This is a genomic window from Paramesorhizobium endophyticum (genome assembly GCF_014640615.1).
GTDB lineage: Bacteria > Pseudomonadota > Alphaproteobacteria > Rhizobiales > Rhizobiaceae > Paramesorhizobium > Paramesorhizobium endophyticum.
In genome coordinates this window covers 110712-338317 of sequence record NZ_BMHH01000001.1, presented here as the reverse complement: position 1 = coordinate 338317, position 227606 = coordinate 110712, and the positions used below count along the sequence as shown (strand labels likewise).

Genomic DNA, 227606 nt, shown 5'->3' with positions numbered 1-227606 from the left:
AACGCCCTTATGTCCACAATTCGAGTTTTACCCGAAGGACAAAAAAGACATAGCAATCAACAGTGAAGAAAAGGTGGCGCGCCCGAAAGGATTCGAACCTCTGACCCCCAGATTCGTAGTCTGGTGCTCTATCCAGCTGAGCTACGGGCGCTTGACCATTTGTTGGCGCCGCATCAATCGGCGCAGCGCGGTACCTAATGGGTTCGGCTTCCGAATGCAAGCAGCTTCTGACAAAAAAATGCAATCATTCGCCGATTTCTTTCGCACCGGCGAATGCACGCAGGTCAGGCGCTGCGACCGGCTTCCGCTGCTTCCTTCCTCTTGCGCCAGTTCGCCAGCGAAACCGGCATATCGGGAATGCGGATTTCGAAATGCGTGCCGCAGGTGCGCTCCTCGCGCAGCTCGATGGTGCCGCCATGGGCGCGGACGAGTTCCTGGGCGATGGCGAGGCCGAGCCCGGTGCCCCCGCTGCGGGTCGAGCCGCGGAAGGCCGTGAAGAGGTTGTCACGGGCTTTTTGCGGCAGGCCGGGGCCGGTGTCCTCGACGCCGACGATCGCCACCGCCCCGACGCGGCCCGCCGTAATCGTCAGCCGCTTCACCACGCTTTCGTCGCCCGGACGGTCGGCGGCCATGGCCTGCACGGCGTTGCGGCAGAGATTGGTGAGGATGCGGAAGAACTGCTCCGCATCGGCGTCCATCTCGAAATCCTCGGGCACCAGATTGCGGAACTCGACGCCGCTTTGCGGGTCGATCGACAGCGTTTCCTCCACATCGGCGACAATGGTGTGCAGCAGCACGCGGCGCTGCTTTGGCGGCGCTTCCTGCGCGCGGCCATAGGCGATGACGCTTTCGGCATAGCCGATCGCGCGGTTGAGCGTGCGAATCAGCTTCGGCGCCATGCGCTGCACCACCGGGTCGCGGGCATCCGACAAATGGTCGGACATCAATTGCGCCGAGGCGAGGATGTTGCGCATGTCGTGATTGATCTTGGAGACGGCGAGGCCGAGATCGGCCAGGTGCTTCTGCTCCGAGAAGGTGCGCTGCAGATCGGTTTGGATCGCCGCCAGTTGGCTTTGCGCGACGCCGAGCTCGTCCTTGCGGGGGTCAGGGATGATGATGCGCGTCGGATCGTCTGGTCCTTGCGCGAAATAGATCATGTTGCGGTGCATCCGCCGCACCGGGCGCAGCAGCATCTCGTTGATGGCGAGATAGACGAGGCTTGCCGCGATCAGCGAGATGACCAGCGACAGGAGCGCGACATTGCGCGCATAATCCAACATCGCCGTGCGCAGAGGGGCGTCTGACGTGACGAGCTCTATGACCTTACCGCTATGGCCGACCGGCCCGTAGACGCGCAGATTGCGGTTGCCGCCGGCGAAGAGCGTATCGAACGCATCCCATATCGCCGCCGCCTCGCTGGTATGGGCGAGGTCGATATGCTGGTCGATGGTCTTCGGCACCTCGGACATGGCGAGCAGCCGCGAGGCGTTCTGTTCACGCAATGCAATGGCCTTGGTGCCGGTGGCCAGGAGCACGCTGTCCTGCACGGCGCGCGGCACGGGCGGCGTCTGGCCATCCGCCAGGACGAGGCTGACGGCTGCCACCGTATCGAGGCGCGCCGTCAGCCAGCGCATCCGCATGCTGGCGATGGAGGGCACGAAGATCAGCACCTCCGCCACCAGGACCGAGAGAACCGTCAGCAGCAGAACCTTGCTGGAGAGGCGGTGGCGCAGCGGCAGCCTGGTGAGCGGGCGGTTCTTCTCGCAGGCCGCGGCACGGCACGCGGCGCCCGGCGCCTGGTCGGCTGCGCCAGCATTCGCCTTGCCTACTTCTTTATCGGCCATCGATTCTGTCCGGAATAATGCCGGCCTTGCCAGCGAATGCGGCATATATACGTCCCCGACTTTGGGTTTTCCATGGCGGCCTTCAAAAACAAGTGTTGTGATAGTAGTCAGATGTTGATAGATGCGTGAGCAACCAGCCGCCCGGAGACACACATGGACGACCTTGGCGCGCAGGAGCGCGCGGTTCTGGAGATGATAAGCGCCAATCCCTTTGCCGGGCAGCAGGAGATCGCCGACAGCCTCGGCCTTGCGCGCTCGACGGTGGCGGCGCATGTCGTGCAGCTAATGCAGAAGGGCTATATTCTCGGGCGCGGCTATGTGCTGCCGGCGCAAAAGCGCATCGCCGTCATCGGCGGCGCGGTGTTCGACCGCAAATATCACGCTCGCGCGCCGCTGATACCGGGCACCTCCAACCCCGTCACCGGCCATCGCAGCTTCGGCGGCGTGGCGCGCAACGTTGCGGAAAACCTCGCCCGGCTCGATATCGCCACCAGCTTCGTTTCCATCGTGGGGGATGACGATACGGGCCGCGCGCTCATCCGCTCCTTGCGCGACCTCGGCGTCGATGTGAGCCAGGTGATCGTGACGGGCGAAGCGCCGACCGCCGAATATGCCGCCATATTGGGGCCGGAAAACGAGCTGGCGCTGGGCATCGCCGACATGGGCATTTTCGATCTGTTCTCGCCGGCCCATCTCGACCGTGTCTGGCCGCATCTGGCCTCGGCGGCCTATGTTTTCGCCGATTGCAATCTGCCGGCGGAAACGCTGAAGGCGCTGATCGAGCGCAAGGCGTCGGCCCGGTTCCGCCTTGCCATCGACGCCGTTTCCTCGCCCAAGGCCCGGCGGCTGCCGGAGGATCTGACGGGCGTGGATATCCTGTTCCTCAATCTGGACGAAGCCCGCGCCATGCTGGACTTGCGTGAAGACGATCCCCGTCTTTCCCCGGAAGCAGCCGTCGACGCGCTGCGGGCAAGAGGCGCGGCGGGCGTGGTGCTGACCATGGGCGCCGCGGGCCTGCTTGTTTCCGACCCGGACGGCACCGCGCGCGTCGAGGCCGTTCCGGCACAGCCCGTCGATGTCACCGGGGCGGGCGACGCGATGATCGCCGGCACGCTTTCCCGTCTGCTTTCCGGCGCAAGCCTCATGGAAGGCGCGCGAACCGGCTCCCTGCTCGCCACGCTCACCGCAGAGAGCGAGGCGAGCGTACACCCGCTTCTGTCGCCGCGCTTCCTCGCGGCTCATATGCATCGAATTCCCGTCTAAGAAAGGCATGATCAATGAACGCATCGCTTCTTCACCCCACCGAGGAGGTCCGGGCCGCGATTGCCGATGGCGCGCCTGTCGTGGCGCTCGAATCGACCATCATCACGCATGGAATGCCGTACCCCGCCAATCTGGAAATGGCGCGAAAGGTCGAGGCGGTGGTGCGCAGCCATGGCGCGGTGCCCGCGACAACCGCCGTTGTGGCGGGCAAGCTCCGCGTCGGCCTTGCAGACGATGAAATCGAAGCGCTGGCGCAGGCGAAGGACGCGGTGAAGGCGTCGGGGCGCGATCTAGCCGTCGCCATGGTCCAGGGCCGCTCCGCCGGCACCACCGTTTCGGCAACCATGCGGATCGCGGCGCTTGCGGGCATCGACATTTTCGCCACCGGCGGCGTCGGCGGCGTGCATCGCGGCGCGGAGGCGACCTTCGACATCTCCGCCGACCTGACGGAACTCGGCCAGACAGGCACGACCGTCGTCTGCGCCGGGGTCAAGTCGATCCTCGACATTCCGAAGACGCTGGAGTTCCTGGAAACCCAGCGCGTTCCCGTCATCGCCTATGGCAGCGACGATTTCCCGGCCTTCTACACCCGCTCCAGCGGCTGCAAGGCCGACCATCGGCTCGACACGCCGGAGGAGATCGCCAAGGCCATGGCGCTCCATGCGGAACTTCGTTCCGGAACAGGCATTCTCGTCGCCAACCCGATTCCCGAAGCCGACGCGCTCGACCCCGCCTTCATCGACGGCACGATTGCCGAGGCGGTGGCGGAGGCGGCAACGCGCGGCATCGGGCGCAAGGAGCTGACCCCCTTCCTCCTCGCCCGCATCAATGAGCTCTCGAACGGCGCGAGCCTCGAGGCCAATATCGCGCTCGTCCTCAACAATGCCGACCTTGCGGCACGGATCGCGGTGGCCTATGCGCGGCTGAAGCGGGGTTCGGGGCCGTTGTTGTCATGAAGCCGTAGAGGAATGTATCCGAACAGGTGTCAGCCATCTCCGGGGGCTAAAGACTTGTCCACTGGGATACATTCCTCAACCTTCCCATAACAGCAATGATCCAATGGAATTCAGGCGATTCCATCAAAACAGAACCGGTCCAATTCAAAATGTGGCAGGCTTATCACCACCACCCGCCGCCGCCCCGATATTCGCAAAGAACCTATCCGCCAGCCTGCGCGCGCTCGAGGTGATCAGCCTGGCCCCCAGTTGCGCGACCCCGCCGCCCGCGTCGCCGCGCACCGTATAGGTCAGCACCGTCTCGTTGCCGTCTTCGGCCAGCACCACATCCGTACTGCCATGGACGAAGCCGGCGATGCTGCCCTTGCCCGCTCCCGAAATCGTGTAGGATATTGGCGGGTTGATATTAGAGAGTTCCAGCTCACCGAAAAGTTTGATCTTCACCGGGCCGAACCGCATGACGAGCGCCGCCTCGAGCTGGCCGGGGCCGCGCCATTCCAGCGCCTCGCAGCCGGGAATCGCCGCTTTCAATGTCTCGACATCGTTCAGCGCCCGCCACACGGCTTCGCGCGGCGCGGCGATGCGCTCCTCTCCCGTCAAATCCATGTGCTCTCCTTGTCTCTATCCCGGGCCAATGTAGGGTTTCTCACGGAAATTTGCCACGCATCAAGCACGCCCGCCTTTTCCGCGTCCAAATGGCGCGCGATGATCCAAAAGTCATTTAGTAATACTTGTTGCCGATTCTCCCCGATTGGCCTATGCCATGGCAAAGGACCATGCCGGTGGCGTGGCAAAAGACTGGGGAACCCGGTGAGGAAAGCGAAATCATGAGCGAAAAGAAAATCAGGCATCTCCGTTCTCAGGAATGGTTCGACAACCCGGATAATCCGGACATGACCGCGCTCTATCTGGAGCGCTATTTGAATTTTGGCCTGACAGCCAAGGAACTGCGCTCGGGCAAGCCGATCATCGGTATCGCCCAGACCGGCTCCGACCTTTCGCCATGCAACCGCCATCACCTCGAGCTTGCAAAGCGCGTGCGCGACGGTATTGCCGCCGCGGGCGGCGTGGCGCTGGAGTTCCCGGTTCATCCGATCCAGGAAACCGGCAAGCGCCCGACCGCCTCGCTCGACCGCAACCTTGCCTATCTCGGCCTCGTCGAGGTGCTCTATGGCTACCCGCTCGACGGCGTGGTGCTGACCATCGGCTGCGACAAGACGACCCCCGCCATGCTGATGGGCGCGGCGACCGTCAATATCCCGGCCATCGCCCTTTCGGTCGGCCCGATGCTCAATGGCTGGCATCGCGGCGAGCGCACCGGCTCCGGCACCATCGTCTGGAAATCGCGCGAGCGCCTTGCCGCCGGCGAGATCGATTACGAGCAGTTCATCGACATCGTCGCCTCGTCCGCGCCCTCGGTCGGCTATTGCAACACCATGGGCACTGCCACCACGATGAACTCGCTCGCCGAAGCGCTCGGCATGGAACTGCCGGGCGGCGCTGCCATACCCGCCCCCTATCGCGAGCGCGGCCAGATTGCCTATGAGACCGGCATCCGCATCGTCGAGATGGTGCGCGAGAACCTGCGTCCCTCCGACATCATGACGCGCGAGGCTTTCGAGAACGCCATCGTCGTCAACTCCGCCATCGGCGGCTCGACCAACGCGCCGATCCATTTGAACGCCATTGCCCGCCATCTCGGCGTCCAGCTCGACAATGACGACTGGCAGGATCTCGGCCACGAGATCCCGCTGCTGGTCAATCTCCAGCCGGCTGGCGAATATCTGGGCGAAGATTACCACCATGCCGGCGGCGTGCCCGCAGTCGTGGGCGAGCTGATGAAGGCCGGCAAGCTGCCGCATCCGGACGCGCTCACCGTCAACGGCAAGACCATCGGCGAGAACTGCGGCGAAGCGGAAAACCTCAACACTGAAGTTATCCGCCCGTTCTCGGCGCCGCTCAAGGAGAAGGCCGGGTTCATCAACCTGAAGGGCAATCTGTTCGACAGCGCCATCATGAAGACCAGCGTCATCTCGCCGGAATTCCGTGACCGCTATCTCTCGAACCCGAACGATCCCGAGGCCTTCGAAGGCACCGCGGTGGTGTTCGACGGGCCGGAGGATTACCATTCCCGCATCGACGATCCCGCGCTCGGCATCGATGAAAACTCCGTCCTGATCATGCGCGGCACCGGCCCCATCGGCTATCCGGGCGCGGCGGAAGTGGTCAACATGCGCCCGCCCGCAGAGCTCATCAAGAGGGGCGTCCACGCCCTGCCTTGCCTCGGCGATGGCCGCCAGTCCGGCACGTCCGGCTCGCCCTCGATCCTCAACGCTTCGCCTGAGGCTGCCGCCATGGGCGGGCTGGCGCTGGTGAAGTCGGGCGACCGCATCCGCATCGACCTCAACAAGGGCACGGCCAACATCCTCATCCCCGACGAGGAACTGAACAAGCGCCGCAGTGATTTGATGGCGGAAGGGGGCTACAAATACCCGCCGCACCAGACGCCCTGGCAGGAAATCCAGCGCGGCATGGTCGACCAGCTTTCCGAAGGCATGGTGCTGAAGCCCGCGGTCAAGTACCAGCGCATCGCCCAGACCATGGGCCTGCCGCGGGATAACCACTAAGCGCGGATTGGCGATGATTTGAAGGGCCGGGGCGGGGAGATTTCCTCGCTCCGGCCTTTCGTTTTTTGCAGTTGAGGGAATCGCGAGGCAACCCCCCTCTGTCCTGCCGGACATCTCCCCCACAAGGGGGGAGATCGGCTGACACGGCTCCCCGCCATTACCTAACAACGTTTGCGATTGGTGCCAGTGTTGATGAAGGCTAATCTCCCCCCTTGTGGGGGAGATGCCCGGGAGGGCAGAGGGGGGTGCCCTCGGGCGACCGTTTCCAATTCTATTTGAAAACCTCTAGTCTCGCCCAACCTTTCGATTCGGGAGTATGCGTGATGAGCAGGAACGAGCCTGAAATTGCCGAAGCCGTAGCCGCACTGAAAGCCCATTGGCAAAATGGCGCACTGAGAGACATGCGCGCCGCCTTCGCCGACGATATCAAGCGCTTCGCGCGCTATTCGCTGAGCCTCGACGATCTTCTCCTCGACTGGTCGAAATGCCTCGTCAATGACGAGACCATGCGCCTTCTGAAGAACCTGGCCAAAGTCGCCGATGTGGAGGGCCGCCGCGCGGCGATGTTCGCTGGCGAGCCAATCAACACCACGGAGGGCCGCGCGGTGCTGCATGTCGCGCTGCGCGATTCGACCTCCAGCGAAATCCTCGTCGGTGGCGAAAACGTGCTGCCAGCCGTCCGCGAGGTGCTCGACCGCATGGCCGCTTTTGCCAATGGCCTGCGCGACGGCACCATCAAGGGCGCGACGAGGAAGGCCATCACCGATGTCGTCAATATCGGCATCGGCGGCTCGGATCTCGGCCCCGCCATGGCGACGCTGGCGCTCGCGCCCTATCATTGCGGCCCGCGCGCCCATTTCGTCTCCAATATCGACGGCGCGCATATCGCCGATACGCTGAAACCTCTCGACCCCGCGACGACGCTGATCATCGTCGCGTCCAAGACCTTCACCACCATCGAGACAATGACCAACGCGCAGACCGCCCGCAAATGGGTGGCGGATGCACTGGGCGAGACGGCTGTCGGGGCGCATTTCGCCGCCGTTTCCACCGCGCTTGACAAGGTCGCCGCCTTCGGCATCGCGCCCGACCGGGTGTTCGGCTTCTGGGACTGGGTCGGCGGGCGCTATTCCATCTGGTCGGCCATCGGCCTGCCGCTGATGATCGCCATCGGGCCGGAGAATTTCCGCCGCTTCCTCGATGGCGCCCATGCCATGGACGTGCATTTCCGCGATGCGCCGCTTGAGGAAAACCTGCCTGTCATGCTCGGCCTTGTAGGCTACTGGCATCGCGCCATCTGTGGCTATGGCAGCCGCGCCATCATCCCCTATGCGCAGCGGCTGGCCCGGCTTCCCGCCTATCTCCAGCAACTCGACATGGAATCGAACGGCAAGAGCGTCATGCTCGACGGCAGGCCGGTTTCCGGGCCTTCCGGTCCGGTGGTGTGGGGCGAGCCCGGCACCAACGGTCAGCACGCCTTCTTCCAGCTGCTGCATCAGGGCACGGACGTCATTCCGGTGGAGTTCATCCTCGCCGCGAAGGGGCACGAGCCGCATCTCGTCCACCAGCATGAGATGCTCATCGCCAATTGCCTTGCCCAGTCGGAAGCGCTGATGAAGGGCCGCACGCTTGATGAGGCGAGGGCGCAGCTCGCCGGCAAGGGCATGAGCGAAGCGGATGTCGAGCGCATCGCGCCCCACCGCGTCTTCTCCGGCAACCGCCCGTCGCTGACCATCCTCGACGACCTGCTCGATCCTTACGGGCTCGGCCGGCTCGTGGCACTCTACGAGCACCGCGTCTTCGTCGAAGCGCAGCTTTTCGGCATTAACGCCTTCGACCAATGGGGCGTGGAACTGGGCAAGGAGCTCGCAACGGAGCTTCTGCCTGTTGTTTCGGGCGAGAAGAGCGCCGAAGGACGCGATGCCTCGACGCAGGGGCTGGTGGCGTATCTGCTGGAGCGGCGGGGGTAGGGGGTAGGCTGGTCTTCGAGTGGCACTGGTCCTATGGCATCGCGAGGCAACCCCCCTCTGTCCTGCCGGACATCTCCCCCACAAGGGGGGAGATTGGCCTTCATCGATGGCGGCCTTAATCCTGAAACGCTGGCGATTGGCGAAAGCGGAACTGGTAGCCAATCTCCCCCCTTGTGGGGGAGATGCCCGGCAGGGCAGAGGGGGGTGCTGCACGCGCCGACCTGAAACGGAAATACAAAGAACATGAACACCGAAACCATCACCCTCCCCGGCGACGTCCCGGGCAACGCCATCGAACTCCGCATCCTGCGCTTTACAGGCAGCGATAAACACGCCCCCGCCGCATACCTGCAATCCGCCCTCCACGGCGCGGAGCTTCCCGGACAAGCGGCGCTGCATTTCCTCGTGCCGATGCTGGAAAAGGCAGAAGCCGAAGGGCGCATTGCTGGCAACATCACCATCGTCCCTCAGGCGAACCCCATCGGCTCCAACCAATGGATGGCCTATCAGCATCTGGGCCGGTTCGAGTTCTTTACCCAGACCAATTTCAACCGCGCCTTTCCCCTGCTGCCGGATTTCGGCACGTCCGATCTCGTAGCAACCGACGCGCCCGTGCCGCTTGCCCAGCGGCTGAAGGCGGCGCTGCTGCGGCTTGCCCTGCCGCATGAAATCGTGCTCGACCTTCATTGCGACGACCAGAGCGAGAACTATCTCTACATCCACAAGGACTTCCTGCCCGACATGCTCGATCTGGCGAGTGCGCTGGGCTCAAAAGCCGTTCTTGCCTGGGATTCCACCGCCGATGCCGCCTTCGAGGAGGCCTGCGCCTATCCCGTGCTGCAATTGCCGGCAGATCAGCGCAACATGAAGCGCCGCGCCGTCACCACGGTCGAGTTCCGCGGCCTTGCCGATGTCGGCTTCGACACGGGCCGCGCGGATGCCGAAGGCCTCTACCGCTTCCTCGTCCATCGCGGCGTGGTCAAGGACGACGGCGTCAAGCTCGCCCATAACTTCAACGGCCCGGTGACGCCGCTGGAAAATGTCGAGATGGTCCGCGCGCCGCAGGGCGGCATGGTGCTTTATCATGTCGGGCTTGGCGACGAGGTGGAGGAGGGCGACAGTCTCGTCACCATTGTCACCCGCCCTGGTGACCCCTCGGGCGACATAACGCTCACCGCGCCCCAGGCGGGGCGCATCCTCACCCGCCGCAGCGTGCGCTATATCAGGCGCGGCGACGATCTCCTGAAATTGCTTGGAAGCCGGCCCTCCAACGTCCTCAAGCGCCCCGGCACGCTGGAGGCATGATGGCGTCGAACCTCAGCGCCATCAAGGCCATTCTCTTCGACAAGGATGGCACGCTCGTCGATTTCGACCGCACCTGGTTCGGCATCTCGCAGGAGCTTGCCCGCCGCTCTGCCGGGGGCGACGAGGCGAAAGCCCGCGCGCTCATGGAGGCGGGCGGTTATGACTGGACGGCGCGCTGCTTCCGTCCCAATTCGGTGATCGCCGCCGGCACGGTCGAGAACATTGTCGATCTCTGGCACCCCGGCGAAAAGCCCGAGGCGCGCGCCGCGCTGATCCGCCAATATGACGATTACTGCATTACCGAAGGCGCCCGCGCCGCCGTGGCGGTCGAGGGCCTGCGCGAGACGCTGGCGGATCTGCGCGACAAGGGTTTCCTGCTCGGCATCGCCACCAATGATTCCGAAGCAGGCGCGCGCGCCACGGCGGAAGCGTTGAGCATTGCCCCGCTGTTCCACACCTTCATCGGCTACGACACGACTGCCCGCCCCAAGCCCCATCCCGACCCGCTCCTTCATTTCGCCGAAAAGCTCGGGCTGGAGCCCGGAGAGATCGCCATGGTCGGCGACAATCTCCACGACCTGCAAACCGCCCGCGCGGCCGGAGCGGGTCTCGCTGTGGGCGTCCTCTCCGGCAACAGCCCGCGCGAGGCGCTGGAGCCTTACGCGGATATGGTGCTGGGTTCGGTGGCGGATTTGCCGGAGGTATTCGCAGCCCGCAGCGCCGCCAGCAGCCGTTCATAGCTCGGCGCGAGCATCCGCAATATCGTCGCAGCTTCCGCATCCTGCCCCACGGTCAGCGGATATTGCAGCGCGCCGACGAGATGCGCCTGTTCGGAGGCGATTTGCGCCGCTTCGGCGAGGCCGATGCGCGCAAGGCATGTGGCCACATCCGCAAGCCGCCGCGCGCCGACGCGGATGGCGAAGTGGATGAGGTGGCCGCGCAGGTCTTCATCGCAGCCGCCTTCGAGCATGGCCGCCAGGGCTTGCGCAGCTGCGTCATTGCCGAGTGTTCCCTCAGGCAGGTGCTCGCCCCCTTCCATCGACAGCCAGCGAATGGCGGCGGGCAGCGAGGTTCGGATCGTTTCTTCCTCGGACATTTCCCGCAACCGCCGGAATCCGGTCCGCATGGTGTAAGGCTCGCCATAATCGAGCGTTTCGGCCCGCCAAGCGGCCATGAAGTCGGCGATCGGCAGCAAGGCGAAGGGATAGCCCTGCGGGTCGTGCATCCGCACATGCGCATCATCGACGCCAAGCACCACGACATAATGGTCCGCGCCGATGGGTCCTTTCATGCCGGGCTGGTGCCGCAGATGCCCCATTTCCACCGGCCCGATCCAGACGGGGCCATCGGAGAGAGCGTATTTGAGCCGCGCCAGCGCTTCCTCTTCGCTCCCGCCCTTGCTGACCGTGGAGGTCCAACCCATGGCGTCGAGGGCCGCATCGAACCCGGCTTCCGGCGTCCATCCATAGGGATCGAAAAAAGGCAGCCGCCCGCCGACGATCTGCATCCCGAACGGGCTGCTCGTGGCAAATTCAATGGTTTGAGGCGAGGGCGCATCTGGCCCGCACATCATCGCGAATGAATTGGCGTAGCAGTAAGGACCTGAGCCGATATAGGAAAAATGCCGCATGGCTGCCTCCGAGAGCGGGTTGAGAGGCAGGGATAGAGGGGCATTTTTCGCAAAATTGTCAATGGATTCGTGGGGGGCGTTTAATGACGCACGGCCACCGTTTCAGGAAGGCGTGCAGGTCATTCCAGCCTGGGGAAGTGGCCAGTGTTCTGACGAAATCGCGAGGCGCCCCGCCGACATTGCTATTTCAGCGGACAGATGTGGCAGATTGGCCGCTTACCCCCGCAACTCCCGCCTTAAAATCTTCCCCACATTCGTCTTGGGCAATTCGTTGCGGAATTCCACGATGCGCGGGCGCTTGTAGTTGGTGAGCCGCTCGGCGCAGAAGGCTTTTACCTCTTCCTCAGTAAGCGCAGGATCGCGGCGGACGACGAAGAGCTTCACCACTTCGCCGGAGTGCTCGTTCGGAATGCCCACCGCCGCCGCTTCGACAATGCCGGGGTGCCCTGCCGCCACTTCTTCGATCTCGTTGGGATAGACGTTGAAGCCGGATACGAGGATCATGTCCTTCTTGCGGTCCACGATCTTGGTGAGGCCGCGTTCGTCCATGAAGCCCATGTCGCCGGAGCGGAAGAAGCCGTCTGGATAGAAGGCCGCCTGCGTCTCGTCGGGACGGTTCCAATAGCTCTTCATCACCTGTGGGCCGCGAATGCAGATTTCGCCCACTTCGCCCAGCGGAAGGTCGCGGCCCTCCTCGTCGCGGATGGCGATATCGGTCGAGGGAAGGGGCAGGCCGATCGTGCCGGTATATTCAGTCGCCTCGAGGCTGTTGGCCGTGGCGACGGGCGAAGTCTCGGAGAGGCCGTAACCTTCGGTGATGTGGCAGCCGGTCATCTCCCGCCAGCGCTCGGCCACCGGACGCTGCACGGCCATGCCGCCACCCAGGCTGAGGATCATCGGCTTGAAGTCGATCTTGCGGAAATCCTCATTGTTCATCAGCGCGTTGAAAAGCGTGTTGAGGCCGGGGAAGATATGCGCTGGATATTTCTGCAATTCCTTGACGAAGGCCGGGATATCGCGCGGATTGGCGATGAGCACATTGCGCGCGCCCTGCTCGATGCCCATCAGCGCGTTCACCGTCAGCGCAAAGATATGATAGAGCGGCAAGGCGCAGATATAGTTCAGATCCTTCGGCTTGCCCTTGATGCGATAGGCAACCTCCACCCACATATGCAACTGCTCGACATTGGCGAGAATGTTACTGTGGGTGAGCGTCGCGCCCTTGGAGATGCCCGTCGTTCCGCCGGTATATTGCAGGAAGGCCACGTCGGAGGGCGTCACCTCGGCCGGAGTGAAGCTCTTCGCCGCGCCTTGCGTCAGCGCCGCCTTGAAGGGGACATGGCCGGGCAGGCTCCAGGCCGGCACCATCTTCTTGACCTTGCGCACCACCAGATTGACGACATGGCCCTTGAGGCCCAGCATGTCGCCCATGGCGGCGACGACGACATGCTTTATCTCGGTTTTCGCCAGCACCTTTTCCAGCGTCGTGGCGAAGTTTTCGAGGATGATGATCGCCTTCGCCCCGGAATCCCTAAGCTGATGCTCCAGTTCGCGCGGCGTATAGAGCGGGTTGACATTGACGACCACGAACCCCGCCCGCAGCACGGCGGCGATGGCGACGGGATATTGCAGCACGTTCGGCATCATCAGCGCCACGCGGTCGCCCTTGACAAGCCCGCGCGCCTGCAGAAAGGCGGCAAGTGAGGCCGAATGCTTCTCCAAATCGGCATAGCTCAGCGACTTGCCCATGCTGGTGAAGGCGGGCCGCTCGGCGAATTTCCGGCAGGATGAGACGATGAGATCGCCGATGGACGAATAGGCCGGCGTCGGCATTTCCGCCTTGACGCCCGCGGGATAGGATTTGAGCCAGACGCGGTTCCCGATCGCGGAAGCCTGATCCGCCACGTCGCCTGCGCCCGCGGCTTGCGCCGCTTGTGTCTGTTCGTCTGCCAATCCTGCCTCCCTTGTCAATTTCGCCGCGCCAGTCGACCGTACGCTGCCTTGGGCAGGGTTTCGACCGGATATCGCGACAAATGCACGTCCTCCACCTCTATCTACGGCCAGTTAAGCCTTTTAGGCAAGAGTGACATTGACGTAAGCGTAAAAATTCAGGGGCTTGCCGCCGGGTGGAGAATTCGCCGTTAGAGCACTTTGTTTTTAAAAGGAAGCGTTGGCGGGACAGTAACCCCCCTCTGCCCTGCCGGGCATCTCCCCCACAAGGAGGGAGATTACGCCTTCATGACCGCTCGGCACCAATCGCGAACGTTGAAAGAGAAGAGGCATGGCGCGTGTCAGCCAATCTCCCCCCTTGGGGGGGAGATGCCCGGCAGGGCAGAGGGGGGTTGCCTCGCGATTCCGTCAAAATATGACACGCCCTAAACCACGCGCACCTTGGGTTCCCGGTTTTCTTCCTGCTCCTGAGAAACGCCGCTCTTCCTGAAAGACACGATCAGCGCCCGGATGGATCGGGTGCCGACGGTCACGAGATCGAAGGCTTTTTCCGTCCGCACCCATTCGCCGAGAATGCCGGACATGGCGGCCATCAGCGCGCGCGCAGCGTCATCAGGCGTCCAGTCGGACGACAGCATGCCGCGCCGCTCGCAGGCCTGCATCAGCCGTACGAAAAGCTGGTGTATCCCGGTGTTGAGTTCATACAGCCGCCCGAGCGCGTCGGTTAGTTCGCCCACATATTCGCAGCGCTGATTGATGATGGTGAAGACACGCTGCTGGCGCTCGTCTTCCGCGAAGAGGTGAAAGCAGGACACCAGCGCGTGATACAGCACGTCCAGCGGATCGACTTCCGTATCGGCCCGCGCCGCCCGCTCGATCAGATCCTCCTCGGGGAAGCGGATGCGATCGACGATGGATTTGTAGATGTCCGTCTTGTCCTTGAAATGGAAATAGATCGCCCCGCGCGTCACCCCCGCGCATTGGGCGATCTGCGCCAGCGTGGATTGATTGACCCCGTTTTTCAGAAATACCCGCTCCGCCGCGTCGAGGATGGCCTCGCGCGTTTCCCAGGCTTCCGCTTTTGTCCGTCGCATCGTCTCTCCCCCCATTCTTCGGGGTGCTTATCCTCCCGGCACCAATAACTCAATCGTGAACGGTCATCGGGGCCATCGGGACATAATATAAACTTTTAGCCTATTTACAAACATTCATGTATGTATTTATTTCGGACAAACTTCCGAGAAGGGCCTCGCTTCACAATGACATTGCGCAAATTTTCCCTGGCGGGACCGGCCGCCGGTATTGTTTTTCTCGTTCTCTCGGGGAGCGCCGCCCTGGCTCAGGCGCCCGGCCAGACGCCACCGCCGCCGCAGGTGAGCGTGGTGGACGTAAAGCCGCGCGAAGTGGCGCTGACCTATGAATATGCTGCAAGGGTTTCGGCCTTCCGCGAGGTGCAGGTGCGCGCCCGGGTAGGGGGTATCCTGCTTGGCCGCAATTTCATCGAAGGGGCGGAGGTCAAGGCCGGCGACGTGCTTTTCGAGATCGACCCGGCCCCCTATGAGGCGGAGCTCGCCCGCGCCAAGGCGCAATTGGCGGAGGCTCAGGCGCAATACACCCAGTCGGTCCGCGATGCCGAGCGGGCGGAACAGCTCGTTCTGCAGAAGGTGCAAAGCGCGGCCACCCGCGACAGCGCGGTCGCCACGCGGGACCGCAACGCCGCCAATGTCGCCGCCGCCAAGGCGCAGGTGCGCACCGCCGAGCTGAATCTGAGCTACACCAAGGTGACGGCCCCCATCGGCGGCATCACCAGCCGCGAGCAGGTGCCGGAAGGCAGCCTCATCGGCACGGATGCCTCTTCAAGCCTCCTCACGTCGATCACCCAGCTCGACCCGGTCTATATCAATTTCTCCTTCTCGGATGAGGAAGCCGCCGAAATCCGCCGCCTGCTCGATGTGCAGGAGGCCAAGGGCGGCGACCCGAACAAGCTCAAGGTGAAGATCACCTTCGGAGACGGGCAGGTCTATGGCCATGAAGGCGTCATCGACTTCACCTCGTCGAGCCTCGACAAAGAAACCGGCACGCTCGGCGCGCGTGCCGTGGTCGATAATCCCGATCATCGCCTCATCCCCGGCCAGTTCGTCCGCGCGACCATAACGGGCGTGACCATCGACAACGCCATCGTCGTGCCGGAGGCCGCGCTCATGCAGGGCTCGCAGGGCCAGTTCGTCTATGTGGTGGGGCCTGATGGCAAGGCGCAGATGCGGCCGGTTACGGTGAACCGCACGGTCGAGGGCGGCTGGCTCGTCTCGTCCGGATTGAACCCCGGCGACCGTGTCGTGACCGAGGGCGTCATGAAGGTGCGCCCCGGCGCGCCCGTCACGGTCGATACCGCGGCGGCTGACGGAAAGAAAGTCAATCAGGCATCGGTGACGCAGTAATGAATCGCTTCTTTATCGACCGCCCGGTATTCGCGGCGGTCATCTCCATCGTCATCGTCATGGCGGGCCTCATCACCATGCGGATATTGCCGATTGCGCAATATCCGGAGCTGACCCCGCCGCAGGTGGTCGTCACCGCGACCTATCCGGGCGCAAGCGCCGAAACCGTCTCGCAGACCGTCGCCGCCCCGCTGGAGCAGCAGGTCAACGGCGTCGAGAACATGCTCTACATGCAATCGACCAATTCGAGCGACGGCCGGATGCAATTGACCATCACCTTCGCGCTCGGCACCGATCCTGACCAGGCGACGATCAACGTCAACAACCGTGTGCAGCGTGCGCTTTCCTCGCTGCCGACGGAGGTGACGCGCCTCGGCGTTACCGTCAACAAGCGCTCCACCTCCATTCTCGGCCTCGTCGCCATGTATGCGGACAAGGGCAGTTCCTATGACCGCACATATGTCGGCAATTACGCGCTTCTCAACGTCATCGACGATCTGAAGCGCATTCCCGGCATCGGCGATGTGCAGCTTCTGGGCGATATCGACTATTCCATGCGCATCTGGCTGCGCCCCGACAAGCTGGCGCAGTATAATCTGACGCCGAGCGACGTCGCGAGCGCCATCCGCGAGCAGAACGCGCAATTCGCCGCCGGCCGCTTCAGCGACCAGCCAGACCCGAAATCCGGCGCCTTCACCTATTCGGCGACGACGCAGGGCCGTCTGCCCGATGCCGAGGCGTTCGAGAACATTATCCTGCGCTCCGACAAGAACGCTGCAACCCTGCGGCTGAAGGATGTCGCGCGGGTCGAGCTTGGCACCAAGAGCTATCTCGTCAACAGTAATCTGAACGGCACGCCCGCCGTGCCGATCGCGCTCTATCTCCAGCCGGGGGCCAACGCGCTCAACACGATGAAACTCGTCAAGGCGCGGATGGACGAGCTGAAGGCCAACTTCCCGCATGGGATCGACTATTCGGTTCCATACGACACCACCAAGTTCATCCAGGTCTCCGTCGATGAGGTGATCCATACCTTCATCGAGGCGATCATCCTTGTGGTGGCGGTGGTGTTCATCTTCCTCCAGAACTGGCGCGCGACGCTGATCCCCATCATCGCAGTGCCCATCTCGATCATCGGCACTTTCGCGGGCATGTGGCTGCTCGGCTTTTCGATCAACCTACTGACCCTGTTCGGCCTCGTACTCGCCATCGGTATCGTCGTCGACGACGCCATCGTGGTGCTCGAAAATGTCGAGCGCATCATGTCGACGGAGAAGCTGCCGCCCAAGGAGGCCGCGATCAAGGCCATGGGCGAGGTGACAGGACCCGTCATCGCCATCGTGCTGGTGCTTTGCGCGGTGTTCGTGCCGGTGTCCTTTATGGGCGGGCTTGTCGGCGAAATGTACAAGCAGTTCGCCGTCACCATCGCCATGTCCGTGATCATTTCAGGCATTGTCGCCCTGTCGCTGACCCCGGCGCTCTGCGCGCTTCTGCTGAAGCCCGGCCATCATGAGCCGATGCTGCCGTTCCGCATGTTCAACCGTTTCTTCGAGCGGCTGACCGATGGCTATACCTCCGGTGTGCGCTTTTTCGTGAAGCGCGTTGCGGTTGGCCTTGCGATCTTCGCCATCCTTGTTGGCGCGACCGCCTACATGTTCTACACCATCCCCGGCTCGCTGCTGCCCGACGAGGACCAGGGCGTTCTCTTCAGCGTGGCGCTGCTGCCACCTGCTGCGTCGCTCGCCCGCACCGAGGCGGTGGTGGATACCGCGAGCGAGAACATGCGCAAGAACCCGGCGGTGGAGAATGTGTTCGCCGTGGCGGGCTTCGATCTCCTCTCCGGCGGCCTCAAGACCAATGCCGGCACCATGTTCGTGACGCTGAAGGACTGGCACGAGCGCACCACGCCCGAGCTCGACGCCCGCAATTTGCCGGGCCAGCTGATGGGCATGAATGCCGGCATCAAGGACGGCATGGTGCTCGCCTTCAACCCGCCTCCGATCCTCGGCCTCTCCACGACAGGCGGCTTCGAGCTTTACGTTCAGGACCGCACGGGCCGCGGCGTGGCGGCGCTGACCGAGGCGACCAACAAGCTGGTCGAGGCGGCGTCCAAGCGCCCGGAACTGGCGGGCGTGCGCACCAGCTTCGATCCCAACATCCCGCAATACCGGCTCGATCTCGACCGCGACAAGGCCAAGGCCATGGGCGTGCCGATCAGCTCGGTGTTCGAGGCGATGCAGGCGACGTTCGGAAGCCTCTACGTCAACGACTTCACGCTCTATGGCCGCAATTATCAGGTCAATCTGCAGTCGGAAGCGGATTTCCGCCGCACGCCTGACGATCTGAAGCATGTGTTCGTGCGCGCCGATTCCGGCAGCATGATCCCGCTCTCCACGCTCGTGACGGTGAAGCGCGTCGTCGGCCCTGACCAGCTCGAGCGCTTCAACGCCTTCAACGCGGCCAAGGTCACCGGCAATCCCGCGCCGGGCTACACCTCGGGCGATGCAATCCGCGTCATGCAGGAAGTCGCCAAGGAAGCGCTTCCCGCCGGCTACCAGGTCGCCTGGACCGGCACGGCCTATCAGGAGCTTTCGACCAGCGGCACCGGCTCGCAGGCGATGATCTTCGGCCTCATCATGGTGTTCCTCATCCTCGCGGCGCAATATGAGCGCTGGAGCCTGCCGCTCGCCGTCATCACGGCGGTTCCCTTCGCCATGTTCGGCGCGCTGGTGGCGGTGCTGCTGCGCGGACTGACCAATGACGTCTATTTCCAGATCGGCCTGGTGACGCTCATCGGCCTTGCGGCGAAGAATGCGATCCTGATCGTCGAGTTCGCCGTCCTTGAGCGCGAGCAGGGGAAATCGGCCATCGACGCAGCCATCTCGGCGGCGCGCCTGCGCTTCCGCCCCATCGTCATGACCTCGCTCGCCTTTATCCTGGGCGTGGTCCCGCTCGCCATCAGCACCGGCGCCGGCTCCGCCAGCCGCCACTCCATCGGCACCGGCGTCATCGGCGGCATGCTGGCCGCCACCTTCCTCGCCACCTTCTTCATCCCCATGTTCTACCGGCTGATTGCATGGAAGGACCCGAAGAAGCGGGAGGACGAGGGAAGCCGGAAGGAGACGGCGCCGGTGGCGGCGGAGTGAGGAAAATTATAGGATAGGTTGGCGAGCCTCAAACACCCCCCTCTGTCCTGCCGGACATCTCCCCCACAAGGGGGGAGATTGGCTGACGCCACGCATCGCTTTCATTCTGCAACGTTCGCGATTGGTACCGAGCGTCTATGAAGGCCAATCTCCCCCCTTGTGGGGGAGATGCCCGGCAGGGCAGAGGGGGGTGATGGCCCGCCAAGATATGAACAACCACCCCAAACACCGCCCACCCCCGCAATAAAACGCCCCCACCCATTCGCCCGGTGCATAACAATATTCATTGATCCGCTGTTTTATTGATCTAGATTAAGGTCTAGACGCAACGGACAGGATAATTTCCTTGGGCGAGCATCATGTCGTGATTGTCGGCGCTGGTTTCGGGGGGCTGGAGGCCATCCGTTCCCTGAAGGGCGCTCCGGTTCGCATCACCATCATCGACCAGCGCAACCATCACCTGTTTCAGCCGCTGCTCTATCAGGTGGCGACGGCGACGCTGGCGACGTCGGAAATCGCCTGGCCGATCCGCCATCTTTTTCGCAATCGTCCGGAAGTAGAGACCATCCTCGGCACCGTCAGCGGCGTCGACACCGCCAGACGCGAGGTGCTGCTGGCCGATGGCTACCATGTGCCCTATGACACGCTCATCATCGCCACCGGCGCGACCCATGCCTATTTCGGCCATGACGAATGGGAGAAATTCGCTCCCGGCCTGAAGACGCTGGAAGACGCCACCACCGTCCGCCGCCGCATGCTCGTCGCCTTCGAGCGCGCCGAGCGCGAAACCGACCCGGAGCGGCGGCAGGCCTTCCTCACCTTCGTCATCATCGGCGGCGGTCCGACCGGCGTGGAAATGGCCGGAGCCATTGCCGAGCTTGCCCATGTCACGCTCAAGGATGAGTTCCGCAACATCGACCCGCATATGACCAGGGTGGTGCTGATCGAGGCCGGCCCGCGCATTCTCTCCGCCTTCTCCGAGGATCTGTCGGACTATGCCCGCAAGGCGCTGGAGCGGCTGGGCGTCGAGGTGCGCACCGGAGCGCCCGTCACCGAATGCGCCGACGGCTATGTCGTCTTCGGCGATGAAAGGATCGCCACGGGAACCATTCTCTGGGCAGCAGGCGTCAAGGCTTCACCTGCCGCGAAATGGCTTGACGCGGAGGCTGACCGCGCGGGCCGCGTGAAGGTGGAGCCCGACCTGACAGTGCCCGGTCATCCGGACATCTTCGTCATCGGCGACACCGCTTCCGTCACCACGCCGGACGGCAGTCCCGTTCCCGGCATCGCCCCCGCCGCCAAGCAGCAAGGTGCTCACGCCGCAAGAACGATCCGGGCGCGCCTCGCCGGAAAGCCCGAGCCGGGGGTGTTCCGCTACAAGCATTCCGGCAGCCTCGCCACGATTGGCAAGCGCGCCGCCGTGATCGACTTCGGTTGGATCAAACTGCGCGGCTGGCTCGCCTGGTGGATATGGGGCATCGCCCACGTCTTCTTCCTGATCGGCACGCGCAACCGCATCGCCGTGGCGCTGAGCTGGCTCTGGATTTACTTGACGGGCAATCGCAGCGCCCGGCTGATTACGCAGGGACAGGCCCGCGAACAGACCGGCATGATGAACGCCGCGCCCGTTCGCAGGCGAAAGCAGAGCTAAGCGCCCTTGCCCCCTCTGTCCCGCATGGTTTTCGGTAATGGCGGCCTGCGGCGGAAGCGCGAATAGCCGCCTTTCGCCAGCCTGAGTATATCGGAAATGCGCGTTCGGTCAGCCGATGGCTGGGGCATGTCCAGATGGATCTGCTGCAATACATAGGATGGAGCGGGGCGCGGTGTTCTGCCCGCGCCAGATACAACCTCACTCATTGTTACCTCCCTCAAACGATGAATGCTTCCTCCTTTGCGGGAGGATATGCTTCTGTCATTGTCTGAATGGAACTTATTTTAGCGCGGTCAGTTGAAAAGACAAGAATAGAGTACTTCACTTTTGGACAGGGGCGATGCGCGGTTTCACCGTAGAGGCATGGAGTCCTGTGACAAGCACAAAAATCTCACCTCGTCATTCCTGTGCTTGTCACAGGAATCCATGCCTCTACAGCGCCGCTACAGCAACGGTGCCAAATGATATCCAAGTAATCTCCATCAAAACATGAACAACTCTAGCCGGCTGGCTTATCTTGCCAGGGCAGGGGGCTCCAGCGGAATTTCGGCCTCCGTTTCCTGCTGGACATGCTGAAGCGCGCCGAGCAGATACATCGCGTCCGGCAGCGGAATATGAAATGTCTGGAAGCCGGAATCGCGGTCCCGCAGCTGGAGCTCGATCATCGGCTCCTGCGGCGCCAGGCCATAGACGAAGCGGAAGCCGACCACATGTCTCTTCTCGGCGTTGGACAACTCCGCCACGCCATTGCCGGCATGCGGCGGGAAGGTCAGTTCGGCGGCGTCCAGACGGCTTTCTCTTTCAGGCATTAACATCTCCTCGATCGCAGCATCCAGCTGGCTTTGCGACGCCTCTCCCGGAACCGAAGGCCCAGCATCGATATGGGCGCTTCCGGCGGAATTATGCGGCATCTTGCTCCGGTCAATCATGAATGAGCGGCGGCTTCAGCGCTACTCCAATAAGTTGCTACCCGGTCAAGCCATATTCGACGGTGTATTTCGGGATAAGGCGGGGGAGGAAAGGAGGCCCGGTGCGGGGTTGGGGGCAATTCGCGCCGGGCCTCCAGACTGGAACTCAGGTCCAGCCGCATCGTCATATTGTACGAGTCGGACAATCTTATCGATCCCAATAAAGAGGAAAAATTTTGCGCCCCGGATAAAGGATGTATGATGCCTGCAAGGGATTGAAATGCCGAGCTGTTTTGCAGGGAGAATAGCATGCCCCTAAGTCTCAAGATCTCGACGGTCGGCGATCCTGTCCTGCGGCAGGTGGGCCGGGAACTCACGGCCGATGAAATCAGGTCGCCCTCGATACAGCAATTGATAGAGCTGATGCGCAACACCGTGCGCAACGCCCCGGGCGTCGGGCTGGCCGCGCCCCAGGTGGGCCAGTCGCTGCAAATCGCCGTCATCGAGGACCGCGCCGAATATCAGAAGGTGATTCCGCAGGAAGAGCTTGCCCGGCGCGGCCGTCGCCCGGTGCCGTTCCACGTCGTCATCAATCCCCGGATAAGGCTTCTGCCCGGCCCGGAGGCGACCTTCTTCGAGGGCTGCCTGAGCCTCCCCGATTTCACAGCGCTGGTGCCGCGCGCCACGCGCGTGGAGGTGGATTGCCTCGACCATAATGGCGAGCCCGTCCATATCAAGGCGGAGGGCTGGTACGCGCGCATCCTCCAGCATGAGATCGACCATCTCAATGGCATCATGTATACCGACCGCATGCTGGGGCGCAGCTTCAGCACGATGGAGAACCACGCGCGTTTCTGGAAGGACAAGCCGCTGGAAGAGGCCATAGCAGAGGCCGAAAATCCGTAAGCTTCTATGGCAGCAGCCTGTAGCCGAAGGTATGGCACTGGTCGAGGCCGCACTGAAGCACCACCGAGCCGAAATTGACGAGCACGATGGCGACCACATAGAGGCCGAGCACCGTCGCCAGCGCGCGGATCACCAGCTGCCCGGCAGGAGGCGCGCCGCGCATATGGCTGCCATCGGCGAAGAGGATGAGCTTCGCCGCATAGGCGATGAGCAGCGCCAGCGCGATGAGGATCGACCAGACCGGCATATGCAGGCCGAATATGGCGCTGCCGATATAGGAATGGCCTGGGCGCGGATAGATGTCGAGCAAGGTCTGCCGCACCGATACGACCAGCAGGAAAATCGTGAAAAGCAGGCTGAGCCCGGTATTGCGAAGCGAAAAGCCGCTGCGGAACTGCTGGATGATGCCGAAGGCCACGCCGAACAGCGCCACCCGCTGCAACAGGCAGAGCGGACAAGGCAGTTCGCCATAGCCATATTGCATCACCATGGCCGCGGTGAGAATGGCCGCGATGACCGCCAGCATGGCCAGCAGGTAGAAAGAATGCAGCGCGGCAAGCCGCGGTTCGGCGGGGGCGGGTAAATACGGCTCGGCTCGAACGGGACCCACATTCGCCGCAGCCTTGCTCGTACGCCTTCTGGTGGCGGTTCGATGCGCGCTCATGCTCGGTCTCCGATCCGCACGGCGGCTTGGGTGGTAAGGAGAGGATGCGAGACCGGCGGCTTATCCATGGACCGCGTCTGGATCCAGGGCATCCGATATCCGTAGGTGGAGCTATGGATTTCCCAGAGAAACAGCTTCACCGCCACCGCGAAACAAAGAGCGATAAAGGCCAGCGCAATCTCCCGCCGGCCAAACCAGCCGAACAGAAACCCAAGCGCCAGCAATATCCACACCAAAGCCATCATTTGGCTTATCTCCTAGGGCATCCGACGAATAACAGAATTTGTCGTGCCCATTGAATATCCTAAGTATAAATCTATAATTAATGGCGTGTTATTGTGTAATATTTCGAGAAATTTTTAATAATATTTCTGAATTCAAATTGATAAAAGAAATACGTCGAATACGTGCAGAAAATGCTGACGAAGTTATAGAAAAACCCCGTACCCGGCAGATTGCCGAGCCAATGGCCCGTGAAGCTCAAGAAAATTCTGACATTGTAAAATGGTGCCGCTTAGGTGACTCGAACACCTGACCCCATCATTACGAATGATGTGCTCTACCAACTGAGCTAAAGCGGCATGGGGAGGGCTCCCCGATATGTATGCGGACCGGAGAATCTCGTCCGGCCCGGAATGTTTGCGCTGATACAGAAGTCGGTGCGGAAAAGCAAGAGTGCAAATCGGCGGATTTGTTGAAAGGCACGGGAATTGCGCTCCCCCGGCTTATGCGTCCCACAGATCCCTGAGTTCTGCCTTGGCCAACGCATATTCCTTTTCCAGCCGTGCGACCAGATCTGCGGTAGGGAGGATTTCCTTGACTGCGCCGATTCCCTGGCCGCAGCCCCATATGTCCTTCCAGGCTTTCGCGCCCGCTTCCGGCTTGTCGAAATCCATTTTGGAGGGGTCGGCTTCCGGCAGATTGTCCGGGTCCATGCCCGCCGCGCGGATGGAGGGCTTCAGGTAATTGCCGTGAACGCCGGTGAAATAATTGGAATAGACGATGTCGCTTGCGTTCGATTCGACGATCATCTGCTTGTATTCGTCGAGCGCACGCGCTTCCCTCGTGGCGATGAAGGGCGAGCCGATATAGGCGAGGTCCGCGCCCATCGCCTGCGCGGCAAGGATCGAGCGGCCATTGGCGATGGCCCCGGAGAGAAGCAGCGGGCCGTCGAACCATTCGCGGATTTCATGCACCAGAGCGAAGGGCGAGAGCGTACCGGCATGGCCGCCCGCGCCGGCGGCAACGGCGATGAGCCCGTCCGCGCCCTTGCGGATCGCGGAATTGGCGTGGCGGTTGTTGATGACGTCGTGCAGCACGATGCCGCCATAGGAATGGATCGCCGCATTCACCTCAGGCACCGCGCCGAGGGAGGAAATGACGATCGGCACCTTGTATTTGACACACAGCGAAAGGTCGTGTTCCAGCCGCTTGTTCGAGCGGTGGACGATCTGGTTGACCGCGAAAGGCGCCGACGGCCTGTCGGGATGCTTTTCGTCATGATTGCGCAGCGTCTCGGTGATCTCGGCGAGCCATTCATCGAGCTGGGATTCCGGCCGTGCATTGAGCGCCGGGAAGGATCCGACGATGCCGGCCTTGCACTGCGCCAGCACCAGCGCCGGATGGGAGATGATGAACATCGGCGAGGCGACCACTGGAATGCGCAGCCTGCTTTTCAAAATATCGGGCAATGCCATCTCGTTTCCTCCCATTCGTCCTTGCGGGAATATATGCAGGATTTTGACGTTTCCGTAAACGGAAGTTTTTTGGCGGTGTGCTCTCACTTAAGAAAAAGTGTAAATGCTTGATTAACCGCCGGGATCCTCTAGAGCATGATGCCATCATGTTCTAGTTTACCCCCGTTCCGGCGCTGCAAGAGGAAACCTTAGTTTGGAAGGCATAGAACGCGCGATACGCAACGCATTCGCCAAGGGCGATGCCGCCAATCCCGCCACGCGCCAGCGGATTTATGAATCGGCCTGGAGCGCACATGAGCACGCGCTTGCCGCCAACACCTCCCTGAGCGACGCCCAGAAGGCGCAGCGCCGCGACCGGCTTAAGGCGACGATCTCGCGCATCGAATCCGAGTTCCGCCCCGCGCGGCCAGCCGCGCCCGCCGCCGCGTCCCGCGCGCGCGTCGAGCCGGCCCTAGGGGGTGTGGAGGTGCAAAATGGCGCCGCGCCGGCAAAGGCTGCATCCCCGGCGGAAGGTCCCGCGCTCGACCGCGACGATGTGCGCACCGCGCGCAAGAAGAAGCACCGCGATGCCGATTTCGGCTTCGAGGGCGGCGCGCCCCGGCGCGACGTGGCGAAGAAGCCGCGCTCGCCCTTCATGTCCTATGTGCTGCCCGGGCTCATCCTGCTGGTCTTCGCCCTGATGGGCTGGTCGCTCTACAACAGTTTCACCGATGTCATGAACCCCTCGCGCAGCACGGCCCTATTGAACGGCGCTCCGGCCCGGGAAGGCGAGGATGCGGCCGGCGGCAAGTGGATCAACATTTTCAACCCCTCCGAGCCGACGCGCATATCGGTCACAGGCAGCGCCACGGCGCAGATTGCGGGTCAGGGTTCGGTCGGCTTTGCGCGGGTAAAATCTCCGGGCGCCGACGATGAAATCATCTTCGACGTGGGCGAGGGGATTTTGAGGGAGATCGCCGGCAAGAAGGCGACCTTCGATATCATCGCAAAGAGCGATGACGGTCAACCGACGCAAATGTCCGTGAGTTGCGATTTCGGCGCCATGGGCGATTGCGGGCGCAAGCGTTATGACGTGACGGACGCTCGCAGCGATTTCCTTTTCGACGTGACTTTCCCAGAGGGCCAGCGGGCGACAGGCGCAGGAACCATCACTATCAACAGCGATGTCAGCGGTGCGGGCAAGGCCATCGACATTTACGCCATAAGGGTTAGTGTCGCTCAATAGTTAGCGTGCCGCGCAGTTAATCCCGCTCCAGCAGCTTCTCCAGCGCCTCCAGCCGGTCCGCCTCGCGTGGCGGCTTGTCCCAGCGTAAGCGTGAAAACCGTGGGAACCGCATTGCCACGCCGGATTTGTGGCGGGTGGAGCGATTGAGGCCCTCGAAGGCCACTTCCACCACCAGCCCATGGTCCGGGTCCGCCTTCACCGCGCGCACCGGGCCGAAGCGCTCGGTCGTGTTCTCGCGCACGAAGCGGTCGAGCAGCTTCAGTTCTTCGTCGGTAAAGCCGAAATAGGCCTTGCCGACAGGCACGAGGGTGGCGTCGTCCTCCGGCCCGGTCCACACGGCAAAGGTGAAGTCCGAATAATAGCTCGACCTTTTGCCATGGCCGCGCTGTGCATAAACGAGCACTGCGTCGATTGTGAAGGGATCGCGCTTCCATTTGAACCAAGGTCCCTTCGGGCGTCCCGGCAGATAAGGGCTGTCGTGGCGCTTCAGCATCACCCCTTCGATGATCGGATGCGGCGGCGCTTTGCGAAACGCTGCCAGTTCCTCGAAGCTCGTGAATGAGACCAGCCGCGAAAGATCGAAGCGCTGGGGATTGAGCGTGGTGATGAAAGTTTCGAGTCGCATCCGCCGTTCGCGAAAGGGCAGGGGCCGCAGATCCTCACCCGTCTCCTGGCTGCCCTGCTGCAACAGGTCATAGGCACGCACGAAGGCCGGGTAATCCGTAAGCTGCTTCGCCGTCACTGTCTTGCGGTTGAGCCGCTGTTGCAGGTCGCCGAAGGTGCCGGCCCTGATGCCGTTCTCACCAAGCCGCCCCACCAGAAGCTCGCCATCGATGGCCCCCTCGAAATCCATGGCTTCGAGAATATCCGGAAAGGCATGGGAGATGTCGTCGCCGGTGCGCGAATAGATGCGTCGCACGCCGTCCTCCGCCACCACTTGCACACGGATCCCGTCCCATTTCCATTCCGCCGCATAATCGGCGGGGTCGAGCTTGGGAAATTCCGTCTCGTCCAGCGCCGTTGCCAGCATCACGGGGCGAAAGGGAGCCGCTGCCAGATTTGCCGGCCTTGGGGCGCGCCCTTCGAGCCATGCGAAGAGGTTTTCATAAGGCGGCGTCAGCCCGTGCCATAGCTCCTCTATGTCAGTCACGTCTACCTGCCCGAAATCGGCAAGCGCCTGTTTGGCGAGCCGGGCGGAGACGCCGATGCGCAGGCCCCCGGTGACGAGCTTCAGGAGCGCGTAGCGGCCCGAGGCGTCGAGATCGTCCAGCCAGCGGGCGACGAGCAGCGGCCCTTCCCGCCGCGAGGCTTGCGACAGGGCTTCGACGATATCGGAGAGAAGCGGCGGACGGTTGGCGCGCCGCCGTTCGGGTGCGGGCCAGATCAGCGAGATGGTTTCGGCGAGATCGCCGACATAATCGTAGGAATAGGCGAAAAGCTCGGGGTCGACGCGTTCGGCTACCAGCGCCCGCAGCATGGCGGGCTTGACGCTGGCGAGGTCCAGATCGCGCGTGATGGCGGCGAGGGCGTAGCCGCGTTCCGGATCGGGCGTCGCGCGGAAATAATCGGCCAGCAGCCGAAGCTTGCCATTGCGCTGCGGCGTCAGCACCAGCCGGTCGAGGAGTTCGGCAAACCCTTCCATTAGTCTCCCTCGTCTTCATAACCGACGAGGTGCAAAGGCCGCGCTGGAATGCCCGACAGCGTGCACCAGCGCACCAGGGCTTCCTCGCGCCCATGCGTGACCCAGACTTGTGCTGGGCCGATTTCGCGGATCGTGTCCGTCAGCTCGTCCCAGTCGCAATGGTCGGAGATGATGAGCGGCAACTCCACGCCCTGCTGTTTCGCCCGCTGGCGGATGCGCATCCAGCCTGACGCAAAGCAGGCGAGCGGATCGGGGAAGCGCCGCGCCCAGCGGTCCACGAAGGCCGAGGGCGGGCCGATGACGATTGCGCCTGCGAAATCCTGCGGCTCGCCCGCGTCCAGCGTCGCGGGCCTGAGTTCTCCCAGATTGATCCCTTGCGATTGATAATAATCGCAGAGTTTCTGCAAGGCGCCGTGGATATAGATCGGCTTGTCATAGCCCGCCTGCCGGATGAGGCTGATCACCCGCTGCGCCTTGCCGAGCGCATAGGCGCCGACGATATGGCTGCGCTCCGGAAATTGCGCCACCGATTTCATCAGCAGCGCGATCTCATGCGCCGCGTCCGGGTGCCGGAAGACGGGCAGGGCAAAGGTCGCCTCGGTGATGAAGACATCGCAGCTGACCGGCTCGAAAGCTTGGCATGTCGGGTCCGCCTGGCGCTTGTAATCGCCGGAGACGACGATGCGCATGTCCTTTTGCTCCACCGCGATCTGAGCCGATCCCAGCACATGTCCCGCCGGGTGAAACCGCACCGATACGCCGTCGATGGCAACCGTCTCGCCAAAACGGATGGCCTGGGTCGATCCTGCGAAATTCTCGCCATAGCGCAGCCGCATGATGTCGAGCGTCTCCTGCGTGGCGAGCACATGGCCATGGCCTGCGCGGGCATGGTCGGCATGGCCATGCGTGATGAGGGCGCGCGCCACGGGCCGCACCGGGTCGATGTGAAAATCCCCCGGCGGGCAGCAAAGCCCTTGCGGCGTGGGGCGGAGAAGGTCCTCTGGGCGCATAATGTGAAGATAGGGGCGAAGGGGCCGATAGAAAAGCCTTGCAAAAGCCCGGGTTGAAGATCATATGCCGCGCACCCAACCCCAAAATCTGGCCCTTCATGACGCGAGCTTTCCTTTCCTCCGGCGATCTGATTGCCGATCGCCGTGCCCATTATGCCGAGATGATGTTCGAGGCGGGCGATTATGGAGGAGCGGCGGATGTGATGCGGCAAGCGCTGGAAATCGTGCCCGGCTGGGTGCCCGGCCTTTTCCGCCTGGGCGAGATGGAGGAGGAGGCAGGCCATCCGGAAGCCGCCGCCAAGGCCTGGCGCAGCGTGCTCGAGGCCGACCCGGAAGACCGCTTCGGCGCCAGCCTGAAACTGGCGAGCATCGGCCTCGCCGCCCGGCCCGATGCGCCGCCCACCGCCTATGTCGAAACCCTGTTCGACGCCTATGCGCCCACTTTCGAGACGGCGCTCATCGAAAAGCTCGATTATCGCGTCCCCGAGCTCCTTGCCGAAGCGATCGCAAGGGCCGGGAACCGCCGCTATCGCCGCGCCATGGATCTCGGCTGCGGCACCGGCCTCATGGGCGAGCGCCTGCGCGCCACGACTGATTATCTTGAAGGCATCGACCTCTCGGACGCCATGCTGCGCAAGGCTGAGGAAAAAGGCATCTACGACCGTCTTGAAAAAGGCGATGTCAACGAACTGGAAAAGCCGGGTAGCCTGGCGGACCTCGTGGTCGCCGCTGACGTGTTCGTCTATGTCGGCGCTCTCGACCGCGCCTTCGTCAATATTGCAGGTGCGCTGGAGCCGGGCGGCATCTTCGCCTTTTCCGTCGAAACGGATGACAGCTCGGACGAAGACCTGCTCCTCCAACCCTCGCTCCGTTTCACCCATTCCTCCGCCTACATCCGCCGCCTTCTTGAGCAGCATGGCTTCGCCCCTATCGAAATGAGCAAGGCGACCATCCGTTACGATCGTGGCGAGCCGCTGACGGGCATCGTGACGGTCGCGCGTCGGGTTTAGAGTATTTCACATTTGCACGGAACCAACTGTGCGCCCTTCACCCCCGTGGTTCGAGGCTCCCCTTCGACAGGCTCAGGGTCGCACCTCACCATGAGGGTGAAGGGTTGCAACGCCGCAGTAGGGTGTTGCGGCCAAACAAATGCCTCGTGGAATGCCCCTCACCCTTACCCTCTCCCCCGCACGCGGGGCGACGGGGGCGTCAACGTTTGCGCCCCTTTCTTCTTCCCGTGCATCCGGCAGAAGGAAGAGGCGAAGACGTCTATGTCCCCCTCTCCCCGTAATTCACGGGGAGAGGGTAAGGGTGAGGGGCTATCCGCGACATTCCAACAGCCCTCATCCTGAGGTGCTCGTGGAGCGCAGCGGAACGAGCCTCGAAGGGCGAGGGCGCTTGGCGCTGCCCCATCAAAACAAGAACAAAAGTGAACAAACCGCTTGGCGGCGGCGCGGCGGCGCATTAGTTTCCTTCGCGTGACCCTGAACGCGAAGCCAAAACCCGCCGACACGCAATTCCCCCTGCCGGAGCCATTTCTGAAATGGTTCCGCGACAAGGGCTGGCAGCCGCGTCCGCATCAGTTGCAGCTTCTGGCCGAGGCGGAGCAGGGCCGCTCGATGCTGCTGATCGCCCCCACAGGCGCGGGCAAGACGCTGGCGGGCTTCCTGCCATCTCTGGTCGACCTGACGCGGCGGACGAAGCGCAAGCCGGGCATGGCCACGCGCGGCATTCACACGCTCTACATCTCGCCCTTGAAAGCGCTGGCCGTCGATATTCACCGCAATCTCGGCATCCCCGTCGAGGAAATGCAGCTTCCCATCACCGTCGAGACGCGCACCGGCGATACCCCCGCGCATAAGCGTCAGCGCCAGAAGCTCGCCCCGCCCGACATCCTGCTGACGACGCCGGAGCAGCTTGCCCTGCTCATCGCCTCCAAGGACGCGGAGCGCTTTTTCGCGGATCTGCGCTATGTCGTGCTCGATGAATTGCACTCGCTGGTCATCTCCAAGCGCGGCCATCTCCTGTCACTGGGGCTGGCGCGGTTGCGGCAGTTGCAGCCCAAGCTGCAGACCATCGGCCTGTCCGCCACGGTGGCGGAGCCAGACGAACTGCGCCGCTGGCTGGTGAGCCAAGGCGAAACAAAGCCTATGGCCGGGCTGATCACCGTGGAAGGCGGGGCGAAACCCGATATTTCCATTCTTGAATCCGCCGAGCGCATCCCCTGGGCGGGGCATTCGGCGCGCTATGCACTGCCGGATATTTATGAGGCGATCCGCGCTCACCGCACCACGCTGCTTTTCGTCAATACGCGCAGCCAGGCGGAAATGCTGTTTCAGGAACTCTGGCGCATCAATGAAGACACGCTGCCCATCGCGCTCCATCATGGCTCGCTCGACGCCGGGCAGCGCCGCAAGGTCGAGCAGGCGATGGCGGGAAATAGCCTGCGCGCCATTGTCGCTACCTCCACCCTCGACATGGGCATCGACTGGGGCGATGTCGATCTGGTCATCCATGTCGGCGCGCCGAAGGGGGCGAGCCGCCTGGCGCAGCGCATCGGCCGCGCCAACCATCGCATGGACGAGCCGAGCCGCGCCATTCTCGTGCCCGCCAACCGCTTCGAGGTGATGGAATGCCGCGCCGCGCTCGATGCCAATTATCTGGGCGCGCAGGATACGCCGCCGCTCGTCGAGGGCGCGCTTGATGTGCTGGCGCAGCATGTGCTGGGCATGGCCTGCGCCGCGCCGTTCAATGCCGACCAGCTCTACGCTGAAATTCGCACCGCCGCGCCCTATGCCGGTCTGCCGCGCGAGGCCTTCGATCGCATCCTCGATTTCGTGGCCACCGGCGGCTATGCGCTGAAAAGCTATGAGCGCTTCGCCAAGATCCGTAAGGCGGCCGACGGCACCTGGCGCGTAAGCCATCCGCGCATCGCCCAGCAATACCGGCTTAACATTGGCACCATCGTCGAAGCGCCGGAACTGAATGTGCGGCTGACCAAATCCGGGCGCGGTAAGGCCTATGGTGGGCGGGTTTTGGGCAAGATCGAGGAATATTTCCTGGAAAGCATGACGCCGGGCGATACCTTTCTCTTCGCTGGCAAGGTGCTGCGCTTCGAGGGCATCCGCGACAATGAATGCATCGCCTCTAATGCCGCCGGGCAGGACGCGAAAATCCCCATCTATGCCGGCGGCAAATTCCCGCTTTCCACCTATCTGGCGGGCGAAGTCCGCGCCATACTGGCCGACCCGAAGCGCTGGGATGCGCTGCCTGACCAAGTGCATGAATGGCTGGAAATCCAGCGCAAGAAATCGATCCTCCCCAAGGCGGGGGAACTGCTGGTCGAGACCTTCCCGCGTGGGCAGCGCTATTACATGGTCGCCTATCCCTTCGAGGGCCGGCTCGCCCACCAGACGCTCGGCATGCTCTTGACGCGGCGGCTGGAGCGGGCCAAGGCGCGGCCGCTCGGCTTCGTCGCGACGGATTATTCGCTGGGTATCTGGGCGCTGGGTGATCTCGGGCGCATGTTTCGCACTGGCGAGCTGCCACTTAGCCAATTGTTCGACGAGGACATGCTGGGCGACGATCTCGAAGCATGGATGGATGAAAGCTATCTCCTGAAGCGCACCTTCCGCAATTGCGCCGTTATTTCCGGGCTGATCGAGCGCCGTCATCCGGGGCAGGAGAAGACTGGGCGTCAGGTGACGGTTTCGACCGACCTGATCTATGACGTGCTGCGCAGCCATGAGCCGGACCACATCCTGCTCAAGGCCACCCGCGCCGACGCCGCCACCGGCCTTCTCGACATCCGCCGCCTGGCCGATATGCTCACCCGCATCAAGGGCCGAATCGTCCACCGCGACCTCGAGCAGATTTCGCCGCTGGCCGTGCCTGTCATGCTGGAAATCGGCAGGGAATCGGTGGCCGGCGAGGCGAATGACGTACTTCTGGCCGAAGCCGCCGATGAGTTGATCCGCGAAGTGATGGGAGAGATATGACCGTAGCGCTACGCATGAGAGAGGACCAAGCCGGCGCGGCTAGGGCGGCCATTGCGGGTGTGGAAGCGCTCTGCGACCCCGCGGGCGCGCTCTATTTTCCCGAAACGCGGCTGCTTGTCGTCTCCGATTTGCATCTGGAAAAAGGCTCCTCCTTCGCCCGGCGCGGCATGATGCTGCCGCCCTACGACACCGCCGCGACGCTCGATCTTCTCTCCGTTATTGTCGCCCGCTACGATCCCGCCACCATCATCAGCCTTGGCGACAGTTTTCATGACGCAAAGGCCTCCGCCCGCCTGCCGGCGCTCTATGTCATCAGGCTGGAGCAGCTCATGGCCGGGCGGCGATGGATATGGATCACCGGCAACCACGATCCCGAAAAGCCGGTGGGCCTGCCGGGCGATGTCGCAACCGAACTGGCGCTCGGCCCCCTGATCTTCCGCCACGAGCCGCAAAAAGGCAGCGCACCGGGCGAGATTGCCGGGCACCTCCACCCGGCCGCAAAGATCATCCGCCGCGGCCGCTCCGTCCGCCGCCCCTGCTTCGCCAGCGACGGCGAACGCCTCATCATGCCCGCCTTCGGCGCTTACACCGGCGCGCTCAACGTGCTGGACAGAGCTTTTCGGGGGCTGTTCGCGGAGGAGCGGCTTTTGGCGTTCATGCTGGGAAGTGAGAGGGTCTATGCGATCAAGCGGGGGATGTTGGTTGGGGGTTAGAATGCGTTTCAGTGGCTAACGATCCCCTTCACCCTCGCCCTTCGAGGCTCCGCTTCGCTCCGCACCTCAGGATGAGGGTGAAGGGGCATCGCGCTTCCGGCAACCCTCAGATGGAGATGAAGGAGCGGCGCCCGCAGTAGCCCTCATGGTGAGGTGCGATTGGAGCGCAGCGAAATGAGCCTCGAACCACGAGGGCGCTTGGCGCTGATAGCATCGGCTCCCTAATCCTTCCGGAACAACAACCTCCCAAACCACCCCGTAAACACCGCCAGAAACACCGCGAACAGACCATACAGAAACCCATGGTTCTGCGCCGCGTCATAGATGCGGTATTCCAGCCCCGCCTTGACGATCTGCAGGCTGGTATCCGCCTCGCGCAGGAACGTGCCATTGCGGAACAGCAGCGCGCGGGCCTTATGCCGCCCCACCGGCACGTTTGCAGGCAGCGACAGCGTGGCGCGGAAGAGCGTCGGCGAGATGAACTCCACGCCGCCGACGCGCTGGGTGTAGAGCCCGTCCTGCGTTTTCATCTCGCGCAGTTGCTGATCGAACTGCCGGATATCCTCCGCAGAGTTTTCGGACGCGACCGCCGCAAGATGGAAATTATCGACGCCGATCGAAAGCTGTTGATAGACCTTCGGCTCGGCTATGTCCTGCAGGCTGCGGGTCGAGGCGAGGGAATAGGAGAGCGGCACGCCGAGGAAGGTCTGCGACTCCGCATTCACCCATACGCCGAGATAGCGGCTCTTCTTGCGGATCACCAGATCGCGGTCCGGGCCTTGCAGGACGACGATAATGTCATAGCGCCCGTGCCGCCTTACCAGCGGGTCGGCATTGTCGAGCGCGCCGAAGATGGTGAGGTCCGTTCCCCGGAAATTCGAGGTGATGGCGATGGTTTCGGTCGAAAGTCCGATCTCGATCGTCTCGGCTTGCGCAGGCGAACTGGCGGGCGCTTCCTCAATCTGTGCCGTCTGGGCGAAGGCGGGCGCGGCGGCCAGGAAAGCGACGCTCGCCAGCAGGATCGGGAAGAAGAGGCGGCGGGCAGGCATAGGCTCACCCATCCGCGAGGGATATCGAGAACAGATTGTCGGGCCTGATGAACAGGCTGAAGGCAAGACGCAGCGCCACCGCCAGCACGAGCAGGGCCAGCAGGAGGCGGAGCTGTTCGCCGCGCAGCTTCTGCCCGGCGCGCGCTCCATATTGCGCCCCAATCACGCCGCCCACCATCAGCAGTAGCGCCAGCACGATATCGACCGAATGGTTGGTCATCGCCTGCATGACGGTGGCGAAGGCCGTGACGAAGGTGACCTGGAACAGCGACGTGCCGATAACGACATTGGTCGGCACGCGCAGCAGATAGATCAGCGCCGGGACCATGATGAAGCCGCCGCCCACGCCCATGATCGCCGCAAGCACGCCGATGATGAAGCCAAGCCCAAGGACGGGAATGACGCTGACATAGATCTTCGAGGCGCGGAACCGCATCTTCAGTGGCAGCCGGTGCACCCAATTGTGCTGGCCGGGCCGCTTCAGCATGGCGGTCTGCCCCTGCCGCACCCGTTGCAGCGCCCGCCAGCTTTCTATGAGCATCAGCCCGCCGACGGTTCCCAGCAGGATGACATAGAGCAGCGAGACGATGAGGTCGAGTTGACCGAGCTCGCGCAGGACCGAGAACAGATAGATGCCGATGAGCGATCCGGCGAGGCCTCCCGCCACCAGAAGCAGCCCCAGTTTGATATCGAGCGTGCGGCGCTTGAAATGGACGAGCGCGCCGGAAACCGAGGAGGCGATGACCTGGTTGACGCCTGTCGCCACCGCGACCGCCGGAGGGATGTTGTAAAAGATCAGCAGCGGCGTGATCAGAAACCCGCCGCTGACGCCGAACATGCCCGAAAGAAAGCCGACCGCCGCCCCCATGCCGAGGATAACCAGCATGTTGACCGATATTTCCGCAATGGGGAGATAAATGCCCAATTCAGAACCCGGTGAAAGCATGATCCCGGAAAATTTTCCCGATACGACCATGCGGATGAACAAAGCCCAGGCGACGCAACCCGCCAGCATTTGAAGAATTCAAATAAGCGTTACCGGGATAATCTCGACGGAAAAAGGGCGGTGGCGCGAGACTCCGCTTTTTATGCCAACATGCGGCAGAATCATCACATTTTCGACCGCTCTTTCCCTCCCCGCAAGGGGGAAGGAAGGGGCAGTGCCTACTGCTTCGCCGCCATCGAAAGCTGCTGGTTCTGCTTGAGCAGCGCTTCCACCAGCGGCTGGTCGACATCACCGGTGGGCTTCATGCCGTTCGCCTTCTGGAAGGCGGCGATGGCCTGGCGGGTCTTGGCCCCCATCACGCCGTCGGGCGTGCCGGCGTCATAGCCGCTGCGGCTGAGGATGAGCTGGATGTTGCGCACGGCCTTTTTCATATCCACCGCGCCTGTGGTCATGGGCTGGCTTTCCAGCCATGCGTCCGGCACCTCCACCGAATTGGCGGCCTCGTTGAGCGGCTTCGCCTTCCATAGCGACACCATCCCCTTGGCCCGCTCCAGCTGTTCCGGCTTCAGGGACCCCGCGATGGCGTCGCGCTTCTGCTCCGCGTCCTTGTCGCCCGACTGGGCGGCGAGCGCGAACCATTTATAGCTCTCTTCCAGGTTCTGCGGCAATCCGAGCCCCTTGGCGGCGAGGATGCCGAGATTGAACTGGCTGTCCTTTACGCCATGCTCGGCCGCCTTGATGAACCAGCGCGCGGCGGCGTTGTTATCGGGTGTGCCGTCTGGGCCCATGGCGTAGAGCACGGCAAGATTGTGCATCGCGCTCGCATTGCCCTGCTCGGCGGCTTGGCTGTACCATTTCTTTGCCTTGGCCGTATCGCGCGGCATGCCAAGGCCCTTTTCGTTGAGATTGCCAAGCCGGTATTGCGCCGGGGCGAAGCCCTTGGCCGCCGCAAGCTCATACCACTGCGCCGCCTTGGCATAATCGCTCTGGACGCCGCGCCCGTCCGTGTAGCGGTTGCCGATCTCGAACAGCGCCTTCGGGTCGCCCTGGGCTGCCGCTGCGCGCAACGCTTCCGGACCGGCCTCAGCAGGGATTTCCGGGATTGAGACCTGCTGTGTTTCGGTTTCGGCTTGCGCCGGGGTGCTCGTTTGCGTAGGGGCCGGAGCGGATGCCTCAGTCTGCGGCGCGGGCTCGGGCGTTGCAGTCGCTGCCCGCGTATGAAGCATTACCGTATCGGCGGGCGGGGGCGGTGCAGGCTGTTCGGCTGGTGCCTCGGGCGTGACGGCCTGGGGTTTCGCGTCCGGCTGCTTTTCAGGCACGGCTGCGGTGCTGCGCGTGTCGAGCGAGGGAGCGGCGGTGGGCGCTTCGGTCAGATTGGCGGCGTCGCCGAACTCGCCCTGCTGGTCGTCCCGGGCAAGGAAGGCCGTTCCCACCTGCAGGCCGGCCATGGCGATCATGATCGCGGCAATCGCCATCAGGACAGGCTTGCGCTGGCGCTGCAGGACGCTGCCGCCGCCCGCTGGCCGCTTCTTTGCCCGCGGCTTCTCGGCTGTCTTCTTCAGGCGCTCGGATTCCGCCGCCGCCGCCTGCGCGGCCCGGCGCGCGGCAATGATGTAATCCGCCTTGCCCGCATCGGCTGGCGCTTCGCCGCCGCGCTCGCGGCGCTCGTCACGCACCCGCTTCAGGATCGTGTTGAGGTCAGGCATTCCGGAACCGGGTTCCAGCGGCTGGTTGGCGAGCTTGATGTCCGCTTCGTCGAGCGGCTCGGCGATGGCGTCCATTTTAGCCATGGAGGCAAAGCCTGGCTCGGCTTTCTGGGCCCGCACAGCCGCTTCGGCCTTCGCGTCATTGTTGCCTCGGCCTTTGACGGCCTTCGCCAGCCCGCCGAACATGGATTTGCGCCCCTCCCGTTCGCTTGCCTTGGGCGCGGCGCGGCCGTCGCTCTTGAGGGCTGCGAGCGCCGCTTCCGCAGCCGCTGCGGCGGGCGACCGCGACATGGCGGGGGATTCGCTCTCGAAAGGCAGGGAAGCCGTGCTCTTCTTCGGCAACTCGATCGGGGTGCTGCCGGGTTTCGCCGCTTCCTCTTCGAGCCGCCCGAGCCGGTCCACGATCTTGATGAGCGTGTCGTGGATCGTCTCGAAGGTCCGGCTGCTGCGCTCGTCGGTGCGGCGGGTAAGCGCTTCCAGCGATTTCAGATCCTGCGCCAGCTGCCGCGCGATCGCCGCATCATCAGGCGAGCCGTTCTTCACCACATGGCGGATTGCGTCTTCCGCCGCCTGCCGCGCCGCGTCCAGCATGGTGTCGCGGCTCGACTTGAGCGACCGCTCGATGGAATCGAGCCGCTGTTCCAGCACGGGCATGCGTGGGTCTGGCTTTGCCAGATGGCGGGCGATTTCCGCCACCTGCGCCTCGAGATTGCGGAACACCTCATGCCCCGGAAAGCTCGTATGCATGGCCGATTGCGCGGCCGCATTGACCGAAAGTTGCTGCGAAATATCCTCGAGCCGGCCTTCCAGGCTTTCGATCAGCCGTGCGTCATGGATGCTGCCGGTATAATGCTCGTCGAGCCGCTGCGCCAGTTCCTCGAACCGGCGGTCGATCTCGCGAATGAAGGTTGGGTCCGGCAGGGCGGAGCGCTCCTCCGCCGCCTCGATCTGTCGCGTCAGGTCCGCCAGATGCTCCTCGATGCGCTCCAGCCGCCGCGCCTCGCTCGGGTCCGGGCGGCGGGACATGCCGGAGGAGAGGATCGCCCGGCTGATCTCGTCGAGTCGCTCATCCATCTGCCGCATGAAGGCGGGCGCGTTGAGATCGCCGCTCGTGCCCTGGCGCTGCTCGAAGGCATCGAAGCGCTCGTCCAGCGAATCCCAGCGGTGGTTGAGGCGGCGCAGCGATTCCTCGCGCGCGAGCGTCTGCACCGTGCGTTTCAGTTCCGCGATTTCATCATGTAGATCGCTGCGGAGCGGCCTGGGAAAGAAGCTGTCCTCATCTGGGTAATAGGAGCGCTCAGCCGGCGCGCGGACGGTGTCTAGCCCCTTGAGCCTGCTCTCCAACTCTTCGAGCGTGCGGTTCAGCCCATCCAGCGGCGACGACGCCCGGCGGGTGCGCTGCGCATTGAGGTCCTCGAGAGGGGAACGCTGGTTTTTCATCAAACTGCCCGCTTTGCAAACTTTCCACGCCGTCACGACCTGAGGTCGCAAGCCCCGTGGAAAGGATAAGAATCTCTGACCACGGATTGCCGACCCGGTACCTTTGTCAAAACGTGGTAAACAACCCGTTAATCCCTGTTTAAGGCGTTGCGGAAATATTCTCCTGCCTCCAAATAAATTGGGAGGCGACGCTTGCAATCCAAAGCTGATTTGGCTATTCGGCAGACGGGGTGCGGAATCTGATTTGGCGGGCGGTTTGCCTGCTGCAATGGGGAAAATTGCGTTCCGATGGCGGCATCATATGGGAAACGACAGTCTAGGCTGGCGCTTGCTGCTTCATGTCCACAAAGCCTTCGGATTGGGTGAGAGATGAGGAAAGCCGGAGCCTTGCTAAGGTCCAAACTGGAAAACGAGAATATGAACGACCACAAGGCCGTTAACTCTCCTGCCACGGTTCTGTTCATGGAAGAGCAGAACGATATCCCGGAAGACAAGGCGTTTCGCATCGGCGATCTGGCCAGCGAATTCGGCGTCTCGCTGCGCACCCTGCGGTTCTACGAGGACAAGGGCCTGCTCAATCCGCGTCGCGCCGGAACCACCAGGCTCTATACGCGCCGCGACCGCACACGGCTCCGGCTCGTCCTGTTCGGGCGCAAGGTCGGCTTCACCCTGCGCGAGGTGAAATATCTGATCGATCTCTATGAGCCCGAGGGTTCCAACATCCGCCAGCTGCGCGCGGTGCTGGATAAATCCACCCGGCAGATCACCCGCCTGGAAGAACAGCGTGCGGCGCTGGACGAGTCGATTGCCGAATTGCGCGGGGTGGTCGATTACGTCCTCGACAAGATGGGTGTCGCGCAGCAGGCCGCGGTTTCGTAAAGTGATTGGCCATGTCGGCCCGTACCGAAATTTCGGTTAGGCCATGTCTGTCTGAGCGAAATCGTCACCCTTGTAGATCAAGGATAATTGGTGGGCCTTGGCGCTCGCATAGGCGAAGCAATCACCAAAATTGAGACCGGCCGGATGGCCTGCGACCTTCCCATATCGGGCCATGGCGTCAAGCGCGCTGGCGCCAATGCGGGTGTCGATGGCGATGTCGCGCGCTCCAAGCGCCTGGACAAACCCGTCTACAAGTTGGCGGGCTTCGGCGATCAATTCTTCCCGGTTCACCCTGCCTTTCGTGGCGATGATCCGCAGCCTGACGAGCGCGGAAACTGCCTCGAACCGCACGAGCGGCGATACATGGATCGGTCCGCCTCTATCGCTCAGCCGTTTTTCCAGTTCCTCAAAGCCGGGTTCCTCGTTCAAAATCGCGACGATGACCGAAGCATCCAGGAAGCTCACTCGCCTTCCTCCCATAGCTCATCCATGAGTTTTTTCATGTCGACGCCGCGCACTGGCGGGCCGAGCCGTTCCCGCGCGCGCTGCCGCAATGCGCTCAGCTTCTCGCGCAAGGGCGTTTCTCCTTCGATGCGCTCCAACTCGTGCATCAAGGCCGTGCGAACCGCATCGGTCTTTGTGCGCGCCCCGGTGCGCAGGCGTAGTTGCTCCGCCAGAAGGTCGACTGTAGGATCTTTGATGAAGAGAGGCATTTGGATTTCCCTTTTCAGATATCCTTATATCCTGCCTGGGATATCCTTGCAATCGCTGGGCAAAGGGATTGTTTTTTGACGTTTACGCAAACGTCAAAATTGGCTAGTGTTGCCATGACATTGCCTTTCCCGGGTGAGAAAGCAGCTCCCCGGATTCCTGATCGACCGCATGATCCCGAAAAAGTTGCGGACTTTTCGGATAAGATCATGTGGCAACTAAAATGTGGAGGAAATTGATGCCGAGCTACCGCGCGCCCGTCGAAGACACGCTTTTCATCCTGAACGATGTTCTGGGCTATGAGCGCTATGACAATCTTCCCGGCTTTGCCGATGCCTCGCCCGATGTGGTCGAGGCGATTTTGCAGGAAGGCGCGAAGCTGGCAGAAAACACGCTGTTTCCGCTGAACCAGGTCGGCGACCACGAAGGCTGCGTGCGCAACGATGATGGCTCGGTGACGACGCCTGATGGTTTCAAGCAGGGCTACGACCTCTATTGCCAGGGCGGCTGGCTGGGCCTCGCCGTCCCCGCCGAATATGGCGGGCAGGGGCTGCCTTACGCGCTGCATGTGGCGGCTGGGGAATATATGTCCTCGGCCAACATGGCGCTGATGATGTATCCTGGCCTGACGCAGGGCGCCATCGCCGCGATCCTCACCCACGGTACCGAGGAGCAGAAGCAGGCTTATCTGCCGAAGATGGTCGAAGGCGTCTGGACCGGCACCATGAACCTGACCGAGCCGCATGCCGGCACGGATCTGGGCCTGTTGCGCAGCAAGGCGGTGCCAAACGGCGACGGCTCCTACAAGATATCAGGGCAGAAGATTTTCATCTCCGCTGGCGAGCACGACATGTCGGAGAACATCATCCATCTGGTGCTCGCCCGCATCGAAGGCGCGCCTGATGGAACCAAGGGCATTTCGCTGTTCATCGTGCCGAAATTCATTCCCGACGAGAACGGCAATCCCGGCAAGCGCAACGGCGTTTCCTGCGGCTCCCTCGAAGAGAAAATGGGCATCCACGGCAATTCCACCTGCGTCATGAACTATGACGAGGCGACGGGCTATTTGATCGGCGGCGAGAACAAGGGCCTGCGCGCCATGTTCACCATGATGAACGAGGCCCGCCTCGGCGTCGCGCTGCAGGGCCTGTCGATTGCCGAAACGGCCTATCAGAACGCGGCCATCTATGCCAGCGAGCGCCTGCAGGGCCGTGCGCTTTCCGGTGCTGCCGAGCCGGAGAAGAAGGCCGATCCCATCATCGTCCATCCCGATATTCGCCGCACGCTGATGACCATCCGCGCCTTCAACGAGGCGGGCCGCGCACTGATCCTCTGGACCGCGCTCAAGGCCGACATCGCCCACCGCTCGCCCGACGAGAAGGAACGCCAGGCCGCGGATGACCTTATCGGCCTGATGACGCCGGTGCTGAAAGGCGTGCTGACCGACAAGGGCTTCGACCATGCCGTCATGGCGCAGCAGGTCTTCGGCGGCCATGGCTATATCGAGGAGCATGGCATGAGCCAGTATGTGCGCGACGCGCGCATCGCCATGATCTATGAGGGGGCGAACGGCATCCAGGCGCTCGACCTCGTCGGCCGCAAGCTGGGCCTGAACGGGGGCCGCGCCGTCATGGCCTTCTTCAAGGAAGTCGGCGATTTCTGCGAGGAGAACCGTGCGAACGAGCAGCTTTCCTTCTTCACCAAGCACGTCAAGAAGGGTCTCAACGATTTGCAGGCTGCCACCATGTGGCTGATGCAGAACGCCATGGCGAAGCCCGACAACGCCGGAGCGGCCTCGACCGACTATATGCATCTCTTCGGTCTCGTCGCACTGGGCTACATGTGGGCGCAGATGGCAAAGACGGCACAAGAAAAGCTCGATGCCGGCGCGGGCGGCAAAAAGGCTTATTTTGAAGCCAAGCTCGCCATCGCCCGCTATTACATGGAGCGCATCATGCCCGAAACCGCCCTGCGCCTCGCCCGCATCCAGACCGGCGCGGACACGCTGATGGCGCTGCCTGCGGAAGCGTTCTAAGACAGTCCAAATATCCGGCAGACGCCTTCGGACACGCCCTCCAGAGGGGATTGAGTGCAAGGCACAAAGGGAGAAGATAAATGGCCGAAGCCTATATTTACGATCATGTCCGCACCCCGCGCGGGCGCGGCAAGAAGGATGGCAGCCTGCATGAGGTGCCGGCGGTACGCCTGGGCGCCAAGGTGCTGGAGGCGCTGCGCGACCGCAACGGGCTCGACACGTCGCAGGTCGACGACATCATCTATGGTTGCGTCGATCCGGTCGGCGAGGCGGGCGCGGTGATCCCGCGTTCCTCCGCCTTTGAGGCGGGCTATGATTTCAAGGCCCCCGGCATGCAGATTTCGCGCTTCTGCGCCTCCGGCCTCGACGCCATCAATTTCGCCGCCGCCAAGATCGCGCAAGGCGCTGATGATGTCGTCATCGCCGGCGGCGTGGAGAGCATGTCGCGCGTCGGCATGGGCATGTCGGGCGGCGCCTGGTACATGGACCCCTCCGTGGGTCTGCCCGGCTGGTTCATGCCACAGGGCGTCTCCGCAGACCTGATCGCCACCAAATACGGCTTCTCCCGCGACGATGTCGACGCCTATGCGGTGGAAAGCCAGAAGCGCGCCGCGAAAGCCTGGGAAAAGGGCTATTTCAAGAAATCGGTCATCCCCGTCAAGGACCAGAACGGCCTCACCATTCTCGATCATGACGAGACGATCCGCCCGACGACTGACATGCAGGCGCTGGCTTCGCTCAACCCGTCCTTCGTCATGCCGGGCGAGATGGGCGGCTTCGACGCCGTGGGCATCCAGGCGCATCCGGATGTCGAGAGCGTCAACCATGTCCACCACGCCGGCAATTCGTCCGGCATCGTCGATGGCGCGGCGGGCGTGCTGCTCGGTTCGAAAAAGGCGGGCAAGGCGCTGGGCTTGAAGCCGCGCGCGCGCATCCGCACCTTCGCCAATATCGGCTCCGACCCGGCGCTGATGCTGACCGGCCCCGTCGATGTAACGGAAAAGCTTCTGAAGCGCGCCAAGATGAAGCTGTCGGATATCGACCTCTTCGAGCTCAACGAAGCCTTCGCCGCTGTCGTGCTGCGCTACATGCAGGCCTTTGACATTCCGCATGACAAGATCAACGTCAATGGCGGCGCCATCGCCATGGGCCATCCGCTGGGCGCCACCGGCGCGATGATCCTCGGCACCGCGCTCGACGAGCTGGAGCGCCGCGATCTCAACACCGCGCTCGTCACGCTATGCATCGGCGCGGGCATGGGCACCGCCACCATCATAGAACGCGTCTGACCCCCTTTTTACCCTCCCCCTTGCGGGGAGGGTGGCCCGAAGGGCCGGGTGGGGGGTGGTGACGGTTGCACACCAACAGGCAATCACAGCGCGCTGCCTTTACCACCCCCATCCGCCCGCTAACGCGGGCACCTTCCCCGCAAGGGGGAAGGGAGGCCAATCGCCACTGCCGCAACAGATTTTTGAGGAGGAACTCTCCAATGGCTGAATACAAGAACTTCAAATTCGACGTTGACGCTGATGGTATCGCTCTCGTCACCTGGGACATGCCCGACAAATCGATGAACGTCTTCACCGAAGAGGTGATGGAAGAGCTCGACGCCATCGTCGATCGCGTGATGGGCGACGCCGCGATCAAGGGCGCGGTCATCACCTCGGGCAAGGACACCTTCTCCGGCGGCGCGGACCTGACCATGCTCAAGCGCATGTTCCAGCTGTTCCACGAGGAAAAGGCGAAGAACCCGCAAAAGGCGGTGGAGCTTCTGTTCCAGAATTCCGGCCGCATGGGCGGGCTGTTCCGCAAGCTCGAGACCTCGGGCAAGCCCTGGGTCTCCGCCATCAATGGCACCTGCATGGGCGGCGCGTTCGAGATGTCGCTTGCCTGCCATGGCCGTGTCGCCTCCGACGCGCCGGGCGTGAAAATGGCGCTGCCCGAGGTCAAGGTCGGCATCTTCCCCGGCGCCGGCGGCACGCAGCGCGTCCCGCGCCTGACAAATCAGCAGGACGCCCTGCAGATGATGACGACAGGCCAGAACCTGACGCCGCAGCGCGCCAAGGCGATGGGCCTGATCCATGAGATCGCCCCGGCCAAGAAGCTGATCGAGACCGCCAAGAAGATGATCAAGAACGGGCTGAAGCCGGTCCAGCCCTGGGACGAGAAGGGCTTCAAGCTGCCCGGCGCGCCGATCTATTCGGCGGCGGGCGCCAATCTCTGGCCTGCCGCAAGCGCCATCCTGCGCCGCGAGACCTATGGCAATTATCCGGCTGCCGCAGCCATCCTGAAATGCGTCTATGAAGGCCTGCTCGTGCCCTTCGATACGGGCCTCAAGATCGAGCAGCGCTATTTCACGCAAATCCTCCAGACGACGGAAGCGGGCATGATGATCCGCTCGCTGTTCGTCTCCCTGCAGGAGCTGAACAAGGGCGCGCGCCGCCCGGCGGATGTGAAGCCGACGAAGTTCACGAAAATCGGCGTCATCGGCGCAGGCTTCATGGGCGCAGGCATTGCCTACGTCACCGCCAAGGCCGGCATTCCTGTCGTCCTCATCGACCGCGACCAGGAATCCGCCGACAAGGGCAAGGCCCATTCGGCTGACTTGATCACCAAGGAAATCCAGAAGGGCAGGGCGACCGAGGCGGACAAGGAAAAGCTCCTCTCGCTCATCACCGCCACGCCGGATTACGCAGCGCTCGAAGGCGCGGACCTCGTAATCGAGGCCGTGTTCGAGGACCGTGAGGTCAAGCGCGAGGCGACCGAGAAGGCGGAGGCAGTGCTGAAATCCTCAGGCGTGTTCGCCTCCAACACTTCGACTTTGCCGATCACAGGCCTCGCCAAGGTGTCGCAGCGCCCGAAGAACTTCATCGGCATCCACTTCTTCTCGCCCGTCGACAAGATGATGCTGGTGGAAGTGATCCTCGGCAAGAAGACCGGCGACAAGGCGCTGGCCGTGGCGCTCGATTATGTCCGCGCCATCAAGAAGACGCCAATCGTCGTCAACGACACGCGCGGCTTCTACGTCAATCGCTGCGTGCTGCGCTACATGTCGGAAGCCTACAATATGCTGATCGAAGGCGTGCCCCCGGCGATGATCGAAAACGCCGCCCGCATGGCCGGCATGCCGGTCGGCCCGCTGGCGCTCAACGACGAGACGGCTATCGACCTCTCGCAGAAAATCCTCAAGGCGGCGCTCGCGGATTTGGGTCCGAAGGCGGTCGATCCGCGCCATGTCGAGCTGGTCAATACCATGGTCGATAAATATGACCGCAAAGGCCGCAAAAACGGCAAGGGCTTCTACGATTATCCGGCAAAGCCCGCCAGGAAGCATCTGTGGCCGGAGCTGAAGACGCTCTACCCGCAGCAGGACCCGGACAAGATCGACGTCGAGGAACTGAAGCAGCGCTTCCTGTTCGTCATCGCGCTGGAAGCGGCGCGCGTCATGGAGGAAGGCATCGTCACCGACCCGCGCGAGGCCGATGTCGGCTCCATCCTCGCCTTCGGCTTCGCTCCCTATACGGGCGGCACGCTCTCCTATATCGACGGCGTGGGCGCGAAGAAATTCGTCAAGCGCGCCAAGGAGTTGCAGAGGAAGTACGGAGCCCAGTTCAAGGCCCCCAATCTGCTTCTCGATATGGCGGAAAAGGGGGAAACCTTCTACCAGCGCTTCGATCCGTATAAGGCGGAGCCGCAGAAGCAGGCGGCTTGATCCGGCACTTTCCCTCCCCCTTGCGGGGAGGGTGGCCCGAAGGGTCGGGTGGGGGTGATAAAGGCAGCGCGCTATGATTTCAGGTGGTGCACAGCCGTCACCACCCCCATCCGCCCGCTACGCGGGCACCTTCCCCGCAAGGGGGAAGGAGCAGGCCCTCCCACCCCGCTTTTTTTCCTATTCCCCATCCCCATTCATAGATAAATCATCGGCCTCAATCCCTGTCTTGCCTGCCCGACAAAAAAGAGGTATTTTTTCCTGACGCCATCAGGAAAAGTTCGTCATGATCTCTCATGAGCGCGTATGGGCTGCCATAGATGCGTTGGCCGAGCGCTATTCGCTGACGCCCTCGGGTCTTGCTCGCCGCGGGGGGCTGGACCCCACCACCTTCAATAAGTCCAAGCGCTATGCCGCCGATGGCCGCGCCCGGTGGCCTTCGACGGAGTCGCTTGCGAAGGTGATGGAGGCGACCGGGGCGTCGCTTGACGAATTGATGGAACTGATGCGCGAGGGGGAGGGGACTGCACCAGCCCCCGCCGCCAATGCGCGCGCGGTCCCGTTTCTGAGCCTTGCGCAGGCAGGCAGCGGCAATTTTTTCGATGATGCGGGCTTCCCCACGGGGCAGGGCTGGGATGTGCTGGAATTCCCCCCCGCCGGTGCCGTCTATGCGCTGGAAGTCTCCGGCGATTCCATGCTGCCATTCTATCGGGATGGCAACACGCTGATCGTCGCGCCCGGCGCATCCATCCGCCGTGGCGACCATGTCCTCCTGAAGACGAAGGCAGGCGAGGTTACGGCGCGCATATTGCACCGCCAGACACCCCGCGCCGTCGAGCTTCTTCCCGCCACGGCAGGCGAGCCCAACCGCATTCTTGACGCCGCTGACGTGGCATGGCTCGCCCGCATCATCTGGGCGAGCCAGTAACCGGGACATTGCATTGCCGAAATGAGCGCGAAGGATTGACCGACATCCGCCAGCCGATGCTAAGCTCGTGGCATGTTCTGCTCACCGGAGGGCCCATGAGATTCGCAGTGTTGGTTTTGGCCTTGATCCTCGGTTTTTCCTTCGCATCGGCCCCTGCCATGGCGGCCTCGCCTGACATTCCGTATTTATGGGATCGCCGTGAACGCATCGCCAAGCCGGACCTTTCCAAATTGCGCCGCGTGCGGTTCCTGACGACGGCCGACTTCCCGCCTTTCAATTTCATCGACAGCGGCGGCAGGCTTGCCGGCTATAATATCGATCTGGCGCGCGCCATCTGCGATGAGCTGGGAATAGGCGATATCTGCCAGGTCGAGGCGGTCCCCTGGGGCGAACTGCTACCCAAGCTGAAGAGTGGCGACGGCGAGGCCATCATCGCAGGGCTCGAGCCGACGGCGGAAAACCGCATGGAGTTCGCCTTCTCGCGGCCCTATCTCGGCCTGCCGGCCCGCTTCGTCACACGGCGCGACGCCATGCTGGACGAGCCGCTCAATCTCAGGAACAAGCGCGTCGGCGTCCTCGGCGGAACCGCGCATGAGGCAATGCTGCGCCGCTATTTTCCCAGCGCCGTCATCGAGAATTTTATCGGCAAGGAACAGCTTTTCGCCAACCTCAAAAGCGGCAAGCTCGATGCCGCCTTCGGCGACGGCATGACGCTGTCCTTCTGGCTCGGCGACAAGGCGTCGGAGGGCTGCTGCGCCTTCTCGGGCGGCCCCTATCTCGGTCCTCAATTCCTGGGCTCCGGCCTGGCAATCGCTGTCTTGGGCGATAATGCGCAATTGGCAAAAGCCTTCGACCACGCGCTGGAGGCGCTGGAGCAAAAAGGCGTCTTGGCGGAGCTTTATTTGAAATATTTCCCGATCGGGTTTTATTAGGACGGTTGATGGAATCGCCAGAATTCCGGTTTTGGACCGTTATTGTCTGGAGACGTAGAGGCATGGATCCCAGTGACAAGCACTGGGATGACGGGTTGCTTTGGCTGCTAGCAAACCACCTCCGACCTCTCCGCTTGGCAGAAGCGTATCAGATATTGGAAGCAACACCTCCACCCCGTCATCCCAGTGCTTGTCACTGGGATCCATGCCTCGACTGCGCCGCAGCCGCTACGATAAAAGAATATCCCCTCGTTTCGATCCCGAAAAGCTGACGTTTCGGGATCGCGGCCGAACTAAGCCAGTTTGCGGAACCGCACCCGCGCGCTGCGCTCGATCGCCGCGACGGTAAGCTCGTCGAGGTTCCAGCGGTCGCGCAGCATCTGGAGAAAGCGCAGTTCCTCCTGCTCCACATGCAGGTCGGCGGCGGCGACTTCCACTGCCAGCGCATAGGCGGTGTCGTAAAGCCGCTCGGGCAGCGTTTCATGGGCGATATCGAGGATGCGCTCCAGCCCGTCCTCATCTTCCAGATGGGCATAGCAGCGCGCGGCCAGCTCAGGAAGTCGGACGGGGTCGAACCCGCGGAACACGGGGAGGCGGCTGACGATATTGCCGATGGAGGAAAGTTCGGCATCCGTCATGGTCGTATCCGCCACCGAGGTGGTGACCATGATATAGACAAGCGCATCCTGCGGCGAAATTTCTGACATGCCTTCCTCGCATCCTTTCAAAATCCGCCGCGAAACTAGAAGCACGGCAGCAAAGGCGCAAGGAAATTCCATGGGAGTTGACGCGAGGCGACCAGAGCCATAGAGCAGGACGGAAAAGCCAAGTACACTCTTTTTGCCAACATGCGCGCCATTCCGGCCTCAGGAACCCATAAAATGACCACCAACCGCCTTCCCGACCTCGCCCTCACGCCCGAATTGATCGTGGCGGGGAAGGAAGCGAAAGCGTGGCCGTTCGAGGAGGCGCGGAAAATCCTGAAGCGTTACGAAAAGACCGGCCTGCCCGAAACCGTGCTTTTCGAGACCGGCTACGGCCCCTCCGGCCTGCCTCATATCGGCACCTTCGGCGAGGTGGCGCGCACATCCATGGTGCGCCATGCCTTCCGGGTACTGACCGAGGACAAGGTCAAGACGCGGCTCATCTGCTTCTCCGACGACATGGACGGGATGCGCAAGATCCCCGACAATGTGCCTGACAAGGCGGCGATGGAGCCTTATCTGCAATTGCCGCTTTCCGCCGTGCCGAACCCCTTCGGCGGGACTTACAAGAGCTTCGCCGAGCATAACAATGCCATGCTCTGCCGCTTCCTCGACACGTTCGGCTTCGATTACGAATTCGCCAGCGCGACGGAATATTACAAGTCGGGCAGGTTCGATGCGGTGCTGCTCAAGGCCGTCGAGCGCTATGACGACATCATGAAGGTGATGCTGCCGACGCTGGGCGAGGAGCGCCGGGCGACCTACAGCCCCTTCCTGCCGATCTCGCCAAAATCGGGCCGCGTGCTCTATGTGCCGATGAAGAAGGTGGACGCGAAAAACGGCACCATCACCTTTGACGACGAGGACGGCGCCGAGACGACGCTCTCCGTCACCGGCGGCAATGTGAAGCTGCAATGGAAGCCGGATTTCGGCATGCGCTGGGCGGCGCTCGGCATCGATTTCGAAATGTTCGGCAAGGATCACCAGACCAACGCCGGCATCTATGATCGCATCTGCGAAATCCTCGGCGGCCGCGCGCCGGAGCATTTCGTCTACGAGCTGTTCCTCGACCAGCTTGGCCAGAAGATCTCCAAGTCCAAGGGCAACGGCATTTCCATCGACGAATGGCTCGCCTACGCTCCGACCGAGAGCCTCGCACTCTATAATTTCCAGAAGCCGAAAACCGCGAAAAAGCTTTATTTCGACGTGATCCCGAAGGCGGTGGACGAATATTTCACCTACCTTTCCGCCTATCACCGGCAGGAATGGAAGGATCGGCTCAACAATCCCGTCTGGTACATCCATTACGGCAACCCGCCACAAGAGGACCTGCCGGTGCCGTTCGCGCTGCTGCTCAATCTCGTCAGCGCCTCGAATGCGGAAAATCCGGATGTGCTGTGGGGCTTCATCTCGCGTCATGTGCCCGGCGTTTCGCCTGAAAACAATCCGGCATTGGATGCGCTGGTCGGCTATGCGATCCGCTATTTCAACGATTTCGTAAAGCCGACGAAGCAGTTCCGCGCGCCTGATGAGGTGGAGCGGCAGGCGCTCGCAGCGCTCGATGCCAAGCTAGGCGAATTGCCCGAGGGCACCGACGGCAACGACATACAGAACGCCATCCTGGACGTGGGCCGCACCATCGAGCGCTACCAGGACCACACCAAGAAGAGCCCGGAAGGCGGCCCCGGCGTGTCCGTCTCTTTCTTCCAGATGCTCTACGAGGTGCTGATCGGCCAGGAGCGCGGCCCCCGCTTCGGCTCCTTCGTCGCGCTCTATGGCATTGCTGAGACGCGGGCGCTGATCAGGAAGGCGTTGGCGGGCGAACTGGTTTAGGTTCAAACGCTGGCGGGACAGTAACCCCCCTCTGTCCTGCCGGACATCTCCCCCACAAGGGGGGAGATTAGCCTTCGTTGATGACGGTGCTTTATTCGGCAATGTTGGCGATTAGCGAAAGCAGATCCTGACAGCCAATCTCCCCCCTTGTGGGGGAGATGCCCGGCAGGGCAGAGGGGGGTGTGCTCCGCCAACGGCACCATCGTGCTCTCAATTATCTTCACTACTCTCATCGCATCATAAATCACTGAAATTTAATATGAATTTTGGCGAATCAATTTTGCTGCGCCAAAGCTGATCTCTATTGTAATCCGGGAAAAATTAAGTTTAATAAAAGATGTATTTGTAAGAGGTGTAAAAAATGGCGTGTACTGTTCTTGAGTTTGCAGAATTGTTTCTGTCCGGGCGCGCGTCTTGCACCTGTAAGTTGCGCGACTAACCATTATGGCAAAGTTCGGGGGTGCTCAGGCACGCCAGGCCGGGGAAGCGGCTTGGCTGCACAAGGAATATCATGCCGAAATTCTGGTATGTTCGGCCATCGCCGCAAGACTTTGCCTGAATGGGGCAAGGCGAAATGAAGTAATACATGCGTTCATCGAAGCAAAACGAAACAATACTTCCTTTACTGATGAAATCATGGTTTCAGCCGGAATTAGACAGGAGAAACTTTATGAGGCGATTGCCAGTGAGTTGGGCGTAGGCTTTGAGGACCGCATCGTTTCCTCCGACATCCTTCTGCGCGAGGATGATGTACCGCAGAACCTGCGCAGCATCCGCCATGTTCTCGTGGCGCATGGCGGCGGGCGCACCTTGCTTTACATCGCGCCGGCGATCGACGATCTGGTCATACTCAAGCGCAGCCTTGCGCAAACCCCGTCGCTTGCCGAACGCCTGCGCGTATGTCCGCCCGCCATCCTGGCGCAGATGATGCGCCTGCGGCAGGAGCGGGAACTGGTGAAGATCGCCCAGGAGATGACCCCGCCGCAATTCTCCGCCGCCATGGTGATCAATGGCTGGCAGGGCTTCGTGCTGGCGGAAACGATCTTCCTGCTGATCGGCTTTTTCCTGTTCCACCCGCTGAAGACGGCGGTGGTTCTTCATGTCAGCCTGACGCTGATTTTCTTCTGCTGCGTGACGATGCGCCTGCTCGCCTCGACGGTGGCGCAGAAGCCGTCCCTGCTGCCTGCGGGCAATATTCTGCCGCGCGACATGCCGGTCTATACCATCCTGGTGCCGCTCTATAAGGAGGCGGCGATCATCCCGCAATTGCTACAGGCGTTGTCCGGCCTTAACTGGCCTGCCTCCAAGCTCGATATCAAGCTCGTCTGCGAGGCTGACGATCCGGATACCATCGAGGCGATCGAAAGCCATGTGCTGCCGCCCTGCTTCGAGATCGTCCGCGTCCCGAATTCCGGCCCTCGTACCAAGCCGAAGGCGCTCAACTACGCCCTGCAATTCGCGCGCGGCGAATTCATCGTCATCTACGACGCTGAGGACCGGCCCCATCCGGACCAACTGCTCGAGGCGTGGAACGCGTTCCTCACCGGCCACCGCAAGCTCGCCTGCGTGCAGGCGCCGCTTCTGATTTCGAATTTCCGTTCAGACTGGCTGACCCGCATGTTCGCCTTCGAATATGCGGCGCTGTTCCGTGGCCTTCTGCCCTGGATGGCGCGGATGAACCTGGTCATCCCGCTGGGCGGAACCTCCAACCATCTGCGCCGCGAATGCCTCGAGGCGGTCGGCGGCTGGGACAGCTATAATGTGACCGAAGATGCCGATCTCGGCCTGAGGCTGGCGCGCTTCGGCTACCGGGTCGGCGTGATCACGCGCGGCACCTGGGAAGACGCGCCCCGCTGCTATACCGACTGGAAAAAGCAGCGCACCCGCTGGCTCAAGGGCTGGATGCAGACCTGGCTCGTCCATATGCGCAATCCTTGGCGCACCTGGCGGGACCTCGGCACCGTCCGCTTCGCCCTCAGCATGCTTTACATGTCGGGCCTCATCCTCTCCGCGCTCGTCTATCCGCTGATGATGGTCACGGCGGTTCTGGTTATCACGGCATCCTTGCGCGGACCGGCCTCCTTCTGGTCGTTCTATCTCCTCTGTATCGATGCGGTGAACATCACGCTGGCCTATGTGAGCTACTATATGCTGGGCCTGAAGACGCTGAACCGCGAGGAGCGCCGCGCCGGCCTCTATTTCTGCTGGATACCGGTCTATTGGCTGCTGATGTCCTTCTCGGCCTGGCGCGCCGTCTGGCAATTGTTCGAGGCGCCGCATCTCTGGGAGAAGACCCCGCATCACCCCAGCGGCGCCTTCGCAATCCCTCGCGCCGCGCGGTCTCCCAGACAGGCCGCCGTTGCGGGCGCCGGTCAGCAGAAACTTGGCCCCAGGGCCGATAATGATCCGGTCTTCGCCGCTGATCGCCTCAAGGTCGCGGCTTCGTAAGGATCGTGCGGCTACAGTATTTTGTTTTTTGATGGAAGCGACGAAGCTTGATCATCTCCGGCAAATCCTGTGCCTTGTCGTTAAACTGTCATTCAACCCATCCTCCCGTAAGATAGAGAAACCGTGCTATGGGGGCATGGTTTGGCATTTGGAGAGCCTTGGGACGGGATGAGCGAGATCGAGAAGACGGGCGGCAGGAAACGGGGCATGGTGGCGCGGATGGCTGGGGGCATCGTGCGCGCGCGCCATATCCTCACCATAGCGGTTCTGGCGCTGCTTCTGGTGCTCGCCTCGGGCGCATCCCTGCCGGTGCTTGCGGTTTTCACCATCGGTTTGCTGCTGGCCGTGGCTGCCCTGATGCCCGCGCCGCAAGCCGAGAGGGCTTATCCGGGGGGAGGGGAAGGGCCGCAGAAAGGCCTGTCGCGCATTTCCGGCGAGCGTCTCGCCGAGCAGCTTCCCGATCCGATGATCCTGTTCGACGGGGGCGGCATGGTGCTCTATGCCAACAAGGCGGCGCGCGAGGCTTTCCAGCCCCTGACCGAGGACACGGCCTTATATCTGCGCTTCCGCGCGCCGGAAATGCACGGTCTGATCCAGGGCGTCATCGCCGACGGCCAGCCCCGCGCCATCGACTATTTCGAGCGCGTCCCCCTCGACCGCTGGTATAGGGCGATGGTCATGGCGCTCGATGCCGGAGCCGGAAGACCGGCTTCCTTCGTCCTTCTTTTCCGTGACCAGACCGAGATACGCCGGATCGACCGTATGCGCTCGGATTTCATCGCCAATGCCAGCCACGAGCTGCGCACGCCGCTGGCTTCGCTGCGCGGCTTCATCGAAACCCTGCAGGGGCCGGCCCGCAACGATGCTGCGGCGCGGGAGAAATTCCTTGTGATCATGCAGAAGCAGGCGGAGCGCATGGCGCGGCTCATCGACGATCTGCTTTCCCTGTCGCGCATCGAGATGAAGGCGCATATCGCCGTGACCGAGCGCGTCGATCTCGCCAATGTGCTGAACCATGTCGCCGACAGCCTGACGCCCTTCGCCAACGGGCTTGATGTCACCATAGAGCGGCATATTCCCGCCGGTCCCGTCAAGGTCACCGGCGACCGCGACGAGCTCATCCAGGTTTTCCAGAATTTGCTTGAGAATGCCTGCAAATACGGCCAGTCCGGCAAGCGCGCCATCGTCCGGCTGGAGGAGGAGACCGGTGCCGCCGGCAAGGAGATCGTCGCCTCCATCGAGGATTTCGGCCCCGGCATACCCTCGGAACACCTGCCGCGCCTGACCGAGCGCTTCTACCGCGTCGATGTCGAAACCAGCCGCGCCCACAAGGGCACGGGCCTCGGCCTCGCCATCGTCAAGCATATCCTGACCCGGCACCGGGGCCGGCTCATCATCCGCTCACAGGTCGGCCAGGGCTCGACCTTCATTGTGCGCTTTCCCGCGCCGGAGGGGAAGGGGTGAGCGGCGAGCCGCTCAAGTAAATGATGTTTTGATCGGAGAGCCAGACACCCCCCTCTGTCCTGCCGGACATCTCCCCCCACAAGGGGGGATTGGTCTTCATTGATGAAGGCGCTTTATCTTGCGACGTTGACGATTGGCGAAAGCGGTCTTCCCATCCAATCTCCCCCTAGTGGGGGAGATGTCCGGGAGGACAGAGGGGGGTACTGCCCCGCCACCGTTTCAATTTTGAAAATGATGCGTAGGCTGAGCCGCAAGGGCTGAATCTAAATTCTTACCAGAATCTGATTTTTGCCGCACCGAGACGGCGCAATATTTGCAGATGAATACCCGCCCGCCTCACCGCGCGCGGCGGCGTTCCGAGACCGGCTGGAAAGCAAGCTTGGAGTGATAGCCGCAATAAGGCCCCGTTTCGGCGGAATCATTGCCGCAGAAATGGAAATCCTCGTTGAGCGGGTCGCCGATCGGCCATTTGCAGGTCCGCTCGCTCAATTGCAGCAGCGAAAGGCGGCGCGAGATCGGCACCACCACATCCGCCGTGGGCCGGATCACAGTATGCGCCACCGCTTCCACCGCATATTCCGCCTGCAGGGCCGTCGCGCCGATGCTCTTGGTGACGGTGGTGCGGACCATGGTCTGCTGGCTCGCGCCGGAGCTTGCATGCGATGTGGTGGAACGCACGGTGCTGGTGGGCGTATTGACCTTCTTGCTGCGGGCCGGCGCCGCGGACGTTTTGCCGCGCCCCGACAGTTTCAGCCGGTGTACCTTGCCGATGACCGCGTTGCGGCTCACTCCGCCAAGCTGTGCTGCGATCTGGCTGGCACTGAGCCCTTCACCCCACAATTTCTTAAGCAGTTCGACGCGCTCGTCTGTCCAGTTCATTGTCCTGGGCTCCAATTTCTTAACATTTCATCCGGAATCCATCGTCCTGACCGGGTTGCCCCAGACGAAACTACTACATCTATCCGGATGACTAGGTCCGCCGCACGAAATCTAGTTTTTACTGCGGGGAAGCTACATTAACGGGTGACTCCGTGACAAGAGTCGTGCGGCCACACTGATTTGGTTTTTTCGGTTTTCCCCAACTTGGGTACCAACTATCTGCTTTTTGTGACTCTTTTGGGGACAAACAAATTTTCCGTGAGAAAAAACCGCTCGCCGGCTTCAATTGACATTTAAGCCTTCCCGCATGATATTGCAGTTCTTGAAGCCGCCCTGGGGGCGGCTTTTTGATTTCGTCCGCGCGGGGCCCGCCGGAAACGGCTCATCCCGCACCCACGCTTTTCAAGGCTAGGAGGCCCGACTGGCATGACCCAATCGACCGTGCAACCGCTCTACGACACTTTTAATCGTGCCGGTTTGCGCTTCGAGCGAGGCGAGGGCGTCTGGCTGATTACCGAGAAGGGCGATCGTTATCTGGATTTCGCTGCGGGTATCGCCGTCAACTCGCTGGGCCACTCGCACCCCCATCTGGTCGAGGCGCTGACATCCCAGGCTGAGAAACTCTGGCATGTCTCCAACGTCTATGAGATCCCCGGGCAGGAGAAGCTCGGCCAGAGGCTGGTGGATGCCACTTTTGCCGACAAGGTCTTCTTCACCAATTCCGGTGCCGAGGCGCTCGAATGCGCGATCAAGACCGCGCGCCGCTATCATTATGTCAATGGCCAGCCGGAGCGCTACCGCATCATCACATTCGAGGGGGCTTTCCACGGGCGCACACTGGCGACGATCGCCGCAGGCGGGCAGGCCAAATATCTCGAAGGCTTCGGCCCCAAGGTCGATGGCTTCGACCAGGTGCCTTTTGACGATGAGAAGGCGCTGAAGGCCGCGATCACGCCCGAGACGGCTGGCTTTCTCATCGAGCCGGTGCAGGGCGAGGGCGGCTTGCGCCAGGTGCCGGAGGAGTTTCTCCGCATGCTGCGCAAATTGTGCGACGAGCAGGGACTGCTCCTCATCCTCGATGAGGTTCAGACCGGCGTCGGGCGCACCGGCAAGCTCTTTTCCCATGAATGGGCGGGCGTCACACCGGATATCATGGCAGTGGCCAAGGGCATCGGCGGCGGCTTCCCGATGGGCGCATGCCTTGCGACCGCCGAGGCCGCCAAGGGCATGACGGCAGGCGTCCATGGCACCACTTTTGGCGGCAATCCGCTGGCCATGGCGGTCGGCAACGCCGTGCTCGATGTGGTGCTCGCCGATGGTTTCCTCGATCATGTGCGCCGGATGGAGCTCGTCTTCAAGCAGGGGCTTGCCTCTATCGCCGACCGCTATCCCGATGTGGTGGCTGACGTGCGCGGGCGCGGGCTTCTGACCGGCGTCAAATGCGTGGTTCCCAATACGACGTTCGTCCAGGCGCTGCGCGACGAGCATCTGCTGAGCGTCGGCGCCGGCGACAATGCGGTGCGCCTGCTGCCGCCGCTGATCGTGACCGAGGAAGAGCTGCGTGACGGCCTCGCCCGCATCGAGGCCGCGTGTGAGCGGCTTTCGGTTGCCAATAGGAAGACAGCGTGAACGGCATGACGATGAAGCAGGATATCAGGCATTTTACCGATCTTTCCGCCGTTTCTGCGCAGGAGCTGCGGCGCATTCTCGACGATGCTCGCTCCCGCAAGGAGCGTCTCAAGGCTGGCGAGATCGAGAAGCCCTTTGCCGGCAAGGTACTGGCGATGATCTTCGACAAGCCCTCGACGCGAACCCGCGTTTCCTTTGATGTCGCCATGCGCCAACTGGGCGGCGAGACGATCATGCTGACCGGATCGGAGATGCAGCTCGGCCGCAGCGAAACCATCGCTGATACCGCGAAGGTGCTGTCGCGCTATGTCGATATCATCATGATCCGCACCACAACGCATGACCGGATGATCGAGTTGGCCGAAAACGCAACCGTTCCCGTCATCAACGGCCTGACCGACGACACGCATCCCTGCCAGATCATGGCCGATGTGCTGACCTATGAGGAGCGTCGCGGACCCGTAAAAGGGCGCACCTTCGCCTGGACCGGCGACGGCAACAACGTGCTGCATTCGCTGGTCGAGGCTTCCGCGCGGTTCGATTTCAACCTCAACATCGCCACACCCGAGGGCAGTGAGCCGCATGGCTCCTATCTCGATTGGGCCAGGACCAATGGAGCGCGCATTCTTTCCACCACGGACCCTGTCGAGGCTGTGACGGGCGCGGACTGTGTCGTCACGGACACCTGGGTCTCGATGGGCCAGGAGGACCGCGCGCGCGGCCACAATGTCTTCATGCCCTACCAGGTCAACCAGCGCCTGATGGGCCGCGCCAGGCCCGATGCGCTGTTCATGCACTGCCTGCCCGCCCATCGCGGCGAGGAAGTGACTGACGATGTGATCGACGGGCCGCATTCGGTCGTCTTCGACGAGGCGGAGAACCGTCTCCACGCCCAGAAGGCAATCCTCGCCTGGTGTCTGGAAGGGGCGCGCGCGCATGGTTGAGATTTACGGCAGGGGCGAAGCGGGCGGCGCATCGCTCGGCGATTTTCATTTCGCCGGCGACGATGCGGTGGTGCCGTTCCAGGTGGAAGCGCTGGACGCGCGCGGTCGTGCCGTGCAGCTCGGGCCGATCCTCGACAGCATCCTTTCGCGTCACGATTACCCGGAGGAGGTGGCGCGGCTGCTGGCCGAGGCCATCGTGCTCACCGTCCTGCTTGGCACCTCGCTGAAATTCGACGGCAAGTTCATCTTCCAGACCCAGTCGGACGGTCCGGTCGATATGCTGGTCGTCGATTTCAACACGCCGAAATCGGTGCGCGCTTATGCGCGGTTCGATGCGGAGCGTCTGGCGCAAGCGGTCGCCACGGGCCGGACCGCGCCGGAAGAGCTTCTGGGCCGCGGCACGCTGGCGCTCACCATCGACCAGGGCGCTTATATGCAGCGCTATCAGGGCATCGTCGCGCTCGACGGGTCGAGCCTGGAGGATATCGCCCACGCCTATTTCCGCCAGTCGGAACAAATTCCCACCGAAATCCGCCTCTCCGTCGCCAAGCTCATCGAGCGCAGGAACGGCAAGGCGGTGGAGCAATGGCGCGCGGGCGGCCTTCTCGTGCAGTTCCTGCCGGAGTCCGAACTACGGATGCGGCAGAGAGACCTGCCCGGCGGCGACGCGCCGCATGGCGCGGACGAGGATGATGACGGGCAATATGAGGACGATGATTGGCTCGAGGTTCGGTCGCTGGTCGGCACGGTCGAAAGCTCCGAACTGACGGACCCGCAGGTCGGTGCCGAGCGGCTGCTCTACCGCCTGTTCCACGAGCGCGGCGTGCGGGTCTTCGAGCCCGCGCCTGTCATCGACGAATGCTCCTGCTCACGGGAAAAAATCCGCGGCGTGCTCGAAGGCTTCACCGCGGAAGAGATCGATGACAGCATCGAGGACGGCAAAATCGCCGTCACCTGCGAATTCTGCTCGACGCTGTATGAGTTCGATCCGAAAGAGTTTGTGAAGGAGTGAGTAGTGAAGCGGTAGTGGGAATATCTATCGCTTGGCTCATCTCACATTTACACGGAACCAACTGTGCGCCCTTCACCCCCGTGGTTCGAGGCTCATTCCGCTGCGCTCCATTCACACCTCACCATGAGGGTGAAGGGACCGCAACGTCACAGTAGCCCTCATCCTGAGGTGCGCAGCGGAACGAAGCCTCGAAGGGCGAGGGCGCTTGGCGAATCCATCAAAACATGATCCGCTCTAATTCACCGTCCGCCTTTGATCCGGCCGATCCAATGAGAAGGCGGGAATTTCGATTTCGAAATCCTTGCCGCCTTCGCCCTTCATCTGGTAGCGCCCAACCATGACCCCTGAAGGCGTGGATAAGGGGCAGCCTGATGAATATTGATAGGAATCGCCGGGATCGAGCACCGGCTGCTCGCCGACGACGCCCGCGCCGTGGACTTCCTCGACGCGGCCGTTCTCGTCCGTGATCCGCCAATGGCGGGAGCGTAACTGAACGGTTTCCTCCGAATTGTTGGCGATCGTCACTTTGTAGCCGAAGACGTAGCGGTATTCATCTGGGTCCGACTGCTCTTCCAGGTAGAATGGTTCAACGACGACTTCGATCTGCTGTGTAATTGCACGATACATGAAATCTCCCCCGAGCTTTGCAACCAGGAAGATATTGCGGAGTTGTGGGCGTTCGTCAACGCTAAAATAACACGCCTTCCGGGTAAGCTATCCCGCCACGTTCAACGCCGCGTCGATATCTTCGAGAAGATCGTCCACATCCTCCAGCCCGACCGAAAGCCGCAGCATGCCCTGCGTGATGCCCGCTTCCGCGCGCGCCTCTTCCGAGAGGTTCTTGTGCGTGGTGGTGGCGGGGTGGGTGATGAGGCTCTTGGCGTCGCCCAGATTGTTGGAAAGCAGGATCACTTCCAGCGCATTCTCGAAGGCGAAGGCCGCCTTCTTGCCGCCCTTGAGGTCGAAGGCGATGAGGGACGAGCCGCCGCTCATCTGGCGCGCGATGATATCCGCCTGCGGATGGTCGGCGCGGCCCGGATAGATGACGCGGGCGATGTTTTTGTGCCCGGCCAGGAAATCCGCGATCTTGCCCGCGCTGTCCGTCTGCTGCCGAACGCGAATGGGCAGCGTTTCAAGCCCCTTCAAGAGGAGCCAGGAATTGAACGGGCTGAGGCCTGGCCCGGTGTGGCGGAAATATTCGTGCAAATTTTCGTCAATCCACTGCTTGTCGGAGAGGATCACGCCGCCAAGACACCGGCCCTGGCCGTCAATATGCTTGGTCGCGGAATAGACGACGATATGCGCGCCCAGTTCCAGCGGCTTCTGGAAGAGCGGCGTGGCGAAGACATTGTCGACGATCAGCTTGGCGCCCACCGAATTGGCGATTTCGGCGACCTTGGCGATATCAACCACTTCGAGCGTCGGGTTTGTCGGGCTTTCGAGGAACAGCGCGCGGGTATTGGGGCGGATGGCCCGCTCCCAGTTTTCCACCTTCGAGCCGTCGATTAGCGTGAAATCGACGCCATATTTCGGCAGCAAGGTCTCGATGACGTACCGGCAGGAGCCGAAGAGCGCGCGCGCGGCCAGAACATGGTCGCCCGCCTTGACCTGGCAGAGAATGGCAGCCGCCACCGCCGCCATGCCGGAGGCCGTGGCGCGCGCATCTTCTGCGTCCTCGAGCGCGCACATGCGCTTTTCGAACATGTCCGTGGTGGGGTTGGCGTAGCGGGAATAGATGAAGCCGGGTTCCTCGCCCTTGAAGCGCGCTTCCGCCGCTTCCGCTGAGTCATAGACAAAGCCCTGCGTCAGGAAAATCGCTTCGGACGTCTCGCCGAAGCCGGAGCGTAGCGTGCCGCCATGGATGAGTTGCGTCGCGGGGCGGAAATTGCGGTTGGTCTTGTCAGTCATCGGGTCCACCTGCCAAATCTGGCCTCGCAGTATCGGACTGGGGCCAATAAAAAACCGGCCTTGCGAAAACGCAAAAGGCCGGTGCGGGGACCGTGGCCTCCTTTAGCGAATTCTTTAACGTGGCTGCAAGCCGGCCGGCCAAATCACCACGGGATAAGGATGCTTTAGTCCTGTTGAAGCCTTGCGTCAATCGGGCAGGTCGCTAAAGGTTCAAGCAAATAATTGTGCTGCGAAGGTGAGGCAGACGGCGCAGGCAAGAGTGTAGTGAGGTGCGTATGACCAAGCGGAACGCAGGGATTTTGGCGGATGCGGATATCGCAGCGCTGTGGCAGAGCGGAGCGCTTGCCGCACCGAAGCCGCTCGACGCCGACCAGATCCAGCCGGCGAGCCTCGATCTGCGGCTGGGGCACAAGGCCTATCGTGTCCGCGCCTCCTTCATGCCGGGGCCGGGCACGCCTGTTATCGATAAGCTGGAGCGGCTGAAGCTGCACGAGATCGACCTGACGGCAGGTGCGGTGCTGGAGACGGGCTGCGTCTATATCGTGCCGCTTCTGGAGGCGCTGGCGCTGCCTGCCGACCTCTCGGCCTCCGCCAATCCCAAAAGCTCCACCGGGCGGCTCGATATCTTCACCCGCGTCATCGTCGATGGGGCGCAGGAGTTCGACAAGGTTCCCGCAGGCTATAACGGCCCGCTCTATCTCGAAGTCAGCCCGCGCACATTTCCCATCGTCGCCCGCACCGGCTCGCGCCTGTCGCAGATACGCTTCCGCAAGGGCCGCGCCCAGCTGGACGAGGCCGAGCTGCTGGCGCTCCACACGGCCGAAACCCTGGTCGCGTCGGAGACGCCCAATATCACTGGCGGCGGCATTGCGCTTTCCATCGATCTCACCGGCGGCAAGGATGGCCTGGTGGGCTATCGCGGCAAGCATCACACCGGCGTGGTCGATGTGGACAAGCGCGCCGCCCATGACGTGCTCGACTTCTGGGAGCCGATCTACGACCGCGGCAGCGGCGAGCTGGTGCTCGACCCCGATGAGTTCTACATCCTCGTTTCGCGCGAGGCGGTGCATGTGCCGCCGCTCTACGCCGCCGAGATGACGCCCTTCGACCCGCTCGTCGGCGAATTTCGCGTCCATTATGCCGGCTTCTTCGATCCCGGCTTCGGCCACACGGCGGCGGGCGGTACGGGCAGCCGCGCGGTGCTGGAAGTGCGCAGCCACGAGGTGCCGTTCATCCTGGAACACGGCCAGATCGTCGGCCGGCTGATCTATGAACACATGCTGGCGCGCCCGCAAGCGCTCTACGGCGCGGACCTCGGCTCGCACTATCAGGCGCAGGGGCTGAAGCTCTCGAAACATTTTCGGTGAGAGGGCGTTGCCGCCGCTTGACAAGAGCGGCCTTATGGCGCGATTTAAAGGACGCTGCGTTGCGGGTATGATGTAATGGTAGCCTGTCAGCTTCCCAAGCTGAACGCGCGGGTTCGATTCCCGCTACCCGCTCCAATTCCGTGCTGTATTCCAGCCTGTTTCCACCAGCAATTGACATCCTGCGCTTTTAATCCGCTCATTTCGTTCCGTTCGAATTGAGTAGAAATTAACTAAATATCTAAGCTTAACCAAATATTCTAATTTAATAACTTATGGATTGATCAATCCAAGATTTGGAATTCTAAATACATGTGTTGATTGTTCTATTTTAAGATTTAAAGGGGGTCTTATGTCTGCCGGCATAAATGAAGAAGCGAAAATATCTTACACAATAGAAATGCTGCGTGATCTTTTCGAGATGGTGGATCAGGACCGATTTAAAACACTGGCTTATATAATTTCGATGGCGGTTATCGAGGCCGAGGATGCTTATGCCAAGGAAGTAACGAAGCGGAGCGGGAAAGTCATCCCGCTTGCAAGCGCCCGTCGGCAACAGGAGAAATGTTCCTGAGGCCGATAAGAAAAGGCGCCGCTGCAAATGCGGCGTCTTCCAGCTCGTTCTTGTGTTTGCGCACGTTAGCACATATCTCTGCGCTCAAACAGGAGGCACGAGAATGTCCGACAGTGTAAACCGTTTTCTGGGCGATACGCCGGCCCGGGTCATCGTCAAGCTTGTGCTGGTTTCGCTGGTTGTCGGCGTGGTCATGCACGCCTTCGACTGGTCGCCCTATGACATATTGTGGGGCATCCGCGGGTTCTTCCTGCAATTGTGGAACATGGGCTTCTCGGCCATCGCGGATTTCGTCAATTACCTGTTACTGGGCGCGGCGATCGTCATCCCCGCCTTCATTTTGCTCAGGATCGTGAGTTATCGGCGCTGATCTTTCCAAAGCATTTTGGGGCTAGAACAGCACGATGACGATCGAGAATTCCGGTTTCGCCGTGAGCCGGCGGAAATTCATGATGGTGATGGGCGCGGCATCTATTATGGCTGCCGTGCCGCTGGCGAATGAAGCGGAAGCGGCGGAAGACCCGACCGCGATTTTCAACACCATCCGCAAGCAGCATGGCCTGCCGCCGGTCGCGGTCGGTTCGAAACTCGAGCAGGCCGCGCTTTACCAGGCAAAACGCATGGCGAGTTATGACAAGATCGGCCACAGCATCGGCTGGGGCAATGATTTCGTCTCGCGCCTGCGCCAGGCGGGCATCCATGGCCCTGCGGCAGAAAATGTCGCGGCCGGCCAGCGCAACACGGCGGCGGTTTTCGACGCGTGGATGAAATCCCCCGGCCACCGTAAAAACATGCTCGACCCGGAGTTCGGTCACTACGGCCTCGCCTGGGCCACCCCCGCCAGCAAGCCGCGCTATATCTACTGGGCGATGATGTTGGGGGTTTAGAAATTTCCGGCTTTGACGGAATGCCAAGCGCCCTCGTCCTTCGAGGCTCCCCTTCGACAGGCTCAGGGTCGCACCTCAGGATGAGGGTGAAGGGGCGTCGGCGCTTCAGTAGCCCTCATGGTGAGGTGCGAATGGAGCGCAGCGGAATTCGCCTCGAACCACGAGGGCGCTTGGCACTGATTCCATGAAAACATGAACCGCACTAATTCCCTTGGCGCTCGCCTGCATCGGTGGCATAGCAGTTCGGTCTGAACTCTCCTGGCGCTCCCCTCCATGCACGCTCCCCTTGAACAAGATGCCGGCGCGAATGCGCGTTCCTTCGATGTGACGCATCGCATGGTGATGGGCATCGCCATTCCCATGGCGCTGGCCGCGGTGACGACGCCGCTGCTTGGTCTCGTCGACATGGCGGTGATCGGCCAGTTCGGCAAGGCGGAGCTGATCGGCGGCCTTGCCATCGGCGCGCTGGTCTTCGACATCCTGTTCTCCGCTTTCAATTTCCTGCGCTCCGGCACGACCGGCCTTGTCGCGCAGGCCATGGGGCGGGGCGATCAGGTGGAGGAGCAGGCGATTTTCTGGCGCTCCCTGGTCATCGCCATCGCCGCCGGCGTGTTGATGATCCTTTGCGTGCCGCTGTTCCTGAAGGGCATGACCTGGTTCATGCATCCGGAACCGGCGACGGATGCGGCGATGCGCAGCTATGTGACGATCCGCATGGTTTCCGCGCCCTTCGCGCTCGTCAATTATGCCGTGCTGGGCCTCGTGCTCGGGCGGGGCGAGGGGATGCTGGGCCTCTCGCTGCAATTCCTGTTGAACGGCATCAACATCGTCATGTCGATCACGCTGGGGCTGCTCCTGGGCTGGGGCGTGACGGGCGTTGCCTGGGGCACGGTGACCGGCGAGGTCATTGCCGCCTTCGTCGGCATGGCCGTCGTGGTGATGAAATTCCGCTCCGTGCCGCGCCCGGGCCGGGAGCTGATCTTCGACCCGGCGGGCATGATGCGCATGTTCGTGCTCAATCGCGACATCATGATCCGCTCACTCCTGCTCTTGACCGCCTTCGCCTTCTTCACGCGGGCGGGATCGGAGCTGGGGCCGGTCGTGCTCGCCGCCAATGCGGTGCTGATGAATTTCTTCCTTGTGGCCGGCTTCTTCCTTGACGGCATCGCCGCCGCGGCGGAGCAGATCACCGGCCGCGCGGTCGGCGCGCGCTATCGCCCGGCCTTCCTGCGCGGGGCCAAGCTCACCTTCCTGTGGGGCGTCGTCCTGGCAGCGGGCATTTCCCTGTTCTTCCTCGTCTTCGGCAATGCCATTATCAGGGTGATGGCCAATGCCGCCGATGTGCGCGCGGCGGCGGCTGTCTACCTGCCCTGGGCCGCGCTGACGGCGCTGACCGGGCTGCTCGCCTTCCATATGGACGGGGTCTATATCGGCGCCACCTGGTCGCGCGACATGCGCAACATGATGGGCCTTTCGCTCATCACCTTCTTCGCGGTGCTCTATGCCGTGAGGCCGCTCGGCAATCACGGCCTCTGGCTCGCGATCAACGTCTTCCTCTCGATGCGCGGCGTCACCCTGCTCGCCATGCTGCCGCGACGGCTACGGATGGAATTCGGGTTTTAGGGAAAGGTACCAGGACCATTCCTTCCCCCTCGTTTGCCTTCGACAAGCTCGGGGTGAAGGGTAAAAATCCATCGCGCGGATAGCCCCTCACCCTTACCCTCTCCCCGTGAGTACGGGGAGAGGGGGCTTAAACCTTATCGCCACTTTCTCCTCCCCCTGCACCTGGCGGACAGAAAGCGCAGAAATGTCTATGTCCCCCTCTCCCCGTAATTCACGGGGAGAGGGTAAGGGTGAGGGGCTTTCCGCAACGCTTGAACAGCCCGCATGGTGAAGTGCCACCCAGGCCGTAGCTTGTCGAAGGCGAGGAGTCTCGGATACCCAAGGGAACTCGCACTGTTTCTTTAAGCCGGAATATCCTCCGCCGCCCATTGCGCCGTATCACGATCCCGCAGGTCGCGGATGTTCTTCACGCCCTCGCGCTTCAGCCGCTCCGATAGCCCGCGCACGATCTCGCCGGGCAGGCCGGGGCCGCGATAGACGAGGCCCGTATAAAGCTGGATGAGATCCGCGCCCGCCCGGACCTTGGCAATCGCCGCCTCCGCGCTGTCGATGCCGCCGACGCCGATGATCGGCAAATCGGGCCCCACTTTGTGCCGCATCTTTGCCAGCACGATGGTCGAGCGCTCGAACAGCGGCGCGCCCGAGAGGCCGCCCGTCTCGCCCGCGTTCTGCCTGTTTGTCAGGTCGGTGCGCGAGAGGGTGGTGTTGGAGATGATGAGCCCGTCGAGCGGATGTGCCGTAACCTCCGCCGCGATGTCATTGAGACCTTCCTCCGTCAGATCAGGCGCGATCTTGAGGAATACCGGACGGCGGACGCCCGCTTTCTGCGCTTCCTCGTCCCGCGCCGCCAGCACCTGTGAGAGCAATTCGCGCAAGCTGTCGCGCGCCTGCAGATCGCGCAGGCCCGGCGTGTTGGGGGAGGAGATATTGGCGGTGAAATAACTGGCGAGCGGATAGAATTTGCGAATGCCCGCGACATAATCGGCGATGCGGTCGGCGGCATCCTTGTTCGCGCCGATATTGACACCGACGATCCCGCCCTTGCCGCGTCGGCGGGAAAGACGCTGGAACGCTGCCTCATGCCCTTCATTGTTGAAGCCAAGGCGGTTGATGACGGCCCGATCCTCAACCAGCCGGAAGATGCGAGGGCGCGGGTTGCCGCTCTGCGGCTTCGGCGTCAGCGTGCCGACCTCCGCAAAGCCGAAGCCGAGTTTTAGAAGCTCGTCCGGTATTTCGGCATTCTTGTCATAGCCCGCCGCCATGCCGAGCGGGTTGGGGAAGGTGAGCCCGGCAACGCTCACGGCAAGCGCGGGATCATTGCCAGTGCCGCATGACATGAGGCCGCTTTTCAGCGCGGCGATGGAAAGGCCGTGCGCCTGTTCCGGGTCGAGCGCAAAAAGAGCGCGGCGGCCGAAGGTTTCGAAAAGCCCGCTCATGCGTCCATCTCCGGAAATTGGTGTGTGCCGTCCGCCCCGAGCGGCAGCGGCTTGACCCAGCGCACGGCGGCAATCGGCAGGTCGCCATAAAGATGCGGGAACAGATCGCCCCCGCGCGAGACTTCAAATTTCAGCCTATCGCCCAGGGCATCCGCCTCGATGGCGACGAGAACGAGATCGCTCTGCCCCGAAAAATGCTTCGCCGCCGTCTCGCGCGCCTGCGCGGCGGTGGAAAAATGGATGAACCCATCGGCGAGATCGACCGGCGCGCCGGTGAATACGCCTGCCGCTTCCGCCGCCTGCCACAATGCGCGGGGCGCGATTTTATAAATGATTGCCGTGCTCATGATGTTTCCCTAGTGGAAAAGCACGGCGTTGGGCAACGGGCATTTTTAGGGAGTAAGCGATTTTAGCTTACTCCCTTGCTCCCTTACGCAAACCGCTTCGTCGCCTCGATCAGCTCATGCACGATGCCCGGCTCGGTGACGGCGTGGCCGGCATCTTCCACGATGCGCAGGTCCGCCTCCGGCCAAACCTTCTTCAGCTGCCAGGCATTGATGAAGGGCGTGCACATGTCGTAGCGCCCATGCACGATCACGCCGGGGATATGGCGGATGCGTTCGACATTGCGGAGCAGGTGATCGTCCGTGTCGAAGAAGCCGCGATTCTGGAAATAATGGCACTCGATGCGGGCGAAGGCGATGGCGTAATGATCCTCGCCGAAGGCGTTTTCGCGCACGGGATCGGGCAGCAGCGACAGGGCGGAGCCTTCCCAGCGCGCCCATTTGCGCGCCGCCTCGATCTGCACCTGCGGGTTGGGATCGGTCAGGCGTTTGTAATAGGCGGCTATCATATCGCCGCGCTCCGCTTCGGGGATATGCTCCTGATAGGCCTCGAAGCGGTCGGGATAGATGATGCTTGCGCCATTGGAATAGAACCAGTCGATCTCGAAGCGGCGGATCATGAAGATGCCGCGCAGGACGAGTTCGCTCACGCGTTCCGGATGCGTCTGCGCATAGGCGAGCGCCAGCGTCGAGCCCCACGAGCCGCCGAATACCTGCCATTTCTCGACGCCCAGATGCTCGCGGATGCGCTCCATGTCGGCGACGAGGTCCCAGGTGGTGTTCTCGCGCAGCTCCGCATGCGGCGTCGAGCGGCCGCAGCCGCGCTGGTCGAAGAGGATGATGCGGTAGCGCTCCGGATCGTGCAGGCGGCGCATGGTGGGGCTGATGCCGCCGCCCGGCCCGCCATGGATCATGATGACAGGCTTGCCGTCCGGATTGCCGCATTCCTCGATATGGATCGTATGCAGGTCGGAGACGGGAAGCATCTCGTCGCGATGGGGCGTGATTTCGGGGTAAAGCGTGTTGCGCGTGGTCATTAAAGGCCTTTTTTATCGGTTTTCCGGAAACAATGCAGGTTCCATTGTGGCTATTCCTATTGCACAATAAGGCCAGACGGCGGCAGGCGAGCCTTCCGCGTCCATTTCCGTCCATTTGATTTCGGCTTGAAAAGCTGGAAAAACCAGTTAGCCGGAAGGAAACAGCCGCTATTATATATAATGGGGAAGACGCGGTGTCATGAAATCGAAGTTCATCATCGCCGATGATCATCCGCTGTTCCGGGGGGCCTTGCGGCAGGCGCTCACGCACAGCGTTGAGGAGGCGGATATTATCGAGGCGGGCGATTTCGATGCGGCCAGGAAGCTGGTTCTCGAAACCTCCGACATCGATCTTCTGCTGCTCGACCTGACCATGCCGGGCGCAAGCGGCCTTTCGGGCCTCGTCGCGCTGAAATCGATCCAGCCGGCATTGCCGGTCATCGTCGTCTCCGCGACCGACGATCCCGCGACCATTCGGCGCGCGTTGGAGCTCGGCGCCTCCGGCTTCATTTCCAAATCCGCGGGGATAGAGGACATCGAAAAGGCGGTAAGTGCCGTCCTCTCCGGCGACATCTGGGCCCCGCCGGAAGTGGACCTAGGCCGCGAGCCGGACCCGGAAATCTCCGACCTGATCCACCGCATCCGCACCCTGACCCCCCAGCAAGCCCGCGTCCTCTCCATGCTTGCCGAAGGCCTCCTCAACAAGCAGATCGCCTATGAGCTCAGCGTATCCGAGGCGACCATCAAGGCCCATGTCTCGGCGGTCTTGCAGAAGCTCGGCGTCGATAGCCGCACCCAGGCGGTAATCCGGCTGTCGAAAATCGGCGGGGATGGGATTCAGACGGTGAATTGAGGGGAGGGGGAATGACGCAGATACACAATGAACAAGCGAAGTTATTGGCGAATAACCTAGATCGGGCGTCGACGGCTTGTCTGACGGTTGGTGTGTTGGCTCCACTCGCCGCCGCGCTATATACGGCTGGTGCTGTTGCTTCCTTGAAAACATTTGTCTTTGGGGCCATGTGTTGGATATGCGCGTCAATTATGCTACATTTCGCAGCTAGGAATGCGCTTCGGAGGTTGAAATGACAGACCTGCAACTCTTCGCTTTTGTCATTCTTCCCCTTTCCATTGGAATAGGTGGATTGGCTATATCGTACCTGTATACTTATTTTAGTCGCTGACGGTGAATCACTCCGCCGCCTGCATCCGCGTCCGATGATGCGAAAGCAAGGCCCGCAGCGCGGCCGGTTTCAGCGGCTTGTGCAGCACCGCCACATCCTCCGCCTCTGCCCGCAGGCGCACTTCGTTGGAGCGGTCGGCGGTGACGAGGACAGCCGGTAATTTCCCGTAATAGCCGCGCGCCTCGCCGATCAGGTCGAGGCCGTTTTCATTGTTGAGGTGGTAATCGGCGAGGATGATGTCGGGCGCCATGCGTGCCCCCGCCAGGACTGCTTTAAGTTCCGCGCCGCTGCGTGCCGTCGCCACCTGGCACCCCCAGCCTCCGAGCAGGATCTCCATGCCTGCGAGGATGCGCTCGTCATTGTCGATGCACAGCACATTCGTGCCGGAGAGCTCCTTGGCGCGGTAGGTTTTCGGCGAGGCCTCGCCTGTCTTGGCCGGCACGGGCTGCTGAAGCGTCGCAAGCCGCACCGAAAAGACGGTTCCCCTGCCGGGCACGGAGCGCAAATCCAGCGGCAGCGACAGCACCCGCGCGATGCGGTCGACGATGGAAAGCCCAAGGCCCAGCCCTTCGGCCTCTTTCATGCCCTCATCGAGCCGGGTGAACTCCCGGAAGACCGCTTCGAGCTTGTCGTCGGGAATGCCGATGCCGGTGTCGAGCACCTGCAAATCCACCGTACCGCCCCGCCGCCGCGCGCCCAGCAGCACACTGCCGCTGCGGCTGTATTTGATCGCGTTGGAAACGAGGTTCTGCACGAGCCGGCGCAAAAGGTTGCGGTCGGTCTCGACCACCACGCTGCTCGGCACGACGCGTAGGCTCAGGCCCTTTTGTGTGGCGAGCGGCGCGAAATCGGTGACGATCTGCTTCATCAATTCATCGAGCCGGAAGACCGAGACATGCGGCTTCAGCGCGCCCGTGTCGAGACGGGAGATGTCCAGCACCGCGCCGAGGATGGCCTCGACCGACTCCAGCGAGGAATCGATGTTGCGCGTCAGGCTTTCTTCCTCCGCGCCCTTGAGCCGTTCCGTCAGGGCGGAACTGTAGAGCCTCGCCGCATTGAGCGGCTGCAATATGTCGTGTCCCACCGCCGCCAGGAACCGCGTCTTGCCGAGATTGGCTTCTTCCGCCACCGCGCGCGCCTTGGCAAGCTCGCTGTTGACATGGGTAAGCTCCGCCGTGCGGTCCTCCACCCGCTGCTCCAGCGTCTCGTTGATCCGCTTCAGCGCATTGGCCGCCTCGACGGCGAGGGTGATGTCCGTATAGGTGGCGACCACCCCGCCATCCGGCATGGGGTTGGAGCGGATTTCGAGGATGCGCCCGCTCGATTTCAGCTCTATGCGCCATGGCTGCCGGAAGGTGGTGAAATTGCGCATGATGGTGATGATGTTCCCAGTGGCCACATCGCCGCGCCGGGCCAAATGCTCGATGATCTCAGACAGCGGCGTGCCGACCTGACCGAACTCGTCGGGAAGGTCGAGCAGCAGCCGGAACTGCCGGTTCCAGCAGGTGAGCCGGAAATTCTGGTCGAACACGGTGATGCCCTGTTCCATCTGGTCGAGCGCGATCTGCAACAGGCCCCGGTTCTGCTGCAGCGCCTCGGAGGCGTCATCGAGCAGCCGCAGCGCGCCGCGCGTCGAGCTATCATTGCGCTGGAGGAGCAGCGAGAGCACAAGCCGAGCGGAGGAAGAGCCGACCGCGCTGCCAAGCAATTGCTCCGCATAGCGGATAAGGCCCATATCGGCAGGGGCGGTCCCGACCAGCGTCCTTTGTTCCCGCGCGGCGAAACTCTGGAACGAGCGTTCCACCCGCTCCGCGCCCAGATAGCGCGCGATAGTCGCCTTCAGTTCATCCACCGTCACGGTTGTCCGGAAGCGGCGCAGCGTCGGTACGGTCATGATGTCGCGTGGCATGAAGGTGGTGGCCTGGATACGCTCGAGCGGCGTCGCCTTGCGCGAAAGCGAGGCGAGGACATAAGCGAGCGTGTTCGCCGCCAGGCTCCAGATCACGCCATTGGTAAGCGGAAAGGCATCCGTGCCGAACAGCGCCTGCGGCTTCAGCGCCGTGAGGCCGAACAGCCCTTCGCGCAGGATAGCGGCATCGGGCGGTGCAAGCGTCGGCAGCAGCAGCGTATAGGCCCAGACCGCGAAGCCGCAGATCATGCCTGCCACCGCGCCGCGCGCATTCGCCCCGCGCCAGATGAGCCCGCCTAGGAGGGGAGGGGCGAATTGCGCGATGGCTGCGAAGGAGACGAGGCCGATGGAGGAAAGCCGGATATTGTCCGCCGTCTCGCGGTAGTAGATGAAGGAAATGAACAGGATGACGATGATCGTCGCTCGCCGCGTGTAGAGGATCATGCGGGTAAGGTCGCGCGGTTCGCCTTCGTCGCTGCGCAGGAAGTGCTTGATGAAAAGCGGCAGCACCAGATGGTTTGAGATCATCACCGACAGCGCCACGCAGGCGACGATGACCATGGCGGTGGCCGCTGATAGCCCGCCGACAAAGGCGATGAGCGCCAGCAGATGGTGATCCGTCGCCAGCGGCAGCGCCAGCACATAGAGGTCGGCATTGGTGCTGTTGCCAAGCGCCACCACCCCTGCAAGCGCGATGGGCAGCACGAAGAGATTGATCAGAACCAGATAGGCCGGGAACAGCCATCGCGCGATGCGCAGCTCCGTCACGCTGCGGTTTTCCACCACGGCGACATGGAACTGGCGCGGCAGCATGAGGATCGCGATGGCGCTGAGCAGGCTCTGCACGATCCATGTGCCGATGGAAGTTTCGTAATGGAGCGCATGGGATGCCGCCTCGTTCAGCGTCACCGCCTCCATGAGGGCGGAGGGGCTGCCGAACAGGAAGAAGGTGCAGGCAAGGCCAACGGCGAGAAAGGCGCAAAGCTTGATGACCGATTCGAGCGCCACCGCCAGGATGAGCCCGTCCTGATGCTCGGTCGCGTCCGTATGCCGTGTGCCGAACAGGATGGCGAACAGCGCCAGCACACAGGCGACCGGCAGGGACACGTCGCTGAACACATAGCCGATGGGGTCGAAGGGCTGGCCGTAATGCGCGACGATCAAATCCACGCTGCCCGACACCGCCTTTAATTGCAGCGCGATATAGGGCAGCGCGCCGATGGTGGCGATCAGCGTGGCGATGGAGGCGACGGCGAAGCTTTTGCCGTAGCGGGCGGCGAGGAAATCGGCGATGGAGGTGATGCGCTCGGCCTTCGCCAGCCGCACGATATGGCGCACCAGCCGGTTGCCGATGGTGAAGACGAGGATCGGGCCGATATAGATGCCGAGGAATTCAAGCCCCCGCTCCGCCGCAACGCCTACGGAACCGAAAAAGGTCCATGAGGTGCAATAGACGGCGAGGCTCAGCGCATAGATATAGGGCCGCGGCTCGGTGCCCCAGCGCTGCGCGCGCCGGTCGCCCATGCTCGCCACCGCAAAAAGCAGGAGCAGATAGAGAAACGCAATGCCGATAATTCCCCAACCTTGCACGGTTTCCTCTTTTTCCCCTCTGCTTCATCTTTTAAGGAAGCAATAAACCGAAAAGCATTTGCAGTCAGGCGTCAGCCTGGCGTCGCAGAAATGCGACAAGAAAAACAACTGTCGGGAGACGATAGCATGCTTAAGGAATTCAAGGAATTTGCCCTGAAGGGAAACATGGTGGACCTCGCCATCGGCGTGGTCATCGGCAGCGCCTTTGGCGGGCTGGTCAATTCCGTCGTCGCCGACTTCATCACCCCGATCATCGGCTTCCTGACCGGCGGGCTCGATTTCTCGAACATGTTCGTCCAGCTGGCAGGCGAGCCGAGGCCGACCCTCGCCGCCGCGCGTGAGGCTGGCGCGACCATCGCCTACGGCCATTTCCTCACGCTCGCCATCAATTTCCTCATCGTCGCTGCCGTGCTGTTCGTGGTGGTGAAACTGATGAATCGGCTGAAGCATAAGGAGGAAGCAGCCCCGGCCGCGAAGCCGGAGCCCACGCGGCAGGAAGTGCTTCTGACGGAGATCAGGGATTTGCTGGCGAAGCAGGGGAGGTGATGGGCCCTTGTGCAGATCATGTTTTGATGGATTTGCCAGGCACACCCCCCTCTGTCCTGCCGGACATCTCCCCCACAAGGGGGGAGATTGGCCTTCATAGACGCGCGGCTCTAATCGCTGGCGTTGCAGAATGAACACTGAGGGGAAGTGCCAGCTGATCTCCCCCCTTGTGGGGGAGATGTCCGGCAGGACAGAGGGGGGTACTGTCCCGCCAACATGTCCATTTTGAAAACCCCTCGCATCATCGCCAAAGAAGCGAGCGGATAAGGTAATACGACAGAGGGGACATAACAAATGGATCAGGGTTTCCGCCAACCCGCCAAGGACGACATCTGGTCGAAAACCATCGCCATGGCCGCCTCGCTTGCCATCGCCACGGTCGGCGCGCTGGCGGCTTACTTCATCGGCCTGCCCATCCCCTTCCTTCTGGGGTCGGTGATATCAGTTACCGCCGCCTCGCTTTCAGGCGTAAGAATCTACGTCCCCGACTGGCTGCGTATTCTCATCTTCTTCATGCTGGGCTTGCAGGCGGGATCCGGCGTGCGGCCGGATACGCTGGCGCAACTCTCGGCATGGCCGGGCAGTTTTGCGCTGTTGTTCGTCACGCTCATTGCCGTAACGGGGCTGACCTATCTGCTCCTGCGCAAGGGTTTCGGCTGGGATGGGCAGACGGCGCTGTTCTCCGCGCTGCCGGGCGCGCTGTCTTTTGTTCTTGCGGCGGCAAGCGACACGCGTGCCGACATGGTTCGCATCACCATCATCCAGACCACGCGGCTTCTGCTGCTGATCGGCTTTCTCGCTCCGCTTCTCGCTATTCTCGGCAAGAACGCCCCGCATGTCGATCTGACAGCTGCCCATGAACTGACCCTTGAAGCGGCCGCCATCCTGTTCGTGGGCGGGCTCGCCGGGGCGGTGATCGGCCATTACAGCCGCATTCCCGGCGGCATGATGCTGGGCGCGCTGCTGGCGAGCGCCATCCTGCATGGCGGCTCATGGGTGGAGGCGAGCCTGCCGACCGGGATTTCCGATATCGGCACCATCGTGCTCGGCGTACTCATCGGTTCGCGGGTCAATGCCAGCCACCGCGTTCACATTGTCCGCTACCTGCCCGCCGCGCTTCTGGCCTTCATTATCGGCACATCGGCGGCCTTTGCCGTGGGCGCGGTGGTCTGGCTGCTCTTCGACCTTCACCCGGCCCAGATCGCGCTCGCCTTCGCGCCGGGCGCGCTGGAAGCCTTGACCGTCATCGCCTTTTCGCTGGGCGTCGACCCCGCCTATGTCGCCTCGCACCATGTGGCGCGGTTCATCATGATCGCGGTAACGGTGCCGTTCGTGGCACGGTGGTTGAATGGGAGAGGGAGTAGTGAGTAGTGAGATATTTTTTCCTCTACCTCACTACTCACTACTCACTACTCACTACCTCACTCATTTCATCCCCCCGCCTGCGACACCATCAGCGGCACGACGCGGTCGGATTTGGCGACCTGCGGGGCCCGTGTCTCGGCGAAGGGAATGCCCAGCGTTTCCCAGACTTCGCTGAGTGCGTCCCGCAACTGCAGCACCAGCGTATCGTCGTGGAACGGCGTCGGGGTGATGCGCAGCCGCTCCGTACCGCGCGGTACGGTCGGGTAGTTGATCGGCTGGATATAGATGCCGTGCACCTCCAGCAGCCGGTCGCTTGCCTTCTTGCAAAGCTCCGGGTCGCCGACGAGCACTGGAACGATATGCGTCTGCGACGGCATCACCGGCAGTCCTGCGGTGGAAAGCACGTCCTTCGTCATCTGCGCCTGGCGCTGATGTTGCCGACGCTCCTCCTGCGATTTCTTCAGATGGCGGATCGAGGCCGTGGCAGCCGCCGCGATGGAAGGGGGCAGGGCGGTGGTGAAGATAAAGCCCGGCGCATAGGAGCGCACCGCGTCGATGACCGAGCGCGGGCCGGTGATATAGCCGCCGAGCGAGCCGAACGCCTTGGCGAGCGTGCCCTCGATGATGTCGATGCGGTGGGCAAGCCCGTCGCGGTCGGTGATGCCGCCGCCGCGCGGCCCGTACATGCCGACCGCGTGCACCTCGTCGATATAGGTCATGGCGTTATATTCGTCGGCGAGATCGGCGATCTCTTTGATCGGCGCGATGTCGCCATCCATCGAGTAGACGGATTCGAAGACGATGATTTTGGCGCGCTGCTTGCCGGCCGCCTTCAGCAGGCTTTCCAGATGCTCGAGATCGTTGTGGCGGAAGATCTTCTTCTCCGCGCCGGAGCGCCGCACGCCCTCGATCATCGAGGCGTGGTTGAGCTCGTCCGAGAGGATCAGGCAATCGGGCAGCAGCTTGCCGATGGTGGAAATCGCCGCCTCGTTCGACACGAAGCCGGAGGTGAAGACGAGCCCCGCCTCCTTGCCATGCAAATCGGCGAGCTCTTCCTCAAGCTCGACCAGCGGGCGGTTGGTGCCGGAGATGTTGCGGGTGCCGCCCGCGCCGGTGCCGAGCCGCTCCGCGGCATCGCAGAGGGCTGCGATCACATCCGGATGCTGGCCCATGCCCAGATAGTCATTGGAGCACCACACGGTGATTTCGCGCGCCGCTCCATTATTGCGCCAGAGGGCACGGGGAAAACGGCCAGCAATACGTTCCAGATCGGCAAAGACGCGGTAACGCTTCTCGGCGTGCAACTGGTCGATCGCATCCTCGAAAAAACGGCGATAGTCCATCAAACGCTCCCTCAATTCATGTGTTTCCTACCGCGTTTGACTTTTTGCGTCCACGCCAGCGATGGGGGCAATTTGCCACGGGCGGTCACATGATCATTTGATTACACGCAAATTTTCGCGAGGAGACGCGCTCAGGTCAGAAATGAAAGACGCCCTTCCTCCATTCTGTCCTCGACCCAGCGGCGCTCATCCGCCCAATTATGCCGCCGCCAGCCTTCCCAGCTGAAGCCGCAGAGCTTGATGTCCCAAGTTTCACACGGGAAATTCTGCAATATATATCTGATACCCAGATAGCCGGTGCTTGGGAATACTTCGCGCAGATTTGCCTGCGTTATTCCCAACTCTTCGCAAGCCTCGAGATAGAATTGCGGCGGCAGGATACGAATCTCCTTGCCCGCACCGCCGAATATGTTGATCGCGGCCCAGGTCCAGTCCGCCCGGCGGCCTTTAAGGCGCGAAAGGATGTTCGGCTGGACGCAATATTTCTCGATAATCTCCGGATGATGCACCAGTATGACCTCTCCTGCCGCCTCGAAGAAAGGCGAACGGACGAAATCCGGGTCTTCCAGCCAGTCCTGCATCTGCTTGCTGGAGTTGATCAACATCAGAAGGTCGGTTCGCGTGCCGCCCGGTCCCACCTTCGGCTTGTTGAACCGCAGCACGAAATCTGCCGCGTCGATTTCTGCGGAAAGATCACGGGGCAGGTCGCCATTGCCGATAATGACAAGCGTTTTGCGGGAGAGGGGCATCGGTGTTTCCGGTTGCGGGAAAATATCCCTCTTCTTTACCGGGAAATGCCCCTCTGACAATGATCAGCGAATAAAATTTACGGCATCCTCATCCAAGGTATCATGCGATGCCCGGCTTGGTCACGCGGATGTTGATTTCGTCATCCGCCAGATCGAAGCCCGAATAATTGCGCTGGAAGGCGATGATCGCGTCATTGACGCCCTTGGAGAACCCGTCGTCCTGCACTTCGATCTTGTGACGGTACAAAATCCGCTCGCCCTTATAGAATACAACTTGCCCTTCCATGGGGAGTCCCTCCATTGGTTGTTGTAGTATATTAAGGTAATCCTCGGCGTTGGAAGATCAAGGCCGCAAAAGGAAAAGTAATCGAGGCGAGCAGGGCGGTAGCTGTCAAGACTTCCGTTCGCCGCCCTCTGCCCGCATCCGCGCGAGGTCGAGCCAGGCCTTCGCAGCATGGGAGAGGTAGGCTCCCCGCCGCCAGACCAGCGCCATGTGCCATTCCATCTGCGCATCGTCGATGGCGACGAGGCGGACGGCGGGATGCCGGCGCTGTTCGGCGATCATGCGTGGCAGGAAGCCGACGCCCATGCCTGTCGCGGCCAACTCGACGATGAAATCGATCTGGCTGCTGCGCACCGCGATTTCCGGCGAGAAGCCCTGGCGGGCGCAGGCGTCGAGGATGATCTGGTTGAGCGCGAACCCGCTCTCGAACAGGATGAAGGGCAGGGAGGCGAGCGCGCCGAGCGCCACGGCGCCTTCGCCGGTCGCAGGATGGGAGAGGGGAAGCAGCGCGACGATCGGCTCGCGCCGCACATCCTGCCATTCGAACTCCTCTGCAACGGGCAGGAGCGAGGCGGCAATGTCGAGTTCGCCGGTGAGCAAAAGCTCCTCCAGCCTCTTGCTGCCGTGCTCGACGAGGCGGATGTCTATATCCGGATGCCGGTTCCGATAGGCGGCGAAAACCGGGGCGAAGAGGATGTTGCTGCCGATGGGCGGCAGGCCCAGCCGTAAGACGCCGCGCTTCAAGCCCCGCAACTCGTTGAGTTCGGTGGTGAGGTCTTCCCGCTCGGTGAGGATTGCGAGCGCGCGGCGATAGACGATCTCGCCCGCCGTGGTCAGCGCCGCCCTGGGCAGGCTGCGGTCGAGAAGCACCGCGCCCAGCTCGTCTTCCAACTGCTTCACGGCCTTGCTGACGGTGGATTGCGTGGCATGGATGGTCTTGGCGGCCTGGGAAAACCCGCCCTGCCGGACGACTTCCACGAAAGCCTGGAGCGTTCGAAGGTTCATAGCTATTCCATATCAGAATAGCAGCGATGCAATCAATTCAATTTATTCATGATGCGCCGCTCCCTATATTGCCCTCATTGGGCATCTCCCAATGGAGAGCATGAATATGACAGCGCATCGGTTTCTGACCCTATCCCGCCACACGGTTCACCGCAGCCGCCTCATACAGGTCGCGCTCCTGTCCGGCTTCTGGCTGGCGGGTGAGGGGTTGGTGCGCGTCCTCGGCCTTCCCATTCCCGGCGGCATCGCCGGCATGCTGCTGCTGCTCGGCCTGCTCGCCAGCGGGCGCATCAGCCTTTTCAGCATGAAGCGCGGGGCGGAATGGCTGCTGGCGGAGATGCTGCTCTTCTTCGTGCCCGCCGTCCTCGCCATCATCGACCATCGCGAATTCATCGGCCTGCTCGGGCTCAAGATTCTGGGCGTCATCCTCGTCGGCACGCTGGTGGTGATGAGCGTCACCGCGCTGACGGTCGATCTCTGCTATCGCTGGACCTCCCGCCATGTCGCCGAATGATCCCGTCTTCCAGACCATATTCTGGTCGCTGGCGACGATCCTTCTTTATCTCGCGGCCAAGAGCCTTTACCGGCGCTGGCCGCTCTGGTGGCTGACGCCGCTGGCGGTCACGCCGGTGCTGCTGACGGGCGTCGTCCTGATGCTGCACAGCGATTACCGCGCCTATATCGGGGGCACCCATTGGCTCGTGGCGTTGCTTGGCCCCGCGACGGTTGCCTTCGCCGTGCCCATCTATCAGCAGCGCGCACTGATCCGCCGCCATTGGCCGGTTCTGCTTGCGGGTGTCCTTGTTGGCAGCGTCACGGCGATGCTCACCGCCTGGGGACTTGCGACCCTCCTCGGCCTCAACGAAACCCTGCGCCTGAGCCTGCTCCCGCGCTCCATGAGCACACCCTTCGCCATGACCGTATCGGGCGATATCGGCGGCATTCCCGATCTCACCGCCGTCTTCGTAGCCTTCACCGGCGTTTTCGGCGCCGCGATGGGCGAGGCGATGCTGCACTGGCTACCGCTGCGCTCCAGCCTGGCGCGCGGCGCTCTCTTCGGCATGGGCGCCCATGGCGCGGGCGTCGCCAAGGCGCATCAGATCGGCCGCGAGGAAGGCTCCATCGCCGGGCTGGTCATGGTGATGGTCGGCATGGTCAATGTGCTGGCCGCGCCTGTTCTGGCGTGGGTGTTGCGGTAGGGGACGGTTTGGAGGTGTCGGCGCGGGGATCACCCCCCTCTGTCCTGCCGGACATCTCCCCCACAAGGAGGGAGATTGGCTGACATGACATTCATTGCCTACCTTGCAACGTTGGCAATTGGTACCGAGCGTCTATGAAGGCGTAATCTCCCCCCTTGTGGGGGAGATGCCCGGCAGGGCAGAGGGGGGTGTGCCGGGCGCAACGGTGGGACAAATCCTACCTCGGCCTTCCGCCCAACCTCCGTTTAAGCCTTTCCTCGCACAGCGCCCGCATGGCGCGAGCCCCCTGCGCATAGGTCGTGCCATTCGCCGCGTCGGGCTTCAACCATTCCTCCGGCGCCAGATCGCGCAAGGCGCTGAGCGTGCGCATCGGCACGGGGTCGGTGCAACTCCACAGGCGGCGGAAGATGACGCTGATGCGCGTATGCTTGCCGTTGACATTCACCGCGGGTTCTTCCGTCCCGGCGATCCAGTCTTCATAAGCATCGACCGCGTCCTGGAACGCGTTGTGCAGATAAATCGGCGCATGACCTTCATGAAGCGGGGGCAGCAAACTCGGCATGTCTGTTTCCTCTCTTCGTCAGTTAGCATGATCCCGAAAAGTTGCAGACTTTCGGATCTGATCATGCGGAAAAACAAACTGGTCTGCGTTGCGGCGGTCGCATGTGCAACCGTCATCTCAAAGCGTACAAGCGATATAACAAGACGCAAGAAAACTTGTTCTATAATGTAGGAAATAAAAATTAATTCAACCTTTACCAAGCTCTATTGAGCGCTTCTTCGCCGCTTCCACCGCTTCTGTAACGAGATTCTTCAAGCGGTCCTCGCCCATCAGCACCTCCAGTGCGGCTGCCGTGGTGCCTTTTGGGCTCGTCACCTGCTCGCGCAGTCTCGACGGGCTGTCCTGGCTTTCCGCCGCCAGCGCGCCTGCGCCGTAAACGGTCTGCCGCGCAAGCAGTTCCGCCATCGTCCGGTCGAGACCGGCGGCGACGCCCGCATCGGTCAGGCATTCGATGAAATGGAAGACATAGGCGGGTCCCGATCCCGAAACCGCCGTCACCGCATCCATCAGGCTTTCGTCGGCGATGCTTGCCACTTCGCCGCTCGTCTCCAAAAGCCCGGCGATGAAGGCGGCGTCCGCGTCGGTCACATTGGCGTTGCGGTAGGTGACGAGCATGCCCTTGCCGATGGCGGCAGGCGTGTTCGGCATCACGCGCATGATCGCGGTTTTCTCGCCCAGTAGCTTTTCGAACAGCGCCACCGGCGTTCCGGCGGCGATGCTGACGAAGGTGGCGTCGGCGAAGCGGGCATAGGCGGGCAGCACATCCGCCATCATCTGCGGCTTCACGGCGATCAGCACCATGCGTGGCTTCAGATCACTGGCCAGCGCGCCCGCATCTGCAACGGTATGGACGCCAAGGCCCGCCGCCCGCTCGCGCAGCGCTTCGGCGGGTTCCACCACGTGGATATCCTGAGGCTCGAGCGCGCCGGAGTCGAGCCAGCCTCTCAGCATGGCGAAACCCATATTGCCGCATCCGACCAGAACCACCGTGTCGCCCATAACCTTGTCTCCAGTGAGTAGTGAGTAGTGAGTAGATTATTGGAGACCTCTTGACTACCTCACTACTCACTATTCCCTACTCGCTATCTTTACCCGGGCCGTCATCCGAAGCCCGAAAAGCGCGAACACCAGCATCAGCCAGACCGGGTCGGCGCGGCGAAAGAAGAAGCTCTCCAGAAAGGCATTGAGCGTCGAAAAGGTCAGCACCATCAGGAAGAAATCCGCCAGAAGCACGTTCTCGCGGTTGCGGCGGCAGCGAAGGTAATCGAGGAGCGGCATGAAGATGATGACGATGACGGCGCAAACGAGCGCGGGAATGCCCATGGTGACCGCGATGTCGAGATAGCCGTTATGGGCATGCACGATGCCCCGCACGTCCCAATCGAGATAATAGGGCCGCGCGGCATAAAGGGCTGTCGGCGTCGACCAGAAGCCGCCGAGGCCGTAGCCGGTCCATGGCTTCTTCTCCAGCATTTCCAGCGCGAAGCGCCAGATATCCGTGCGTCCGGTGAAGGAGGGCGCCGGGAGAAAGGCCCCGATGAGGCGCGCGATCGGCGGGAACAGCACTACGCCGAGCGTGAAGCAGAAAAAGCCGATCTGCGTCGCAAGGACCAGCACCGCCGCAACCGGCCTCAGGCCGAACATGCCCGGCACGCCCACGAGCATGGCGACGAGCGGCACGAGCGCGGCCGTGGTTTTCGAGCCTGCCCCCGACACGAAGGCAAGCGCGGCAACGGCGATCAAGCCGCCGGTGACGAACCAGCGCCGCCGCATGAGATAAATCCCTGCGAAAAAGAACGCGGCCATGACCGGAGCGGCGACGTTCTTGTGCGAGAAGAGGCCACGCCAGAGGAATGAGTTCTGTGGCTCCTGCGCATCGGCCCCATGCGTCGCCAGATTGGGCACGAGCGCGATGCCCCCATAGCAAAGAACGAGCACCAGCGCGGCCGCTGTGACCAGGATGAGCGAAAAGCCATCGGCATCCCGGGGCAGGCACAGCACCGAAATGGTCGCAATCATGGCGATGAGGGTGAAGAGGAAGGCGCGCAGGGCCGCTTGCTGGTCGGGCGAAATCAATGCGGAAAATGCGACGAAACCGAGCATCAGCAGCCAGGGCGGGCTTGCCATCGCGGCGATCGTGCGCGGGCGCGCCAGCATCAGGACCGAGAGCACGCCGAGCGCCCCGAGACCGCTGAAGCCGAGCTGGTTGGCGAGGTCGCCGCCCTCCTTGTCCGTACCTTCAGGGAAATAGGGGCGGAACGAGATCAGCAGCAGCGAGAAGATCAGCGCGCCGAGCAAAGCCGCCACCATCCGGGGCGTCAGGGCCGGGTGAAGCGCGCCGTCAGTTCTTTTCAGGCTGTCGATATTGCTCATTGGCATATCCGAATTCGGCCAAAACCCGGCCAAGGCCGACATGGATATAATAAAGGCCGGTCGCGGGCGAGCCGGACTTTATCGCGTTGACGGCTGCCTTGAAAGGCGAGAAGGCGAGCAATGCCAGACTTTTGAGCATGATGCGGAGTTGGCCCAGCGGCTCGTTCGCCCGCTTGCGCTTTTCCACCAGCGTCGAAATCACGCCATTGCGCAAGGCTCGCGCGCGGATCCAGTCGCGCTCCAGCCTGCGGCTCGGGATCGTCTCGCGAATGGGCGCCTCGGCGCACCAGGCAAGGCGGAAGCCTTTTACGGCGCTCCGGTCGAGAAAATCGGCATCCCCGCCTCCCATGAAGTTGAACATGGGATCGAGAAAGGGATAGGGCATCGCCTCCAGCACCTGCCGCGATACCAGCAGATTGCCGGATGAATAGAGCGCCGGCACCGGCCCGCTGCGGTCATGGAGGGGCCTGAAGATGGGGTGCGCCGTCCATCCGGCCTGCTCGGGCCGCTCGAAAACAGGGATTTGCGGCCCGCCGACGATATCCGCGCCATAGCTCTCCCTGGCGCGGACCATGTTCTCCAGCCAGTCCGGGTCGGCGATTTCATCGTCGTCGATGACGAGAAGCGATGAGAAATTCGGGAAAGCTTCAAGCGCCGTCAGCCAGCCCGCATTGTAGGCATTGCAGTTGCCGCGGTCGTGGGCGACGATCAGCAGGCCCTCGAAAGTGCCGTCCGCGAAGAGCGATTGGACCGCCCTGGCTCCTTCCTGCCCATCGGCGTCGTTTTCCATGACGATGATGGCGAAACGCCGTCCGGTCCGTTGGGCTTTGACGGAATGAAGCGTCTTCAGAAGATGCTCGGGGCGGCGGAAAGTCGGGATCGTCACCACCGCTTCCACCTCGCCGGCACGCAATTGCGGCGATTGGACGAGAACAGTGATATTGTCTGGCGGCGGCTGGTTCATTCAAGCTTTCCGGTCGGCAATCCGATGTTTTCGCCTGGATTCCCGGCTCTTCGCGGTTAATCAAGCCTTCATTTCGCCTGTTTATGCTCCCATGGCAAAAAGGTAAATACTTGGCGGGTCTTGCTTCGGGTGGGCTATGCATCGAATTTCAGCGGACGCAGAGACGGGCGCCTCCAGCCGTCCGGACGAAACGGTCGCTCTGGTGACGGCCAGCTATGCACCCGATTTCGAGCGCTGCCGCCTGCTTTGCGAGAGCATCGACCGTTTCGTCACCGGCGCGCAAAAGCATTACCTCCTGGTTGCCGGCAATGATGTGGCGCTTTTCCGCCGGCTGGAGGGCCCACGCCGGGAAGTGGTCGATGAGCGCGACCTGCTGCCCTCCTGGCTGCATAGCATCCCCGATCCGGCCAGCCTGTTCCGTCGGCGCATCTGGCTGAGCCTGCGCACGCCGCCGCTGCGTGGCTGGCACGCGCAGCAATTGCGCCGCCTCGCCATTGCGGGCAAGCTGTCCGCGGCCGGCCTCCTTTACTGCGACTCGGACGTCATTTTCCTCAAAGGTTTCGATGTTTCCGCCCTCTGGAAGGATGGGGCGCTGAGGTTTTATCGTCATGACAGCGCGCTGCCCGTCGAGACGGGGCCGGGCCATGCGGAATGGTATGCCAATGCGGGTTTCGCTCTCGGCCTCGCCGGGAATGTGGCCCAGCCCCATGATTATATCACCAACCCCGTGCAGTGGCGCCGTGACACGGTCGTATCCATGCTGAGCCATATCGAGGCGCGCCATGGCCGCCACTGGATCGAGGCGATCGCCGCACGCCGCCACTTCTCCGAATGTATTCTTTATGGGCGCTATGTGGATGAGGTGCTCGAAGGGCGTGGCCATTGCCATGACGGCACCGCGCTTGCGCAGGTCAACTGGTTCGGCCCCGCGCTTGATGAGGAGCGGTTGCAAGCGCTGATCGATTCCATGGTCCCCGGCCAGGTGGCGGTTTGCGTCCAGTCCTTCACCGGAACGGACCTTGACCTCATGCGCCGCCTGCTCGCCTGACGGGTGGTTAAGCAAGCCTTCATTTCGCCTGCTTATGGTCCCATGGGCATCCCATATATGTGTTTGTGCCATCATATCTTGTTTTCAGTGGGCCGATGCATCTCCTGTTTGTAACCTCGCTTGTGCCGGATGGTGAACCGACGACCGGCTACGAGATCGCCAATGCGGCGATCATCGAGGGCCTTCGTGAAGCCGGTGCGCGCGTGACCGTCATGGGCTTCACCTGGCCGGGCAAGCGGGCCGCCGACCCCGGCAATACGATTTCGCTGGGCGAGGTGGATGTGCGCACCGATACGGCGGGGATGCGGCAGAAGCTCGAATGGCTGGCGCGCGCCATCCTGTCCGGCCTTACCGTTTCCTCGGTCAAGCTGCGCGTGATCCCGGAGGAAAAGCTTCGCGCCGCCATTGCCGCCGCCGGTCCGTTCGATGCCTTTGTGCTGAACGGCGTGGCGCTGGCGGGCGCGTTCGAGCGCGTTTTCGCCGACAAGCCCTCGATCTTCGTCGCGCATAATGTGGAGCACCGCTCGGCAGCGGAGAATTCCGCGGCAGCTGCCAATCTCGTCCAGAAGGCGCTGTTCGCCCGCGAGGCGCGGCTGTTGCGCGGGCTGGAGGGCAGGCTTTGCGCAAAGGCGGAGTTCGTCTTCACGCTGGCCGACGAGGACGGCTCCGCATTGGGGCTGTCTGCGGAGCGCTTCGCCGCCCTGCCGCTGGTGACCCGCAAGGAGATATCCCCCCGCGCCGAACTGCCGGTTACACATGATCTCGGTCTCATCGGCACCTGGACATGGGCGCCGAACCGCATCGGCCTTGAATGGTTCCTGCGCGAGGTCAAGCTGCTCATCGACCCGGCATTCCGCATCGCAATCGCCGGAGCGACGCCCGCCGACCTGAAAGCCGCCTGGCCCGGTGTGGAATTCGTCGGCAAGGTGCCGGATGCGGCCGCCTTTGTCGAAAGCGCGGCGGTGATACCCTTGGTGAGCCGGGCCGGGACGGGCGTGCAGTTGAAGACCATCGAGACATTCGAACTGGGCTGCCCCAGCGTCGCGACTTCGCGCTCCGTGCGCGGCATAGCCTCCCTGCCTGCCAATTGCGTTGTCGCCGACGAGCCCGTCGCCTTCGCCGCCGCAATCAACGCGGCGGTCGAAGACGCGCGCAAGGGCAACCGCCGGCGGCTCGACGGCAGGGCTTTCCATCGGGCGCAGAAGGAGAAGCTTGCAGCCGCCATCAGCCGTGGGCTAGGCAGTCTCGACAAGGACAGGGATGCGGAATGAAACCGGGCGCAGACGAGCAGAACAAGACCGCCGCCCTCGCGCCCGTCTACAAGGTGCTTGGCATCTCCGTTGCCGCGATCTCATGGAACGAGGCGCTCGCTCTCGTCGCCGGCTTCATCGAGCGCGGCGAGTTTCTGCGCGTCGCATGGCTCAACGCCCATTGCGGCAACACCTCCTGCGAGGACCCGCGCTATCGCGAGGCGCTCGATCATTTTCTCGTGCTTCCCGATGGGCTCGGCGTCGATCTGGCGGCCCTGATCCGCTATGGCAGGAAATTCCCGGTCAATTTGAACGGCACCGATTTCACGCCCGCGCTGATCCAGCATATAAAAACGCCTCTGCGCATCGGCCTTATCGGCGCGAAGCCGGAGGTGACGGAAAAAGCGGCTGCATATTTCTCGGCTCTCGCGCCGCAGCACGAAGTGCGGATGATCTCGGATGGCTTTTTCACCAAGGAAGAGGAGGGGGAGGTGCTGGAAAAGCTCGCCCGTTTCCGCCCTGATATGCTGCTCGTCGCCTTGGGCGTGCCGCGCCAGGAGTTGTTCATTCTCGACAAGCTGACGGAACGCCATTGCACGGCGGCCTTCGGCGTCGGAGCCCTGTTCGACCTTCATAGCGGAGCCGTGCGGCGCGCGCCCCTCTGGGTTCGCAGGCATCGGATAGAATGGCTCTATCGCCTCTGGCAGGAACCGGGACGTCTCTGGCGGCGCTATATCATCGGCAATTTCGCGTTTGTCCTGCGAGTGTTGCGGGACCGGATTCGACGCGGGAGCTAAACCCGCTTGGCGGGTCGCCGGAGCGCCGAATAGGTCAGGCACAGCGAAATGAGGTAAAGCCCGGCGAAGACGGCATTCAGCCAGGCGACCCAGGCGTCGTCCGCCCCGAAATGCGTGAACAGGAGCCAGATGACGAGGCCTTTCGCCCCGGTCAGCACGGCGAGGTTGACGGTGCGCCGGGCCGATTGGCCGCGGGCATAGAGAAGTTCCGCCTGGTATTCGGTGAGATTGCGAAAGCCCGGAACGAGAAGGATCAACGGCAGCAGCACGACGATCTGCGCCACCTTGTCCCCCAGCGCATTGGGGACAAAATAGAGGAACAAGGAGAGCGCCGCGAGCGCCAGCGTGGAGACAAGGAACACGCCGCATTCCAGCCCTGCCTTGATTTTAAGCGAGTCCAGCATGTCCGGCTTCCGCATCAGCCGTTGCACCAGCATCATGTTGAACGAGCGGATGGGCATTGCGGTCAGATCGACCAGCCGCATCAGAATGGCATAGATGCCGGCAATGCGCGGGCCGCCTATGCTGAGCACCAGCAGCTTGTCGAGTTCCGTTTGCACATAGAACAGCATCTCCGCGCCGGTCACGGCCAGGGCGTCGCTGACATGGCGCAGATAGAGCGCCGGCGCGAAGCGCAGCCGGACACGCGGATAGAACCAGAGCGCGACGAGGAGCGAAATGCCGTTGGCGATGAAATACCACCAGGCCCAATGGGCAAGATCGCCTTTGGGCGCAAGAAAGGCAAAGAGCACGGCGGCGACTGCCCGCATTGCGGTGCCGAAAATGGTGAGGATCGCCCCGCGCCCGAACCGGTTGAGGCCATTGTTGACGATGATGATGGCTTCCGTCGAGCGCCAGAACAGCGCCTCGGCCACGATGATGAGCGCGAAGCCCGTGAGGTTTATGTCGTTGCCGAAGAAGAGGGCGTGGACTGCCCAGGCAGCGGCGGCAACCGCCGGCAGGGACAACGCTATGGCTGCGAGATAACCAGCCGTATAGATTCCCAGGAGCTGCGGCTTGACTGTGGCGATGCGGTAGAGCGGCGAGACGAAGCCGAAGGAAACCAGCCGCGACAGGACCACGCCGGTCGCCGACGCGGTGGCAAACACGCCGAAGCCGCCGATGGAAAGCGTGTTGGCCAGCGCGACGAAATAGGCCAGCGAAATGACGAGCCGCCCCGCCGAGCCGCTGATCAGCGAGAAGTAATCGCGCAGGAGTCCCGCCTGCTGTTTTAGCCGGGATAGGAGCAAGCGAGCGTCTCTCTATGTTGCCGCATTTTAACGATTTCTTTTACATGCGGATTTAGTTTGGCTTAACCAAGATCACGAGGATGGGCAATATCGGATGACGGGTCCGGAAGACGAACAGAAGAAGCGCGCGGCGAAGCCGCTTCTGTCGTTTATAGAAAAGCCCGATGCCGAGGAAGGGCGGGAAGGCGCGCGCGCGTCCTCAAAATCTGCTCGCGAAGACGAGGCGCAGAGCCGCCGCGAGGCCGCCGCCCGCCGCCTCGCGGAACTGGAGCGCCAGCGCCTCGAAACGGAAGCCGCAGCCGCTGAGGATGACGAGGCCGCCCGCAAGGCGGAAGACACGCGCATTCGCGAGGAGATGGCCGCTGTCGAGGCGGATTTGCGCGCAAGGCTGGGACCCGGCGAAGCGCGCCGCCCGTCGCCCGCCATGGCCGCGCCTTTGCCGGATGACGAGGAGCCCGTGCGCCGCCGCAGGGCCGCTCCGCGTCGCGAGGAATACCGCGACGACGAATATCACGACGACGAATGGAAGCCGCTGGTCGATCCGCGTATCGTCATCGATGCCGTCAGCCGTTCGCGCAACCTGATCATCGCCACCACGCTGCTAGGCATCATTCTGGGCGTTGCCTACGGCCTCTCGCTGCCCAAGATGTATTCCTCGACGGCGGATATACTGGTCAATCCGCGCAGCATCCAGACGGTCGGCCCCGATCTGACGCCGGATCAATTGCCCACCGACGCCTCGCTTGCCGTGATCGAAAGCCAGTCGCGCCTGATCGATTCGGCCAGCGTGCTGACCAAGGTGATCGATCAGACCGGCTTGCTGAGGGATCCCGAGTTCAATGGCTCGATGAAACCGGGCGCCATTGCCGGCTTCATCGCCTCCCTGCGCCAGCTTCTGACAGGGCCGGGCGCGGAGGATGAAATGGGCCTTGAAACCAAGGTTCTCGCCAATTTGCGCAAAAGCCTGACCGTCTCCCGCGACCCGAAGAGTTTTATCATCTCCGTGACGGTGAAGACGCGCGAGCCGGAGAAATCGGCTGAGCTCGCCAATATTATCAGCAACGTCTTCCAGGAGCAGCTGGGTGTTCAGGATTCCGAATTGGCGAAGCGCGCCACCGGGGAATTGTCCGCGCGCCTGGCCAATCTGAAAGCCGGCGTCGAGAAAGCGGACAGCGCCGTCCAGAAATTCAAGGCCGAGCATGATCTGGTCGATGTGCAGGGCAGGCTCATCACCGATGACGACGTCGCCAATCTGAACAACCAGCTCTCCGCCGCCCGCGCGGAAACCATCCGCCTCAGGGCGCGAGCGGAATCGCTCAACAACGCGACGGCGGATAGCCTGTTCGTCGATGGCCTGCCCGAAGGGTTGAATTCCGGCGTCATCACCGCCCTGCGCTCTCAATATGCCGCCGCACGGCAGCAGGCGGAAGGGCTGGCGACCAAGCTGGGCCCGCGCCATCCCGCGCTAATCCAGGCGCAGTCGCAGGCGGCGGGGCTACGCCGCGAGGTGGAGGCTGAGCTCGCCCGGATCCGCAACGCGAGCGAGGTCGATCTGCAGCGCTCGCAGCAGCAGGAGAAAGACCTTTCGGCCCGCCTCGCGCAATTGAAGGTGCGGTACGCTGGAAATAACGAGGACATGGTCAAGCTGCGCGAGCTGGAGCGCGAGGCGAACGCCCAGCGCACGGTCTATGAGGCGTTCCTCCTGCGCACGCGCGAAACCGGCGAGCAGCAGGGCTTCAACACGGCCAATGTTCGCGTGATATCAGGTGCAAGGCCGGCGCTGGAGCCGTTGGGTCCGTCGCGCCGCACCATTCTGCTGGCTGGCCTCGTGCTGGGCCTCCTCGCCGGTCTCGGCATCGCCATCCTGCGCGGCATCTATGCCGCCCTCGTGGGTGGTGGACGCAATGCAACGGATCGTGATGATACGCCGCCACCTCCGGCGCATGACGCTGGCGGAGCATCGCCTCAGCCCGGGGAAACCCGCCTGACCGCCGCCAAGCGCCGGGCGAGAGCCGGGGGATAGCCGCCCGTTTGACGGGGCAAGTCGCTTTTTGACGGTTGTCATGCCCGGTTGGGCCGATTATTGCACTGCAATGATGCGATGAGCCACAGGAGTTGCCAATGGCGCAGGTGATTGACGGCAAGGCGGTTGCCGAGGATGTCGTGAGCAAGGTGAAGCAGGCGACCGCCGAACTTGCCTCGCAAACGGGCGTCGTTCCCGGTCTCGCGGTGATCATCGTTGGAGACGATCCGGCCAGCCATGTCTATGTCAGCTCAAAAAGCAGGATGGCGAAGGAATGCGGCTTCAAATCCGTCCAGCATACCTTGCCCGCCGAGACGACGCAGGAAGAGCTGGAGGCGCTCGTCGCTTCGTTGAATGCTGATCCCTCGATCCATGGCATCCTCGTCCAATTGCCGCTGCCTAAGCATCTGGAATCCGAGCCGATCATCCAGTCGATCCTGCCGGAAAAGGATGTGGACGGCCTCCACGTCGTCAATGCCGGCAAGCTCGCGACGGGCGATCTGGAAACGGGCCTGGTTTCCTGCACGCCCGCAGGCGCTATGGTCTTTGTGCGCCGCACCCATGGTGAGGACCTTTCCGGCCTCAATGCGGTGGTGATTGGCCGCTCGAACCTCTTCGGCAAGCCGATGGCGCAATTGCTCCTGAATGCGAACGCCACGGTGACGATTGCCCACAGCCGCACGAAAGACCTTCCCGCCCTCTGCCGCACCGCCGATATTCTGGTCGCCGCCGTGGGCCGTCCGCAAATGGTGAAGGGCGACTGGGTGAAACCGGGCGCGACCGTCATCGACGTCGGCATCAACCGCATCCCTGCGCCGGAAAAGGGCGAAGGCAAGACGCGCCTTGTCGGCGATGTGGATTATGCCGAAGCCTCAGAGGTGGCAGCCGCGATAACGCCGGTCCCGGGCGGCGTCGGCCCGATGACGATCGCCATGCTGATGGCCAACACGGTCATATCGGCCTATCGGGCAGCGGGGAAGGCTGCACCGCGGTTTTGAGGCGCGCTGCAGGCATTAAGCTCGCGCCCTCCCTCCCCCTTGCGGGGAGGGTGGCCCGATAGGGTCGGGTGGGGGTGGTGACGTTTGCGCCACGGTTCTTCGAAGCAAGCGCAAACGTCACCACCCCCATCCGCCCGCTACGCGGGCACCTTCCCCGCAAGGGGGAGGGAAGGTGCAAACTGGCCGGCAGCGGCGCTTGGCACCCAGTCCACCGCATATCAAAATATCAAAACACTGACGCCCCCTGATCCGCCCGTCCCGCAATCTGGCGGAACGCTGCGAACAGTTCGCGGCCCATGCCGAACTGGTTGCCCGAAAGATCGATCTTGTCCGTCTCCCGCGCCGCCAGTACCGCCGTGCTCACCAGCACTTCCAGCGTCCCGGCAACGGCATCGAGCCGCACGATATCGCCATTACGGATCTTGCCGATCAGCCCGCCGTCGAGCGCTTCGGGCGTCACATGGATGGCGGACGGCACCTTGCCCGATGCGCCGGACATGCGGCCATCCGTGACGAGCGCGACGCGCCGTCCGCGATCCTGCAATATGCCGAGAACGGTCGTCAGCTTGTGCAGTTCCGGCATGCCGTTCGCCTTCGGGCCCTGGAAACGAACGACGGCGACGAAATCGCGGTCGAGCTTGCCCGCCTTGAAGGCTTCGTTGAGCGCCGCCTGGCTGTCGAATACGAGGGCAGGGGCCTCGATCACATGCCGCTCCGGCTTGACGGCGGAAATCTTGATGATGGCATTGCCGATATTGCCGCTCAGAACGCGGATGCCGCCGCTCGGCTGGAAGGGCTGCGAGGCGGGCGCGAGCACTTTCTCGTCGCCGCTCTTTGCCGGTGCGGGCCGCCGCGCGACATTGCCGGCCTCGTCCAGCATCGGCTCGATGGCGTAGGGGCGCAGGCCTTCGCCCCAGACGGTGCGGACATCCTCATGCAGCAGCCCGGCGTCGAGCAACTCGCGGATGAGATAACCCATCCCGCCCGCCGCGTGGAAATGGTTCACATCGGCAAGCCCGTTCGGATAGACGCGCGCCAGCAGCGGCACCACCTCGGAAATGTCTGCAATATCGCGCCAGGTGAGCGCGATGCCCGCCGCCGCCGCCATGGCGATCAGATGAATCGTATGGTTGGTCGAGCCGCCGGTGGCGTTGAGCCCGACGACGCCATTGACGATGGAGCGCTCGTCGATCATCTCGCCAACAGGGGTATATTCATTGCCGAGCGCGGTGATGGCGAGCGCACGCCTGGCGGCTTCCTTGGTCAGCGCATCGCGCAAGGGGGTGCCGGGATTGACGAAGGAGGCGCCCGGCAGGTGCAGGCCCATGATCTCCATCAGCATCTGGTTGGAATTGGCCGTGCCGTAGAAGGTGCAGGTGCCCGGCCCGTGATAGGATTTCGACTCGGCTTCGAGCAGTTCCGCGCGGCCCACCTTGCCCTCCGCATAGAGCTGGCGAATGCGCGCCTTCTCGTCGTTCGGCAGGCCCGTGGTCATCGGTCCTGCGGGGACGAACACGGCGGGCAGATGGCCGAAGGTCAGCGCGCCGATCATCAGCCCCGGCACGATCTTGTCGCAGACGCCGAGGAATACGGCGGCGTCGAACATGTCATGCGAGAGGCCTACCGCCGTCGCCATGGCGATCACATCGCGCGAAAACAGTGACAGCTCCATGCCCGCGAAGCCCTGGGTGACGCCGTCGCACATGGCGGGCACGCCGCTCGCGACCTGCGCCACACCGCCCGCCTCGCGCGCCGCCTGCTTGATCAGCTGCGGAAACGTCTCATAGGGCTGGTGCGCCGAGAGCATGTCATTATAGGCGGTGATGATGGCGAGGTTCGGCACGACATCGCTGGCCAGATCCGCCTTCTCAGCAGGCCCGCAGGCGGCGAAGCCATGGGCGAGATTGCCGCAGCCGAGAAACGACCGCGCCGGCTTCTTCGCCGCCGCCTGCCGCACTCGTTCCAGATATGCTTCACGCGCGGGCTTCGAGCGCTCGCGGATGCGGTTGGTGATATCGAGAATTCGCTTGTCGGCGGACATTCATATTCTCCTGAAAGCGGTTCAGTTCTTACTTCGCCGGCGAATAGCCCCTCACCCTTACCCTCTCCCCGTGAAATACGGGGAGAGGGGGACGTGGACATTTCCACCTTACCCTTCATGCCCGGTGCAGGGGACGAGGAATGGGACGCAACGCTCGCGTCCCCCTCGCCCCGCGTGCGGGGAGAGGGTAAGGGTGAGGGGCATTCCACGGCGATTGCCTTTATGGCGATCAAGCCCAGTACACCTGCACCGGCGTGTGCGCATGGTTCAGCACCGCGCGAACAGGCATTTCGGTTTCGGTCCCGGGCTCCACCGCGCGGGTCAGCACCTCGCGCTTGGCCGCGCCTTCGATATGAAGGACGATGAAACGGGCCTCTGCGATGACAGGCAATGTCAGCGTCAGGCGCGGCTCTCCCGCCCCCTCCGCCTGCATCGGCAGGACCAGCGCCTCGCCTTGCGGATCGATTGCATCGCGAAGCCTGTCGCCACCGGGGAAGAACGAAGCCGTATGCCCGTCCGTTCCCATGCCGAGCACCACCACGTCGAAGGGCCTAGGCAGCGCGGCAATGCGGTCGTCCGCTGCCTTGGCCGCTTCTTCCGGGCTAGGCGCGGCGTTATAAAGCCCGATGAACTTCGCCTTGCCCGCCTTGTCCTTGAGGAGATGCGTGCGCACCAGCTTTTCATTGGAGCGGGCATTGTCAGGCGGCACGAGGCGTTCGTCCACCAGTGTCACCGTGACGGAGGCCCAGTCGATGTCGTGCTGCGACAGCGCTTCGAACAGGGCAACGGGCGTCGTCCCGCCTGAAACCGCGAGCACCGCCGCGCCGCGCTCGCGCACGGCCTTATCCAGCCGCGCCGCGATTTCGGCCGAGAGTGCCGAGGCCAGCGCGGCGCTATTTGCGAATTCATGCCATTCGATCGCCATGGCTTAGAGGCTCTCGTGCCAGGTGCGGCCGTCCCGCTCGATGAGCGCGATGGCCCCGGACGGGCCCCAGGTGCCGGCGGTATAGCCCTGCACCGGCTGGCCGCTATCCTCCCACCCTTGCAGGATGGGGTCGATCCAGCGCCATGCCGCTTCCACCTCGTCGCGGCGCATGAACAGCGTCTGGTTGCCGCGCACCACATCCATGATCAGCCGCTCATAGGCGTCCGGATTGCGCTCCTTGAAGGATTCGGCAAAGCTCATGTCCAGCGGCACATGGCGCAGGCGCATGCCGCCGGGGCCGGGATCCTTGATCATCAGCCATTGCTTGACGCCTTCGTCCGGCTGGAGCCGGATGACGAGCTGGTTGGCGATGATGCGGCCCGCATTTTCATCGAAGATCGAATGCGGAACCTGCTTGAAGGTGACGACAATCTCGGAAACACGGGTGGCAAGCCGCTTGCCCGTGCGCAGATAGAACGGCACGCCCGCCCAGCGCCAGTTGGCGATTTCGGCCTTGATGGCGACGAATGTCTCCGTGTTGCTGGTATGCCCTTCAAGCTCGTCGAGATAGCCCTTGACCGGACCGCCCGCCGAAGCGCCCGCGCGGTACTGGCCGCGCACGGTGCGATCCTCGACATTGGCGTTGGTGATCGGCTGGAGCGAGCGCAGCACCTTGACCTTCTCGTCATGGACGGCGTCGGCCTCCATGGAAGAAGGCGGCTCCATCGCGACGAGGCAGAGCAATTGCAACAGATGGTTCTGCACCATGTCGCGCAGCGCGCCCGCCTTGTCGTAATAATCGGCGCGGCCTTCGAGGCCCACCGATTCGGCCACGGTGATCTGGACGTGGTCGATATGGGCGGAGTTCCACAAGGGCTCGTAGAGCACATTGGCGAAGCGCAGCGCCATCAGATTCTGCACCGTCTCCTTGCCCAGATAATGGTCGATGCGGAAGATCTGGTCCTCGCGGAACACGCTTCCGATGGTGTCGTTGAGCGCCTTCGCCGATTTCAAATCGCGCCCGATGGGCTTTTCCACGATGATGCGGGTGTCCGGCGTGATGAGGTCCGACGCCTTCAGATGCTGGGCGATATCGCCGAAAAGCGAGGGGCTGACAGCGAGATAGAAGACGCGGATGCGCGCCGGTTCCTTCTCGATCAGCGCTTTCAGCGCATCCCAGCCATTGTCGGTCTTGGCATCGACGGCGACATAGGAGAGGCGGGCGATGAAGGTCTCGACTTCCTTGTCGTCGACCTCATCGGGCTTGACGAATTCCTTGATGGCCGCACGGGCGAAGGCGCGATATTCCTCATCCGTCATCGACGAGCGGGAAGCGCCGATGATGCGCGTCGGCTCCGAAAGCTGGCCGGCGCGCTGGCGCTGGTAAAGCGCGGGGATCAGCTTGCGTTCCGCGAGGTCCCCGGAACCGCCGAAAATGATGCAGTCGAAAGGCGCTACCGGTATGGTCTGGCTGGTCATGGGCTTGTCTCTTCCATTGGAACGCATGAGGACTCAAACCCAAGGGTAAAAGGTCCTGCCGCGCTCGACAAGCGATATAATCTAATCGATTTAAGTCCGCCAGTCTCAATTCGGTGATTCCGCAAAAATGCCGTTGCCCGGCCGGCCTGGCGCGAAGGTGCAGTTCGTTTAGCCCGTGAAGCGAAACCGGCAAGATTTACAATTGAAAGCAGTCTGCACTCTAAATAATACGCAAATAATTATCTGTAGATTGAGAGTCATGAAAAGGCTATTCAGACTATACTATAAGTATAAACATGATATACGATGCGCGTTAAGGAGAACATAGGAGCCAAGGAGGTGAACATGCGCATCGGACGTCGTGATTTTATCAAGGGATGCGCAGCGGTCTCGGCCTTGTCACTCCCGGTCATGGCCAGCACCGCGGAGGCGAGCGCTGCAGAGATCGGCCTGCACATCGAAAAATCGATCAAGGCGAGCTTCGGCGGTGGTTTCGCGGTCTTGTCCCATCACCGGTCAAAGGGACTCACCCAAGCCGAGATAACCCATTTCGGTAACCGGTACACGGTTGCTTCCGCCGACTTGCAGGATTGGAAGATCATCCGGTCGTCCCTGAGCAATCCCGGCTTCGCATCCCCGCTTGTTTAGCAGATTGCCGCTTCTCGTTCATCGCCAAGTTGATGAAAGCAATTTTTAAAAAGGTTGAGCCGTGGCCCAGATCATCAAGAGCATTCGCATTCATCCCGGCATCGGCGTTGCTCGCCTGGGGGACAGCGACGAATTTTATATCGGCCCCGAGGCGCCAGGCATTGTGGTCGACCCCGGCGGCAACAATGGCCCTGGCCCCAAGGGCGGGACCTATCGCGACAGCAATGCACGGCTGAAACGCCAGGCGCAGCGATTCCGGGTCTATGGCTACGATGCCGACGGCAATGTGGTCGCGGAGCTTACCTCCGATTCCGGCCTCGTCCGTCTCGTAAGGTCGGTCCGCTGGCGGGTTCATGTGAGAAACATGAAAGCGGCGAATTATGCCTTCCAGGGCGCCTATCTCTTCGATCCGGACCAGCTGCGCAATCCATCGATCCAGCCGGGCCTGAAACCAATCGAACGTACCCAGCTTATCATCGATCCGGGTGTGCGCACCATCGCTCCGGGGCAGGATGAGCCGGTTGTCATGAAAGGGGACGTCTTTACCGATGTGACGGAGGGCACGCTGCCGGGCGCCCTTCGTTTCGAAGGATTTAGCCCGAAGGACCGGTCCCAGGACGTCAAAGTCACCTATAAGCCCGCGAAGGATATCGAGCTGGGGCAATTGCGGCTCGATACCAACCATCGCCTGCTGTTCATTCCGGCGGCGGGGAAAAGCGGGTGCGTCACCACACCCAAGGTGGCGCTGTCCAATCCGAGCATGACGGTCGATCCTCCCAACGGTCCGGAGGGCGGAAAAAACGCGCTCACCAACCAGTTCGCATATTTCAACGTTCCGGGATGGTGGGACGACACCTGCGGCGGGGAAATAGACGTTACGGTTACGCTCCGGGACGGCACCGTCCTCAGCACGCGTGACGGCGTCACCTCCGAAGCGGACGAAGGAACTCGAAATCCGCATGCCGGTGCGTGGGTCGTCACCGCACCCCCGAAATATGCACCCCACATGTATCATGTGGTATCGATACTGGACCGCGTCTATGAGGCGTTTCCCGAGGCATATCCCTATGCCGGTCAGAAGACGAATTTCTATCGCGATATCTATCCGATCTTCGCCAAGGCGGTGAACTATGGCTGGGTGAGCGCCGAGGCGGCGGGCGTGACGCCGGAAACCGACGGCGCGGCCCATGGCCCGAAGCAGCCGGGTAATTTGCTCGACAGCGATTACATGGCTTCTTTCACCGATCCGGGCGCGAACAGCCAGCCGACACGGCAGATGGTCTACAATCTGATGCGGCATGCGGCGGGAAATAACGGACGGCTGGTCGATTCGCTGATGCCGCCGCCGCCGGAGCGCCCGACGAGCTGGCAGAACGCCGAATTCAAGCGAGGGGAGGAAGACTGGAAGATGCCCAAGCTGTGGGGCACGGCGGGCAAACCGTTGCAGAACCAGCAACTGGGCAACACCTTCCCCAACCAGTTCCTGAGCCTGACTGGCTTGCAACTCAACCACATGAAAGAATGGGCGGACGGAAACTTTGAAATCGGCACGCCGCCAGAGCCCATGGAGCCAGAGCCCATGGAGCTTGAATCCTTGCCGCCCGCCGAGCAGCCGCGCGCGCTGGACGAGGCGGCGCTGGAGCCTACCATCGGCGGCGGATTTCACCCAGGCATAGAGTTCCCCTATCTCATCATTTATCGCGACAATTTCGCCGAGGCATTCCGGGTGGGCAAAGATGTCGAGCCCGGCTCGCTCGCGGCCTATATGTCATGTCCTTGGCAGGGCGATTTCTGGTCCTGCAATCAGGCGTGGTGGCCCGTCCAGCGACCGGATATCGTTTTCGACTACGACCAGAAGAACAAGACCCGGACCTACAAGGAATGGTTCCGCGGATATGACCAGCAGGGCGAGCCTTTGTCGGCCACCGATGGCTACAACCAGATGCCCTATGCCTGGTCGAAGCTGGGGATGGTGCTGCCCGTCAAGAGTGACGACGGCAGCTATCTGAAAGACAATGGCGAGATGGTCTTCGTTGAACAGGAACGTAACCCGGCGCTGGACAGGCCGCCTGCCAAAGTGGTGAGCCCGGCGGTGGTCAAGAAAAAATAGGCCGTGAAGGCGATGCCCGGCCGGACCGATGCAGTATGGGATGCCGTCATTGTCGGTTCCGGGCCTGCGGGATCCGCAACCGCCATCACGCTGGCCGGCTATGGCTGGCGCGTGCTGATGGTGGAGAAGCGGGAAACGCGGAATTTCAAACTGGGCGAATCCCTGCCGCCGTCCTCGCTCGGGCTGGTCGAGCATTTCCTCGGAGAAACCGGAGAAGAACGGTCTGTTGGCCTTTTTCGCACGGCGGGCAACGTCTCCTTATGGGCGAGCGAGCAGCCGGATATCGCGGATTTTTTCTTCACATCGGCTGGCCATGGCCTATGCATCGACCGGCTGGCCTTTGACGATGCCTTGCGCGCAAGAGCGGTCGCGGCTGGTGCGACGCTGCTTAAGGGCGCCAGCTTCCAATCCTGCGCGCGTATCGCTGAGGCTTCTGCCAATTGGCGGCTGACATTCAATTTGGCTGCAGGCGTACAGCAGGTACGCGCCCGTTACCTCGTCGATTGCTCCGGACGGCAGGCAGTCGTGGCGAGGGCGCTCGGTGTGCCAACCCTCCAAAATGAGGATCGCTTGTTCGCCTATGCGCAATGGTTTTCCTGCGCCGGGGAAGATGACGATCGCTACACCAGGATAGAAGCCGCGCCGCATGGCTGGTGGTACACCAACCGCTTGCCAGGGGCCGACTGCCATGAAGGCCGGCGACTGGTTGTATTCCACTCGGACAGAGATCTTCCGGCGGCGAGGCTGGCCGCATCCGGGCGAGGTTTCGACCAGCTTCTGGACGCCTCAAGGCATATCGCGCCCTTGCTCAAGACCAAGGGCTATCGCGCCTGTGGGGGCATCCGTGGCGCACCGGCGGGCAGCCAGCGATTAGCCAGATTCTGCGGCGACAACTGGATGGCAGTGGGCGACGCGGCGCAGGCCTATGATCCGCTGTCTTCACAAGGCATCGACAAGGCGCTCAAATCCGCGAGCCACGCCGGGCATATGATCCACTACGCATTGACCGACGATGCGCAGGGCGCGGCAACATTGGATTCGCACAACCCATTCATCCACCAATATGACGAGCAGCAGCGCCAGCTCTGGGCGGATTACGTCTCAAAGCGAAACTTCTACTATGGCATCCAGCCCCGCTGGACGGATCAGCCATTCTGGCAGCGCCGCAGGCAATCGGTGAAAGGTGTCGAACTGCCGATGGAAGCCTAAATCTTGTCCACCAGCGCGAACCAGGACATGGCGAGGAACAGGAGCGGCGCGCGCAGGCTGCTCCCGCCGGGGAAGGGGGGGAGGTTGAGGTCTTCGAACAGTTTCAGGCGCTCGCGATTGCCCGCCACCGTCTCGGCATAGAGCCGTCCCATGAAATTGGCGAGCATCACGCCATGACCGGAATAGCCGCCGATGGAAATGACATTGGGCATCACCTCGCGCACGAAGGGCTTGCGCGGCATGGTGATGCCGACCGAGCCGCCCCAGGCATGGGTGATCTCGACATCGGAAAGCGCCGGGTAGATTTCGGCGATCTGCCGGCGGATATGGCTGCTGATGTCGCGCGGATTGTCGGCGGTGTAGGCTTCCCTTCCGCCAAAGAGCAGCCGCCCGTCTGGCAGGCGGCGGAAATAGCGCACCACGAATCGGGAATCGTCCACCGCTTCGCCGCCCGGCAGCACGGGGCTGTTTTCCCCCAGCGGAACCGTAGCCCCGATAAAGGAGCGGATCGGCATGACATGCGCTGCGCTGACGGGCTCGAGCTCGCCGCCATGGGCGTTGACGGCAATGAGCGCCTTTGCCGCTATCACTTCGCCCCCGTCGGTGGTCACCGTGACGCGTCCATTCTGCGAGCGGATGCCCGTGACGCGCGTGTTCTCGAAGAGATGCGCTCCGGCCTTCGCCGCCGCCCGGGCCGTGCCGATGACCAGCTTTAACGGGTGGATATGCCCGGTGCCCGCATCATGGATGCCGCCGAAAAAGCGGTTTGAACCGAGCCGCTCCGCTGTCTCCTGCCGGTCCATGAAGCGGATGTGCGGATAGCCGAAGCGCGAGGCCATCAGTTCCGCATGGGCCTGATAATGTTTCAGATAGCGCGGCTTGTGCACCACCGACATCTGCCCCGGCACGTAATCCATGTCGATCCCGTGCGTATCGGCAAATTGGAGGAGATGCGCCTTCGCCTCCTCCGCCACGTCGAACAGGGCCTTGGCGCGGGTAAAGCCATATTCCCGCTCCAGCTCCTCCGCCCATGCGCGCTGGCCGGTGTTGAGCTGCCCGCCATTGCGCCCGGAGGCCCCATCGCCGAACCGCGCGGCTTCCAGAAGCACCACATCCACGCCCGCCGCCGCCAGATGATAGGCGGCCGAAAGCCCGGTATACCCGCCGCCGACAATGACGACGCCAGCCTGCCGCGAGCCATCGAGTGCCGGATATCGCGGACGCTCCGGCACACTGGCTTCATACCAGGAGATGCCGGGCGAGATTGGGCTTTGATATGACATTAGGGACCCGTCAGACGTTGAGGAGCAGATACTCCCGCTCCCACGGGCTAATCACTTCCATGAAGGTCTCGAACTCCGCCCGCTTGATCGCGGCATAGGTGGTGACGAAGGCGTCGCCGAGAAGTTCCCGCAGGTCCTCGTCATCCTCGAACAGCGCGGCGGCTTCGATCAGCCCGCGCGGCAGCTCGATTTCGTCCTCGTTGACGGTCGTCCTTGCCGGTTCGTCCGGCTTGATCTTCTTCGTCATGCCGATGAGTCCGCAGGCGAGCGAGGCGGCAAGCGCCAGATAGGGGTTGGCGTCGGAGGAGGGGATGCGGTTTTCCACGCGCCGCGACGAAGGGTCCGAGCGTGGCACGCGGAAGGCGGTCGTGCGGTTGTCGTAACCCCATTTGACATTGACCGGCGCGGAAGCCGCCTTGGTCAGCCGCCTATAGGAGTTCACATAGGGCGCGAACATCACGAGCGCGTTCGGCACATGCTTCTGCATCCCGCCGATGAAATGGTGGAACGCATCGGTCTCGCCGCCATCTTCGTTTGTGAAGATGTTGCGGCCGGTTTTCTTGTCCACGATCGACTGGTGGATATGCATCGCCGAGCCCGGCTGGCCCTGGATGGGCTTGGCCATGAAGGTGGCATACATCTCATGCTTCAGCGCCGCCTCGCGGATCGTGCGCTTGAACATGAAAACCTGGTCGGCCAGTTCCACCGGATCGCCATGGCGCAGATTGATTTCGAGCTGCCCCGCGCCCTCTTCATGGATGAGCGTGTCGATCTCCAGCCCCTGGCCCTCGGAGAAATGGTAGATGTCGTCGATCAACTCGTCGAACTCGTTGACGCCGGCGATCGAATAGCCCTGTCCGCCGCCGATGGCGCGGCCTGAGCGCCCCACGGGCGGGGTGAGGGGATAATCCGGGTCCGGGTTCTTGCGGACGAGGTAGAATTCAATTTCCGGGGCGACAACGGGGCGAAGGCCGAGCTTGTCATAGGCCGCGATCACCCGGCGCAGCACGTTGCGCGGTGTGAACTCCACCGCGCGCCCGTCCTGATGCGCCAGGTCACAGATCACCTGTGCCGTGGGGTCGCTTTCCCATGGCACGACACAGAGCGTCGAGAGGTCGGGAACCAGCTTTAGGTCGCCATCGTCTGCCGGATAGGCGAAATCGCCGTCATCCTCAGGATAATCTCCCGAGATCGTCGCCATGAATACGGCGGAGGGCAGGGCGAGCGAGGTGTTGGAGGTGAATTTCTTCGACGGCATCATCTTGCCGCGCGCCACCCCGGCCTGATCCGGGGTAATGCATTCGATATCCTCAATGTCACGCCAGGCGAGCCACTCCGAAACCTCGCGCCAATCCTTAACACCGCGAAGCGATTTGACATATTGAGGCGTCCGGCGCTGCTTCGGTCGCGCCGGTTTCTTCACATTGGCAGGCATCAATCACCAAAAAATGTTTCGTCATGGGGATGATAGCATAGGGCGGTGCGTTATGGCACGCCTGAAGTATTTCATTTGAATGGAATAGCTGGTCAAAATAGGCGCGCCGGTGCGGCGGTACCCTCCCCGCAAGGGGGAGGGAGGGCGCGTGCTCACACCCCAAACTGCCCCTTCAACTCCGGGACCGCCTGCACCAGTGCGTCCACCAATTGCGGGTCTGCCTGCCGAGCATAGGCGAGAACCTCTGCTCCCGCGGCGCTGATCTGCTGCTCGGTCAGACCGCTGGCTTTCAGCGCCGCGACGCCGTTGAGGAGCGCGCCGACTTCCTCCCCGGTATTGCCGCCGAGGAAACCGGTGATGGTCCCCAGAACGCCCAAATTCGCCTGCCCCTGCGCCATCACATCATTGGCTGTCGCCAATTGCTGCGCGCCCGGAAGCTTGGCGAAAATCTGCGCCGAAAGCTGCGGCGATTCATGCTGGAGGACCGAAAACACGATCCCAGCCACCTTTTCCGCCACCTGTGGGCTGATATTGGCTTTGGTCGCGATGGTATCGATGAGTGCTTGTATTGCCATGGAGTTCCTCGTGATTCTGCAATAAGCGCTTTTTACATGAAAGTAATGACGAAGAAATAACATGGCAATACTTTAGAATGGTGAAGTAGGAATCAAGGCAATATGTAAGGATATGCTCCCTTGCTCATCTACTGCCTCACAATCACCGGCACCAGCAGATCGCCCCAATTGCCGTCGCCGCCATGGTGCCGGGCGGAGCGGACGAGTTCTACGGAAACGCCCCCTTCCACCGCCTTCATGACGGACTGGTTGAGCCGGTGCAGATCGTTGGCGAGCATGCGGATCAGCGCCTGCTGGTCGGTGGTGAGGGAGGAGGATTGCTCCTCCGCCCTTTCCTTGACGGGTATCAGTGTCATCGCTTTTCTCCTTCATTCAGCCGCAGGGCGAAACTGCGCGCTTTCGGTGGATTCCTTCATTGCGGTGGTGGAAGACTGGCCGCCTGATATCGCCAGCGACACGGCGTCGAAATAGCCGGTGCCGACTTCGCGCTGGTGCTTGGTGGCCGTGTAGCCATTGGCCTCGGAGGCGAATTCCGCTTCCTGCAGTTCGGAATAGGCGGCCATCTGGCGGTCCTTGTAGCCACGCGCCAGCTCGAACATGCTGTGGTTGAGTTGATGGAAGCCCGCCAGCGTTATGAACTGGAACTTGTAGCCCATCGCGCCCAATTCCCGCTGGAACCTGGCGATGGTCGCGTCGTCGAGGTTTTTCTTCCAGTTGAATGAAGGCGAGCAATTATAGGCCAGCAGCTTGCCCGGATGGGCCTTATGCACCGCTTCGGCAAATCGCCGCGCCTGTTCGAGGTCCGGCTTCGATGTCTCCATCCAGATAAGATCGGCATAGGGCGCATAGGCGATGGCGCGGGCGATGCAGGGCTCGATGCCGTTTTTGACCTGGTAGAAGCCTTCCGCCGTGCGCCCGGCATCGTGATCGACAAAGGGCCGGTCGCGCTCGTCGATGTCGGAGGTCAGCAGCTTCGCCGCCTCGGCGTCGGTGCGGGCGACGATCAGCGTCGGCACGCCCATGATATCGGCAGCCAATCGCGCGGCGGTGAGATTGCGGATATGCGCCGCGGTCGGGATCAGCACTTTGCCGCCGAGATGCCCGCATTTCTTTTCGGATGCCAGCTGGTCCTCGAAATGTACGCCCGCCGCGCCCGCCTCGATATAGGCTTTCATGATTTCGAACGCATTGAGCGGCCCGCCGAACCCGGCTTCCGCATCGGCGACAATGGGCGCGAACCATGTTTCCACTGAAAGCCCCTTTCCTTCGGCGGTCTCGATCTGGTCGGCGCGCTGCAGCGTACGGTTGATGCGGCGGCAGAGTTCCGGCCCTGCATTGGCCGGGTAGAGCGATTGGTCGGGATACATCGCGGAAGCCGTGTTCGCATCCGCCGCCACCTGCCAGCCGGAGAGATAGATCGCCTTCAGCCCGGCGCGCACCATCTGCATCGCCTGATTGCCGGTCATCGCGCCGAGCGCATTGACGAAATCATCCTCGTGGATGAGCGTCCACAGCTGGTTCGCCCCCATCTCCGCCAGCGAATAGCGGATATCGGCCGAGCCGCGCAGGCGCTGCACGTCGTCTGGCGTATAGGGGCGATCGAGACGATCGAAGCGGCCCTTGGGTGCGGTGGGAATAAGGTTGTAAAAATCGGTCATAATGCGGTTTTCCCTAGATGGCTTCATGCTGCAAGCGGCTTGCTTGCGCCTATGACGAGATTTACAGTCTGGGTGTGAGCCGGGCGAGGAAATTGCAGAAATCCGGGCTTTAAATCGGGTCACGCTGTAGCGGTTTTGACCGATTAGCTCTGTGAAGTTGTAAATCTTGTAACAATCGTGCATTGCCGGCTGCTGCGCGAGATTGTAAAGATTGTATCGGTTGAACGGATGCGAGGCTAACATGCCCGAACAGAAAATCTTCGCCGGCCCGCGCATCCGGCGCATCCGCAACGAGCGCGGGCTGACGCAAACCGCCATGGCCGAGGCGCTGGGCATTTCACCGTCTTATCTTAACCTTATCGAGCGCAACCAGCGTCCGCTCACGGTGCAACTGCTGCTGAAGCTCGCCAGCACATACAGGCTCGACCTCGACAGCCTCCATGCGGGAAGCGGGGTAACAATTGCGGGCCTGAAGGAGGTCTTCTCCGACCCGCTCCTTGCGGGCGAACTGCCGGGCGATCAGGAGCTTGTCGAAATCGGCGAGGCTGCGCCCAATGCCGCCGCTGGTATCGTCAAGCTCTACCGCGCCTATCGCGAGCAGCTGGAGCGGCTCTCCGACCTCGCCACGCTTCTGGCGAATGAGGGACGCGAGACGTCTCTCTCCGCCGCCCGCCTGCCGCTCGACGAGGTGCACGACGTGCTGGAGCGTCGGCCCAACCATTTCCCGCTCATCGAGGAGGAGGCGGAAAGCTTCATCACCCTTCTCAAACCCGGTGACGATCTGACGGGCGCGCTGAAGAACTGGCTGCGCGCCGAGCATGGCATTGCGGTGCGCACGCTCCCCGTTTCCGCCATGCCCAATTGGCGCAGGCGCTATGACCGCCATTCGCAGCGGCTCTTCCTGTCCGAGAGGCTGTCGCCTTTCGACCAGCTGCGCGAAGTGGCGATGGAGGCGGCGCTCATCCGCATGCAGGTGGCGATACAGGCCGAGATCGAGCGGCTGAAGCTTTCCTCCAGCGAGGCCCGCCGCATCGCCCGGTTCGAGCTTGGCCGCTATGCCGCCCATGCGCTGATGATGCCGTACCAGCCCTTTCTTCTGGCGGCGCAGCGCGCGCGCTACGATATCGACGTGCTGCGCTCGCGCTTCGGCGTCTCGTTCGAGCAGGCGGCGAACCGGCTCACCACGCTGGCGAGGTCGGGCGCGGCTGGCGTGCCTTTCTTCATGCTCGAGGTGGACCACGCCGGAAACCGCTTCCGCCGGGCAGGCGCGCTGGGCTACCCGCAGGCGCAGTTCGGCGGCTCCTGTCCCAAGCTCGCCGTCTATGCCGCCTTCGCCCAGAACGCGCAGATTCTGGTCGAGGCGGTGGAAATGCCTGACGGCATGAAATTCCTCACCATCGCCCGTACGCTTGAGGGACCGCAGGGCGCATTCGGCGAGCGCCCGCGCCGCACCGCCATCCTCATCGGCTGCGATATCGGCTTCAAGGATGATATCGTCTATGGCGCGGCGCTCACTTCCGCCCCGCCGACGCCCACCGGCCCGGCCTGCCGGATCTGCGAGCGGCAGGGCTGTCTTGCCCGCGCCGAGCCGCCGCTGACGCGGCCTCTGGGGCTCGATGAAATGGTGACCGGCCTCAGCGCTTTCGATTTTCAGTAATAAAGCGTATGAGGCGATTGACGAAATCCTCGCAATCTAAAAAAGTGCGGGAATGGCGGGGTTGCTGATGGGCCTCGAGAGGGTGTGAAAATGGGAATTTTCCAGATGAGCATGAAAACGCTTTTCTTGACGGCCAGCGTTGCGCTCGCCACGGCCATTGCGCCGGCGGCTGCGCAGGAGCGGGTGGTCAATGTCTATAACTGGTCGGACTATATCGACCAATCCATCCTGGACGACTTCACCAAGGAGACGGGCATCAAGGTCGTTTATGACACCTTCGATTCCAACGAGATCCTTGAGACGAAGCTCCTTGCCGGCGGCTCGGGCTATGACGTCGTCGTTCCCTCGGGCGAATTCCTGGGACGACAGATTCCGGCCGGCGTTTTCCAGAAGCTCGACAAGGCGAAGCTGTCCAACTTGAAGAACATGTGGGACGTGATCCAGGAGCGCACCGCCGTCTACGATCCGGGCAATGAATACTCCATCAACTACATGTGGGGCACCACCGGCATCGGCTACAACAAGGCCAAGATCAAGGCGGCGCTTGGCGTCGACAAGATCGATTCCTGGGATGTGCTGTTCGATCCCGAAAAGTCGGCGAAGCTGAAGGATTGCGGCATCTATGTGCTCGATTCGGCCAGCGAGATGCTGCGCCCGGCGCTGAACTATGTCGGCGGCAATCCCAACAAGCCGACGGCTGAGGATTTCGCCAAGGTCGAGGACCTCTTCCTGAAGGTCCGCCCGAACATTCGCAAGTTCCACTCGTCCGAATATATCAATGCGCTCGCCAATGGCGATATCTGCATGGCGGTCGGCTATTCCGGCGACATCTTCCAGGCGCGCGACCGCGCCAAGGAGGCAGGGCAGGGTGTCGAGATCGGCTATGCCATCCCCAAGGAAGGCGCCATCATGTGGTTCGACCAGATGGCCATCCCCGCCGATGCCAGGCATGTGGACGAGGCGCATCAATTCCTGAACTATATCATGCGCCCGGAGGTCATCGCCAAGGCGTCGAATGTCGTCTTCTACGCCAATGGCAACAAGGCCTCGCAGCCGCTGCTCGACAAGGAGATCATCGACAATCCGGAGATCTACCCGGACGCAGCGACGATGGAAAAGCTCTTCGTTCCGCAGCCCTATGATGCCAAGACGCAGCGCCTGGCGACGAGGGCTTGGACGAAGATCGTGACGGGGCAGTAACGGAACCACCCTCCCTCCCCCTTGCGGGGGTCCGAAGGACGGGCGAGACCCGTGGCTCGCCCCGCCAAGCGTCACCACCCCCATCCGCCCGCTAACGCGGGCACCTTCCCCGCAAGGGGGAAGGAGGGTGCGAGCCGGAACGTCACACACCCTTCAAAATCACCCTATAAGGGCGCGGTCACATATTCAGTCAGTGGGGAGCCGGATGGAATCCTTTGGTAGTTTTCGCCGCAAGTTCGCGCCTTGGAACGATCCGGCGGCAAAGCCCTACATTCAGTTCGAGAACGTCACCAAGATTTTCGGTGATTTCACCGCCGTCGATAATCTGTCGCTCGATGTCTTCAATCGTGAGTTCTTCGCGCTGCTGGGCGCGTCCGGTTGCGGCAAGACCACGCTGATGCGCATGCTGGCGGGCTTCGAGGAGCCGACCTCGGGCCGCATCCTGCTCGACGGGCAGGATTTGCGCGGTATCCCGCCCTATCGCCGCCCCGTCAACATGATGTTCCAGTCGTATGCGCTGTTTCCGCACATGACCGTGGAGGGCAACATCGCCTTCGGCCTGAAACAGGATCGCATGGCGAAATCCGAGATCGACGACCGCGTGGCGGAGATGCTGAAGCTGGTGAAGCTTGAAAAATTCGCCAGGCGCAAGCCGCACCAGCTCTCCGGCGGCCAGCGCCAGCGTGTGGCGCTCGCCCGCGCGGTCGCCAAGCGCCCCAAGGTGCTGCTGCTCGACGAGCCGCTCGGTGCGCTCGACAAGAAGCTGCGCGAGGAAACCCAGTTCGAGCTGATGGACCTGCAGTGGAAGCTTGGCCTCACCTTCATGATCGTCACCCACGATCAGGAGGAGGCGATGACGATGGCGGACCGCATCGCGCTGATGAACCACGGGCGCATCTGCCAGGTTGCGACCCCGGCGGAAATCTATGAAGCTCCGGCCTCGAAATTCGTCGCCGATTTCATCGGCAATGTGAACGTCATCGAGGGCGTAGTCGAAAAGGCTGCCAATGGCGAGGCCGAGATCGTCGCCGCGCCGGAAAAGCTGACCATCCGCGCCGAAACCGGCCTTCCATTTTCGGCCGAGCAGAAGGTTTGGTTCGTCATCCGCCCGGAAAAAATCCGCCTGAGCCGCGAAAAGCCGGCGGATACGTCCTTCAACGCGGTCGAAGGCGAGCTGTGGGACATCGCCTATTTCGGCGACCTGACGGTGTTCCACGTCAAGCTCGACAATGGCGCAACGATCAAGGCGGCGAGCCTCAACGCCGTGCGCAAGACGTTAAACCCGCTCTCCTATGACGAGCGCGTCTGGGTCTCCTTCGACACCGATGCCGGACTGGTGCTGACGGCATGAGCAAGAACGCTGGCCTCCAGAAGCTCATAGCGGCCATTGCCGGGCGCGCGGTTATCATCGTGCCCTATCTCTGGCTGCTGGTCCTGTTTCTCATCCCGTTCTTCATCGTCCTGAAGATTTCGCTGTCCCAAACGGCGATAGCGATCCCGCCCTATACGCCGAGCTTCGACCTCGCCGAGGGCTTCGCGGCGAATTGGGACAAGCTGAAAGAGCTCTCCTTCGCCAATTACCTCTGGCTGCTGGACGATCCACTTTACTACAAGGCCTATCTCTCCAGCCTCTTCATCGCCGCCGTCTCGACGGTGCTGACGCTGCTGGTCGGCTACCCGCTCGCCTATGGCATGGCGCGCGCGCCCTCGACCTTGCGCCCGACATTAATGATGCTGCTGATCCTGCCGTTCTGGACGAGTTTCCTCATCCGCGTCTACGCCTGGATCGGCATATTGAAGCCGGAAGGGCTGTTGAACCAGTTCCTGATGTGGGCGCATGTCATCGACACGCCGCTCAACATTCTCAACACCAACACGGCCGTCTTCATCGGCATCGTCTATTCCTACCTGCCCTTCATGGTGCTGCCGATCTATTCGGCGCTGGAAAAGATGGACCATTCGCTGATCGAAGCCGCGCAGGATCTGGGCTGCCGCCCCATCACCGCCTTCTGGAAGATCACCTTCCCGCTCTCCGTCCCCGGCGTCGTCGCGGGCTGCTTCCTCGTCTTCATCCCGGCGGTGGGCGAGTTCGTCATCCCGGATCTTCTCGGCGGCTCGCAGACGCTGATGATCGGCAAGACGCTGTGGAGCGAATTCTTCTCCAACCGCGATTGGCCGGTCTCCTCCGCCGTGGCGGTGGTGCTGCTTGTCATCCTGATCGTGCCCATCGTGCTGTTCCAGCGGGCGCAAGCCCGCGCGCAGGAAAGCGGGAGGTAGGTAGGTTTTCCATGGCCGCGTTAGATACCCCCCTCTGCCCTGCCGGGCATCTCCCCCACAAGGGGGGAGATTGGCTTTCATCGGCGATGGCCCTTAATCCTGTAACGCTGGCGATTGGCGAAAGCGGAACTGACATCCAATCTCCCCCCTTGTGGGGGAGATGGCCGGCAGGCCAGAGGGGGGTGAGGGCCGAGATATCCCGATCTGGAACTGAAGGGACTGGGAGCGTCCAATGAACAACACCTGGTCGCGTTTCAACATCGTCTCGGTCGTGCTGGGCTTTGCGTTCCTGTACCTGCCCATCGTGCTCCTGGTCATATATTCCTTCAACGAATCCCGCCTCGTCACAGTCTGGGCGGGCTTCTCGACCAAATGGTATGTCGAGCTTTTCCAAAACCGCGCCCTGATGGATGCGGCATGGGTCACGGCCCGTGTGGCGCTGCTGTCGGCGAGCGTGGCGACGGTGCTGGGCACGCTGGCGGCGCTTGCGCTCACCCGCTACACGCGCTTTCGTGGGCGCATCCTGTTTTCGGGCATGGTCTATGCGCCGCTGGTCATGCCCGAAGTCATCACCGGCCTCTCGATGCTCCTGCTTTTCGTGGCAATCGGCTTCGATCGCGGCTTCTGGACGATCACGCTGGCGCATATCACCTTCGCCATGTGCTTCGTCGCTGTGGTGGTCCAGTCCCGGCTCGTCACCTTCGACCGCTCGCTCGAGGAAGCGGCCATGGACCTTGGCGCACCGCCCGTCACCACCTTCTTCCAGGTCACGCTGCCGGTCATCCTGCCCGCGGTCGTTTCAGGCTGGATGCTCGCCTTCACCCTGTCGCTCGACGATCTCGTCATCGCCAGCTTCACCTCCGGCCCCGGCGCCACCACGCTTCCGATGAAAATCTACAGCCAGGTGCGCCTCGGCGTGACGCCGGAAATCAATGCAATCTGCACCATCCTCATAAGCATCGTCGCCACGGGCGTCATCATCGCCTCGCTCGTCAACAAACGGCGCGAGGTGCAAAGGATAAGGGACGAACGGGCGGCATTTCGGGGGGAGTAGCTCATGACATGGGCCTATGAGCGAAAGAAACTGCAGGTTAATGAACGCAGCAAACTGCTGGCGAACAATCTGGATCGGTTGTCTACGGCGTTTATTGTGGTTGGTGTGCTGGGAAACACGTTTGATTTCGCGCCGGGTGAAGGTTTAGCCCGATCACTCTTTAGCGCCGCAGCTTGGATTTTATTTGCGGTTGGGTTACATATAGCGGCACGACAGGTTCTGAGGAACTTAAAGCCATGACCTCCGAAGTGTTCTTTTGGTATGTCTTCCCACTTATCGGCGCTGCCATAGCCTTTGGCTGGGTATGGTATGATAGGCGTTACAACGATCATTCCCGCTGATAAAAATGGTCAGGGTGCCTAGCTGTTCGCATTGAAACCTTTGATCGGCTTCAAACGAGACTGCAGTCATGACGTCACAAATTTTCATGTGGTGGGTTTTCCCTCTGCTTGTCGCAGTCGGCGGACTTGGCTGGATCTGGTACGAGACGCGCTATAATCATCCTGAAAAATGAACGAACAATCCGGGGAGATTGAAGCGATGACCTCGGCAGTCTTCTTCTGGTATGTTTTCCCATTGATCGTTGCTGCTGCCGGGCTGTGCTGGCTTTGGTATGATAAGCGCTACAACAGCCGCGATATACGTCCAGACGACTAAATTCCGCTCATTCTCCTCAATTCCCACTCGCCGGCGCACTCATCGGCGAAATAAACGGCCTGTCCCATGAGCCGCCGACGAAGAAATTGATCGGCGGCTGGGCTGGCGGCGGTGTGGGAGCTGGCTGGCCAGGGGCAGGCGAGTTTTGCGGCTTCGCCCCATTCTGTGTTTGGGGCTGACCCTGGTTCTGCGGCGCGGGGAAGGCGATTTCGCCTGAAAGCGCCAGGCTCTTGTCGAGGAAAGGCACGATACCGGCGAGCGTCAGGACGCCATTGCCGGTCTCCACCCGTGCATTTTCGAGCGTCGCCACCCCTTCGGCGATCCCCGCTTTCATGCTCAGCTTGTTGAAGCCGAGCGAGGCATCCTGCTTGCGTTCCAAGGCGAAGAAGCGCTGGCTGCGCACCTTGCCCAGAAAATCGTTGAAGTCGAAGCCCTGCATCTGCCCCTGGCCAAGCTCGAGCGATATGGTGCCGCTGGCGTTTTCAAGAAGCGTCGGCCAGCGGTCGAGCGGGCTCTTCAAATTGAGCGATACATTGCCCTTGCCGGTCAGGAAGGGCTGCATGCCGAAGGCGGAAACGAGGGCGGCGCTGTCCACGTCCGTTCCATTGAAGCGCAATTCGCCATTGGCTCCATCCGGCCCTTGCGTGATCTGGATGGTGGACTGGAGTGATCCGTTGAAGGCCTTGGCATCGCCGATGTCGAACGTCGCCTGCCCGCCGCTCACCTGTATCGCCGCGGCGAGATTGGCGAGGTTGACCGCGCCGAGCGTGGCGTTCTGCGCGGAAAGGCGCAGGTCCAGGTCGAGTTGGTTGATGAAGCCCGTGTCGATCCTGTCGTCTCCGCCTGCCGGCAGGGGAATGAAGGTGGAGATGAGAGAGCGCAGGTCGAGCGCCTGAAACGCCAGCGTGCCCGTGACGGCAGGCGTAGGCTGGTCCAGCCCGATCTCGATCACCCCCGTCGCGGACTGCTTGTCCGTCGTCAGCGTCACGTCGCTGAACTTTGCCCGCGCCGGCGTCAGCGTCATGTTCGCGGCGAGCTCTACCGCGCCGATGAGCGAGCTTTCGCCCGATACGGGCCGGCCCGCCCAGCGCATGGTATCGCTTAGAGAAGGTGATTTCGCCGTCAGCGCGCCTTCGAAGAACATGCTCTGCGAGATATTCGCCTTGCCGTCGAAGGTCAGCGTCAGCGGCTTGGAGGTGATGCTGGCGGTGAGGTTGCTGAGGCCCCCGGCAAGCAGGATCAAGGGCTGGTTGGCGGTGAAGTTGATCTCCGCCGCTTCCCCGCGCCAGTTGGCGCGGCCCTGGAAGCTCGCCGGGCTTGAGGTTTGCGGCCAGTCGAGCGTGCCGTTGATATCGGTGACCTGTTCTTCCAGGGGGGAGCCGAAGCGGCGGTAGGCGAGCGACCCGTTCTCGATGACGATGCGGCCGAAGGGCTGCGAGACGAGCTGGTCCACCTTGGGGTCGCTCGGATTGCTGGCCACCAGCGCCTTGGCCTCGCGGATCACCTGGCCGAGCCGTCCTTGAGAATTGGCCGCCGCTGTGAGGAGCTGCGGCAGGTCCGTCACCGGCTCGTTCAGCCGGAAGCGCGGATGGATGAGTCGGGTTTCTGAAAACGAGATGTGCCCGAGCAGCGCATCGATGGGCGAAAGCTCCACATCGATGCGGTCGGCGGTCATGAACGGCGCCTTGCCGCTTTCCCCAACCTTGCTCAGCGTGACGCCGCTAAGCGACGCCTGAAAGACGGGGAAAACCGTCAGCTGCGGCGGCTGGCGCAACTCCACGCTATAGCCGGTCCAGGCGCTCAATTCCTGCGCCAGCCTGACGCGGATCGCATCCGTCGAGACGATGGAGGGAAGCGCGAAAATGCCCGCCACAAGGGCGGCGAACGCAAGAACGATAATCGTCAGAACAAGGCGCAGAGATCGGGGCAGGGACATCGGGCGTGGGTCCACCTGAAGCATCATCTGATCCGAAAGCTGGGTGATTTTTCGGATCAGATCATGCGGCTAAATCAAATAATATGGCGGTTATCGGTTTAGCCAAGCCCTGTGGCAAGTCAAAGGGCCGAAATTTTGGCCGCCGGCGAAGCGGCCCCTTGTTCGCTAATATAAAATTTCCGCATTCCGTTAAGGCTTTGTTAAGGGACCGCGCGCGATAAGAGCTTTAACACACTGGTAATGGTGATTGCCGCTTGTCGGTTCCGTGCCCTTGCTTTTGTGCCTCTTTTCTCTGTTGTACAGCTCCTATTGCGCCGGCTTCGCCCGGCGTTTTTTTTATGTGAGATAGCGAAATAGGGCAGAACTCACTCAGTCCGCCAGCACCCGCGTCGAGGGAAACGATACTTCCACCATGGTGCCATTGCCGGGGGTCGATTCGATGGTGAACATCGCCCGGTTGGCCTCCACCATCGCCTTGGTCAGCGGCAGGCCGAGGCCGGTGCCTTCCTGGCGCCAGTCCATATGCCCGTTCGCAGGATTGTGCCTCTGAGCATTCACCTGCTTGAAAGGCTTCAGTGCCTGCTCGACTTCGGCGGGACTCATGCCGATGCCCGTATCGCGCACCCGCATCACCACGCCGCCATTTGCCTCATAGCTGGTCGAGACGATGACCTGTCCGCCCGGCGCGGTGAAGCGCACGGCGTTGGAGAGAAGGTTCAGCGCGATCTGCTTGATCGAGCGCGCATCGGCGACGATATCGGGCAGGTTCGCCGGAAAGCTCGAGCGGATGATGACGCGCTCGCGGTTCGCCTGCGGCTGCATGATCGCCACCGCCTCGGCGATGGCCTCATTGAGCGACACTGCCTCGAATTCCATGTCGAGCCCGCCCGCCTCGATCTTGGAGATATCGAGCAGATCGTTGACCAGCGCCAGCACATGATTGCCGGAGCGGTTGATGTCGCGCAGATAATCGCGGTAGCGCTCATTGCCGATGGGGCCGAACCGCTCATCGGCCATCAGCTCGGAAAAGCCGATAATGGCATTGAGCGGCGTGCGGATCTCATGGCTGATGCGCGCCAGGAACTCGGTCTTCTGGCTGGAAGCCCGCTCCGCCTCACGCCGCGCATTGGTGAGTTCCTCCTCGGCCCGCTTCCACTGGGTGATGTCGCGCAGCACCGCGCAATAGCTGTTGGAGGCCGCAAGCTTGCCGATGGTCATGAACATCGGGATGAAGCGCCCCTGCGCCTCGCGTCCGATCACCTCGCGCCCGTCATTGAGCACGCTCGCCACGCCATTGTGCGAAAGCCCGTCGAGATAGTCGAGCGCCGCGCGCTGGCTCTCGATGGCGAAGAGCATGGAGAAGGACTTGCCCTTGATCTCCTGCGGCTCATAGCCGAAGAGCGCCGCCGCCGAATGGTTCATCGAGCGGATGAGCCCATCAGGGCCAATGATGACGACTCCGTCCGTCGCCGTGTCGAGAATGCTCGTCAGCTCCTCGATGCGGGTTTCGAGCGCCTGCCTTTCCTCATCGGTTAGGTCATCCGCAGCCTTCGGCTCTGGACTTCTAGCTTCCGCCGGCTCGGACTTCGGCATCAGGCTCAGCATCAAGGCCCGTCCGCCCTGCCAGGATATGGATTGCAGATGCGCTTCCACCGCCTGCTCGCCGCCATCGGCGCGGCGCAGCATCATCGCGCCCGGTCTGCCGTTTTCGTCGACCTCACGCTCGGCAAAGAGTGCGGCAAGCCCGCCCGCTTCGGCCAGCGCCTCCGGGGTTTCATAACCGGTCAGGTCGAGCAGCGCCTGATTGGCATAATACACGACATCGCCCGCATGGACGAGCACCGGCAGCGGCAGCCGCGCGATGATGGAGGCGTCGTCTCCTGCTTCCATCGAAGCCGGCTTCTGCTCCTCGGCGCTGCCAATGTCAGGATTATCTTCCGGCGCCGAAACGGGAGAGGAGAAAACCGGCGTCGTTTCCGCGTCCTTTTGCTTCTGTGCGAGGGCCGCAAGCAGGGGATGGGCCTCCCGCTGCCTTGATGGCGGGAGCGATGCCGTATCCGTCGCCGCGTTACCCTGAACCTCCACTGGCTCGCCGGCAGGCGTCTTCGTCTCCTCGGGCTTTGCCTCACCCTTGGCAGGGAGGATGCCGCCGCGCCGCAGCCGGTCGGCGATTTCGCGGAAGGCGTTGCGCTCAGTTTGCGTCAGGCCGCTGGTCTCGGCGCGCGGCGTGCGATGTTCTTCCAGGCGGATGATCTTGTCATGAACGCGCCGCCCGGCGGAGGGCGTCAGCTGCAGCGCCGGGGTTTCTCCTTGGAAAGGGTCGGGCTTCGCTGCTTCCGGATCGACCGGAATGTCCAGCTTCTGCACGAGCTTTTCGCTGAGGTCGACCACCTCCACGACCGGCGCGGCTTCCACCGGCGGGGCCGTTTCCTGCTCTACGGCAGGAACATTATCCTGCTCCGGCGCAGCCTCCGGGAATTCGCCCTCTCCCTCCGCTTCCGCTGGTGTGGTCGGTCCCGCCATCAGCGCAAGGCCGATGGCCTCCGGGTCCGGCTCGGCTTCGCCGGGGCGCACCACGCCGAAGCCGCGGAATCCAAGGAAGGTGCGCTCGCGCGAATAGACCGGCAGCGCCGCCAGATCGACGGGCGCATGCAGCGAGGTGCCCTCGATGGGCCAGGACACGGTGCGGCCGGACCAGGTGTCGCGGCCCTCCAGCAGCGTCGCAATCGCGCCGTCCTCGTCGAAGCCGAACACCCGCGCCACATCGGCGAAGCGCCGCCCCATCACATCGGCGGCCTGCGGCCCGACCGCGGCGGCGAATTCCGGTGATATCTCGCTGAATACCGTATTCGCATCGACCTTCCAGACGAAGCGGGCGGGAGCGGCGTTAGGGTTGTAGACAAACCCCGCCGGTTGAGGGGTAGGCTCTTCCATTGCATGGCCCTCAGAAACCACGCCTTGCTCTTCGCCGTCCTGTTCCTCCGACAAGGCGAGGGAAGGGGCCGTTTCTATCTCTTCTCCCTTTGCAGGGGCAGGCGTGGGCTCCGCTGTTTCTGCTTCCTCCGCCTCGGCTGCGGGTGCAGGCGCGGCTACCTCTACGGTTTCCTCTTCCACAGGAAGAGACGGGGCCACAGGCTCGGCTTCTTCCTCTTTTGCAAGGAAAGGCGCCTCCGGCACTTCCTTCTCTTCTGAAGCGAGATCGGTTGCGGCTGGCTCAGCGGCTTCAGGCGCGACGGCGATGGTCTCTACCGGCTTTTCCGCCTGTCCTTCCGCGATAACGAACAGCAGATGGCGGTACGGATCGTCGGACAGCCGTGCGATACCGGCCGGTACGCTGCGCGTACCGGCGCGTACGCGGCGCTTCACAAGACGGCTCTCCTCGTCGCGCACTTCTATGACGAGGTCGTTGAGGGTGGTGGGGAGAATGCCGAGCCCGTCGAAATGAAGCGAGTTGGCAAGCACCGCGCCATCTTCGTCGAGAAGCGCGACATGGGTGCCCTCGTCCCCAAGCCCTGCGATGGTGGCCTCGATACCGCCGGAGGGGCGGGAAGCAGCGAGAATGCGGGCGGGCGTGCCGTCCGGCAGCGCTATGTCGAGCACCTGCAGCGCGATGAGCTGCGAGGCGAGGCGCACGGAAGCGCTTCGCCCGCCTTGCGCCGCCATGATCTGGCGTTTCACATGAACAGGGAAATCGGGATCGCTGCCCAGAATATCGTCGATCCGGTCGAACCCGAACATCGCCGCCCCGGGCCGGTTCGCCCAGAGGACAGTTTTGAGGTCAGGCGAAACGACGAGAAGCGCATCGCCCTTGACGAAGCGCTCGCGAACGCCTTCCAGCACCGCAATATCGATAAAAGGATAGGTTCCCGCCATTATCCGAATCTCATATACTCTTATGCCTAAGGCAAGTCCGAACGGAAAACCGCTTCCCACTTCCCTGGACTTAGCTTCTATGCGAGCAGTCTCAGCCTAAGCTTCTTGCTTAATATCCCGTTAATAAGGCGGAACCATTGCAGCGTCCACAAATCCGGGCCCTGTGGCAATGGTTTTTCTGGGCCCGTAGTTAATGTCCCCAGGCAGGCGCTCACGCTTTTACAAGAAGCTGCGGGAAAGGCTTGCAAATCGTTGCGATTCTCCGTATGTGACCCTCTATCAGGCGTCGGGGCGTTTCGCCTCGTCTCTCGATTTGGTGCGCGGTCGTAGCTCAGTTGGTTAGAGCGCAGGATTGTGGCTCCTGAGGTCGTAGGTTCGATCCCCACCGACCGTACCATTTCGGCAATTCTCTCAGGCACGGTTCCCCAATGTCTATCATTGAGTGGTCAGCCGTAACGTTTTCCGTTTTGTTCGGGATTTTTCTCGGTCGCCTCGTGTGCCCACCCGGCATGGTGCAATCGTTGCTTCCAGCCAAAAGACAATCCCGCCTCGCGCCGAAGTGGACGCGAAACGGGATTGTCTTTGTGTTATGTTATCGAGAGATTTATTTCTTTATATTCATTGTTATTGAATAAAGGGTGTTATTGATTTGGCGCGTCGTAATGTTATAATTGATGCATCCTTTCGGACCGATAGGAACTCTCCTTACCCAATATTGTGGCGTGAGAATCGCTGGGCTTGAATATGTCCCATAGGTAAAATTAAGATTGGATACTGGGATTTGCCTTGCGCAGCTGGACACGTTCCCATCAATGGCAAATACAACGCCATAGGCGGTTAATTTGCTTGTATCGCTTGGCAGCGGGGAATTGAGAAGGAATACATCGTTGATGAGTGCCTGCCACAAGCCGTCGCCTTGCTCGTCGAGCGAAAGAGATATAGGGTCTCCTGGGCTAACAGGGTTGCCGTAGGGAACGACGTATAAGCCCCCCTCCGGCCTTATGGCCCACGCGGCTGCGGTCCATGTTCCGGCGCCCTGGGTCCCTATTATTTGATTCCAGCCGAGTACGGACGCAATGATGGTATTGGTATCGGTGGCGCCCAATGAAACGAGAAAATATAATGACGGTCCGTTTTTATCCAACGGCGCGGGCGGAACCGTAAAGCGTATTGATTGTAATTCGTACGGTGCTGCCCCCTGAGACTGGGTCTGGACTCCCATTTGCCAGATGGAACTTTGTGGTACTGGCGGATTTGCCGATGAAGCAACACTGCCATCGCTCAGATAACGGGGAGACGTGCAGCGGGAAACCGACCGGACAGTCCCGTTGCTTTTCTGGATGCTTCCATTGGCCAGCAGCGTGTCCTTCTTGTCGAGAAGATGGATGCATCGAGGGGAGGCAAAGCCGAAAGGCGTTGAAACGTAATCAGCCGGGATCCCGTCCGGGCGCGTGGCCTCGACAGGCTCCATCGATCTGACTGGGTCCGCGCTATTCGCGGAGGTGGGGAAAAGGGCCAGCGGTGTTACAGCCATGCCGAGGACAATAGCATGCATCGCAATGGCGCGCGCCAGACGTGATTTGGCCGGCGAAAAGCGCTTTGGCGGGAGGATTTTACCGCGCGGGAATTTTAAAAAATTCAACATCGTGATCTCCTGATATGCGTGTCTAAAAATTTCGAAAGGTACAGGCATTTCCTGAATGCTTCACCTATCTCATAAATTGTATAAAATGACAAATGCAATTTATAGGGGAAGTCTTGTGATGACACCTTGTCTGAAGCCCAGCCTGACAGGAGGGGCTTCAGGTCTATGTTTCAGCCATTGAACCGATCAGGAAATCCGCGACGGTCCGGATAGGATCACGCTTCAAGCGAAACCCTAAAACAGCGACCCCTGACCGCCACCACCGCCGGCCTTGGTGCTTTTCGCCTTCGGCTTCGGCGGATTGCCTCCCGTCGCCACCGCCTGCGCGTCGCCGTCGCGGAAGCGCAAGGTGAGCGCATCGCCGGAGTGGATGGAGGCAGCCTGCTTCACCGGATTGCCCGAAGCGTCGAAGACGATGGCGAAGCCGCGTTCCAGCACGCTTTCATAGGAGAGCGTGCGCATGAGCCGTTCTAGCTCCACGCTGCGGCGCTTGTGCCTTTCAAGGAGAAGGCCGACGGCCCGCTCCGCGCGGCGGTCGAACTGTTCCAGCATATGCTGCGCCCGCTCCGCGCGGCGGTGGATCGGCTCGGGCGAGAGCTTGCCCATGATGAGCGAAAAGCGGCTGCGCTGGTCGCGCAAATAGGCTTTCAGGCAGTTCGGCAGGCGGGCGGCGGTCCGTTCCGCATGCCGCCTTTGCTCCATGATGCGCCGCTGTAGCAAACGCGGCGACAATTGCCGCGCATGACCGTCGAAGCTCGCCCGCTTCTTCTGCGTATTCGCCTGCAAGGCCCGTCCCAGCCGCGCGGCGGCCTCATCGAACCGTCGCCGCGGCAGCGCCAATAGCTGGTCGGCGGAAGGCAGCGCCCGGGAGAGCGCGCGATGCGCCTGCCGCCGCTGCGCGATATGGCGCGACATGCCGCCGGAATGGCGCGCCGCGAGCGAGGCAATCGCCGCCTGCAATTCGGCTTTCACCGGCACTGCCATTTCCGCCGCGCCCGTCGGTGTCGGCGCGCGCCGGTCCGCCACATGGTCGATCAGCGTCCAGTCGGTTTCATGACCCACCGCCGAGATGACGGGAATGCCCGACGCGGCCACCGCCCGCACCACGATCTCGTCATTGAAGCCCCAGAGATCCTCGAGGCTGCCGCCGCCGCGTGCGACGATCAGCACATCCGGGCGGACGAAGGAAGCATCGGCTTGGAAAGCATTAAACCCATGGACCGCCGCCGCCACTTCCGGCCCGGAGGTCTCGCCCTGCACCCGCACCGGCCAGACCATGATATGCAGTGGAAAGCGGTCGGTGATGCGATGGATGATGTCGCGGATAACAGCGCCGGTCGGCGATGTGACAACGCCGATGACGCGCGGCATGAAGGGCAGGGGCTTCTTCGCCGCCGCGTCGAACAGCCCTTCCGCCGCCAGCCGCCGCTTGCGCTCTTCCAGCAGCGCCATCAGCGCGCCCGCGCCCGCCGGCTCCATCTGCTCGATGACGATCTGATATTTTGAGGAGCCCGGATAGGTGGTGAGCTTGCCGGTGGCGATCACCTCCATGCCTTCCTCGGGCTGGAAGCGCAGCCGGCTCATGCTGCCGCGCCAGATCACGGCCTCGATCCGCGCCTTGTCGTCTTTCAGCGAGAAATAGGCATGGCCCGAGGAATGCGGCCCGCGATAGCCGGAAATTTCGCCGCGCACGCGCACATGGCCGAACGCATCCTCCACCGTGCGCTTCAGCGCGCCGGAAATTTCGGAAACGGTGTATTCGGCGACATTCGAGGTCGAATCAGGAATGTTGTTCATCGCGTTATAGGGACTTTCAGGGCCGGGAAGGTCAAGAACGAAGCCCATATCACGAAAATTGATGGTATCTTAAGCCAAATTCAATGGACGTGATGAATCCCGCGCGCCATATCGGCCGCATGCCTACAGACACGATAGCCGATTCCTCACCCCTGAAATCCACCGCCCGCCCGCAGGACCGCGCATTCGAGCCATTTGACTATGGCCTTTATGCGATGACGGTCTTCGCCTGGAGCCTTTCCTGGTACGCGCTCGCCGTGCAGGCGGGAAGTGGCGTCGCCAACGAGGTCAACGTCGTCTGGCGCTTCCTCATTGCGGCGGTCATCATGTTCGCCTGGGCGCTTCTCACAAGGAAGCGGCTGAAATTCGCCCTTGGCGATCATCTGGGCTTCGCTGGGCTGGGGCTTCTGCTCTTTTCGTCGAACTTCCTGCTCTTTTACTATGGCGCGCAATATCTGGTGAGCGGCCTGCTCTCGGTCGTCTTCTCGCTCGCATCCATCGTCAATCTCGTGCTCGCGACGGTCATCATGCGCGAGCCGCCCTCGGGCAGGACGCTGATCGGCGGGCTGATGGGCTTCGTTGGCATCGCGCTCATGTTCCTGCCGGAAATGCAGGCCCATGGCTTCACCGGCAAGACGCTCATCGGTCTCGGCCTCTGCGTCGCCGGCACCCTGTGCTTCTGCACCGGAAACCTCATTTCCGCCCGCCTGCAGAAGCGCGGCCTGCCGCTCGTCTCGATGAATGCCTGGGGCATGGTCTATGGCACGCTCTGGTGCGCCTTCCTCGCCTTCCTGTTCGGCAGGCATTTCACCATCGCCTGGACGGCGGAATATCTGACGTCGCTCGTCTTCCTGTCGGTCGTCGCGACCGTGCTCGCCTTCTTCGCCTATCTGACGCTTCTAGGCCGCATCGGCTCCGCCCGCGCCGGTTATGCGACCGTGATGTTCCCCGTCTTCGCACTGATCGTCTCGACGGTGCTTGAAGGCTATCAATGGACGGTGCTGGCCGTGGCCGGGCTGGCGCTGGTGCTGGCGGGGAATTTGTTCGTTATTCGCGGGAAGAGGTAAGCGTTACCACCCCGGCACCAACTCGCTCGACCGCACCCGCCGCGTCCGCACATGGCTGAGCTGGGTGATGTCGGCGGTGTTGAGCGTCGTCGGCGCGGGGGAGGAGATGTTGTCGAGGCTCTCCACGATATGCTGCGCCAGCGCGTCGATGATGGCGGTCTGCTTCGAGTGGCCGCGCAGGATGCCGATGCCGAATTCCGGCAGCGTGCCGAAACCGTCCGCCTCGCCGAGAACCCGCATTCCCGGCCGCAGCGCGCATTCCGGCAGTACCGAGACCGCCAGCCCCGCCAGCACCGCCGCCGCGAGAACGGTCGCCGACCAGCTGGTGAAAAGGATGCGGTAATCCCGCTCCATCTCGTTGAGCACGTCGATCGCCGCGCGCCGCCAGATGCAGGTGGGCCGCCCGACGGCGAGCGGCAGCAGCGCCTCCTCATGCACGGCGTGGTTGGCCGACGTTACCCAGAGCAGGGGCTCGCTGCGCACCACCTCCGAGCGGCTTTTCTCATCCACCTGCGTGACAAGCGCGATATCGAGCGTGCCGCGCCGGATCATTTCATGCAGATTGACGGTCGGCTCGCAGACGACGGAGAGTTCGACGCGCGGATTGGACCGGGCGAACCGCGCCATGATCTCCGGCAGGAAACGGTCGGCATAATCGTCCGGCGTGCCGATGCGCACATGGCCCTCGAGCTGCGTGTCGTCGAAGGCGGCGATGGTTTCGCCGTTGAGCTGGATCATCCGCCGGGCATAGATCAGCAGCCGCTCGCCATCCTCCGTCAGCCGGTTGCTGCGCCCGTCGCGCTCGAACAAAGGCTTGCCGATCCGCTCCTCCAGCCGCCGCATTTGCATGGAAACCGCCGACTGTGTCTTGAAAACCGCATCGGCCGCCCTGGTGAAGCTGCCCGTATCCGCAATGGCGATGAAGGTCTGCAACTGGTCGAGATCGAGCGGCGCGCTCATCGGGGTCCCCATCCATCATTATTCTTGAAGGATAGCATTAGAAACATTCGTTTGAATAATCAATATACGTGCTTCATAACGGCATTGCTCACGAAAACTTGTGCTGGCCCGCAATGGCGCGGGACGGACGGTCTGCGCAGCGGAATGGTTCCGGCGCGGACGGGATATTTTTGTCCATACGCCTCCAAGGAGAACGGCGATGACGACGGCGAAGACGATGACCATTAGAACACCTGCCGCGATGAGCGGTGCGGCGTATACACCAATGGTTGTGTCTGTTTTCGGCTGGGTCCGCCGTCTTTTCGCGCGATACCGAAACCGCGTTGCGATCCTGCACCTCGATGACCTCGACGATCATCTGTTGCACGATATCGGCCTCAGCCGTTCGGATCTGCGCGCTGTCAGGCGTTCCTTTTTGCGCGATCCGAGCACGGCGCTCAACGATGCGCGTGCCCTGCATGAGGCTGCCCGCTGCCGTTATTGAAGGTTTTACAGTCCCAAGGCGGGCGCCACCCATTCATAAGCCGGAAATCCCCTCCCGGCTTTCGCCTGCCACCTGCCCGGCCGTGGAAACATGGCCGGGCTTTTTTATAGTGAGATAGGGAATAGTGAGCAGTGAGATAGACAGTACATCAGTCCGCTCGTACTGTTCACTATCTCACTATCTCACTATCTCACTAATACGCATATTCCAGAAAGATCGGCTCCACCGAGCATCCCCAGACGCTGCAATATTGGCTCAGCATCTTCTCCGCGTCCGTGGTGCCGCGGGCGACGATTTCTTCGAGCGGGGCGAGGTAATGCGTCTCGTCGAAGCCTTCGCGGTTGAGGCGCTTGCGGTTCTTGAGGCCGAGGCGGGAAATTTCCAGCGTCTCGCGGGCGATTTCCCGCACGGTGCGGTCGCGGAAAGGCGCGTGGAGCGCATAGGCAGGCACGGCGTCGCGCAGGGCCTGCACTTCGGCGAATTGCCAGTCGCGGGTGAGCTGTTCGGCGGCGTCGAGCGCCTCGTCATCATAGAGCAGTCCCACCCAATAGGCCGGCAGCGCGCAGACGCGGCGCCACGGACCGCCATCCGCGCCGCGCATTTCGAGAAAGCGCTTCAACCGCACATCCGGGAATAGGGTGGAGAGATGATTGGTCCAGTCGCCCATATTCGGCACGCCATCCGGAACATCGTTCCGCAACGCGCCGTTCATGAACTGGCGGAAGGTGACATGCGTTGCGTCATAATAGCGCCCGCCACGGATGACGAAATACATCGGCACGTCGAGCGCCCATTCGACATAATCGATGAAGCCGTAATCCTGCGACCAGACGAAGGGCAGGAGGCCGGAGCGCTGATTGTCCGTATCGCGCCAGATATTGGCGCGCCAGGACAGAAGGCCGTTCGGCTTGCCGTCGGTAAAGGGAGAGCTGGCGAAAAGCGCCGTCGCGACCGATTGCAGCTTCATCGACACCTGCATCTTGCGGCGCATATCCGTTTCGGATGCGAAGTCGAGATTAACCTGGATGGTGCAGGTGCGGTACATCATGTCGAGCCCTTCATGCCCGACCTTGGGCATGTAGTTCGACATGATCGCATAGCGCGATTTGGGCATGCGCGGCGTTTCCGCCAGCGTCCATTTCGGGCTGCCGCCGACGCCGAGGAAACGGATGCCGAGCGGATCGGCAATCTCGCGCACCTGCGCCAGATGCGCGTTCATCTCGCGGCAGGTCTGGTGAATGGTCTGGAGCGGCGCGCCCGACAGTTCGAACTGCCCGCCCGGCTCCAGCGAAATCGCGCCCTTGCCGGTCGGCTCGACGAGGCCGATTATGTTGCCCTCGTCGATGATCGGGTCCCAGCCGAGATTGGCCCGCATGCCCTCGAGAATGGCGCGAATGCCGCGCGGCCCTTCATAGGGAACTGGGCTGTTGTCTTCGGTATAGAAGGGGAATTTCTCGTGCTCGGTGCCGATTCGCCACTTGTCCGCCGGCTTGTTGCCTTCGGCCAGATAGGCCACCAGTTCGTCCACTGAGGAAATCGGCGTTTCGTCCGTCGTATCACGAGCCATTTTATACCCTGAGCCCTGCCTGTTTTGGTTCGTGATTGGACGGTTTTGTCAAATCGCGCAAGTGAATTCCATTTATGCGGACATCAATGGAAATTGATTAAGGGATTGGAGGGCGAAGCACGCTGCTTACGCCACTTTGTCCAGGCGGCTAGGACGGATCAGCACTTCGGCGGATATGCCAAGGTGATCATGCAGGTTCCGTATCATCTCGATGGATAGGCTACGCTTACGGTTCAACACGTCCGCAACCCGGTTGCGCGGCCCGATCATGGGTTCCAGATCCTTCCGCGTGAGTCCCTGTTGCTCCATGCGGAATTTGATCGCTTCCACCGGATCCGGCGGGTCCATCGGGTAGTGCTTCGCCTCATAGACGTCAATTAGGGTCGCCAGCACGTCGAGCCGGTCACCCTCTAGCGTTCCGCTCTTAGCGCCCCACAGCCGCTCCACCTCGGTCAGAGCCTCTTCATAATCCGCTTCCGTGCGAATCGGCTTTACATCAGTCGCCATGCTCAACCTCCTTCACATCGATCTTATCATAAGCTTTGTGCGTGCCGATCCACTTGATCCAGACGATGCCTTTTTCGAAATCCGCCGCCACGACAAGCCGATAGTCATTACCCTTGATGTTGAAAACGATCCGCTCGGCGCTGACGATGCTCGCTGTCCCGTAAAGCCGCTTCACATCGGCGGTGCTAGTCCATTCAGCCTTGCTTACTTCATCGAACCATGCGTCGAGCGCGGCCTTGACAGCCGGTTGATCCTTTTGCCCGGCAAGACCTGCGACAAACTCTTTCAAGGTGCGCCGGGCAATAATTCTCATGGTGCCACCATAGAACGAGACCAAAATGGTCGCAATGGAAAAATCGTCGGTAGTGCTAGGCCCCCCAATCCCCCACCGTCGCCTGGATCAGCGCCAGCGCTGCCACGGCTGCGGTGTCGGCGCGCAGGATTCGGGGGCCGAGGGGGATGGCGGCGACGAAAGGCATGCGCCGCAGCAATGTGCGCTCCTCCTCCGAAAAACCGCCTTCCGGGCCGACGAGGAGGCCGAGCGGGCCGGGTTGAAGCGACTGGAGCAGGGGCAGGGGATTGTCCGTCTCGTGCCCCTCGTCGCAGAAGATCAGCCGGCGGGAGGGTTCCCACTGGTCGAGAAGCCGGTCGAGCTTCACCGCTTCGCGCGTCTCGGGCAGGCTCAATATGCCGCATTGCTCCGCCGCCTCGATGGCATTGGCGTGGATGCGCTCGACGCCGATTTTCGGCACCTGTGTGTGCTGGGTGATGACGGGCTGTAAGACCCCTGCGCCCATCTCCACGGCCTTCTGCACCAGATAATCGAGCCGCCCCTGTTTCAACGGCGCGAAGCAGTAGGTGAGATCAGGCTGCGGCGTCTGCGCCCGCGTTTGTTCCTGCACGTCGAGGCCGACTCGCTTCTTGCCTTCCGGGCGCACGGCGGCTTTCCACTCCCCATCACGCCCGTTAAAGAGCAGGATCGGATCCCCATCCTTCATCCTCAGGACGTGGGCGAGATAATGCGCCGCTTCCGCCGGAGGCTCGATATGAGCACCCGCGCCAAGCGGCATGTCGATGAACAATCTCTGCAGTCTGTAATTCGCGCGCATGGACCAATCGATGGCAGGAGAGGGGGCTTCCGGTCAAGCGTTGCTTCGTTGCCACAGGGGACGGACAATTCACTCTAAGTCACGGAAATCTAAAAACCAAACCGGGGGATTTAGTTGTTTGAAAGGAGTTGGGTGTGTACTCACCTGACGCGCTGCGTTTCGGTTCCGGCGCAAAGCACCTAAACCATCGTGGAGACGATCCAACATGACCGCCAAGGGCGCCACGCTCCTTACCATTCTCATGATCTCCGCGATCCTGTTCATGGCGACCGGCATTTTCTCGGTTGATGCCGGCGGCCATCAGGTCTCCAGCGACGGATACGGCGTCTCCTCCAGCTATCGCTGATTCGAAGAAGGCCGAACGGGATCATTTCGCGCCTTTTTCCCAATAGGGCGTGGGTGCGTACAGATCGGCCAGATAATCGATGAAAAGCCGCACCTTCGCCGGAAGGAACTGCCGCGAGGGATAGACGGCATATATCGCCACCTTGCGCGTCGCCGTATAGTCGGGCAGCACCTGCACGAGCTTGCCCGCCGCCAGTTCCGGCCCGATATCCCATGTCGAGCGCTGCGCGATGCCGAGCCCGGCCAGCACCGCCTCCCGCACCACTTCGCTGGAATTGGTCTGCAATGGCCCGGCGGGGCGCAAGGATACCGGCCCATCCGGACCTTCCAGCCGCCACGGGTCGTTATTGTGCGGCGCGAGGCAGATATGGTTTTCGAGGTCGGCGAAATCTTTGGGCATCCCATGCTCGGCGATATAGCGCGGCGAGGCCACGAGGATGCGCCGCACCGGGGCGAGCCGTCTGGCGACGAGGCTCGAATCGGATAGCTCGGCGATGCGGATCGCCAGATCATAGCCTTCGCCCACGATATCGACGATCTCGTCCGTCAGCATCATGTTGATGGCAAGATCGCTATTCGCCCGCATGAACGGCTCCAGATGCGGCGCGATATGCATCCGCCCGAAGGTGGTCGGCGCGGAGATTTTCAGCGTCCCTCGCGCATCGGCGGACCGGCGCGAGACAAAGCTCTCCGCCTCCTCGACGCCGGAGAGAATCGCCAGCACCCGCTCGTAATAGCCCTGTCCCGCCTCGGTCAGCGCGATCTGCCGCGTCGTGCGCTGGAGGAGGCGGGTGCCGAGCCGGTCCTCCAGCCGCCGCAGCCGCTTCGAGACGACGGCGGGAGACAGGCCAAGCTCGCGCCCCGCCGCCGACATGCTGCCGCTCGCCACGGTCAGGGCGAATATCTCCATATCGGCCAGATTGCTCATCATGCGCTTATTCGTTCCATCACAGAAAAACGCCTTCAACGGTTCGCGGCAATATACAACGTTTACAAGCAAGACAGCCAAGGAGTAACTCATTCCAGGCTATATTCATGCGGGAGGAAGCATGTCCGGGTTGACGATGCCGAAGGCGGACGCCGCCACGCTGGCGCGGCGGGCGGAGATCGTCGCGCAATTGCGGGAGATTGTGCCGGGCGAGGGCGTGGTCGACGCCGTCAACGGGATGCGCGCCTTCGAGAGCGACGGGCTCACCGCCTATCGGCAATTGCCGCTGGTTGTCGTGCTGCCGCAGACCGTGGCGCAGGTTTCGCGCATTCTCAAATATTGCCACGACCGCAATATCCGCGTCGTGCCTCGCGGCTCCGGCACGTCGCTCTCTGGCGGCGCGCTGCCGCTGGAGGATGCGGTGCTGCTCGTTATGTCGCGCTTCAATCGTATTCTGGAGGTGGATTTCGCTAACCGCGTAGCAAAGGTGCAACCGGGCGTGACCAATCTCGGCATCACCCGCGTGGTCGAGCATGAGGGCTTCTATTATGCCCCGGACCCGTCCTCGCAGATCGCCTGCTCCATCGGCGGCAATGTGGCGGAAAATTCCGGCGGCGTGCATTGCTTGAAATACGGGCTGACGGCCAACAATGTGCTCGGCATCGAAATGGTGCTGATGAATGGCGAGGTGGTCCGGCTGGGCGGCAAGCATCTCGACAGCGAAGGCTATGATCTGCTCGGCCTGATGACCGGCTCGGAAGGGCTGCTGGGCGTGGTGACGGAAGTCACCGTCCGCATCCTCCAGAAGCCCGAGACGGCGCGCGCGGTGCTGGTCGGCTTTCCCTCCAGCGAGGCGGCAGGCCAATGCGTCGCCGATATCATCGGCACTGGCATCATCCCCGGCGGCATGGAGATGATGGACAAGCCCGCCATCCATGCGGCGGAGGATTTCGTCCATGCTGGCTATCCGCTCGATGTCGAGGCGCTGCTGATCGTCGAGCTGGATGGCCCGGAGGTGGAGGTCGATTATCTGATCGCCCGGGTGGAGGAGATCGCGCGGGCGAATGGCGCGACCACCTGCATCGTTTCGCAATCGGAGGAGGAGCGCCTTACGTTCTGGGCGGGGCGCAAGGCGGCATTCCCGGCGGTGGGGCGCATTTCGCCAGATTATTACTGCATGGACGGCACGATCCCACGCAAGGAACTGCCGAAAGTGCTGGCCGGAATGCGGGCTCTGTCAGAAAAATACGCCCTGCGCGTCGCCAATGTCTTCCACGCGGGCGACGGCAATCTCCACCCACTGATCCTCTATGATGCCAATGTCTCCGGCGAGCTGGAGAAGGCGGAAGCGTTCGGAGCGGATATCTTGCGGCTCTGCGTGGCCGTCGGCGGCGTCCTCACCGGCGAGCACGGCGTCGGGGTGGAAAAACGCGATCTGATGCCGGAGATGTTCACCGAGACGGATTTGAACCAGCAGATCCGCGTCAAATGCGCCTTCGACGAAAAGCACCTGCTCAACCCGGGGAAGGTCTTCCCGCAACTCCACCGCTGCGCGGAACTGGGCCGGGTGCATATTCACCGCGGGCAATTGGCCTTTCCGGATATTCCGAGGTTTTGATGACCATTTTCACTCCCAGAACCGAAGAAGACATCCTCGAAGCCGTGCAATGGGCGTTGTCAGAGGAAACGCCGGTGGAAATCATCGGCCACGGCACCAAGCGCGCCATCGGCAGGCCGATGCAGGTGGAGCACACCATCGATTTGTCCAACCTTTCCGGCGTCACGCTCTATGAGCCGGAGGAACTGGTGCTTTCGGCAAAAGCTGGAACCCCGCTTGCCGAAATCGAGGCGCTGCTGGACAAACATGGCCAATGCCTGCAATTCGAGCCGATGGATTACGGCCCAATTCTGGGCGGAGAGCCGGGCAGGGGAACCATCGGCGGTGTGCTCGCAGCGAATCTGAGCGGCCCGAGGCGGTTGAAGGCGGGGGCGGCGCGGGATCATATTCTCGGCGTGCGCGTCGTCTCCGGGCGGGGCGAACTCTTCAAATCCGGCGGGCGGGTTGTGAAGAACGTCACCGGCTACGACCTCTCCAAAGGCATGGCCGGGTCGTGGGGTACACTGGGAGTCCTCACCGAAGTCACCTTCAAGGTGCTCCCCGCGCCGGAGATGGAGACGACGCTCGCCCTTCGCGGTCTTGAAGATGAGGAAGCCGCACGCGCTATGGCCATCGCTATGGGCTCGAGCGCGGAAGTTTCATCCGCCGCGCATCTGCCGGTCACCGTCACCGGCAAGGTCATCGACGGCGCGCTTTCGGGCAAGGCTTCGACACTGCTGCGGCTGGAAGGCTTCGCCCCTTCGGTCAGGGCCCGCGCGGAGAAGCTGAAGGGATTGCTGAAGCCGGCGGGCGAGATGGACGAAATAGCTGAAGATCAATCGCGCCATCTCTGGCGAGAAATTCGCGACTGCCTGCCTTTTGCCGATGGTACTCAACGCTGCATCTGGCGTGTCTCTATGACACCGACGGAGGCGCACAAAATGGTGGCTGCCTTGCGCCTCGGCGCGGGCGTTGATGCGTTTTATGACTGGCAGGGCGGGCTTGTCTGGCTGCGCATGGAGGCGGACCCCGAGCCGCAGGCGCTGCGCCGTCTCATCGCCCATTTCGGCGGCGGCCACGCCACGCTGGTGCGCGCTCCCGCCGTAACGCGCGGTACGGTCGATGTCTTCGAGCCGCAGCCCCCTAGCTTGGCGGCCTTGTCGCAGCGCTTGAAGCAGCAGTTCGACCCGAAGGGGATACTCAATCCGGGGCGTACGCTCGCATGATCCCAAAAAGTTGCAGACTTTTTGGATAAGGTCATGCGGCAGATAGCAAGAGTTTTGAGATGCAAACCAACTTCACGCCTGCCCAATTGCGCGATCCGGCGATAGCGGAGTCTGAAAAGATCCTGCGCAAATGCGTCCATTGCGGCTTCTGCACGGCGACTTGCCCGACCTATGTGACGCTGGGCAATGAGCTCGACAGCCCGCGCGGGCGCATTTATCTGATCAAGGACATGCTGGAAAATGGCAGGGCCGCGGATGCCGAGATCGTCAAGCATATCGACCGCTGCCTCTCCTGCCTCGCTTGCACCACGACATGTCCGTCCGGCGTCGATTATATGCATCTGGTCGATCACGCCCGCATCCATATCGAAAAGACCTATAAACGCCCGCTGGCAAACCGGCTGACGCGGGCGCTCCTTGCCGCCGTTTTGCCTCATTCAAAACGCTTCCGCGCCGCGATTTGGGTGGCAAAACTGGCGCATCCCTTCGCCAAACTGTTCAAAACCGTGCCCGCACTGAAGCCATTCGCCGCGATGCTGGACTTGGCTCCCCGCGCGCTGCCCGCCCGCTCCGTCTTCGCCGACCCCGGCACGCACAAGCCCGAAGCCGCGCCGCGCGGCCGCGTCGCCATACTGACCGGCTGCGCCCAACCGGTGCTGAAACCGGGCATCAACGAGGCGACGATCCGCTTGCTCACCCGCTTCGGTATCGAGGTGGTCGTGCCGAAGGGGGAGGGGTGCTGCGGCGCGCTCGTCCATCATATGGGCCGGGAGGAACAGGCGCTGGCGGAAGCGCGGCGCAATGTCGATGTCTGGACCCGCGAGATCGAAAATGGCGGCCTCGACGCGATCATCGTCACCGCATCGGGCTGCGGCACGACCATCAAGGATTACGGCCACATGCTGCGCCTCGACCCCGCCTATAAGGACAAGGCGGCGAAGGTCTCAATGCTCTCCAAGGACATCACCGAATATCTCGCCACCCTCGACCTGCCCGCGCCGGAAAAACCTGCTAGCCTGACCGTCGCCTATCATTCCGCCTGCTCGATGCAGCACGGGCAGAAGATCACCCGCCAGCCGAAGGCGCTCCTGGCGCGGGCGGGCTTCACCGTCCGGGAACCGGCGGAAGGGCATCTCTGCTGCGGTTCCGCCGGCACCTACAACATCATGCAGCCCGACATCTCCCGCCGCCTGCGCGACCGCAAGGTGAAGAACATCGAGGCGACGAAGCCAGACCTGATCGCCACCGGCAATATCGGCTGCATCACCCAGATCGCATCAGGCTCGAAACTGCCGATCGTGCATACGGTGGAATTGCTGGATTGGGCTTATGGCGGGCCGGAGATAGAGGGGCTGGAATTACACCCGCTCAGTGTCTGATCGCAGACGATCCCGCTCTCGCTCGTGTTGAGAACGCTTGGGAGTTACGGGTGCAACATAGTGAAGAACGATCAGGCCAACGACGATTCCGACAAGCGGAATGATAAATGCTAAGAAGTTATAGATGCTCATAGCTAGCCCCTCTACATGCTTCGTTCAGCGACGAGGGCGCTTAGGTGGGATTACGGGATCGACATAATGAAGAATGATGAAGCCAATGAGCATACAGACAAACGGAGTGGCCAATAGCACGTAGGCGTAGATGGTCATTGATCTAATCCCTCCAGATGCCTCAATGCCCAATAATGTAAGGCAAATCCAATTGCGATGCAAATAATCGCGGAAAAAAGCACCGGAACAATAGCTTTTCCATAAATCGCCGGATCATACGCAACGCGCGTTATTGGGGTAAAGGTCCCAATCAGAAAAACACCGATAGCCAATCCGTTTATAAACGTTGCTTTCAGTTTGATTTGTTCTCTGGCTGCATCCGTTAGCTTCGTCCCCTCACCCTCATTCTCACCCATGGAATCCCCATTCCGCGAAAAAAAGGGCCGGTTTCCCGGCCCATCGCTAAAATCCTCACACACTGTCCGGATGCGGTCCGATCCGCCCGTCCGGGCTGTTCAATTCGGATATCGCATCGTGCTCGCCTGAGGTGAGCTGAAAGCCGAACACGTCGAAATTCTCTACGATACGCGCCGGCGTCGAGGATTTCGGGATGACGATATTGCCTGTGTCGAGGTGCCAGCGCAGGATGGTCTGCGCTACGGTCTTGCCATGCTTGGCGGCGATGTTCTCCAGGACGGGGTTTTCGAGAATCTTGCCCTGGCCGAGCGGGCTCCACGCCTGCGTGGCGATGTCCTTCTTCTCGTGGAAGACGCGCAGTTCGTTCTGCTGGAACTGCGGATGAAGCTCGATCTGGTTCAGCACCGGCGTCACGCCCGTTTCCTTGATGACGCGCTCGAGGTCGGCGATGCGGAAGTTCGACACGCCGATGGACTTCACCACGCCCTGTTCCTTGAGCTTGATCAGCGCACGCCAGCTATCCATGAAAAGGTCCCGCGCCGGCACCGGCCAATGGATCAGGTAGAGGTCGACATAATCCGTCTGCAGCCGCTTGAGGCTCGCCTCCAGCGCCTTCAGCGCGGAATCATAGCCCTGGTCGGTGTTCCACAGCTTCGTCGTCAGATAAATGTCGCCGCGCGGCAGGCCGGAATTTTTCAAGGCCTTGCCGACGCCTTCCTCATTGCCGTAGATCGCCGCGGTGTCGATGTGCCGGTAACCCGTCTCCAGCGCTTTTCCGACGACCTTGGTCGCCTCGTCATTGCCGACCTGCCAGACGCCGAAGCCAAGCTGCGGAATCTGCGTGCCGTCATTCAGCTTTATGCTGGGTACCGTCATGGTGATCCTCTCCTTCTTATTCTTACTTATGGAATATCATAGGAAAAGACGGCGCCGGACAAGAGTCCGGCAAAAAGAAAAAGGGCCGCGGACGGTTCGCCGCAGCCCTTGTCATGATCGTCTCAAGGTCCGTATGCGGTTACATCACCACGACCTTGGCGCCAACCTTCACCCTCTCATAGAGGTCGGTGACATCCTCGTTGCGCATGCGGATGCAGCCGGAAGAGACGGCGGTGCCGATGGTCCAGGGCGCGTTGGTGCCGTGGATGCGGTAGAGCGTCGAGCCGAGGTAAAGCGCCCGCGCGCCGAGCGGATTCTCGGGGCCACCTTCCATATGGACGGGCAGAACGCGGCCTTTCTCAGCCTCGCGCTTGATCATTTCTGCCGGGGGACGCCAGTCCGGCCACTCCGCCTTGCGCGAAATCCGGTTGGTGCCCTTCCACTCGAAGCCTTCCTTGCCGACGCCGACGCCATAACGCCGCGCCTTGCCGCCGGGCTCGATGAGATAGAGGAATTTCTTCGACGTATCGACCACGATGGTGCCCGACTTGTGGGGTCCCTTGTAATCCACCTCCTGCGGTAGGTAGATCGGGTTCAGTCCACGCTGTGCCTTGCGCTCGGGACGCGGCGCCGCGCGCTGGGCGGGGCGGCGGTAGTTCACCGGCTCGTAGCGCGGCGGCTGCTCCGCCGTCAGCGGCGCATAGCGCACCACGCGGCGCTGGCCTTGCGCGGACGGGGCATAAACCCGGCGCTGGCCCTGGCGCGGCGCGACATAGACGCGGCGGGCGGCATGTTCCGGCCCGGCATAATAATAGCGCACCCCGCGCTCTTCATGATAGCGCGGCGGCGCCTGCAATTGCGTCACCCATGGCGCGGTGAGGTCGGGGGAAAGCTGCACCGGCGCGCGCGGCGCATAGCGGTCATTCGCCCATGCCCCGGTTGCGGAAATGGCGGAAATGGTGATTGCCGTCACGGCGGTAATGAGGAGAAGATGGCGCGGTTTCATGATTCTGCTGCCCATAACCCTTTTGCAGCCCGGCTCCTGACATCATGCTGTCAGGAGAGGCGTTTGCGATGTCCTTGATGGGGATTGTGGCCGGGGCCGGAATAGAAAAAGTGAATCGAATTCAATAAAAAGGCGATTCTTCGCGGCAACTATGACTATGGTTAGCGCCCGGTTTCGCGTGGTGGTTAATGCCGTCTCAATGGCGGTGAAGAGGATGCCAATGACCGATAATACCCCCGTCAAGACCGGCCTCGTCGAGGGGGCGGATGGCAGAATACGCTGCGCCTGGCACGGCAATCTGCCGGATTATCTCCATTACCACGACCATGAATGGGGGAGGCCGGTCACCGACGACGTCAGGCTCTTCGAGAAAATCTGCCTTGAAGGCTTCCAGTCCGGCCTTTCCTGGCTCACCATCCTGCGCAAGCGCGAGAATTTCCGCGAGGCCTTCGCGGGCTTCGATTTCGCGCGCGTCTCCCGCTTCGGCGAGAGCGATATCGAACGGCTGCTCGCCAATCCCGGCATCATCCGCCATCGTGGCAAGATCGTCTCCACCATCAACAACGCGAAACGCGCCATCGAACTTTCGTCGGAAAAGGGCTCGCTGGCGGCCTATTTCTGGTCCTTCGAGCCTGGGGCGGCGGAACGCCCTGATGTCATGGATTATGAAACGCTGCGGGCCAATCCCACCAGCCCCACCTCCATTCGCCTTTCAAAGGATCTGAAAAAGCGCGGCTGGACCTTCGTCGGCCCGACAACGGTCTACGCGTTCATGCAAGCCATGGGGATGGTGAACGACCACATCGAGGGCTGCTGCTGCGGGGGCGAGGTGGAGGAGATGCGGGGAAATTTGAAAAGGCCGAAATAACGCGGCGGTCTTGGCATATGGTCGTCGGTGGGATAGTAAGCCTTGTCCTTTTGCCTAATGGCAACAAAGGACAAAAGTACAAATCTCAGATATCGGACGAACATCATGGCGAACAAGGCAGACAAGGTGAAGGCACGGCTTCCGCGCGGACTTGTTGATCGCCATGCGACCGATATCCGCGCCACCGACAAGATGCTGGCGGCGATCCGCGAGGTTTATGAGCGCTACGGCTTCGATCCCATCGAGACGCCGATGCTGGAATATACCGATGCGCTCGGCAAGTTCCTGCCCGATCAGGACCGCCCCAACGAAGGCGTGTTCTCGCTTCAGGACGATGACGAGCAATGGCTGTCGCTGCGCTATGATCTGACCGCGCCGCTCGCCCGCCATGTCGCGGAAAATTTCAACGAGATCCAGCTTCCCTACCGCACCTATCGCGCGGGCTATGTCTTCCGCAACGAGAAACCGGGACCGGGCCGCTTCCGCCAGTTCATGCAGTTCGACGCCGATACGGTCGGCGCACCCTCAGTCGCGGCGGATGCCGAGATGTGCATGATGATGGCCGATGTGATGGAGGCGCTGGGGATAAAGCGCGGCGATTACGTCGTTCGCGTCAATAACCGCAAGGTGCTTGACGGCTTGATGGAAGCCATTGGCGTTACCGATGAGGGGCAGAAGCTCACCATTCTCAGGGCTATCGACAAACTGGATAAGTTCGGCGCCGAAGGCGTGAAGCTGTTGCTTGGTGCTGGCCGCAAGGACGAGAGCGGCGATTTCACCAAGGGGGCGGGGCTGGATGATGCATCTATCGCCAAAGTGCTCGCCTATATCGAGACAGGCACGATCGAAGCCAATAAGGGCGTCGAGGAGCTTGCCGAGATCAAAGCGCTTTGCGTTGCAGCCGGTTATGAAGAAGACCGCATCAAGATCGATCCGTCAGTTATCCGCGGTCTCGAATATTACACCGGCCCCGTCTTCGAAGTCGAACTCACTGCCGAAATCCCCAATGAAAAAGGTGAGATCGTGCGTTTTGGCTCGGTCGGCGGCGGCGGGCGTTATGATGGGCTCGTCTCGCGCTTCCGTGGCCAGCCGGTTCCAGCCACCGGCTTCTCCATCGGCGTATCGCGCCTGATGACGGCCTTGAAGAACTTGGGCAAGCTCGATGGCGACGATGTGCTCGCACCCGTGCTCGTCACCGTCATGGATGGCGACATGGAGGCGATGGGGAAATATCAGGATTTCACCCAGAAGCTCCGCACCGCCGGCATCCGTGCCGAGATGTATCAGGGCAACTGGAAGAAATTCGGCAACCAGCTGAAATATGCCGACCGTCGCCGCTCCCCCCTCGCCATCATCCAGGGCGTCGACGAGCGCGCGCAGGAGCAAGTCCAGATCAAGGATCTGATCGAGGGCAAGCGCCTCTCGGAGGAAATCGAGAGCAACGAGGAATGGCGCGCCAGCCGCCCCGCGCAGGTGACGGTGAAGGAAGCCGATCTGGTCGCGACGGTGAAGCGGATGCTTGATGAGCAGGCGGCGGATCGCGCCGGGGAAAAGTGAGATCGCCATGCTCGCATCACCGCCGCTCACCCCCCTCTGCCCTGCCGGGCATCTCCCCCACAAGGGGGGAGATTGGCTGACACGACGCTCCGCCCTCATTCTGCGACGGCAGCGATTGGTGTCGCGCGTCTACGAAGGCGTAATCTCCCCCCTTGTGGGGGAGATGCCCGGCAGGGCAGAGGGGGGTGAGACGGCAAACGCGCCAATTCTCGTCAACCGGGTTGTTTCCGCATGACCCCCTCCCGTCCCCCCGCCTTCGCCAAGGACCTCTCCGCGCTGCTCGCCGCGCGCGGTGCGGACTTGACCGACATTCCGGTCATCCAGCCCGCCGATCCGTTCCTCGACATGGCGGGCGAGGATTTGCGCCGTCGCATCTTCCTCACTGAGAACGAGAACGGCGACAGCCTCTGCCTGCGCCCGGAATTCACCATTCCCGTCTGCCGCAACCACATCGCGCGCAATGCCGCGACGCCGAAGCGCTATGCTTATCTGGGCGAAGTGTTCCGCCAGCGCCGTGAGGGCGGGACGGAGTTCTATCAGGCCGGCATCGAGGATCTGGGCGAGCCGGACGAGGCCATGGCCGACGCGCGCTCGCTCGCCGACGCGCTGGCCTGCGTGCGCCTCGCCGCACCTGCCGCTACGCTTGAGATCGTGCTGGGCGACCAGGCGATGTTCGAAGCGGTGCTTGCCGCCCTCGGCCTGCCGCGCGGCTGGCAGAAGAAGCTGGCACGCACCTTCGGCAACCCGGAAGCGCTGAAAAGCCTGCTCGCCGGGCTTGTCCAGCCGCGTGAGAACGGCGCGCTGCCGGAGCCTTTGGCCGGGCTCGTCGCTGCGGGCCATGAAGCGGCGCTCGGGGCATTTCTGGAACAGGACATGCGCGAAGCCGGCATTTCGCCTGCTGCGGGCCGCGCGCCTGTCGAAATCGCCCGCCGCCTGATCGAGAAGGAGAGCCTCGCCTCCGTCCGGCTGCCGAAGGAAGCCTTCGCAGCGCTGGAAAGCTTCCTCGCCATCCGCGAGCCGCTCGACCGCGCGTCAAACCGGCTCAAGGATTTTGCCGCGCATAACGGGCTCGATCTCGGCGCGGCGCTGCAGGCCTTCACCGCCCGTGTGGCGGCAATGGAGGCAGCGGGCATAGCGCTTGGCGAGGTGCAATATGACGCGGCGTTCGGCCGTCCGCTCGATTACTATACCGGGCTCGTCTACGAAATCCGGGCTGCCACCGATGGCAATGTGATCGTCGGCGGCGGGCGCTTCGACCGGCTGCTGACGCTGCTGGGCGCGGCGGAGTCCATTCCCGCTGTCGGCTTTTCCATCTGGCTCGACCGGCTTGAAAATCTTGCCAGCGACGAGGGGAGGGGAGAATGACCGTCACACTGGCGCTTCCCTCCAAGGGCCGGCTCAAGGAACAGTCGCTCGCTGTGCTGAGAGAGGCGGGGCTGAAAGTCGTGCTGCCCGACGACGACCGCAATTATCGCGCGCGCGTCGAGGGCGAGGACGATCTCGATATCCTGTTCCTGTCCGCCTCGGAAATCGCCCGCGAGCTTGGCTATGGCGGTGTTGATCTCGGCGTTACCGGCGAGGATCTGATCCGCGAGCAGCTGAGCCGCTCGGATGAGCGCGTCGCCATCGAGGCGCAGCTTGGCTTCGGCCATGCGGATGTGGTGGTGGCGGTGCCGGAGGTCTGGCACGATGTCACGACCATGGCCGACCTTGACGACGTCGCCGCCGATTTCCGCCAGCGCCATGGCCGCCGCTTGCGCATCGCCACCAAATACTGGCGGCTGACGCAGCAATTCTTTTCGCAGAAGCACGGCATCCAGGTCTACCGCATCGTGGAGAGCCTGGGCGCAACCGAAGGCGCCCCCGCCGCCGGCTCCGCCGATATCATCGTCGACATCACCTCCACCGGTTCGACCCTCAAGGCCAACCGGCTGAAGGTGCTGGAGGACGGGATCATCCTGCGCTCGCAGGCCTGTTTGGTTTCAGCGCGGCGCAGCGATGCCAATGCGCGGGTGGGGGAAATCGCTGGCCGCATTCGCGAGAGTTTGGCGTAGCATACCCCTCATCCGGCCCTTCGGGCCACCTTCTCCCACAAGGGGAGAAGGTGGAGCGCTGCATTCCCATCCCTGCCAATCGCAAACGTAGGTGATTGGACAGCAAAGCCGACGCCAAGCGCCTTCCTTCTCCCCTTGTGGGAGAAGGTGGCCGCGAAGCGGTCGGATGAGGGGTGGTTATCCGCGTCGCGCATCCAGCGACAGCGCACCAGCGCCCATCGCGGCGAGGACGAAAAAGCCGCCGGCGATGGCAAGATTTTTCTGGAAATTGATAAGCTGGCCTTGATCGGCAAAATCCATGTGAGCGACGAAAGCTGCTGCGATGGTGAAGAGGCCGAGCAGAATGGAGGCGATGCGGGTCTGGAAGCCGACGAGAATGGCAAGGCCGCCGAAGAGCTCGAGCGCGCCGACAAGAATGGCGACGATCATCGGTGCAGGAAGACCCTTGCTGGCGAAATAGCCTGCCGTGCCGGAAAGTGCCATCAGCTTGCTGAAGCCGGCGGGAATGAACAGCGACGAAAGAAGAATACGGCCGAGCAGATTGCCGTATGAATTGCTGGAAGCGATGCCTGACATGGTTAGTTCTCCAGAGGGTTGATGTCTCGGGGCAGATAACCACATGGGTTTGTCAAAGAAAGCCGGAACGTTAACGACAGATTGTTCACAGATTTGAGACGGACCTAGTGCCCTCCTTCCCCCTTGCGGGGAAGGTGCCCGCGTCAGCGGGCGGATGGGGGTGGTGACGTTTGCGCTTGCTTCGAAGACCGTAGCGCAAACGTCACCACCCCCACCCGACCCTTCGGGCCACCCTCCCCGCAAGGGGGAGGGAAGGCGCGAGGCGGCTCTACTCCGGCGCGATCATCCGCTCCGGCCGCACCAGCTTGTCGTAATCCTCCGCCGACACCAGCCCGCTCGCCAGCGCTTCCTCGCGCAAGGTCGAGCCGTTTTTGTGCGCCGTCTTGGCGATCTTGGCCGCATTGTCGTAGCCGATGGCGGGGGCGAGCGCGGTTACCAGCATCAGCGAGCGCGCCAGCAGATCCTTGATCCGCACCTCGTCCGCCTCGATACCGTTAACGCAATTGTCCGCAAACGACACCATCGCGTCCGAAAGCAGGCGGATCGATTGCAGCACGTTGAAGGCGATGACCGGCTTGAAGACGTTGAGCTCGAAATGGCCCTGGCTTGCCGCCACCGTCACCGTGGTCTGGTTGCCGAACACCTGTGTCGCCACCATGGTCAGCGCTTCGGCCTGCGTCGGGTTGACCTTGCCCGGCATGATCGACGAGCCCGGCTCGTTTTCCGGCAGCTTCAATTCGCCAAGGCCGGAGCGCGGGCCGGAGCCGAGGAAGCGGATGTCGTTGGCGATCTTGAAGAGGTCGGCGGCCAGCGCATTGAGGCTGCCATGGAAATTGACGATCGCGCCATGGCTCGCCAGCGCCTCGAACTTGTTCGGCGCGGTCTTGAAGGGCAGGCCGGTGATTTCGGACACCGCATCGGCGAAGCCCGTGTCGAAGTCCTTGGGCGCATTGAGCCCGGTGCCGACTGCCGTGCCGCCCTGCGCCAGCAGGTAGATGTCGCCGAGCGCCTGCTCGATGCGATGGCGGCCATATTCCAGCGCGGCGCGATAGCCGGAGAACTCCTGGCCCAGCGTCACCGGCGTCGCGTCCTGCGTATGGGTGCGGCCGATCTTGATGATATCGGCGAAGGCCTCTTCTTTTTGCCGCAGCGCCCCGGTCAGATGGTCGAGCGCCGGGAAGAGCCGGTTCACCGTCTCCATGGCGGTTGCGATATGGATCGCGGTCGGGAAGCTGTCGTTGGACGACTGGCTCATATTGACGTGGTCGTTCGGGTGGACCGGCTTTTTCGAGCCCATCTCGCCGCCCAGCATCTCGATGGCGCGGTTGGAGATCACCTCATTGGCGTTCATGTTGGACTGCGTGCCGGAGCCGGTCTGCCAGACCACCAGGGGAAAATGATCGTCGAGCTTGCCCTCGGCCACTTCCGCCGCCGCCACGGTGATGACGCGCCCGATCACGGGATCGAGCTTGCCGAGCGCGATATTGGTTTCCGCCGCCGCCCGCTTGACGATCCCGAGCGCATGGACGAGGGGCAGAGGCATCCGCTCGCCGCCGATCTTGAAATTATGGAGCGAGCGTTCCGTCTGCGCGCCCCAATAACGGTCCGAAGGGACCTCGATAGGGCCGAACGTATCGGTTTCGGTGCGTGTTGCTGTCATCTCACTCTTCCTCGTTCTCATCGTCGGCATTTTCGGACACCCAGGCCGTGGGGTCGATCTTCTTCTGCGTCCGGCTGTCGGTGAAGGTCCACCAGCCGGCATCCGCCTCGTCCCAGTCGCCGCCGCCGGCCCGCAACTGCTCGAGCGTGTGATAGCGGGCCACGGATTCGTTCTCGCGTCCGTCCTCGTCGGTCCAGATGACGGTGACTTTGGTGCCGTTCATCGGCGCCGTTGAAATGGGAAGCTTCTTGCGCATGAAGGTCTCCTGTTGGGGCGGCGAAACCATAGCGCGAGAATGAGAAGGAACAAAGCCGGGCGAGGGCGCCCGGCTCATATCGATGCAGTTTCTTACGCCTCGCGCGCGGCCTTCAGCGCCTTCGCCCACCAGACGAGCTGATCGAGCATTGCGGTCGCCGCATCGGCGAGGTGCGGATAATCGCTGAGCTGGTTTTCGCCCTTCACCACGGCCAGATATTCTGGAAAGAGGATATGCACGCCCGTCTTGACCGAGGCAGCCTGCATTTCCACTGCGATCAGGCGCAGATGCTCGACCGCGCGGGCGCCGCCGACGCCGCCATAACCGACGAAGCCGAACGGCTTCTGGATCCATTCGCCCATGTCGATGGCGTTTTTCAAAACCGCGGTCGGTGCATGGTTATATTCGGCGACGGTGAAGATATAGCCGTCGAATTCGCGCATCTTCTTCTTCCAGCGCTCGGCCGTTTCGTTTTGCGCGTCCGTGGTGCGCTCCTCGCCGAGGAAGGTCATCGGATAATCGAGGAGGTCCACCACCTCCACGTCGATGTCGCCGCGCGCCGAGGCGGCATCGGCAATCCATTTTGCCGGGATGGGAGCGAAGCGCGATCCGCGTGTCGAGCCGATGATGACGGCGATCTTCGGTTTGGTCATGTTTGCTGGGCCTTTCTTCGTAAGCACAAGGAGGTAATGGCTAAAACTGAGGTGGTAACAAAAGGAAACCGGCGCTATATAACGAGCCGGATTTCCACGTCGCAAGGAGGCACTTTTTTGAAACCGTATCACTTCGAGGTGACGTCCCAATGCGCGACGGTGCATGAGCTTTTATCGCGCATCGGCGACAAGTGGACGGTGATGGTGGTGAACTATCTCGGCAATGGCCCGATGCGCTTCAACGAGCTCAAGCGCACCATTTCCGGCATCTCGCAGAAGATGCTGACGGCGACGCTGCGCGGGCTGGAGCGGGACGGCTTCGTCACCCGCACCGTGTTTCCGACCATTCCGCCGCGTGTGGAATATGAGCTGACCGATCTGGGCCGCGACCTGCTTGTTCCCGTGGGCGCGCTGGGCAATTGGGCCGTCGCCAATCACGACCGCGTTCTGGCCGCGCGTACCCGCTTCGATGCGGCGCAAGGCACGGAGCCGCCGGCGACCATGAGCGAAGCGGCGGAATAGGAACTAAAGGGGAGAGGGGGGTGGAAAGGCGGATGGGGATCCGCCTTTCCTGTTGCCCGAGACAGGACTTCCCTAAAGCGGGGGCAATTGGAAGTCCATCTCGAATAAGGCAAGCCTTGCCATGGGGTTGACCATGTTTGCGGAAGCCAGTCAATCAGCGCTCGCTAACAAACAGAACCGTTAAGCGCACAATTAGTGACCGATGGTTAAGGCTTTGTTACCAAAGGGATAAGGGAAAGGGCGGTAGGGCACCGAGGCAATAAGTCAATATGTTGGCTCGTGCATTGTGCATCAGTCTGCACTTTTCCGGCTGCCCTGCTGAGAGCGGTTCTGTTTTGATGGAATCGCCAAGCGCCCTCGTGGTTCGAGGCGAATTCCGCTGGCGCTCCATTCGCACCTCACCATGAGGGCTATTGAAGCGCCGCTTTCTCCATCTCCATCCAAGGGCTTCTGGAAGCGCTGCCCGCCCCTTCACCCTCATCCTGAGGTGCTCCCCTGAGCCTGTCGAAGGGGAGCCTCGAAGGGCGAGGGTGAAGGGGTCACGGTAGCAACAGTTTCCATCAAACCGTAAAGCGCCCTAAAACAAAAGGCGGGCACGAGGCCCGCCTTCGTCAATCGCGAATAGGACTTCTTAGAAGTCCATTCCGCCCATTCCGCCCATGCCGCCGCCGGGCATCGCCGGGGCTGCGTCCTTCTTCGGCAGTTCGGCGATCATGGCCTCGGTGGTGACCATGAGGCCGGCAACCGAAGCGGCGTTCTGGAGAGCCGTGCGGACAACCTTGACCGGATCCACGACGCCCTGGGCGATCAGGTCGCCATATTCGCCGGTGGCCGTGTTGTAGCCGTAGTTGTCGGCGTTGTTTTCCAGGATCTTGCCCACGACGATCGAAGCTTCGTCACCGGCGTTCGTGGCGATCTGGCGGGCCGGAGCCTGCAGAGCGCGGCGGACGATGTTGATGCCGGCTTCCTGGTCGGGGTTCGCGCCCTTGACGGTGATGGCGTTCGAGGAACGCAGCAGCGCGGTGCCACCGCCCGGAACGATGCCTTCCTCGACGGCCGCGCGGGTCGCGTTGAGGGCGTCGTCGACGCGGTCCTTCTTTTCCTTCACTTCGACTTCCGTCGCACCGCCGACGCGGATCACGGCAACGCCGCCGGCCAGCTTGGCGAGGCGTTCCTGCAGCTTCTCGCGGTCGTAGTCCGAGGTAGTCTCCTCGATCTGCTGCTTGATCTGGCCGACGCGGGCGTCGATCTCGGCCTTCTGGCCGGCGCCGTCGACGATGGTGGTGTTCTCCTTGGTGATCGACACCTTCTTGGCGCGGCCGAGCATGGAGAGGTTGACGTTCTCCAGCTTGATGCCGAGGTCTTCCGAGATCACCTGGCCGCCGGTGAGGATCGCGATGTCCTCCAGCATGGCCTTGCGGCGATCGCCGAAGCCCGGAGCCTTGACGGCGGCGATCTTCAGGCCGCCACGCAGCTTGTTGACGACGAGCGTGGCCAGAGCCTCGCCTTCGACGTCTTCAGCGATGATGACGAGCGGCTTGGAGCTCTGCACGACAGCTTCGAGAACCGGCAGCATGGCCTGCAGGTTGGAGAGCTTCTTCTCATGGATGAGGATGTACGGATCCTCGAGATCGGCCACCATCTTTTCCGGATTGGTGACGAAGTAGGGCGAGAGGTAGCCGCGGTCGAACTGCATGCCTTCGACGACTTCCAGCTCGGTCTCGGCGGTCTTGGCTTCCTCGACCGTGATGACGCCTTCATTGCCGACCTTCTGCATCGCTTCGGCGATCATCTGGCCGACCGAAGCATCGCCATTGGCCGAAATCGTGCCGACCTGGGCGACTTCTTCCGAGGTCTTGATCTTCTTGGCCTTCCGGGTGAGGTCGGCGACGACTTCCGTGACAGCGAGGTCGATGCCGCGCTTCAGGTCCATCGGGTTCATGCCGGCGGCAACCGCCTTGGCGCCTTCCTGCACGATTGCCTGGCCGAGGACCGTCGCGGTCGTGGTGCCGTCACCGGCGATGTCGTTGGTCTTCGAGGCGACCTCGCGCAGCATCTGCGCGCCCATGTTCTCGAACTTGTCTTCCAGCTCGATTTCCTTGGCGACGGTCACGCCGTCCTTGGTGATGCGCGGAGCGCCGAAGGACTTGTCGATAACGACGTTGCGGCCCTTGGGGCCGAGCGTCACCTTGACGGCATCGGCGAGGATATCGACGCCGCGCAGCATCTTCTCGCGCGCATTGCGGCCAAATTTTACGTCTTTTGCAGCCATTTCTGTCTCTCCTGGGAATTAAACCCGGTTTGATCGATGGTGAGTATTAATTTTGGAAAACCGGCGATTAGCCGATGATGCCGAGAATGTCGGATTCCTTCATGATCAGCAGGTCTTCGCCGCCGACCTTGACTTCGGTGCCCGACCACTTGCCGAAGAGAACGCGGTCGCCTTCCTTGACGTCGAGCGGGATGAGCTTGCCGGATTCGTCACGGGCGCCGGCGCCCACTGCGACGATCTCGCCTTCCTGCGGCTTCTCCTTGGCGGTATCGGGAATGATGATGCCGCCAGCGGTCTTCTCTTCGGATTCGACCCGGCGGACGACGACGCGGTCGTGAAGCGGGCGGAACTTGGTGTTGGCCATGGTTTGAACCCTTGGATAGTTGAAAATGAATGAGTGGTTTTTGAGCCTTGTTAGCACTCTCTTGGCGAGAGTGCTAACAGCGCCTTGGAGATAGAAATCCGGCAGCGGCTTGTCAAGGGAAGAGCGAAGCGAAAATTTTGAGGCTGAGCCCCTTTTTCGCCCGCGGAGGTAGCGGCCAATATGGACGCTTTTCAGGGCTAAACAAGGCGGACGCTGGACCATCAGGCGAATTGTTTTTGGCGGTGGAGTTAACGGAGGGTTGAGGGGAGGTTACTTCACGATCCGCAGGTTCGAAAGCTCGTCGCCGATCTGGCGGAAGGTTTCTGCCAGGTCCCCGCCTGTGGTGTTCCAGAAAAGCCTTGCCGGCTTGCCGGGGTCGTCAGGATCGCGGCGGCTGCGCGATTCCGAGGCGCAGTCGGTCAGTGCGTCGATTTGCGCCTGTACCTTCAGCCTGTCTTCCGCGCTGCCCTTCGAGGCGTCCAGATCGAGCGCCACGGTCATGACGATGATGTTGGCTTTCCGCACATTGTCGCATAGCCTTGCGAACTGTTCGTTCATGGCCGCCGTATAATTGTCGAGTGTATGAACGCCGGTATCGACTATGCTCGTGTTCTCGAAAATGCGGGTTCGGTCGTGGCCGCGGGCCCTTTGCCCCGTATAGCCGAAGGCCGAATAGTCGGAGATGCTGCCCGCCTGGTCGTCAGCGCGGAAATAGGACCGGGTATAATAGGTGTTGGCGCCATCGGTCAGCACGATGACCACTTTGTCGTTGTCTTCTTGGGTCTCCGGGCGTCCCTGGGTGAAAGGCTCGCCATGCGAGATCGTCCGCCACCCCCACGCCATACCCTCGGGCACGTTCGTCGCGCCGCTGGGCACCATGCCGATGATGGCATCCTTGATGGTTTTCAGTCCCGCGACCGTCGAGACGTCCGTCAAGGGCGTGATGGGACTGGTGGTGCAGCTGTAATTGGGTCCTTCTCCCCGAACAGTCGCTGCCGTGAAATATTTCTTGAGGCTTCGCTGCCTGACGACGGGGCCGGGATCGTCCTCCCCCCGGTTCACCTGTTCGTCGGGCCACCAATTGTTGCGCGCGTTTCCTCGATCATATTCATCCGGCGCGAACATCGGCACGAAAAGCGTGTCGGGATTCGCGGCGTCGGGTTTCGTATCGTTGAGATTGAGGTCTCCGGGCCGCGCCTCGACGCAGCCGCCCCAGGCTTCTCCCACCTGGTCGAACAGATCGAACCGGCTGAAGGGCTGGCCCTGCTTGGCCGCTGGCCATCTCTTTCCCTCCATGAAAAGCTGGGTGTCCCGGGGGACGAGATCCTTGTTCGCCCCCACATTGATCGTCTTGCTGATATCGAAATTTTCGAAATGGACGGACGAAAGCCCTTTGCTATCCATCCACGCCGCGTTCCGATAGGCCGGTCCGACATTGACCGATCCGGCAAAGGGAACCACCGAAAACTGCACGGCCTTTTCGATGCGGATCATCGCCGCGGCCTGTCCGGCCATGTTTTCGACGAGCTGCGTTGCCGCTGTTTTCAGAAGTTCCATGCGTTTCTTGTTCGAGCCGGTTCCCCTCTCGTCCATCGAGCCGGAATTGTCGAGGACGAGGGCCACCTCGACCGTGTTCCTCACGCGCACATCGGAAACCATGTGGTTTTGGAACGTCCAGTCATCGCCGGTGAGTGAGCGGGCGAGCGTGCCGAAAAGCGATTCATAGGGGAAATCCGCCGTAGCCGAAAGCTGCCGTCCCCCGCGCGTTTCGCCCGGCGGAACGATCTTGAACTCAACCTTGGCCGGGTCGATCGCCCGCAGATTGGCCGAGAAATATTTCTGGCCGTATTGCCGCATCTCCTCTTCCGGCGCGCCTCCGCCGAATCGACGGCCCACGGCAAGCGCCGCGGCGTCGAGTGCGTTCTGCACATTGGTGCGCGTCCGCATCAGGTTGGAAGTGTCGATCGCCGCCATGCCGAAGAGCAGCAGCGGCGCCACGACGATGGCCGCCATGATCGCGAAATTGCCGCCTTCGTCGCGCCGGAAATTGGATAGGATGGATGAAATCTGCCTGTGTCCCGCTTGCATTGGCTCCCCCTGCCGTCTTCCAAATACCCGCCTAGGCATGATCCCGCAAAGTTGCAGACTTTCCGGATAAGATCATGCCTCGAAAAAGGAAGAATGCCCCTTGGCTATAGCAGGCGGGCTTCTAATTCTTGGTCACGAAGGCCGCTAAAATTTGAACGAAGCCGAAAGCTGATGACAGGCCGGACGGCTTGAGCTAATCCGGTCGCGCCGGATGAATTGAGGACCACGCATGCTGAACCCGCCCAAGATCGAACGCCTCGATGAATTGCTGCCGCGCTACGATGTCCTGCTCAGCGATGTCTGGGGCGTCGTGCATAATGGCGTCGAAGCCTTCGCGCCGGCGAGCGCTGCGCTGAAACGAGCGCGCGCGGCGGGGCTGACGGTCGTGCTCGTCACCAATGCCCCGCGCCCTGCGCCGCTGGTGGTCGAGCAGTTGCAGAGGCTTGGCGTGCCCGACGATGCCTATGACCGTATCGTCACCTCGGGCGATGTGACGCGTGAGTTGATCGCCAACGGCCCGCGCCGCCTGTTCCATCTCGGGCCCGACCGGGATTTCACCCTTTACGACGGGCTCGATGTGGAACTGGTCGAGGAGTTCGAGGCCGATGGCGTCTGTTGCACCGGCCTTGTCGATGACGAGACGGAAACGCCTGAAGATTACCGCGACATGCTCGAGCGCTTCCGCTCGCGCGATCTGCCCTTCATCTGCGCCAATCCCGATATCGTCGTGGAGCGGGGCAACCGCCTGATCTGGTGTGCCGGCGCATTGGCGCGCGACTACGGCCAGCTGGGCGGGCGCACGCTCATCGCCGGCAAGCCGTACCGCCCAATCTACGAGGCGGCGCTGGCGGCGGCTGGCGAAGTGCGCGGAAACGCGGTGGACAAAAGCCGCGTGCTCGCCATCGGCGACGGCATGCTGACCGATGTGAAGGGCGCGGAGCAGTTCGGCATCGACGTGCTTTATATCTCGGGCGGCATCCATGCCGGCGATTATGCCGATGCGGGAATCGTGGACCTGCAAAAACTGCTGGCTTTTCTGGAAAAGCACGGCAGCAACCCCGTCGCCACCATGCATCACCTTGCCTGAGCGCCGCGCCATGGCTGAACACGCCTTCCTTCGCCTCGTGGACCCCGCCGACTTGCCCGCGCGCCTGAAGGGCGCTGTCGTCGCCATTGGTAATTTCGATGGCGTGCATCGCGGCCATCAGGCTGTGCTGGAGCGTGCGCTGGAATCGGCGAAAGGGGAGGGTAGGCCCGCTTTGGTGCTGACCTTCGAGCCGCATCCGCGCAGCGTCTTCCGGCCCGACCAGCCGGTCGATCGCTTGACTCCGGCGGCGGAGAAGGCCGAGCTGCTGGAGGCGCTTGGCTTCGATGCCGTGGTGGAACTGGCTTTCACCCAAGAATTCTCCGAGCATTCCGCGGAAGCCTTCGTGGAAAACATCATCGCCGGCAAGCTCGCGGCAAGCCGCGTCGTCACCGGCTTCGATTTCCATTTCGGCAAGGGCAGGCGAGGCGGCCCGGCCTTCCTCATGGAGGCGGGCGAGCGCCTGGGCTTCCACGTGACGCTGGTCGATGCCTTCCGCGACGAAGGCGGCGAAATCGTCTCCTCAAGCCGCATCCGCTTGGCTCTGGGGGAGGGGGAAGTGGCCGAGGCCGCCGCGCTCCTCGGCTATCGCTACATCGTGGAAAGCGAGGTCGTCCGCGGCAAGCAGCTTGGCCGCACGCTCGGTTTCCCCACCGCCAATATGGTGCTGCCGCCGCAAACCAATCTCAAGCATGGCATCTATGCCGTGCGCTTTCGCCGCGCCGATGGCTCGCTCCATGACGGCGTCGCCAGCTTCGGCCGCCGACCCACCGTCGATACGGACGGCGCGCCGCTGCTCGAAACCTTCCTCTTCGATTTCTCCGGCGATCTCTATGGCGAAATCTCCGCCGTTTCCTTCTTTGCTTACTTGCGCGACGAGGAGAAATTCGACGGCCTCGACGCGCTCATCACGCAGATTCGCCGCGACGAGGAGGAAGCTCGCGCGGTGCTGGCAGGGGTAAAGCCGCTCTCGCCGCTGGATCGGCTTCTTAACTTCGCGAAAGAAAAGTCTATTTGATTATTTTCCTTTTCGAATTTAAGCATTTTTTACCGATTCCGCCGCAAGGATTTTAACCATGCCAGCATCTTGGCCAGCGTTCCGGAGTTCTATTGTGCGTATTCATTCCTTGGGCGTCCTTTCGGGCGCGGTTCTCTTCGCTAATCTCGCCTCCGCTGCGGATCTTTCCACAGCTTATGACCCCGCCCCAGCCTCCGATATGGAGGTCCAGAAGACCCGGAAGCATTTCTGGTCGGGCGACTGGTATCTGACCATCGGCGCCGCCGGCTTTGCCGCCCCGCGCTTCGAGGGCTCATCGAGCATGATCTTCAGCGGCACGCCGATGATCTCGCTCGGCCGCGCCGGCAAGGAAACGCGCTTTTCCTCGCGCAACGACAATCCGTCCCTGGCCTTCATCGATACCGACCGTTTCCGGGCGGGCCTCAACGGCAAGCTCCTCTTCGAGCGCGACGGCGACACGGCGGACGAACTGAAGGGGCTCGACCCCGTGCGGTTCGGCGGCGAAATCGGCGGCTTCGCCGAAGTCTACCCGACCGACTGGCTGCGCCTGCGCGCCGAAGTGCGTCAGGGCATCCGTGCGCATAAGGGCGTTGTCGGCGATATTGCCGCCGATGCGTTCGTGGACGTGACGCCGACCATCCGCGTCTCCGGCGGCCCGCGCGCCTCCTTCGCCACCAAGGAATATTTCGATGCCTATTATGGCGTCGATGCCGATGCGTCTGCCGCCTCGGGCCTCAGCCAGTACAGCCCCGGCGGCGGCTTCAAGTCCGCGGGCGTCGGCGGTGCGATCACCTGGAAGACGACCGAGAAGGTCACCACCAGCCTCTTCGCCGAATATGCCCGCCTGCAAGGCCCGGCGGCGGATTCCAGCCTCGTCAAGGAACGCGGCAAGCGCGACCAGTTCACCGTGGGCATGTCGGCGACTTACCGCTTCGACTTCTCGCTGGATTAGGGCTTTCCTGGTTGATTTCCTGCAGCGCCTCCAGCATTTCAAGGGGGCGTGCGTTGATCAACAGAAGATAGGCTCTATGCGCCTGGACAGGGCGGGATCTGCCCTGTTCCCACTGCTTCAGTTGATCGAGTCCGAAGCCGAAGGTCGATGCGAAATCGCGCTGGCTGAGGCCGGTTTTGGCGCGAATGGATTTTACATCGATTTCCGCCGGGATATGCAGCCTGAAGGGCTTGCCGCCACGCGCGACGGCCAATGCCTCATTCAAACCTTCGGCGATTTGATCGAAAACGTGCTTGCTCATGCGCTTTCTCCAGTTGTGAACGGACGAATCCGCGCCGCATATTCGTGAACGATGGCATCGGCGAGCTTTTTGAGCGAATTACGCTCTGCCTTGGTCAAGTTGACTTTCTGGCTCTTTCCGAAAACCGTAATCAGGAAAACCGGCATTGCTTGTCCAGAATAAAAGGTAATTGTGCGGACGCCGCCGCTTTTGCCCTTATTGTTCCCGCTGATCGCAAACCGAACTTTCCGGCAGCCGCCAGTGCCCTGTATTTCCTCGCCGGCCATTGGATTTTCCGCGAGATAGGCGACAAGTGCATCAATGTCCTCGTCGGACATCTCGGCGATTTCGGCATGTTTTCGGAATATGTTCAATTCCGCCACGGTTTGCATGGCTTATATGTGCGTAAATTACGCATAGAGTCAATAAAGTTTCTGCGGTCTGCCCCTTTATTCCTCCGCCTGTCATTGCTAAAAGCATGGGCATGATGACGCGGCTTTTCATAATACGAATTAGTGGCCCGGCCTTCCCGGCTGTCTGAGGCAGCAGCGTTAAGCGGGAAGGTCCGGGGGTATCAGGCTTTTGCCCACGGCAATTCACCCTATATTCGAACATGCCCGGCTGCACTTTCGCGCGGGGCTTTGCAGATAAGCCAGAATCATGACCGATACGACCGAAAAGCTCGATTACTCGAAGACCCTTTACCTGCCCGAGACGAAGTTTCCGATGCGCGCGGGGCTGCCGGAGCGCGAGCCGCAGATCGTCGCCCGCTGGGAGGAGATGAACCTCTATAAGAAGCTGCGCGAGGACGCGAAGGACCGTCCGCTCTATGTGCTGCATGATGGCCCGCCCTATGCCAATGGCAACATCCATATCGGCCATGCGCTCAACAAGATCCTGAAGGACGTCATCACGCGCTCGTTCCAGATGCGCGGATTTAACTCGAACTATGTTCCGGGCTGGGACTGCCACGGCCTGCCGATCGAGTGGAAGATCGAGGAGCAGTACCGCGCCAAGGGCCTCGACAAGAACGAGGTGCCGATCAATGAATTCCGTAGGGAGTGCCGGGAGTTCGCCGCCGGCTGGATCAAGGTGCAGGCCGCGGAGTTCAAGCGCCTCGGCGTGACAGGCGATTTCGACAATCCCTACCTCACCATGGATTTCCACGCGGAAAGCCGCATCGCGGGCGAACTGCTGAAATTCGCCATGTCCGGCCAGCTTTATCGCGGCTCGAAGCCGGTGATGTGGTCCGTCGTGGAGCGCACCGCGCTGGCGGAGGCGGAAGTCGAATACCAGGATGTCGAAAGCGACATGATCTGGGTAAAGTTTCCTGTGACTCAAGGCCCGGATGGCTTGAATGGCGCTTTCGTCGTCATCTGGACGACCACGCCCTGGACCATCCCCGGCAACCGCGCCATCGCCTATTCGCCCCGCGTCGCCTACGGCCTTTACGAGGTTACTGCGGCAGAAAACGATTTCGGGCCACAACCGGGCGAGAAGCTCATCTTCGCCGACGCGCTAGCGGAACAGTCCTTTGCCAAGGCGAAGCTTGAATATAAGCGGCTGCGCGATCTTTCTTCCGAAGAGATGGCGGCGCTCGTCTGCGCGCATCCGCTTGAGGGCCTCGGCGGCGGTTATGATTTCCCGGTGCCGCTCATCCCCGGCGATCACGTCACCGACGATGCCGGCACAGGCTTCGTTCACACCGCGCCCAGCCATGGCCGCGAGGACTTTGACGTCTGGACGGGTCATGCCCGCGAGCTCGAGGCGCGCGGCATCGATACGGCCATTCCGTTCCCGGTGGACGATGCGGGCTTCTACACCAAGGACGCGCCGGGCTTCGGGCCGGACCGCGAGGGCGGCCCCGCGCGCGTCATGGATGACAATGGCAAGAAGGGCGATGCCAACAAGGCGGTCATCGACGCGCTGATCGCCAAGGACATGCTCTTCGCGCGCGGACGGCTGAAGCACTCCTATCCGCATTCCTGGCGTTCCAAGAAGCCGGTCATCTTCCGCAACACGCCGCAATGGTTCGTCTATATGGACAAGGACCTCGGCGGTTACGGCCTTCCCACGGAAGGCCGAGCGTCCGACCGGACGCCGGGCGACTTTTCGCCCGCCCCCGCGGAGGCGTCCGCGCAGCGGACTGCCGTGAGCGAGAAAAAAGACACGCTGCGTTCCCGCGCCCTGAAGGCTATTGACGATACCCGCTTCGTCCCCGCCGCCGGCCAGACGCGCCTTCGCGCCATGATCGAGGACCGGCCGGACTGGGTGCTCTCGCGCCAGCGCGCCTGGGGCGTGCCGATCACGGTTTTCGTTGATGAAGAGGGAAATGTGCTGAAGGACGAGGCGGTCAACCAGCGCGTCCTCGACGCCTTCGAGCTTGAGGGCGCGGATGCATGGTTCGCCGAAGGCGCGCGCGAGCGCTTCCTCGGCTCCCGCTCCAACGAGCCGTGGGTCATGGTGAAAGACATCCTCGACGTCTGGTTCGATTCGGGCAGCACCCACACCTTCACGCTGGAGGACCGCCCGGACATGAAATGGCCGGCGGATGTCTATCTCGAAGGCTCGGACCAGCACCGCGGCTGGTTCCACTCCTCGCTTCTGGAAAGCGCCGGCACGCGCGGCCGCGCGCCCTATGACGCCGTCATCACCCATGGCTTCACCATGGACGAGAACGGCAAGAAGATGTCGAAATCGCTCGGCAACACGGTGACGCCGCAGGATGTTATCAAGGATTCGGGCGCGGATATCCTCCGCCTCTGGGTGATGACGACGGACTATTGGGAAGACCAGCGCCTCGGCAAGAGCATCCTGCAGACCAATATCGACGCCTACCGCAAGCTGCGTAACACCATCCGCTGGATGCTCGGCACGCTCGCCCATGACGAGGGCGAGGAAGTCCCCTATGCCGACCTGCCGGAGCTGGAAAAGCTGATGCTGCACCGGCTGTCCGAGCTTGATGAGATGGTGCGCGCGGGCTACGACGCCTTCGACTTCAAGCGCGTCACCCGCGCGCTTATCGACTTCATGAATGTCGAGCTTTCGGCCTTCTATTTCGATATCCGCAAGGATGCGCTCTACTGCGATGCGCCCTCGAGCATCCGCCGCAAGGCCGCGCTGCAGACCGTGCGCCGGATATTCGACCGCATGGTGACCTGGCTCGCGCCCATGCTGCCCTTTACCATGGAGGAAGCCTGGCTGGACCGCTATCCACAGGCCGGGTCGGTGCATCTGGAGCAGTTTCGCGACGTGCCGGCCGAATGGCGCAATGAGGCGCTGGCCGAAAAATGGCGCAAAGTCCGCGATGTCCGCCGCGTCGTGACAGGCGCGCTGGAACTCGAACGCGCCGACAAGCGCATCGGCTCCTCGCTGGAAGCGGCCCCAATTGTCCACATCACCGATCCTGTGCTGAAGGAGGCGGTCGATGGGCTCGATTTTGCGGAAATCTGCATCACCAGCGATATCGCGGTGACGGACGAAACCGCGCCCGCCGCCGCCTTCACGCTCGCGGAAGTCAAGGGCGTCGCCGTGGTCCCGGTCCGCGCGACCGGCGAAAAATGCGCCCGCTCCTGGCGCTACACGCATGATGTCGGCAGCGACCCGGAATTTCCGGATGTCTCGGCCCGCGATGCAGCGGCGCTGCGGGAGCTGAAGGCGCTGGGGCGGATTTAAGCTCGCACCTTCCCTCCCCCTTGCGGGGAGGGTGGCCCGAAGGGTCGGGTGGGGGTGGCGACGTTTGCGCTACGGTTTTCGAAGCAAGCGCAAACGTCGCCACCCCCATCCGCCCGCTAACGCGGGCACCTTCCCCGCAAGGGGGAAGGAGGGCGCGAGCCTTGCTGCCTCGCTGAGATTTATCATTACACCAATCGCGGATAACCCACATATCCCCGATTGCCGCCTTATTAACACTCATGTACAAGGGCTTGCCTTGGAGTTGCCGGAATTGTGCGGCAGGGCTGCGGGAGCCCGGTAGTGAGGGATGTGGCGAATAATGAAGACTAAGGGACAGTTTCTGGCTTTTGGAGCAATCGTCGCGGGCTTCGCGCTTTCGGGCTGCGTGTCCTCTCCCACCTATGGCACGGACAAGACCGCCAGCGCGCAGCTGGTCGACGATATGTCGAATATCGCGTCCTTCGGCGCCCGCAACAAGGAGCGGATCGAATATAAGCCGCGCCCCGAACTGGTGAAGCCCGCCGGACGTGCCGCCACCCTGCCGCCGCCGCAGGAGAGCGTGGCGCAGGCCGGCAGCGGTAACTGGCCGGAATCGCCTGAAGCGCGCCGCAAGCGCCTGCGCGACGAGGCGACGGCCAACCAGGACAACCCGAACTATGTTTCGCCCATCGCTGGAGACGGTCCGGCTCCCGACGCCTATGCGCGCACGGATCTGGCCTCGCCCAATAGCCGCGCCGCCGACCGCGCGTCGCGCGGCGCGACCACGATGAGCGCCGAACAGTCTAAGGAAATCCTCAGGCAGCGCCAGCAGGCCAAGACCGGTTCGGCGACGGCGAGAAAATATCTGAGCGAGCCGCCGCTCGACTACCGCCAGCCCGCCGCCTCCGCCCCCGCGGGCGATCTGGGCGAGGACGAAGTCCGGAAGGAACGCGACCGCAAGGCTGCGGCAAGTGGGTCGAAGAGCTGGCGCGAATATATTCCGTGGTAAAATAGTGAGGCTCCCTCCTTCCCCCTTGCGGGGATTGAGGAGCGTTCGGCCGAAGGCCGAGGAAAAGCCAACGATTTGGCTTTTTCAGCGACGAACCCCGCGTTAGCGGGCGGATGGGGGTGGTAAAGGCAGCGCACTGCTGGCAATTACACCGCGCTGCCTTTACCACCCCCACCCGACCCTTCGGGCCACCCTCCCCGCAAGGGGGAGGGAGCCGCATAATCTCTACCGCTTCGCCTGGAAGAAATCCTTCAGCAGCGCCTTCGCTTCCCGCTCGCTGAATCCCGGATAGACCTCCGGCGCATGATGGCAGGTGGGCTGGGCGTAAAACCGGGCGCCGTGTTCGACACCACCGCCTTTTTCGTCGGAAGCGCCGTAGTAAAGTCGCCTGATCCGGGCGAAGGAAATGGCGGCGGCGCACATTGCGCAGGGCTCCAGCGTCACGTAGAGATCGCAGCCGATAAGCCGCTCGTCGTCTAGCTTTGCGCATGCTTCGCGGATGACGAGAACCTCCGCATGGGCGGTGGGGTCATTCAGTTCCCGCGTCCGGTTGCCGGCTTGGCTAAGGATTTCGCCGTCGCGCATAAGAACCGCGCCTACGGGAACCTCGCCGCGCGCCGCCGCTGCCCTGGCTTCGGCAAGGGCGATGTCCATAGGCGGGGATGACGCGGCTTTCCTCATGGGCGCTCACTTTCGGGGAAATTTCACTCGCGCGCAGTTATACGATTTGTTAGTTACCGCCGCTGAAAGGCAAATACCAGATGACCAATGACAATGACGCGGGCGAACGCCCGAAACGCCCCTTTGCCAAGCGTCCGTTCGACAAGGATAAAAGGTCGGGCGACAGGCCGTTTTCCGACAAGCGCAAGCCCTTTTCCGGCGACCGTCGTCCGGAGAAGGCGGAGACGCGCGGAAGAAGCACGGCTGCGGAAGCGCCTGAAGAGGGTGAGCGCATCGCCAAGCGGCTGGCGCGCGCCGGTATTGCCTCGCGCCGCGAAGCCGAGACGATGATCGCCGCAGGCCGCATTTCGGTCAATGGCAAGCTGCTGGAAAGCCCCGCCGTCAACGTGCTGCGCTCCGACCGCATCGAGGTTGACGGAAAGCCGCTGCGACCCATCGAGCGCACACGGCTCTGGCTTTACCACAAGCCCGCCGGCCTGGTGACCACCAATCGCGACCCGGAAGGCCGCCCAACCGTGTTTGAGTCGCTGCCCGAGGACCTGCCCCGCGTCCTTTCGGTCGGCCGTCTCGACATCAACACCGAAGGCCTGCTGCTGCTGACCAATGATGGTGGGCTCGCGCGCATTCTGGAACTGCCCTCCACCGGCTGGCTGCGCCGCTATCGCGTCCGCGCGCACGGCAAGGTCACGCAGGCGCAGCTCGACGAGTTGAAGAACGGCATCGCCGTCGACGGCGTGTTCTATGGCTCGATCGAGGCGCAGCTTGAGCGCGAGCAGGGCTCCAATGTCTGGATCAATATCGGGCTGCGCGAAGGCAAGAACCGCGAGGTCAAGAACATAATGGGCGCTCTCGGCTTGACGGTCGGCCGCCTGATCCGCGTCTCCTTCGGCCCGTTCCAGCTGGGAGATCTGGAAGAGGGCGCGGTCCGCGAAATCCGTGGGCGCACGCTGCGCGACCAGCTTGGCGAAAAGCTGATCGAGGAATCGGGCGCGGATTTCGACGCGCCGATCATTAATGAGTTTTCCAACGCGCCGGTGGCTGGCGCCCGCGTTGCGGTAGAGCGCGAGCGCCCGGCGCGCCGCTCCCCGGAATGGATTTCCGCCTCGGGCGATACCGGCAAGGGGAAAGGCCCGCGCCGCGGCAAGGATGACAGCGGCTCGCGGCGCAGTAAGGATGAGTGGCGAGAGGATACGCTCTCGCGCTGGAGCACCAGCCCCGCCCCCCGTAGCCGCGGTCCGGCAAAGGGGAGGGATGACCGCAAGGAGATGCCGGAGCGCAAGGCACGCGGCGTCAATGTCTGGATGGCCCCCGGTGCCAGGCCGCAGGGCAAGAAATCCGCTGCCGAGGAAACCACCGAGAAGCCGCGCCGTGCCTCTTCGCCTCATGGTGAGGCACGAAGCGAGACAAGGCGAAGCGGAGCCTTCGATACCCAAGAGGCGAAGGGGCGCTGGTCCAAGCCGGATGGCGAGGCACGACCGCCCCGTAGGGAACGCCCGGAGGGTGAGGGAAGACCGCCCCGCCGCGAGCGTCCCGAAGGCGAGCGTCCGCAACGCGCGGGCAAGCGTGAGCGCGCCGAAGCCCGTGAGGGACAGGAGCGTTCTTTCGGTGAGGGCAAGCGCTCCTTCACGCCGCGCGATGGCGAAAAGCGCAGCTTCGACGGCAAGCCGCGCACGCCGCGTCCGTCGGGGGATCGTCCGTCCGGCGGCAAACCGGGCGGTACCGGCAAGCCGAGGGGACCGAAGGGCGGCGGCAATGCGGATCGTCGGCGGTAAGTTTCGCGGGCGTCCGCTCGCCACCCCGTCGTCATCGGCGATTCGCCCCACCACGGACCGCACCCGCGAGAGCCTGTTCAATATTCTCGCGCATAATTATCCGGAAAAGCTGGAGGGCGGCCGCGTGCTCGACCTCTTCGCCGGAACGGGCGCGCTGGGGATCGAGGCCATGTCGCGGGGAGCCCGCGCCTGTCTCTTCGTCGAGGAATCGGTGGAGGGGAGGGGCCTTCTGCGGCAGAACATCGAGGCCTTCGGCCTTCAGGGCCAGACCAAGATCTTCCGCCGCGACGCCTGCAATCTCGGTGCTATCGGCACGATGGAGCCCTTCGATCTCGTCTTCGCCGACCCACCCTATGGCAAAGGTTTGGGAGAAAAGGCTTTTTTATCGGCTTTTCATGGCGGATGGCTTAATCCTGACGCACTTTTGGTGCTTGAGGAGGAGGCGGATGCCGTCCTCGCGCTGGATGATCGGTTCGTCATCGAGGATGAGCGAGCCTATGGCGGAACTATTGTCCGCCTGATTGCGTTGCGTAAACCCTCTTGAAACGGGGACGCTGTAATTTCGCTGTGACTTGACGCCGGCCCCATTCGAAGGATGCTCTCTGTGCCAGGTTCTACGATCCGACAATTCTTCTTCTCCACGCTGACGGTTGCTGCGCTGGGCTTTCAGCCGATAGCACCCGCGGATGCCCAGACCATCGCGCCTGGAGCCACTTCCGAAACCCAGGCGCCCGGCCGCGCGCCGCAGGAGCAGCCGCTCAAGCAGCCGGGGATCGTCACCGCTGAGGGTGTCAGCAATTTCACGCTGGCCAACGGGCTTGAGGTGGTCGTCATTCCGGACCACCGCGCGCCCGTCGTCACCCAGATGATCTGGTACCATGTCGGCTCCGCCGATGAGCCGCCCGGCAAGTCCGGCATTGCCCATTTCCTCGAGCATCTGATGTTCAAGGGCACCAAAAACCATCCCGAAGGCGAGTATACCAAGAAGGTCGCTGCGATCGGCGGCCAGGAAAACGCCTTCACTTCCTATGATTACACCGCCTATTACCAGCAGGTCGCGCCCGACGCGCTGGAGATGATCATGGGCTACGAGGCGGATCGGATGGAGAATCTGGTTCTCACCGACGATGTGGTCAACACCGAGCGCGACGTGGTGCTGGAAGAGCGCCGGATGCGCGTCGATGGCGACCCGGGCGGCATTCTGGCGGAAGAGGCGATGGCCACGCTTTTCCAGAACAGCCCCTATCGCATCCCCGTCATCGGCTGGAAGCCGGAGATCGAGAAGCTCAATCTCAAGGACGCGCTCGATTTCTACCAGCGCTTCTATACGCCGAACAATGCGACGCTCATCATCTCCGGCGATGTCGATCCCGACACGGTGCGCACGCTTGCCGAGAAGACCTATGGCAAGGTGCCGCGCCGCGCCGATCCGGGGCCGCGCATCCGCCCGCAGGAGCCGGAGCAGCGCACCCGCCGCACCGTCACGCTCAATGACGAGCGCGTATCGCAGCCGAGCTTCCGCAAGATGTGGGTCGTTCCCTCCTATGAAAACGCCAAGCCCGGCGATGCCGAAGCGCTCGATCTCCTCTCCGAAATCCTTGGCGGCTCGATCCGCAGCCGGATTTACCAGCAACTGGTGGTCAAGCAGGGCATCGCTGCCAGCGCGGGGGCCGATTATTCGGGCGATGCGCTCGATGACGGCATCTTCTCCGTCTATGGCGCGCCGCGCGGCAGCGCCTCGCTGGAACAGGTCGAGGCGGCGGTCGATGGCGAAATCGACCGCATCGTCAAGGACGGCGTCACCGATACCGAACTCGCCCAGGCGCGCAACCGCTTCCTGAAGAGCGTCGTCTTCTCGCGCGACAGCCAGATGGGCATGGCCCGCATCTATGGCTCGACGCTCGCCGTCGGCGGCACCGTCGACGACGTGCTGAAATGGCCTGATCGTATCAAGGCGGTGACGAAAGAGCAGATCAAGGATGTCGCCGCCCGCTATCTCGTCAATGCCCGCTCGGTGACGAGCTATTTGCTGCCGCCTGCAGCCGAGCCCGAAAACGCGCAGTCGCAGGGCGCGAGCGGAAAAGTCGTGCCGCTCAAGCCTGCCGCGGTGGAAAAAGGACCTGAAGGAGTTCAGAAGTGAATATGACGGTTTCCTCGCTCCGCCGCCACGCCGGCTCTTTTCTCGGCGCCCTGTTCCTCACCCTGTTCTTCACCCTGCCGGGTGGAGCCGTCACCATTCAGGAGGTCGTAAGCCCCAAGGGCGTGCGCGCCTGGCTGGTGCAGGATGATTTCGTGCCGCTCGTCTCGATCCGCTTTTCCTGGAAGGGCGGCTCGACGCAGGATCCGGCGGGCAAGGAAGGGCTCGCCAATCTGATGACCGGTCTCTTCGATGAAGGTGCAGGCGATCTGCCCTCCGACGCCTATCAGGAGCGGCTCGATAATATCGGCGCTGAAATGAGCTTCTCGGAGACGCAGGACGATATCAACGGCTCCATGCGGATGCTCTCGGACAACCGCGACGCCGCCTTCGATCTTCTGGCGCTCGCCATCAACAAGCCTCGCTTCGATCAAGGGCCCGTGGACCGCATCCGCCAGCAGATCATCGCCAATATCAAGGCGTCGGAGCGCGATCCCAGCACCATCGCCGCGCAGAAATTCTCCGAGGCGCTCTACGGCAACCATCCCTATGCCCGCCGCGAGCAGGGGACGGAGCAGACGCTGCAGAGCGTCACGCGCGACGATCTTCTCTCCTTCCACAAGAAGGTTTTCGCCCGCGACAACCTCACCATCGGCGTCGTCGGCGCGATCACGCCGGAAGAGCTCGGCCCCTTGCTCGACAAAGTGTTCGGCAACCTGCCGGAGAAGGCAGACCTGACGCCCGTCCCGGAGGCAAAGCTGGCGCTGGGGGCCACCACCAGCATCAACTATCCGCTGCCGCAGACGTCGCTGGCGCTGGTCTATCCCGGCGTCGCGCGGCAGGACCCGGATTTCTTCGCCGCCCATCTCATGAACCAGGTTCTGGGCGGCGGCTTCACCTCGCGCCTTTATACCGAGGTGCGTGAGAAGCGCGGCCTTGCCTATTCGGTCTCGTCCTCGCTCGTCAACCGCGACCACGCCGAGGCCCTGATGATCTCCACCGCGACCCGCCCCGACCAGGCGCAGGAAACGCTCAAAATCATCCGTGATCAGGTGAAGCGGATGGCGACCGACGGCCCGACGGCGGAGGAACTCGCCGCCGCCAAGAGCTATGTCGTCGGCTCCTACGCCATCAACAACCTCGATAGCTCAGGCAACATCGCCCGTACGCTGGTGGCGCTGCAGCAGGAGGGCCTTGGCCGCGATTATCTCGACAAGCGCGACGGGCTCATAAATTCTGTCACACTGGATCAGGTAAAAGCAGTGGCGAAGCGGCTGCTTAGCGCGGACCCGGCGATTCTGATGGTGGGGCCGGCGCAGACGTAAGTAAAACCCGGATGTAAATGCTTGATGTTCAACCCCCCTCTGCCCTGCCGGGCATCTCCCCCACAAGGGGGGAGATTGGCCTTCATTGATGATGGCGCTTGTATCTGCCTTCGTTGACGATTGGCGAAAGCGGACGTTACAGCTGATCCCCCCCTTGGGGGGGAGATGCCCGGCAGGGCAGAGGGGGGTGTCTGTGGGCGCCAACGCTAGGGAGAATGACAGGTGACAATGACATTCTCGAACATCAAATCCGCCTCGCCCACCCCCCGCATCGCCATCGCCTTCGGCGGGGGCGGGGCGCGTGGGCTGGCGCATGTCAATGTCATTGAGGCGCTGGACGAATTGGGCATCCGCCCGGTGGCGATTGCCGGTTCCTCCATCGGCTCGATTGTCGGGGCGGGCATGGCCGCCGGCATGACGGGGCGGGAAATCCGGGATTATTGCAGCGCCACGCTCGCCAACCGCGCCGAGGTCGCCGCGCGCATGTGGAAGACGCGGCCCGCGAGCTTCGCTGAAATCCTCTCGGGCGGCATCCGCGTCGCCCAGTTCAACATCGAGAAGATCCTCCGCGCATTCCTCCCCGAGCTGCTGCCGGAGACGTTCGAGGAGCTGGAAATCCCGCTCGCCGTCACCGCCACCGATTTCTACGGCCAGCAATGCGCCATCCTCGAAAGCGGTGACCTGATTTCAGCGCTCGCCGCCTCCGCCGCCATCCCCGCGCTCTTCCGTCCCGTTCTGCGCGACGGGCGCATCCTCATCGACGGCGGTATCTGCAATCCGGTGCCGTTCGAGCTTTTGGAGCACAAGGCCGACATCGTCATCGCCGTCGACGTGGTGGGCGGCCCGGTGGGCGACGGGTCCAAAATGCCATCCTCCATCGACGCCATGTTCGGCGCGACGCAATTGATGATGCAGTCCATCATCGCCACGAAATTGAAGACCGTCCGCCCGGTCATCCTCCTGCGCCCGGAGGTGTCTCATTACGGCGTCCTCGACTTCCTGCGCGCCGAGCAGATATTGACCGAGACGGCAAGCGTGAAGGACGATCTGAAGCGGGCGATGGACGCGGCGGTGACGTTCAACGCGGCAGGGGAATAGGGAAGCGTACTCCTGACTTCCGTATCCCCTTGGAGTGGTTCATGTTTTGATGAAATCGCCTGAATTTCGTTTCGGGACCGTTGCTGTCGTGGAGAGGTAGAGGGATGGATCCCAGTGACAAGCACTGGGATGACGGGGTGGAGATGTTTCGTCCACTATCGGACATGCTTCTGCCAAGCTGGGAGGTTGGAGATTTGGCTTGCCAACAGCAAAGCAATCCGTCATCCCAGTGCTTGTCACTGGGATCCATTCCTCTACGGTAACGTAGCTGCAACGATAAAAGAATGAGCCGGCTGACGCTCTCTAACTACTCCGCCGGCTCCAGTTCGCCCTTCGCTACTCCCGTCTCCATGTCCGGCGCGGGAGCGAGTGTTTCCTCAGTCACCTTGTCGAGCGGCTTCGCTTCACGGACGGGCTTCGTCAGCGGCTCCGGCGTCACCGGCTTGTTGAAGAGCAGGTGGCGCCCGGCGAGAATGCCTTCGGTGGCCTGAACCCGCAGCCGGTCTTCGTCGCGGCGGCGCACGTCCTCGGTGATCTCGGCGGCGAGGTCCTCGCTGATATCGAGCCGTTCCAATATCTTGCGCCCGAACAGAAGGCCCGATTCGAACGTCTCGCGCAGTTCGTAATCCACTTCCTTCGCTCGAAGCTGCAAGGTGTGCTCGCGGTCATAGGAGCGCACGAACAGCTTCACATCGGGAAAATCCGTCTGGATGAGATCGACGATGCGGTTGGTCACTTCCTTCTTCTGGGTCGCCACCGCGACGATTTTCGCCCGCCTTATGCCTGCCGCCTCCAGCACGTCCTTGCGGGTGCCGTCACCGAAATAGATGCGGAAGCCGAACTTGCCCGCCGCGCGGATGCGGTTGGCCGAGGTGTCGATGACGGTCACGTCGATGCCGCCCGCCAGCAGGATCTGCGCCGCGATCTGCCCATAGCGCGAGAAGCCGATGATAAGCACATCCGCGCCCGCGCCGTCGAAATCCTCCTCCAGCACTTCCTCCCGGTCCTTGGAAAGAAGCCTGTTGCCGAGCGCCACGAAAAGCGGCGTCAGCGCCATGGAAATGGTGACCGCGGCGACGAGCTGCGAAGCGAGCGACTGGGAGATGATCGCCGAGGCGGAGGCCGCCGTAAACAGCACGAAGGCGAATTCGCCACCCTGCGGCAGGAGGAACGCGACGCGCACCGAATCATTGTGGCTGGAGCGGAAAAGCCGGCACAGCACATAGATGATCGCCGCCTTCACCACCATGAAGACGGGGACGGCGAGGAGAATCTCAAGCCAGTTCTCGACGACGACCTTGAGATTGAGCGACAGTCCGACCGCGACGAAGAAAAGGCCGAGCAGCAACCCGCGGAAGGGCTCGATATCCGCCTCCAGCTCATGCCGGTAGGAGGATTCGGCCAGAAGCACGCCCGCGATGAATGCGCCCATCGCCATGGAGAGCCCCGCCGCCTGCATCAGCATGGCCGAGCCCAGCACCACGAACAGCGCGGCGGCGATCATCACCTCCCGCGCGCCCGTATTGGCGATGATCCGGAACATCGGGTTCAGCAGATAGCGTCCGGCAATGATCAGCGCGCCCAAGGCCACGAGCGCGCCCGCGAACTCGAAGCCTGTTTCGCCCTGCGGCGTTCCCTGCGGCGAGAGCAGCGGAACCATCGCCAGGATCGGCACGATGGCGAGATCCTGGAAAAGCAGGATGGAAAAGGCCCGCTGCCCGTGCTTGCGGTTGGTCTCGGCGCGGTCCTCCAGCACCTGCATGGCAAAGGCGGTGGAGGACAGCGCAAGGCCGAAGCCGATGATGACGGAGGCGTTGAACGGTATCTTCGCCAGATAATAGGCAAGATAGGTCAGCGCCGTGCCGGACCACAGCACCTGCAGGAGCCCGAGGCCGAAGATCGAATGCCGGAGCGACCAGAGCCGCGACGGCTTCAACTCAAGCCCGATGATGAACAAGAGGAAGACGACACCCAGCTCCGAGAAATGCAGGAAGTTTTCCCCATCGATGATGAGGCTTGCCACCGGTCCGATGACGATGCCCGCCGCAAGGTACCCCAGCACCGTGCCGAGGCCGAATCGCTTGAACAGCGGAGCAGCCACGATCGCGCCGCCGAGCAGCATCAACGACTGGAAATAGAGCGTTCCGCCTTCCGAAACCATGCATAGTCCTGAATCTTGATTTGAAAAGGAATCTTGGCAATCGCCTTGAAGCACCCGATATTGCACCATATAGGAAGATTGTGGGCGGAATTTAAACCGCGCGAAATATTTCTTGGCCGTTTTTCGGCCTGCCCTCGAAGGCCGAGAGAACATTGAAATGGAAACGGTCTACATCCGGCCAATAACCCCCCTCTGCCCTGCCGGGCATCTCCCCCACAAGGGGGGAGATTGGCCTTCATTAATGACGGCGCTCAATTCTGCGACGTTGACGGTTAGCGAAAGCGGAACTCCCATCCAATCTCCCCCCTTGTGGGGGAGATGTCCGGCAGGACAGAGGGGGGTGTCGCGCGCGCTGCCATATAAGCATGGGCCATTCTGACATGGACACTCAAACACATTCCAGCCAACTAGCCGACAAGGCCGCTTCGCTCGTGGAAGCCGCCCGCCGCGCTGGGGCAGATAGCGCGGACGCGGTGGTTCATCGCTCGCGCTCCACAGCCATCACCGTCCGCCTCGGCAAGGTCGAGGAAACGCAGGCCTCTGAAAGCGACGCCTTTGCGCTTCGTGTCTTCGTCGGCAAGCGCATAGCGAGCGTGTCGGCGGATATGGGCGCCGATCCGGTTGCGCTGGCCGAGCGCGCCGTGGCCATGGCGAAGGTCTCGCCCGAGGATCCCTATGAAGGGCTAGCGCCGAAGGAGAAGCTCGTCGGCGCCCCGCGCGACCTCGATCTTTACGACCCGACTGAGGTGAGCGCAGCCGAGCTGACCGCCAACGCCCTTGCGGCGGAGGAAGCGGCGCTGGCCGTCAGCGGCGTCACCAATTCCAGCGGCTCCTCGAGTTGGGCGGGCCTTGGCGGGATGGTGCTGGTCACTTCGGAAGGCTTCGTCGGCCATTATGCCGCCACCCATTTCGGCATATCGGCCAGCGCCGTCGCCGGATCAGGCACGGCCATGGAGCGCGACTATGATTTCACCTCGCACCAGCATTATGCCGCGCTTGAGGATGCCGTCGCCATAGGCCGAAGGGCAGGGGAGCGGGCGGTGCGCCGCCTGGGCGCGCGCAAGGCCAAGACCGGGCCTGTCACCGTGGTGTTCGATCCGCGTGTGGCGCGCGGCATGGCGGGCCATCTCGCCGGGGCGATCAATGGCGCCTCGGTCGCCCGCAAGACGAGCTTCCTTAGGGATTCCATGGGCAAGCAGGTGCTGAAGGCAGGCCTTTACGCCACCGACGATCCGCTGCGCATTCGTGGTGCGGCATCCCGCCCATTCGACGGTGAGGGCATCGAGGGGCAAAGGCTCGTGATGGTGGAGGACGGTGTGCTGAAGCACTGGTTCCTGTCCACCTCGACGGCGAAGGAGCTGGGCCTCGTGACGAACGGGCGCGGCGTGCGCTCCGGCTCGACGATCGTGCCCGCCTCCACCAATTTCGCCATCGAGCCCGGCGAGCGCTCGCCGGAAGACCTCATCCGCGAGGTCGGCACCGGCTTTTACGTCACCGAAGTGTTCGGCCAGGGCGTCGATATAATCACCGGCCAATATAGCCGGGGCGCGTCGGGCTTCTGGATCGAGAACGGCGAACTCGCCTATCCCGTGAGCGAGGTGACCATCGCGTCCAACCTCAAGGACATGTTCCTCCACATGACGCCGGCCAACGATATCGACCGTAATTTCGGCACCGCCGCGCCGACCCTCGTCGTGGAAGGCATGACCCTTGCAGGAAATTGAGACTTTCGCATCGCTTGAAGAGGAACTGGCGCTCATCCGCTCCGCTGCGGAGGAGGCGGGCCGCATCGCCATGCGCTATTTCGGCCAGGACCCGCAAGTCTGGCTCAAGGAAGGCCAGTCGCCGGTGAGCGAGGCCGATATGGCCGTCGACGCCTTCCTGAAGGACGCGCTCCTGTCGGCCCGGCCCGATTATGGCTGGATCTCCGAGGAAACGGCGGACGACCGCGCCGCGGCCCATCGCCGCCGCGTCTTCGTGGTCGATCCCATCGACGGCACCCGCGCCTTCATCGGCGGCAAGGACCAATGGTGCGTCAGCATCGGCCTGGCCGAGGATGGCCGCCCGGTGGCGGGCGTGCTGGAGAACCCGGCGCGCGGCGAGACGTTTCAAGCCAGGCTTGGCGGCGGCGCATACCAGAACGGCCATGCCATAAATGTGGGCCGCACTGCCGAACAAAGCCCGCTCAGGATTTCCATGGCCCGTTCGGCGCTGGACCTCATGCCGGAGGATTTCCGCGAGCGTGTCGAGCCTTATCCTTATGTCCCCTCGCTCGCCTATCGTCTCGCCATGGTCGCGCGCGGCGAGATCGCCGGCACGTTCGTGCGGCCCAATTCGCATGACTGGGATCTGGCCGCTGCAGACTTGATTCTCGCCGAAGCCGGCGGCGCGGTCGTTACGAACAAGGGCGAGCGGCTGCTCTATGGCGGCCCGACACGTAAGCAGGGCGCGCTTGTGGCGGCAAGCGGCCATCTTCTTGACGAGATGTTGGGTGTTGTGGCGCGCACGGCGTTCGGCTAAAGCTGCCGGACATTTCATCTGGTTAGGGATTGTGATCATGAGCGCAGACGGCGAAGGCAAAAAACAGCTTCTTCATCTTGTTTTCGGCGGAGAACTGACGACCTTGACCGGCCTGGAGTTCCGCGATTTGAGCGAACTGGATATCGTCGGCATCTATCCCGATTACGAATCGGCGAAGACTGCGTGGAAGGCGAAGGCGCAACAGACGGTGGACAATGCGCATATGCGCTATTTCATCGTGCATCTGCACCGCCTTCTCGACCCGGCCAGTGCGGCCGGCAACGCAGGCTGACGCCTGGAAAGCATGGTGGAAAACATCGATCAGAGGCCGCGAAACACGGGCGCGGCCAAGAGGATATGGCGCAGTATTCGCGGCCCGCTCGCCCGCTCGGCGGGGGTGAGGTCGGCGCTGGTGTGGCTTATATCAGGCTATCTGAAGTTCGTTCACGCCACCAATCCGCGCCTGCCCGGATCGAAGGATCCCTATGAGCTGGAGCGCGACTATCACCCGTTGATCGTCACCTGCTGGCATGGTCAGCACCTGATGGCGCCGTTCCTTCGCCCTGACGGGATGCCGCTGGTGGCGATGTTCTCGCGCAGCGCCGATGCCGAGCTGAACGCCCGCGTGGGCGAGCGGCTGGGATTGGAGATCGTTCGCGGTTCCGGCGGGCGGGGCACCCGCACCCGTGCCGACAAGGGCGGCGCGCGGGCGCTGCTGGCGCTGAAGAACGCGCTTAAAGGTGGCAAGTCCACCGCCATCATCGCCGACATCGCCCATGGCAAGGCGCGCGAGGCGGGGCAGGGCGTTATCCTCCTGGGCAAGCTCTCGGGCCGTCCCATCCTGCCTATTGGCTACGCCTTCTCGCGCCGCAAGGTGCTGGAAAAAAGCTGGGATAAAACCGCCATTCCGCTGCCCTTCGGCCGGTCAATCGTGGTTTCATGTGAGCCCGTTGTGGTTCCCATGGACGCCGATGACGCAATGCTCGAGGAAAAGCGCAAGGAATTGACCGACAAGCTGAACGCGGTCACGGCTGAGGCCTACGCGCGACTGGAGCAGGCGCGATGAGCGAACGATGGGCCCGCACGATCCTTTCCGCCTACCGCTGGGCCGGATCGCTGGCCTATCCCGCCGTCGGGGCCTATGTCGCCTTCCGCGTCTCGCGCGGCAAGGATGAGCACGCCCGTCGCCGCGAGCGCTATGGCAGGCCGAGCGTGCAGCGCCCGGCGGGCCCTCTGGTCTGGGTTCATGCCGCGAGCGTCGGCGAGACGACAGCCGTGATACCGCTGATCGAGCACATCGCCGCCATGGGCATCCATGTGGTGCTGACGACAGGCACCGTCACCTCCGCCCGGCTGGTCGAGGAGCGGCTGGGGGACAAGGTGATCCACCAATATGTGCCGCTCGATTTGAAGCCGGCGGTCAACCGCTTCCTCACCCATTGGTGTCCCGACCTGGCCGTGATCTGCGAATCCGAGATATGGCCGATGACCATCCTGCAATTGGGCGCGCGGCGCGTGCCGCAGGTGCTGGTCAACGGGCGGCTTTCCGACCGCTCCTTCGCCGCCTGGAAGAAGCGCTCCTCCATCGCCGAGGCGCTGCTTGAAAATTTGGCGCTGGTCGTGGCGCAATCCGAGGTGGATGGCGAGCGCTTCCGGTCTCTGGGTGCCCGCCCGGTGGTCGTCTCGGGCAATCTGAAGGTCGATACCGTCGCCCCGCCCGCCGATGAGGAGACGGTGGCGACGCTGACATCGCAGATCGGCCAGCGCAAGACCTGGGCCGCCATCTCCACCCACGAAGGCGAGGAGGAAATCGCCGTCGAGGTGCATGAGATGCTGAAGACCCGGCACAAGGACCTCATCTCCATCATCGTGCCGCGCCATCCCGACCGCGCCGACGCGCTGGAGGCAATGATGACCGCGCGCGGATTGAACGTGGCGCGCCGCAGCCGCAACGACGCCATCACGCCGGATACGAACGTCTTCCTCGGTGACACCATCGGCGAGATGGGGCTTTACCTGCGGCTGACCGAGATCGCCTTTGTCGGCAAGTCCCTGACGGGGGAGGGCGGCCAGAACCCGCTGGAGCCTGCCATGCTCGGCACGGCCATCCTCTCGGGCCGCAATGTCCAGAATTTCCGCGATTCCTATCAGCGCCTCATCAAGAATGGGGGCGCCCGGCTGGTCCGCGACCGCGACATGCTGGCGGGCGCGGTCAATTTCCTCTTCAACAACGAGCCGCAGCGCCGCGAAATGATCGACGCCGCCGCCCGCACCGTCGGCGACATGCGCGGCGCGCTGGAGCGCACGCTCTCGGCGCTGGAGCCCTTCATCCAGCCGCTCGTCGTGCAAGCGCAGTTGAGCGGAACGCAAGGGTAGGATGGTTATTCGTCTATGGAAGAAGCGCGAAACACCCCCCTCTGCCCTGCCGGGCATCTCCCCCACAAGGGGGGAGATCGGCTGGCACCGGCCACGCCGCTTGTTCTTCGAGGTCTGCGATTGGCACCGAACGTCCATGAGAGCGCAATCTCCCCCCTTGTGGGGGAGATGCCCGGCAGGGCAGAGGGGGGTGTTCACGCGCCGGTGGTTCCACATGGTGACGAAAGCGTGGCCGGATGACCACCGCCCCCTCCTTCTGGTGGCAGAAACCCGGCTGGCAGGCATTCGCGCTGTCACCATTGGCCGCCCTTTACGGCGCGGTCGCGGGGCGCAGGCTCATGGGCGCAAATCCGCCGCAAGTACCCGCCCCCGTGCTTTGCATCGGCAATTTCACCGTCGGTGGCGCGGGCAAGACGCCGACGGCGATCGCTTTTGCAAGAACAGCCAAGGCCATGGGCCTCACCCCCGGCATTGTCTCGCGCGGCTTCGGCGGCACTTATTTCGGCGTCCACCGCGTCGATCCCTCCAGCGACAGCGCCGCCCATGTCGGTGACGAGCCGCTGTTGCTTGCCCGGCACGGGCCGGTGATGGTCTCGGTCGACCGCGCGGCTGCCGCGCAGGCGCTCATCGCCGAGGGCTGCGATTTTCTCATCATGGATGACGGCTTCCAGAGCGCGCGGCTCCATGCCGATTATGCGCTGATCGTCATCGACGCCACGCGCGGCATCGGCAATGGATACGTCCTGCCGGCAGGCCCACTCCGCGCGCCGCTGGGCGACCAGATGGCGAAGGCCGACGCGCTCCTGACAATAGGCGCGGGCGACAGTGCGGCGCGCCTCACCGCCGCCTTCCCGAAACCCGTCTACACCGCCCGGCTCGCCCCCGGCTCCGCGCGCGCCATCTCCGGCAAGCGCTTCCTCGCCTTCGGCGGCATCGGCAATCCCGAGAAGTTCTTCGCCAGCGTCCGCGAAATGGGCGGCATGACGGCGCTGACCCGCGATTTCCCCGACCACCACCCCTACGAGCCGGACGAAATCACCGAACTCCTCCAAACCGCCACGGAAGCCGATCTCGGCCTCATCACGACAGCCAAGGACCACGCCCGCCTAGCCACATCCCCCACCGTCCCGCGCGATTTCCTCGCAAGGCTGACGGTGCTGGACGTGGAACTGGCATTCGATCAACCGGATGCGGCGGGGGAGATTATTGCTTCTGTGCTGGAGACGTATCGGGGGCGGCGCGCACCCCCCTCTGCCCTGCCGGGCATCTCCCCCACAAGGGGGGAGATTGGCTGATACCGGCTTCGCCGCTCAACTTTCAACGTTTGCGACCGATACCGGACGTCAATGAAGGTCAATCTCCCCCCTTGTGGGGGAGATGCCCGGCAGGGCAGAGGGGGGTGGTTCCGCCAAGCGCCCTCGTGATTCGAGGCGAATTCCGCTGCGCTCCATTCGCATCTCACCATGAGGGCTATTGAAGCGCCGCGCTCCTCAATCTCATTCTGAAGCGCCAACGTCTCTTTACCCTCATCCTGAAGCGCCGACGCCCTTCATCCTCATCCTGAGGTGCTCGCGAGGCGAGCCTCGAAGGGCGAGGGTGAAGGGATTGCCATGGCGCCCTTTCCACCGAACCGTGAAACGCTGAATCGGCCTTCACCGGGCGGTCACCCCCGCTTCCGCATCTCCGGATGGCATTCCAGTTCGCGCTGGTGGGACACCACGCCGTTCGCATAAGGCTCCTGGCGCGCGACGCTCCAATATTTGAGCTCGTCCAGCGGGATGTGCTCGCCGGTGACGGCGCAGGTGACATAGGCGCCGGGGCTCAGCACCTGAAAGTCGCCATCGAGATAGCGCAAGCGCGCTTCCGAGGACCGGGAGCCTTCAAATCGGTTCATGGGTTTTCCTGTCTTTTTCTTATCATAAAGCGCCACAATCGGCGCGAAAGATCAAGGTGCTCGAGCATGATCTTGTCCGAAAAGTTGCAGACTTTTCGGACAAGATCATGCGGCTTAATAGTCCTCATCTCCGCCCGAACAGGCGCTCGATATCCGCAAGCTTCAGCTCAATATAGGTCGGGCGGCCGTGATTGCACGTGCCGGAGCCGGGCGTCGCTTCCATCTGGCGTAAGAGCGCGTTCATCTCCTCCGGCTTCAGGCGTCGCCCCGAGCGCACCGAGCCATGGCAGGCCATGGTCGCCGCTACATGGTCGAGCATGGCTTTCAGCCCGTCGGATGTGTCATGCTCGGCGATCTCATCGGCGAGGTCGCGGATAAGCTGCTGCACATCCGTCTCGCCCAGCATGGCCGGCGTCTCGCGCACCGCCACCGCGCCCGGCCCGAAGCGCTCGACGCCGAGGCCGAAGCGCCGGAGTTCCTCCGCATGGGAGGCGAGCCGGTCCGCATCCTCTTCCGGCAGATCGACGATCTCGGGGATGAGCAGCATCTGCGCGGGGAGGGGGCGGGAGTGAAGCGCTGTCTTCAGCGCCTCATAGACCAGCCGCTCATGGGCTGCGTGCTGGTCCACGATGATCAGGCTGTCATCGGTCTGCGCCACGATGTAATTGGCATGGATCTGCGCCCTTGCTGCACCCAGCGGCGTAGCGGTCAGTTCCGCCGGCGCGTCTTCAACGGTTGCCCGTGCATCGGCGCTCGGCATAGCCACGCTCTCGAACACCGCCTGCGCGCCTTCGCCGAACCCGAGGTCCATCTCCAGCGGACGGAACGGCGCCGTCGCTGGCGACCACTCCGCGCGCGGGCGGGGAGGCGGGCTCCAATTGCCGGATTGATAGGCTGGAGCCCGGAAAGAAGCGGCCTGCGGCGATGGGGCAGGGCGAGCCGCAAAACCTTCCGCCCGGAAAGCCTGCATCATCGCCTCCGCCCCGCTCGTCGCCGCGCGGATGCCTGATCCAGCGAGTGCCTGCTTGATCGCCCCGACGATGAGCCCGCGCACCAGTCCCGGATCACGGAAGCGCACATCCGCCTTGGCCGGATGCACGTTCACATCCACAAGCGCCGGATCAAGCGTCAGGAACAGCACCGCCACCGCATGGCGGTCGCGCGCGATGACATCGGCATAAGCGCCACGGATCGCGCCCCAGATCTGCTTGTCGCGCACGGGCCGTCCGTTGACATAGGCGAACTGATGAAGCGCATTGCCGCGGTTGAAGGAGGGAATGCCGGCGAAGCCCGCGAGCCTTAACCCCTCCCGTTCCGCATCGATGGCAATGGCGTTTTCGGAAAACTCCTTGCCCAGCACCTGCGCGATGCGCTCCAGCATGCCTTCCTCGCCCGCGCCGGTCGCTGGCAGGTCGAGCGGCGTGCGGTCGGTTCCGGCGAGCGAGAAGCGGATATGCGGAAAGGCGATGGCCACGCGCTTCACCACATCGCCGACCGCCATCGCCTCCGCCCGGTCGGTCTTCATGAATTTGAGCCGCGCCGGGGTGGCGAAGAACAGGTCGCGCACCTCGACGATGGTGCCCTGATTGAGCGCCGCTGGACGCGGGCCTTCCAGCCGCCCGCCGGTGACGGTGATCTCATAGCCCGACTCAGCCTGCTGCGTCCGCGATTTCAAAGACAGCCGCGACACCGAGCCGATGGAAGGCAGCGCCTCGCCGCGAAAGCCGAGCGCGCGGATATCGTGCACATCGTCGGTAAGCTTGGAGGTGCAATGGCGTGAGACGGCAAGTTTGAGCTCGTCCGCGGGAATGCCGGAGCCATTGTCGGTGACGCGGATCAGAGTCTTGCCGCCGCCCGCCGTCACCACCTCGATGCGCGTCGCCCCCGCATCGATGGCGTTTTCGACAAGCTCCTTCACCACGCTGGCCGGCCGCTCGATAACCTCGCCCGCCGCGATCTGGTTGATGATGGTTTCGGATAACTGCCGGATTGTCATGGGAGGTTTATAGTCGGATTCGGGGGGAATTAGAAATATGCCATTAGCGCCAAGCGCCCTCGTGGTTCGAGGCTCCCCTTCGCTCGTTCGCAAGCTCACGGCTACGGGGCGCACCTCACCATGAGGGCTATTGGAACGCCGCCGCCCGTCAGCCGTTTCGAGGCGCGGCGCCCCTTCACCCTCATCCTGAGGTGCGAGCGCAGCGAGCCTCGAAGGGCGAGGGTGAAGGGATCGTCCTGGCTCACCCCCGCCCGCGATACCCCGGCACCCCCGTCTCCGGCACCCACGCGCCCTCCGGCGGGGTACCCGTCTGCCAGAAGACATCGATGGGAATTCCGCCGCGCGGATACCAATAGCCGCCGATGCGCAGCCAGAGCGGCCTCGTCGCCTCCACGACCCGCCGCCCGATCATGATCGTGCAATCCTCATGGAACGCGCCATGATTGCGGAAGGAGAAGAGGAACAACTTCAACGACTTCGACTCCACCAGCCGCGCGTCCGGCGCATAATCGATGACGATATGCGCAAAATCCGGCTGTCCGGTCATCGGGCAGAGCGAGGTGAATTCCGGGCAGGTAAAGCGCACGATCGCCGGCGCCCCGTCCCCGCGCGTGAACGGCACGGTCTCCAGCACCGCTTCCTCAGGCGACCCCGCAATCTCCGCCTTCGCGCCCAGCTGGGTCAATCCCTTGACATCGGTCATGAGGGTACTCCTTTGAAAATGTTTAGGCTGGCAATGGCATTGACGCCCGGATTAGGCAAGCTTTTCAGGCATCGTGACGGAACGATCACAAATCATTTGATCTCTCAGCCTGATTGATCCGCAAGCCTTCCAGTCTATGGTCGATGAGGAAAGCATTTCTGATTCCTCTTATCGAAAGAAAAACCATGCCTCTGTCGCTTTACGATATCAGCGTTCCCGTATTTCTGCGGGCGTTTGCAAATCTCAGCGAAATTCTGGAAAAAGGCCGCGCGTTTGCTGACGAAAAGGGCATCCCCCATGCCGAATTGCTGGAAGCGCGGCTTTTCCCTGACATGGCGCCGCTGACCGCCCAGATCCAGCGCGCCAGCGACACCGCCAAATTCGCCGCCGTGCGCGTTGGCCAGGTCCCGAATGTTCCAATGGAAGACAATGAGGCCAGCTTTGACGATTTGCAGGCGCGCATAAACGCGACGGTTGCGCTCCTCAAGGAAGTTCCGCCTCATTCGATGGATGGCCGCGAGGAAGCCGAAGTGGAGTTGCGGTCAGGCGAGACCACGAGAACCTTCACCGCCCGCGATTATGTATTGGGCTTCGCCATTCCCAATTTCTTTTTCCACGTCACCACGGCCTACGCGATCCTGCGCCATAAGGGCGTACCGATCGGCAAAATGGATTATCTGGGGCGTAGCTGAGCCGGTCTTCTGAATAAACTTTTGAGGGCAGCAATCCTGCCCTCAATCGTTCATTGCGACTGCTGGGCTGCTGCGGGCACCCGCGCAATCACCTTGATCTCAAAATCAAACCCGGCAAGCCAATTTACCCCAACCGCAGTCCAGTTCGGATAAGGCTTGGTGTCGAATATACGGCTCTTCACCTCCATGATAGCTCCGAACTGGTTTTCGGGGTCGGTGTGGAAGGTGGTCACATCGACGATATCGTCGAAGCTGCAGCCCGCGGCCTTTAGCGTTGCTTCCAGATTGGCGAAGGCGAGTTCCACTTGGGCCTTGAAATCGGGCTCGGGCGAGCCGTCGGCGCGGCTGCCGACCTGTCCCGATACGAACAGGAGATCGCCGGAGCGGATCGCGGCGGAGTAGCCGTGTTCTTCGTAAAGCGCGTGGCGGTCGGCGGGGAAAACTGCGTCTCGTTTTGTCATTTTCTTTCCTTTGGGGCGGGCGGCGTTAATTCAGATACGCCGCGTATGCAATAAACACGCATACGTCACGTATGTCAATTCACATACGTGACGTATATGGGAGATTGCCGGTTCCCCATTCCTCGCTCTCATCCCCCAATGTGAAATCATCATGGCCTCATTGAATTGCCCCGCCGCAATTCGCGCCTATTATGCAAGCCAAGCAAAAAGGGAGTGAACGCCATGCCATCGTCCAAAGCCGCCTTCGTCTGGAGCGATCCTTTCCTCATCGAGGATCAGCTGACCGAGGACGAGCGGATGATCCGCGACAGCGCCCGCGCGTTTGCGCAGGGCGAATTGCTGCCGCGCGTCGAGGAGGCGTATCTGGAGGAGAGGACCGATCCCGCGCTTTTCCGCCTGATGGGGGAGGCGGGGCTGCTGGGTGTCACCTTGCCGGAGGAATATGGCACGGCGGGCGCGTCCTATGTCGCCTATGGGCTGGTGGCGCGGGAAATCGAGCGCGTCGATAGCGGCTATCGCTCGATGATGAGCGTGCAGTCCTCGCTCGTCATGTATCCGATTTATGCCTATGGCTCTGAGGAGCAGCGCAGGAAATATCTGCCGAAGCTTGCTTCCGGCGAATGGATCGGCTGTTTCGGCCTGACCGAGCCCGATGCCGGCTCTGACCCGGCGGGCATGAAGAGCCGCGCTGAGAAGGTGGCGGATGGCTACCGGCTTTCCGGCTCGAAAATGTGGATTTCCAATTCGCCCATCGCCGATGTCTTCGTCGTCTGGGCGAAGTCCGAGGCGCATGACGGCGCGATCCGCGGCTTCATCCTTGAAAAGGGCATGAAGGGTCTTTCCGCGCCCAGGATCGGCGGCAAGCTCTCATTGCGCGCGTCGATAACAGGCGAGATCGTCATGGATGGTGTTATCGTGCCTGAGGAAAATCTGCTGCCCGATGCGTCAGGCCTGAGCGGCCCGTTCGGCTGCCTCAATCGCGCGCGCTACGGCATCTCCTGGGGTGTGATGGGCGCGGCGGAGGATTGCTGGCACCGCGCCCTGCAATACGGCCTCGACCGCAAGCAATTCGGCAAACCGCTGGCCGCCACCCAGCTTTTCCAGAAGAAGCTGGCGGACATGCAGACGGAAATCGCCTTGGGCCTGCAGGCGAGCTTGCGCGTCGGGCGGCTGATGGACGAGGGCAGGATGGCCCCGGAGATGATCTCCCTCGTCAAGCGCAACAATTGCGGCAAGGCGCTCGACATCGCCAGGGCGGCACGCGACATGCATGGCGGCAATGGCATCCAGATCGGCTACCACGTCATGCGCCACGCACAGAACCTGGAGACGGTCAATACCTATGAGGGCACGCACGACGTCCACGCGTTGATCTTGGGCCGCGCGCAGACGGGGATACAGGCGTTTTTTTAAGTCAGCGCCCCATCTGCTGCCGCGCCAGTCCGTAAATATTGGTCGAGCGCGCGCCGGAGCGGCAATAGGCGAGCACCGGGCCGTCCGCCTCGGCGAGCGCCGCGGCCATGGCGTCCACATCGTCCTGCATAAGCCCGCCCGGCACGACCGGGATATAATGAACGGGAATGCCGGCCTTCTCCGCCACGCCGGCGATCTCGGCGAAGGCGGGCTGGTCGGGCGATTCATCATCCGGCCGGTTGCAGATCAGCGTGCGGAAGCCCGCGGCGGCGATGTCTCTGACATCGTCCGGGAAGATCTGGCCGGTGACGGAAAAACTGTCGTCGATCTGGCGGATGTCCATCATATTCGTCCTTGTCGTTGCGGCTGCGCGTTGAGCGGCACAATACATAAAATGCGTCCGGGCGCCAGTATGATGGTGCCTGCGCTGCGCTGGTTGAGAAAGCGTTGTCATGCTGCGAATCATCCACACCGCAAGGGATTGGCCCGCCGGGCAATAGGCCCAATAGCCCGATGATATAAGCATTTTCTGAAATACTATCCCATGGTCAGCTAATCCCGAGCATGGCGTTCGCCCCTAGGGGTAAATGACGGAAAAACCTTGCCAATGTCACCGTTGTCAGCCATAGACTGGGGCTGGGCGATGGATGATCCATCGAGGAAAAACACGAAGCAGGGAGGCTTATCATGCGCAAGTTTGTATCGACGGTCGCGATTGCGGCTTTGATGGCGGGGGCGGCAACGTTCGCTCACGCTCAGGACAAGAAGCAGAGCGTCGAGGTCCTGCATTGGTGGACGGCTGGCGGCGAGGCTGCTGCGCTCGACGTCCTGAAGAAGGATCTGGAAAAGCAGGGCATCGGCTGGGTCGACATGCCCGTCGCCGGCGGCAGCGGCGTCCAGGCGATGACGGTGCTCCGCGCCCGCGTCACCGCCGGCGATCCGCCCACGGCGGTGCAGATGCTGGGCTTCGATATCAAGGACTGGGCGGAGCAGGGCGTGCTCGGCAATCTCGATTCCGTGGCGGAGAAGGAAGGCTGGGGCAAGGTCGTCCCCGACGCGTTGCAGAAATTCGCCAAATATGACGGCCATTGGATTGCCGCGCCGGTCGATATCCATTCGACGAACTGGATGTGGATCAACAAGGCGGCGCTCGACAAGGCCGGCGGCAAGGTGCCGGCGAACTGGGACGAGCTGATCGCGCTTCTCGATAATTTCAAGAAGCAGGGCATCATCCCCATCGCCCATGGCGGCCAGCCCTGGCAGGATTCGACCGTTTTCGAGGCGGTCGTGCTGTCCTTCGGCGATGATTTTTACAAGAAAGCCATCATCGACATCGACCCAGAGGCGCTCGGCTCCGACACGATGAAGCAGGTCTTCGACCGCATGACCAAGCTGCGCACCTATGTCGATCCGAACTTCTCGGGCCGCGACTGGAACCTGGCTTCGGCCATGGTGATCGAGGGCAAGGCCGGCATGCAGTTCATGGGCGACTGGGCCAAGGGTGAGTTCCTCAAGGCCGGCAAGGAGCCGGGCAAGGATTTCGTCTGCGCCCGCTATCCCGGAACGCAGGGAGCGGTGACCTTCAATTCCGACATGTTCGCCATGTTCAACGTGGCCAAGGATAAGGTTCCTGCGCAGATGGCCATGGCTTCGGCCATCATGAGCCCGGAATTCCAGGTCGCCTTCAACACCGTCAAGGGCGCCGCGCCCGCCCGCATGGACGTGCCGGACACCAAGTTCGACGCCTGCGGCAAGAAGGCCATCGCCGACATCAAGGCCGCCAATGCCGATGGCCGCATGCTGGGCTCGCTGGCCCATGGCTATGCTGAGCCGGCCGCCGTCAAGAATGCGATCTTCGACGTGGTCACCCGCCAGTTCAATGGCGAGCTGTCTTCCGAGGACGCGGTGAAGGAACTGGTCACCGCCGTCGCGGCGGCGCAGTAAGCTGATATCGGACCGCCGGGGAGGGCGCTCCGGCGGTCCTTATCTTTTGTGATGTGATAATCATCATACGGCGTGGATAGCCCCTCACCCTTACCCACTCCCCGTGAAGGACGGGGAGTGGGGGACACGGGCGTTTTCGTCTTTCCTTTCTGCCGGGTGCAGGGGGGAGAATATCCAAGTGCCAACGCTGACGCCCCCTCTCCCCGTCCTTCACGGGGAGGGTAAGGGTGAGGGGCATCACGGATTCATGAATGCTGGCTCTGATCGCGCACGTTGCGAGGCGGCGGCGAGTAGTTGTATCAGGCCAGAGTGTGACAGCAATGCAAAAAGCGCAAGGTGTGAGGCGTATGAACAGTCGTAGCCGCTTGCAGGATTGGCTGCCGAAGCTCGTGGTAAGTCCGAGCTTCGTGCTGATCCTGATCTTCGTTTACGGGTTTATTCTCTATACGGGCTTTCTTTCGCTGACCAACAGCAAGATGCTGCCCTCCTACGGTTTCGTGGGCCTGGAGAATTACCACAAGCTCTGGCTGCTGCCGCAATGGTGGACGGCGATCGAGAATCTCGCCATCTTCGCCTCGCTCTATATCCTGTTCTCCATCGTCATCGGGCTCGGCCTCGCCATCCTGCTCGACCAGAAAATCCGCGCCGAAGGCCTGTTGCGCCCGATCTATCTCTATCCGATGGCGCTTTCCTTCATCGTGACAGGCACGGCGTGGAAATGGTTCCTCGATCCGGGCATCGGCCTGCAAAACACCATGCACCAGCTTGGCTGGACGAGCTTTTCCTTCACCTGGATCAAGGATCCGCAAATGGCGATCTATACGATTGTCATCGCCGCGGTCTGGCAATCCTCGGGCTTCGTCATGGCCATGTTCCTGGCGGGCCTGCGCGGCGTCGATAATGAGATCATCAAGGCGGCGCAGATCGATGGCGCCTCCACCACGACTATCTATCGCCGCATCATCATTCCGCTGATGCGCCCGGTGTTCCTGTCGGCTTTCGTGGTGCTCGCCCATCTCGCCATCAAATCCTATGATTTGATCGTGGCGATGACCGGCGGCGGCCCGGGGCAAGCAACGACGCTTCCGGCCAATTTCATGTATTCCTACACCTTCGCCCGCAACTCGATGGGCATCGGCGCCGCCTCGGCCATCATCATGCTGATCATGATCTTCTCGATCATCGTCCCCTATCTCTATTCCGAACTGCGCGGGGAGAAACGCTGATGAGCGCTGAGACGCCCGACAACGTAATCAATCACGGAAGGCTGACGCGCGCGCTCATCTATGCCGCGCTCATCGTCTTCGCCATCTATTACCTGCTGCCGCTCTATGTCATGCTGGTCAATTCCTTCAAGCCGCTGGAGGAAATCCGGCAGGGCGGCATGCTCTCCTTCCCGCACCAGTGGACCATCGCTCCCTGGCTCTCCGCCTGGTCGACCGCGCAGATTGGCGTCCAGCCGACGGGTCTCAAGCCCTATTTCCTCAACTCGATCCTGATGGTCGTGCCCGCCGTCGCCATTTCGACGGTGCTGGGCGCGCTCAACGGCTATGTGCTGACCAAATGGGAATTCCGCGGCTCCAATGTCGTGTTCGGCATGCTGCTGCTGTCCTGCTTCATCCCGTTCCAGATCGTGCTCATCCCCATGGCCCGCATCCTCGGCATGCTCGGCATATCGGGCACGGTGCCGGGCCTGGTCTTCGTCCACGTCATCTACGGCATCGGCTTCACCACGCTCTATTTCCGCAATTATTACGCTGCGTTCCCGACCGAGCTCATCCGCGCGGCGCAGATCGACGGCGCGAGCTTCTTCCAGATTTTCCGGCGCATCCTGTTGCCGTCCTCCGGGCCGATCATCGTCGTCTCGGTCATCTGGCAGTTCACCAATATCTGGAACGACTTCCTGTTCGGCGCGTCCTTCTCGAACGCCACGAGCACGCCGATGACGGTCGCGCTCAACAATCTCGTGAACTCCTCCACCGGCGTGCAGGAATATAACGTCCACTTCGCGGGCGCGATCCTCGCCGCCCTTCCCACGCTCATCGTCTATATCGTCGCCGGCCGCTACTTCGTGCGTGGCCTGATGTCCGGCGCCGTCAAGGGATAAGAGAGACAAGCGCATGTCGTTTCTGGCCATCAAGAACCTCCACAAGAACTATGGCAACGTGCCGATCCTGAAGGACATCAATATCGAGATCGAGGAGGGCGGTTTCCTCGTCCTCGTCGGCCCCTCCGGTTGCGGCAAGTCCACGCTGTTGAACTGCATTGCCGGGCTTGAGCCGATCACCTCGGGGGACATCTCGATCAACGGCAAGTCGATTGCCGGGCTGCATCCCTCGCAGCGCGATATCGCCATGGTGTTCCAGTCCTATGCGCTTTATCCGAACATGACCGTCGCCGGGAATATCGGCTTCGGCATGGAAATCCGCGGCGTGCCGAAGGCCGAGCGCGAGAAGGCGATCAAATCCGTCGCCGAGACGCTGCAGATCTCCCATCTGCTCAACCGCAAGCCGAGCCAGCTTTCCGGCGGCCAGCGCCAGCGCGTCGCCATGGGCCGGGCGCTGGTGCGCAATCCGCAGGTCTTCCTGTTCGACGAGCCGCTCTCCAACCTCGACGCCAAGCTGCGCGTCGACATGCGCACCGAGATCAAGCGCCTGCACCACCGCATGAAGACCACCATCGTCTATGTCACGCATGACCAGATCGAGGCGATGACGCTCGCCACCAAGATCGCGGTGCTGAAGGATGGCGTGCTGCAGCAGTTCGGCACGCCGGCGGAGATCTATAACAGCCCTGCCAATATATTCGTCGCCGATTTCATGGGCTCGCCCGCGATGAATTTGCTGACGGCGAAGCTCGAGGATGGCCCGACTGGCCTCAGCGTCTCGCTCGACCGCCCCAATGGTGGCCGCCTGTCCCTGCCGGTCAACGGCGCCGGCAGCAAGCTCGCCGCCTACAAAGGCAAGGACGTGATCTTCGGCATCCGCCCGGAAGCGCTGACCGACCCCGACGGCGCGGACCGCAAGGCGCATTCGCTGGCCGAGGGCGATTGCCTGATCGAGGTCGTGGAACCCGCCGGCTCGGATACTTTCGCAGTCACCCATCTGGGCGGCAAGGCCGTGGTGGCCCGCCTGCGCGCCGACGCCAATATCGCCGTAGGCCAGACCGCCCGCCTCGCCTTCAATCTCGACAAGGCTGTGTTCTTCGACCCGAAGACAGAGGCGCGGATTGGGTGAGAAGGGTAGGGATCAGGCATTTCCCCTTTAAACGGAAGCGCCTGGAAGGGACCCCTCATCCGACCGCGCTCCGCGCCGCCACCTTCTCCCACAGGGGGGAAGGGAGGGTGGATTGCACAGGCATGGCTGCCAAACTACCAGCGTTTGCGATTAGCGGGAACGGTAATGCAGGGCTCCAGCCTTCTCCCCTTGTGGGAGAAGGTGGCCGCGCGACAGCGCGGTCGGATGAGGGGTATGCCTCACGATTCCATCAAAACATGAATCGCACAAGGGAATAAGGGAGTAAGAAAACAGGGCAGCATATCTCCCTGCTCACTTATTCCCTCACTCCCCGAAACTTTCAGGGCAGCAGAATGTCATGTCCCATTACGCTGATGGCGAGCGCCATATTGAGCGTGATGATCATCATCGAATAGAATATCGCGGTTTTCGTTATCTCGCTCATTTTCAACCTCCTAGTGCGTTGCGCCTATCAGCTGCGCCCACGCCCTATCTCAGTGAATCTCTGCACCGCCTGTTCCGGCGATGCCGCGGCAACTGGGGCCCCCGCCCAAGTCCGACGCGATTTAGCGAACGGTTACACAATGTAACAAGTCGTTATTATCAGCGCAAGCCTCTACCTGTGGGCGGACACAGGATTGTGAAAATTGTAAATAATGTGTGAATCCGCTAGCGGAGTGAGCGAGCGGCTCGGCAGCACGCCGTTTACTGGACCTCCGGGCTGCCTCGTCTGCGCAAGCGGGGGCGGGAAGGGGCGGTTTTACGGCTTGCCGCCTTTTTCGTTTCCTTGGGAAGCGCCGATGCGGGGATTGTTATGGGCTTCCCGTCAACCTCGTAAACCGAGGGCATATTCGGCGGAAGGTCGCCGATCAGCTTCGCCCGCTCCAGCACGGACGCGTGAAGAACGGCACCCTCCGGGATGACGCGCCAATCGAAGAGGGGGAGGATGAGCCCGAACAACCCCCGCCTTTTGCAGCCTTCCGGGCGGCGGCAGGGGATGATCTCCAATATCGCCCACGCCCAGTTTATGTTCTGGTGGATCGGCGCGAGCGGATTCGGCGGCACATAGTGTTTTTTCGCGGGGTTTTTCCCGAGAATATCGTTGGCCGTCTGCGTCCGGTAATGGAGCCCCATCGGCTTTGTTTCGTCGAACATCCATTCGAGCGTAACCTTCGGCAGCCCGCTCTGGTCTTCGGGATAACCGCCGCCGACATCGTCATGGATCCCGCGGAACCACACCTCGCGCAAATCCTGCGGCCGGGCGGCGGCGCGATTGAAAGGGTTGCCGAAATAATCTTGCCCCCTGGACCACAGCAGCGGGCGGAACATGGTGCGCCGCTCGTCCATCGACACGGCATGGCGGATCGATTCGACGCTAGGGTTCTTCTGGGTAAAGGCTTGGGAGCTCAGGCGCGGCAGATATGGCCCGCTCTCGATCACCGAGGCAACCGTGTCGAAAAGGCCGAGCAGGCGGATGGGCGGATGGTCCGGGTTAAGGATGCGCTCATAGAGCCGGACTTCGGCGAAACTGTCCACTTCCCTGTCGCCGATGCGCGTATAGGCGCGATAGGCGTAATCGAGGAGGTTCAGGTTCTGCTTTTTGATAAGCCCGATCGTGTGGATGAACCCGGCCAGCACGCGCGCGCTATAGGCGCCCCGGCTGAAGCCGAAGATATAGATGCTGTCCCGCTCGCGCGGCCTTCCTTCCTTCCGCGGACCCTTTTCGTAGTTTTCGACCAGAAAGCGGTAGGCGTCCTTCACATTCTGGTCGAGACCCCAGCCCGTCGCCATGCCCCAGATTTCGCCCGCCTTGCGCCAAAAGCGGAGCCAGGCATTCTGCGGGCCGATGGTGCCGACGCCGGGATCGTAAAAGACAAGCTGCCGATCGCTCTTCTCCAGCATGCCGTAAAGACGCAGGACATTTGTCCGGTCAGCGGAGATTTCGTTCGAGGTTCCGTCGAAGAGAATGACGATGTTCTTCGGCATGATGCTCGCTTAACCTCCCATCGGAATTTCGAGAGATTAAGCGAAAGTATATCATTGGAGAATGGCGTTTTTTATTGATCTTCAACTTTTGCTTCCGCCGAGCGCCGGAATGGCCCGTTTGCCTGTCGGCAGGGCATAGCCGGCGATGAGCGCGCCCACGCCGATGACGGTGAATACCAGGAACACCGTGATCGTCGCGTCCCGCAATGCTTCCGGGGTTGCTGCGCCCGGATATCCGGCGGCATTGGCCGTCAGCCCCGCTATTGCCGCGCCGATGGCGTAGCCTGCCGATTGCAGGGTCGGCAGCAGCGCCGAAGCCCGGTCGCGCTCGGCATCGGGCGCCGATTCCATGATCGTCTGGCTCAGGAAGCCCCAGCTTACGCCGAATCCGGCGCCTATGCCAATCTGTCCCGCCATCACGATCAGCGGCGCATCCATCCGGAATCCCGCGACGATGACGGCAAGCCCGGCGACGAGAAGCGTCGGCCCCAGGCGGATGAGCCACACCCGGTAGCGCGGGTCCATGATATTGGCGACGAGGATGGCCAAAAGGCTCCAGGCGATGGCGAACGTCGCATGGAACGCGCCCGCCATGGTCGGCTTGTAGCCCCAGAGATTCTGCAGCGTCATCACCAGATAGACCGAGGTCACCGCTTGGGCCACGGGCATGAGCAGGACGATCCACAGGCCGATGCCGACAGTGGAGTTCAGCGAAAAGGCATCGGAGGGGAAGAGCGGCGTCGCGCTGCGCCGGTCGAAAACCGCGACGGAAACCAGCGTGACCGCTGCGCCGACGACGAACAGCGCCTGCACCGCCATCGCATCCACGATGCTGGCAAGCGCGACGAGCATGATGCCGCCGCCAATCGCTCCAAGCCGAACGAACGGAACGAACGCGCGCGTCATCCGGGCGTCGGAACGCGGCACGATCCGCAATGTGAGGGCAATGAAGATGAGCGACAGCGGCACATTGACCAGGAAGGCCGCCCGCCAGGACAGATGCTCCGTCAGCATGCCCGACACCAGCGGCCCGCCGAAGGCCGCGATGGCCCACACCACCGCCTCCGCCCCGAACACCTTGGCGACAAGACGAGACGGAAACAGTTCCGGTATCAATGCATAGCAGATCGCCGCGATGATCCCTTCGCCGAGCCCCTGCAAGGCCCGCCCGATCAGCACTTCCGTCATCGAGGAGGCGAAAGCGGCGATCAGCGTTCCCAGGAGGAAGAGCAGCGCCGAACCAACCAGCGCATTGCGCGCCCCGAGCCGCCCCTTCAGCAGCGCTGCCGCCGAGCCGCCGACGATGGAAAGAACGAGGTAGAGCGTGAAAGCCCAGGAAATCAGCGCAACCCCGCCGATTTCGGTAACGGCCGTGGGGAGCGAGGTGGAGACCAGAAACCCGTTGAAGGCGAAAAGAGCGACGCCAAGGCACAGGGTCGTCGTCGCCGCCGAATAGCGCGGCGTCAGAAGCTCGGACCAGCGCGCATCACTGGGTTCAGCCGACTCGATCATGGGAATATCCTCGATTTTGATAAGATGTATGTTTCTATATTCCCGCGAATATAAAAAGCAATGGCTTTTTTAATTCGGTGCGCCTATAATGGGCCCATGCAGGACCGCACCACAAACCGCATGCTCTATTCGTTGAAAGTATCTGGCCCCCAGACGGCGGCGTCCCTTGCCGAAAAGCTCTCGATCACGCCGGTCGCGGTGCGCCAGATGCTGGGGCGGCTTCACGAGGCGGGGCTTGTCGACTTCGAGGACAGCCGCGAGAGCGTCGGCAGGCCGAAGCGCTTCTGGCACCTGACGGATACGGCAAACCGGCAGTTCCCCGACAATCACGCCGGCATGACGGTCGATCTCCTCACTTCGATAAAGGCGGTTTTCGGCAATGAAGGCCTGGACCGCCTGATCTCGCATCGCGAAACCGCAACGCTTGCCACCTACAGGGAAGGCCTGGCCCCGTTCGGCGCGCTCAAGGAAAAAGTGGAGGAACTGGCGCGGGTTCGCTCCGCCGAAGGCTACATGGCCGAGGCGATACCGATGGAAGACGGCGGCATGCTGCTGGTCGAGAACCATTGCCCAATCTGCGTGGCAGCAACCGCCTGCCAGAAATTATGCGTGTCCGAGCTTAGCATATTCCAAAATGCCCTCGGCCCCGATGTGGAAGTGCGCCGCGTCGAGCATCTCCTGAAAGGAGCGCGCCGCTGCGCCTATGTGATCGCCGATCGGCAACCACACTGAAGACATCGTACTGTTTAAAGAAGGGATGGCTGGGGAACCTGGAACAAAATCCAACTTTTTTCAGCCCTTTGTTTTCTTTTATTTATTTGATTTTATTGACCTATTTTTCCCAATGTTGTAACACCAGACTGTAACACCGGGATGCTACACGGGGGCAGAAATGGCGCGTATAAGTTACCTTCTCCGGCGTGGTGCAAGCTACTATGCTCGCGTCAAGGTTCCGACCGATCTTGTCGAAATCGTCGGTAAGAAGGAGTTGGTGAAGGCGCTCGGCACCAAGGATGAGAACATAGCCAAGCGGGAAATGTGGCCCGTAGTTGAAGGCTGGAACCGGCAGTTTGAAGACCTTCGTTCCCGCCGCGATATCACGCCCGACGACAAGGCCGCAGCCGTATGGCAGCACTATGAGACGACGCTTCAGCGCGACGAACAGAAGCGCCGCGACATGCCGACGCCCGACCAGACGGAAGCAGAATTGCACCGGCTCTATCGTCGTATCGATATGGGCGAAATCAATTCCGACGATTTCATCGGCATGATCAACGCCTACACCGACTATGAGCTTATGCTTCGCGCTCGCACCGACGACGCCAATTTGCGAGCGCGCCGTTTGGCAGCAAGTAAGCTCGCTCTTACTTCCGGCGATATTAGGCTAATCGAACCCGCCGTCCGGGACTTCATCGCCCGTCATCGCCTGCTTGTGGAAGTCGGCTCGGATGAATACCGCGAGCTTTGCACCCTCATGACGCGGGCCGAAATTGAAGGCTTGCAGCGCACCCTTGAACGCGACAATGGCGATTATTCCGGCGTTCCGAAAGACCCTATCGTCAAGCCCGCGACCGGCACCGCCCGCGAAACCGCAGCGCCGGGGGAAAGCATCATGGAGCTATTCGACACCTACGCCCGCGAGAATCCCAAAAGCATCACCGCCGACACGCTCAATCAGGCCCGCCGCGATATCGGCACCTTCCTTCAGCATGTCGGCAGCACTTGCCCCGTGCAGCGGATCGATAAGAAGGCCGTCCGCGAATGGAAGGCGCTCTTAATGAAGTATCCCGTGAAGGCGACAGAGACGAAGGCGTTCGAAGGCATGAAGCTTGCGCAGATCGTCAAGCACAATGAAACCGTAGGGAAGCCAGTTCTCACGCCGCGCACCGTCAACCGCTATCTTTCCAGTCTTGGCGCATTTTGTGGCTGGCTCACTGATAGCGGCTATATCGATAGCAATCCGGTAGCTGATATGTTCCTCGCGAAGAAGAAGGAAAAATCTAAAAAGGTATTCACTACCGATCAAATGAACACCCTGTTCAAGTCGCCGCTTTTCACCGGATGCCAGAGCGACGACGCACCCCGTTTTTGGAATAAGCTGGGGAATGTCCTTATTCGGGATCATCGCTATTGGGTTCCATTGATCATGCTCTATTCCGGCGCTCGCCCGGCAGAGATTGCGCAGCTTGCCGTTTCGGACGTTCGGCAGGAGCACGGCCATTGGATCATGCATATTACCGAAGAAGGGGAGGGGGATAAGAGCGTTAAAACCGAAGGTTCAATGCGTGTCGTCCCGGTTCATAAGGAACTCGTGAAGCTTGGTTTCCTCGATTACCACGCAGGTATGAAGAAGGCAGGACAGACCCGCCTTTTTCCGCTCGCTGAACGAAATTCGCGCGGCCAGATGATTGCCGATTTCAGCCGCGAGTTTGGGCGCTACCTTATCAGGCTTGGCATGAAGAACGGTCGCGGTCTGTCCCTCTATAGCTTCCGCCATGGCGCGGCAGACGCCCTTCGCCGTGCTGGTTATCTCGATGAGAATTTCGGCTTCATCCTTGGACACACCAAAGCCAGCACGACCGGCATTTATGGCATTTTGCCCCAAGGTATCCTTGAACAGCGATTGGAACTGGTAAATGCGATTGCGTATCCCGGCCTGAAAATAGATCACTTATTTAGATGAATTATCAAAAATTCATCAAATTTTGTGATTTATAGGATTCACTTTCTGTTCTCATTATGAGACAATCCGCCTCAAGTTGAATTGAGGACGGAATGAATGAATTTTGCCGGTATTGTTTCGAGTGCAAAGAAAGCCCTTGGCTTCCCGGCAGAACAGAAAGCGTATTCCCTCACCGATCCCGCCATCAATGAAATCTTTGGCGTGATCCCTACCGCATCCGGCATCGCCGTGACTGGCTATTCCGCGATGCACGTCCCGGCAGTTCTTCAGGCCGTCCGGCTTATCTCCGAAACCATCGGCTCGTTGCCTTGCAAGCTCTATCGGGAAACCGATGGCAGCAAGGAAGCGGCGAAGGTTCACACCGGCCATAAGCTCACCCATAGCCGCGTGAATGACTGGACGAGTGCCGGGCAGCTTCGTGTTGACCTTACGGTTGACGCCCTGCTTCATGGCGCGGGCTATGCGCAGGTTGTCCGCGCTTCCGACAACCGCCCGCTTGAGCTTCACCGGCTAGACCCGTCGAAGGTGCAGCGCAGGTGCGAGGATGACGGCGAACCCTATTACCTTGTCTCGACCGAACGCGGGCAGGACGAGCTTTCTTACCGTGACGTTCTCTATATCCCGGCCTTCGCTGGCGTTTCGCCGATCAAGCTTGGCCGGGAAGCCATCGGCGTGGCAGCGATCCTTGAACGCCACACCTCACAGTTCTTTGGTTCCGGCGCTCGTCCCAGCGGCATTATCTGGAACGAAGCGAAGCAAGGCGGCGAGGCTGGCGCGACCACGATTGCGAATATCCTGACCTCATGGCGCAAGTGGCGGCGCAGCGCCAACGGCGATCCGCTCATTCTTGATGCTGGCTGGAAATTTGAACAGCCCGTCATGACCAGCACAGACGCGCAGTTCATTGAAAACCGCCTTGAGCAAATCAACGAGATTGCCCGCATTTTCGGCGTCCCGCCGCACATGCTCTATCAGCTTGAGCGCGCGACGTGGAGCAATGCCGAACAGATGGCGGCGAGCTTCCTTCAGCTTTGCCTTCGCCCATGGCTGGACAAATGGCAGGACGCTTATGCAACCGTCCTGTTGACGGACGAAGAACGCGACACCCTCTATTTCGAATTCGTCATTGACGATCTTCAGCGCGCCGACGCGGCGGGCCGGGCCGAAATCTTCGGGAAGCTTGTCGCCATGCGCGCCATGACCCCGAACGAAGTCCGCGCCGCAATGAACCTGCCCGCCCTGCCCGACGGCGACGAACTGGCAAACCCCTACGTCACCACAACCACGACCGGCCCGGCGGAACGTCCGCAGCCGAAGGAAACAGCCTAAATGCACCATACCGCCTATTTTGGTGACGGCGAAAAGACATTCGCCCTCACAACCGAAATGATTCACGAATTGGAGCGCAAGACCGGCGTTGGGATTGCCGCGCTCTATGGCCGCTTCATGCGGCAGGATTTCCACTTCGCGGATATGGTCGAAATCATCCGCACCGGCCTTATTGGCGGCGGCACCTCCCCGGCGGAAGCGCAGGTGCTTGTCGATACCTACGCCAAGCCGCGCCCCATCATGGAAATCTTCCCGCTCGCGTTCGACATTCTGGATACCAGATGGAACGGCAAGCCGGACCAGGACGAAACCGGACAGGCCGCAGCGTCCGGCGATCTCGCCGCAGCAATCGACGCTGCTTATGCGGACGTGTCCGAATGAGCGAACGCCTCGAAATCAAGGCCGCGCTCACGGTTGACGATGCTGGCACCATCACCGGCATTGCATGGCCGTTCGGCTCGCCGGATCGTGTCGGCGATATCATTGAAAAAGGCGCGTTCACCTCGCCGGACATGTTGCCGATGCTGTTCGCCCACGATCAGGCGCAGGTTATCGGCGTATGGGACGAAATCAGCGAGACACCGGACGGCCTGACCGTCAAGGGCCGCTTGCTTGTCGATGACGTGGAGCGCGCCCGCGAGGTTCGCGCCATGATCCGCAGCAAGGCCGTGTCCGGCCTGTCCATCGGCTTCCGCACCAAGGCCGCGAAGCCCCGCCAGCGAGGGCGCACGATTACGGCGCTCGACCTGCATGAAATCTCTGTTGTCGCCGTTCCCAGCCATCCCGGCGCGCAAATTACATCGATCAAAGCCGCAGATGGCGCGGCGGAACTGAAGGAAACCAAGTTGGAAAACGAAGCAGAAATCGAAGTGAAGAATGATCCGGTTGTCACGCCGGAAGAAGTAAAGGCCCTCAAAGCCCGCATGGATAAGCTGGAAGCCAAGGCGAACCGCCCGCTTGCAGCGAACAGCAATCACCCGGCGGCACAGAACGACAACAGCGAGCGCAAGGCGTTCGTCTCCTATCTTCGCCGTGGCGTTGAGCGGATCAGCCCGGAAGAAGTCAAGGCGCTCACCGTTTCGGACAGCGCGAACGGCGGATATCTGGCACCGGAAGAATTCGGCAACGAGCTTATCAAGCTGTTGAACGAGTATTCCCCGATCCGCAGCTATGCGCGCGTCGTCTCGATTTCCGCGCCCGAAATCAAGTATCCGCGCCGCCTGTCCGGCACCGCTGCAACGTGGGTGGACGAAACCGGCGACCGCACCGAAAGCGGCATGGCGTTTGAACAGGTCACGCTTACGCCGTTCGAACTGGCGACCTTTACCGACATTTCAAACCAGCTTCTGGAAGACAACGCCTATGGGCTGGAAGGTGAGCTTATCGCCGACTACGCCGAAAGCTTCGGAAAGACCGAGGGTTTGGCGTTCGTGAAGGGAACCGGCACCGGCCAGCCCAAGGGTATCATGGCCGCGACTGGTATCAAGGAAGTGAAGACCGGCGTTGCCGCCGCATTCCCGACCGCGAACCCGGCAGACGTAATCATCGGCATGTATCACCAGATTGCCACGACCCACGCGCAGTCCGGCGTTTGGTTGATGAACCGCAACACGCTTTCCGTCATTCGCCAGTGGAAGGACAGCACGGGCCGTTACCTCGTGCTTGATCCGATCACCGCAGGCGGCGTCATGACCCTGCTTGGCCGTCCGATTGTTGAAATGCCCGACATGGACGATATCGGCGCGGGCAAGAACCCGATCCTGTTCGGCGATATGTCCGGCTATCGTATCATCGACCGCGTGGGGCTTTCGACGCTTCGCGACCCCTACACCCTTGCGGGTAAGGGGCAGGTTCGTTTCCATGCCCGGAAGCGCGTCGGCGCGGACGTGACGCACCCCGACCGCTTTGTGAAGCTGAAGGTTGCGGCCTAATCCATGACCTACCAGCGGCCCGCCTACGAGAAGGTAACGATTGCGCACGGGGGCAGCACCGTGACGCTTCGCCCTTCCTTGCGGGCCGCTGTTACCCTTGAAGCACGTTTCGGCTTCCAGACCATGTTCCGGGCGCTTGCCGAAGGTAACTTTTCCATCATTTCCGAAATCATCCTGACGGCGACCGATAGCCGGGATGATGCAGCGGCCTTCCTTCTTTCAGAAGCGGCAGGAAGGCCGCTATCCTCTTTCATCGGCATCGCGCGCATCCCGCTTGCCGAACTCGTTTCCATGCTCATGCCTGCACCTGTCCAACAGTTGGACACGACCATGGCAGCCCCTTCCGGCAAGGCGGTTGCATGGGCGGATTTCTATGCAGACCAGTATGAGAAGGCGACCGGCTGGCTTGGCTGGACGCCTGAACAGGCATGGAACGCCACGCCGACCGAAATCGACCGCGCCTATTCCGGCCATATCGCCAAGTTGAAGGCCGTTCACGGCAGCAGCGACGACGACAAGCAGCCGACCCCGAAGAAGCCAGACCCCGAACAGGCCGCGCGCAATGTCGCCGAAGGTCTTGACCCGGAATTTGACCGTGCCGGGCTTCGCGCCCTCAAGGCAAAGATTGCAGGTGGCGCATGAGCAAGCCGCCCCGCATCTGTTCGTGCGGCAGCATCGTGCCGCATGGCGAGCTTTGCCAATGTCAGCGCAAGGCGAAGCAGGAACGCAACGCCCGCCATGACGCCCGGCGACCTTCTGCCCGCGAGCGCGGTTATAACCATGAATGGCGCAAGGCCCGCGCCGAATACCTCGCCATGCACCCACATTGCCGGGAATGTAGCAACCACGGCATCACCCGTCTTGCTACCGTGGTTGACCACATCATTCCGCACCGTGGCGACAAGCGCCTGTTCTGGCACCGCGCCAACTGGCAAGCGCTTTGCGAGCCTTGCCACAACAGCGTCAAGCAGCGGCAAGAGCAGAGCCTATGACCCCGGCAGAACACGCCCGCCAGATCGAGAGGCAGGAGTTTGAAGCCGAATGCGCAGCCATCCGGGAACGCGCCTATGCGCTACTCGCCGGAAAGCCATCCCGCAACCAGCAAGTAGAGCGCTGGATAAAGCGGCAGGAGCCGAAGGGCAGTCTCAAGCCAAGACCTCCCCGCAAGGCGGCGACCGATAAGACGGCCCGCACCCACGCGCGCAAAGCCAAGCTCTACAGCGCCTTTGGTCACACCCGCACCCTAAAGGAGTGGGCCGAAGCTACCGGCCTTTCATCCCACACGATCCGCAGCCGTCTTGCCCGTGGCTGGACCATAGAGGACGCTTTGACCGGAACCGTCAATGAGGCGGGCAAGCGGATGCAAAAGGCGCATAGGCCGGGGGTATCCTCCAACTTTGGCCCTTCAGACGGAACCGGCGCGGGGAGCACTTTACAAGCCAGCGACAATATAACTTTTTCAGAGAAGGCTTGAATACGCCATGCCAGCAGTATCGCTTGAACTCGCCAAGCAACATATGAAGATCGACGGAAACGCCGAAGATGACCTTGTTTCGCTCTATATCGACGGCGCGGAAACGTGGGTGAGCAATTACATCGGCAAGTCCATTTCCAATCTCGATCCACTTCCGGCAGATATGAAAATCGCGATTTTGCGGCTTGTTTCCTTCTATTATGAGTTCCGAAATCTCGCGACTTTCGGCGTTTCAGCCCAGCTTGCGCCCGTTGGCGTAACCTCGATCCTCGATTCCTATCGCGAACGGTGGTTTGGCGATGGCGAATAAGAGCAGCAACGGGCTTGCCGCGACACTGGCGGCTTTCGACAGGATCGCCCGCGCCCCGCGTGAAGCCGTGCTTCCGGCTTTGTTGAAGTCCGGCCATGAGCTTGCCGACGCCCAGAAAGCGCTTGCTGAAACGTCCCGCGATACCGGCGCACTCATTGACAGCATCACCGTGACCGCGCCCGGCCATCCGACGCCCGCCTATTCGCAGCCGGGCGGTTCCCGCGTGGCTGGCGACACCGAAGTGATTGTCACCGTTGGTAATGAGGACGTTCGCTATCCGCACCTTGTCGAATACGGCACCAGCGACGCGGAAGCCCAGCCCTTCTTTTGGCCTGCCCTTCGCCTTCTCCGAAAGCGCCTTCAGAGCCGTATCAACCGCGCCGCGAAGAAGGCCGTAAAGGACGCATGGAACAAATGATCGAACCGACCCTTGCCGTTCAGACCGCTATCCGCACCCGGCTTATCGGCAAACCGGAAGTGACGGCGCTTGTGCCGGCTGACCATATCCGGGCGGGCAGCACCCGGCCCGACAAGACGCCGTGCATTATCATGAGTAACGGCAATACCACCTTGCACGGCTATGACTACACGGCCCAGCGCGGCGCATGGGTTTATCTCGATCTGCATATCTGGACGCTGGACGCCGGGCAGGACGCGGCGAAGGAAATAGCGGGAACCGTCATGGCCGCGCTCGACAAGCGCAGCCTCGCCATTGAGGGCGGCTATTGTGATCATTTTCGCGTCACCGCATCCCGGTTCCCACGCGATCCCGACCCCGCTTATGGTCACGGCGTCCTGTCCGTTGAAGCCCTTATCCGGTGGATTATCTGACATGCTGAACATCGGGAAGCTTGACCGCCGGATCACCATTGAGCGGGAAACGGAAATCGTGAAGCCGTCCGGCAGCGTCGTGAAGGTGTGGACGCCGCTTGCGACCGTATGGGCGGAAGTCCTTCAGCAGACGGCCAGCGAGTTCTTCACCGGCTACGGCGAGGCAGAAACCAGCACCGTGATTTTCCGTGTCCGGTATCGCCCAGGTATCACGACCGCCGACCGCGTGAGCTTCAACGGCACCGCCTACGGCATCAAGGAAATCAAGGAACTCGGGCGGCGTGACGCGCTTGAGCTTCGCGGCGAGGCTTTGAAGAAATGACCCGTGGAGTGAAGCCCGCCATCGCACCGGCGAGCAATCCCGTGACCGCCGTTCCGAAGACGCCTTCCTATCTCAGCAAGGAGGCAAAGGCGGAATGGCGGCGTGTCGCGCCGATCCTTATCGACGAGCGCAAGGTTCTTACCGAAGCGGACCTTTCGGCGCTGGAAAACTACGTGATTGCGGTCGCCACCATGCGGCAGGCGCACCGCGAGCTTCAGGCGTCCGGCCTGCTTATCGACGGGAAGCGCAATCCCCTTTCCACCATCCTGTTGCAAGCCCAACAGCAGCAGCTTCGCGCCGCTGGCGAACTTGGCCTGACGCCCGCCGCCCGATCCCGTGCGGCGATGATGGAAGCCGCCGACGATGACGAAGACAACCCGCTCATGATTGGCAGGAACCGTGCATGAGCAAGAGCGCGTTCCCGCATTGGATTTATGACGGCTCGCCGATCCCCGATCCATTCGGATACGGGCAGGAGGCGGTTGATTTCATCCGTGCGTTGAAGCACCCGGCCAGCACCGGGCCGAAAGGCCGCTTCCAGCTTTTCGATTTTCAGGAGCGCATGACGCGGCGGATTTACGGCCCGCGTAACCCGGATGGAACGCGGGAGGTCCGCACGGCCTTTCTCATGCTTCCCCGTGGCAACCGCAAAACCAGCATCGCCGCAGCGTGGGCGCTTCTCCACACCATCGGGCCGGAAGCGCGCCCGGCTGGACAGGCCATCTTTGCCGCGTCCGACCGCGAACAGGCGGGCATCGGCTTCAAGGAAGCGGCAAACATTGTGCGGGAAGACCGCCGCCTTGTCGCCGCGACCCGCATCTATGACGCGCACAATTCGGCGAAGAAGATCATTTCGCGCCCGAACAAGGCCGAACTTCTCGCCGTATCCAGTGATGGCGCAGCGCAACATGGAAAAACCCCCAGCTTCGTGCTTGTCGATGAAATCCACTGTTGGAAAAATCGTGACCTCTGGGAAGCGCTCAAATCCGGCATGGCGAAGGTTTCTGACACCCTCATGATTATCGCCACCACGGCAGGCCGGGGGCAGGAAAATATCGGTTTCGAACTTTACGACTATGCCCGGAAGGTGGCGACGGGGGAAATTGACGATCCTTCATTTCTGCCAATTATCTTTGAAGCCGACCCCGGCGACGACTGGCGCGATGAAGACGTGTGGCACAAGGTCAATCCCGGCCTGAAACACGGCTTTCCCGATCTTGGCGGTTTGCGCACCATGGCGCGCGAAGCAGAGCACCGGCCCGCCGAACGCTTTGCATTCCAGCAGTTTCATTTGAATATTTGGCAGGCCGCTTCCCGCGATCCGCTGTTTGACATGGCCGTCTATGACGCCGGGTATGATCCGCATTTTGACCTGACTGAACTGGAACCGTTGCCATGCTGGCTTGGTGTTGACCTGTCCCGTTCCGGCGATCTTACGGCCATCGTCGGCGCGTGGCGACATGATGACGGGCGGATTTCGGTGCAGCCGTGGTTTTTCCTGCCATCCGAAGGCTTGGAGGATAAAGCCAAGGTTGAGCAGGTTCCTTATCCCCGCTGGCGCGACGACAAGCTTTTGAATGTCATCGACGGCCCCGTGATTGAACCGGACGCCATTGCCGACCAGATCATCAATCTTTGCGGCACCTATGATGTGAAGGAAGTTATCTTTGATCCTTCGCTTGCCGGGCCGATCATGGCGAAGCTCATGGAGCACGGTATCAACGTGCTTCAGCTTCCGCAGACGGCGAAGCATATGCACGGCCCGATTTGCGACCTTGAGCGCATCGTCAACGGCAAGCGCATCCGGCACGGCGCGCACCCGATCCTTCGCAATCACTTTGAAAGCGTCGTGGTGAAGCGCGCGACCAGCGCCAGCGAATTGACCACGATGCACAAAGGCACCCGCCACAGCAATCATATCGACGGCGCTATTGCGTCGGCGCTCGCCGTATCCCGTGCCGCCGCGAACGATAACCAGCGCTCAATCCTTGACATGGACCCCGACGAACTGGACCGCCTGATGGCGGAGGCAGCATAGGAATTTACGAATGGAAGACACGCAACGCCTGCTTGTGAGCCTTGAGGCTCGCGTGAACAAATACGAGAAGGACATGGCGCGCGCCCGCAACGCCACCAATGACAATTTCAAGAAGATGGAAGGCCGCGCCCGGCAGTCGGCCCAAAACATGGAAAAGACCCTTGGAGCGGCGTCGGCCTCTATCGGAAGCAAGCTTGAAGGCATGTTCACGCCGCTCATGCGCGGCGGCGCTATCGTCGCAGGCGTCGGCGGCGCGGCCATCGCCGTGAGGGAGATTGCCAGTTCCATTGCTGAAGTTGACCGCGAGGCCCGCAAGGCCGGTGTTTCCTCCAAGGTGTGGCAGCAATGGAGCTATGTGGCGACCGCTACCGGCATGAGCATTGACGGCGTGACCGACGCCTTGAAGGAATTGAACCTTCGCGGCGACGAGTTCGCCACGACTGGCAAGGGCAGCGCGCAGGAGGCTTTCGAGCGCCTTGGCTATACCGCGACCGATGTTGCGCAGAAGCTGAAAGACCCGTCCCGCTTCCTTGATGAAATCATCGGCAAGCTTCAGCAGTTGGACGCCGCAGCGCAGACCCGTATCCTTGACGAGCTTTTTGGAGGAACCGGCGCTGAACAGCTTGCGAAGGTGCTTGGCCTGTCCGTTTCCGAAATCCAGCGTATGCGCGATGAAGCCGCAACCTTCAGCGCGGAACAGATCGAAGCGGCGAAGAAGATCGATCGCGAGTTTTCGACCATGTGGCGGAACTTCACCGTTTACGCCAAGCAGGCGGCAATTACTGGCGTCGGCGTGGCCGCGCAGATCATCGATTACATTAATAACCCCGGCGATCCGGGCGGCAAGCGCAAGCAGGCCGTAATTGACCGCTACAACTCCCCGGAAGAACAGCTTAAGCGCCTTCAGGCACAACGGGCGAAGATCGAACGCCAGATTGCCGCCGTCGAAGCCGAACCGTTCAATCCCGTGAAGGAAGCAGAGCTTCGCCAGCTTCGCGCCGCCCTGTCCGCCGTTGATGACCAGATTCATGCGGTGACGGGCGGAAGCGACGAGTTCAAGCAAGCACTCAAGGAACTTTCCGCCGCAACCAACAGCCTTTCCAACGGCTTCAACGGCAACGTCACCGCAGCGGCAAACTTCAAGAATGCGCTCGCCGACCTGAAAAAGCTTGTGCCGGAACTGAAGGCCGAACTGGACACCCTCGCCACGGTGGACAGCATTGACGCCGCTTATCGGAAAGCCGTGGGGAACGCCCGGACCATGGGCGAGATTATGAACGCAACCGATCTTGCAAACCGCGCCAAGAGCGTTGCCCGGTTCGGCAAGCACGATAACATTCTCGACCTGATTGCAGCCGTGGAAAGCGGCGGGGACTATAACGCCACGCTCGACAATGGACGCTGGACCGGCGGCGCGCAAAACCTTACCGGGATGACGCTTGATCAGGTTCGCGCGCTCCAGCGCCGTATGCTCGCCAATCCGGCGAACCGCGCCCTTTATGGCGACGGCAAGGGTTCGTCCGCGCTTGGCCGCTACCAGATCACCGGCGCGACCCTTGAAGGCTTGATCAAAGAGCTTGGCCTGTCCGGCGACCGGCTGTTTGATCAGGACACCCAGGACGAACTTGCCCGCGCCTTGCTTCGTCGTCGTGGCAACGATCCGGCAGAGCTTCGCAACGAATGGGAGGGCTTGCGCCGTGTCGATGACAGCACGATCCGCAACGCCTATTCCGGCACCCCGACCGCACCGCAGCCGCTTGCCCCGACCGACAGCGAACGGGAGCGCACCGAACTGTTGAGACAGCAGGACGTGGCCCGGAAGAGCCTGAACCAGTCGGTGCAGGAAGGTCTTGACCTCGCCCGTTTCGAGCAATCGATTTCCGGCATGTCGGCGCAACATCAGCGGATTGAGCTTGAGGTTTACCGCTACCAACAGGAGATGAAGCGGGCGGGGATCACGCTTTCGGAGCAGGAGCTTCAGAAAATCCGCGAGAAGATCACGCTCACCCAGCAGCTTGACCAGACGAACCAGCAGGCGGCCACCAGCGCCGAAGGCTTGCGCACCGCGCAGCAATATTTCGCGGAAACCTTCACTTCCTCCCTGTCCGGCCTTCTGACCGGCACTCAGGACTTGAACGGCGCAGTTCGCGGCCTGATTAACAGCCTGATTGACGCGGCACTTCAGGCCGCGCTTCTTGGTAAGGGACCGCTTGGCGGTTTAGGCGGCGTCGGCAGCGGCATTCTTGGTTTCCTGTTCGGCTTCAGCGAGGGCGGCTTTACCGGTGCTGGCGGCAAGCATGAACCGGCGGGTATCGTGCATAAGGGCGAATATGTGATTTCGAAGGAAGCAACGCGCCGTATCGGCGTCGGCAACCTTGAAGCCCTGCACCATGGCGCGCTTCGTGGCTATGCTGAAGGCGGCCATGTCGGTAGCGCGCCCTCGATCCGTAAGCCGGACCTGAAGGCAGCGAACAGTAGCGATCCCGCCCCGGTTCAACAGATCACCATTTCCGCGCCAATCACCGTCAACGGCAGCGCCGGGACGCCGGAACAGAATGCCGACCTCGCCGCGAAAATGGCCCGGCAGATGGAGCAGAGCATGAGAGGGATGGTTGCGGACGAGCTTCGCAAGCAGACACGCCCCGGCAACTACATGAACCAGCGAAACCGCTAATTCGCCACGTCAGAAAGTAAGTATTCACTTATACAGTGCGTTCGGCTATAATGTAGAAATCAACAGCAATTTGTGCGTTCGCACAAATTTTTCGCTATAATGCAAAAAATGCCCGGCGTGTGCTTTCCGCCGGGCATCTAGAGAATAAGCAGCCGCTAACTGCTTGAATATCAAAGTAGAATTTTCGTTCTATTTTGTCAAGGCCAGAGCGGCAAATCTTCCGGAGTGTCGTTAGCTCCGAAAGAACTATACTGGCTTTGAATACGAAGGGCGACACCGGGAACCTGACCGGCGCTATCAGTCCGCCAGAGACGAACGGAAGATCGTGCTGACCGGCTCCCCGATGGAGAACATCGGACGCTTCAGCAGGGTTATCGCCGCACCGGGCAACCGCGTGAAATGGATGCAATAAAAGATGGACGCAATGTGAAAAGCTGACAGGATCAGCAACCACAACGTCCTGTCACGTATCGATTGAAGGAAAGTCGAACGTGGCGCTTACCGCTTTGCCCGCAAGGGCAGGATATCGGAGCAACGCTAGGCAAATGGAAGCCGCCTAGTTGGGAAACGACCCTACAATAGCTCTTCACCACCTGTTAGACGCAGGAAATCCCCTCGACTGGAACGAATAGCCGCCGACCTTTGCGTCGGTCTTATGTGCTGTTTCAGTCGAAGGGGGGATAAGCCTATTTCCGCAGGTATCATGAAGAAAACATCTGATAGCAGAAACTGAAGATAGTTCGCGAGCGCAAGCGAGCGGGCAAGGCCGAAGGCCGCGCAGGGAGGGAGCCGAAGGCGACCGAGTGACACCCATCCCGACATTCCATCACCTTCCCGGCGAGGGTTTTCCTTTTCGCTCACAATCGTCTGCATCCCATCCCGGCGAGCGCTATAAGGTAAGTGTCAGCCGGGTTTCTCGTGGCCGGTTGAGGTTGAGGAAAACAAGAACGCCGGACGCGGCGGCTTCCATTCTTTCGCGTCCGGCAGCCCTCTCACTTTTCTGAATTTGGTGGGAGGGCTTTTTCTGCCCGCTCAAGTTCACGCTCAACCGCCTCGCGAATGAACTTCGCGCGGTGCTTCTTACCGACAAGATCATCAATCCGTTTCAGCGTTTCCGCCGGAAACCGAAGTGTTGTCGCGTTCATATTCAAAGGAGGTCTACCCATACACCGCTCCATATTCGCTATCGCCTATCTTGGTCAACCGGATTTCCCTCACGTTAACGGTATCGTTTATTGACGGATTAAACGAAACCGTTTAACAAGCGGTTACTGATTTGCAGAGGGAGCCGCAAATGACCAATCAGGATATCTACATCGCCAGCGACACCTACCACACCATGCTCGACAAGCTGGAGCACATCGCCCGGACGTTCGACCCGGCAGCGCCCGACGACCTTCGCACCCAACTTGTTCAGGCGGTGGGCGAGGATGGCGGCATATGGCCGGAGGACTGCTTGAACGAAGGGAAGGACATGACAGCGCGCCTAGTTGCTTAATAAAATCAGGCACTTGTCATTAACCTATGAAATCCTTTTGAAAACCAACGAAATATGTGACTAATGGGAAGTCCCGTTAGTCGCAGGGACAAAGCATTGCTTGCCGCCTTGTCCCTGTCCAACCGTTAGACACGCGAAGGAGGACAATATGGCAGCACTCGCAAATACAATCATCGCCGATCCTGATGACACGCTTGCCGATCTTGATTTGAGCAGCAGCGGCACGAGCATTGCACCTGAACCGGCACCTTTGGCCCTTGTGGTTTCTGTCCCGGCCATCCCGGCCTTACCGACCGCGCCCGCGAACGAACGCGATGCTTTCTATGCTTCCTTGGAAGCAAGCGAGGCCGCAGAGCTACAGGCGACCGCTTCGCGCATCAACAGCCGTCACCGCGCCGCTGTCGCTGGCCTTATCGAAACAGGCAAAGACCTTATCAGGATCAAGGATAGCATTTCCGGCCATTTCGATAAGTGGTTGAAGATCGAATTTGAAATGTCGAAGGGTTCGGCATGGAACTACATCAACACCGCGTTGCACTTCGCCGATGTGCCAAAGGTTGTTGAAATCCTTCCGCCCGCCACGGTCTACAAGTTGGCCGCGAAGGCAACCCCGGAAGACGTGCGTAATGCGGTGGTTCAGGAAATCACATCCGGCGTGGTCCCAACAAAGCAGGACGTGGAACGCCGCATTGCGGAGGCTAGGCAGCGGGCAGCGGACGAAGAACGCGCCCGGAAGCAGGCAGAGCACGAGCAGGCCGAAGCAGAGCGCCAGAAGCGCGAGGACGAACAGGCATGGCAGGCGCGAGCGAAAGAACTGACCGGAGCCGGAAAGACGGAAGCCGAAATCCAGAAGGAGCGCCAAAAGTGGGAAACCGCGACGGCGAAGAAGGCGCGCGAGAAGGATAACCGCCTCAAGGCGAAGCAGAAGCGTGAGGAAGAACAGCAAAGGGAACATGAGGCGCGGCAGGTGGAACGCGACCTTCAGCGCCAGACGGCCTACGAAGCCGCCGACTTTATCCGGGAGCGCCTTGGCGACGATCTCGAAGCCTTCCGGTCCCTTTTATCTAAGGCCGATAGTTGGACTTTCCATCAGATTCTTATCAACGAAAATAAGGAAACTGCTTGATGCTTGACCATGAAGATATTCGTGCGGCGGCAGACTATGCCACACATGTTCATCGCCGCGATGCTAAGGTGGAATATGAGCGCTGGGGTTTGTCGGCGCAAGCTATCGATGAGCTTTTAGAAAAGAAGTTTATGACGCCCGCCGCCCTTATTGATCGCACACGGGCCGATTCTCTGACTGAGGACTATATGCAGCGGGAACTTAGTCCTGCTACGTTCCGTGAAATCTGGACCTATAGGCGGAAGTAGTGCCGCGTCGTCGGCCCGCTTGCCACAACTAAACACGAAGCCCGCCGATGAAAACCGGCGGGCTTTTTGTTATCTCAAGAGGCAGGTGCTGGATTCGACAACAAGTATCGGGGAGAATGCCGCTATGCTGTTTTTTTTAGCAGCTAGGCCAACTCGCAACCAACTGTAAGCATGATCCAATAATGAAGGTCCATACCGCCAATTTAAAGTAGCGGTTTTCAGAAAGCACAGTATTGTCTAGCGAGCGCTCAAGAGCTTCTCTTACCTGTTTGTGACTGAGTTCGATTAAATCCGTGCGTAATATCGGCGCAGGTTTTTCTATCGCCTGCGGTGACAGATTTAAGTTCTTCCGTATTTTATCATGCGCACGTCTCAAAGAGTATCTTGCTGGAGCAAGACCAAAAAGGCCGCCATTGCGCTTTGAATTAAGCCTATCTGAAACTATTTCAGATCCAACCAACAATGGCGGTATTGTAGTTGCCCTCTCAAGCGCTTCGTGTTTCGCTGCTATCTTCTTCAATGCGTTAAATGTATTTTGAATCTCAAATCGTGATATCCATTTATATACCTTGGTTGCTGTAGATGTTAGCAATAAACCTGCAATTGTCGTCAAGACCAAGCCGCTAAACGCAAGCCATTTGGCCCATGGCATGAGCGCTGCACACATTCCGACTGCCCCCGAACTCAAAATGCCGTCTTCTGATATGCGACGGATTCCGCACACGCAAGGTTGTGCAGCGAGGATTTCACAACATGGTTTCTCACTCGCCTGAAGATCGCCCCGACCAGAGTCCGGCCCGGCGATTCGTCATGATTGGGAATGTGCCAATATCCGCCCGTTTACCCCATGTGGATCATCCACAAGAGTGTAACACTTAGCATTTTCTAATGTTCGCTAAACGCTTGAAATCATTGAGAAAAACACCGTTGGCTGGGGAACCTGGATTCGAACCAGGACTAACGGAGTCAGAGTCCGTGGGTCTACCGTTAACCTATTCCCCAAAACGCCAGTCATTCCAACGTTTTGGAACCGTGACCGAACGTGGGTGATGCGATTTGCGCACCGCTCTCTCGTTCGGTGCCGCCTTCTAGCATATTTGCCGGTTCAATCAAGTCCCTGAAAACGCATTTTCGGAATATTGATGAGGAATGGTGAAGGCGTCCATATCCCGCGTGCCTGTCCGGTGCTATGAGAGGCCGATAAATGCAGGTGTTGCGGCGAATTAAGCGACCGAGGGGGCCAATGAGCATCGGGGCGTGTCTTCTTGTGCTGGTTGGCGGGTTTATCGGCGGAATCGCCCGGTTTTCCTTCGCCCGATTTGTCGATGGCCGGGCGGGGAGGGCCTTTCCCTGGGGCACGCTTGTGGTGAATGTGAGCGGTGCGTTCCTCGCCGGCTCGGTCGCCGGGCTGGCCCATTCCGCTGGCGGCCTTTTCGCAAGCGACATGTTCCACGAATTCGCCATGGTCGGCGTGCTCGGCGGCTATACCACCGTTTCGTCCTTCGTCCTGCAAAGCCTCGATATGACGAGGGAAGGGCGCTTGCCTCCGGCGTTCTTTTATATAGCCACGTCCGCCATTCTGAGCGTGGCCGCCGCCTTCGCCGGTTTCTCTCTTGCCGCATGAGGGGATAATGAGGCGAGCAGAAACAGCAAAACTTTATTTGGCGGTTGGCTGCGGCGCAGGCGTGGGGGCGTTTTTGCGTTTCCTGAGCGGGGCAGCCATCGCGGAACTCGGGGCAAATCCGCTCTGGGCAACCGCCCTCGTCAACATTGTCGGTTCCTTCGTCATCGTCTTCTTCGCTGCATCGACCGGCCCCGCTGGCCGCTGGCATGTCGGCCTGGCGGCGCGGCAATTCGTGATGGGCGGCATCTGCGGCGGCTTTACGACCTTTTCCGCCATGAGCGTCGAGACGATCCTGCTCATGCTCGGTGGCGAGCCCATGCGTGCCACCTTCCATATCGTATCTGTCGTCGCCCTTTCGCTTCTGGCCGGTTGGGTCGGCCATATGCTGGCGAAGAGGCCGAAGGATAAAGCATGATCCCAAAGTTGCAGACTTATGGATAAGATCCTGCGGCTAACCCAAAACTCTTCCGAGCCCTTGGTTATTTTACAAAGCGCTGTTACATTGTTCACAACAAGAAGAGTGACAGCGCCTGCCTGCGTCTTTTGACAAGTTCGCGCGGCGCTTTGAGGACAAGACCTTGAAGAACCCCGACGAGGACGCGAGCTTCGCGTCATTTGATGGGGCGTCCGGTGGCAATTGGGTAGCGGATGATGTCCGCAAGTCCACCGTGAAGGCCAGGCGGAAGCATCGCCGGCCAAGGACCGCATCGGCCGAGCCGCGTCCGGCTGCCGATTCGGGGCGCCCCGATGGTGAAGAGAAAAAACGCGCGCGCCGTCGCCGGCGCGGCAAGGCGAAAGCGCGTGGCGGCGCGGCGCATGCCGTCAGCCCCGCCGAGCCGGGCCCCGCCCCATCCGCGTCCGCCAAACCCACCCACCGCCGCCGCTCGAAGCGCGGGAGAGGCCGTGCGATCGCCGCGCCTGCGCCCGACGCGGCACAGGAAAAACGCGCCGCGCCGGCGGGAACGGCAAGGCCGCAAGGCGGGGTGCGGATTTCCCCCGCAGCGCGGGCCGATAACGCTCCGCTCTATGCCGCGCTCGACCTTGGCACCAACAATTGCCGCCTGCTGGTGGCGTCGCCGACACGGCCCGGCCAGTTCCGCGTGGTGGATGCCTTTTCGCGCATCGTCAGGCTGGGCGAGGGGCTGGGCTCGACCAGCAGGCTTGGCGACAACGCCATGAACCGCGCCGTCGAGGCATTGAAGATCTGCAGCGACAAGCTTGCCTCCAAGACCGTTAGCAAATCGCGGTTGATCGCCACCGAGGCCTGCCGCGCGGCTGAGAACGGCGCGGAATTCCTGGCGCGCGTGAAGGAAGAGACCGGCCTCGAGCTTGAGATCGTCGACCGGCAGACCGAGGCGCGCCTTGCCGTCTCAGGCTGCGGCACGCTGGTCGACCGTGACGCGGAGGCCATCGTGCTTTTCGATATTGGCGGCGGCTCGTCCGAGATCGCGCTCATCGATGTGTCGCGCCGCCGCTCGCCACGCCTGGCCGAGCATATCGTCGCCTGGACCTCGCTGCCCATCGGCGTCGTCACCCTTGCCGAGCGCTTTGGCGGTCGTGTGGTGACGCGCGAAAGCTTCGCCGCCATGGTCGGCCATGTCGCCGAGATGATCGAGGGTTTCTCGGACCGGCACAAGCTGGGCGAACTGGCGGAAAGCCCGCGCTTCCATCTGATCGGCACCTCAGGCACGGTAACGACGCTGGCGGGCATCCATCTGGGGCTTGAACGCTATGATCGCAGGCGCATCGACGGCATGTGGATGGACAAGGACGATGTGACCAGCATGACCGCCCGGCTCCTCTCCTGGGATTTCGACGCGCGCGTCGCCAACCCCTGCATCGGCGCGGACCGGGCCGATCTCGTGCTCGCCGGCTGCGCCATTCTCGACGCCATCCGCAATGTCTGGCCGAGCCAGAGATTACGCGTCGCCGACCGGGGCTTGCGCGAGGGCATATTGACGGAATTGATGTCGCGGGACGGCGCATGGCGTCACTCCCGGCCAAATCCAGGGAATGCGTAAAGCATGTCTCCCAAAAGTGGGAACCGGTTTTGGGCAAAGACATGCTTAAAAAAAACCTAAAGCGCGTTGCATGAGTGCGATTAAACGCAACGCGCTTTAGGACAGTTTCCACTCGGATTTGGCGTAAATACAAGGAATACAATCGTTCATGAAAAAACCGGGCGGAGTGAAAGCCGGGGGCAGGGGTGGCGCGGGCACGCGCGGCCTGCACACGCGTGTGAAGAAGAAGGCGGGGACGATCAAGGAATCCTCGCGCCGCTGGCTGGAGCGCCACTTGAACGATCCCTATGTGCTGAAATCCAGGCAGGAGGGCTACCGCTCCCGCGCGGCTTACAAGCTGATCGAGATCGACGAGCGCTATCATATCCTGAAGAAGGGCCAGAAGATCATCGACCTCGGCGCCGCCCCCGGCGGCTGGAGCCAGATCGCCGCCAGGATCGTCGGCTCGACGGATGAGGACCCGCATGTCGTCGGCATCGATTATCTCGATGTCGATCCCTTGCCCGGCGTGACGCTGCTGAAGATGGATTTTCTCGACGAGGCGGCCCCGGAAAAGCTGATCGAGGCGCTGGGCGGCCAGCCCGATGTGGTGCTCTCCGATATGGCGGCCCCCACCACCGGCCACCGCCGCACGGACCATTTGCGCACCGCGCATTTATGCGAAGTCGCCGCCGATTTCGCCATCTCGGTGCTGAAGCCCGGCGGCCATTTCCTGACCAAGACCTTCCAGGGCGGCACGGAGAACGAACTCCTGACGCTTCTGAAACAGAACTTCCGCTCGGTCCACCACGTGAAGCCGCCCGCCTCACGCGCGGAGTCGGTGGAGCTTTACCTGCTGGCGCGGGATTTCAAGGGGTGATGGAGTTGACTACACCAGTGTGTTGATGTAGTCTGCGCGATATGGGGGCAGCAAGAAAAATTATTAGACGGCGCATTGATCTGACGGAGGATTCGTTTGTGGAATTATCCATTTTCGAAGTGCCCAGACCCCTCGCCGGATCGAAGCACAGTTTTAAGTATCGCCTTGCCTATGTCGTATCGCGGGAGTGTGTAATGCGGTACGATAATGAAGTGGGAAAAGGTGATCACAAACATATCGGCAGAAAACAATTCCCCTATCACTTTGTCGATGTACGGACATTGTTACGTGATTTCGACGCGGAAGTGGAAAGGATGAGACGTGACGACACTAAGGATTAATGTCGCCTCCATGAAAGAGGTCATTGCCGAAACCGTGCGCGCCGTGGAGTCCGGCGTCGAGGCAACGGAGGACTTCTACACCTTCCTCACTTATGAAGATCTTTACCGCACACTCACGCCGAAACGGATTGATATTCTCGATGCGATGAAAGGCAAGGGCGCGCTGTCCATGCGGGAAGTAGCCCGGCTGGTGGGGCGTGATTTCAAAGGTGTTCACACTGATCTTAATGCCATGCGTCTCATTGGTTTGATCGATAGCGCCCCCGAAGGCGGTGTGATCCTCGCCTATGACGAACTGCACATAGACATCACCCTTGCCGCCCGCGCGGCTTGAGCCAGTTCACTTCCCCACCGCCGCATCGCCCGCCTGGTTCTTTTCGATCTTCTTGTGCAGTTCGCGCCCGGCATCCGGCGCGAGCTTGACGAAATAGAAGACGGAGAGGGCGGAGGCGAAAGCCACCACGAAAAAGGCGATGTGGAAGTCTTCCAGCCGCAATGGCCCGCCATGGGCCGCAGTGCTGATCTCTAGCACCACGCCTGCCAGCGCGACGCCGAGGGCGATCGAGATTTGCTGAGCCACCGAGGTGATGGGCGTCGCCTGGCTGGTCTGGGTGTCCGGGATTTCCGCAAAGGCGAGCGCGTTGACCCCGGTGAAGAACAGCGAGCGGATGATGCCGCTGACGAGCAGCAGCGGCATGATGAGCGTATAGGGCGTCAGCGGCGTGAAGAGGCCGTTCACCGCCATCAGCGCCGCGGATACCAGCGAGCCGGCAATCAGGATGCGGCGGAAGCCGAAACGGGCGAAGACGCGGTTTACACCGAACTTCATGGTCATTGCGCCGACGGCGATGACGAACGTGACCATGCCCGATTGGAACGGGTCGAGGCCGAATCCGATCTGGAACATCATCGGCAGGAGAAAAGGCATGGCGCCCACGCCGAGCCGGAAGATGCTGCCGCCGATGACGGCGGTGTTGAACACCTCGTTCTTGAACAAGGAAAGATCGAGCAGCGGATTGGGTGTCCGCTTCGCATGCCACACATAGAGAATGCTTGCGGCAACGCCGGTGATGATGGTGATCACACCGATCATCGGGGGCATATAGGGCATGCTCACCACGGAAAGCCCGAAGATGATGGCCGACATGCCGATGCCGGACAGGAAGAATCCCGGCCAGTCGAGCGGCCTCAGCGAACGCTCCGTGTCGTCAGGCAGGACTCGGGTGGCAAACCAGATGCCGAGAAACCCGATGGGCACATTGATGAGGAAGATCCAGTGCCAGCTGAAATAGGTGGTGATGAAACCGCCGACCGGCGCGCCGATCAGCGGCCCGACGAGCGCGGGAATGGTGAGCCACGCCATGGCCGAAACAAGCTCGTGGCGCGGCGTCGAGCGCACCAGCACCAGCCGGCCCACCGGCGTCATCATTGCGCCGCCCACGCCCTGCAGGAAGCGCGACACGACGAAGGCGACGAGCGAGTTCGAGATTGCGCAGGCCACGGAACCCACCACGAAGACGGCAATCGCCGCGCGAAAGACATTCTTCGCGCCGAAACGGTCGGCCATCCAGCCGCTGACCGGGATGAACACCGCGAGCGAGACGAGATAGGCGGTGAAGGCCAGCTTCAGGGCAATGGGACTGGTGCCGATATCAGCTGCAATGGCCGGGAGCGAGGTGGAAATGATGCTCGAATCCATCTGCTCCATGAACAGCGCGACGGCCAGCACAAGGGGTATGATGCGGTTCACGATTGAAATCCAATCATGGCGGAGGGAAGGGGCGGGATATTTGTGATGCCCGCGCGCGTGCGCGCTTTTCTACGCCTATCCTGTCCTGTTTCATCTCACAATCCGGTGATGTTTTCTAAAACAACCGAATGTTCTATTGTCATCAAGCATGTGTTATTCCTGTTAACAGGGTCTAAAGGCAGGGCCTCCTGCGGTCATGCCGAGCAAGGCCAATAAACCCAAGGGAACAGGAGAGTGAATGCATGCAGTCTGCAACGATTTCCCGCCGCGCTCTGTTCCAGGCATCCGCGGTTATCGCGGGCGGCCTGGCTTCGCCGCAAATCATGATCCGCGCGGCGGAGGCCGCCGTGCCGCTTTCCGACGCGAAGCCCACGCGCTTCAACCGCTTCAAGCTGGGTGATTTCGAGGTCACGACCATTCTCGACGGTCTTCGCCCCGGTGACGGGCCGTATCCGACCTTCGGCGCCAACCAGAGCGAAGCCGCGATGGCCGAGCTGATGCGCCAGAACTTCCTGCCCGAGTCGAAATTCGTCAACGGCTTCACGCCGGTTCTGGTCAACACCGGCTCGGACCTCGTGCTGTTCGACACCGGCTTCGGGGAAGGGGGCCGCGCCAACGGCCTCGGCCAACTCGCCGCCACCATGAAGGCGTCGGGCTATTCCCCCGATCAGGTCAGCCTCGTGGTGCTGACGCATCTGCATGGAGACCATATCGGCGGCTTGACGGAAGGGGAGAAGCCGGCATTTCCCAATGCCCGCTATGTGGTGGGCCAGACCGAATATGATTTCTGGAGCAGCCCCGACCGCACCGGCACACCCGCCGAGGGCAATGCCAAGATCGTCAAGGCCAAGGTCGTGCCGCTGGCGGAAAAGACCAGCTTCATCAAGCCGGGCGATGCCGTCGTGGCGGGCATTACCAGCGAGGACGCCTCCGGCCATACGCCGGGCCACATGATCTTCCGTCTGGAATCAGGCGGCAAGCAGCTGATCCTGACGGCGGACACGGCGAACCACTACGTCGCCTCGCTGCAGCGGCCCGACTGGCACGTGGCCTTCGACATCGACAAGGACCGCGCCGCCAACACCCGCAAGCGTGTCTTCGACATGATCGCCACCGACCGCCTGCCTTTCATCGGCTACCACATGCCGTTTCCCGCCATCGGCTATGCCGAAAAGCTCGATATGGGCTACCGGTTCGTGCCGGTGAGCTATCAGTTCGAGATATAGAGAAGCGAGTTCGCACCCTCCCTCCCCCTTGCGGGGAGGGTGGCCCGAAGGGTCGGGTGGGGGTGGTGACGTTTACGCCTGTGCTGAAGATCGTGGTGCAAACGTCACCACCCCCATCCGCCCGCTAACGCAGGCACCTTCCCCGCAAGGGGGAAGGAGGGTGCGAACTTCTACAGCCCTGCCGCCGCTTCCCGTTCCTTCTCCCGCGCCCGCCTTTTCCGCAGCGCATCCGCCAGATAGCCCCGTGACAGGCCATGATAGAGTGGCTCGTGCGAGATGAGCCGGGCCGCGCCATAGCCGATCATCGAGGCGCACATCAGCGGGATGACATTGTTGTGGTTGCCCGTCATTTCGAGGATGATGACGAAGGCGGTCATCGGCGCCTGCACCACGCCCGCAAAATAGCCGGCCATGCCGAGCACGGCGGCAAGGCTGGCATTGGCGCCGAAGAGGAGTCCGAGCGACGAGCCAAGACCCGCCCCGACCGCCAGCGAGGGCGCGAAGATGCCGCCGGGAATGCCCGAGATCGTCGAAAGCAGGCCCGCAAGGAACTTGCCGAGGAAGAAGAGCGGCGGCAGGGAAGACCCTTCGATGGCGCTTCTGGCCTGCGTGTACCCGGTGCCGAAGGTTTCGCCATCAGAGAGGACCCCGATCAGCGCCACGGCGAGGCCGCAGGCAGCGGCGATCATCATGATGCGCCCGAGCGGCCATGGCTGGACCAGCCGCTTGATGCGCCGCGCCGCATAAAGCACGGCGGCGCTGAAGATCGCCCCGACCAGTCCGCCGACGGCTCCGCACACGAACACCAGCGCCCAATCCTCGCCGCCTGAGGTCGTCACGCTGGTGGTGCCGAAATAGGTGTAGTTGCCCACCAACCCCAGCGAGGCGAGGCCGGCGAGGATGACGGCGGAAACCACCAGCCCGTTGGTGCGTGCGGCATAGGCCCGGCCCATTTCCTCGATGGCGAAGACGATGCCCGCCAGCGGCGCGTTGAACGCCGCCGCGATGCCCGCGGCCGAACCGGCGAGAATCAGCCCGCGCGCCTGCTCCATCCCGCCGATCTTGGCCGAAAGCAGCATGATCGACGCGCCCACCTGCACGGTCGGCCCCTCGCGGCCGATGGATGCGCCGGAAAAAAGCCCGACGATGGTGAGGAAAATCTTGCCCAGCGTCATGCGCAGCGAGAGCAGCCCCTCGCGGTCCTCGTCATGGGTCAGATGCCGCGCGGCGATGGCCTGCGGAATGCCGCTGCCCTCGGAATTGGGAAAATAGCGATGGGCCATGAAGGCGCAGAACACGAACCCGACAGGCGTGATGATCAATGGCAGCCATTCATGCCAGCCGCCTCCGGCGGTGAGGCCCTGGAACAGCTTCTGCGCCTGATCCGCCGCATAGGCGAAGGCGACGCTGATGCAGCCGATCGCCAGCGCGCCCGCCCAGAACACCAGCCGGGGTTTCCACAACCGGGGCGTCCAGATGACATGGGAACGTCTGAGCACACGTCTATAGGCGGGATGCACAATCGGATTCCTTGCTTCAAGTCCTTGTTTCTACGTCCGGTTTAACACGGATGAGGTGAATGAAAACAATATATTGTGTTTTCGGCCCTTCCCATCTGGACATATCCATGTTACCAGCCCGTGCCAATCCAAAGGATGCATAACGAACTCGTCGCCCCGCGCAGGGTGCGGCGTTTTCTTCATTTAAAGAGGAATTGGCATGTCACGCATCATTGAATCCTCCACCGGAGCCCTCGCTCTCACTTTCGATGACGTGCTCTTGCAGCCCGGCCATTCCGAGGTGATGCCGGGGCAGACCGATATCCGCACCATGATCGCGCCGGATATCGAGTTGAACCTGCCGCTCCTCTCCGCCGCCATGGACACCGTCACGGAATCGCGCCTTGCCATCGCCATGGCGCAGGCGGGCGGTATCGGCGTCATTCATCGCAATCTCTCGCCCGAGCGGCAGGCCGAGGAAGTGCGGCAAGTCAAGAAATTCGAATCCGGCATGGTCGTCAATCCGGTCACCATCGGCCCCGACGCGACGCTGGCCGAGGCGCAGGCGCTGATGCGCGCCCATCGCATCTCCGGCATTCCCGTGGTGGAAGGCAGCGCCAACCGCCCCGGCCGCCTCGTCGGCATCCTCACCAATCGCGATGTGCGCTTCGCTTCCGACCCGAAGCAGAAGATCCACGAGTTGATGACGCGCGAGAAGCTGATTACCGTGCGGGAGAATGTCGAGCAGGAAGAAGCCAAGCGCCTGCTTCACCAGCACCGCATCGAGAAGCTGCTGGTCGTGGACGATGAAGGCCGCTGCGTCGGGCTCATCACCGTCAAGGACATCGAGAAGTCGCAGCTGAACCCCAACGCGGCCAAGGACGCGCAGGGCCGTCTGCGCGTCGCGGCGGCATCGAGCGTCGGCGATGACGGCTTCGAGCGCGCCGAGCGGCTGATCGATGCGGGTGTCGACGTCCTCGTCATCGACACCGCCCATGGCCATTCGCAGCGCGTGCTCGACGCCGTGACGCGGGCAAAGAAGCTTTCCAATGCCGTGCGCATCATCGCCGGCAATGTGGCGACGGCGGAAGGCACGCGCGCCCTGATCGACGCGGGCGCCGATGCGGTCAAGGTCGGCATCGGGCCGGGCTCCATCTGCACGACGCGCATCGTCGCGGGCGTCGGTGTGCCGCAACTGTCGGCCATCATGTCGGCGGTGGAGGCCGCGCATAAATTCGGCGTGCCCGTCATCGCCGATGGCGGCATCAAGTTCTCCGGCGATTTCGCCAAGGCGCTGGCAGCAGGCGCTTCCGCCGCCATGGCGGGCTCGCTGCTCGCCGGCACCGAGGAAAGCCCCGGCGAGGTCTATCTGCACCAAGGCCGCTCCTTCAAGGCCTATCGCGGCATGGGCTCGGTCGGCGCCATGGCGCGCGGCTCGGCGGACCGCTATTTCCAGGCGGAGGTGCGCGACGAGCTGAAGCTGGTTCCCGAGGGCATCGAGGGCCAGGTCGCCTATAAGGGCCCGGTCGCCGGCGTGCTGCATCAGCTGGCGGGAGGGTTGCGGGCCTCCATGGGCTATGTCGGCGCGAAGAACTTGCAGGAATTCCGCGAAAAGGCAACCTTCGTGCGCATCACCAATGCGGGCCTGAGAGAAAGCCACACGCATGACGTGACGATCACGCGCGAAAGCCCGAATTATCCGGGGAATGCGTAAGGCGGGCGATAAACGATAGAACGGCTGGCGGGACAGCAACCCCCCTCTGTCCTGCCGGACATCTCCCCCACAAGGGGGGAGATTGGCTGTGAGGGCTGGTTTCGCTAATCGCTAACCTTCTCATCGCCAACCTTGCAGAATAAATGCCGCCATCAATGAAGGCCAATCTCCCCCCTTGTGGGGGAGATGCCCGACAGGGCAGAGGGGGTTACTGTCCCGCCAGCATTTCCGCAGTAAAGCCAACAACGCAACGAGGGGGAGAAACCAAACCATGTCCCAAACCGCCATCTTCTGGCCGATGATCGTGCAGACGGCGCTGATCTACGCCATCTATTTCACCACCTCCATCCGCCGCGTCAAAGCCGTCAAGACCGGCGTTGCGCGGGCAGGGGACTTCAAGCTGCCCTTCACCGAACCGGCCCCCAGCGCCACGGCCATTCGCAATCTGGCAAATCAGTTCGAATTGCCGGTGCTGTTCTATGTGGTCTGCCTGTCGCTCTATGTGCTGAACGGCGCGACGCTCATCGCCGTTCTTCTCGCCTGGGCCTTCGTCATCAGCCGCATCCTGCATGCGGGCGTGCATGTCACCTCGAACGATCTGCGGCTGCGCCGTCCGCTGTTCATCGCCGGGATCGTGATCAATGCGCTGTTGTGGGTGTGGTTGGCGATGTGGCTGTTGCGGGGCTGATAAATAAGGCGCCAAGCGCCCTCGTGGTTCGAGGCTCCCCGAACCCGAACCGTTCGACAAGCTCCCGGTTCGGGTCCGGCTCGCACCTCACCATGAGGGTTACTGAAATGTCGTTCCTCTTCCAGCATAGGCTCCTTGAGCGCCGGCACCCCTTCACCTCGCCCTTCGAGGCTCGCTACGCGAGCACCTCAGGATGAGGGTGAAGGGGCGCCGGCGCTCAGTAGCCCTCATGGTGAGGTGTGAATGGAGCGCAGCGGAATTCGCCTCGAACCACGAGGGCGCTAGGCGCTGATTCCACCAAAGCATGAATGGCTCTAAAACGCGGATCCCGCCATCTCCTTCTCCCCCAACTTCAGCACCCCCGCACTCTCCCCCACACATCCCGCGAGCGCGCGGAAATCCTCCTGCCGCTCGCTCTGCCTTCGCCAGATGAGCCCGATCTCTCGTTTCGGCTCGCTTCCTGCAAACGGCACGATGCGAATCTTCATCCGTGACGCCTCGGCCCGCACGGCGATTTCGGGGATCAGCGTCAAGCCCATGCCGTGGCTCACCATTTGCAGCAGCGTCGCCATGCTGGTTGCGCCATAGTTCACCAATTGCCTTGTCTTCGTCGCCGAGCACACCGCCAGCGCCTGCTCGCGCAGGCAATGGCCTTCCTCCAGCAGCAACAGCCGCTCCACCGCCACATTCTCCTGCGTCAAGGGCGACGACAGAATGTCGTGATCGTTCTCCGATGTGGCGATGAGAAACCGGTCCTGGAACACAGGCTCGACCATCAGCCGGTCATCCTCAACCGGCAGGGCCGCCACGACAGTGTCGAGGTCCCCGGCGCGCAAATCCTCCAGCAGCCTGGAGGTGACGGCTTCCTTCAGCACCATCTTCAGGGCCGGATAGCGTTCGCGCAAAAGCGGGATCAGCACCGGCACCATATAGGGCGCGATGGTGGGGATGATGCCGAGCCGGATGCGCCCTTGCAGCACGCCGTTCCGCTGCGCCGCGATTTCCTCCAGCGCCTGGATCTCCGCCAGGATGCTGCGAATACGGGGCAGCAGCCTGTGGCCCATCTCCGTCAGCATCACGGATTTGCGCGTCCGCTCGAAGAGCTGCGCGCCCGCGATCTCCTCCATTTCAGCGATCTGCGCCGAGAGCGCGGGCTGCGAGACATGCGCCAGCTCCGCCGCCTTGCGAAAGTGCAGCGTGGTTGCCAGCGCTTCGAAATAGCGCATTTTCCTGACGGTGAACATGATAGGATTTGCTTATCAGAAATCACATCAAATTCAATTGGAAGTTATAATTAGAATAATTCCATATTGTCGGCACGAGACGCTGGCAGTTTGTCCGGCCCGACCAATCGTTTTCATGGAACAGAGGAGCATTTCATGGCTGACCGTCCGACATTGACCACGACCGCAGGCGCGCCGGTATCCGACAATCAGAATTCGCTGACAGCGGGCGAGCGCGGCCCGGTACTGCTGCAGGACTATCAGCTGATCGAAAAGCTCGCCCACCAGAACCGCGAGCGCATCCCCGAGCGTGTCGTCCACGCCAAGGGCTGGGGCGCGTACGGCACGCTGAAGATCACTGGCGACATCTCCGCATTTACCCGCGCCAAGGCCTTGCAGCCGGGCGCGGAGACGCCGCTCATCCTTCGCTTTTCCACCGTGGCGGGCGAGCTTGGCGCAGCAGATGCCGAGCGCGACGTGCGCGGCTTCGCCATCAAGTTCTACACCGAGGAGGGCAATTGGGATCTGGTCGGCAACAACACGCCGGTCTTCTTCGTGCGTGACCCGCTGAAATTCCCCGATTTCATCCACACCCAGAAGCGGCATCCGAAGACGAATCTGCGCTCCGCCACCGCGATGTGGGATTTCTGGTCGCTCTCGCCCGAAAGCCTGCACCAGGTCACCATCCTGATGTCCGACCGCGGCCTGCCGGTCGCGCCGATGTTCATGAACGGCTACGGCTCGCACACCTATTCCTTCTGGAACGATGCGGGCGAGCGCTTCTGGGCAAAATTCCATTTCAAGACGCTGCAGGGCCACAAGACCTACACCAATGAGGAAGCCGAGCAGGTCATCGGCAAGACGCGTGAGAGCTATCAGGAGGAACTGTTCGGGGCCATCGAGAGCGGAGAATTCCCGAAATGGAAGGTTCAGGTGCAGATCATGCCGGAACTCGACGCCGAAAAGACGCCCTACAACCCCTTCGACCTGACCAAGGTCTGGCCCCATGCCGACTACCCGCCGGTCGATATCGGCGTGCTGGAACTCAACCGCAATCCGGAGAACTATTTCGCGGAGATCGAGCAGGCGGCTTTCTCCCCGTCAAATATCGTGCCGGGCATAGGCTTCTCGCCCGACAAGATGCTGCAGGCGCGCATTTTCTCCTATGCAGACGCGCATCGCTATCGCCTTGGCACCCATTACGAGGCTCTGCCCGTCAACGCGCCGCGCTGCCCGGTTCACCATTATCACAAGGATGGCCAGATGAATTTCTTCGGCCAGAAGACCGGCAGCCAGGATGCCTATTACGAGCCGAACTCATTCGAAGGCGCGGCGGAAAAGCCCTCCGTCCAGGAGCCGCCGCTCAGGATTTCCGGCGATGCCGACCGCTACAACCACCGCATCGGCAACGACGATTATTCGCAGCCGCGCGCGCTCTTCAACCTTTTCGACGCCGGACAGAAGGCGCGCCTCTTTTCCAATATCGCCGCTGCGATGAAAGGCGTGCCGGGCTACATCGTCGAGCGTCAGCTGGCTCATTTTCAACTGGTGCATCCGGATTATGAGGCTGGCGTGCGGGCCGCGCTGAAGGAAGCCCACGGCTACGAAGCGACCGCAATTTCCAACGAGGAAAAGTCGGTGGCGGCGGAGTAAACCTCCATTATTGTTGTATGGTTGAAGCCGGGGTTCGCGCCCCGGCTTTCTTTTATCCGCCGGGGAGCGTATGCGAAGCGTATAGAACAAACATAAGGAAATGACATGCGGCTGGGCGGACGCCTGCAGGCGGCGATTGAAATTCTTGATGATATCGAGACGCGGAAGCGGCCGGCTTCCGATGCGCTGAAGGATTGGGGCCTATCGCACCGCTTTGCCGGGGCGGGCGACCGCGCGGTCATCGGCAATATCGTCTACGACGCGCTGCGCAGGAAATCATCCATCGCCTGGCGCATGGACAGCGCCGATGCGCGCGACATCGCCTATGGCGCACTCCTTTCCGATGCCGAGATGAGCGCCGAGGCCGTCGACGCCGAACTGAAAGACGACAAATTCGCCCCCGCGCCGCTCGACGAAACGCGCCTCGCCGCATGGGCAAGCCGCGATCTCGCCGCCGCGCCCGGCCATATCCGCGCCGACGTGCCGGAATGGTGCGCCGAGCATTTGCAGGCGCTGTTCGGCGAAGGCTGGGTGGAGGAGGGGGCTGCACTCGCCGCCCGGCCGCCGGTGGACCTGCGCGTCAACACGCTGAAGGCAAGCCGCGACAAGGTGCTGAAGGAACTGGCGCGGGCCGGAGCAGAAGCCGCGCCGTTGCTGTCAGGCGCGGTCCGCATCCCGCCGCTGCGCGCGCTGGGCCGCCATCCGAACGTGCAGGCCGAGCCGGCCTTCCAGAAGGGCTGGTTCGAGGTGCAGGATCTGGGTTCGCAGATCGCCGCGCTTGTCTCGGGCGCGGAACCGGGCCGGCAGGTGCTCGATTATTGCGCGGGCGCGGGCGGCAAGACGCTGGCTCTCGCGGCCATGATGGAAAACCGCGGCCAGATCCACGCCTTCGACGCCGAGAAGCCACGCCTTGCCCCGATCTTCGACCGGCTGAAGCGCGCCGGCGTCCGCAACGCTCAGGTCCACGCCAATCCCGAAAATCTCGGGCCCCTCGAAGGCCAGATGGACATCGTGCTGACCGACGCGCCCTGCACCGGCTCCGGCACCTGGCGTCGCCGGCCCGATGCGAAATGGCGTCTCTCGCCGCAGCAGCTGGAACGGCGTGAAACCGAGCAGCGTGAAGTGCTCGATGCCGCCAAGCGCTATGTGAAGCCCGGCGGACGGCTCGTTTACGTCACGTGTTCGCTGTTTTCGTCCGAGAATAACCGCCAGATCGAGGCATTCCTGCGTGAAAACCCTGACTATAGCGAGATCGACGCGGCAAGACTTTGGCATTCCGCCGTGCCCGATGCAAATGAGGCTGCGCCTGTCTTTCCCGATCACGGCATGGTGCTTTCGCCGGAGCGGACATTTTCGGACGGGTTTTATATCAGCGTGTTGCAGCGCCAATAGCCCCTCACCCTTACCCTCTCCCCGCAAGCGGGGCGAGGGGGGCGCCGTCGTTGGAGTACTTTTTTCTACCCTTCGCCTGGCATAAAAAGAGGCGCAACATCCATGTCCCCCTCGCCCCGCTTGCGGGGAGAGGGTAAGGGTGAGGGGCATTCCACCACGTGGCCGAGGAGAAGTAGCATGATCACCCCCATCGCCAACCGCAAAATCCTCTTCGTCATGGCCGCCGAGCCGGAATATGGCCCGCATCTGCGCAAGCTGTTCCAGCCCTTGACGACCGGCATCGGCCCTGTGGAAGCCGCCGTGGTGCTGTCCTCCACCCTCACCAGCCTCGCCGCAAACAACAGCCTGCCCGATCTCGTCGTCTCGCTCGGTTCCGCTGGTTCGCGCTCGCTAGAGCAGGCCGAGGTGTATCAGGCCACCCACGTCTCCTACCGCGACATGGACGCCTCGCCTCTGGGCTTCGAGAAGGGCCGGACGCCGTTCCTCGACTTGCCCGCCATCCTGCCGCTGCCATACCGCATCCCCGGCGTCCCGCAAGCCACGCTTTCCACCGGCGCGAACATCGTTTCCGGCGCGGCCTATGACGCCATCGACGCCGATATGGTCGACATGGAAACCTTCGCCGTCCTGCGCGCCTGCCAGCGCTTTAATGTGCCGCTCATCGGCCTGCGCGGCATTTCCGATGGTGTCGCGGAGCTCGGCCGCATCGAGGACTGGACGGAATATCTCCACATCATCGACGAGAAGCTGGCGCTCGCCGTGGGCCGGCTGGAAGAGGCGCTGGAGCATGATCCCGAAAAGTTGCAGACTTTTCGGGCAAGATCATGCGGCTAAAAATGAACGGCTTGCTCAACCCTGTTGAAGAAGCGCTCGCCTCCTGACATCACCTGTCAGGAAGGCCCGTTTGACCATTGCATTCGGCGACCTTTTTCTCTAGACGCTGCGCATGAGCACCACAGCACACCCCGACACCGTCCTCATCATCGATTTCGGCAGCCAGGTCACGCAGCTTATCGCCCGCCGTGTCCGCGAAGCCGGCGTCTATTCCGAGATCGTCCCCTTCCAGTCCGCCGAGGAAGGCTTTCACCGCATCAAGCCGAAGGCGGTGATCCTCTCCGGCGGCCCTGCCTCCACCACCGAGATCGGCAGCCCACGCGCGCCGCAGATCGTCTTCGAGGCCGGCATTCCCGTGCTGGGCATCTGCTACGGGCAGATGACCATGTGCGTCCAGATGGGCGGCGTAGCAGAAAGCTCTGACCATCGCGAGTTCGGCCGCGCCTTTGTCGAGATTGAAAAAAGCTGCCCACTGTTCGAAGGCGTCTGGGCTGAAGGCACACGCCATCAGGTTTGGATGAGCCATGGCGACCGCGTCGTTTCGCTGCCTGATGGTTTCGAGATTTTCGGCAAGTCGGAAGGTGCGCCCTTCGCCGTATTCGGCAATCCAGCGCGCAAGATGTACGGCATCATGTTCCACCCGGAAGTCGTCCACACTCCCGACGGCGCAAAGCTCCTGCAGAATTTCGTTCACAACATCGCCGGCATCAAGGGCGACTGGACCATGGCCGCCTATCGCGAGCAGGCCATCGCGGCGATCCGCGCTCAGGTCGGCAAGGGCCGGGTCATCTGCGGCCTTTCGGGCGGGGTCGATTCCTCCGTCGCCGCCGTGCTGATCCACGAGGCCATCGGCGACCAGCTCACCTGCATTTTCGTCGACCACGGCCTGATGCGCAAGAACGAGGCGCAGGAAGTGGTCGCCATGTTCCGTGAGCATTACAACATCCCGCTGGTGCATGTGGATGCTTCGGACCTGTTCATCGGCGCGCTGGAAGGCGAGACCGACCCGGAGAAGAAGCGCAAGACCATCGGACGCCTTTTCATCGAAGTGTTCGAGGAAGAGGCGAAGAAGATCGGCGGCGCGGATTTCCTGGCGCAAGGCACGCTCTATCCCGACGTGATCGAGTCCGTCTCCTTCACCGGCGGCCCCTCGGTGACGATCAAGTCGCACCACAATGTCGGCGGCCTGCCCGAGCGCATGAACATGAAGCTGGTTGAGCCGCTGCGCGAGCTCTTCAAGGATGAAGTGCGCGAGCTGGGCCGCGAGCTAGGCCTCCCCGACCATTTCATCGGCCGCCACCCGTTCCCCGGCCCCGGCCTCGCCATCCGCTGCCCCGGCGGCATCACCCGCGAAAAGCTGGAAATCCTACGCAATGCCGACGCAGTCTATCTCGACGAAATCCGTAAGGCCGGGCTCTACGACGTGATCTGGCAGGCCTTCGCCGTGCTGCTCCCGGTCCAGACCGTGGGCGTGATGGGCGACGGCCGCACCTATGAATATGTCTGCGCCCTGCGCGCGGTGACCTCCGTGGACGGCATGACGGCGGATTTCTACCATTTCGACATGGAATTCCTCGCCCGCACTGCCACCCGCATCATCAACGAAGTCAAGGGCATCAACCGCGTCGTCTATGATGTGACCTCGAAACCTCCCGGCACGATCGAGTGGGAGTAATTTGACGGCCCCGCCTTACCTCAGCTTCGGTAGGACATCTCTCCCAAAAACCTCGATAAACTCCGCCTGGTTCGTCCCCACATTGTGCAGGTAGATCTCGTCGAAACCCAGCGCGGCATAGGCGGCGATCATGTCGGCGTGTTGGCGCGGGTTCGCGGATATCTGCACGTGCTTTTCCAGCTCCGTGATCGAGACATCGGCGGAAAGACGGTCGAAATCCTCGGTAAGCCCCGTATTCTCCGCCGTGTCGGCATTTATGGCGTTGCTTTTCCACTGGCGAAACGCATGGAGGCTGGCCTCCTCCAGCGTCGCGCCGTATGAGAGGTGGAGTTGCAGAAAGCGCGGCTTGCCTGCCCCGCCGCCCTCGTCGAAAGCGCTGAGTATATCGTGGAGGCTCGAAGGGCACTGGTTGACCGTTATGAGGCCGTCCGCCCAGCCTCCGGCCCAGCGGGCAGTCTCGGCGGAAAGCACCCCGGCGATGACAGCAGGCGGTTTGGGTGGCAGCGTGAAAAGGCGTGCGGCATCCACCGGAATGGGCGTCTCCTCCGTCACGGTTTCGCCGTTCCACAAGCGCCGCATGATGGAAACGGCCGCGACGAGCCGCTCGTTGCGCTCCGCCTTCGCCGGCCAGCCCTGGCCGACCACATGTTCGTTCAGCCTCTCCCCACTGCCCACCGCCAGCCATGGGAAGCGGGTGGGGAAGAGATCGCAGATTGTCGCCGCCGCCTGCGCGGTGATGGCGGGGTGATAGCGCCAGCCGCAGGGCACGGTGATGAGTCCGAAGGGAATGGTCGTCGTCGCCTGCATCGCCGCGCCGAGCCAGCTCAAGGCAAAGCCGGATTGGCCCTGGGCCTCGCTCCATGGCGCGAAATGGTCCGAGGACATGACGGCATCGAAGCCGCTCGCCTCGGCGAGTCGGGCATAATGCACAAGATCCCGCGGGGTGAATTGTTCGTGGGAGGCATGGTAGCCGATGATCATCAGCGGCTCCCTTCGGTGCAAAGCCAGCAATAGCCATGGGCCGGCAGCTTCATGGTAAGCCGGTCGCCCTCGACGGTAAGCCGCTCCTGCGCCCCCAATATGGTTTCGAGGCGAGGTGCGATGATGCCGGTGAGGCCGGCGGAAAATTCCGCAGGCTTGCCGGAGAAATTATGGGCGATGAGGAGGACCGACGAGCCGTCGTGAAAGCCGTGAAGCATGGTCGCGTCATTATCAGGCGCGAATTGCACAAAGCGCCCGCCGCGGAAATGCTTGAGATCGCGGCGATGCCGGATGAGACGGCGCACCTCGTTGAGCAGCGATTTTTCATCCGCGCGCTGGTTTTCGACATTTACCTCGTGAAACGAAAACGGTCCGGAGCTTAAGGGCCGCTGGATCAGATCCTTGACGGGCGCGGTGGAAAAACCGCCCGCCTTTCCGCCGGGCTCCCACGCCATCGGCAGGCGCACGGCGTCCCGGCCGTTGGCGGTCAAGTCTTCGCCCAGGCCGATCTCGTCACCGGCCACGAAAAGCGGCGAGCCGCGCATCGAGAATATGCAGCTGAAGGCGAGGGCGATCTTCCGCCGGTCGCCGTCCAGCATCGGCGCCAGCCGACGGCGGATGCCGCGCCCGAAAATGCCCATCTCCTCCTCGGGTGCATAGGCTTCCAGCAGAAAGTCGCGCATGGATTGCGGTATTTGCGACAGGTCGAAATCGTCGAAATTGCGCAGGAAGTTCACCCATCCGCACCCGGCGGGCGGCTCGGGGAGGGCGGCGAGCATCTCCTCGAACGGGTCGGCGTTTTGCCGGGCGATGGCGGCGAATATCCCGCAGCTTAAGCGGAAATTGAACAGTAGCGGGATCTGGTTGCCGCTCCCGAAATACTGGCGCATCTCGTCCGGCTGAACGTTGGCCTCGCCCAGGAGCAGGCATTCGGGCAGCCGGCCGGTGATGAAATCGGCGAGTTCCTCCATGAAGGCCTGACCGTCGCCGGGATTGGCATGCTCCTTCCCATTATCGGTAAGAAGCAGCGGCAGGGCGTCGATCCGGAAGCCGCTAACGCCAAGCGAAAGCCAGAAATCGCAGATGCGCCGGATTTCCGCCTTCACATCAGGGTTTGCGGTGTTGAGCTCGGGCTGGGAGGCGTAGAATTTGTGGAAATAAAAGGCGCTGGCGACCTTGTCGAACGTCCAAAGCGGGTTGTCGGCGCCGGGAAAGATCGACGTCTCGCTCGCGCCGACATCCGGTATGTGCTCGCTCCAGACATAATAATCCCTGAACTGGCTGCGCGGGTCCCGCCGGGCGCTTTCGAACCACGGATGTTTGCGGGAAGTATGGTTGACGATGAGGTCTATGACGATTTTTATGCCCAGCTCCCCGGCGCGGCGCACCAGCTCGATGAAATCGTCGAGCGTGCCGAGCTCGGGGTCGATGCCGTAATAATTGCTGACATCATAGCCATTGTCTTCCCTCGGGCTTTCGAAGAAGGGAAGCAGCCAGAGGCAGTCGACGCCCAGATCGTGGAGATAAGGCAGCCGGTCGCAAAGGCCGCGGATGTCGCCGACACCGTCGCCATTGCTGTCCTGGAACTTCTTGATGTCGATGCCGTAGATGACGCTGTTCAAGAACCACGGCGACTGACTGTTCCGCTTTGCCATATTCTCTCCGTTCATCCGTCCAGCATGTAAGAAACTGGTGAGCGGAACGGTTTGTTCCGTTGAGGGCTTTTGGGATAAGACAGTGCGGGGGGAGGGACGCCCGGTTGATTCCATCAAATCGGGCTATTCGCCTTGGGAGGAGGCATCATGGATTTCGTCATTCTCGTGCTCGCCGGGCTCGGCGCGGGCGCGCTTAACGCTGTCGCGGGCGGCGGCACGTTTCTTTCATTTCCGGCGCTGGTGTTTGTCGGCGTGCCTCACATCCCGGCCAATGCCACGGCCACGCTCGCCGCGCTTCCCGGCTATATCGGCAGCACTTGGGGGTTCCGCAAGGACATCAGCAGGGACGGCCCGGTCTCCCTGCGCGCCATGATCGCCCTGTCGGTGCTCGGGGGGCTTATGGGCGCGCTTCTCTTGCTGGTGACGCCGAAAGAGATATTCGTGAGCCTCGTGCCTTGGCTGCTGCTCTTCGCGACCGTGGCTTTCGCGGCGGGGCCTTTATTGGTCAGGCATGTGGTAGGGAAGGGCGGTAGGCTTCCGCTTCCCGCCTCGCTGGCGCTGCTCCTCGCGGTGTCGATCTATGGCGGTTATTTCAATGGCGGCCTCGGCATCATGCTGCTCGCCGCCTTCGGCTTTGTCGGCTTCACCAATCTCCACGAGATGAACGGCCTTAAAAACCTGCTTTCAAGCATACTCTCGCTGGTTTCAGTCATAACCTATACCGTCGCCGGATTGATCGACTGGAAATCGGCGCTCGTCCTGGGCGTGGCCTGCGCGATCGGGGGCTATCTCGGCGCGCTCGTAGCGCGGCGCATCACCAACATGCACGCGCTTCGCGTCTTCATTACGCTGGTCGGCCTTGGCATGGCCGCTGCCTTCTTCGCGCAGTGACCAGCGTGACGGTGGATCACGCCGCTTCGGCGATGAACTTGCGATAGCCCTTTGCCCGGAGGTCGCAGGCAGGGCAGGTGCCGCAGCCATAGCCCCAATCGTTGAGATTGCCGCGCTCGCCCATATAGCAGGTGTGCGTGTCGCGCACGATCACGTCGACAAGGGCGTCGCCGCCGAGGTTTTGGGCAAGCTGCCAGGTCTGCGCCTTGTCGATCCACATCAGCGGGGTGTCGAGCACGAAGCGCGTCTCCATGCCCAGATTGAGCGCCGCCTGCAGCGCCTTGATCGTGTCGTCGCGGCAGTCGGGATAGCCGGAATAGTCGGTCTCGCACATTCCGCCGACGATGTGCTTCAGACCCCGGCGATAGGCGAGCGCAGCGGCAAAGGTCAGGAAAATGATATTGCGGCCCGGCACGAACGTATTCGGAAGCCCCGTCTCGGCCATCTCGATCGCCATCCCGCTGGTCAGCGCGGTGTTGGAGATTTCGCCCAGCGCCGCGAGCGAAATCGTATGATCCTCGCCCAGCCGTGCTCCCCACGCCGGATTCATTTCCCTCAGCTTTGTCCGGAGGGTTTCCCGGCATTCGAGCTCGATCCTGTGCCTCTGGCCGTAATCGAACCCCACCGTTTCCACCCGCTCATACCGATCGAGCGCCCATGCCAGGCAAGTCGTGGAATCCTGCCCGCCCGAAAACAACACCAGTGCCGTCGCCGCCATATCAAATGCTCCCCGGCTTATTTGCCGTCATATTCCGCCCAGGAAAGCGGTGTTTCGAATATTTTGACGAGGCTTAATTCGGGGAGAAGGGGCTTTACCCTGTTCCATATCCAGACGGCGATATGCTCCGCTGTCGGGTTTTCCAGCCCCGGCACATCGTTGAGCGTATGATGGTCGAGCTGCGCCAGAACCGGCCCGAACACCTTCTCCACATCGAAAAAATCGATGACGAAGCCGGTTTTCGGATCGACAGACCCTTCGAGCTGAAGCTCGACCCGGTATGAATGGCCGTGCATGCGATGGCAGCGGTGCGTCGGGGGAACATTCGGCAGCCGATGCGCGGCCTCGAAGGTGAACGCCTGGGTTATTTTCATGGGATTCCGATCATTTTGTGTGTTTGCAGGCTGAGCCGCCAGCGCGGATTCAGAAGGCAGAATTCTATGGCCGCATCGGTATTCGTAATGCGGTCCGGTCCGTCCATCGGCTGGAGAAAATAATGGTCGAAATGGACAGGAGGAAGATCGTCAGGCAGCAGGCCCATCTGGGGGTAGACGAGCTTGAGCTCGTTTCCCGATTTGAGCTTCAATGGAGCGCTGGCCTTCGGGCTGACACAGATCCAGTCGATGCCATCGGGCGGCTCCACGGTGCCGTTCGTTTCGATTGCGATTTCAAACTTTGCGGCATGCACCGCATCGATGAGAGCGCTATCCAGCTGCAAGAGCGGCTCGCCGCCGGTGAACACCACATACCGATTGGCCTCTGCATCGCCCCAGGTGGCGGCGATGGCGCTCGCCAGCGCGGCTGCATCCTGGAACTTTCCGCCGCCTTCGCCGTCCGTGCCGATGAAGTCCGTATCGCAGAACTGGCAGATGGCCTTATGCCGGTCCTCTTCCCGCCCGGACCATAGATTGCAGCCGGCAAACCGGCAGAAAACGGCGGCCCGCCCCGTCTGGGCGCCTTCTCCCTGGAGCGTTTTGAACAATTCTTTGACGGCATAGGTCATATCTTGCGCTGTCGCTTTCGGAGTCGGCTTTTGCGGAAACAGTGTTTTCCGGATGGGTTTTGCGTGCCTGTCACGGGTCGCGGGCATGTTTACCCGCGCAAATGCGACCTTCCAAGCCCCTTATGTATTTTGGATTGCGGGAATTGAAAGTGGGTGAGGCCAGCCACATCCGGTGGCGGCTGCCGACACCGGTGGATTTACGGATAGTCAAGCGCTATCCCGGATCACCAGTTTCCCCGCGAACAGCCGGTCGAAATCTTCGGTTTCCTGGCTCTGGAGCACATGGACCAGATATTCGGCCATTTCGGTCAGCGGCTGGCGGTAGGTGGTCAGGCGATAGTTGGGGCTCGCGGCCTGGGGCACGTCGTCGAAGCCTGTTATGGCGATGTCTTCGGGGATGCGCAGACCCAGATTGTGGCGCAGGATATCCATTGCGCCCATTGCAAGGGCGTCGTTTTCGCACACCAGAATATCCGGCAGCGCGGTGGTGGGCCGCCCGGCGAGCGTTTCCATGACGATCTGCGAGGCAAGCGCCGGATCATAGGCGGGAACACCGACGACTTCAGGCGCCGTGCCGAAATGCTCGCGCCAATAATCGACGAAGGTTTCCTTGCGTAGCAGATGCGCCGAATAGGTCTGCGGCCCCGCCAGGAACATTGGCCGGCGATAGCCGCGCGCATTGACGTAATTCGCCATCTCCTTGACCGCCAGCACGTCGTCCACGGCGATGGAAATCGTGTTCGGGTTCTGCGATGAGCGGGCGAAGATGATCAGCTTGCGAAAGCGCCGCGCATGGAGCGCCGTCTCCAGCACCTCGTCGTCGAACTGGATGCCGATGAGAATCACCGCGTCCACCCTCCGCTGGCTGGCGTTGAGAAGCGCATGGCCCGCATCGTCGCGGTCGAGCGTGTTGACGAGCAATATGTCCCAGCCCTCGCGCCTGAGAATCCGGGTCAGCCGCTCCATCATGACGAGCTTGTGCGGATTGGCGAAATCGTCGATGAGCAGGGCCACCAGATTGGACCGGTCGGAGGCGAGGCTGGCGGCGCGCAAATCCGGCACATAGCCCAGTTGCTCCGCCGCTTCCATCACCTTTTCAAGGCTCTTCTTCGAGATCGAAGCGTCTTTCCGGAAGGCGCGGTTGACCGTCCAGCGCGACACGCCCGCGGCGAGCGCCACATCATCGGCGGTCACATGCCCGGCAAACTGCGCCTTCTTCTCGTCGGTCATCGCTGATCCCTATTTCCATCACCTAGCTTCTTATAGAGCGATTTCCGTCCGCGCTTCAGAAAATTTTGCACGCGCGGGCAAAATCCTATTGCTCGCGTGAGCAAAAATTGAAATAGTACTCCCATCGCGGTTGGGAACCCGCGTCTGGGAGGAAAATTTGCTGAAAGTAGGATTGCTTGGGGCAGGCCGTATCGGCCGTGTGCATGCCGTCAATATTGCGGGCCATCCGAGGAGCGAGCTTGCCGCCGTGTCGGACGTCAATGAGGAAGCCGCGCGGTCTCTGGCGGAGGCTCACGGGGCGAAGGCCATGGGCACGGACGACATTCTGGCGGATAGCTCCATCAATGCCGTGCTGATCGCCACCTCGACGGACACCCATTCGGACCTGATCGAGCGCGTCACCGAGGCGGGCAAGGCGGTGCTGTGCGAAAAGCCGGTGGATTTGTCGCTCGATCGGGCGCGGGCCTGCCTCGCCAAGGCTTCCGCCACCGGTATTCCCGTCATGATCGGCTTCAACCGCCGCTTCGATCCGAATTTCGCGCTGATGCAGGCGTCCGTCGCCGCCGGGGAAATCGGCAAGCCGGAACTGCTTTCCATCACCTCCTTCGACCCGGCTCCCCCCCCGGTGAGCTATGTGAAAGTGTCGGGCGGGCTGTTCCGCGACATGATGATTCACGATTTCGACATGGCGAATTTCCTGATGAAGGATTTGCCGAAATCCGTCCACGCCGTGGGCTCCTCCATAGTCGATCCTGAAATCGGAGCGGCTGATGATGTCGATACGGCGGTGGTGACGATGGCCTATGCCGATGGCCGCATTGCGGTGATCAGGAACAGCCGTCGCGCCGCCTATGGCTATGACCAGCGCGTCGAATTGCTCGGCTCGGAAGGCCTGCTCTCGGCGGAGAACGTGCTCGAAAACACCCTGTCGAAGGCGACGAAGGCGGGCGTTCTCAGCGCAAAACCTGAGCTGTTCTTTCTGGAGCGCTACATGCGCGCCTATGCGGCGGAATGGGATGCCTTCGTCAGGGCTGCGCTCGACGGCGCGGAAATTCCGGTCACGCTGCGTGATGGCGTCGCCGCACTGGCGTTGGCCGAGGCCGCGACCGCTTCGGCGAAGTCGGGCCAGCCGGTCGCGCCAGTTTTATAAATTGCTTTGCCACACGGGGAGGTGTTGGCGTGGCACTCGGTGCCGGTCCCGCTTGGCCGGATGAAACGGGCGTCAGGAGGTGACGTCCAACCAATGGGAGGGATAGCATGAAGAATCTATGCATAGGCATTGCCGCCGCCGCGATGCTGGCGGCCACCCCCGCTCTCGCCACTGACATCATCGTCGTGACCCACGGGCAGGCAAATGATCCGTTCTGGTCGGTGGTCAAGAATGGCGTCGATAAGGCGGGCAAGGATACCGGCGCGAATGTCGAATACCGCGCGCCGGAAACCTTCGACATGGTCAAGATGGGCCAGCTGATCGATGCCGCCGTCAATCAGGAGCCGGACGGCCTTGTCGTCTCGATCCCCGATGGCGATGCGCTCGGGCCGTCGATCAAGCGCGCCGTAGAGGCGGGCATCCCGGTCATATCCATCAATTCGGGCGGCGATGTCGCGCACAAGCTCGGCGCGAAGCTGCATGTCGGCCAGTCGGAATTCGACGCGGGCAAGGCGGCAGGTGCGAAGCTCGCCGAAATGGGCGGCAAGAAGGGCATCTGCATCAATCAGGAAGTCGGCAATGTCTCGCTCGACCAGCGCTGCGCCGGTTTCACGGAGGGCTTCGGCAATCCGGTGACGGTGCTGCCGACCGGCAACGACCCGGCGGAAGTGGAGTCCAAGGTCCGCGCCGCGCTTGAGTCCGACAAGGATGTGAATGCAGTCCTCAGCCTCAACGCCACGCTGGTGGGCGAACCGGCGGTGAAGGCCGCGCAGGCGCTCGGGCGTGACGATGTGCTGATCG

202 protein-coding genes, 5 tRNA genes and 1 riboswitch (1 of these 208 only partly in view) are annotated in these 227606 nt (G+C 62.0%); of the genes, 120 read left to right on the top strand and 87 right to left on the bottom strand.

The annotated features are described in order from the left end of the window. Nucleotides 1-74 precede the first annotated feature (74 nt). Nucleotides 75-151, bottom strand: a tRNA-Arg gene (locus IEX53_RS01600). Nucleotides 152-284: 133 nt separating this feature from the next. After that, a complete protein-coding gene (locus IEX53_RS01595; RefSeq protein ID WP_188820768.1) occupies nucleotides 285-1844 on the bottom strand; it encodes a sensor histidine kinase in 1560 nt (519 codons plus the stop codon). A gap of 153 nt (nucleotides 1845-1997) precedes the next feature. Here IEX53_RS01595 and IEX53_RS01590 point away from each other — a divergent pair, with 153 nt between their 5' ends. Both IEX53_RS01590 and IEX53_RS01585 read left to right on the top strand, forming a co-directional pair. After that, nucleotides 1998-3107, top strand: a complete 1110-nt coding sequence (locus tag IEX53_RS01590) for a carbohydrate kinase (RefSeq protein WP_188820766.1) — start codon at nucleotides 1998-2000, stop codon at nucleotides 3105-3107. 14 nt (nucleotides 3108-3121) lie between these two features. After that, the gene (locus IEX53_RS01585) at nucleotides 3122-4063 is read left to right on the top strand and encodes a pseudouridine-5'-phosphate glycosidase (RefSeq protein ID WP_188820764.1); all 942 of its coding nucleotides are present in this window, start codon (nucleotides 3122-3124) and stop codon (nucleotides 4061-4063) included. Nucleotides 4064-4207: 144 nt separating this feature from the next. On the opposite strand, the gene IEX53_RS01580 is transcribed toward IEX53_RS01585, so the two are convergent. Continuing rightward, on the bottom strand, nucleotides 4208-4669 hold the full coding sequence (locus IEX53_RS01580) for an SRPBCC family protein (protein ID WP_188820762.1): 462 nt from the start codon (nucleotides 4667-4669) through the stop codon (nucleotides 4208-4210). 221 nt (nucleotides 4670-4890) lie between these two features. Here IEX53_RS01580 and IEX53_RS01575 point away from each other — a divergent pair, with 221 nt between their 5' ends. The 4 genes from IEX53_RS01575 to IEX53_RS01560 all read left to right on the top strand — a co-directional run bounded on the left by IEX53_RS01575 (nucleotide 4891) and on the right by IEX53_RS01560 (nucleotide 10705). Then, a complete protein-coding gene (locus tag IEX53_RS01575) occupies nucleotides 4891-6690 on the top strand; it encodes an IlvD/Edd family dehydratase (protein ID WP_188820760.1) in 1800 nt (599 codons plus the stop codon). 323 nt (nucleotides 6691-7013) lie between these two features. Next, nucleotides 7014-8660: a glucose-6-phosphate isomerase gene (pgi, locus tag IEX53_RS01570; protein WP_188820758.1), complete on the top strand. Its 1647-nt coding sequence runs from the start codon at nucleotides 7014-7016 to the stop codon at nucleotides 8658-8660. A 243-nt stretch (nucleotides 8661-8903) separates the two neighbouring features. Next, nucleotides 8904-9965: a M14 family metallopeptidase gene (locus IEX53_RS01565; RefSeq protein ID WP_188820757.1), complete on the top strand. Its 1062-nt coding sequence runs from the start codon at nucleotides 8904-8906 to the stop codon at nucleotides 9963-9965. Further along, nucleotides 9962-10705: an HAD family hydrolase gene (locus tag IEX53_RS01560; protein WP_188820755.1), complete on the top strand. Its 744-nt coding sequence runs from the start codon at nucleotides 9962-9964 to the stop codon at nucleotides 10703-10705. Before IEX53_RS01565 ends, IEX53_RS01560 begins: the two co-directional genes overlap by 4 nt. Here the strand turns inward: IEX53_RS01560 and IEX53_RS01555 are convergent. From IEX53_RS01555 to IEX53_RS01545, 3 genes are all read right to left on the bottom strand, one after another. Further along, entirely contained in the window at nucleotides 10624-11595 is a 972-nt protein-coding gene (locus IEX53_RS01555) for a YobF C-terminal domain-containing protein (protein WP_188820753.1), read from the bottom strand. The two genes, IEX53_RS01560 and IEX53_RS01555, sit on opposite strands and share 82 nt — an antisense overlap. A gap of 216 nt (nucleotides 11596-11811) precedes the next feature. After that, entirely contained in the window at nucleotides 11812-13500 is a 1689-nt protein-coding gene (locus IEX53_RS01550) for a long-chain fatty acid--CoA ligase (RefSeq protein ID WP_268902557.1), read from the bottom strand. A gap of 470 nt (nucleotides 13501-13970) precedes the next feature. Further along, complete coding sequence (locus IEX53_RS01545; RefSeq protein ID WP_188820751.1) at nucleotides 13971-14639, bottom strand: TetR family transcriptional regulator; 669 nt, start codon at nucleotides 14637-14639, stop codon at nucleotides 13971-13973. Nucleotides 14640-14804: 165 nt separating this feature from the next. On the opposite strand from IEX53_RS01545, the gene IEX53_RS01540 reads away from it, so the two are divergent. The 3 genes from IEX53_RS01540 (at nucleotide 14805) to IEX53_RS01530 (ending at nucleotide 20780) form a co-directional block, all read left to right on the top strand. Further along, nucleotides 14805-15983: an efflux RND transporter periplasmic adaptor subunit gene (locus tag IEX53_RS01540; RefSeq protein WP_188820749.1), complete on the top strand. Its 1179-nt coding sequence runs from the start codon at nucleotides 14805-14807 to the stop codon at nucleotides 15981-15983. Continuing rightward, nucleotides 15983-19129 (top strand): efflux RND transporter permease subunit, encoded by a 3147-nt coding sequence (locus IEX53_RS01535; RefSeq protein ID WP_188820747.1) that lies wholly within the window; start codon nucleotides 15983-15985, stop codon nucleotides 19127-19129. The genes IEX53_RS01540 and IEX53_RS01535 overlap by 1 nt, the downstream gene beginning before the upstream one ends. A 340-nt stretch (nucleotides 19130-19469) precedes the next feature. Continuing rightward, on the top strand, nucleotides 19470-20780 hold the full coding sequence (locus tag IEX53_RS01530) for an NAD(P)/FAD-dependent oxidoreductase (RefSeq protein ID WP_188821091.1): 1311 nt from the start codon (nucleotides 19470-19472) through the stop codon (nucleotides 20778-20780). Here IEX53_RS01530 and IEX53_RS01525 read toward each other — a convergent pair. Next, nucleotides 20777-20986, bottom strand: a complete 210-nt coding sequence (locus tag IEX53_RS01525) for a hypothetical protein (protein ID WP_188820745.1) — start codon at nucleotides 20984-20986, stop codon at nucleotides 20777-20779. The two genes, IEX53_RS01530 and IEX53_RS01525, sit on opposite strands and share 4 nt — an antisense overlap. 306 nt (nucleotides 20987-21292) lie before the next feature. Beyond that, nucleotides 21293-21589, bottom strand: a complete 297-nt coding sequence (locus tag IEX53_RS01520) for a hypothetical protein (RefSeq protein ID WP_188820743.1) — start codon at nucleotides 21587-21589, stop codon at nucleotides 21293-21295. Between the two features lie 408 nt (nucleotides 21590-21997). Between IEX53_RS01520 and def the strand changes: the two genes are divergently transcribed. Beyond that, nucleotides 21998-22594 (top strand): peptide deformylase, encoded by a 597-nt coding sequence (def, locus tag IEX53_RS01515; RefSeq protein WP_188820741.1) that lies wholly within the window; start codon nucleotides 21998-22000, stop codon nucleotides 22592-22594. Nucleotides 22595-22598: 4 nt separating this feature from the next. Here def and IEX53_RS01510 read toward each other — a convergent pair whose 3' ends face one another. The 4 genes from IEX53_RS01510 to IEX53_RS01495 all read right to left on the bottom strand — a co-directional run bounded on the left by IEX53_RS01510 (nucleotide 22599) and on the right by IEX53_RS01495 (nucleotide 24955). Then, entirely contained in the window at nucleotides 22599-23258 is a 660-nt protein-coding gene (locus IEX53_RS01510; RefSeq protein ID WP_236015986.1) for a disulfide bond formation protein B, read from the bottom strand. Next, entirely contained in the window at nucleotides 23255-23503 is a 249-nt protein-coding gene (locus IEX53_RS01505) for a hypothetical protein (protein ID WP_188821126.1), read from the bottom strand. The genes IEX53_RS01510 and IEX53_RS01505 overlap by 4 nt, the downstream gene beginning before the upstream one ends. Nucleotides 23504-23763: 260 nt before the next feature. Beyond that, a tRNA-Thr gene (locus IEX53_RS01500) sits at nucleotides 23764-23839 on the bottom strand. 144 nt (nucleotides 23840-23983) lie between these two features. Then, on the bottom strand, nucleotides 23984-24955 hold the full coding sequence (locus IEX53_RS01495; protein WP_188820739.1) for an NAD(P)H-dependent flavin oxidoreductase: 972 nt from the start codon (nucleotides 24953-24955) through the stop codon (nucleotides 23984-23986). A gap of 193 nt (nucleotides 24956-25148) precedes the next feature. Here IEX53_RS01495 and IEX53_RS01490 point away from each other — a divergent pair, with 193 nt between their 5' ends. Further along, the gene (locus IEX53_RS01490) at nucleotides 25149-26180 is read left to right on the top strand and encodes a hypothetical protein (protein ID WP_188820737.1); all 1032 of its coding nucleotides are present in this window, start codon (nucleotides 25149-25151) and stop codon (nucleotides 26178-26180) included. Between the two features lie 16 nt (nucleotides 26181-26196). Here IEX53_RS01490 and IEX53_RS01485 read toward each other — a convergent pair whose 3' ends face one another. Both IEX53_RS01485 and IEX53_RS01480 read right to left on the bottom strand, forming a co-directional pair. Beyond that, a complete protein-coding gene (locus IEX53_RS01485) occupies nucleotides 26197-27822 on the bottom strand; it encodes a cisplatin damage response ATP-dependent DNA ligase (protein ID WP_188820736.1) in 1626 nt (541 codons plus the stop codon). Further along, on the bottom strand, nucleotides 27822-28832 hold the full coding sequence (locus IEX53_RS01480) for a ligase-associated DNA damage response exonuclease (RefSeq protein WP_188820735.1): 1011 nt from the start codon (nucleotides 28830-28832) through the stop codon (nucleotides 27822-27824). The genes IEX53_RS01485 and IEX53_RS01480 overlap by 1 nt, the downstream gene beginning before the upstream one ends. Before the next feature lie 98 nt (nucleotides 28833-28930). On the opposite strand from IEX53_RS01480, the gene IEX53_RS01475 reads away from it, so the two are divergent. From IEX53_RS01475 to pdeM, 3 genes are all read left to right on the top strand, one after another. Beyond that, nucleotides 28931-29842, top strand: a complete 912-nt coding sequence (locus IEX53_RS01475; protein ID WP_188820733.1) for a class I SAM-dependent methyltransferase — start codon at nucleotides 28931-28933, stop codon at nucleotides 29840-29842. 468 nt (nucleotides 29843-30310) lie between these two features. Continuing rightward, complete coding sequence (locus tag IEX53_RS01470; protein WP_188820731.1) at nucleotides 30311-32830, top strand: ligase-associated DNA damage response DEXH box helicase; 2520 nt, start codon at nucleotides 30311-30313, stop codon at nucleotides 32828-32830. 14 nt (nucleotides 32831-32844) lie between these two features. Further along, nucleotides 32845-33543, top strand: coding sequence for a ligase-associated DNA damage response endonuclease PdeM (gene pdeM, locus IEX53_RS01465; RefSeq protein WP_236015999.1), 699 nt, complete (start codon nucleotides 32845-32847; stop codon nucleotides 33541-33543). 221 nt (nucleotides 33544-33764) lie between these two features. Here pdeM and IEX53_RS01460 read toward each other — a convergent pair whose 3' ends face one another. The 3 genes from IEX53_RS01460 to IEX53_RS01450 all read right to left on the bottom strand — a co-directional run bounded on the left by IEX53_RS01460 (nucleotide 33765) and on the right by IEX53_RS01450 (nucleotide 38684). Further along, on the bottom strand, nucleotides 33765-34592 hold the full coding sequence (locus tag IEX53_RS01460; protein WP_188820727.1) for a TIGR02186 family protein: 828 nt from the start codon (nucleotides 34590-34592) through the stop codon (nucleotides 33765-33767). A 4-nt stretch (nucleotides 34593-34596) separates the two neighbouring features. Then, on the bottom strand, nucleotides 34597-35538 hold the full coding sequence (locus IEX53_RS01455; RefSeq protein ID WP_236015997.1) for a sulfite exporter TauE/SafE family protein: 942 nt from the start codon (nucleotides 35536-35538) through the stop codon (nucleotides 34597-34599). A gap of 218 nt (nucleotides 35539-35756) precedes the next feature. Next, entirely contained in the window at nucleotides 35757-38684 is a 2928-nt protein-coding gene (locus IEX53_RS01450; RefSeq protein WP_188820725.1) for a peptidoglycan-binding protein, read from the bottom strand. A gap of 462 nt (nucleotides 38685-39146) precedes the next feature. Between IEX53_RS01450 and IEX53_RS01445 the strand changes: the two genes are divergently transcribed. Next, the gene (locus IEX53_RS01445) at nucleotides 39147-39563 is read left to right on the top strand and encodes a MerR family transcriptional regulator (RefSeq protein ID WP_236015996.1); all 417 of its coding nucleotides are present in this window, start codon (nucleotides 39147-39149) and stop codon (nucleotides 39561-39563) included. Between the two features lie 36 nt (nucleotides 39564-39599). Here IEX53_RS01445 and IEX53_RS01440 read toward each other — a convergent pair whose 3' ends face one another. Both IEX53_RS01440 and IEX53_RS01435 read right to left on the bottom strand, forming a co-directional pair. Next, the gene (locus tag IEX53_RS01440) at nucleotides 39600-40028 is read right to left on the bottom strand and encodes a type II toxin-antitoxin system VapC family toxin (RefSeq protein WP_188820721.1); all 429 of its coding nucleotides are present in this window, start codon (nucleotides 40026-40028) and stop codon (nucleotides 39600-39602) included. Next, on the bottom strand, nucleotides 40025-40276 hold the full coding sequence (locus IEX53_RS01435; protein ID WP_188820720.1) for a type II toxin-antitoxin system VapB family antitoxin: 252 nt from the start codon (nucleotides 40274-40276) through the stop codon (nucleotides 40025-40027). The genes IEX53_RS01440 and IEX53_RS01435 overlap by 4 nt, the downstream gene beginning before the upstream one ends. Nucleotides 40277-40512: 236 nt before the next feature. Between IEX53_RS01435 and IEX53_RS01430 the strand changes: the two genes are divergently transcribed. The 5 genes from IEX53_RS01430 (at nucleotide 40513) to IEX53_RS01410 (ending at nucleotide 47878) form a co-directional block, all read left to right on the top strand. Beyond that, complete coding sequence (locus IEX53_RS01430) at nucleotides 40513-42309, top strand: acyl-CoA dehydrogenase C-terminal domain-containing protein (RefSeq protein ID WP_188820718.1); 1797 nt, start codon at nucleotides 40513-40515, stop codon at nucleotides 42307-42309. Between the two features lie 80 nt (nucleotides 42310-42389). After that, nucleotides 42390-43598 (top strand): acetyl-CoA C-acetyltransferase, encoded by a 1209-nt coding sequence (locus tag IEX53_RS01425; protein WP_188820716.1) that lies wholly within the window; start codon nucleotides 42390-42392, stop codon nucleotides 43596-43598. Between the two features lie 200 nt (nucleotides 43599-43798). Next, complete coding sequence (locus IEX53_RS01420) at nucleotides 43799-46021, top strand: FAD-dependent oxidoreductase (protein WP_188820714.1); 2223 nt, start codon at nucleotides 43799-43801, stop codon at nucleotides 46019-46021. A gap of 283 nt (nucleotides 46022-46304) precedes the next feature. After that, a complete protein-coding gene (locus tag IEX53_RS01415; protein ID WP_188820712.1) occupies nucleotides 46305-46946 on the top strand; it encodes a S24 family peptidase in 642 nt (213 codons plus the stop codon). Nucleotides 46947-47041: 95 nt separating this feature from the next. After that, nucleotides 47042-47878 carry a transporter substrate-binding domain-containing protein gene (locus IEX53_RS01410; RefSeq protein ID WP_188820710.1) on the top strand — a complete coding sequence of 279 codons (837 nt, stop codon included), beginning with the start codon at nucleotides 47042-47044 and terminating at the stop codon, nucleotides 47876-47878. Nucleotides 47879-48171: 293 nt separating this feature from the next. Here the strand turns inward: IEX53_RS01410 and IEX53_RS01405 are convergent, their stop codons facing one another. Then, the gene (locus IEX53_RS01405) at nucleotides 48172-48585 is read right to left on the bottom strand and encodes a tellurite resistance TerB family protein (protein ID WP_188820709.1); all 414 of its coding nucleotides are present in this window, start codon (nucleotides 48583-48585) and stop codon (nucleotides 48172-48174) included. Nucleotides 48586-48759: 174 nt separating this feature from the next. Between IEX53_RS01405 and IEX53_RS01400 the strand changes: the two genes are divergently transcribed. From IEX53_RS01400 to IEX53_RS01390, 3 genes are all read left to right on the top strand, one after another. Next, entirely contained in the window at nucleotides 48760-50415 is a 1656-nt protein-coding gene (locus IEX53_RS01400) for a lysine--tRNA ligase (protein ID WP_188820707.1), read from the top strand. A 636-nt stretch (nucleotides 50416-51051) separates the two neighbouring features. Next, entirely contained in the window at nucleotides 51052-52863 is a 1812-nt protein-coding gene (locus IEX53_RS01395) for a glycosyltransferase family 2 protein (protein ID WP_236015985.1), read from the top strand. A 168-nt stretch (nucleotides 52864-53031) separates the two neighbouring features. Then, nucleotides 53032-54327 (top strand): ATP-binding protein, encoded by a 1296-nt coding sequence (locus IEX53_RS01390; protein WP_188820703.1) that lies wholly within the window; start codon nucleotides 53032-53034, stop codon nucleotides 54325-54327. A 336-nt stretch (nucleotides 54328-54663) separates the two neighbouring features. Here the strand turns inward: IEX53_RS01390 and IEX53_RS01385 are convergent, their stop codons facing one another. Then, nucleotides 54664-55206 carry a GcrA family cell cycle regulator gene (locus IEX53_RS01385; protein WP_188820701.1) on the bottom strand — a complete coding sequence of 181 codons (543 nt, stop codon included), beginning with the start codon at nucleotides 55204-55206 and terminating at the stop codon, nucleotides 54664-54666. A 426-nt stretch (nucleotides 55207-55632) separates the two neighbouring features. Between IEX53_RS01385 and IEX53_RS01380 the strand changes: the two genes are divergently transcribed. Genes IEX53_RS01380 through IEX53_RS01370 form a run of 3 tightly spaced genes read left to right on the top strand, consistent with a single transcriptional unit; the run spans nucleotide 55633 to nucleotide 58791 of the window. Next, nucleotides 55633-56835 (top strand): aspartate aminotransferase family protein, encoded by a 1203-nt coding sequence (locus tag IEX53_RS01380; RefSeq protein ID WP_188820699.1) that lies wholly within the window; start codon nucleotides 55633-55635, stop codon nucleotides 56833-56835. 5 nt (nucleotides 56836-56840) lie between these two features. After that, on the top strand, nucleotides 56841-57779 hold the full coding sequence (gene argF, locus IEX53_RS01375) for an ornithine carbamoyltransferase (RefSeq protein ID WP_236015995.1): 939 nt from the start codon (nucleotides 56841-56843) through the stop codon (nucleotides 57777-57779). Beyond that, on the top strand, nucleotides 57772-58791 hold the full coding sequence (locus IEX53_RS01370; protein WP_188820696.1) for an Hsp33 family molecular chaperone: 1020 nt from the start codon (nucleotides 57772-57774) through the stop codon (nucleotides 58789-58791). The genes argF and IEX53_RS01370 overlap by 8 nt, the downstream gene beginning before the upstream one ends. A 234-nt stretch (nucleotides 58792-59025) precedes the next feature. On the opposite strand, the gene apaG is transcribed toward IEX53_RS01370, so the two are convergent. Both apaG and IEX53_RS01360 read right to left on the bottom strand, forming a co-directional pair. Then, nucleotides 59026-59418: a Co2+/Mg2+ efflux facilitator ApaG/CorD gene (apaG, locus tag IEX53_RS01365; RefSeq protein ID WP_188820694.1), complete on the bottom strand. Its 393-nt coding sequence runs from the start codon at nucleotides 59416-59418 to the stop codon at nucleotides 59026-59028. Nucleotides 59419-59505: 87 nt separating this feature from the next. After that, nucleotides 59506-60699 carry an O-succinylhomoserine sulfhydrylase gene (locus IEX53_RS01360; protein ID WP_188820693.1) on the bottom strand — a complete coding sequence of 398 codons (1194 nt, stop codon included), beginning with the start codon at nucleotides 60697-60699 and terminating at the stop codon, nucleotides 59506-59508. Between the two features lie 80 nt (nucleotides 60700-60779). Continuing rightward, nucleotides 60780-60859, bottom strand: a riboswitch (SAM riboswitch). A 115-nt stretch (nucleotides 60860-60974) separates the two neighbouring features. On the opposite strand from IEX53_RS01360, the gene IEX53_RS01355 reads away from it, so the two are divergent. The 6 genes from IEX53_RS01355 (at nucleotide 60975) to IEX53_RS01330 (ending at nucleotide 65147) form a co-directional block, all read left to right on the top strand. Next, nucleotides 60975-62066, top strand: a complete 1092-nt coding sequence (locus tag IEX53_RS01355) for a 2'-deoxycytidine 5'-triphosphate deaminase (protein ID WP_188820691.1) — start codon at nucleotides 60975-60977, stop codon at nucleotides 62064-62066. Between the two features lie 61 nt (nucleotides 62067-62127). Continuing rightward, nucleotides 62128-62201, top strand: a tRNA-Gly gene (locus IEX53_RS01350). 214 nt (nucleotides 62202-62415) lie between these two features. Continuing rightward, complete coding sequence (locus tag IEX53_RS01345; protein ID WP_188820689.1) at nucleotides 62416-62637, top strand: hypothetical protein; 222 nt, start codon at nucleotides 62416-62418, stop codon at nucleotides 62635-62637. Between the two features lie 103 nt (nucleotides 62638-62740). Next, nucleotides 62741-63007, top strand: coding sequence for a DUF6460 domain-containing protein (locus IEX53_RS01340; RefSeq protein ID WP_188820687.1), 267 nt, complete (start codon nucleotides 62741-62743; stop codon nucleotides 63005-63007). Nucleotides 63008-63041: 34 nt separating this feature from the next. Continuing rightward, nucleotides 63042-63524 (top strand): CAP domain-containing protein, encoded by a 483-nt coding sequence (locus IEX53_RS01335; protein ID WP_210311614.1) that lies wholly within the window; start codon nucleotides 63042-63044, stop codon nucleotides 63522-63524. Nucleotides 63525-63797: 273 nt separating this feature from the next. After that, nucleotides 63798-65147, top strand: a complete 1350-nt coding sequence (locus IEX53_RS01330; protein ID WP_236015984.1) for an MATE family efflux transporter — start codon at nucleotides 63798-63800, stop codon at nucleotides 65145-65147. A 341-nt stretch (nucleotides 65148-65488) separates the two neighbouring features. Here the strand turns inward: IEX53_RS01330 and IEX53_RS01325 are convergent, their stop codons facing one another. The 3 genes from IEX53_RS01325 to pip form a co-directional block, all read right to left on the bottom strand. Continuing rightward, a complete protein-coding gene (locus IEX53_RS01325) occupies nucleotides 65489-66583 on the bottom strand; it encodes a quinone-dependent dihydroorotate dehydrogenase (RefSeq protein ID WP_188820685.1) in 1095 nt (364 codons plus the stop codon). Then, nucleotides 66580-66930 carry a DUF952 domain-containing protein gene (locus IEX53_RS01320; RefSeq protein WP_188820683.1) on the bottom strand — a complete coding sequence of 117 codons (351 nt, stop codon included), beginning with the start codon at nucleotides 66928-66930 and terminating at the stop codon, nucleotides 66580-66582. Before IEX53_RS01320 ends, IEX53_RS01325 begins: the two co-directional genes overlap by 4 nt. A gap of 83 nt (nucleotides 66931-67013) precedes the next feature. Continuing rightward, nucleotides 67014-67964 (bottom strand): prolyl aminopeptidase, encoded by a 951-nt coding sequence (pip, locus tag IEX53_RS01315; protein ID WP_188820681.1) that lies wholly within the window; start codon nucleotides 67962-67964, stop codon nucleotides 67014-67016. A 199-nt stretch (nucleotides 67965-68163) separates the two neighbouring features. Between pip and IEX53_RS01310 the strand changes: the two genes are divergently transcribed. Further along, on the top strand, nucleotides 68164-68817 hold the full coding sequence (locus tag IEX53_RS01310; RefSeq protein ID WP_188820679.1) for a response regulator transcription factor: 654 nt from the start codon (nucleotides 68164-68166) through the stop codon (nucleotides 68815-68817). Nucleotides 68818-69155: 338 nt separating this feature from the next. Here the strand turns inward: IEX53_RS01310 and IEX53_RS01305 are convergent, their stop codons facing one another. Then, nucleotides 69156-72647 (bottom strand): PAS domain-containing hybrid sensor histidine kinase/response regulator, encoded by a 3492-nt coding sequence (locus tag IEX53_RS01305; RefSeq protein ID WP_188820676.1) that lies wholly within the window; start codon nucleotides 72645-72647, stop codon nucleotides 69156-69158. A 126-nt stretch (nucleotides 72648-72773) separates the two neighbouring features. Between IEX53_RS01305 and mscL the strand changes: the two genes are divergently transcribed. Next, the gene (mscL, locus tag IEX53_RS01300; RefSeq protein WP_188820675.1) at nucleotides 72774-73193 is read left to right on the top strand and encodes a large conductance mechanosensitive channel protein MscL; all 420 of its coding nucleotides are present in this window, start codon (nucleotides 72774-72776) and stop codon (nucleotides 73191-73193) included. A 294-nt stretch (nucleotides 73194-73487) separates the two neighbouring features. Next, nucleotides 73488-74564: an AbrB family transcriptional regulator gene (locus IEX53_RS01295; protein WP_188820673.1), complete on the top strand. Its 1077-nt coding sequence runs from the start codon at nucleotides 73488-73490 to the stop codon at nucleotides 74562-74564. A gap of 59 nt (nucleotides 74565-74623) precedes the next feature. Here IEX53_RS01295 and hemA read toward each other — a convergent pair whose 3' ends face one another. The 4 genes from hemA to IEX53_RS01275 form a co-directional block, all read right to left on the bottom strand. Further along, on the bottom strand, nucleotides 74624-75901 hold the full coding sequence (gene hemA / locus IEX53_RS01290) for a 5-aminolevulinate synthase (protein WP_188820671.1): 1278 nt from the start codon (nucleotides 75899-75901) through the stop codon (nucleotides 74624-74626). Between the two features lie 131 nt (nucleotides 75902-76032). Continuing rightward, nucleotides 76033-76650, bottom strand: coding sequence for a glycosyltransferase family 29 protein (locus IEX53_RS01285; RefSeq protein ID WP_188820668.1), 618 nt, complete (start codon nucleotides 76648-76650; stop codon nucleotides 76033-76035). Between the two features lie 100 nt (nucleotides 76651-76750). Further along, entirely contained in the window at nucleotides 76751-76936 is a 186-nt protein-coding gene (locus IEX53_RS01280) for a hypothetical protein (protein ID WP_188820666.1), read from the bottom strand. A 105-nt stretch (nucleotides 76937-77041) separates the two neighbouring features. Then, on the bottom strand, nucleotides 77042-77938 hold the full coding sequence (locus IEX53_RS01275) for a LysR family transcriptional regulator (protein WP_188820664.1): 897 nt from the start codon (nucleotides 77936-77938) through the stop codon (nucleotides 77042-77044). Between the two features lie 106 nt (nucleotides 77939-78044). Between IEX53_RS01275 and IEX53_RS01270 the strand changes: the two genes are divergently transcribed. Together IEX53_RS01270 and IEX53_RS01265 are read left to right on the top strand one after the other, a co-directional pair. Further along, nucleotides 78045-78452: a CidA/LrgA family protein gene (locus IEX53_RS01270; protein WP_236015983.1), complete on the top strand. Its 408-nt coding sequence runs from the start codon at nucleotides 78045-78047 to the stop codon at nucleotides 78450-78452. Beyond that, nucleotides 78439-79137, top strand: a complete 699-nt coding sequence (locus IEX53_RS01265) for an LrgB family protein (RefSeq protein ID WP_188820660.1) — start codon at nucleotides 78439-78441, stop codon at nucleotides 79135-79137. The genes IEX53_RS01270 and IEX53_RS01265 overlap by 14 nt, the downstream gene beginning before the upstream one ends. Nucleotides 79138-79354: 217 nt before the next feature. Here the strand turns inward: IEX53_RS01265 and IEX53_RS01260 are convergent, their stop codons facing one another. The 4 genes from IEX53_RS01260 to IEX53_RS01245 all read right to left on the bottom strand — a co-directional run bounded on the left by IEX53_RS01260 (nucleotide 79355) and on the right by IEX53_RS01245 (nucleotide 83036). Continuing rightward, entirely contained in the window at nucleotides 79355-79699 is a 345-nt protein-coding gene (locus IEX53_RS01260; protein WP_188820658.1) for a BRA0787 family protein, read from the bottom strand. Between the two features lie 186 nt (nucleotides 79700-79885). Then, entirely contained in the window at nucleotides 79886-80698 is an 813-nt protein-coding gene (gene proC / locus IEX53_RS01255; protein ID WP_188820656.1) for a pyrroline-5-carboxylate reductase, read from the bottom strand. A gap of 69 nt (nucleotides 80699-80767) precedes the next feature. Then, complete coding sequence (locus IEX53_RS01250; protein ID WP_188820654.1) at nucleotides 80768-82072, bottom strand: O-antigen ligase family protein; 1305 nt, start codon at nucleotides 82070-82072, stop codon at nucleotides 80768-80770. Beyond that, nucleotides 82041-83036, bottom strand: coding sequence for a glycosyltransferase family 2 protein (locus IEX53_RS01245; protein WP_188820652.1), 996 nt, complete (start codon nucleotides 83034-83036; stop codon nucleotides 82041-82043). Before IEX53_RS01245 ends, IEX53_RS01250 begins: the two co-directional genes overlap by 32 nt. A 136-nt stretch (nucleotides 83037-83172) precedes the next feature. Between IEX53_RS01245 and IEX53_RS01240 the strand changes: the two genes are divergently transcribed. From IEX53_RS01240 to IEX53_RS01230, 3 genes are all read left to right on the top strand, one after another. Next, nucleotides 83173-84084, top strand: coding sequence for a DUF6492 family protein (locus tag IEX53_RS01240; protein ID WP_188820650.1), 912 nt, complete (start codon nucleotides 83173-83175; stop codon nucleotides 84082-84084). A 95-nt stretch (nucleotides 84085-84179) separates the two neighbouring features. Next, nucleotides 84180-85355 (top strand): glycosyltransferase family 4 protein, encoded by a 1176-nt coding sequence (locus IEX53_RS01235; protein WP_188820648.1) that lies wholly within the window; start codon nucleotides 84180-84182, stop codon nucleotides 85353-85355. Next, nucleotides 85352-86131 carry a WecB/TagA/CpsF family glycosyltransferase gene (locus tag IEX53_RS01230; RefSeq protein WP_188820646.1) on the top strand — a complete coding sequence of 260 codons (780 nt, stop codon included), beginning with the start codon at nucleotides 85352-85354 and terminating at the stop codon, nucleotides 86129-86131. Before IEX53_RS01235 ends, IEX53_RS01230 begins: the two co-directional genes overlap by 4 nt. Here the strand turns inward: IEX53_RS01230 and IEX53_RS01225 are convergent. Further along, entirely contained in the window at nucleotides 86128-87381 is a 1254-nt protein-coding gene (locus IEX53_RS01225; RefSeq protein WP_188820644.1) for a lipopolysaccharide biosynthesis protein, read from the bottom strand. The genes IEX53_RS01230 and IEX53_RS01225 overlap by 4 nt on opposite strands. Before the next feature lie 94 nt (nucleotides 87382-87475). Between IEX53_RS01225 and IEX53_RS01220 the strand changes: the two genes are divergently transcribed. Together IEX53_RS01220 and folD are read left to right on the top strand one after the other, a co-directional pair. Next, a complete protein-coding gene (locus tag IEX53_RS01220; RefSeq protein ID WP_188820642.1) occupies nucleotides 87476-89404 on the top strand; it encodes a GumC family protein in 1929 nt (642 codons plus the stop codon). Between the two features lie 98 nt (nucleotides 89405-89502). Then, entirely contained in the window at nucleotides 89503-90402 is a 900-nt protein-coding gene (gene folD / locus IEX53_RS01215; protein WP_188820640.1) for a bifunctional methylenetetrahydrofolate dehydrogenase/methenyltetrahydrofolate cyclohydrolase FolD, read from the top strand. Nucleotides 90403-90628: 226 nt separating this feature from the next. Here folD and edd read toward each other — a convergent pair whose 3' ends face one another. The 3 genes from edd to zwf all read right to left on the bottom strand — a co-directional run bounded on the left by edd (nucleotide 90629) and on the right by zwf (nucleotide 94847). Continuing rightward, nucleotides 90629-92443 carry a phosphogluconate dehydratase gene (gene edd, locus IEX53_RS01210; protein ID WP_188820638.1) on the bottom strand — a complete coding sequence of 605 codons (1815 nt, stop codon included), beginning with the start codon at nucleotides 92441-92443 and terminating at the stop codon, nucleotides 90629-90631. A gap of 229 nt (nucleotides 92444-92672) precedes the next feature. Beyond that, nucleotides 92673-93368 carry a 6-phosphogluconolactonase gene (gene pgl, locus IEX53_RS01205; RefSeq protein WP_188820637.1) on the bottom strand — a complete coding sequence of 232 codons (696 nt, stop codon included), beginning with the start codon at nucleotides 93366-93368 and terminating at the stop codon, nucleotides 92673-92675. A 3-nt stretch (nucleotides 93369-93371) separates the two neighbouring features. After that, the gene (zwf, locus tag IEX53_RS01200; RefSeq protein WP_188820635.1) at nucleotides 93372-94847 is read right to left on the bottom strand and encodes a glucose-6-phosphate dehydrogenase; all 1476 of its coding nucleotides are present in this window, start codon (nucleotides 94845-94847) and stop codon (nucleotides 93372-93374) included. A 345-nt stretch (nucleotides 94848-95192) separates the two neighbouring features. On the opposite strand from zwf, the gene IEX53_RS01195 reads away from it, so the two are divergent. The 3 genes from IEX53_RS01195 (at nucleotide 95193) to IEX53_RS01185 (ending at nucleotide 98814) form a co-directional block, all read left to right on the top strand. After that, nucleotides 95193-95495 (top strand): twin-arginine translocation signal domain-containing protein, encoded by a 303-nt coding sequence (locus IEX53_RS01195; protein ID WP_188820633.1) that lies wholly within the window; start codon nucleotides 95193-95195, stop codon nucleotides 95493-95495. Nucleotides 95496-95556: 61 nt separating this feature from the next. Further along, the gene (locus tag IEX53_RS01190; RefSeq protein ID WP_188820631.1) at nucleotides 95557-97605 is read left to right on the top strand and encodes a LodA/GoxA family CTQ-dependent oxidase; all 2049 of its coding nucleotides are present in this window, start codon (nucleotides 95557-95559) and stop codon (nucleotides 97603-97605) included. Nucleotides 97606-97617: 12 nt separating this feature from the next. Continuing rightward, the gene (locus tag IEX53_RS01185; RefSeq protein ID WP_188821080.1) at nucleotides 97618-98814 is read left to right on the top strand and encodes an NAD(P)/FAD-dependent oxidoreductase; all 1197 of its coding nucleotides are present in this window, start codon (nucleotides 97618-97620) and stop codon (nucleotides 98812-98814) included. Here IEX53_RS01185 and IEX53_RS01180 read toward each other — a convergent pair. The 5 genes from IEX53_RS01180 to aceA all read right to left on the bottom strand — a co-directional run bounded on the left by IEX53_RS01180 (nucleotide 98811) and on the right by aceA (nucleotide 103765). Further along, nucleotides 98811-100097: an NAD(P)/FAD-dependent oxidoreductase gene (locus tag IEX53_RS01180; protein ID WP_188820629.1), complete on the bottom strand. Its 1287-nt coding sequence runs from the start codon at nucleotides 100095-100097 to the stop codon at nucleotides 98811-98813. The two genes, IEX53_RS01185 and IEX53_RS01180, sit on opposite strands and share 4 nt — an antisense overlap. A gap of 10 nt (nucleotides 100098-100107) precedes the next feature. Next, nucleotides 100108-101532: a glutamine synthetase family protein gene (locus IEX53_RS01175; protein ID WP_188820627.1), complete on the bottom strand. Its 1425-nt coding sequence runs from the start codon at nucleotides 101530-101532 to the stop codon at nucleotides 100108-100110. Between the two features lie 152 nt (nucleotides 101533-101684). Then, nucleotides 101685-102107 (bottom strand): DUF2267 domain-containing protein, encoded by a 423-nt coding sequence (locus IEX53_RS01170; RefSeq protein ID WP_188820625.1) that lies wholly within the window; start codon nucleotides 102105-102107, stop codon nucleotides 101685-101687. 128 nt (nucleotides 102108-102235) lie between these two features. After that, the gene (locus IEX53_RS01165; RefSeq protein ID WP_188820623.1) at nucleotides 102236-102463 is read right to left on the bottom strand and encodes an SMc00767 family acetate metabolism repressor; all 228 of its coding nucleotides are present in this window, start codon (nucleotides 102461-102463) and stop codon (nucleotides 102236-102238) included. Nucleotides 102464-102475: 12 nt separating this feature from the next. Then, the gene (aceA, locus tag IEX53_RS01160) at nucleotides 102476-103765 is read right to left on the bottom strand and encodes an isocitrate lyase (RefSeq protein WP_188820621.1); all 1290 of its coding nucleotides are present in this window, start codon (nucleotides 103763-103765) and stop codon (nucleotides 102476-102478) included. Between the two features lie 241 nt (nucleotides 103766-104006). On the opposite strand from aceA, the gene IEX53_RS01155 reads away from it, so the two are divergent. From IEX53_RS01155 to IEX53_RS01125, 7 genes are all read left to right on the top strand, one after another. Next, the gene (locus IEX53_RS01155; RefSeq protein WP_188820620.1) at nucleotides 104007-105422 is read left to right on the top strand and encodes a helix-turn-helix domain-containing protein; all 1416 of its coding nucleotides are present in this window, start codon (nucleotides 104007-104009) and stop codon (nucleotides 105420-105422) included. 105 nt (nucleotides 105423-105527) lie between these two features. Then, nucleotides 105528-106622, top strand: a complete 1095-nt coding sequence (locus IEX53_RS01150; protein WP_188820618.1) for a polyamine ABC transporter substrate-binding protein — start codon at nucleotides 105528-105530, stop codon at nucleotides 106620-106622. A 205-nt stretch (nucleotides 106623-106827) separates the two neighbouring features. Then, nucleotides 106828-107973, top strand: a complete 1146-nt coding sequence (locus IEX53_RS01145) for an ABC transporter ATP-binding protein (protein ID WP_188820616.1) — start codon at nucleotides 106828-106830, stop codon at nucleotides 107971-107973. Then, the gene (locus tag IEX53_RS01140) at nucleotides 107970-108899 is read left to right on the top strand and encodes an ABC transporter permease subunit (protein WP_188820615.1); all 930 of its coding nucleotides are present in this window, start codon (nucleotides 107970-107972) and stop codon (nucleotides 108897-108899) included. The genes IEX53_RS01145 and IEX53_RS01140 overlap by 4 nt, the downstream gene beginning before the upstream one ends. Nucleotides 108900-109131: 232 nt before the next feature. Then, a complete protein-coding gene (locus IEX53_RS01135) occupies nucleotides 109132-109953 on the top strand; it encodes an ABC transporter permease (protein ID WP_188820614.1) in 822 nt (273 codons plus the stop codon). A gap of 3 nt (nucleotides 109954-109956) precedes the next feature. Beyond that, the gene (locus tag IEX53_RS01130) at nucleotides 109957-110193 is read left to right on the top strand and encodes a hypothetical protein (RefSeq protein WP_188820613.1); all 237 of its coding nucleotides are present in this window, start codon (nucleotides 109957-109959) and stop codon (nucleotides 110191-110193) included. Between the two features lie 270 nt (nucleotides 110194-110463). Then, nucleotides 110464-110610: a hypothetical protein gene (locus tag IEX53_RS01125; RefSeq protein WP_188820612.1), complete on the top strand. Its 147-nt coding sequence runs from the start codon at nucleotides 110464-110466 to the stop codon at nucleotides 110608-110610. 16 nt (nucleotides 110611-110626) lie between these two features. Here the strand turns inward: IEX53_RS01125 and IEX53_RS01120 are convergent, their stop codons facing one another. Both IEX53_RS01120 and IEX53_RS01115 read right to left on the bottom strand, forming a co-directional pair. After that, the gene (locus IEX53_RS01120) at nucleotides 110627-112546 is read right to left on the bottom strand and encodes an AsmA family protein (protein ID WP_188820611.1); all 1920 of its coding nucleotides are present in this window, start codon (nucleotides 112544-112546) and stop codon (nucleotides 110627-110629) included. Nucleotides 112547-112915: 369 nt separating this feature from the next. Continuing rightward, a complete protein-coding gene (locus tag IEX53_RS01115; RefSeq protein WP_188820610.1) occupies nucleotides 112916-116419 on the bottom strand; it encodes a PAS domain-containing sensor histidine kinase in 3504 nt (1167 codons plus the stop codon). 320 nt (nucleotides 116420-116739) lie between these two features. Here IEX53_RS01115 and IEX53_RS01110 point away from each other — a divergent pair. Further along, nucleotides 116740-116816, top strand: a tRNA-His gene (locus IEX53_RS01110). Between the two features lie 207 nt (nucleotides 116817-117023). Here the strand turns inward: IEX53_RS01110 and IEX53_RS01105 are convergent. Both IEX53_RS01105 and xseA read right to left on the bottom strand, forming a co-directional pair. Beyond that, nucleotides 117024-118112 carry a hypothetical protein gene (locus tag IEX53_RS01105; RefSeq protein WP_188820609.1) on the bottom strand — a complete coding sequence of 363 codons (1089 nt, stop codon included), beginning with the start codon at nucleotides 118110-118112 and terminating at the stop codon, nucleotides 117024-117026. Nucleotides 118113-118298: 186 nt separating this feature from the next. Beyond that, entirely contained in the window at nucleotides 118299-119861 is a 1563-nt protein-coding gene (gene xseA, locus IEX53_RS01100; RefSeq protein ID WP_188820607.1) for an exodeoxyribonuclease VII large subunit, read from the bottom strand. A gap of 83 nt (nucleotides 119862-119944) precedes the next feature. On the opposite strand from xseA, the gene IEX53_RS01095 reads away from it, so the two are divergent. Next, on the top strand, nucleotides 119945-120928 hold the full coding sequence (locus tag IEX53_RS01095) for a DMT family transporter (RefSeq protein ID WP_236015982.1): 984 nt from the start codon (nucleotides 119945-119947) through the stop codon (nucleotides 120926-120928). A 3-nt stretch (nucleotides 120929-120931) separates the two neighbouring features. On the opposite strand, the gene IEX53_RS01090 is transcribed toward IEX53_RS01095, so the two are convergent. Further along, complete coding sequence (locus IEX53_RS01090) at nucleotides 120932-121888, bottom strand: LysR substrate-binding domain-containing protein (protein WP_188820605.1); 957 nt, start codon at nucleotides 121886-121888, stop codon at nucleotides 120932-120934. A 199-nt stretch (nucleotides 121889-122087) separates the two neighbouring features. Between IEX53_RS01090 and IEX53_RS01085 the strand changes: the two genes are divergently transcribed. Continuing rightward, on the top strand, nucleotides 122088-122372 hold the full coding sequence (locus IEX53_RS01085) for a YjiS-like domain-containing protein (RefSeq protein WP_188820603.1): 285 nt from the start codon (nucleotides 122088-122090) through the stop codon (nucleotides 122370-122372). Nucleotides 122373-122565: 193 nt separating this feature from the next. Here IEX53_RS01085 and IEX53_RS01080 read toward each other — a convergent pair whose 3' ends face one another. From IEX53_RS01080 to IEX53_RS01065, 4 genes are all read right to left on the bottom strand, one after another. Next, complete coding sequence (locus IEX53_RS01080; protein ID WP_188820593.1) at nucleotides 122566-123939, bottom strand: glutamate--cysteine ligase; 1374 nt, start codon at nucleotides 123937-123939, stop codon at nucleotides 122566-122568. Nucleotides 123940-124065: 126 nt separating this feature from the next. Then, entirely contained in the window at nucleotides 124066-124446 is a 381-nt protein-coding gene (locus IEX53_RS01075; protein WP_188820591.1) for a helix-turn-helix domain-containing protein, read from the bottom strand. Next, entirely contained in the window at nucleotides 124436-124759 is a 324-nt protein-coding gene (locus IEX53_RS01070; RefSeq protein ID WP_188820589.1) for a type II toxin-antitoxin system HigB family toxin, read from the bottom strand. Before IEX53_RS01070 ends, IEX53_RS01075 begins: the two co-directional genes overlap by 11 nt. 55 nt (nucleotides 124760-124814) lie before the next feature. After that, a complete protein-coding gene (locus IEX53_RS01065; RefSeq protein WP_188820587.1) occupies nucleotides 124815-125555 on the bottom strand; it encodes a 16S rRNA (uracil(1498)-N(3))-methyltransferase in 741 nt (246 codons plus the stop codon). A gap of 205 nt (nucleotides 125556-125760) precedes the next feature. Here IEX53_RS01065 and IEX53_RS01060 point away from each other — a divergent pair, with 205 nt between their 5' ends. Then, entirely contained in the window at nucleotides 125761-125901 is a 141-nt protein-coding gene (locus IEX53_RS01060) for a hypothetical protein (protein WP_188820585.1), read from the top strand. 21 nt (nucleotides 125902-125922) lie between these two features. On the opposite strand, the gene IEX53_RS01055 is transcribed toward IEX53_RS01060, so the two are convergent. Next, entirely contained in the window at nucleotides 125923-126831 is a 909-nt protein-coding gene (locus tag IEX53_RS01055) for a LysR family transcriptional regulator (RefSeq protein WP_188820583.1), read from the bottom strand. A 118-nt stretch (nucleotides 126832-126949) separates the two neighbouring features. On the opposite strand from IEX53_RS01055, the gene IEX53_RS01050 reads away from it, so the two are divergent. Genes IEX53_RS01050 through glcF form a run of 3 tightly spaced genes read left to right on the top strand, consistent with a single transcriptional unit; the run spans nucleotide 126950 to nucleotide 131030 of the window. Further along, nucleotides 126950-128446 (top strand): FAD-linked oxidase C-terminal domain-containing protein, encoded by a 1497-nt coding sequence (locus IEX53_RS01050; protein ID WP_188820581.1) that lies wholly within the window; start codon nucleotides 126950-126952, stop codon nucleotides 128444-128446. Continuing rightward, on the top strand, nucleotides 128446-129651 hold the full coding sequence (gene glcE / locus IEX53_RS01045; protein ID WP_188820579.1) for a glycolate oxidase subunit GlcE: 1206 nt from the start codon (nucleotides 128446-128448) through the stop codon (nucleotides 129649-129651). Before IEX53_RS01050 ends, glcE begins: the two co-directional genes overlap by 1 nt. Nucleotides 129652-129710: 59 nt before the next feature. Continuing rightward, nucleotides 129711-131030, top strand: coding sequence for a glycolate oxidase subunit GlcF (glcF, locus tag IEX53_RS01040; RefSeq protein WP_188820577.1), 1320 nt, complete (start codon nucleotides 129711-129713; stop codon nucleotides 131028-131030). Between the two features lie 266 nt (nucleotides 131031-131296). On the opposite strand, the gene IEX53_RS01035 is transcribed toward glcF, so the two are convergent. The 3 genes from IEX53_RS01035 to IEX53_RS01025 all read right to left on the bottom strand — a co-directional run bounded on the left by IEX53_RS01035 (nucleotide 131297) and on the right by IEX53_RS01025 (nucleotide 133440). Beyond that, complete coding sequence (locus IEX53_RS01035; RefSeq protein WP_188820575.1) at nucleotides 131297-131557, bottom strand: hypothetical protein; 261 nt, start codon at nucleotides 131555-131557, stop codon at nucleotides 131297-131299. Nucleotides 131558-131612: 55 nt separating this feature from the next. Further along, nucleotides 131613-132434: an aldo/keto reductase gene (locus IEX53_RS01030; RefSeq protein ID WP_188820573.1), complete on the bottom strand. Its 822-nt coding sequence runs from the start codon at nucleotides 132432-132434 to the stop codon at nucleotides 131613-131615. 139 nt (nucleotides 132435-132573) lie between these two features. Beyond that, nucleotides 132574-133440 (bottom strand): L,D-transpeptidase, encoded by an 867-nt coding sequence (locus tag IEX53_RS01025; RefSeq protein WP_188820571.1) that lies wholly within the window; start codon nucleotides 133438-133440, stop codon nucleotides 132574-132576. 220 nt (nucleotides 133441-133660) lie between these two features. Here IEX53_RS01025 and IEX53_RS01020 point away from each other — a divergent pair, with 220 nt between their 5' ends. The 4 genes from IEX53_RS01020 (at nucleotide 133661) to hisG (ending at nucleotide 137919) form a co-directional block, all read left to right on the top strand. Then, a complete protein-coding gene (locus IEX53_RS01020) occupies nucleotides 133661-134308 on the top strand; it encodes a DNA-3-methyladenine glycosylase I (protein ID WP_188820569.1) in 648 nt (215 codons plus the stop codon). A gap of 105 nt (nucleotides 134309-134413) precedes the next feature. Next, complete coding sequence (gene hisS / locus IEX53_RS01015) at nucleotides 134414-135865, top strand: histidine--tRNA ligase (RefSeq protein ID WP_188820567.1); 1452 nt, start codon at nucleotides 134414-134416, stop codon at nucleotides 135863-135865. A gap of 231 nt (nucleotides 135866-136096) precedes the next feature. After that, on the top strand, nucleotides 136097-137230 hold the full coding sequence (locus IEX53_RS01010; RefSeq protein WP_188820565.1) for an ATP phosphoribosyltransferase regulatory subunit: 1134 nt from the start codon (nucleotides 136097-136099) through the stop codon (nucleotides 137228-137230). Beyond that, nucleotides 137227-137919, top strand: a complete 693-nt coding sequence (hisG, locus tag IEX53_RS01005; RefSeq protein WP_188820563.1) for an ATP phosphoribosyltransferase — start codon at nucleotides 137227-137229, stop codon at nucleotides 137917-137919. Before IEX53_RS01010 ends, hisG begins: the two co-directional genes overlap by 4 nt. Before the next feature lie 177 nt (nucleotides 137920-138096). On the opposite strand, the gene IEX53_RS01000 is transcribed toward hisG, so the two are convergent. The 4 genes from IEX53_RS01000 to IEX53_RS00985 form a co-directional block, all read right to left on the bottom strand. After that, nucleotides 138097-138495: a DoxX family protein gene (locus IEX53_RS01000; protein WP_188820561.1), complete on the bottom strand. Its 399-nt coding sequence runs from the start codon at nucleotides 138493-138495 to the stop codon at nucleotides 138097-138099. 268 nt (nucleotides 138496-138763) lie between these two features. Beyond that, nucleotides 138764-140155, bottom strand: a complete 1392-nt coding sequence (gene fumC, locus IEX53_RS00995; protein WP_188820559.1) for a class II fumarate hydratase — start codon at nucleotides 140153-140155, stop codon at nucleotides 138764-138766. A gap of 1 nt (nucleotide 140156) precedes the next feature. After that, nucleotides 140157-140411 (bottom strand): hypothetical protein, encoded by a 255-nt coding sequence (locus IEX53_RS00990; protein WP_188820557.1) that lies wholly within the window; start codon nucleotides 140409-140411, stop codon nucleotides 140157-140159. Nucleotides 140412-140503: 92 nt separating this feature from the next. Continuing rightward, entirely contained in the window at nucleotides 140504-141064 is a 561-nt protein-coding gene (locus IEX53_RS00985) for an NADPH-dependent FMN reductase (protein ID WP_188820555.1), read from the bottom strand. Nucleotides 141065-141181: 117 nt separating this feature from the next. Between IEX53_RS00985 and IEX53_RS00980 the strand changes: the two genes are divergently transcribed. After that, nucleotides 141182-141586 carry a winged helix-turn-helix transcriptional regulator gene (locus IEX53_RS00980; RefSeq protein WP_236015981.1) on the top strand — a complete coding sequence of 135 codons (405 nt, stop codon included), beginning with the start codon at nucleotides 141182-141184 and terminating at the stop codon, nucleotides 141584-141586. A gap of 631 nt (nucleotides 141587-142217) precedes the next feature. Here IEX53_RS00980 and groL read toward each other — a convergent pair. From groL to IEX53_RS00965, 3 genes are all read right to left on the bottom strand, one after another. Beyond that, nucleotides 142218-143858, bottom strand: coding sequence for a chaperonin GroEL (gene groL / locus IEX53_RS00975; RefSeq protein WP_188820551.1), 1641 nt, complete (start codon nucleotides 143856-143858; stop codon nucleotides 142218-142220). Between the two features lie 67 nt (nucleotides 143859-143925). Then, entirely contained in the window at nucleotides 143926-144222 is a 297-nt protein-coding gene (gene groES, locus IEX53_RS00970) for a co-chaperone GroES (protein ID WP_188820549.1), read from the bottom strand. A gap of 270 nt (nucleotides 144223-144492) precedes the next feature. Continuing rightward, nucleotides 144493-146310, bottom strand: coding sequence for a TadE/TadG family type IV pilus assembly protein (locus tag IEX53_RS00965; protein WP_236015980.1), 1818 nt, complete (start codon nucleotides 146308-146310; stop codon nucleotides 144493-144495). Between the two features lie 229 nt (nucleotides 146311-146539). Here IEX53_RS00965 and IEX53_RS00960 point away from each other — a divergent pair, with 229 nt between their 5' ends. The 3 genes from IEX53_RS00960 to IEX53_RS00950 all read left to right on the top strand — a co-directional run bounded on the left by IEX53_RS00960 (nucleotide 146540) and on the right by IEX53_RS00950 (nucleotide 149364). After that, nucleotides 146540-147397: a TIGR01459 family HAD-type hydrolase gene (locus IEX53_RS00960; protein ID WP_188820547.1), complete on the top strand. Its 858-nt coding sequence runs from the start codon at nucleotides 146540-146542 to the stop codon at nucleotides 147395-147397. A gap of 10 nt (nucleotides 147398-147407) precedes the next feature. Continuing rightward, complete coding sequence (locus IEX53_RS00955) at nucleotides 147408-148412, top strand: bifunctional riboflavin kinase/FAD synthetase (protein ID WP_188820545.1); 1005 nt, start codon at nucleotides 147408-147410, stop codon at nucleotides 148410-148412. Between the two features lie 94 nt (nucleotides 148413-148506). Next, nucleotides 148507-149364: a MipA/OmpV family protein gene (locus IEX53_RS00950; RefSeq protein ID WP_373288508.1), complete on the top strand. Its 858-nt coding sequence runs from the start codon at nucleotides 148507-148509 to the stop codon at nucleotides 149362-149364. On the opposite strand, the gene IEX53_RS00945 is transcribed toward IEX53_RS00950, so the two are convergent. Both IEX53_RS00945 and IEX53_RS00940 read right to left on the bottom strand, forming a co-directional pair. Continuing rightward, a complete protein-coding gene (locus IEX53_RS00945; RefSeq protein ID WP_188820541.1) occupies nucleotides 149315-149665 on the bottom strand; it encodes a helix-turn-helix domain-containing protein in 351 nt (116 codons plus the stop codon). The genes IEX53_RS00950 and IEX53_RS00945 overlap by 50 nt on opposite strands. Then, the gene (locus IEX53_RS00940) at nucleotides 149662-150036 is read right to left on the bottom strand and encodes a type II toxin-antitoxin system RelE/ParE family toxin (protein ID WP_188820539.1); all 375 of its coding nucleotides are present in this window, start codon (nucleotides 150034-150036) and stop codon (nucleotides 149662-149664) included. The genes IEX53_RS00945 and IEX53_RS00940 overlap by 4 nt, the downstream gene beginning before the upstream one ends. A gap of 268 nt (nucleotides 150037-150304) precedes the next feature. Here IEX53_RS00940 and ileS point away from each other — a divergent pair, with 268 nt between their 5' ends. Then, nucleotides 150305-153319: an isoleucine--tRNA ligase gene (gene ileS / locus IEX53_RS00935; protein ID WP_188820537.1), complete on the top strand. Its 3015-nt coding sequence runs from the start codon at nucleotides 150305-150307 to the stop codon at nucleotides 153317-153319. Between the two features lie 319 nt (nucleotides 153320-153638). Continuing rightward, nucleotides 153639-154307 carry a hypothetical protein gene (locus IEX53_RS00930; RefSeq protein ID WP_188820535.1) on the top strand — a complete coding sequence of 223 codons (669 nt, stop codon included), beginning with the start codon at nucleotides 153639-153641 and terminating at the stop codon, nucleotides 154305-154307. A 225-nt stretch (nucleotides 154308-154532) separates the two neighbouring features. On the opposite strand, the gene IEX53_RS00925 is transcribed toward IEX53_RS00930, so the two are convergent. Further along, complete coding sequence (locus IEX53_RS00925) at nucleotides 154533-154988, bottom strand: nucleoside deaminase (protein ID WP_236015979.1); 456 nt, start codon at nucleotides 154986-154988, stop codon at nucleotides 154533-154535. A gap of 80 nt (nucleotides 154989-155068) precedes the next feature. Between IEX53_RS00925 and IEX53_RS00920 the strand changes: the two genes are divergently transcribed. The 5 genes from IEX53_RS00920 (at nucleotide 155069) to IEX53_RS00900 (ending at nucleotide 161320) form a co-directional block, all read left to right on the top strand. After that, nucleotides 155069-156760 (top strand): pseudouridine synthase, encoded by a 1692-nt coding sequence (locus tag IEX53_RS00920; RefSeq protein ID WP_188820533.1) that lies wholly within the window; start codon nucleotides 155069-155071, stop codon nucleotides 156758-156760. Then, complete coding sequence (rsmD, locus tag IEX53_RS00915; RefSeq protein WP_188820531.1) at nucleotides 156741-157304, top strand: 16S rRNA (guanine(966)-N(2))-methyltransferase RsmD; 564 nt, start codon at nucleotides 156741-156743, stop codon at nucleotides 157302-157304. Before IEX53_RS00920 ends, rsmD begins: the two co-directional genes overlap by 20 nt. 51 nt (nucleotides 157305-157355) lie before the next feature. After that, nucleotides 157356-158900, top strand: a complete 1545-nt coding sequence (locus tag IEX53_RS00910; RefSeq protein WP_188820529.1) for a M16 family metallopeptidase — start codon at nucleotides 157356-157358, stop codon at nucleotides 158898-158900. Between the two features lie 2 nt (nucleotides 158901-158902). Next, complete coding sequence (locus IEX53_RS00905; RefSeq protein WP_188821073.1) at nucleotides 158903-160222, top strand: M16 family metallopeptidase; 1320 nt, start codon at nucleotides 158903-158905, stop codon at nucleotides 160220-160222. A 228-nt stretch (nucleotides 160223-160450) separates the two neighbouring features. Beyond that, nucleotides 160451-161320 carry a patatin-like phospholipase family protein gene (locus IEX53_RS00900; RefSeq protein WP_188821070.1) on the top strand — a complete coding sequence of 290 codons (870 nt, stop codon included), beginning with the start codon at nucleotides 160451-160453 and terminating at the stop codon, nucleotides 161318-161320. Between the two features lie 307 nt (nucleotides 161321-161627). Here IEX53_RS00900 and IEX53_RS00895 read toward each other — a convergent pair whose 3' ends face one another. Further along, complete coding sequence (locus IEX53_RS00895; protein ID WP_188820527.1) at nucleotides 161628-163481, bottom strand: monovalent cation:proton antiporter-2 (CPA2) family protein; 1854 nt, start codon at nucleotides 163479-163481, stop codon at nucleotides 161628-161630. Nucleotides 163482-163861: 380 nt separating this feature from the next. Here IEX53_RS00895 and IEX53_RS00890 point away from each other — a divergent pair, with 380 nt between their 5' ends. From IEX53_RS00890 to lpxK, 6 genes are all read left to right on the top strand, one after another. Next, nucleotides 163862-165205, top strand: a complete 1344-nt coding sequence (locus tag IEX53_RS00890) for a TldD/PmbA family protein (RefSeq protein WP_188820525.1) — start codon at nucleotides 163862-163864, stop codon at nucleotides 165203-165205. Further along, nucleotides 165192-166001, top strand: coding sequence for a 3'(2'),5'-bisphosphate nucleotidase CysQ (locus IEX53_RS00885; protein WP_188820523.1), 810 nt, complete (start codon nucleotides 165192-165194; stop codon nucleotides 165999-166001). Before IEX53_RS00890 ends, IEX53_RS00885 begins: the two co-directional genes overlap by 14 nt. A 37-nt stretch (nucleotides 166002-166038) precedes the next feature. Then, on the top strand, nucleotides 166039-166293 hold the full coding sequence (locus tag IEX53_RS00880; RefSeq protein ID WP_188820521.1) for a DUF4170 domain-containing protein: 255 nt from the start codon (nucleotides 166039-166041) through the stop codon (nucleotides 166291-166293). 12 nt (nucleotides 166294-166305) lie between these two features. Next, the gene (locus tag IEX53_RS00875; RefSeq protein ID WP_188820519.1) at nucleotides 166306-167067 is read left to right on the top strand and encodes a lysophospholipid acyltransferase family protein; all 762 of its coding nucleotides are present in this window, start codon (nucleotides 166306-166308) and stop codon (nucleotides 167065-167067) included. Continuing rightward, the gene (gene waaA / locus IEX53_RS00870; RefSeq protein ID WP_188820517.1) at nucleotides 167064-168377 is read left to right on the top strand and encodes a lipid IV(A) 3-deoxy-D-manno-octulosonic acid transferase; all 1314 of its coding nucleotides are present in this window, start codon (nucleotides 167064-167066) and stop codon (nucleotides 168375-168377) included. The genes IEX53_RS00875 and waaA overlap by 4 nt, the downstream gene beginning before the upstream one ends. A 236-nt stretch (nucleotides 168378-168613) precedes the next feature. Beyond that, on the top strand, nucleotides 168614-169672 hold the full coding sequence (gene lpxK, locus IEX53_RS00865) for a tetraacyldisaccharide 4'-kinase (protein ID WP_188820515.1): 1059 nt from the start codon (nucleotides 168614-168616) through the stop codon (nucleotides 169670-169672). A 368-nt stretch (nucleotides 169673-170040) separates the two neighbouring features. Here the strand turns inward: lpxK and IEX53_RS00860 are convergent, their stop codons facing one another. From IEX53_RS00860 to queF, 3 genes are all read right to left on the bottom strand, one after another. After that, a complete protein-coding gene (locus IEX53_RS00860; RefSeq protein WP_188820513.1) occupies nucleotides 170041-170271 on the bottom strand; it encodes a DUF2093 domain-containing protein in 231 nt (76 codons plus the stop codon). A 124-nt stretch (nucleotides 170272-170395) separates the two neighbouring features. Then, complete coding sequence (gene mutL, locus IEX53_RS00855) at nucleotides 170396-172267, bottom strand: DNA mismatch repair endonuclease MutL (protein ID WP_188820511.1); 1872 nt, start codon at nucleotides 172265-172267, stop codon at nucleotides 170396-170398. A 241-nt stretch (nucleotides 172268-172508) separates the two neighbouring features. After that, a complete protein-coding gene (queF, locus tag IEX53_RS00850; protein ID WP_188820509.1) occupies nucleotides 172509-172970 on the bottom strand; it encodes a preQ(1) synthase in 462 nt (153 codons plus the stop codon). Between the two features lie 185 nt (nucleotides 172971-173155). Between queF and IEX53_RS00845 the strand changes: the two genes are divergently transcribed. Then, complete coding sequence (locus tag IEX53_RS00845; protein WP_188820507.1) at nucleotides 173156-173662, top strand: DUF1993 domain-containing protein; 507 nt, start codon at nucleotides 173156-173158, stop codon at nucleotides 173660-173662. Between the two features lie 50 nt (nucleotides 173663-173712). Here the strand turns inward: IEX53_RS00845 and IEX53_RS00840 are convergent, their stop codons facing one another. Continuing rightward, nucleotides 173713-174123, bottom strand: a complete 411-nt coding sequence (locus IEX53_RS00840) for a RidA family protein (RefSeq protein ID WP_188820505.1) — start codon at nucleotides 174121-174123, stop codon at nucleotides 173713-173715. A 222-nt stretch (nucleotides 174124-174345) separates the two neighbouring features. Between IEX53_RS00840 and IEX53_RS00835 the strand changes: the two genes are divergently transcribed. After that, nucleotides 174346-175536 carry an acyl-CoA dehydrogenase gene (locus tag IEX53_RS00835; RefSeq protein WP_188820503.1) on the top strand — a complete coding sequence of 397 codons (1191 nt, stop codon included), beginning with the start codon at nucleotides 174346-174348 and terminating at the stop codon, nucleotides 175534-175536. 1 nt (nucleotide 175537) lies between these two features. On the opposite strand, the gene IEX53_RS00830 is transcribed toward IEX53_RS00835, so the two are convergent. After that, on the bottom strand, nucleotides 175538-175879 hold the full coding sequence (locus IEX53_RS00830) for a protein tyrosine phosphatase family protein (protein WP_188821069.1): 342 nt from the start codon (nucleotides 175877-175879) through the stop codon (nucleotides 175538-175540). Between the two features lie 344 nt (nucleotides 175880-176223). Here IEX53_RS00830 and IEX53_RS00825 point away from each other — a divergent pair, with 344 nt between their 5' ends. From IEX53_RS00825 to IEX53_RS00810, 4 genes are all read left to right on the top strand, one after another. Next, nucleotides 176224-177480, top strand: coding sequence for an ABC transporter substrate-binding protein (locus IEX53_RS00825; protein WP_188820501.1), 1257 nt, complete (start codon nucleotides 176224-176226; stop codon nucleotides 177478-177480). Between the two features lie 347 nt (nucleotides 177481-177827). Next, entirely contained in the window at nucleotides 177828-178706 is an 879-nt protein-coding gene (locus tag IEX53_RS00820) for a carbohydrate ABC transporter permease (RefSeq protein ID WP_188820499.1), read from the top strand. Further along, nucleotides 178706-179587, top strand: coding sequence for a carbohydrate ABC transporter permease (locus tag IEX53_RS00815; RefSeq protein WP_188820497.1), 882 nt, complete (start codon nucleotides 178706-178708; stop codon nucleotides 179585-179587). The genes IEX53_RS00820 and IEX53_RS00815 overlap by 1 nt, the downstream gene beginning before the upstream one ends. A gap of 13 nt (nucleotides 179588-179600) precedes the next feature. Beyond that, on the top strand, nucleotides 179601-180716 hold the full coding sequence (locus tag IEX53_RS00810; RefSeq protein WP_188820495.1) for an ABC transporter ATP-binding protein: 1116 nt from the start codon (nucleotides 179601-179603) through the stop codon (nucleotides 180714-180716). A gap of 705 nt (nucleotides 180717-181421) precedes the next feature. Here the strand turns inward: IEX53_RS00810 and IEX53_RS00805 are convergent. Both IEX53_RS00805 and IEX53_RS00800 read right to left on the bottom strand, forming a co-directional pair. Next, a complete protein-coding gene (locus IEX53_RS00805) occupies nucleotides 181422-182702 on the bottom strand; it encodes a T6SS phospholipase effector Tle1-like catalytic domain-containing protein (protein ID WP_188820493.1) in 1281 nt (426 codons plus the stop codon). A gap of 81 nt (nucleotides 182703-182783) precedes the next feature. Further along, the gene (locus IEX53_RS00800; protein WP_188820491.1) at nucleotides 182784-184214 is read right to left on the bottom strand and encodes an MFS transporter; all 1431 of its coding nucleotides are present in this window, start codon (nucleotides 184212-184214) and stop codon (nucleotides 182784-182786) included. A gap of 96 nt (nucleotides 184215-184310) precedes the next feature. Between IEX53_RS00800 and IEX53_RS00795 the strand changes: the two genes are divergently transcribed. The 15 genes from IEX53_RS00795 (at nucleotide 184311) to IEX53_RS00725 (ending at nucleotide 197806) form a co-directional block, all read left to right on the top strand. After that, the gene (locus IEX53_RS00795; protein ID WP_188820489.1) at nucleotides 184311-184946 is read left to right on the top strand and encodes a helix-turn-helix transcriptional regulator; all 636 of its coding nucleotides are present in this window, start codon (nucleotides 184311-184313) and stop codon (nucleotides 184944-184946) included. Between the two features lie 160 nt (nucleotides 184947-185106). Further along, complete coding sequence (locus IEX53_RS00790; protein WP_188820488.1) at nucleotides 185107-186897, top strand: site-specific integrase; 1791 nt, start codon at nucleotides 185107-185109, stop codon at nucleotides 186895-186897. Nucleotides 186898-186993: 96 nt separating this feature from the next. Continuing rightward, nucleotides 186994-188226, top strand: coding sequence for a phage portal protein (locus IEX53_RS00785; protein ID WP_188820486.1), 1233 nt, complete (start codon nucleotides 186994-186996; stop codon nucleotides 188224-188226). Next, nucleotides 188227-188607, top strand: coding sequence for a gene transfer agent family protein (locus IEX53_RS00780; RefSeq protein ID WP_188820484.1), 381 nt, complete (start codon nucleotides 188227-188229; stop codon nucleotides 188605-188607). Beyond that, nucleotides 188604-190157, top strand: coding sequence for a phage major capsid protein (locus IEX53_RS00775; protein ID WP_188820482.1), 1554 nt, complete (start codon nucleotides 188604-188606; stop codon nucleotides 190155-190157). The genes IEX53_RS00780 and IEX53_RS00775 overlap by 4 nt, the downstream gene beginning before the upstream one ends. 3 nt (nucleotides 190158-190160) lie before the next feature. After that, nucleotides 190161-190799, top strand: coding sequence for a hypothetical protein (locus IEX53_RS00770; protein ID WP_188820480.1), 639 nt, complete (start codon nucleotides 190161-190163; stop codon nucleotides 190797-190799). Further along, entirely contained in the window at nucleotides 190796-191149 is a 354-nt protein-coding gene (locus IEX53_RS00765; RefSeq protein WP_188820478.1) for an HNH endonuclease, read from the top strand. Before IEX53_RS00770 ends, IEX53_RS00765 begins: the two co-directional genes overlap by 4 nt. Then, nucleotides 191146-191631, top strand: a complete 486-nt coding sequence (locus IEX53_RS00760; protein WP_188820476.1) for a hypothetical protein — start codon at nucleotides 191146-191148, stop codon at nucleotides 191629-191631. The genes IEX53_RS00765 and IEX53_RS00760 overlap by 4 nt, the downstream gene beginning before the upstream one ends. Before the next feature lie 7 nt (nucleotides 191632-191638). Then, the gene (locus IEX53_RS00755) at nucleotides 191639-191941 is read left to right on the top strand and encodes a head-tail connector protein (RefSeq protein WP_188820474.1); all 303 of its coding nucleotides are present in this window, start codon (nucleotides 191639-191641) and stop codon (nucleotides 191939-191941) included. Beyond that, on the top strand, nucleotides 191931-192359 hold the full coding sequence (locus tag IEX53_RS00750; RefSeq protein WP_188820472.1) for an HK97-gp10 family putative phage morphogenesis protein: 429 nt from the start codon (nucleotides 191931-191933) through the stop codon (nucleotides 192357-192359). Before IEX53_RS00755 ends, IEX53_RS00750 begins: the two co-directional genes overlap by 11 nt. Then, nucleotides 192356-192772 carry a DUF3168 domain-containing protein gene (locus IEX53_RS00745; RefSeq protein WP_188820470.1) on the top strand — a complete coding sequence of 139 codons (417 nt, stop codon included), beginning with the start codon at nucleotides 192356-192358 and terminating at the stop codon, nucleotides 192770-192772. Before IEX53_RS00750 ends, IEX53_RS00745 begins: the two co-directional genes overlap by 4 nt. 1 nt (nucleotide 192773) lies before the next feature. Further along, the gene (locus tag IEX53_RS00740) at nucleotides 192774-193094 is read left to right on the top strand and encodes a phage head closure protein (protein WP_188820468.1); all 321 of its coding nucleotides are present in this window, start codon (nucleotides 192774-192776) and stop codon (nucleotides 193092-193094) included. Then, nucleotides 193091-193501 (top strand): phage terminase small subunit P27 family, encoded by a 411-nt coding sequence (locus IEX53_RS00735; protein WP_188820466.1) that lies wholly within the window; start codon nucleotides 193091-193093, stop codon nucleotides 193499-193501. The genes IEX53_RS00740 and IEX53_RS00735 overlap by 4 nt, the downstream gene beginning before the upstream one ends. Continuing rightward, on the top strand, nucleotides 193498-195132 hold the full coding sequence (locus IEX53_RS00730; protein WP_188820464.1) for a terminase large subunit: 1635 nt from the start codon (nucleotides 193498-193500) through the stop codon (nucleotides 195130-195132). Before IEX53_RS00735 ends, IEX53_RS00730 begins: the two co-directional genes overlap by 4 nt. Nucleotides 195133-195142: 10 nt before the next feature. Then, complete coding sequence (locus IEX53_RS00725) at nucleotides 195143-197806, top strand: phage tail tape measure protein (protein ID WP_188820462.1); 2664 nt, start codon at nucleotides 195143-195145, stop codon at nucleotides 197804-197806. 992 nt (nucleotides 197807-198798) lie between these two features. Here IEX53_RS00725 and IEX53_RS00720 read toward each other — a convergent pair. Continuing rightward, a complete protein-coding gene (locus tag IEX53_RS00720) occupies nucleotides 198799-198951 on the bottom strand; it encodes a ribbon-helix-helix domain-containing protein (protein WP_188821124.1) in 153 nt (50 codons plus the stop codon). Between the two features lie 149 nt (nucleotides 198952-199100). Here IEX53_RS00720 and IEX53_RS00715 point away from each other — a divergent pair, with 149 nt between their 5' ends. From IEX53_RS00715 to IEX53_RS00705, 3 genes are all read left to right on the top strand, one after another. Further along, nucleotides 199101-199304 carry a hypothetical protein gene (locus IEX53_RS00715; RefSeq protein ID WP_188820460.1) on the top strand — a complete coding sequence of 68 codons (204 nt, stop codon included), beginning with the start codon at nucleotides 199101-199103 and terminating at the stop codon, nucleotides 199302-199304. Between the two features lie 148 nt (nucleotides 199305-199452). Continuing rightward, entirely contained in the window at nucleotides 199453-200430 is a 978-nt protein-coding gene (locus IEX53_RS00710) for a hypothetical protein (protein ID WP_188820458.1), read from the top strand. Further along, complete coding sequence (locus tag IEX53_RS00705) at nucleotides 200430-200678, top strand: hypothetical protein (RefSeq protein ID WP_188820456.1); 249 nt, start codon at nucleotides 200430-200432, stop codon at nucleotides 200676-200678. Before IEX53_RS00710 ends, IEX53_RS00705 begins: the two co-directional genes overlap by 1 nt. A 136-nt stretch (nucleotides 200679-200814) precedes the next feature. Here the strand turns inward: IEX53_RS00705 and IEX53_RS00700 are convergent, their stop codons facing one another. Together IEX53_RS00700 and IEX53_RS00695 are read right to left on the bottom strand one after the other, a co-directional pair. Then, a complete protein-coding gene (locus IEX53_RS00700; protein WP_188820454.1) occupies nucleotides 200815-201345 on the bottom strand; it encodes a hypothetical protein in 531 nt (176 codons plus the stop codon). Between the two features lie 261 nt (nucleotides 201346-201606). Beyond that, a tRNA-Gln gene (locus IEX53_RS00695) sits at nucleotides 201607-201680 on the bottom strand. 241 nt (nucleotides 201681-201921) lie between these two features. On the opposite strand from IEX53_RS00695, the gene crcB reads away from it, so the two are divergent. From crcB to IEX53_RS00670, 6 genes are all read left to right on the top strand, one after another. Beyond that, nucleotides 201922-202302, top strand: a complete 381-nt coding sequence (gene crcB, locus IEX53_RS00690) for a fluoride efflux transporter CrcB (RefSeq protein WP_188820452.1) — start codon at nucleotides 201922-201924, stop codon at nucleotides 202300-202302. Between the two features lie 7 nt (nucleotides 202303-202309). After that, a complete protein-coding gene (locus IEX53_RS00685; protein WP_188820450.1) occupies nucleotides 202310-202717 on the top strand; it encodes a CrcB family protein in 408 nt (135 codons plus the stop codon). A 163-nt stretch (nucleotides 202718-202880) separates the two neighbouring features. Further along, nucleotides 202881-204323 (top strand): Ppx/GppA phosphatase family protein, encoded by a 1443-nt coding sequence (locus IEX53_RS00680; protein ID WP_188820448.1) that lies wholly within the window; start codon nucleotides 202881-202883, stop codon nucleotides 204321-204323. A 148-nt stretch (nucleotides 204324-204471) separates the two neighbouring features. Beyond that, nucleotides 204472-205182, top strand: a complete 711-nt coding sequence (locus IEX53_RS00675) for an RlmE family RNA methyltransferase (RefSeq protein ID WP_188820446.1) — start codon at nucleotides 204472-204474, stop codon at nucleotides 205180-205182. Between the two features lie 41 nt (nucleotides 205183-205223). Further along, complete coding sequence (locus tag IEX53_RS23735) at nucleotides 205224-205523, top strand: toxin-antitoxin system TumE family protein (protein ID WP_236015977.1); 300 nt, start codon at nucleotides 205224-205226, stop codon at nucleotides 205521-205523. Nucleotides 205524-205533: 10 nt separating this feature from the next. Then, nucleotides 205534-205857, top strand: coding sequence for an HVO_A0114 family putative DNA-binding protein (locus IEX53_RS00670; protein WP_188820444.1), 324 nt, complete (start codon nucleotides 205534-205536; stop codon nucleotides 205855-205857). 6 nt (nucleotides 205858-205863) lie between these two features. Here IEX53_RS00670 and IEX53_RS00665 read toward each other — a convergent pair whose 3' ends face one another. Continuing rightward, nucleotides 205864-207273, bottom strand: coding sequence for a DHA2 family efflux MFS transporter permease subunit (locus IEX53_RS00665; protein WP_188820442.1), 1410 nt, complete (start codon nucleotides 207271-207273; stop codon nucleotides 205864-205866). Nucleotides 207274-207515: 242 nt separating this feature from the next. On the opposite strand from IEX53_RS00665, the gene IEX53_RS00660 reads away from it, so the two are divergent. Next, nucleotides 207516-208499: an MBL fold metallo-hydrolase gene (locus IEX53_RS00660; RefSeq protein ID WP_188820441.1), complete on the top strand. Its 984-nt coding sequence runs from the start codon at nucleotides 207516-207518 to the stop codon at nucleotides 208497-208499. Nucleotides 208500-208669: 170 nt separating this feature from the next. On the opposite strand, the gene IEX53_RS00655 is transcribed toward IEX53_RS00660, so the two are convergent. Then, nucleotides 208670-210019 (bottom strand): chloride channel protein, encoded by a 1350-nt coding sequence (locus IEX53_RS00655; RefSeq protein ID WP_188820438.1) that lies wholly within the window; start codon nucleotides 210017-210019, stop codon nucleotides 208670-208672. Nucleotides 210020-210218: 199 nt separating this feature from the next. On the opposite strand from IEX53_RS00655, the gene guaB reads away from it, so the two are divergent. Beyond that, nucleotides 210219-211712, top strand: a complete 1494-nt coding sequence (guaB, locus tag IEX53_RS00650; RefSeq protein WP_188820436.1) for an IMP dehydrogenase — start codon at nucleotides 210219-210221, stop codon at nucleotides 211710-211712. A gap of 271 nt (nucleotides 211713-211983) precedes the next feature. Beyond that, entirely contained in the window at nucleotides 211984-212400 is a 417-nt protein-coding gene (locus IEX53_RS00645; RefSeq protein WP_188820434.1) for an MAPEG family protein, read from the top strand. A gap of 314 nt (nucleotides 212401-212714) precedes the next feature. Here IEX53_RS00645 and IEX53_RS00640 read toward each other — a convergent pair whose 3' ends face one another. Further along, the gene (locus IEX53_RS00640) at nucleotides 212715-213644 is read right to left on the bottom strand and encodes a hydrogen peroxide-inducible genes activator (protein WP_188820431.1); all 930 of its coding nucleotides are present in this window, start codon (nucleotides 213642-213644) and stop codon (nucleotides 212715-212717) included. 135 nt (nucleotides 213645-213779) lie between these two features. Between IEX53_RS00640 and katA the strand changes: the two genes are divergently transcribed. From katA to guaA, 4 genes are all read left to right on the top strand, one after another. Next, entirely contained in the window at nucleotides 213780-215276 is a 1497-nt protein-coding gene (gene katA / locus IEX53_RS00635; protein WP_188820429.1) for a catalase KatA, read from the top strand. Between the two features lie 105 nt (nucleotides 215277-215381). After that, nucleotides 215382-216668, top strand: a complete 1287-nt coding sequence (locus IEX53_RS00630; RefSeq protein ID WP_188820427.1) for an RsmB/NOP family class I SAM-dependent RNA methyltransferase — start codon at nucleotides 215382-215384, stop codon at nucleotides 216666-216668. A gap of 177 nt (nucleotides 216669-216845) precedes the next feature. Continuing rightward, entirely contained in the window at nucleotides 216846-217502 is a 657-nt protein-coding gene (locus IEX53_RS00625; protein ID WP_188820425.1) for a 5'-methylthioadenosine/S-adenosylhomocysteine nucleosidase, read from the top strand. A 112-nt stretch (nucleotides 217503-217614) separates the two neighbouring features. After that, nucleotides 217615-219177 carry a glutamine-hydrolyzing GMP synthase gene (gene guaA / locus IEX53_RS00620; protein ID WP_188820423.1) on the top strand — a complete coding sequence of 521 codons (1563 nt, stop codon included), beginning with the start codon at nucleotides 217615-217617 and terminating at the stop codon, nucleotides 219175-219177. A gap of 15 nt (nucleotides 219178-219192) precedes the next feature. Here the strand turns inward: guaA and IEX53_RS00615 are convergent, their stop codons facing one another. Both IEX53_RS00615 and IEX53_RS00610 read right to left on the bottom strand, forming a co-directional pair. Further along, a complete protein-coding gene (locus IEX53_RS00615) occupies nucleotides 219193-220161 on the bottom strand; it encodes a TIGR03885 family FMN-dependent LLM class oxidoreductase (RefSeq protein ID WP_188821067.1) in 969 nt (322 codons plus the stop codon). Beyond that, nucleotides 220158-221813 (bottom strand): alpha-amylase family protein, encoded by a 1656-nt coding sequence (locus tag IEX53_RS00610; RefSeq protein WP_188820422.1) that lies wholly within the window; start codon nucleotides 221811-221813, stop codon nucleotides 220158-220160. The genes IEX53_RS00615 and IEX53_RS00610 overlap by 4 nt, the downstream gene beginning before the upstream one ends. Nucleotides 221814-221960: 147 nt before the next feature. On the opposite strand from IEX53_RS00610, the gene IEX53_RS00605 reads away from it, so the two are divergent. Next, nucleotides 221961-222704 (top strand): sulfite exporter TauE/SafE family protein, encoded by a 744-nt coding sequence (locus IEX53_RS00605; RefSeq protein ID WP_236015976.1) that lies wholly within the window; start codon nucleotides 221961-221963, stop codon nucleotides 222702-222704. 16 nt (nucleotides 222705-222720) lie between these two features. Here the strand turns inward: IEX53_RS00605 and queC are convergent, their stop codons facing one another. The 4 genes from queC to IEX53_RS00585 form a co-directional block, all read right to left on the bottom strand. Further along, nucleotides 222721-223422: a 7-cyano-7-deazaguanine synthase QueC gene (queC, locus tag IEX53_RS00600; RefSeq protein ID WP_188820419.1), complete on the bottom strand. Its 702-nt coding sequence runs from the start codon at nucleotides 223420-223422 to the stop codon at nucleotides 222721-222723. Between the two features lie 17 nt (nucleotides 223423-223439). Beyond that, nucleotides 223440-223796, bottom strand: coding sequence for a 6-carboxytetrahydropterin synthase QueD (gene queD / locus IEX53_RS00595; RefSeq protein ID WP_188820417.1), 357 nt, complete (start codon nucleotides 223794-223796; stop codon nucleotides 223440-223442). Then, a complete protein-coding gene (gene queE / locus IEX53_RS00590) occupies nucleotides 223793-224425 on the bottom strand; it encodes a 7-carboxy-7-deazaguanine synthase (protein ID WP_188820414.1) in 633 nt (210 codons plus the stop codon). Before queE ends, queD begins: the two co-directional genes overlap by 4 nt. A 207-nt stretch (nucleotides 224426-224632) precedes the next feature. Beyond that, complete coding sequence (locus IEX53_RS00585; protein WP_188820412.1) at nucleotides 224633-225655, bottom strand: LacI family DNA-binding transcriptional regulator; 1023 nt, start codon at nucleotides 225653-225655, stop codon at nucleotides 224633-224635. 157 nt (nucleotides 225656-225812) lie between these two features. Here IEX53_RS00585 and iolG point away from each other — a divergent pair, with 157 nt between their 5' ends. Together iolG and IEX53_RS00575 are read left to right on the top strand one after the other, a co-directional pair. Continuing rightward, on the top strand, nucleotides 225813-226805 hold the full coding sequence (gene iolG / locus IEX53_RS00580; protein WP_188820410.1) for an inositol 2-dehydrogenase: 993 nt from the start codon (nucleotides 225813-225815) through the stop codon (nucleotides 226803-226805). Between the two features lie 107 nt (nucleotides 226806-226912). After that, nucleotides 226913-227606 carry the 5' portion of a sugar ABC transporter substrate-binding protein gene (locus IEX53_RS00575; protein ID WP_188820408.1) on the top strand. 227 nt of this gene lie beyond the right edge of the window, so only the first 694 of its 921 coding nucleotides appear in the window; its start codon is at nucleotides 226913-226915; the stop codon falls past the right edge of the window.

Excerpts from the sequence above, each read along its gene's own strand:
- IEX53_RS00645 (WP_188820434.1), top strand. The coding sequence starts at position 211,984 with ATGTCCCAAACCGCCATCTTCTGGCCGATGATCGTGCAGACGGCGCTG.
- IEX53_RS01185 (WP_188821080.1), top strand. The coding sequence starts at position 97,618 with ATGCCCGGCCGGACCGATGCAGTATGGGATGCCGTCATTGTCGGTTCC.
- IEX53_RS00905 (WP_188821073.1), top strand. The coding sequence starts at position 158,903 with ATGACGGTTTCCTCGCTCCGCCGCCACGCCGGCTCTTTTCTCGGCGCC.
- IEX53_RS01120 (WP_188820611.1), bottom strand. The coding sequence starts at position 112,546 with ATGTCCCTGCCCCGATCTCTGCGCCTTGTTCTGACGATTATCGTTCTT.
- IEX53_RS00670 (WP_188820444.1), top strand. The coding sequence starts at position 205,534 with ATGAAAGAGGTCATTGCCGAAACCGTGCGCGCCGTGGAGTCCGGCGTC.
- IEX53_RS00835 (WP_188820503.1), top strand. The coding sequence starts at position 174,346 with ATGCCATCGTCCAAAGCCGCCTTCGTCTGGAGCGATCCTTTCCTCATC.
- argF (WP_236015995.1), top strand. The coding sequence starts at position 56,841 with ATGACGATGAAGCAGGATATCAGGCATTTTACCGATCTTTCCGCCGTT.
- IEX53_RS00875 (WP_188820519.1), top strand. The coding sequence starts at position 166,306 with ATGGTGGAAAACATCGATCAGAGGCCGCGAAACACGGGCGCGGCCAAG.
- IEX53_RS01270 (WP_236015983.1), top strand. The coding sequence starts at position 78,045 with ATGACAGCGCATCGGTTTCTGACCCTATCCCGCCACACGGTTCACCGC.
- IEX53_RS01355 (WP_188820691.1), top strand. The coding sequence starts at position 60,975 with ATGACCAAGCGGAACGCAGGGATTTTGGCGGATGCGGATATCGCAGCG.
- IEX53_RS00840 (WP_188820505.1), bottom strand. The coding sequence starts at position 174,123 with ATGACAAAACGAGACGCAGTTTTCCCCGCCGACCGCCACGCGCTTTAC.
- IEX53_RS01505 (WP_188821126.1), bottom strand. The coding sequence starts at position 23,503 with ATGATGGCTTTGGTGTGGATATTGCTGGCGCTTGGGTTTCTGTTCGGC.
- lpxK (WP_188820515.1), top strand. The coding sequence starts at position 168,614 with ATGACCACCGCCCCCTCCTTCTGGTGGCAGAAACCCGGCTGGCAGGCA.
- IEX53_RS00990 (WP_188820557.1), bottom strand. The coding sequence starts at position 140,411 with ATGCGCAAGAAGCTTCCCATTTCAACGGCGCCGATGAACGGCACCAAA.
- glcE (WP_188820579.1), top strand. The coding sequence starts at position 128,446 with ATGACCATTTTCACTCCCAGAACCGAAGAAGACATCCTCGAAGCCGTG.
- IEX53_RS00810 (WP_188820495.1), top strand. The coding sequence starts at position 179,601 with ATGTCGTTTCTGGCCATCAAGAACCTCCACAAGAACTATGGCAACGTG.
- IEX53_RS01345 (WP_188820689.1), top strand. The coding sequence starts at position 62,416 with ATGTCTGCCGGCATAAATGAAGAAGCGAAAATATCTTACACAATAGAA.
- xseA (WP_188820607.1), bottom strand. The coding sequence starts at position 119,861 with ATGAACAACATTCCTGATTCGACCTCGAATGTCGCCGAATACACCGTT.
- hisG (WP_188820563.1), top strand. The coding sequence starts at position 137,227 with ATGACCGTCACACTGGCGCTTCCCTCCAAGGGCCGGCTCAAGGAACAG.
- IEX53_RS00900 (WP_188821070.1), top strand. The coding sequence starts at position 160,451 with ATGACATTCTCGAACATCAAATCCGCCTCGCCCACCCCCCGCATCGCC.
- IEX53_RS01170 (WP_188820625.1), bottom strand. The coding sequence starts at position 102,107 with ATGGCAATACAAGCACTCATCGATACCATCGCGACCAAAGCCAATATC.
- IEX53_RS01540 (WP_188820749.1), top strand. The coding sequence starts at position 14,805 with ATGACATTGCGCAAATTTTCCCTGGCGGGACCGGCCGCCGGTATTGTT.
- IEX53_RS01475 (WP_188820733.1), top strand. The coding sequence starts at position 28,931 with ATGACGCGAGCTTTCCTTTCCTCCGGCGATCTGATTGCCGATCGCCGT.
- IEX53_RS01035 (WP_188820575.1), bottom strand. The coding sequence starts at position 131,557 with ATGGGTGAGAATGAGGGTGAGGGGACGAAGCTAACGGATGCAGCCAGA.
- IEX53_RS01065 (WP_188820587.1), bottom strand. The coding sequence starts at position 125,555 with ATGCGCGCGAATTACAGACTGCAGAGATTGTTCATCGACATGCCGCTT.
- IEX53_RS01450 (WP_188820725.1), bottom strand. The coding sequence starts at position 38,684 with ATGAAAAACCAGCGTTCCCCTCTCGAGGACCTCAATGCGCAGCGCACC.
- IEX53_RS01360 (WP_188820693.1), bottom strand. The coding sequence starts at position 60,699 with ATGACTGACAAGACCAACCGCAATTTCCGCCCCGCGACGCAACTCATC.
- IEX53_RS01400 (WP_188820707.1), top strand. The coding sequence starts at position 48,760 with ATGACCACCAACCGCCTTCCCGACCTCGCCCTCACGCCCGAATTGATC.
- IEX53_RS00710 (WP_188820458.1), top strand. The coding sequence starts at position 199,453 with ATGGCAGCACTCGCAAATACAATCATCGCCGATCCTGATGACACGCTT.
- IEX53_RS01520 (WP_188820743.1), bottom strand. The coding sequence starts at position 21,589 with ATGCCTGAAAGAGAAAGCCGTCTGGACGCCGCCGAACTGACCTTCCCG.
- IEX53_RS01455 (WP_236015997.1), bottom strand. The coding sequence starts at position 35,538 with ATGCTTTCACCGGGTTCTGAATTGGGCATTTATCTCCCCATTGCGGAA.
- IEX53_RS00965 (WP_236015980.1), bottom strand. The coding sequence starts at position 146,310 with ATGCAAGCGGGACACAGGCAGATTTCATCCATCCTATCCAATTTCCGG.
- IEX53_RS01425 (WP_188820716.1), top strand. The coding sequence starts at position 42,390 with ATGGCCGAAGCCTATATTTACGATCATGTCCGCACCCCGCGCGGGCGC.
- IEX53_RS01370 (WP_188820696.1), top strand. The coding sequence starts at position 57,772 with ATGGTTGAGATTTACGGCAGGGGCGAAGCGGGCGGCGCATCGCTCGGC.
- IEX53_RS01410 (WP_188820710.1), top strand. The coding sequence starts at position 47,042 with ATGAGATTCGCAGTGTTGGTTTTGGCCTTGATCCTCGGTTTTTCCTTC.
- IEX53_RS01150 (WP_188820618.1), top strand. The coding sequence starts at position 105,528 with ATGAGCATGAAAACGCTTTTCTTGACGGCCAGCGTTGCGCTCGCCACG.
- IEX53_RS00585 (WP_188820412.1), bottom strand. The coding sequence starts at position 225,655 with ATGACCGACGAGAAGAAGGCGCAGTTTGCCGGGCATGTGACCGCCGAT.
- IEX53_RS01030 (WP_188820573.1), bottom strand. The coding sequence starts at position 132,434 with ATGACGGTACCCAGCATAAAGCTGAATGACGGCACGCAGATTCCGCAG.
- IEX53_RS01195 (WP_188820633.1), top strand. The coding sequence starts at position 95,193 with ATGCGCATCGGACGTCGTGATTTTATCAAGGGATGCGCAGCGGTCTCG.
- IEX53_RS01495 (WP_188820739.1), bottom strand. The coding sequence starts at position 24,955 with ATGGCATTGCCCGATATTTTGAAAAGCAGGCTGCGCATTCCAGTGGTC.
- IEX53_RS00890 (WP_188820525.1), top strand. The coding sequence starts at position 163,862 with ATGGACACTCAAACACATTCCAGCCAACTAGCCGACAAGGCCGCTTCG.
- IEX53_RS01340 (WP_188820687.1), top strand. The coding sequence starts at position 62,741 with ATGTCCGACAGTGTAAACCGTTTTCTGGGCGATACGCCGGCCCGGGTC.
- IEX53_RS01390 (WP_188820703.1), top strand. The coding sequence starts at position 53,032 with ATGAGCGAGATCGAGAAGACGGGCGGCAGGAAACGGGGCATGGTGGCG.
- IEX53_RS01095 (WP_236015982.1), top strand. The coding sequence starts at position 119,945 with ATGGACGTGATGAATCCCGCGCGCCATATCGGCCGCATGCCTACAGAC.
- IEX53_RS01135 (WP_188820614.1), top strand. The coding sequence starts at position 109,132 with ATGAACAACACCTGGTCGCGTTTCAACATCGTCTCGGTCGTGCTGGGC.
- IEX53_RS01330 (WP_236015984.1), top strand. The coding sequence starts at position 63,798 with ATGCACGCTCCCCTTGAACAAGATGCCGGCGCGAATGCGCGTTCCTTC.
- IEX53_RS01085 (WP_188820603.1), top strand. The coding sequence starts at position 122,088 with ATGACGACGGCGAAGACGATGACCATTAGAACACCTGCCGCGATGAGC.
- IEX53_RS01280 (WP_188820666.1), bottom strand. The coding sequence starts at position 76,936 with ATGGAAGGGCAAGTTGTATTCTATAAGGGCGAGCGGATTTTGTACCGT.
- IEX53_RS00815 (WP_188820497.1), top strand. The coding sequence starts at position 178,706 with ATGAGCGCTGAGACGCCCGACAACGTAATCAATCACGGAAGGCTGACG.
- IEX53_RS01560 (WP_188820755.1), top strand. The coding sequence starts at position 9,962 with ATGATGGCGTCGAACCTCAGCGCCATCAAGGCCATTCTCTTCGACAAG.
- IEX53_RS00685 (WP_188820450.1), top strand. The coding sequence starts at position 202,310 with ATGAGGCGAGCAGAAACAGCAAAACTTTATTTGGCGGTTGGCTGCGGC.
- IEX53_RS01545 (WP_188820751.1), bottom strand. The coding sequence starts at position 14,639 with ATGCGACGGACAAAAGCGGAAGCCTGGGAAACGCGCGAGGCCATCCTC.
- IEX53_RS00770 (WP_188820480.1), top strand. The coding sequence starts at position 190,161 with ATGACCTACCAGCGGCCCGCCTACGAGAAGGTAACGATTGCGCACGGG.
- zwf (WP_188820635.1), bottom strand. The coding sequence starts at position 94,847 with ATGACCAGCCAGACCATACCGGTAGCGCCTTTCGACTGCATCATTTTC.
- IEX53_RS00675 (WP_188820446.1), top strand. The coding sequence starts at position 204,472 with ATGAAAAAACCGGGCGGAGTGAAAGCCGGGGGCAGGGGTGGCGCGGGC.
- IEX53_RS01175 (WP_188820627.1), bottom strand. The coding sequence starts at position 101,532 with ATGCCTGCCAATGTGAAGAAACCGGCGCGACCGAAGCAGCGCCGGACG.
- IEX53_RS01075 (WP_188820591.1), bottom strand. The coding sequence starts at position 124,446 with ATGGCGACTGATGTAAAGCCGATTCGCACGGAAGCGGATTATGAAGAG.
- guaB (WP_188820436.1), top strand. The coding sequence starts at position 210,219 with ATGTCACGCATCATTGAATCCTCCACCGGAGCCCTCGCTCTCACTTTC.
- IEX53_RS00720 (WP_188821124.1), bottom strand. The coding sequence starts at position 198,951 with ATGAACGCGACAACACTTCGGTTTCCGGCGGAAACGCTGAAACGGATT.
- IEX53_RS00740 (WP_188820468.1), top strand. The coding sequence starts at position 192,774 with ATGCTGAACATCGGGAAGCTTGACCGCCGGATCACCATTGAGCGGGAA.
- IEX53_RS00610 (WP_188820422.1), bottom strand. The coding sequence starts at position 221,813 with ATGGCAAAGCGGAACAGTCAGTCGCCGTGGTTCTTGAACAGCGTCATC.
- IEX53_RS01460 (WP_188820727.1), bottom strand. The coding sequence starts at position 34,592 with ATGCCTGCCCGCCGCCTCTTCTTCCCGATCCTGCTGGCGAGCGTCGCT.
- IEX53_RS01230 (WP_188820646.1), top strand. The coding sequence starts at position 85,352 with ATGAAACCGGGCGCAGACGAGCAGAACAAGACCGCCGCCCTCGCGCCC.
- IEX53_RS00940 (WP_188820539.1), bottom strand. The coding sequence starts at position 150,036 with ATGCAAACCGTGGCGGAATTGAACATATTCCGAAAACATGCCGAAATC.
- IEX53_RS01275 (WP_188820664.1), bottom strand. The coding sequence starts at position 77,938 with ATGAACCTTCGAACGCTCCAGGCTTTCGTGGAAGTCGTCCGGCAGGGC.
- crcB (WP_188820452.1), top strand. The coding sequence starts at position 201,922 with ATGAGCATCGGGGCGTGTCTTCTTGTGCTGGTTGGCGGGTTTATCGGC.
- IEX53_RS00640 (WP_188820431.1), bottom strand. The coding sequence starts at position 213,644 with ATGTTCACCGTCAGGAAAATGCGCTATTTCGAAGCGCTGGCAACCACG.
- IEX53_RS01250 (WP_188820654.1), bottom strand. The coding sequence starts at position 82,072 with ATGAGCAATATCGACAGCCTGAAAAGAACTGACGGCGCGCTTCACCCG.
- IEX53_RS01180 (WP_188820629.1), bottom strand. The coding sequence starts at position 100,097 with ATGTCATATCAAAGCCCAATCTCGCCCGGCATCTCCTGGTATGAAGCC.
- IEX53_RS00775 (WP_188820482.1), top strand. The coding sequence starts at position 188,604 with ATGAGCGAACGCCTCGAAATCAAGGCCGCGCTCACGGTTGACGATGCT.
- IEX53_RS00930 (WP_188820535.1), top strand. The coding sequence starts at position 153,639 with ATGAAGACTAAGGGACAGTTTCTGGCTTTTGGAGCAATCGTCGCGGGC.
- IEX53_RS00800 (WP_188820491.1), bottom strand. The coding sequence starts at position 184,214 with ATGATCGAGTCGGCTGAACCCAGTGATGCGCGCTGGTCCGAGCTTCTG.
- IEX53_RS01125 (WP_188820612.1), top strand. The coding sequence starts at position 110,464 with ATGAACGAACAATCCGGGGAGATTGAAGCGATGACCTCGGCAGTCTTC.
- glcF (WP_188820577.1), top strand. The coding sequence starts at position 129,711 with ATGCAAACCAACTTCACGCCTGCCCAATTGCGCGATCCGGCGATAGCG.
- IEX53_RS00735 (WP_188820466.1), top strand. The coding sequence starts at position 193,091 with ATGACCCGTGGAGTGAAGCCCGCCATCGCACCGGCGAGCAATCCCGTG.
- aceA (WP_188820621.1), bottom strand. The coding sequence starts at position 103,765 with ATGACCGATTTTTACAACCTTATTCCCACCGCACCCAAGGGCCGCTTC.
- IEX53_RS01380 (WP_188820699.1), top strand. The coding sequence starts at position 55,633 with ATGACCCAATCGACCGTGCAACCGCTCTACGACACTTTTAATCGTGCC.
- IEX53_RS01535 (WP_188820747.1), top strand. The coding sequence starts at position 15,983 with ATGAATCGCTTCTTTATCGACCGCCCGGTATTCGCGGCGGTCATCTCC.
- IEX53_RS01325 (WP_188820685.1), bottom strand. The coding sequence starts at position 66,583 with ATGAGCGGGCTTTTCGAAACCTTCGGCCGCCGCGCTCTTTTTGCGCTC.
- queC (WP_188820419.1), bottom strand. The coding sequence starts at position 223,422 with ATGGCGGCGACGGCACTGGTGTTGTTTTCGGGCGGGCAGGATTCCACG.
- IEX53_RS00895 (WP_188820527.1), bottom strand. The coding sequence starts at position 163,481 with ATGGTTTCGGAAGGCGGAACGCTCTATTTCCAGTCGTTGATGCTGCTC.
- IEX53_RS01050 (WP_188820581.1), top strand. The coding sequence starts at position 126,950 with ATGTCCGGGTTGACGATGCCGAAGGCGGACGCCGCCACGCTGGCGCGG.
- IEX53_RS01235 (WP_188820648.1), top strand. The coding sequence starts at position 84,180 with ATGCATCTCCTGTTTGTAACCTCGCTTGTGCCGGATGGTGAACCGACG.
- IEX53_RS01130 (WP_188820613.1), top strand. The coding sequence starts at position 109,957 with ATGACATGGGCCTATGAGCGAAAGAAACTGCAGGTTAATGAACGCAGC.
- IEX53_RS00755 (WP_188820474.1), top strand. The coding sequence starts at position 191,639 with ATGCCAGCAGTATCGCTTGAACTCGCCAAGCAACATATGAAGATCGAC.
- IEX53_RS00945 (WP_188820541.1), bottom strand. The coding sequence starts at position 149,665 with ATGAGCAAGCACGTTTTCGATCAAATCGCCGAAGGTTTGAATGAGGCA.
- def (WP_188820741.1), top strand. The coding sequence starts at position 21,998 with ATGCCCCTAAGTCTCAAGATCTCGACGGTCGGCGATCCTGTCCTGCGG.
- IEX53_RS01000 (WP_188820561.1), bottom strand. The coding sequence starts at position 138,495 with ATGTCAGGCATCGCTTCCAGCAATTCATACGGCAATCTGCTCGGCCGT.
- edd (WP_188820638.1), bottom strand. The coding sequence starts at position 92,443 with ATGTCCGCCGACAAGCGAATTCTCGATATCACCAACCGCATCCGCGAG.
- IEX53_RS00750 (WP_188820472.1), top strand. The coding sequence starts at position 191,931 with ATGGCGAATAAGAGCAGCAACGGGCTTGCCGCGACACTGGCGGCTTTC.
- IEX53_RS00745 (WP_188820470.1), top strand. The coding sequence starts at position 192,356 with ATGATCGAACCGACCCTTGCCGTTCAGACCGCTATCCGCACCCGGCTT.
- IEX53_RS01220 (WP_188820642.1), top strand. The coding sequence starts at position 87,476 with ATGACGGGTCCGGAAGACGAACAGAAGAAGCGCGCGGCGAAGCCGCTT.
- mscL (WP_188820675.1), top strand. The coding sequence starts at position 72,774 with ATGCTTAAGGAATTCAAGGAATTTGCCCTGAAGGGAAACATGGTGGAC.
- IEX53_RS01155 (WP_188820620.1), top strand. The coding sequence starts at position 104,007 with ATGCCCGAACAGAAAATCTTCGCCGGCCCGCGCATCCGGCGCATCCGC.
- IEX53_RS01055 (WP_188820583.1), bottom strand. The coding sequence starts at position 126,831 with ATGATGAGCAATCTGGCCGATATGGAGATATTCGCCCTGACCGTGGCG.
- IEX53_RS00960 (WP_188820547.1), top strand. The coding sequence starts at position 146,540 with ATGCTGAACCCGCCCAAGATCGAACGCCTCGATGAATTGCTGCCGCGC.
- IEX53_RS01420 (WP_188820714.1), top strand. The coding sequence starts at position 43,799 with ATGGCTGAATACAAGAACTTCAAATTCGACGTTGACGCTGATGGTATC.
- proC (WP_188820656.1), bottom strand. The coding sequence starts at position 80,698 with ATGGGCGACACGGTGGTTCTGGTCGGATGCGGCAATATGGGTTTCGCC.
- IEX53_RS00985 (WP_188820555.1), bottom strand. The coding sequence starts at position 141,064 with ATGACCAAACCGAAGATCGCCGTCATCATCGGCTCGACACGCGGATCG.
- pdeM (WP_236015999.1), top strand. The coding sequence starts at position 32,845 with ATGAGAGAGGACCAAGCCGGCGCGGCTAGGGCGGCCATTGCGGGTGTG.
- IEX53_RS01565 (WP_188820757.1), top strand. The coding sequence starts at position 8,904 with ATGAACACCGAAACCATCACCCTCCCCGGCGACGTCCCGGGCAACGCC.
- pgi (WP_188820758.1), top strand. The coding sequence starts at position 7,014 with ATGAGCAGGAACGAGCCTGAAATTGCCGAAGCCGTAGCCGCACTGAAA.
- hisS (WP_188820567.1), top strand. The coding sequence starts at position 134,414 with ATGGCGAACAAGGCAGACAAGGTGAAGGCACGGCTTCCGCGCGGACTT.
- IEX53_RS01395 (WP_236015985.1), top strand. The coding sequence starts at position 51,052 with ATGGTTTCAGCCGGAATTAGACAGGAGAAACTTTATGAGGCGATTGCC.
- queF (WP_188820509.1), bottom strand. The coding sequence starts at position 172,970 with ATGACCGATGTCAAGGGATTGACCCAGCTGGGCGCGAAGGCGGAGATT.
- IEX53_RS23735 (WP_236015977.1), top strand. The coding sequence starts at position 205,224 with ATGGGGGCAGCAAGAAAAATTATTAGACGGCGCATTGATCTGACGGAG.
- IEX53_RS00765 (WP_188820478.1), top strand. The coding sequence starts at position 190,796 with ATGAGCAAGCCGCCCCGCATCTGTTCGTGCGGCAGCATCGTGCCGCAT.
- hemA (WP_188820671.1), bottom strand. The coding sequence starts at position 75,901 with ATGGACTATCGCCGTTTTTTCGAGGATGCGATCGACCAGTTGCACGCC.
- IEX53_RS00805 (WP_188820493.1), bottom strand. The coding sequence starts at position 182,702 with ATGCCGAAGAACATCGTCATTCTCTTCGACGGAACCTCGAACGAAATC.
- IEX53_RS01020 (WP_188820569.1), top strand. The coding sequence starts at position 133,661 with ATGACCGATAATACCCCCGTCAAGACCGGCCTCGTCGAGGGGGCGGAT.
- IEX53_RS01105 (WP_188820609.1), bottom strand. The coding sequence starts at position 118,112 with ATGCCTGTACCTTTCGAAATTTTTAGACACGCATATCAGGAGATCACG.
- IEX53_RS00790 (WP_188820488.1), top strand. The coding sequence starts at position 185,107 with ATGGCGCGTATAAGTTACCTTCTCCGGCGTGGTGCAAGCTACTATGCT.
- IEX53_RS01285 (WP_188820668.1), bottom strand. The coding sequence starts at position 76,650 with ATGCCCCTCTCCCGCAAAACGCTTGTCATTATCGGCAATGGCGACCTG.
- IEX53_RS00820 (WP_188820499.1), top strand. The coding sequence starts at position 177,828 with ATGAACAGTCGTAGCCGCTTGCAGGATTGGCTGCCGAAGCTCGTGGTA.
- pgl (WP_188820637.1), bottom strand. The coding sequence starts at position 93,368 with ATGGCGATCGAATGGCATGAATTCGCAAATAGCGCCGCGCTGGCCTCG.
- groL (WP_188820551.1), bottom strand. The coding sequence starts at position 143,858 with ATGGCTGCAAAAGACGTAAAATTTGGCCGCAATGCGCGCGAGAAGATG.
- IEX53_RS00725 (WP_188820462.1), top strand. The coding sequence starts at position 195,143 with ATGGAAGACACGCAACGCCTGCTTGTGAGCCTTGAGGCTCGCGTGAAC.
- IEX53_RS00825 (WP_188820501.1), top strand. The coding sequence starts at position 176,224 with ATGCGCAAGTTTGTATCGACGGTCGCGATTGCGGCTTTGATGGCGGGG.
- katA (WP_188820429.1), top strand. The coding sequence starts at position 213,780 with ATGGCTGACCGTCCGACATTGACCACGACCGCAGGCGCGCCGGTATCC.
- IEX53_RS01580 (WP_188820762.1), bottom strand. The coding sequence starts at position 4,669 with ATGGATTTGACGGGAGAGGAGCGCATCGCCGCGCCGCGCGAAGCCGTG.
- IEX53_RS00860 (WP_188820513.1), bottom strand. The coding sequence starts at position 170,271 with ATGAACCGATTTGAAGGCTCCCGGTCCTCGGAAGCGCGCTTGCGCTAT.
- IEX53_RS01445 (WP_236015996.1), top strand. The coding sequence starts at position 39,147 with ATGGAAGAGCAGAACGATATCCCGGAAGACAAGGCGTTTCGCATCGGC.
- IEX53_RS01060 (WP_188820585.1), top strand. The coding sequence starts at position 125,761 with ATGACCGCCAAGGGCGCCACGCTCCTTACCATTCTCATGATCTCCGCG.
- IEX53_RS01295 (WP_188820673.1), top strand. The coding sequence starts at position 73,488 with ATGGATCAGGGTTTCCGCCAACCCGCCAAGGACGACATCTGGTCGAAA.
- IEX53_RS01145 (WP_188820616.1), top strand. The coding sequence starts at position 106,828 with ATGGAATCCTTTGGTAGTTTTCGCCGCAAGTTCGCGCCTTGGAACGAT.
- IEX53_RS01080 (WP_188820593.1), bottom strand. The coding sequence starts at position 123,939 with ATGGCTCGTGATACGACGGACGAAACGCCGATTTCCTCAGTGGACGAA.
- apaG (WP_188820694.1), bottom strand. The coding sequence starts at position 59,418 with ATGTATCGTGCAATTACACAGCAGATCGAAGTCGTCGTTGAACCATTC.
- IEX53_RS00780 (WP_188820484.1), top strand. The coding sequence starts at position 188,227 with ATGCACCATACCGCCTATTTTGGTGACGGCGAAAAGACATTCGCCCTC.
- IEX53_RS01265 (WP_188820660.1), top strand. The coding sequence starts at position 78,439 with ATGTCGCCGAATGATCCCGTCTTCCAGACCATATTCTGGTCGCTGGCG.
- IEX53_RS00700 (WP_188820454.1), bottom strand. The coding sequence starts at position 201,345 with ATGTGTGCAGCGCTCATGCCATGGGCCAAATGGCTTGCGTTTAGCGGC.
- IEX53_RS01595 (WP_188820768.1), bottom strand. The coding sequence starts at position 1,844 with ATGGCCGATAAAGAAGTAGGCAAGGCGAATGCTGGCGCAGCCGACCAG.
- mutL (WP_188820511.1), bottom strand. The coding sequence starts at position 172,267 with ATGACAATCCGGCAGTTATCCGAAACCATCATCAACCAGATCGCGGCG.
- IEX53_RS01590 (WP_188820766.1), top strand. The coding sequence starts at position 1,998 with ATGGACGACCTTGGCGCGCAGGAGCGCGCGGTTCTGGAGATGATAAGC.
- IEX53_RS01485 (WP_188820736.1), bottom strand. The coding sequence starts at position 27,822 with ATGGAAGGGTTTGCCGAACTCCTCGACCGGCTGGTGCTGACGCCGCAG.
- IEX53_RS00830 (WP_188821069.1), bottom strand. The coding sequence starts at position 175,879 with ATGGACATCCGCCAGATCGACGACAGTTTTTCCGTCACCGGCCAGATC.
- IEX53_RS01115 (WP_188820610.1), bottom strand. The coding sequence starts at position 116,419 with ATGGCGGGAACCTATCCTTTTATCGATATTGCGGTGCTGGAAGGCGTT.
- IEX53_RS01310 (WP_188820679.1), top strand. The coding sequence starts at position 68,164 with ATGAAATCGAAGTTCATCATCGCCGATGATCATCCGCTGTTCCGGGGG.
- IEX53_RS00910 (WP_188820529.1), top strand. The coding sequence starts at position 157,356 with ATGCTCTCTGTGCCAGGTTCTACGATCCGACAATTCTTCTTCTCCACG.
- guaA (WP_188820423.1), top strand. The coding sequence starts at position 217,615 with ATGAGCACCACAGCACACCCCGACACCGTCCTCATCATCGATTTCGGC.
- fumC (WP_188820559.1), bottom strand. The coding sequence starts at position 140,155 with ATGACAGCAACACGCACCGAAACCGATACGTTCGGCCCTATCGAGGTC.
- queE (WP_188820414.1), bottom strand. The coding sequence starts at position 224,425 with ATGACCTATGCCGTCAAAGAATTGTTCAAAACGCTCCAGGGAGAAGGC.
- IEX53_RS00920 (WP_188820533.1), top strand. The coding sequence starts at position 155,069 with ATGACCAATGACAATGACGCGGGCGAACGCCCGAAACGCCCCTTTGCC.
- folD (WP_188820640.1), top strand. The coding sequence starts at position 89,503 with ATGGCGCAGGTGATTGACGGCAAGGCGGTTGCCGAGGATGTCGTGAGC.
- IEX53_RS01555 (WP_188820753.1), bottom strand. The coding sequence starts at position 11,595 with ATGCGGCATTTTTCCTATATCGGCTCAGGTCCTTACTGCTACGCCAAT.
- IEX53_RS00785 (WP_188820486.1), top strand. The coding sequence starts at position 186,994 with ATGAATTTTGCCGGTATTGTTTCGAGTGCAAAGAAAGCCCTTGGCTTC.
- IEX53_RS00660 (WP_188820441.1), top strand. The coding sequence starts at position 207,516 with ATGCAGTCTGCAACGATTTCCCGCCGCGCTCTGTTCCAGGCATCCGCG.
- pip (WP_188820681.1), bottom strand. The coding sequence starts at position 67,964 with ATGACCACGCGCAACACGCTTTACCCCGAAATCACGCCCCATCGCGAC.
- IEX53_RS01090 (WP_188820605.1), bottom strand. The coding sequence starts at position 121,888 with ATGAGCGCGCCGCTCGATCTCGACCAGTTGCAGACCTTCATCGCCATT.
- IEX53_RS01240 (WP_188820650.1), top strand. The coding sequence starts at position 83,173 with ATGCATCGAATTTCAGCGGACGCAGAGACGGGCGCCTCCAGCCGTCCG.
- IEX53_RS01070 (WP_188820589.1), bottom strand. The coding sequence starts at position 124,759 with ATGAGAATTATTGCCCGGCGCACCTTGAAAGAGTTTGTCGCAGGTCTT.
- IEX53_RS00705 (WP_188820456.1), top strand. The coding sequence starts at position 200,430 with ATGCTTGACCATGAAGATATTCGTGCGGCGGCAGACTATGCCACACAT.
- waaA (WP_188820517.1), top strand. The coding sequence starts at position 167,064 with ATGAGCGAACGATGGGCCCGCACGATCCTTTCCGCCTACCGCTGGGCC.
- IEX53_RS00925 (WP_236015979.1), bottom strand. The coding sequence starts at position 154,988 with ATGAGGAAAGCCGCGTCATCCCCGCCTATGGACATCGCCCTTGCCGAA.
- IEX53_RS01435 (WP_188820720.1), bottom strand. The coding sequence starts at position 40,276 with ATGCCTCTCTTCATCAAAGATCCTACAGTCGACCTTCTGGCGGAGCAA.
- IEX53_RS01320 (WP_188820683.1), bottom strand. The coding sequence starts at position 66,930 with ATGAGCACGGCAATCATTTATAAAATCGCGCCCCGCGCATTGTGGCAG.
- IEX53_RS01385 (WP_188820701.1), bottom strand. The coding sequence starts at position 55,206 with ATGAACTGGACAGACGAGCGCGTCGAACTGCTTAAGAAATTGTGGGGT.
- IEX53_RS01585 (WP_188820764.1), top strand. The coding sequence starts at position 3,122 with ATGAACGCATCGCTTCTTCACCCCACCGAGGAGGTCCGGGCCGCGATT.
- IEX53_RS01525 (WP_188820745.1), bottom strand. The coding sequence starts at position 20,986 with ATGAGTGAGGTTGTATCTGGCGCGGGCAGAACACCGCGCCCCGCTCCA.
- ileS (WP_188820537.1), top strand. The coding sequence starts at position 150,305 with ATGACCGATACGACCGAAAAGCTCGATTACTCGAAGACCCTTTACCTG.
- IEX53_RS01430 (WP_188820718.1), top strand. The coding sequence starts at position 40,513 with ATGCCGAGCTACCGCGCGCCCGTCGAAGACACGCTTTTCATCCTGAAC.
- IEX53_RS01405 (WP_188820709.1), bottom strand. The coding sequence starts at position 48,585 with ATGTCAGAAATTTCGCCGCAGGATGCGCTTGTCTATATCATGGTCACC.
- IEX53_RS01480 (WP_188820735.1), bottom strand. The coding sequence starts at position 28,832 with ATGCGCCCAGAGGACCTTCTCCGCCCCACGCCGCAAGGGCTTTGCTGC.
- IEX53_RS01245 (WP_188820652.1), bottom strand. The coding sequence starts at position 83,036 with ATGAACCAGCCGCCGCCAGACAATATCACTGTTCTCGTCCAATCGCCG.
- IEX53_RS00605 (WP_236015976.1), top strand. The coding sequence starts at position 221,961 with ATGGATTTCGTCATTCTCGTGCTCGCCGGGCTCGGCGCGGGCGCGCTT.
- rsmD (WP_188820531.1), top strand. The coding sequence starts at position 156,741 with ATGCGGATCGTCGGCGGTAAGTTTCGCGGGCGTCCGCTCGCCACCCCG.
- queD (WP_188820417.1), bottom strand. The coding sequence starts at position 223,796 with ATGAAAATAACCCAGGCGTTCACCTTCGAGGCCGCGCATCGGCTGCCG.
- groES (WP_188820549.1), bottom strand. The coding sequence starts at position 144,222 with ATGGCCAACACCAAGTTCCGCCCGCTTCACGACCGCGTCGTCGTCCGC.
- IEX53_RS00730 (WP_188820464.1), top strand. The coding sequence starts at position 193,498 with ATGAGCAAGAGCGCGTTCCCGCATTGGATTTATGACGGCTCGCCGATC.
- IEX53_RS00955 (WP_188820545.1), top strand. The coding sequence starts at position 147,408 with ATGGCTGAACACGCCTTCCTTCGCCTCGTGGACCCCGCCGACTTGCCC.
- IEX53_RS00880 (WP_188820521.1), top strand. The coding sequence starts at position 166,039 with ATGAGCGCAGACGGCGAAGGCAAAAAACAGCTTCTTCATCTTGTTTTC.
- IEX53_RS01510 (WP_236015986.1), bottom strand. The coding sequence starts at position 23,258 with ATGAGCGCGCATCGAACCGCCACCAGAAGGCGTACGAGCAAGGCTGCG.
- IEX53_RS01165 (WP_188820623.1), bottom strand. The coding sequence starts at position 102,463 with ATGACACTGATACCCGTCAAGGAAAGGGCGGAGGAGCAATCCTCCTCC.
- IEX53_RS00625 (WP_188820425.1), top strand. The coding sequence starts at position 216,846 with ATGATCACCCCCATCGCCAACCGCAAAATCCTCTTCGTCATGGCCGCC.
- IEX53_RS00760 (WP_188820476.1), top strand. The coding sequence starts at position 191,146 with ATGACCCCGGCAGAACACGCCCGCCAGATCGAGAGGCAGGAGTTTGAA.
- IEX53_RS01335 (WP_210311614.1), top strand. The coding sequence starts at position 63,042 with ATGACGATCGAGAATTCCGGTTTCGCCGTGAGCCGGCGGAAATTCATG.
- IEX53_RS00630 (WP_188820427.1), top strand. The coding sequence starts at position 215,382 with ATGCGGCTGGGCGGACGCCTGCAGGCGGCGATTGAAATTCTTGATGAT.
- IEX53_RS00845 (WP_188820507.1), top strand. The coding sequence starts at position 173,156 with ATGCCTCTGTCGCTTTACGATATCAGCGTTCCCGTATTTCTGCGGGCG.
- IEX53_RS01140 (WP_188820615.1), top strand. The coding sequence starts at position 107,970 with ATGAGCAAGAACGCTGGCCTCCAGAAGCTCATAGCGGCCATTGCCGGG.
- IEX53_RS01575 (WP_188820760.1), top strand. The coding sequence starts at position 4,891 with ATGAGCGAAAAGAAAATCAGGCATCTCCGTTCTCAGGAATGGTTCGAC.
- IEX53_RS00715 (WP_188820460.1), top strand. The coding sequence starts at position 199,101 with ATGACCAATCAGGATATCTACATCGCCAGCGACACCTACCACACCATG.
- IEX53_RS01415 (WP_188820712.1), top strand. The coding sequence starts at position 46,305 with ATGATCTCTCATGAGCGCGTATGGGCTGCCATAGATGCGTTGGCCGAG.
- IEX53_RS01010 (WP_188820565.1), top strand. The coding sequence starts at position 136,097 with ATGACCCCCTCCCGTCCCCCCGCCTTCGCCAAGGACCTCTCCGCGCTG.
- IEX53_RS01025 (WP_188820571.1), bottom strand. The coding sequence starts at position 133,440 with ATGAAACCGCGCCATCTTCTCCTCATTACCGCCGTGACGGCAATCACC.
- IEX53_RS01260 (WP_188820658.1), bottom strand. The coding sequence starts at position 79,699 with ATGCCGAGTTTGCTGCCCCCGCTTCATGAAGGTCATGCGCCGATTTAT.
- IEX53_RS00795 (WP_188820489.1), top strand. The coding sequence starts at position 184,311 with ATGCAGGACCGCACCACAAACCGCATGCTCTATTCGTTGAAAGTATCT.